Raw genomic sequence first — 230,686 nt, forward strand, 5'->3', positions numbered from 1 at the left:
CGGCCGCGATCAGCTCGCTCCAGATGGCGGGAAGGTCCTCCAGGCGAGCCCCGAACAGGTCGATGCGCTGACCGCCGGTGATCTTGGTGTAGAGACCGTATGTCTTGCCCACCTGGCCCAGCACGATCAGCTTGTCGGGAGTGATCTCGCCCCCGGCAATCCGCGGGACCACGGAGAAGGTGCCGTTCTTCTGCATGTTGGCCATGAAGGTATCATTGGTATCCTGCAGGGGGATGTGCGCTGCGTCGGTAATCGGCTCGTTGAAACAGGAGGCCAGGATCGAGGCTACCGCCGGCTTGCAGATGTCGCACCCCAGACCCGGCGATCCATCCGGGCGCGGCGTACCATGCCGTGACATCAACTCACTGAAGGTCTTGATGCCTTCCACCCGGACGATGTCGAAGAGCTGCTGGCGGGTGTGGGCAAAGTGCTCGCACAGCGAGGTATCGACGTCCATGCCGCGAGCTGACAGCTCATGATCAAAGACGCTTTTCAGCAGGGCAGCGCATCCTCCGCAGCCGGTGCTGGCCTTGGTGGCATCCTTGACCGCTGACAGGTCCTCGCACCCCGCATCCACGGCTGCACTGATCGCCCCCTTGGTGACGTTGTGGCAGGAGCAGATGGTCGCCTCCTGGGGCAATGCATCCGGCCCCAGTGCCGGCGCAGCCTCGTTGGATGGCAGGATAAGTGCGGCCGGGTCCACGGGCAGGTCAAGGCCGTTGGCGTAGTACTGCATCAGGGTGTCATAGGGGCCGTTGTCACCGACCAGCATGGCCCCCAGCAAGCGCTTGCCATCGGCGGACACGACCAGCTTGCGATAGATCTGCTGCAGCTGGTCAAAATAGCGGTACTGCTTGGCGCTGGGGTGACGGTTGCCATGGGCGTCGCCGATGGCGCCCACATCGACGCCCATCAGCTTCAGCTTGGTGCTCATGTCGGCGCCAGTGAAGGTCAGTTCGCCGCCGCTCAAGGTGTCTGCAGCCGCCTTGGCCATCTGATAGCCCGGAGCGACCAGGCCGAAGATGCTGTTGTGGTACAGGGCCACCTCACCCACTGCGAGAATCGCTGCATCGCTGGTGACGCAGTGATCGTCGATGACCACTCCGCCCCGCTCGCCGATCTCCAGTCCACACTCACGGGCCAGTTCATCCCGGGGACGAATGCCGGCGGAGAACACGATCAGGTCGGTCTCCAGCACCTTGTCATCCTGGAACACCATGCGCAGACGGCTGGCCTCGCCAGGCACGATCTCGCGGGTGGCGCGTTCGGTCAGCACCTGAACCCCGAGACCCTCGATCTTTTCTCGCAACAGCTCGCCGCCCTGATCATCGACCTGCATGGGCATCAGGCGGGGGGCGAATTCCACCACTGCCGTATCCAGGTCGAGTCCACGCAGAGCGTTGGCCGCTTCCAGCCCGAGCAAGCCCCCTCCGACCACCACGCCAGTGGTCGCGGTGCTGGCGGCATGGCGTATCGCGTCCAGGTCGTCCAGGGTGCGATAGACCAGACAGCCATCCCGGTCATTGCCCGCAATGGGCGGCACAAAAGGGGTCGAGCCCGTCGCCAGCACGAGCCGGTCATAGGCGTGAGTACCCTGCGGGGTGCGGACCTGCCGAGAGTCGCGATCGATAGCGGTGATGGCTTCGTCGAGACGCAACTCGATGCCATGTTCGTGGTAGTAGTCCGCGGTCGACAAGGCCAGCGAGTCGGCGTCTTGACCGGTGAAGTAGTCGGATAGGTGGACACGGTCATAGGCGAGGTGGCGTTCTTCGCCGAATACCGTGATGCGGTAGTGATGGTGCTGGCCGCGTTCGACCAGCTGTTCGATGAGGTGATGGCCGACCATGCCGTTGCCCACCACGATAAGGGTGGGGCGGGTGTCACGGGTGGCGGAGTCTGAACGTGTGGTCATCAGGCGGCATCCTGGTGGTGTGAAGAGTCGGAGTGAGGCGCTGCGTGGGCGCTGAGCAGAGCGTCGGTGTCGGCCTGGCCGAGCAGCAGGGAATGACGCACGCGGTCCAGACACGTACCTTGTTCGGCCAGTGAAAATAGCCATGGACCCATGCGCGTGTCGCCGTACAGTACGGCGCCCTCGAGCTTTCCATCGCGCAGCAGCAGACGACGATATTCGCCGGTATCGTGATAGCTCAGCACTTCGTGGTCGCTGTCTGGCTCGGTAGGACCGAAGGCATACAGGTCGACGCCCGACACCTTCAGCTTGGTGGCGCAGGGCTTGTCGCTGTAGGCATCTGCAGCCTCGCCGCTGAGACGGGCGGCGAGTATCTCGACCTGGCGCCAGATGGGCTCTACCAGGCCGTAGGTGCTGTCACCGAACTGGCAGCATTCACCCACCGCCGAAATGCGTGGATCGGATGTGGCCAGGCCGTCATCCACATGGATGGCCCGATCGCAGTGAAGGCCCGCCGCTTGGCCGAGGTCGATGTTTGGCGTAATGCCTGCCGCAATCACGACGCAATCGGCCTCCAGTGCCGTTGGCTGTCCGCTGAGGCGCACGCCACTGACCTTGCCCCCGTGATCGCCGATGATGGCGTCGAGACGAGCCCCAGTGTGCAGTGTGATGCCGCGCTGACCGAGTTCGGTGGCCAGCATGCTGGCGGCGACAGCGTCCAGCTGGCGGTTCATGACCCGCGATGAGCGCTGCACAACGCTAACCTGCATGCCTCGCCCGGCAAGCCCTGCCGCTGCCTCAAGGCCAAGCAGACCGCCGCCCACGACCACGGCGGTGCCGCCGGCTTCAGCGATGGCCGCCAGCCGGGCAGCATCGTCCAGGTCACGGAAGCCATGCACGCCTTCAAGGTCGATGCCGGGAATCTCGGGCATGGCACTGCGCGAGCCCGTGGCCAGCACCAGGTGGTCATAGCACAGTACTTCACCATCACCGCACTCGACGCGCTGGCGTCGACGGTCGATGTTTACCACCCGGGTGCCAAGGCGCTGGCCGACGATCGGAAAAGGGTGGTCATCAAGCGACAGGGCCATGCTTTCGCGCTCGATGTCTCCGGCAAGCCAGCTGGACAGCAGTATGCGGTTGTAGGCGGGGTGGGGCTCGGCGCCGATGAGGGTGATATGGCTCGGTGCCCCGGAACGTCCCTTGAGGCGTGATACCAGCCGATGCGCGGCCATGCCGTTGCCGATGATCACGAGGTGACCTGTCGTGGGGCTTGCCTCAGTCGAAGGGGATACGGTGCTAGGATGTGCGGTATCCGCTTGCGTCTCGCTGGACATGGTAAAGGCTCCAAAAACGCCAAAGACGTCTCTCACTCCCCCAGCATTGGGGGGTGAAGAGACGTCTTTGTCTGAGTCGATGCGATCGCCGTTGATCGCGGCCGGCCAGGGCCGGTGTCATGTCAGTGAGTATCCAAGTTTCGTGCCGGGATACGCGGTTCTTCTTTTTTTACAACGTCTTGCTAAAAGATGAGGGTGCGTGGTGCAGCACCACGACGGAGAGTACTACGGGGTGATGGCACTTGGTTGGTGCAACGCCTCGTCGTGATGCACGCTGCTGTAGCAGGTCTCCAGCGTGACGTCGTCCAGCTCCCGCCCTCTGGCCATGAGCAGCGGTTGGAGCCGCTCGGCCATGCCATAAAAGTCGCTGGGGTGAGGGCGCAGGCCTTCACTCAGCAGGGGATAGCCGGGAGCGCAGCCCACGGGCAGTTCGTCGAGATGAGCGACCGCCTCATCCAGGTAGGGGGGCAGTGCCAGCCATTCCAGCGCCTGGCGGCGGGCGCCTGTCGCGCTGTCCAGCCAACTGGCGGCGGCCCGCAGCGCCCGGATGAGGGCGGCCAGCGTGTGGGGGTAGCGACGCGCCCAGGACGCGGTGACGCCGAGCACCTTCTCGGGATGGCCCGGCATCATGTCCGCGCCGCTGGCGATGACCTTGCCGACCTGTCGAAATTCGGCCTGGCTTCCCCAGGGCTCGCCCACGCAGAACCCATCGATTTCGCCCTCGCGCAAGGCGTCCACCATTCGGGGAGGCGGAAGCGCGACCAGCTCCACCTCGCTGTCGCTGTCGATAGCGCCGAGGGATAGCCATTCACGGAGCAACAGGTGCTGGCAGGAGTAGGGGTAGACCATGGCCAGCCGAGGCTTGGCCAGACCCCGGGTCAGGCAGTCGCGCAGGGCCAAGGCGGAGCCTTGCGGGCGGGGCAGGTCGCTGCGCACATCCAGCGCATTGGCCAGCCGCTGGGACAGCACCAGGGTATTGCCCTGGCGGCCCAGTACCATCGCGGCCAGCGTTTCGCAGGGCGCCCGTGACAGACCCAGACTCATGGCCAGGGGCATGGGCGCCAGCATGTGGGCACCATCGAGGAGTCCGGCAGCGACCTTGTCGCGCAGTGTCGACCAGGCGTTCTCTCGTGACAGGCTGACATCGAGGCCCTGCGCGCTGAAAAAGCCGCCTTCCCTGGCGATGATCAGCAGTGCCGCGTCCAGCAGCGGGACGAAGCCAAGGGTCAATCCTGCGAGCTCTGGTGCGCTGGTCGATGCCTGAGTGGCCTTCCCTATGCTCATGATCCCTGCTCCAGTGGTTTGAGAATATCGATGACGTTCTGGGCGACCTGGGCGATGCGCTGGCCGCGGTCCATGGCCAGCTTGCGCAGCATCCGGTAGGCCTGTTCTTCATCGCAGCTCTGGTGCTTCATCAACAGGCCCTTGGCCTGTTCGATGCGCTTGCGGTCGGCCAGCTGATTGCGAGCCTTGTCGAGGTCTCTGCGCATGCCCTGAAAGGCCTCGAAGCGGGCGATGGCAACCTCGATCACGGCCTTGACCCGGTTGGCGGCCAGGCCATCGACGACGTAGGCGCTGACCCCCGCCTTGACCGCTGCCTTGAGGGATTGCGGATCATGCTGATCGGCAAAGAAGACCACCGGCCTGGGATTTTCCCGTTGCAGCAGGGCCATGCTCTCCAGGGTGTCCCGGTCGGGGGATTCCATGTCGATAATGACCACATCGGGCTGATGCTGGCGCACCATGTCATTCAGGCTTGCCGGACTCGATAGCCGGCAGACGACCCGATGGCCATCGTTGGCCAGGGCCTCTTCGACCATGGCCGCGCGCACGATCTCATCGTCGACGAGCAGCACACTCAAGGTGTCAGGTTCAGGCATCGGCATAGAAGGCATGGCTCTTGTCGGGCGCTTGGTAAAGGTAACGGTGTGGTTGGAGGCACTGGGTAGTGGCAACTTGCCTCTGGTGTCAGCTGACAGCTCAGGACGCCGTCTAGGCTTCGCTGGCGGCAATATGTGTTCCACCTGGCTAACTATCTTTTTTAATCAAAGTGATAGCGATGCACGGCTACGGTGCAGCGGGGGGTGAAGGGATGGGCAAGCAGGCAAGGGGCACGAATTGCACCGGATGGGTGCGAAACAACGCTTCGCGGTGAACGTCGTGGTGCATGGCCGCCTCGTTCAGCCGCAGGCAATGCCCTGGCGGGCCCAGAGCGTGAGCCTTCACGCAACAGCCAGGCGGTCGCCCTCGGGCGGAGCGGAAAGCCGGTGTCACCGGGCGCACCTGCCCTGGCTGCCGGCAACCTGGAAGGGGGTTCCTGCCAAGATGGCACGAGGTTTGCTTCTGTAGTGGAAAGCGCAGACATCGGACAGCGACAGGTCTGCGCGCAACGGAAATCCAATGTGGGGTTTCCTCGGCAAAGACGCCCATTCATCTCCTGGCCATGCCAGGCGCTGAGTGGGCGTTTTGCGTGATGGCTCACAGGAGAAGGGGATGACCCAGACAGATCATGACGGCGTGCCAGCCCAGCCAATCCTCGACCATGGCGATGGCAAACAGGCAGGCACGCTGACCACCTGTCCCTACTGCGGTGTTGGCTGCGGTGTCGCGCTGAGTGCAAAGGGGGGGAGCGCCGTGGTCGAAGGCGATACCTCTCACCCCGCCAACTTCGGGCGTCTGTGCGTCAAGGGAACCGCGCTGGCAGAGACATTGGGCCATCACGGCCGCCTGACGATGCCGCGGGTCGATGGTCACGAGACCCGTTGGGAGCAGGCGTTGGATACGCTCGCCGAGCGCCTGCTCAAGATACGCGAAGCCGCGGGGCCGGGTGCCATCGCTGGCTATCTGTCGGGACAGCTGTTGACCGAGGACTACTACGTCGCCAACAAGTTGTTCAAGGGGTTCATCGGTACCCCGCACCTGGATACCAACTCACGTCTGTGCATGGCCTCTGCTGTCGCCTCCTACAAGCGGACCTTTGGTGCCGATGCGGTGCCCTGTAATTACGAGGATCTCGAGGAGGCGGAGCTGGTCGTGCTGGTGGGATCCAACCTGGCCTGGAACCACCCGGTGCTCTACCAGCGGCTGCGGCTGGCCAAGTCGCGTAATCCCCTGTTGAGGGTGGTGGTCATCGACCCACGCGTCACTGACAGCTGCGAGATCGCCGATCTTTACCTGGGACTTCGCCCAGGCTCGGATGCGGCGCTGTTCAACGGGCTGCTTGCGTGGATGGCGCGCCATCAGCGACTGGACAGGGTGTACCTGCAGCGTCATACGGATGGCAGTGACGAGGCGCTGGAAGCGGCATTGGTCGATGCTCCCGATATCGATGCGGTCGCGGCGGCGTGCGACCTGGACCCTGAGCGCCTGGAAACCTTCTACTACTGGTTTGCCACGCAGCTGCATGTGGTGACCCTCTACTCCCAGGGGGTCAACCAGTCGACCAGCGGTACCGACAAGTGCCAGGCCATCCTCAACTGCCACCTGGCCGGCGGCAAGATTGGGCTGCCCGGGGCGGGACCGTTCTCGATCACTGGGCAGCCCAACGCCATGGGTGGGCGTGAGGTCGGTGGCCTGGCCAACCAATTGGCGGCACACATGGATTACCACGCGCCGGGCGCGAGGGAGAGGGTGGCACGCTTCTGGTCGACTCAGACGGTGACCGCCACGCTGCCCGAAGGTCCAGGCTACAAGGCGATCGAGCTGTTCGAGGCGCTGGAGCGGGGAGAGATTCAAGCGCTATGGATTATCGCCACCAATCCTCTGGTCAGCCTTCCCAATAGTGATCGTGTTCGCGCCGCCATCGCCCGCTGTCCGCTGGTGATTGTGTCCGAGTGCATGGAGGATACCGAGCTGGTGGCGCTGGCGGACATCGTTCTTCCGGCCAGCGGCTGGTCGGAGAAGGACGGCACCGTGACCAACTCCGAGCGGCGCATTTCACGCCAGCGTGGTCTTGTTCCGCCGCCCGGAGAGGCGCGCCATGACTGGTGGATCCTGTGTCAGGTGGCCGCCCGCCTGGGTCTGGGGGAGGCCTTCGCCTACACCCATCCGGCCGAGATATTTGACGAACATGCGCGACTGTCAGGTCTCGACAACGACGGTCAGCGCGCTTTCGATATCTCGGGCCTGGCGGGACTTACCCGGCAGCAGTACGACGCCTTGGCACCCATCCAATGGCCGGTCACCCGCTCCGCTCCGCGGGGCACACCGCGGCTGTTCGAGGATGGTCGCTTCTTCACCGAGACCGGCCGAGCGCGGCTCTGGCCGGTCTATGCCAAGGCGCCACAGCAGACCACCAGCCAGCAGTTCCCGCTGCGCTTGAACAGCGGCCGAGTGCGTGATCAGTGGCACACCATGACCCGCACCGCCCGAGCCAGCCGGCTGATGAACCATCGTGCCGAGCCCTTCGTCGAGTTGCATCGTGACGACGCTGCAGCACTGGGCCTGGTCGATCAGGCATTGGCGTCGATCCGTTCACCCACTGGAGAAATGCGGGCTCGTGTGCGGGTCGCCCCTGGCCAACGCCGCGGTGAGGTGTTTGTGCCGATTCACTGGACCCGGCGCTTCAGCCACTCGCCTCAGGCTGGCGCGCTGTTCGGCGGTGTCACCGATCCGCTCTCCGGGCAGCCGGAAACCAAGCATGGTGCGGTGATGGTTTCTCCTCTAGTGCATAGCTGGGAAGCCACTCTGGTGCTCGGTGACGATGCCTTGAGCACTATGAGCGATTCGCCGCGAGACGCGATGGCCAGCCTGGTCAAGGGCACCGAGTACTGGACGCGAGTACCAATGGCGGCTGGCGAGCGCTGGCAGTTGGCGGGGGATCTGCAGAGTGCCAGCCGCGACTGGCTGGCCTGGGCCCGCCAGCACCTTCCCGGTGAGGTGGGCCCGGTGCTGCAGGATCCGTCAGGCTGCCGCTGGCGCCTGGCCGGCTTCGATCAGGGGCGGTTGTGCTGGTGGCTGATGGTGGGACCGATGACCGAGCTGCCCGGGTTGGGCTGGTTGTCGCAGCGCCTGATGGAAGCGGCGAAGGGCGAGGTGATGGCCCAGCAGGATCGTCGCCGCGTGCTGGCGGGTTGCGATGATGGTGCCGCCGATCAGGGACCTATTGTGTGCAGCTGTCACCAGGTGGGCCGCACCCCGATTCAACGCGCGATACGTGCCGGAGACGATTCGGTGGAGGCGCTGGGGGCGAGGTTGGCGTGTGGCACCCAGTGTGGCAGTTGTCTGCCGGAATTGAAGAGCCTTGTAGAAGAGGAGAAGAGCCGTGGCGCCATCAAGCCCCCGCAGCCAGTATCTGCATGCTGAGAACCCGTCCCCTGGGGCATCGAGCGTCAAGGCGTCCGCCGCTGGTACGTGGCGCAACAGCCCTGTCTGGTCGCGATGGATAGGGCTAGCCGTGCCACTGTTGAAACGCCTCGGTGGAAGCCGTCGCAGGCTTCGGCGCAGCGGTCGATCTGCGATGTTCGATACACCGGCACGAGCGCTGTCGCTGCTGTTGGCGCGGCTGGCGACGCTCTGTCAGCGTGGCGCCGATCGCCTCGACAGGTCCGTGCCCATAGCGGCCACTGGCCCACGTCAGGGGCAGGTGTCGCTGGTGGGGGCGGGCAGTGGAGCCGGCGAGTTACTGACGCTGCTGGCGCTGGAGCGACTCAAGCACGCTGATGCCGTCGTCTACGACCGGCTGGTGGGGCCTGGCGTTCTGGCGATGATTCCGGCCGGAGTGGAGCGGCACTATGTCGGCAAGGCCCGCGGGCATCATAGCCTCGACCAGGCCAGCATCGGGCAGATGCTGGTCATGCTCGCGCGCCAGGGCAAGCGTGTAGTGCGATTGAAAGGAGGCGACCCCGGTATCTTCGGGCGTCTGGGAGAGGAGCTGGATGCGCTGGAGGCAGCAGGGGTGCCCTGGGATATTGTCCCTGGCATCTCGGCGGCGGCCAGTGCCGCTGCCGCCATGGGAATTCCCCTGACCGAGCGGGGCCATGCCCAGAGTCTTCGTCTGGTGACCGCCCAGCAGTGTCGAGAGGGCGGCGAGCCGGACTGGAGATCACTGGCGCGCCGGGATGAGACGCTGGTGTTCTACATGGGTCTGAACAAGCTCACTGCGATCTGTCGAGGCCTTATCACAGCAGGCCTCCCACGAGACTGGCCGGTGATGCTGGTGGCCAACGCGAGCCTGCCCGAGATGGCGTCAGTGGTGGGTACGTTGGCGGATATCGACAGCCGTCTGGCGGCCAGCCCGCTGCCGTCTCCGTGTCTGATCATCGTCGGCAGTGTGGTCAGCCGGGCCAAGCTGAAAGAGGCGGTTGTGGCAGAGCCTGCTATCACTGAGTCCGCCATCTCGGATCACCTGTAGCCGCCGCCGGACGCCGTCCTCTTTGCATAATCCTGGGAGATGGCGCTGCCTGCTGTCAGCTGCGTCAGGTCGTTTCTGCGTGAGAGTCCTGCGGGATGAGATGTCGGCATCACTTTGGTGCCAGGACGACCGTGGCGTGACCGTTGGCGGTGCCTGGCTCGACGTCACCGGTTTTTACATAGCGTGCCAGAAAATCGAGCATCAGAACTTCACCGCTGACCGCCTTCAGGTTGGTGTCGATCCAGCGGTAGGCGCTGTAGGCACTACCCTCCGGCGTGATCGGCAGAGGCGCAAGGCTGCCGCTGTGCAGCAGTTGTATACCGACGCCCTTGGCATTCTGTGCACCGCTGTCCAAAGCGAGAATGCCCGCATCTCCGCTCGGATCGTACTCATGAATGTCGCCCAGCACCGCCCATTCGATATCACTGTCAGTGTGGCACCAGGCTGAGACGTGTACTGGTGTGTCAGGCACGTTTTGCGGGGGCTGCCCGAGTTCAGTGAAGCGGTTGGTACCGACCTTGCCGAGCGAGACAGTCACATTGCTGAATCCGTGGCAGGGATTCATGCGCACCTTGAGGGGTTGGGCGAAGGTCAGGCCAGTGAGACTGAACAGGTCAGCATTGTGGGCAGGCGGGGTGCTGAGGTCATTCATCAGGGAAAGCAGACTGTATCCCTCCCAGGCCGCATGGGTGAGGGTGACGCCATTGACGCCAGGGTCGCCCGCCAGCTTGTAGAGGGTGACCTTGACGTAGAACGGCGGCATTTGACGCCAGTTGACCGCAAACTCGGCGTCTGGACACACGCTGGTCATCGGGGGATATCCCGCTGCGAGCCCAGTGCCGGCCTTGGCGTCTGTGCAGGGAATGCCATGCACGGGCTCGTCGAAGGGAAACAGGTTGAAGGCTGGATTGGTGTTGGTCCACTTGAAGGGCAGTGCCTTGCCTTCCACCATCAACTCTGTGGTGTAACCGACGCTGCCGCTTCCGCCCCCGCCGTAGGGATTGCCGGTGCCGCTATCGGTCATGACGTACATGCCTTCATCTGCTGCATCCGAGGTGATGCCAGGAATCGGCCAGTACCCCGTCGTCGCGGAGTAGTGCTGCCACAACAGCCAATACTTCACGGTATCTGGTGCGTACAGACAGCGAGCGACCCAGCCGCCGTTGATGGCATACAGTTGAGACGCGGGCAGTATGCCCACCCCGATGGGGGTGCCAATGGCCGTCGTGCTGTCCACCACGATCTCCGACCCGAAGTCGATCGGCAGGGGCCGGTTGTCCCATGGAGGGATGATTTCGAAGCAGTGCGCGCTTGCCCCGGGTGAAAAGAGGGCGGACGAGAGAGCCAGCAGCAGGCAGAGTCCTGGAAGCCAGCGACGGCAGAAAGGCAGGTAGCGGTGTTGAGGTGCCATCATCTCACGAGTTCCTGAGTCGGGTTGGGTGGGTGGGGCATACACTCCACTTCGACGATAGGGATGTCCGCGCTGCCCTTCGCAGGCATCACCCAGTCGGGCTTGGCCCAGCAGCGCTGGCCCTGGCCAAGCTCGACGGCCAGCACGCTTAGCGGAGCAAGGTCGCGTACCAGCAGCATGCCGCCAGCGCCGACTTGTCCAAGAGCTCGCCCGCCTGCCGTACTGACCTGGGCACCGAGTGGTACGCCACGCCCTTGCTGCTGCAATACCACGACCACCGGCTGCCCGGACTGGGTGGCAAACTCGATAGGCACCATGGCGCCCGCATAGGGGGCAACACGAACGTTGGTACGCTGAAACTCCACCGCGGTAGAAGCACCGCGAGGGTCGAGTTGAACGTCGTTGATGCGATAGGGCGACAGGAACGGCACCAAGGCCTCTCCGTCGCTATCCAGCGTAAGATTGGCGGCGTTGGTCACCCGTGCTCCGGCTCCGCCCTCGGCTCGCACCAGGCCCACGGTGTCGCCGGTGCTTTGGCCAAAGGTGATGCCATGGCGGTGCATCAGTACTGCGCCGTTGGCCCCAAACGACATCTGTTCGTAGTCATCACTGTGGGAGCCCGACAAGGTGTATTGTCCCACCGACGTGTTGGTGGACAGGTTGGCGCCGTAGGAGCGCTGATCGTAGCCGTTCCCCGTGGACTGGCTAGCGTGTATTCCGTAGGCCACGGATCTCTCGGCGCCCAGATTGCCGGATACATTCAGGTGGTGAGTATCGTTGCTTGCCGAGTCATGGCTGGACGACACCGTCATGCGAGGGGCAAAGGCGTTGTTGGATAGCGGCAGAGAAACGGAGACCAGCGCCCTGTTCTCGCTGTCGCGATCGTCGTTTTCGGTGCGCGATAGGCTCAAATTGACGCTTAGCCTGCCAAAGGTGCGTGTCAGGCCGAGTTGATAGGTCGACTCTGATCCGTCTCGATGCCAGTAGTCCGCCACGGACCCCGTAAATGACAGGCGGGAGCGCTCACCCAGTGGCTGGCTGATATTGAACTGCAGTCGGTTTCGCTGGCTGGCGTCGCTGTGGTAAACGCGCTCGTCGTACTGGTCATGTCCGTAGGTGGTCGGGGCGTCTTTCAGATAGGCGGCGTCGCTCAAGGACAGGTAGCCGGAGCTGGAGTAGCGATAGGCAGCCAGGTTGATATCGGTATCGCTGGTGATCAGGTGCCGACTGTAGGAGGCCTGCAGGCTCCAGCCATGGCGATCCTCATCGCGCAGGCGGGCATCCGAGTACTGGGCATCGACCCCCACGGCGCCGAAGCGGGTATTGAAGGCCGCGCCAATCAGCGGCGACCAGTAGTCCTCGCTGGCTTGCAGTCCGGTGTAACCGGTCAGGGCATTGTTCAACCCACGTCGATAGCCAACCTCTGCCAGCAGTGGAGCATCATCGATACCGTCGCTATTGAGCTGCCCTGCGGCCAGATAGAGCCTGGAGTGTCCGGGCCGCAGCAGTCCCGGCAGTGCTGCGTAGGGCACGCTGTAGCGCTCTATGCTGCCGTCTGCCTCGGTCACTTGAACGTCGAGGTCGCCTCCGTACCCGGTCGGGTAGAGGTCGTCGATGACGAAAGGACCAGGGGGAACGCTGGTTTCGAGCAGGCGCTTGCCTTGTTGAGTGATGGTGACCTTGGCCTGAGTGCGCGCTGTTCCTGTGACCACAGGCGCGTAACCGCGCTGGCTATCGGGCAGCATACGGGGCTCACTGGTCAGGGTGACGCCCAGTACCGGGACAGAATCGAATAGCTCGCCCCGGGTGTTGACCTCGCCAAGACGCAGCAGGCGTTGCTGGTCGGCCAGCGGACGCTGCACATAGTGGTGCAGACTGTCCCAGTCGACATGGCCCTGGTCATCCCGGGTGGCATTGAAGTCGCTGCGGTACTGCCATAGCCCTAGATTGGCAGCAATCGAGGCGCCCAGAAAGGTACTGTCGAAGTGCTCCCCATCAATGCTGGATCGATAGCTGTTGAAATGGTAGTTGGTCAACACAGCGGCCTCGCCGACGGCCCAGTGCTCTGCATCTACCTGGCCCCGAGGTCGTTGCTGGATCAAGGCCTGGGGCACGCTGAGTCGAGCGCTGAGGGAGCCGCGATCCAGCGTCAGGGTGATGCCAGACGCGACGGAGGCGGCGTCGATGTAGCAATCATCCAATGGCTTCGATAGGCAGCGCTGCTCGAGGGCTCGGCCAATCTCTCTATTCAGCGGGACTTGTTGCCAGCTCGACAAAGGCAGGCTAAGCGGTTGTTGCCCGTCTTGACTTTCCTCTATGCGCAACAGGTGGCGACCCAGCGATTGCTGGTTAACGCTCAGCTCAACCGAGTAGTCTCCCGGTACCATATAGTTGGCCTGGGAAAAGCGGCTGATGTCCAGGCTGGCATCTTCCAGAAATACCGGGTTGAACTGCACCTGGTCGGCGAAGGCGAGGCAGGGCAAGACCCACAATCCCAGTGCCACGCAGGTAAGAGGTCGTGCCCGCCGTTGCCGGTGAGGACCGCGGCAGTGTGCTGCCTTGATGGGCATCCGCTGAATCAGATGTGACCAAGGCGGCAGGAGTCGTGTTGTCATGGAACACACGCCTGATCAGTGTTATTCGAGCTCCGCCTGACGAATCACCACGGCGCCATAGTCATTGACAGCCTGGTACCACAGCGATGTGTGGTGAGCGTCAGCAGCGGTCATTGGCCAGCTGGCCTGGCTGTGAGGGGCGATCATGTCCAGCGATATATCCGTCGTCGCTGGATCCTGTTGCCAGGATGCCGATAGCAGAGAGACGTGCACGTCGCTGGGATTGGTGCATTCCAGCAAGGTCTGGCCGTCACGTTTCAGGATCCGCCACTGGAGTCCTGCAATCGCTGCTGTCGCACTGACCTCCAGGTCGGCGGGACGATAGAACAGCTTCAGGCGCGTCAGGATGCCGAGCTGCAGCAGATTGCTGGGTTGCTCGGACATTGGCGGAACTTCCTTGATGTTGAGCCAGTAGAGCGATTCCTCCTGGGTCTGGGTCACCGGACGAATGCGCAGAATGCGCAGTGTCTGGCTTTGGCCAGGATCGAGGCGAAAGACGGAGGGGGTGACCAGGAAGGGCGAATCGGCGTCCCTGGCGGGGCGCGACCCAGCCACCTCGTCCGTCCATGCCTGGACCAGTACCGGCACGCTGTCCTTGTTGTCCAGGCGAATGGTCTGCTCGTGCAGGTCTTCGCTGTAGACCACGCGGGTACCGTTGATGGAGACGCTGGCCAGGGCCTGCGTAGCGGTCGACAGTGCCACCAGGCAAAGTACGGCCAGGCAGAGTAGACCGCTTGGTGCAGATCGCCAGGACCTCAACACGCCCATGGCGTTCATTGATAGATGATCTCGATAGCACCAGTGGCCTTCACCGTGCCGGCGGTAACGGCAGCAGCCGTGGATTGGTACCAGGCGGTGAGCGGAATGACTGTCGTGCCTGTGCCTGCGACGATATCGACAGGTGGCGTGCTGTCATTGTTGGCGGCCTTGACCCAGGCATCGTTGGCGTCATAGACGGCAATCCCCACGTTCTTGGCCGTGCTGGTGGCATCCAGCAGGAACAGGCCGGTGGTGGGATCAACCTGGCTGTCATCTCCGGTAAAGCGTACGGAGACTTTTTGTGCGCCGGTCGTTCCTGCCGTGCAGGTCAGCGCCAGTTGAAACGCCTTCTGGCCCGCCCGTGTGCCGGCGGCGCCAAAGGCTCCGGTAGAAATCTTTGGCAGGGTGACCGAGGTATCGGCGGTAGGAATGGTGCAATTGGCAGCGACGATTTCGCCATTGAAGGTAATGGTGCCATCGGCTGCCTGGGCGTTGAGCCCCGTGACCAGCAGGGCGGCCAGGCTGATGGGAGCGACGAGCGACAGGCGGGTAGACATGAGAGATCTCCTGAGAGGGAAGGAGCGCATGATGTACCTCGTTAGAGAGGGATCAGTGCGTTCAGAAGTCGTACATGTCAAAGAATATTAACTACAGGTAAATTAGTGTTGAGCTAAGTCAATTTTTGGTTCTTTCTTTATCTTTGGTTTCTCAAATGTGTGAATTTGTTAAGTTTGTCCTAAGACCTTAAGTAACTTCCAATGATGTAGGTGTGGATTGGAGCTAGAGAGAGGGATATAGAGGCGTTCTTTTAGGACTTTCGCTATTCTGTGCCGATCAACACAGGACACACGGATTCCATCATGCGCGCGTGGCTTCACTCGTTCAGGGCAGGTCTGATCTTGGCTTCGGCTATCACATTGACGGCGTGCAGTGGCCTTCCGTCATTGGAGGGGCGAAGCGAGACACGCTATCTGCCCACTGATGACGCACGACATACGGCACTAGGGGAAATGGTGTCCCCGTATGTTGACACTCATCCCGGCAAGAGTGGCATCCATCCGTTGCGCAATGCCCACGACGCCTTCGCCGCTCGCCTGCTGCTGGCGGAGTCGGCTGAGCGGACGCTGGACGTGCAGTACTACATCTGGCACGACGACATCACCGGCTCCATGCTGTATCAGGCATTGCTGGATGCGGCCAATCGCGGTGTGCGTGTCCGACTGTTGTTGGATGACACCAATACGGCGGGCCTGGACGACAAGCTGGCGGCTCTGGACGCCCACCCCAGCATCGAAGTGCGACTGTTCAATCCCTTTGTGGTGCGCTCGCCACGCCTGGTTGGCTACGTGACCGACTTTTCACGGGCCAACCGCCGCATGCACAACAAGTCGCTGACCGTAGACAACCAGGCCACCATCATCGGTGGGCGCAATATCGGTGACGAGTATTTTGGCGCGGGTGACAACGTGATGTTCGCCGATCTCGATGTGGTCGCGATTGGTCCGGTGGTCGAGCAGGTCTCTGCCGACTTCGATCGCTACTGGGCCAGTCAGTCGTCGTATCCGGCGAGTCGTGTCATCGATTCGGTGGGGCGTGAAGGGCTGGCGCAGCTCGAGCAGTCGCTGGCCGTCACCATGGGCTCAGACGATTCCAGGGAGTACCGGGAGCTTCTGGGTGACAGCCAGTTCATGTCGTCGATTCGGGAGGGCAGCCTTGAGCTTGTGTGGGCCAATGCCTTGATGGTCAGCGACGATCCGGCCAAAGGGCTTGGGCTGGCAGATGACGAGGACCTGCTGACAGGGCGCATTCGCGGGTTGCTCGGGCCACCTCGCGACACCGTACACCTGGTGTCACCTTATTTCGTGCCGGTAGAGAAAGGCACTCAGATGTTCGCCGACCTTGAAGCCCGTGGGGTAGAGGTCACCATCCTGACCAATGCGCTGGAGGCCACTGATGTGGCGGCAGTGCACGCGGGATACGCCAAGCGTCGTCGTGAACTGCTGGAAGCCGGCGTCAGATTGTTTGAGCTGAAGCGTGCTCCCGATGCGCCCGGGCGCAGCGACGCGGCAGGCCCCTTCGGCAGCTCCGGCGCTAGCCTGCACGCCAAGACCTTCGCGGTAGATGGGGATCGTCTGTTCGTCGGCTCGTTCAATTTCGACCCACGTTCTGCGCGGCTCAACACCGAGCTGGGCTTTATCATCGAGAGTCCCGAGCTCGCCCAGGAAATGGAGCGCGTGTTCAACACTGACGTGCTGGACAACGCCTATGAAGTAAAGCTGGACGAGGACGGCAGCATGTACTGGCTCGAGCGCACCCCGGAAGGGGTTGTGCGTTACGAGGGCGAGCCGAATGTCGGGGTGTTGCGGCGTGCGGCAGTGTCGCTGATCTCGATCTTGCCGGTGGAGTGGATGTTGTAACGGTACTGTGGCTGGATAGCGTTTGACCGGCAACAACGGCCAGCACCCTGCTGGCCGTTTGCGTGAAGGGACCCCGCGGTAGGGGCGTCATTCAGCCATCGCCGCCGAAGGCGTCAAATACCTCCTGGCCGGTCATGTCCTGAGTCTGGTTGCCAAAGTGGTACCAGGCTGGCTTCTGGTCGATGAAGATCTGGTGGTCGAAGTGCCAGTCCTGTCCCTGATCGACCAGCCCTGCCGGGATCGCGTAGTGCTGACCGTCTTTCAAACGGTAGAAGAGGTGGGTGCCGCAATGCCGACAGAAGGCGCGCTCGGCCCACTCCGAGGAGGCAAAGACGGTGATGGCGTCTTCTCCCTCCAGCTCGATGGGGCCGGCTGGCTCCACGGCGAACAACGGACCACCGCCCCAGACTCTGCACATCCGGCAGTGGCAGGCGGCCACCTGGTAGGAGGTCAGTGGCACCGTGAGCGTCACGGTACCGCACAGGCAGCTGCCACTGACGCGGTGGGATGGCGTTGATGCGGTATTCATGTCACGTGCTCCTGCAGGCGGGATGCCTCAAGCCTAGCAGAAGCACGTGGTGGGGCACGTCTGGACCGACGTCGGAATGCGGACGCCTACCGGCCATGAGAGCTGGCCTGCAAGCGCCCGTCGCGCTGGTGTCGCGGTGTCCTAGAGTGAGGCCAGCACCGTCTCCGCGCTCGACGCCTCAATCACGCCGCGCTCGGTATCCACGCCCAGATACTGCACCACGCCGTCGTCGACGATCATGGCGTAGCGCAGGCTGCGCACGCCCATTCCGGCGCCGCTGGCGTCCTTGTCCATGCCGATGGCTCGGGTGAAGTCTGCATTGCCGTCGGCAAGCATCGACAGCGCCTGGGCATTTTGATCCTGCTGCCAGGCGCCCATGACGAAGGCGTCGTTCACCGACAGGCAGGCAACGGCGTCCACCTTCTCCAGCAGCTTGTCGGCATTGACCACGAAGCCAGGCATATGGGTGTTGGAGCACCCGGGCGTGAAGGCCCCAGGAACGGCGAACAGAACCACCTTGCGTCCGTCAAACACGTCGCGGGTAGAGATGGCTTCCGGCCCCTTGGCGCCGTTGGTGTAGAGCGTCACATCTGGCAGGCGATCGCCGATGGCAATGGTCATGAAAGTACCTCAGGTCAGGGAAGTAAAAGGGGGATGCAGGGACCGTCAATCAGCGTCCGTGATGTCGTCCTGCAAAGGTGGGGTGGGACGCACGAGAATCTCGTTGACGTCTACGTGGCGCGGCTGGGAGATCGCGTACATCACGGCGTTGGCCACATCGCGGTCTTCCAGCGCGTACTCCGGCGGTTCGTCGAAAAATGGGGTGTCGACCATGCCGGGTTCTATCAGCGTCACGCGTATACCGCTGCCGCGAAGCTCCTCGCGCAGGTTGTAACCGATGCCTGAAACGGCCCACTTGGTCGCCCCGTACATGGAGCCAGGAAGTGTGGTTCTGCCTGCCGCAGAGCCGGTAAGGAGCAGGTGGCCCCGGCTGCGCCGCAGGGCAGGGAGGCAAGACTGTATGGTCAGCCCAAGCCCGTACACGTTGGTCATCAGCATGGCCTTCCACGTTTCCGGGTCTGCCGAGCTGAAGCCGCCAGGTGAGCCACCTCGGCCCGCGTTGGCAAACACCGCATCGATGCGGCCAAAGCGCTCAAGCGCTTCCTCGACCATCATCTTCTGGGCCTCGGGATCGGTCACGTCCATGCCAACGGTCAATACATTTTCGGGGCCCAGCTCCTGAGCAAGGGCCGTCAGGCTTTCCTGGGAGCGGGCTGCAAGGACCAGATGGTAGCCTTCCCTCGATGCCGCTCGTGCGGTGGCAGCGCCGATGCCGCTGGACGCTCCGGTGATCAGCAACACTCCTTCTCGCATCGCATCCTCCTGGTGGCTCGGCTCCAATCGCGTCGGTGCTCGTTTCAGCATGCGTGGCTCCGGCGCATGTTGCAAACCTCTGGGCACAGGGGACGTCTTTCAAGGGCAAGCGCAAGGACCAGGAGACACAGTAAAAGCCCGGCGCAAGGCCGGGCGGTCATGCAGTGACGTTGGCCGCGCCTCCAGGCAGGCGGGCCGGGACGACTCAGCGTAACGACAATGCGCTACCACGCTCGCCCTGGGCAGCGTCCTCGTAGGCTGCCGCTTCCGCGGCCTCCACTTCAGGGCTGAACCTGACCAGCAGGGCGCACAGGGCGGCCAGGATCACTGCGGCGCCCAGGTAAAACAGGCCCTGCTGATAGCTGATCGTCTCGGAGCGAAACAGGAATCCCGCGGCCACGGCGCCCGCATTACCACCGGCACCGACGATCCCCGCCACTGCGCCAAGAGCACGCCGATTGATGAAAGGCACCACGCCGAAGGTGGCACCCTCGGCCATCTGCACGAACAGGCTGAACACCAGCATCATGCCGATGGCCAGTGCCAGCACGTGCATCTGGGAGAAGAACATCAGCGCCACACCCTCGCACAGCAGCGCGATGAAAAGCCAGCGAACGCGGCCCTTGAGGCCAGCGTTACGCGCAAACAGATCCGAGAAGATACCGCCCATGGTACGTGCGAACAGGTTCATCAAGCCGAACAGACCGGCGATCATGCCGGCGGTGGCCAGCGTCAGGTCGAAGTTATCGAAGAAGTAGATGGCGGCGATGTTGTTGATGGTCAGCTCCACGCCGAAGCAGGCCGCGTAGACGACGAACAGTGCCCATACGCGAATGTCTCGAGCGGCGGCGCCGAAGGTGCTGGCCATGCTGCCTTCTCCCGACGCTTCCTCCAGTTCACCGCGGGCACGCAGCTCCTTGAAATTGCCGTCGGGGGCATCCTGGGTAAAGCGGTAGTAGCAGAGTCCAGCGATAAACATCACTACCCCGGGAACGACCATGGCCAATCGCCAGCCCAGGGTCTCGCTGACCCCCAGCATCAACAGCCCAGAGAAGATCAGCGGCATCAGGATCTGGGTGGTGCCGCCCCCCAGGTTGCCCCATCCGGCAGAGGTGGCATTGGCGGTGCCGACCACGTTGGGAGCGAACATCACCGACGTGTGGTACTGGGTGATGACAAAGGAGGCGCCGATGGCGCCAATGGCCAGTCGTGCCAGCAGAAAGGATTCAAAGCTGTCGGCGAAACCAATGCTCATCACTGGCAGGGCGCCAAGGCATAGCAGCCAGGTGTAGGCCAGCCTAGGGCCAATGCGATCACACAGAACGCCAATGGCCAGCCGGACAATGACCGTGATGGCGACCGAGGCAATGATCGTATTGCCTATCTGGGTCTTGGTCAGGCCGAGGTCGTCTCTGACCACCGCCATCAGCGGGGCGATACCAAACCAGCCGAAAAAGCAGAGGTGGAACGCGAACCAGGAAAAGTGGAAGGCTCGCATTTGCGGAGTCGAGAAGGAAAACAGGCGGATCCTGTTGGCCTTGTGGCGCAGATTCATGGAACAGTCCTCCAGGGTGGACGAACACGCGAACTTGTTTGGCCTTCGCCATTGAAGGTCGGGTCCGACGCACTCGTACCCCGAGGGGTCTGGTCCACGTCCGGCACACACTGGTTGATGCGAAGCAAGTGAAATGCCGGTGAAGGATAAGCGCAGCCTAATCAGTCGTTTGTGATTTTTTGCGCTGCTGGCGTGCAGGGGGTGGCGACCCGCGGTGCATCGATGCGGTGCATCATTAGCCGCCATGCATGGTCGGAGTGCGCCTTGCAGGTGCCCCCAGCGGGATGCTGGGCGCCTTGAGACGAGCCTATACCGCACTCGCCATGACGTGGATGTTGCTCGGCGAGATGCCATGGTCGCTGTTGGCTGCAGTGGGGTAGAGGAGGTAGAGCAGGTAGAGCAGGGGAAGAGAAGGAGAAGGAAGAGGAAAAGGAGGCTAGGGAAGGGAGGGCTGAAGAGGCATAGCGCTTCAGATCGAGGTGGGTGTCACGCGGGACAAGTGGGCCTGTGCGCCATCGAGAGCCACGGCACGGAGGCTCCGTGCCGTTGGCATCCAGGGCAGGCGTCATCAGCGCGACAGCGCAGCGACTTGCTGATCTCGACGTGGGCAGCGCAGGTAGGCGGAGCTGTTCAGCCAACGCTGGTCCGGATAGTAGGTGAACAGATACTGGTTGTCGCGAATACTGTTGATCAGCGGCACGGCGACCTCGTTGCGGACTGCCGGGCAGCCGTGGCTGCGACCGATTCGACCGGTTCGCTCAATGAATTCCTGGCTGACGTAGTCGGCACCGTGCATGACGATGGCGCGGTCGTAGGCGTTGTCGTTGACCCCCGGCTCCAGTCCTTCCAGGCGCAGGGAATAGCCATTGCTGCCGACATAGCTGTTCATGGTGCGAAACAGTCCGATGCTCGACTGATAGCTTTCGGGAATGTTCGAGAACATGCTGGCCACGGCGTCGCCAGAGTTCTTGCCGTGGCTCACCCATTCGCGAAAGATCAGGCGGGGCTGCTTCAGGTCGAAGACCCATAGTCGGCGTTCGGTGGACGGCAGCGAGAAATCGATCACGGCCAGGCGCTCTGCGTCAGGATCAGCGCAGTTGATGGCGCGAGCGGCGAGACTTAGAACCCCCGGGTTGGCCTTGGGTGCCAGGCGCGCCAGGGTCTGTTCGAGGGAGTTGTGGTTCCAGTGGTCTTCCCGGGTGGCGTCGCGAATAAAATCCTGAGCGCTGGCAGGAGCCGCAAAAATGGCGCACAGGGTCAATACTAGAGCATGGGTGAGACGTGTCTTCATGCGATGGTAGGGGGCTGAACAATGGGTCGACATGCTCATCAAGGCTCCGAGGACATACAGTGGCGTCGGTGGTGATCGTAGCTCGCTGTTCTGCTGCAGGCGTCGTGACAGGAGCCAAGAGACAAAGGCTGCGGTGGCCGGCCATGGCCTCGGTGCATTGCGCTATCTCAAGGCGACACGCCATCGCTGTCGCAGCGTCGCAAGGTGTCATGACGTAAGGTCGTGTAAGCGGTACGCTTAACTTTATGACGATACGCTGTCGTCGTGACACATGCTGTAAAACAGGTCGGGTCGGTGGAATACCGTACCGACGACTCTATTATGACAATACCGCCCGGGATGGCCAGTATTGACGTCAAGTTGCAGGGAGTTCAGGTCATGTTTAACCCAAATGTGGTACGGCGGCTAATGCCAGGGAAGGGCATTGCCGCAGCACTTTGTTACGCCATGCTGGTGTCTTCGGCGTGGGCGGCAGTAGACGGTGATGATGTCACCGGCGAGACGAGTCCTGCCGCGACGGGACTTTCGTCGGCATCCTCCACGGCGGAAGGGGGAAGCGTCGAGGAAGCGTTGCAAGATGTCGGCGGCGTAGTGCCAGGCCCACTTGCGGGCCGCCTGATCGGCGCATCCGAGATGGCCCAGCGCTTCTATGGACTGCGTGGCCAGCGCGCCGTGTGGACGGATATGGAGCGGGTAGATGCCCTGGTCGCGGCGCTGGAAGACCTGGATGACGACGGCCTGACGCCGCAGGATTATGCGCCGGCGGCATTGTTGAGCCAGGCTCAGTCCAGTGACCTGTCTACACCGGGGGCTTTTGAGGTCAAGGCAACCGAGACGCTGCTGGCAGCCATGGCACACCTGCAGCGAGGCAAGGTCGATCCGCTGAGGATCGATAACGACTGGGAAGTGGACGTCGATCCCCCTGCCTTTGACCTGGTGAGGCTTTCCCGTGAGCTGGACCGTGGCGATGTTGCTGCCGCCCTCGAGATGGCACGCCCTCCGTTCGAGCCCTATCGCCAGCTGCGCTCGGCTCTGGCGCGCTACCGCAACATCGAGCGCTTGGGAGGCTGGCCGCTCTTGCCTGCACGGGAAACGCCGCTGCGTCCGGGAGACCGGGACGCCGATGTGGCGCTGTTGAGGCAGCGCCTGGCCATGATCGGTGAACTGGAAGTGATGGCGGCAGATACTGCCCACTACCCGCAGCTTGATCTGCAAGCGCCCGAGGCGGAAGTCTACGACGAGCCCCTGGCCGCAGCGGTGCGTCGCTTCCAGCGGCGTCATCTGTTGACCGATGACGGGGTGGTCGGACCGAATACCCAGGCCGCGCTCAACATGACCGTGGGCACCCGCATTGACCAGATTCGCGCCAACCTGGAACGGGCACGCTGGCTGCTGCATGGCTTGCCTGAGTCCTTCGTGCTGGTGGATATCGCTGGGTATCGGCTGAGTTACTTTCGTCCCGATGGCAACGTCTGGCGATCTCGCATCGTCGTGGGTCAGCCCTACCGTCGGACGCCGACCCTGCGCTCCGAGATCACTCACCTGACCCTCAATCCGACCTGGACAGTGCCTCCCACCATCTATCGTGAGGATATCCTGCCCAAGGTGCGGCGCGACCCAGGTTATCTGGCGAGCCGGGACATGGTGGCCCTGTCTTCCTCCGGCCAGCGCCTTGATCCCTATTCCGTGAACTGGTCGAGCCCCGGTGGAGTGATGCTGCGCCAGGGAGCTGGACCACGCAATCCGTTGGGTCGGGTGGTGATTCGCTTCCCCAATGACCATCTGGTCTACCTTCACGACACCCCTTCACGGGGGCTGTTCAACCGTACCCAGCGGGCCTTGAGCTCCGGCTGTATTCGGGTGGAAGGGGTGGCTGAGCTCGCCCAGCTGTTGTTTGATGACTCCAATACGTCGGCTAGCGTCAGCCGCCTGATCGGCGATGGCAAGACCCGCAATGTGTCGTTACAGCGACGTATTCCCGTGGTGCTTAATTACTGGACCGTGCAGCCGGAGGCCGATGGCCACCTGGCCTTCAGGCCCGATATCTATAACCGTGATCGTGCAGTGGTCACGGCACTCGATGCTCCGGTGGTGCTGTAGCGGCCCTGCGCACACATCGTCTGTTGCCGGCCCCTTGGGCGTGTTTCCACGTTTCTCGGGGCTCGGCAAAAGGTGTATTGCAGTGACTTGTTAGACGGGTAATGATCTGGGTTCACCCGTCGACGAGTCCTGTTTCATGTCTTTCCCACGTCTGCCCGCCTCCAGCCTGTGGTTGATTGTCAGCGGCTGTGTCTTGCTGATGATGTCCTTTGGGCTGCGCTCGAGTTTTGGACTCTTCGTCTCGCCGATCACCGAGGCCAACGGTTGGGGCCGAGATACCCTGGGGTTGGCCCTGGCGATTCAGAATCTTGCCTGGGGTGTCATCGCGGTGCTGGCCGGCGGGCTGGCCGACCGTTTTGGCAACGTCAAGGTGCTGATCGGCGGCAGCGTGTTGTATGCCGCGGGCATGTGGATGACCGCAGGCGTATCCGAGGTGTGGGCGCTGCACACGGGGACCGGGCTGCTGGTAGGCGCAGGAGTGGCAGGCACTGCCTTCGGTATCGTGCTGCCTGCCTTGGCAAGAGCGGTGGCTCCCCATCAGCGTCAGCTGGTGCTGGGCGTCGGTACCGCAGCAGGGTCCATGGGACAGTTCTTGCTGGTACCGGTGGCCCAGCAGTTGATCGGTGCCTTTGGCTGGGCTGGGGCGCTGCATGTCATGGCGCTGATGGCCCTGGCCATGGCGGTGCTGGCCATGCCTCTGGCCTCGTCCCGGGCCACGTCCGCCGCCGCCCAGGTCAGCCCAGAGCTTGCCGAGCGTGACTTCCGCGCCACCCTGGGGCTGGCGCGGGGCCACCTTTCCTACTGGTTGCTGACCATCGGCTTCTTTGTCTGCGGCTACCATGTTGCCTTTATTACGGTACACATGCCGGCGTTCCTGACCGATGCAGGCTTCGCACCTGAGGTGGCTGCCTGGTCCATTGGCCTGATTGGCCTTTGCAATGTGGTGGGATCGCTGGCCTCGGGCATGTTGTCGGGCAGGTTCACCATGCGCGGCGTGCTGATCGCCATCTACGCAGGTCGAGCGGTGGCAATCACGGCGTTTATGCTGCTGCCGCTCAGCTTGGGGTCGGTGTGGGTGTTCAGCTGCGTCATGGGACTGTTGTGGCTGGCCACGGTGCCTCCCACCACGGGCCTGGTGGCGACCATGTTCGGTACCCGATATATGGCTACCTTGTATGGAGTGGTCTTTCTCGGTCATCAGGTCGGCAGCTTCTCGGGAGTATGGCTGGGCGGGTGGCTGTACGAGACCACCGGAAGCTATGCAGGCTTGTGGTGGAGTGGTGTGGCCATGAGCCTTGTCGCCATGGCGTTGCACTGGCCCATTCGCGAGAGCGCCGCCCAGCCGCGTGCGGCAACCGCCATCTGAGTGTAGCTGCTGAATGTAGCTGCGTAGCAGGGGCCGAATCCGGCCGGGCAAGGAGAGGGAAGGAGAGGCCAGTGCCCGAGTGCCGTTGTCGTTATCAGAGAATTCGTGAAGACTGATATACCGCAGGGGGTCGGCGGTGCAGTATAACGTTGACGATGCAGTGGAGATGAGGCGACGTCCTCGATCTTCGACGCTGCCATCTGCCACACCTTGATCTGTACACCTCACCTTGAATAACAACGAGGCAATATCATGCAGCGATGGATAGCACTGGCGGCCTTGGGCCTGGCAAGTACTGGAGTAATGGCGCAGGACAATGACAAGCTGTACCTTTTCAACTGGACGGAGTACATGGATCCGGCCCTGATCGAGGCCTTTGAGCAGGAGTTCGAGGTCGAGGTCGTGCAGAACTACTTCACCTCCAATGCCGAGATGTTCTCCAAGCTGGCCGCCGGCGGTGACGCCCAGTATGACGTGGTGGTGCCGACCGACTATTACGTGACGCGGCTGATCGATGCGGGACTGGTGCGGGAGTTGGATGACGAGCGCATCCAGGGGCGTGAGCACTTGATGGAGGCCTTCCGCCATCCCTCCTATGACCCCGACGAGCGCTACAGTGTACCCTACCTGTGGGGCGTCACCGGGATCGTCTATGACACTCGGGTGTTCGAGGAGCTGCCGACGTCCTGGAGCGTGCTGTTCGACCCGGCGGTCAACCCGGATCAGCCTTTCGCCCTGCTGGGCGGCGATCCTCAGGTGTCGTTGGGTATGGTCTGTGCCTACCAGGGTGCCGGTTTTGACTGTACCGGCAAGGAGGCCTGGATCGACGCCGCCAAGCTCGCCGGTCAGACCCTTGAGCGTGACAACTTCACGGGCTTTGTCGATAGCACGGCGGCAGTGGAGCAGGTCGCTCGCGGCGTCAGCGCCATTGCGGTGACCTACAGTGGGGATGTGGATTACCGCAAGGCGGACTCCCCCGAGATCTACGGCGACCTGGCCTTCTTCGCACCGGAAGAAGGCGCCCAGCTTGGCGTGGATACCTTCGTGGTACCCGCACGAGCCCCACATCCCGAGCTTGCCGAGGACTTCATCAGCTTTATGATGCGTCCGGAAAACGCCGCCAAGGCAGCCAACTACGCGTACTACAGGACGCCAAATGAAGCCGCGCTGCCGATGGTGGATGAAGCGCTGCGCGAGGTGTCCCAGCTGGATGCGACGGCCAGCGACCACCTCGTGACCACCCCCTTGATCGAGGGCGAGGCACTGACGATGCTGCAACAGCTATGGACCGAAGTGCGCTCGCGCTGAGGTATTTCTGAGGAGTTGCCTGCAAGCGCCTGTGCTCGTCGATTGCTCGGTTCGGACATGGAGGAGGCTAGCGCCCAGGACGTCTGGGGGGCCGCCTCCTGTACAGCCATCTTGCTACTGCCTGGCCTTGATGCCCTCGTGGCAGCCCTGGGACACAGTTCCGGCAAAAGTCGCGAGGGCGACGGCAGCTGCCTCTCCGTTATCTTTCCACCAGAGCCAGCTTGGCACTCAAGGCAACGAAGGTCCCCGCGAACAACCGCCTAAAGGCGGTCATTACTCCAGGACGCTGCTCGACATGGTGTCTGATCCAGGCGGCCCCCAGCCCGTAGGCTGAAAAGACCATAAGAGTCATCAGCATGAAGATGCCTCCGAGGCCGAGCATCTGTTCGAACACCCTCTCTCCAGCGGTGATGAACTGCGGCAGAAAGGCCAGGAAGAAGACCGACAGTTTGGGGTTGAGGACATTGATCACGGCACCGATGATACCGATTCTGACAAGCGATAGCTGGCGCGGGGACTGGCCGGAGAGTTCCAGGGCACCCCCCTGTTTCAACAGGCAAAGGGCCATGTAGAGCAGGTAGATCACGCCGAGGATCTTGAGCACGGAAAAGGCCAGGGCGCTGGTATGCAGGATGGCGGCAACGCCGGTGATAGCAGCAACCAGGGATGGCACAATGCCGAGTGTGCAGCCAAGCGCTGCGGCCAGGCTAGCCATCTCACCCCGCTCGAGACCGGTCGCCAGGGTATAGATGACCCCTGTGCCGGGGACAAGCACTACGACAAGACTGGTAAGCAGGAAGTCGATCGACATCCAGACGCTCCTTCATCCGGTGGGCGTTGACGGCAAGCAGGCGGCCAGGCGACCCTTTCAAGGTAGTCTGGCCGCTCGCTTTTTTCTGGAAGTTTCCGCGCAAGGGGCTCGCTTCAGGTTGCTGTCAGCCCTTCAACTGGTTGCCCACGGGCAGGGTCCTGATGCGCTTGCCGCTGGCGGCGAAGATGGCGTTGGTCAACGCCGGAGCCACCGGTGGGAGGCCTGGCTCGCCCACTCCGCCCATGGGCGCATCGGGGTTGTCCACCAGATGTACTCGAACGTCCCGCGGCGCGTTGGACTGGCGCGGCAGCAGATACTGGTGGAAGTTGTCCTGCTCGATGCGCCCGTCCCTGGCGCTGATCTCGTTGAGCAGGCCAATGCCTATCCCCATGACCACCGAACCCTCCATCTGGGCGCGGATACGCTCCGGGTTGACCCTGGGGCCACAGTCGAAGGCCACGTCGGCCTGATGAATGATGACGCTGCCCTGTTCGCTGACCTCCACCTCCAGCACGATGGCCGTGTAGGAGCAGAAACTGTGGTGCACCGCTAGGCCCTGGCCGCGTCCCTCGGGCAGTGACTTGCCCCAATCGGCTTCCTCTGTCACTCGTTCAATGACCCCACGCAGGCGTCCCACGTCGATGGTGTAGCGTTCCGGGTCCTCTCCATAGTTCCAGCTGGCGCCGACCGACATGGGATCGATCTGGCGTGCCGGGCCCAGCAACTCCAGCAGGTAATCGCGATGGTCACGACCCGCACTGGCGGCCAGTTCAGCGACGAAACTCTGGATGGCGAAGGCGTGGGGCAGGTTGACCACCGAGCGGAACCAGCCGATGCGCTTGTGGGCCGGCGCTTCACCGTTTTCCAGTGACAGGTGGGGGATGTCGAAGGGCAGCGGGGTCAAGCCCATGCCGAGCTCGTAGGTCGCCTTGTACTTGGGGTCTTCCTTGAAGATCGACATGATGGTTGGCGCCAGCGTGCGATGGCGCCAGCCCTGAACCTTGCCGTCGGCGTCCAATCCGGCCTCAAGCCGGTCGATGGACAGGGCGTGGAAGTAGGTATGGTGCAGATCGTCCTCGCGGGTCCACTGTAGCTGCACCGGGCGGCCGTCGAGGGCGCGGCTCAGGTGGGCGGCCTCGACCACGAAGTCTGGCTTTGCCTTGCGTCCAAAACCGCCGCCCAGAAGCGTCTGATGCACGCTGACGTTGGCGCCGTCGATGCCGAGCTGCCTGGCCACTTCGTCCCTGGCGCTCTGGGGATCCTGTACCGGAGCCCAGGTGTCGACCGCTCCATCGACGACCCGGGCGATGGCCACCGGTGGCTCCATGGTGGCGTGGGCCAGGTGTGGCATGAAGTAGGTGGCAGTGTGGCTCGACTCGGCGTCGGTCAGCGCCGTCTCGATATCACCGCTGGCCCTGAGCACCTTGCCGGGGGAGTCGGCTCGTTCCTCGAGCATCTCGCGATAGCGATCGGTATCGTAGCCGGCGTTAGCCTCGACGCCGTCGGTGTCCCACTCGATCTTGAGCGCCTTGCGTCCTTCGATGGCGGCCCAGGTGTTGCTGGCAATGACGCCGACCCCGCCCAGGGGATGGAAGGCCGATGGCTGTGACGTACCGTCGAGGGTGACGGTCTTGATCACACCCGGGATCTCCAGGGTGGCGCTGTCGTCGACGCTGGCGACCCTGGCGCCCAGCACGGCGGGCCGGGCGATCACCGCATAGGCCATGTCGGGCAGCCGGACATCGCCGCCGTAGATGGCCTTGCCGGTCACGATGTCTTCTCCGTCAACAGCGGGGGCGCGCTCGAGCTGGTCAGGGTCGCCATCGTGGCTCGGCCCCATCGACTTGCCTATCCATCGCCACTCGCTGGCAGGCTTGAGGGTGAGGCTATCCCGCGCGGGAATGTCCAGCTCGCGGGCGGCGGCGGCCAGCTCGCCGAAGCCAAGTTCGCGACCGCTGGGCCTGTGGATCACGACATGGACGCCTGCTCGGCACTCGTCCGGGGGAACGTCCCAGCGTGCTGCCGCGGCCTGTTCGAGCATGGTGCGTGCCGCTGCTGCAGCCCGGCGCATGGGGTCGAACCAATGGCGCATGCTCCGCGAGCCGTCGGTGTCCTGGTTGCCAAATCGCTCGGAGTCCCCCGGGGCCTGCAAGGCCTTGACCCGGCGCCAGTCGGCGCCCAGCTCGTCGGCGGCCACCATCACCAGGCTGGTGCGGATGCCCTGTCCCATTTCGGCGCGGTGGTTGGTCACGCTGACACTGCCATCGTCATCGATCTGGATAAACACATTGGGGTTGTCGACCCAGCCGTAGGGCATCGCGGCGGCGCCGTACTGCTGCTCGTCGGCGGACAGGGCAAGGTCCCAGCGAGCCGCCAGTACCAGGGCGGTGCCTGCCGACAGCCCTTGCAGAAAGCGGCGGCGCGAGACGTTGGCCAGTAGCAGGGTCGCGGTGGTCTGGTTCATGCCTGCCCCCTCTCGTTGCGAGACGCCTTGGCTGCTTGTTGAGGGGAGCCGCTGTCGGCGGCCCGGTGAATGGCCGTGCGAATGCGGTTATAGGTACCGCAACGACAGATATTGCCGCCCATGGCGCTGATGATCTCGTCGTCTGAGGGGCTGGCGTTGTCCTTGAGCAGCGCGGTGGCGCTCATGATCTGGCCTGCCTGACAATAGCCGCACTGGGCGACGCCTGCGTCCAGCCATGCCTTCTGTACCTCGCGACCGACCGGATCGGTGGCCATGGCTTCGATGGTGGTGACCTGCTTGTCCACCGCAGCAGACAACGGGGTGACGCAGGAGCGCACCGCCACCCCATCCAGGTGTACGGTGCAGGCGCCGCACAGGCCCATGCCGCAGCCGAACCTGGTGCCGGTCAGTGCGACCACATCGCGCAGCGCCCACAGCAAAGGCATCTGTTCAGGAAGATCCAGCGAGTGTTGCTCGTCATTGATGGTCAGGGTAATCACGGTCTTCTCCTCGGCGTCTTGTTATGGCGTCTTGTAATGGCGCCTCTTTAAGGCGTCACGGAGGGGATCAGACAACGCCTCCAGAGGAACAGGATAGGCAAGATTCCGCTGATGTTTTGTGCCACTTTCGCTCAAAAGAAGGGCGCAATGACCGCCGTGTTCAGGAAAGTTCGACGAGCCTGGGCGCGGAGGGGCCATGAAGATGGCAAGGCGAGCGCGCGACGGGGTCAGAGCAAGGCGGGGAAAAGCATGCGCTCAGCGGCGGACGTAGCGGGACGGGGTGATCGAGCGGGGAAGGTGGCCCGGCACATCACCCTGACACCAGAGTGATGTGCCGTGTCGATCGATTGGCCCCATAGATCGGGGCGGGCAATCAGTTCTGGTCGACGCGGTCCTTGGCGGCGCTGAAGCCCATCAGCGACACGTTCAGATCCTGGCGCTGTCCACGCGGGTTGACGATGCTGACGGTCGCCGAGTTACCGGCCTTGAGCTGGTTAAGCAGCTGCGGCTGGAGAGGAATATCGGCGCGGCAGCCCTGCGGCACGCAGACCTGATACGGCATGCCAACGGGCTGGTTGGAGTCGACCTGGAGCTGCAGACCGGGGGCCAGACGCACGCCCAGGGGCACCAGGAAGGTCATGGCGGAGCTATCCAGCTGCGCAGGGTTACCCACAACAACGCGCAGGACGGGCTCCCCGTCGGCGCCATCGACCAGCTGGGTCATGGAGCAGGCGCCGTCAGCACGGTTGACCGGGCAATTGACTTCCCAGGACTGAAACGTCTCGGTGTTGACGGCGGGTCCGGCGTTACCGGTGCTCTGGGCCGCGGCCAGGGGAGACAGGGCCATCAGGCTGAGGGCACCGGCGGTACGCAGTCCGGACGCGAGGCGATTGAACATAGAAGGCAGGCTCCTTTCCAAATCCATTGGCAAACAAAGGGTCGGGGCATAGTTCAACACGGAATGCCCCCCGTTGGCGACTGCTGCGAGGGGGCAGCGTGATGAAAAACAGGGAGGTGCGCCGAATAAAGGACAATGTGTTGGAAACGACAGCGAGGTTTGGCCGGGTGCCACCGCACCTGCTGGACATGGGCAGCGTCGGTTCAGGGCGGTAACGGTGCCAAGGCCTCGTATTCAGCGTCCAGCTCGATACCAAAGTGTTGGCTCAAGGCGGACAGGTAGTCCTCGCCAGCCGCCACGGTGGATTCGTGAAGGATGCCGTGTCGATGTTCTCGCAGGTTGAAGTTCGACAGGGTGACCAAGCCCTCCTGGGTGACAAGGGACGCCATCCGTGAGGTGGTGAAATGCAGTCCCGGCCAGGTCGAGGTGAAGTGATTAGCGATCTGAATATCGCCGGCGCAGACGGTCGACAGGTCGCTACTGTAGAGGTCCACCCACTGGCCATCGAGCTGTGACTGCAGCATCACTCCAAACTGGGGGTCCTCAAGCAGGCGCAGAGACTGGTCACCGTGCTGTTGGGTCAGGCCAGGCTCCAGGCGGATGGGCGCTCTGGGGGTGTTGGCGCCAAAGCCGGTATCCACCAGCCATTGCTGCTTGCCCAGCGAGACCAGGGCCAACTGGTGGCTGCGCCCTGTCGGAGTCCCTGACAGGTGGACTCGCGCCAGTATCGCTCGGGCGCGGAAACCGCAGGCGTGAAGTGCCATCAGCAGCAGGCCGTTGAGCTCGAAGCAGTAACCTCCCCGTGGCTGATGCACCAGCTTGCGGACGATGGCGTCCGCGCTGACGTCGACGCCACGGCCCAGGCAGATATCGAAGTTTTCAAAGGGCAGGTGGGTCACCTGGGCACGCTGGATGTCGGCCAGGAAGTCTTCCGTGGGGGAAGCGCTGGCTGCCAGTCCCACTCGGTCGAGGTACTGATCCAGTGGAAACTGGCCGGGGTTCATGTGCTATCCGTCATGGTTGAGGGTAGTGCCTCAGCCTAGCGCTCCCCGAGACGCCTTGCTATGTGATGTCTTGTGCTGCTTCGGGCGTTCGCCAGGGGGCGTCTGCTGCGTTGGACGCTATGTACCCTTGGACAAATGTCACCGTGGCCTTCTGCCAACCCTCTTGATGTTATAACATCGCGAAAATTTTTGGCCTGCAAACACGAAGAGGACGCATTCATGCTGCGGAGTTCACGATGGAAGGAGGGGCGAACGCCTGTTCTCAAGATGCTGGCTGGTGCCGGCAAGGCCTCAGGCTTGCTCGCTGCCAGCCTGTCTGCGGCTGCGCTGAGCACGGCTCAAGCGGCCGATGGCCGGGTGGATGTAGTAGCCCCCTGGGAAGTGGGCAGCATCGAGCCGACCCAGTCGGGCCACATCTTTGGCCGCATGGAGGTGGGCGAGACGCTGGTTGATGTTGCCCTTGACGGTGAGTTGATCGCTGGCCTTGCCACCGACTGGCAGGTCGATGACAGCGGCCTCGAGTGGCGCTTCCGTCTGCGCCAGGGGGTGGAGTTTCACGATGGCAGTCCCATGACGCCGGAGACCGTGGCCCAGTCCCTTGAGCGCACTCTCGGTGAGCCGGGGGTGCTGTCTCAGGCGAACATCAGCCAGGTGGCTGTCGACGAAGACGAGCTGGTATTGACGTTGGATGCCCCTTACGGCGCGCTACCTGCCCTGCTGAGTCATTACTCCACCCAGATTCTTGCGCCATCTGCCTATGACCAGGACGGGCGGGTGGTGGCCTACGTGGCCACTGGCCCCTACCAGGTAGCGACCGTCGAGACACCACAGCGCCTGACCACGACTCGCTTCGAGGCGTACTGGGGAGAACCACCGAGTATCGCCGAAGCCAGCTATCTGGCGGCACCACGAGGTGAAACACGCTCGCTGATGGCACAGTCGGGCGACGCGGATATCGTGCTGACCCTGGATGCTGCCAGTCAGGCGAGGCTGAGCCGTGCGCCCAACGTCGAGGTCATGGCGGTGCCGATTCCTCGCACCGTTTTGTTGAAGCTCAACGCTGCGCGTCCTGGCCTGGATTCCCCGCAGGTGCGGCGGGCCGTCAGCATGGCGATCCAGCGTGAGGGCATTGCTCGGGGCATTCTGCGCAGTGACGATGCCATGGCCAATCAGATGATGCCGCCGGGCGTGGCGGGCTGGCATCTGGACGGACTTGCCCCCTTGACGCAGGACCTGGACGAGGCGCGACGGCTGCTGGCGGAGGATGGCTGGACACCAGGTCAGGATGGCGTTCTGACCCGAGACGGCGAGAGGCTGGCGCTGACGCTGACGACCTTCTCCGATCGCCCGGAGCTGCCCTTGATCGCTACGGCGCTGCAGGCTCAGCTCGCAGAGGTGGGGATCGAGGTGACCGTGGATGTCGCCAATTCCAGCGAGATTCCTTCCCGCCACCATGACGGCAGTCTCGACATGGGGCTGATGGCACGCAACTTCGGTCTGGTGCCCGATCCCTTGCCCATCATGCTCCAGGACTACAGTTCAGGCCAAGTCGGCGGAGACTGGGGGGCGATGAATTGGTCCAGTCGTACCCTTGACGAGCTGCTCGGCGAGATGCAGGCGGCCACCGATGGCGCTACCCGGGAAGCGCTTGCCGGTCAGGCGGCTGAGGTACTGCATCGGGAGCTGCCAGTGATTCCGATCGCCTGGTACGTGCAGACCGCCGCCGTCAACGCAGATCTTGAAGGGTTCGAGCTGGATCCGTTTGATCGTAGCTATCGCATCAGCGAGTTGGAGTGGGCGCAGTGATAGTGAGTAAACCGCTTGACCTGCCCGCCGTGTCGCTGGGCCCGGTCTCGATCTTCGCCGAACCAACACGCTTCGCTAACCCAGCACGCTTCGCCGATCCAATACGCTTTGCTGGGCCACTGCGGGGAGGTGCTTGATGGGCAGAGCGATTCTCTCGCTGCTGGGACAGCGACTGGTACAAGCAGGGCTGGTGGCCTGGGTCGTAGGGAGCCTGACGTACCTGTTGACGCGGGCCCTGCCTGGCGACATGAGCTTTCGGATTGCCGCAGGACGCTACGGCTATGAGCAGGTCAACGCCGAGGCCGCGGCGGCCGTTCAGCAGGAGCTGGGCCTTGATCAGTCACCGCTGGCCGCCTATCTCCAGTGGCTCATGGATCTTGCCTCCTTCGATCTTGGCCGCTCTCTGGTCAGCGGTGAAACGGTTGTGCAGGAGCTGTCTCACCAGCTTGGCCACTCCCTGTCGCTAGCCCTGACGGCGGTGGTCATGGCGTTGGTGCTGGGCCTGCCGCTGGGGCTGGCCAGCGGGTTGCGCCCCGGGCGCTGGCTCGATCGAGTCAGCCTGGCGCTGGCGCTTGGCCTGCGCTCGCTACCGCCCTTTGTCGTCGGCATTGCACTGGTGGTGCTGTTCTCGTTGACCTTGCACTGGTTGCCCGCTGCTGGCCACGGCAGCCTTAGCCACCTGTGGCTGCCGTCGTTGGCGCTGGGGCTTGGTCTCGCCGCGGTATCGAGCCGCGTGGCGCGCAACGCGATGGCCGATGTCGCTGGCTCCGACTACTACGCGTTTTCACGACTGAAGGGACTCACCGGGTGGCAGACCCTGCGCCGGCATGGCCTGCGCAACCTGAGTGTCCCTGTGGTGGCGTTTCTCGGCGTGCAACTGGTGTATCTGATCGAAGGCGTGGTGGTGATCGAGTCACTGTTTGCCTGGCCTGGCATCGGTCATGCGCTGGTCCATGCCGTGGTCGCTCGCGATGTGCCGATGATTCAAGGTACCGCTCTGGTGCTGGGCCTGGGCTTTGTGCTGCTCAACACGCTGGTGGATATCGCCACCTTGTTGCTGGACCCGAGGAGGCGGCTGGCATGAAGACATTGACGAGACAAGGTCCCATGACTCCTTTGCTGGCGCTCCGCCGTCGTTTGCCGGCGTCGCGGATGTTGGGGTTGTGCCTGCTGGTCGGGCTGATGCTGTTCGGTTGGGGCGTCCCGCTGCTGGGCGGTGCTGATCCCTATGCTCAGGATTTGATGCACACTCTCGAGGCCCCGGGAGCTCTGCATCCGCTGGGTACGGATCACCTTGGGCGAAGCTTGCTGGCACGCACGGCCGAGGCGGTTCGCCTGTCGCTGGGCCTGGCGTTTCTGAGCGTGGCCAGCGCGGTCACGATTGGGCTGGTGCTTGGCGTGGCCGCCGGCTGGCGCCGGGGCTGGGGCGATCGTCTGCTCGGCGCCCTGGCTGACTGTGTGCTGGCCTTGCCTGGCCTGCTGCTGGTGCTGATGCTGGCGGCCATTGCTCCTGGCAGCTTCTGGACCCTTTACCTGGGGATCTCACTGGTGCTGTGGGTCGAGGTGTTTCGCCTGGTGCGCAGCGTGACCCAGGGCCTGATGGCCTCGCCGCAGGTGCAGGCCTCGCGGCTGCTCGGGTTCGGCCGGGTGTATCTGTTCCGTCGTCACCTGTGGCCTGCACTGCGGCCTCAGGTCATGACGCTGGCTGCCTTTGGTGCTGCCACCGCGATCCTGGCGGTGTCGTCTCTGGGGTTTGTCAGCATCGGGCTGCGGCCACCCACGGCGGAGCTGGGGCTGATGATGACCGAGCTCTTTCCGTACTACCAGGAAGCGCCCTGGGCCCTGGCTCAGCCGGTACTGGCGCTGTTCCTGATGGTGCTGGGATTCATTCTGCTGGCAGGGGAGGAGCCGAAATGAGCACCATGATGACGGTCAAGGAGCTGTGCGTCACCACCGCTGGGGATGCCCCGGAAGTGCTGCTCGAGCCGATCTCGTTTGCGCTGAAGGCCGGCGAGCCATTGACCTTGATCGGCCAGACCGGTTCAGGCAAGAGCCTGCTGGCCCAGGCCTTGATGGGTAACCTGCCGGGCAGTCTCGAGGTGTCGGGAGAGGTGTGGGTGGATCAGCAGGATGTCCTGAGCCTGCCACTGTCCGAGCGGCGTCGCTGGTGGGGGCGTCGGCTGGCCATGCTGCCCCAGGAGCCCTGGAGTGCGCTGGATCCGATCATGGCGATTGGCGAGCAGATCGGTGAAGGCCATCGGCTCGTCGGCGGACTTACGACCGTCGAGGCTGAGCAGGCCACGCGTCGAGATCTTGCCCATCTGGGGCTTGAGGACAGCTACGCGCGGCTGCCGATGCAGATGTCGGGAGGCATGGCCCAGCGTGCCGCCTTCGCTGCGGCGAGAACCGGTAACGCCCCGATCGTGATCGCCGATGAGCCGACCAAGGGCCTGGATCGCGGTCGTCGTGACGAGGTGGTGGCGTTGTTGCGCGAGGCGTTGGGCAGCCATGGCGCGTTGCTGACCATTACCCACGATTTCGAGGTGGCGCGTCAGCTCGGGGGCAAGGTCATGATCCTGCGCAAGGGGCGCTGCCTGGAGCAAGGAGATGCCGATAGCGTGCTGAGCCAACCCACCAGCGGCTATGGCCGCGAGTTGATGGAGGCGCAGCCGGAACGCTGGCCGGAAGCGACAGCCGCGCCAACCGACCCGCAGCGCAAGCAGGTTGCCATCGAGCGCTCAGCTCCAACGCTCTCGTGCACGCCGCCGCCGGGGGCCGTCCTCAGTGCCAGTGCCCTGGGCAAGTCGAGAGGGGGGCGCGTGCTGTTCAAGGACCTGAATCTGGCGTTTCGCCGAGGCGACATCGTCGGAGTGAGCGGCCCCAGCGGCAGCGGCAAGAGCAGCCTGGGGGATGTGCTGCTGGGTTTGGTGGCACCGGATGAGGGCGAGCTTTGGCGTGATCCCTCGGTGCAACCGAGCCGTTTTCTCAAGCTGTACCAGGATCCTCCTGCAGCCTTTGCACCGTACTGGACAATGGGCACGCTGATCGACGACGTGTGCCGACTGCACCGCCTCGACAGCGCTAGAATTGCCCCGATGCTTGAACGACTGGGGCTGGCGCCGGCGTTGCTCGATCGCAGGCCAGGGGAAATGTCGGGAGGAGAGCTCCAGCGTTTTTCCATCCTGCGTGCCCTGTTGCTGGATCCCGTCTTCCTGTTTGCCGACGAGCCGACGTCGCGTCTTGACCCGGTGACCCAGCGCGAGACGGTGGCGCTGTTGGTCGAGCTGGCCAAGGAGCGTGATTGCGCCCTGCTGCTGGTCAGCCACGACGAGGCCCTGGTGACCAAGAGCTGTGACCGTATCGTCAGTCTTTAGCCGACTGTCACGTCCAGGGCGGTCTGACCGTCACACCCGGCCGCACGCCTGAAGGCCTTCCGGATGGAGGCTTTCGGGCAGCCTGGCTCATGCTTGTCCCGCACCTTTTCTCTCGGCCTTCTTGGCTCTCAGACCTCTCGGTCCTCTCGGTGCCTTGATCTCCACACTCCTATCCCCAGCGTGAAAGCGCCACCGTCATCTCGACGGTACGCACAACGTTCATGGGATTGACATCTTTGTCTCGTATATATGAAATTTCATATATGAGGAGGCGCCTCCATGTCATTGTCATCTACGTCAGGTAAGCAGCGTGTGCTGTTTCTTTGCCACCAGAATTCTGCTCGGTCGTTAATGGGTGAGGCGTTGCTGCGGCATCTTGCCGGTGAACATTTCGAGGCGTTCAGCGCCGGAACCGAGCCTGACGAGCCACACCGCAAGGCAATGGAAGCGTTGAGAGAGCAAGGCATTGCGACCGAGGGGTTGGCGAGCCAGTCGCTCAGCAGTTTTGCAGGTCAGCACTTCGATACTGTCATCGTATTGTGCGACAAGGCACAGGAAAGCTGTCGAGACTGGCAGGGCAGCCGGGATGAGCACCTGTATTGGGATATCCGTGATCCCAGGGCTATCGAGCGTGACAATGCCTACGCGCAGGCGCTGCAGGAGATACGAGTGCGCTTGATGCTCTGGCTGCAGCTCAAGGAGCGTGATCGTTCTGGCCAAGCAGCCCCCCGCTGAGGCTAGCAGGAAGCCTTGGAATACGCAGGCGCCGGAAATGACGGACCGCCGCCAGGTCTGTCGAGTCTTCCAAAATCCGCTCTGTAGCAACGTTTAGCAGCGGTACTTTTTACCGCTTCACTAGATAGCGAGTCTCTTATGACTTTACGTATTGGTATCAATGGCTTCGGCCGTATTGGCCGGCTGGTAGTGCGCAGCCTGTGGCCGCGAATTGTCAGCGGCGAGGTGACCCTGGTGAGGGTCAATGACCCGGGTGGGGATGCGGAGACCTTTGCCCATCTACTGGAATTTGACTCGGTACATGGACATTTCTCGCCGGGCACGGGGGTCCTGGGGCAGGAAGACGAATTGCGCCTCGATGGACGGCCGGTGGCCTTCAGCCGCGCGCCGACACCCCAGCAAGCCGACTGGTCCGGTTGCGAGGTGGTGGTGGAGTGCTCGGGCAAACACAAGACGCGGGATACGCTCGACGCCTATCTCGCCCAGGGCGTCGCGCGGGTGGTCGTCAGTGCGCCGGTCAAGGAGCAGGGCGTTCTCAACGTTGTCATGGGCGTCAATGATCACCTGTACCAGGCGGACCGTCATCGCATTGTGACGGCGGCAAGCTGCACCACCAATTGCCTGGCGCCAGTAGTCAAGGTGGTGCTCGAGCGATTTGGCATTCGCCATGGCAGCATGACCACCGTGCATGACATTACCAATACCCAGACGATTCTGGACGCTCCTCATAAGGATCTGCGCCGAGCGCGTGCCTGCGGCATGAGCCTGATCCCCACCACGACGGGCTCGGCCAAGGCCATCACCGCGATCTTTCCCGAGCTGGAAGGAAAGCTCAATGGGCACGCCATTCGCGTGCCGCTGGCCAATGCCTCGCTGACGGACATGGTGTTTGAGCTGGAGCGAGAGGTGACCGTCGAGGAGGTCAACGGCGCACTCAGGGAAGCGGCCGAGGGGCAGCTGAAAGGCATCCTGGGGTATGAAGAGAAGCCTCTGGTGTCCATCGACTATCGCACCGACCCGCGCAGCTCGATCATTGATGCGCTGTCGACCATGGTGGTCAACGGCACCCAGCTGAAGCTCTACGCCTGGTACGACAACGAGTGGGGATACGCCAACCGCACCGCGGAGCTTGCCCTGAAGGTGGGACGTGGCTGATTCGCTGCTGTCTCGGCTGAGAGCGCTGCCGTTCGAGGTTCGCCAGTATCTGCTGATCACCGGCAACTACTGGGCCTTCACCGTGACCGACGGCGCCTTGCGCATGCTGGTGGTGCTGCACTTTCACCAGCTCGGATATTCGCCCCTGGAAGTCGCCCTGCTGTTCTTGTTTTACGAGGCCTTCGGCGTGGTGACCAATCTGGTGGGGGGCTGGCTGGGCGCTCGCCTTGGGCTCAATCGCACCATGAATCTTGGTCTGGGGCTCCAGATCGTGGCGTTGGCCATGTTGATGGTGCCTTCAAGCGCCTTGACCGTTGCCTGGGTGATGGCGGCTCAGGCTCTGTCAGGCATCGCCAAGGACCTCAACAAGATGAGTGCCAAGAGTGCGGTCAAGGTGCTGGTGCCGGCAGGCCAGGGGGGCAGCGACTCCGCCCTGTATCGCTGGGTGGCGCTGCTGACCGGGTCCAAGAACGCGTTGAAGGGGGCAGGCTTCTTCCTGGGTGGAGTGCTGTTGACGCTCATCGGTTTTCGCGGCGCGGTGATCACCATGGCAGTGATGCTGCTTGCCGTGCTGGGGCTGTCGCTGCTCAGGCTAAAGGCCGACCTGGGGCGCTCGACGCGCAAGCCAAAGTTCACCGAGATGTTCTCTGCTTCCCGCGCCATCAACGTGCTGTCGGCGGCGCGTCTCTGTCTGTTTGCCGCTCGTGATGTGTGGTTCGTGGTCGCCTTGCCAGTGTTTTTGTACGATCAGCATGGCTGGAGTCACTGGACCGTAGGGGGCTTGCTGGCCATCTGGGTGATGGGTTATGGCGGGGTGCAGACCCAGGCACCCCGGTTGACGAGGATGGTGGCCCTTGGGCAGCGCTGGACAACGGTGCTGTGGGCCCTGGTGCTGGCAGCTTTGACGGTTGTGCTGGCGCTGCTGCCGCTGGCCCAGGTGGGTTGGCTGGTCGCTGGATTGCTGCTGTTCGGTGTGTTGTTCGCCATCAACTCAAGTTGGCACAGTTATCTCATCGTGCATTACGCCCGGGCCGACGGCGCCTCCTTGGACGTGGGCTTCTACTACATGGCTAACGCCATGGGCCGTCTGTTGGGTACGCTGTTGTCGGGCTGGCTGTACCAGGTGCAGGGGCTTTCGGCCTGCCTGTGGGTAGCGGCGGCACTGGTACTGGCCAGCGCCTTGATGGCCTTGGCGCTGCCTGACAGAGGCAATACGGCAGGCGTGGCCGCGGCATGATCGGGCGTGGTCGGGCGCGCTTCAGGGGCAAAGCGTAGCTCCTGGAGTAAGCGTAGCTCCTGGAGTGAGCGTAGCGCTTGAATCAAGCTGTGCTCTCGGAGCAAGCGTAGCCCCATGGCAGCGATGGGCACGGGACATCGCTGAACGCCATGCACTTATCAGCGACATCAGCGCTGAAAGGAGCGTGTTCTGGACCGCATTAGCCATCAGGAGAAAGGATGACGTCGCTTGATCCCCTTAGCCTCTACAAATGTCTGTCGGAGGAAACCCGTCTGTCGGTGATGTTGCTGCTGCTTGCTGAGGGCGAGCTGTGTGTCTGCGAAATGACCGCGGTCCTTCAGCTCTCCCAGCCCAAGGTGTCCCGGCACCTGGCCGAATTGCGTCGCTGTGGTTTGCTGGCCGATCGTCGCGACGGGCAGTGGGTTTACTATCGGTTGAGCGATGACCTGCCCAAGTGGGCCATGACCTGCCTGAGGGCCGGGTATGAAGGGCGGCAGCCAGCGATGAACGCCCTCGGGGCAAGGCTGGCATCCATGGGAGACAGGCCCCAGCGGCGCGACAGCTGGTGTTGATGGGGGGGGGAGAGGTGATGACGGTGGATGACAGCGGATGTCAATGCAGGATGACGGGGCCATGTGGACGACCGGAGATGCGAGCTAGCCGTCAGGTATGACAGAAAAGACGTCATTGACTGACTCCTTTGTCAGCGTCCGTGCCTACACTGTGTAGTGGACCTGGCATGTTAATTTTCACGCTAATCAATTAACATGCCGCCCACTTACACGATTCAGCGCAAGGACCTTGGATCATGATCATTGTTTCCCTCATCTTCGCCTTGGTGGGGCTATCGCTCCTGGGGGGCGGCGCCTGGCTGATCACCCTGGGCGGAAGCTGGTATTACGCTCTCTCAGGTGCCGTCCTGCTGGCGGTTGGCGTCATGCTGCGTCGCCGTAGAGTACAGGCTCAGCTGTTGTTTGCCGGTCTGCTGGTGGCGACTGCCGTGTGGGCGCTGTGGGAGTCGGGCTATGACTGGTGGCCCCTCGCGACGCGCATGGGCCTGCTGATGCTGCTGGCCATTCCGCTGCTGTGGCCCTCTCGTGCCGGCAAGCGTGTTGGTACGGCGGTGCTGCTGCCGGTATGGGCCATTCTGGGTGTCGGCCTTCTGGGCAGCATCGCGGTGGATGCTCACCGCATCGACGGTCGTCTCAATGAAGACGAGGTCGTGCAGTCTCCTGACCTGGGCGACTCTCCCGAGGCCAGCTGGCATGCCTACGGGCGTAACAATCTTGGTCAGCGTTATTCGCCGCTGAACCAGATCACTCCCGAGAACGTGGGAGATCTGGAGCTGGCCTGGCAATATCAGACGGGAGACCTCAAGGGCCCTGACGATGTTGGAGAGACCACCTACGAAGCCACGCCGCTGAAGATTGGCAATGGCCTTTTCCTGTGCACGCCTCATAACTGGCTGGTAGCACTCGATGCCGATAGCGGTGAGAAGCTGTGGCAGTACGACGCCAAGGTTCCGGCGGAAAGTTCGCGTCAACACCAGACCTGTCGTGGCGTTTCCTATCTGCCGCCAGCCAGCGGAGATGAAGACGCTCTGGATGTGGCGGTGATGGACGCTCCTTCCGAGTCCCTTGAGCCAATTCAGTGCGACGCTCAACTGTTCATGCCGACCTCTGATGCTCGCCTGCTGGCGGTGGATCCGGCGACCGGTGCACTGTGCGAGAACTTCGCCGATAACGGTGAGCTGGACCTGATGCACAATATGCCGTTCAAGCAGTCTGGCTTCTATTACTCCACCTCGCCCCCCGTAGTGGCCAATGGCTTGGTGGTGGTCGCCGGCGCGGTCAACGACAACTATGCGGTTAACTCACCTTCCGGTGTCATCCGTGCCTACGATGCCAGGACCGGTGAACTGCGTTGGAACTGGGATTCCGGTAATCCACAGGAGACCGCGCCGATCGCCGAAGATGAGACCTACGCCACCAGCTCGCCCAACAGCTGGTCGGTGGCCAGTGCCGATGAAGAGCTGGGCCTGATCTACTTCCCCATGGGTAACCGCACGCCCGATCAGCTGGGCCAGTTCCGCAGCGAGGCGGAAGAGACGTACGCCACCTCCGTGGTGGCACTACGTCTCGACAGCGGTGAGGTCGAGTGGGTGCAGCAGTTCGTCCACCACGATCTGTGGGATATGGACACGCCGGCGCAGCCGAGCCTGGTCGATCTGGACACCGACGATGGCATGCAACCGGCCCTGGTGGTACCGACCAAGCAAGGTGATGTGTATGTATTGAACCGTGCTACAGGCGAACCGATCTTCCCGATCACCGAAGAGCCAGCCCCTCAGGGCACCATCGAGGGTGACTTTGCGGCCCCGACCCAGCCCAAGTCGGCGCTCAACTTCCGTCCGCCGACGCTGCGCGAGGCAGACATGTGGGGCGGTACACTGGTCGACCAGATGATCTGTCGCATCCAGTTCCGTTCGCTGCGCTATGAAGGCCAGTACACGCCTCCGTCAGAGCAGGGCACCATCGTGTTCCCCGGTAACTTCGGTGTGTTCAATTGGGGCAGCGTCGCGGTGGATCCGAAGCGTCAGGTCATGTTCGGCATGCCGCTGTATCTCGCCTTCACCAGCACCCTGGTGCCGAAGGAAGGTGCCGACCTTGGCGAGACCAACCAGGGCGAGCAAGGCCTTAATGAAAACGCCGGAGCGGACTACGCGGTAGAAATGAAGCCGTTCCTGTCGCCGCTGGGTGTGCCTTGTCAGCAGCCTCCCTGGGGCTATGTGGCGGGCACCGACCTGCGCACCGGCGAGGTGGCCTGGCAGCACAAGAATGGCACCATCGAGGATATGACCGCGTTGCCGCTGCCCTTCAAGATGGGGGTTCCTGGCATCGGTGGCCCGGTGATCACCGATGGCGGCGTGGCGTTTCTGGCTGCGGCCGTGGACGACTACTTCCGCGCTTACGATCTGACGACGGGAGAGCAGCTGTGGGAGTCGCGTCTGCCGGCCGGTGGCCAGGCCACGCCGATGACCTATCTCAACAGCAAGGGGGAGCAGATGGTCGTGTTGGTCGCAGGTGGCCACGGCTCCATCGGTACTACCATCGGTGACTATGTGATGGCCTACAAGCTGCCCGAGTGAAGAGCGCCTGGGCGAGCGCTGTAGCGCGCTCGCACCGCTCGCAGAGTTGCGATAGCCCCCGTCGGTCTGCCGGCGGGGGCTTTTGCGTAAAGGGCGCCGTGCCGCTCTCTGGTGGGATGTCGAACGAGCGGTTGCTGGGTGCGAGGTGCTTGGTCTAGATGCTAGGTCTGGGTGCCAGGTGTCTGTTGCCAAGTCTAGGTGCGGCAAAATAGCCAATTCCGCCTGGCTGGATTGATTCTCATAATGTGAATCTTTGGACCATCATGGCCCATCGCGAGGCTGTCTTGGCCGGGTCTGCCATCCACTGAGGAATCCCGATGTCTTCCATTGCCCTGTACGTGGCGATCTATCTCGCCGTTCTGCTGTCGATCTACCAGGTGTATTACATCTACTACGAACAGCACTTCGCCGACTTCGAGAAGCGTCCGGGGTTGGATGAAGAGGGGCTGGCGGAGTTATCGGGGCTGGCTCGTCAGGTAAGGGAAGGCGGGGACCGCACAGCATTCGAGGCGGCGGTGCGCTCGCGCCTGGGGGATCGACTCGACCCCCGGGTCGTGCTCGCTGCCTTTGCTCGGGAAGGAGAGCCGGTCAATGCGGCGCAGTTGCTGCGGCGGCGTCGGCAGATTGTGACCAATGGCAGCATCATGGTGCGCCATCTTGCCCGCTGGAAGACAACGCCTCCTGCGCGGGATATTCGCGGGCTGATGATCCTGGTGATTACCGTGCTGTGCCTGTCAGTGCTGGCACTTGGGGGCCTGGCGATCTACACCGTGGGTTACCAGCTGGCATCACCCTCTCTGGCCTGGGCCAACGAGCCGGCGGTGCTGCTGGCGCTGATCGCCGGACTGATCGTCGCGACTCATCTGGTCTACAAGCTCGATGTCTACCTGCACGATCTCTACCAGATCGGTCGCTTGAACTTGCACTTCCAGTAAGCGACATGCGCTGCTGGCCCTCGCGGGCCAGCAGCGCCTGACTCATGGATCAGTCGTCTTCCAGTACCACCAAGCCGTAAGTTCCGAGGGTCGGCAGTCCGCCTGAGCGGTCACGCAGGGACAGGCTGCCATTTTCGGCAACGTCGAAAGCCAGCACCTCTCCGGTATTGCCCACCAGTTGGTAGAGTGAGTCTCCGGCAGGATTCAATGCCATGTCGGAGAAGAACAGGAGCTCGCCATCCTCCTTCTCGGTTCGCCCCAGCGCTTTCTCAGCCCTCTCTCAAAACCTCTCAACAACCTCTCAGTTCTCCTTCAGCTCCAGGTCCGGCACGTCGTGCTTGAACATGCGGGTCAGGTAAAGCAGGTAGGCAAAGCCCACCGCCACCCAGGTCAAGCCCACCTGGAAGGTATGCCCTGAGAGGCTCGACCACAGCCAGATGGTCAACAGGAAGCCGACGCTGGGCATCACGCCGTAACGCAGCAGGTTCTTGGGTTGCAGCAGGTGCTCGTCGACCAGGTAGTGCTTGATCACCGACAGGTTGACGAAGGAGAACGCCACCAGCGCACCGAAGCTGATCATGGTGGCGGCGAGTTCAAGGCTGATGACCAGCGCCATCATCGAGATTCCACCCACGATCAGGGTAGAGCCCAGCGGCGTACCGTAGCGCTGGCTGACCTTGCCAAATACCTTGGGCAGCACCTTGTCTCGTCCCATGGCGAACAGGATGCGCGAGACGCTGGCCTGGGCCGCCATGGCCGAGGCAAAGCAGCCAGCGACATAGGCGGCGGTGAAGAAGGTCACCAGGAAGCTGCCGCCGGCGCGGCGCATCACGTCGACGGCGGCCGAGTCGACACTGCCGAAGCTCTGGTAGTCCGGGAAGACCAGGTGGCCCACATAGGAGGCGAGGATGAACAGGCCGCCACCGATCAGCGTGCACAGCATGATGGCGCGCGGAATATCGCGCTTGGGCTCACGAGTTTCTTCACACAGTGTCGATACCGCATCGAAGCCGAGGAAGGACAGGCACAGGATGGCAGCGCCGCCAATCACGCTGGCCCACTGGAGGCTTTCGCTGTGGAAGGGGGCCAGCAGCGAGGGTGTCTCGCCGCTGCCGATCACCTTCAGCGATATGGCGATGAAGGTCGCCAGAAACACGAACTGGAAGGCGATGATGATCAGGTTCATCTTGGCCACCAGCTTGATGCCGAGGATATTCAGTGCTGTGACGGCCACGATGGCGCCCAGCACCCAGACATGCTGGTCGACCGCCGGGAAGTATTCCTTCATGTAGATGCCGATGACCAGGTAATTGATCATCGGCAGGAAGATGTAGTCGAGCAGCAGTGCCCAGCCGACCATGAAGCCGACGCGTCCGCCGAAGGAGCGGCGCGTGTAGGTATAGGCAGAGCCAGCGGTAGGATAGTGCTCGACCATCTTGCCGTAGCTATAGGCGGTGAAGAACATGGCTGCCAGGGTGACGATATAGGCCATGGGGACATGGCCCGCGGTCATGTCGGTGACCACGCCGTAGGTCGTAAAGACCGTCAGCGGGACCATGTAGGCCAGGCCGAAGAAGACCAGGGCGGGCAGGCCAAGAATGCGCTTGAGTCCACTGTCCTGGCCGTCATGGGCTTCGGGAAGGCTGGAGGAGCGTTGCTGTGTCATAAGCCGGATCCTGTTGTCATTGCTGTTGTGGGGGCTTGGGCTTCTACGTGTGTTGTTGCTTGGGAGTGTGATCGTGACGGTGTCGATGTTCCGGAGTAGTGGCGCAGCAGGCCGAGTCGCCGGTCCTTAACGCACACTCGCAGTGCCATTGGCCTGGGTCATATGGGACCAGAGCAGATTGGACCAGAGCGCATAGAACCAGAACGATAGAGCTCGGCGCGGTTTGGCGCGTAGGTGAGGGCATCCTTGGGTGTTCTGGCGACACCGGTCCGTGTGGAGGCTGGCGTTGTCAGTGGCAACCGACTGACGGTGCATGTCACTGTTTTGTCATCATTCACATAGTATGCAGAATGCTTTGTGAGGCGCCGCCGGAGGCGCGCGAAAGTCGTTAGCGTTGCGCCCCGGCGTACAGGACAGGGTTGAATGTCCTCCGCGTCCTCTTTCCTGAAGGCTTCCTTACGTCTCTGCCTTGGGCTGTCGCGCTATGCGGCATCGAAGCCTTTCAGCACGTTCACCGCGTTGATGCCAATTTCCTCCACGGCATAGCCGCCTTCCATGACGAACAGGGTCGGCAGGCCCAGGCGCTTGATACGCGCGCCAATCTCCAGATAATCCTCGCTCTTCAGGGTAAAGGAGCTGATCGGGTCGTTTTCGAAGGTGTCCACGCCAAGGGCGATGATCAAAAGCTCCGGGGAAAAGTGGCGTACCTTGCCGGTGGCATCCTCCAGCGCCTGCAGCCAGCTGGGGAAGTCGGTGCCGCTAGGCAGCGGGTAATTGACGTTGAAGCCGGTGCCTTCGCCGTGCCCCGTTTCGTTGGCAAAGCCGAGGAAATAGGGGAACTCGTCCATGGGATCCCCATGTAGCGACAGCGTCAGCACGTCGCTGCGCTCATAGAAGATGTCCTGCGTGCCGTTGCCATGGTGAAAGTCGATATCGAGAATGGCCACCCGCTCACATCCGCGATGGCGTGCCTGCTGCGCGGCAACCGCCACGTTATTGATAAAGCAGTAGCCACCGTACTGGTCGCGGGCGGCATGGTGACCGGGAGGACGACACAGCGCGAAGGCTGGCTCGCCGTGGGCAAGCACATGGTCCAGTGCGGTCAGGGCAATGTCCTTGCTCAGCAGTGCCGCGTCGAAGGTCTCTTCGGTCAACGAGGTCTCGCCGGCCAGCGCATAGTAGCCCAGGCGCCCTTCGATATGGCGAGGAATGGGGCCGCCGGGCATTCGCCGAGTGGGCCAGATGTTGGGGATGGCTTCCCCTTCGTAGCCGGCCGCCTGCCAATCGCGCCAGGCGACCTTCAGGAAGTCGATGTATCCCTTGTCATGAATGGCCAGTACCGGCTCGAGCCCATGGCTGTCTGGCGGCCTGATCTCGCCCAGCTGTTCGGCCCTGGCCCGGTCGATGATGTAGTCCACTCGTTCAGGACACTCAAAGGGGGCAACGAGCTGCCCGGCAAACAGCTCCGTCCTGGTACGACGGTGGCGAGTAGCGTCACTGTGGATGATCAGCATGGGGTTCTCCTGTCGGAACTACTCGATCAACGAGGCAAAGGTATCGTTGAGTCGAGCGAGAGCGGGGCTTACCAAGGGGAGATGGCGCTGTCTGGCCAGCAGTGCCTCCTCGGCGGCGTAGGTCAGAGTCATGCCTTTGGCGCCGAGCCAGCGCAGCGGCTCTGGCTCCCAGCGCTTGAGCAGCGAGGTTAATGCGCCGTCACAGACCCAAGGTGCCCTGGTACGTGGCGTATCCAGCTTGAGTATCCGCTCCGCCAGCGAGCGGGCCATCAGGTGGCTGGCGGCCACGCCTTCACCGGCATAGCCCCCCAGGGTGGCGATGCCCTCGCGACGATCCATGATGGCGTGGGGGCGAAAACTGCGCGAGAGGCCGAGGGTTCCCCCCCAGCCGTGGCTGATGGTCACCTCGCCAAGATCAGGAAACAGCGACTGCAGCAGTGCCTTGCGCATGGCAATGTCAGCGCTGCTGATGGCGGTCTGATGGCGTGGCAGTGCCTTGTAGGGATAGTGCCCCCGGGCGCCGAAGATCAGTCGGCCGTCGCGGCTGCGGTGACCGTAGTTGATCAGGCGGCTGGCGTCGGCGAAGGTGGGGCGATCATGCAGTCCGATGGCCTCCCACTGGGGCGCGCTGAGCGGCTCGGTGGCGATCACCAGGCTGGACACCGGCACCAGGTGGGGGCGCAGCTGTGGCAGCGTGTTGTAGCCTTCGGTGGCCACTACCGTCATCGCCGCGGTCACGCTGCCGCGGGATGTGGTCACACGGCCACCGTCAATCTGGTCCACCGGGCTGTGCTCGTGCAGCGTCACGCCCATGTCGGTCAGGCGCTGTGCCAGTCCACGCAGCAGCTTGCCGGGGTGAAGGCTGGCGACCTGGCGGTGAAAGAGGGCGCCAAAGGGCCGCTGGAAGCGCGCCTTGGTCTCAAGTTCCTCCGCCGTCAGCCACTGACAGTCCTCGGCCCGATGGCCGAGTGCCAGCATGTGCTCGCGGTAGTCCCGTTGCAGCGCCTCCTGAGCGGGGTAACGGGCAGCCACATAGAGCGCGCCGCCCTTGTGGAAGTCGGCATCTATCCCTTCCTGGGTGAGGGTCGCGCCGATGGCATCGACATTGTCGGCCAGCAGGTCGCACAGGGCCTGTCTCTGCTCGGTGGAGTGTCCCGTCAGATGGCGTCCCAGTCCGGCCAGGCTGCCGATGGCCCAGCCGCCATTGCGGCCCGAGGCTCCGTGCCCCACATGGCGCGCTTCCAGCACGCGAATATCCATGTCCGGGGACAGCGTCTTGAGGTAGTAGGCCGTCCATAGCCCGCTGAAGCCTCCCCCGATGATCACCACGTCGGCCTTGGCATGGGTCTCGAGCGGTGGGTGATGTGGCGCCCCCTCAAGAGCGCCGGACCAGAAACTGGTGGGAGATGGTGTCGTCACATGAACCCCAGTGCCAGATAGAGAAGGCCGGCCAGCATGCCCGCCAGTGCGGCGTAGGGCAACTGGGTGAAGGCATGCTGGAAGGGCGTGCAGCCACTCGCCTGAGCGGTCAGTACCGTGGCATCCGAGTAGAAGCAGGCGTGGCTGCCGAAGGTACTGGCTGACAGGGTGGCCCCAATCACCAGCGTCATGTCAGCGCCGAGGTTATGCCCGAGCGTCGTGACGATGGGCAGGATGATGACGAACACCCCCCAGTTGGAGCCCGTGGCAAATGACACGAAACCCATCAGCGCAAAGATGACAAAGGGCAGAATCTGGGCGTTGATCAGTGGCTCGATCGTGGTGATGATGTATTCATTCAAGCCAAGCGTGGTGTTGACGTCATTGAACATGAAGGCGGCAACCAGCACCGCCAGGGCATCCAGCATCGACTTGAAGCCCTCCAGGATATTGTCGAAGGTTTCTCCCGGTGACAGCTTCTTGAGGCCGATGAAGGCGACAATCATGCCGGCCAGGGTGACGAAGATGCCCATCAGGAAGTCGAGGTCGAAGTACCAGGTAAAGAACGCCAGGGAAGCCATCGGCAGCAGGAACATCCAGATGCTGCTGCGAGTCTGGTGCTTGGCCTCCAGGTGCCCGATCTCGTCATCGATATGCTCAGCCCCAGGCGGTACGCACAGGCCCTCATTCTGGGCGCGCAGCTCGGCTTTCTTCATCGGGCCAAACAGGGGGATCTTGCCATAGGCGACCAGCGGCACCATGGCCACGGCAATCCACGGATAGAACATGAAGGGAATCGCTTGGATGTACTCCCACACGCCCTGTCCGTCCGGGGCCAGGCCGTTCTTCTCGATCAACGCACCAAAGAACACTGCCCAGGTCGAGATGGGGATCAGCACGCTGACCGGGGCGGCGGTGGAGTCGATGACATAGGCCAGCATTTCGCGAGATGTCTTGAAGCGGTCCGTCACCTGACGCATTGAGGTACCGACGGCCAGGGAGTTGAGGTAGTCGTCAACGAACAGCACGATACCCATGAACCAGCAACCCAGCAGCGCCCTCGGCTTGTTGGTGATGAAACGCAGCAGGCTATGGGCGAAGGAGCGGGAGGCCCCGGACTTCAGCAGCAGCGCGATGATCGACCCCATCAGGCCGCACACCGCGATGACCCAGGCCACGTCCTCGTCGGTAAGTACCGTCAACAGGCTGTCTGCCAGGGTGGATAGTGCACCGGTCGGCTGAATCAGCAGAGCGCCGACGAAGGCGCCTGCCACCAGCGGTTCCAGGGCCCGCCGACTCCATAGCGCGAGCAGCAGAACAACGACGGTGGGCAGCAGGACTAGCCAGCCGTCAGCGGGAAACAGATCTTGCATGGGGAGCCTCCTGGGCATTCATTGTTGTTGGTTCAGGAGCGTGGCGTCATGGCATCGTTGTTATGTGGGGTAGGTCTTTGGTCTTGGGTCTTAGCTCTTAGCGAAGTCTCTCGCGCAGCTGGTAGTACCACATGCCGGCCGCCAGCAGGCCATTGCCGATACGCTCGCTGACCGGAATACGCCAGTGGCGCATATTGGCAAACAGATCGAATTCTTCGAGCTGGCCGCTGACCGCTGCTGCCATGATGTTGCCGACGATGTGCGAGGTGGCGATGCCGTGGCCAGAGTAGCCTTGGGCATAGAACACATTGGGAGACAGTCTTCCCAGCTGGGGAATGCGGTTGATGACGATGCCGGCCTGGCCTTGCCACTGGTAGTCGAGTGCTACCCCGGCGAGCTGCGGGAAGGTGTGTTCGAGGCGCGGCCGTAACTCTGCCCCGATGTCCTGGCTTGCCTTGCCGGAATAGTTGGCACCGCCGCCGAACAGTAGACGGCCGTCGGCGGTCAGGCGGTAATAGTCGAGCACAAAGCGGGTGTCATAGACGGCCAGGTCCTGAGGATTGATGGCCTGGCGCTGTTCGGCGCTAAGCGGCGCCGTTGTGACGATGCCCAGCGACGCGGGAAACAGCTTGCCCTTGAGCGCTTTGCGCTCGAGGCGGTGGTAGGCATTGCCGGCGAGCACCACGCTGGCGGCATGGACACGTCCGCGATCGGTGATCACGCAAGGGGTATCGCCGTGCACAATGTCGGTCACCTGGGAGCCCTCGAACAGCAGCCCACCCAGGGATTCGATGGCCCGCGCCTCGCCCAGGCACAGGTTGAGAGGATGCAGGTGCATGTTGTAGTCGTTGCGCACGGCGCCGTGATAGAGCGTCGTACCAACGAGCTGACGTGTCTGCTGTGCATCCAGCAGCGACAGGTGCTGGGCAATGTCGTGGCCCTGTGAAGCGTCCACGTCACGCTTCAGCTCGTCCAGATGGCTTGGCTGATAGGCCGCATGCAGGTGGCCGAATTTAAGGTCGCAATCAATGCCATAGCGTTCGACGCGTTGGCGCAGGATGCGATGACCGCGCCAGCGTAGATCCCACACGAAGGCTTCGGCCTGCTCACGCCCAAGGGGGCCGCTGAGTTGCTGGAGCATGGCGTCCTGGCCGGAGAGACTGCCGGTGACCTGGCCGCCGTTGCGACCGGTGGCGCCCCAGCCGATCTTGTTGGCTTCGATCACTGCGACCCGGTAGCCGCGCTCCGCCAGTTCCAATGCCGTGTTGATGCCGGTAAAACCGCCGCCGATGATCGCTACATCAACGCTATGCTCCCCCTCCACGACAGGGTAGTGGGTTTCCTGATGGAGGGTTGCCGAGTAGTAGGATGCGCAGCGCGGTTGTGCCATGGGGCCTCCGGGGACGTCACGGTGTCATTGTTAGTGTGATCACATGGTGTGATCACACTAGCAGCAAGCTCCACAGCGCACAAGCAAGAGGCGTGTGCATCACGCCTTCCTTCTCCTCTGTTGCTACTGGCTCATGACGCTTCGCCAGATCTCTGCGCGGCCTACCGTTGGTGGTGGGTCGTCCTCCTGGGCCAGGCGGTGGTAGGCGGGCGGGCTCGGTTAGGCTAGGCTGGACGACGATAGCTGTGCGGCCGCCACTTCGCCGCCATCACGACCGAGGAGCGCCATGAATCAGGCTCGGCCTGCAACACCGACAACGGCAGACATCGTTACCGGGCCCAGCCCTGTAGCCGCGGCGGCGCCTGCGTTTCAGCCGGACACGGCCTCGATGCGCATCCATCAGGATTTGCGTCGTCGACTGTGCGAGGGGGAGTTTGGTCCCGGCGATGTCCTGTCGATACGTGGGGTTGCGGCCTGCTATGACACCAGTGCCATGCCCGCCCGTGAGGCCGTGCGCTGGTTGGTCAGCGAAGGTGCGCTGCAATTCGTCGACAGTCGCAAGATCATCGTTCCCTACCTCAGTCGCGAGCGCTTTGTTGAAGTGCTGTTCGCTCGCCGCAGTCTCGAGAGCGAGCTTGCCCGCCAGGCGTTTCCGTCTATCGAGAGCTGCCACATGGAGGCGCTGGAAGCGCTGGATGACAGCATCAATCGCGCCATTGAGGCGGGTGATCTGCGGCGCTACATGCGGGGTAACCACGCCTTTCACTTCTTGATCTATCGGCTCAGTGGATCTGCGGTACTGCTGCCGTTGGTCGAGCAGCTATGGCAGCAGTACGGACCGAGCATGGGCTTCATCTGTACCCGCTGGGGCGGCTCGGGTATCGCCGATGACCACCATCGCGAGATGACTCAGGCCCTGCGCGAGGGCGATAGCGAGGCATTCTGCCAGGCGCTGACGGCGGATATCGAGCAAGGCATGCAGCTGCTGGATGATGATGCGTTCAGCCAGCCCCCACCGTCCGTGGGCTTGAGCGGATAGAACGACACGGGACGCTGGCGCCAGGCAGGACGCCATGTGCCCGTCCCGCGCCGGCGGCGCGGCAACTCCCAATGACCCGCAGCAGGGGAGCAAGATCATGTTCAGTGATGTTCAGGGGCCCTACGTCAGTGAGCCCCAGATGTTGCCAGGCTTTGGCGAGAAGAGCGGCATTTTCAAGGTATTGGCGGCCAGTCCCCAGTGGCTTGGACGGTCTGGTCTGACAGACGATAGCCAGGCCAACCAGGTGGATCATGGTGGAGAGGATCGCGCGCTTTGCCACTACGCCGCCGATCACCACCAGCACTGGTGCGAGCGATTTCCCGCGGCCCGTGAGATGTTCCGGCCAGGGGTGCTTGGTGAAAACATCTCAAGCCAAGGCGCCGACGAGAGACAGGTCAGAATTGGCGATGTCTATCGCATCGGGGAAGCCCTGGTTCAGGTGTCACAGCCGCGCCAACCATGTGCCAAGGTGGATGCTCGCACCGGTCAGCCTGGCTTGGCACGAGCGTTCATGCGGGATGCCCGTATGGGATGGCTGTATCGAGTGCTGGAAGAAGGCTGGGTGCCGGCCCAGCCACAGATCCATGTGGTCGAGCGGGGACCGCAGGCGTGGACAGTGGCGTCCTGCTGGCGCGTGCTGGAAGACCGTCGAGCGGCGCTGGAGGTGATGGCTGAACTACGTCAGGTAGAGGCGCTGGCACAGCACTGGAAAGATCAGCTGACGCGGCGAATGGATTACTGGCGCGGGCGTGGCTAGGGCCATTGCGGCTAGGGTCATTGCTGTCGTGACGAGCGATGCCTGTTGATGCATGACACGTCGCAAGGCTCGGTATGCGGTGATGTTCGATACACTCCAACGACAAGGCCCTGCCTAGGAGGCAGGGCCTTGTCGTATTCAGAGCATTTCCTTAGCTGTCGTTGTCGCCCAGCTCCTCCGCCAGGGCGACCTCCGAGCCTGGCTTGGCGGTCTCGAGCGCTGCCAGGGTGGGGCCGGTTTCCTGCTGGAAGGCGGCCAGGGCCTGCCCGGACAGGCTCTGGTTCTCCGGCAGCGCCACGCGCATGGCGTCGACCTGGTTGTTGCTGACCATGACTTCATAATGCAGGTGAGGGCCGGTGCTGCGTCCGGTGTTGCCCGACAGCGCAATGCGCTCGCCCATGGTGACGCGCTGGCCGGTGCTGACCAGCGGGCGCGACAGGTGCAGGTAGCGCGTCTTGTAGCCATTGTCGTGACGAATCACGATGTAGCGACCAGCGGCGGGGTGGTTACCGACCTTTTCGACGCGACCATTGGCGGGAGCTTCGACGCTGGTGCCGATCGGCATCGCGAAGTCGGTGCCCTTGTGCGGGCTGATGCGCCCTGTCACCGGATGGTGGCGACGCAGGTTGAAGTTGGAGCTGATGCGATAGCTGCCCGAGAAGGGGTAGCGATTGAAGGCCGGATCGAGGCTCTGGCCCTCAGGCGTATAGAAATTGTTGTCTTCGGGGTTGCGCACCAGGGTCAGATCCATGCGCTCGCCGGAGTAGGAAACCGCCAGGACGCGGGGGTCGAGGCGCTGCCCATCGATGATGTCGGATTCCACCAGCACCCTGAAGCCATCCCCACGACGCGTGTCGCGGCGAAAGTCGAGCTTCTTCTCGAGTACCCGTGCCATTTCGGCGACCTCGGCGCGGCTGAGGCCGGCGGCTTCGGCAGAGCGTGCAAAGCTGCCGCTGACGGTGCCCGCGTAGAGGCGCTGGGAGGACTCGCCCGCGCGCTCGATCGTGGCAACGTCAAACCCTTCAGCCTCGCGCTCAATCAGGTAGCCGTCGCGCACGTTCTTCATGATGCGCAGAGCCTGCAGGCGACCATCTTCATCGAGCTGGTATTCAAAGGTATTGCCAACCCGCCAGCGGGTCAGGACATTCTGGTCGGGCAGGTCTTCCAGCAGCGCCATGACCTCGCTGTAGCCCAGGCCCAGCGTCTTTTCAGCCATTTCTGCAAAGGTATCGCCCTGGCGCACGCGGTAGGTCTGCCAGGTCGGCACGAAGGGTTCGTTGGCCGCGATTTCCTCTTCCAGCACGATCGGGCCTTCATCGAACAGCTCCAGCTCGTCTTCGCTCACGTCTTCGTAAGAGGTGGCGTCGCTGGCGACATCGAGTGACTGCTGTTCCAGCATCCCGCTGGCGACGGTGCCCAGCACCACCGCGATATGCAGTGAGCCTTCGTCGAGCTTGAAGGCCGGTGCCTGCTCGGGGCCTTCCAAAGCAACTGGCGCCGCGGTTGATGAAGCTGCGGCGCCAGAGAGCGAGCGGGTGGACTGTAAGGACAGCGGCGGTAGCCCCGACGATGAACGCATGGCGTTTTCAAACTTGACGTCAGCGTGGGCAGTATCGACGAAGTCGATGTCGACGATTTCTGTCGCCTTGAGCTGTGAAATCGGGATGTGCTGGCTGGTGGCGTCGAGTGCGAGGTCGATGGCTTCGGCGACAGGTGTTCGCTCGAAGTCCAGTGACGGCAGCCCTGGGGTGGCGCTGCTGTCGAGGGGAACCAGGACAGACTCCAGCGACTGGTTGTCGCGCTGGACATCTTCGTAGGTGGTGACGATCTTGTGGGCGCCCAGCACTGTGACCATGGTGGCAACGGGTAAAAGCAGCAGCTTGTGCGTGCGGGGCAGCGAATGAAGGATTCGCATCATGGGTAAAAGGCCATAAAAAAAGTGATGAAGGTAAATATATATAGGCTATCGCACCATACCCCATGGAAGGCGGTATCGCTAGACTGTATGGCCATACAGGAAGGGCGCTTAGGCTGGGACTTACTGTGCCCAGAAGCGCTTATAGGAGGAGAAGCAGCGGCCGCATTTTTCTCGAACGCTGTTTATTAACTGCTGTCTATTGGACCCTTGCTACAGAAACTTTGCAACCCCCCGTAAAGTCGTAGTTCTTTATGCCGTGCCGGGCGTGATGGTCTTCTTCATACCTCAAACCATCAAAACGGTGGAGAAGAGCGCTTGATGGTACCAGCCGTTGCCATACTGGCGGCCAATGTCGGGTGTCCAAAGTTGACTGAGTTGCAGGAGGGTTTCGCTGGCGACCGAGAAAGCGAATGTTGGTGATCCATGTCAAAAAGTCATGGCGGCTGGCATGCTTTGTACCAACGACGAAACATAAGGTGCCAGGATGTCCCGTGTGACGCTTGCTCAATGGCAGATGCTCGCCGCCGTTGTTGACCACGGCGGTTTTGCGCGCGCAGCTGACGCCATTCACAAGAGCCCATCAACGCTGAACCACGCCGTACACAAACTGGAAGAACAGCTCGGTGTGAAGGTGCTCGAACCGGTGGGGAGGCAAGTCAGACTGACCGAGGAGGGCGCGCTGCTGCTACGCCGCGCCCGGCAGCTGCTGGAGGGATCGGATGCCTTGGCCGACATAGCAGCGCGACTGCGGGAGGGACTCGAAGCGGAAGTGGTCCTGAGCATCGATCAGATCTATCCCCCAGAGGCACTGGCGCGCGCCATGGAGGCGTTTTCCGACGCCTTTCCTCAGGTCAGGCTGCAGTTGCATGAGTCGGTGCTCAACGGCGGCGTCGAGATGTTGCAGGATGGACGTGCCGATCTGCTGGTCTCTGGCCTGCCTGCACCCGGCTACCTGGGGGAGCCGCTGGTCAGCGTGCCGTTCATCGCGGTGGCCCACCCCGACCATCCCTTGCATGGGCTGGACAGGTTGCTGGACCTGCGCGATCTGGAACATCACCGTCAGGTGGTCGTGCGGGACTCCTCCCAGCGTGCCGCGCGAGATTCGGGCTGGCTCAAGGCCGAGCAGCGGTGGACCGTGAGTCATATCGCCACGTCTCTGGAGATGCTCGAACACGGCCTGGGCTTCGCCTGGTTGCCCGAGACTCGTATTCGCCGGCAGCTGGATAGCGGCAGGCTAAAGGCCCTGCCGCTGCAGGCGGGGGGCGTGCGAGATGTTCCCATTCAGCTGTTCCATCGAGATGCGGATCGTGCAGGGCCTGCCACCAGAGCCATGGCAGAGCATCTACGGCAGGCGGTTCGCCGCTGTGATGGGACCTCCGATACGCACGGTCATTCGAAAAAATCGGACGATTCGCCGTAAAAGCTGCGCTTGTCGTCGACGCAGTGCGTCGTAAGCTGCTGCCATGTGACACCATATCGAGGAGAGATGGCGATGGGCTTGCTGGTCAATGGCGTGTGGCGGGATCAGTGGTATGACACCGACAGCACCGGGGGCGAGTTTGTGCGTGAGTCGGCCAAGTTGCGGGACTGGGTGACCGCCGATGGTAGCCAGGGTCCACAGGGCGTCCCGGGGGTACCGGCTGAGTCGGATCGATACCACCTGTACGTTTCGCTGGCCTGTCCCTGGGCGCATCGCACCTTGATCATGCGACAACTCAAGGGGTTGAGGTCACTCATTGGTGTGTCGTTCACCAGCCCGCTGATGCTCGAGAATGGCTGGAGCTACAACGAGGCGGAGGGATCCAGCGGTGACTCGGTCAATGGCGTGAGCTTTCACCATCAGCTTTACACCCTGACTGACCCGCACTACACCGGTCGAGTGACCGTGCCCGCACTGTGGGACAAGCAGCAGGGCAGAATCATCAACAATGAGTCGGCAGAGCTGGTGCGAATGTTCAACGGTGCCTTTGATGCGCTGACCGGCAACCGCAACGATCTCTATCCCGAGTTCTTGCGCGACACCATCGACGAGATCAACGCCGACGTCTATGAAAACGTCAACAATGGCGTCTACAAGGCGGGATTTGCCACCGATCAAGCGGTCTACGAACGCCAGGTCTCGGCGCTGTTTGCCTGCCTGGACCAGCTGGAATCACGCTTGGCCAATCATCGCTACCTGGCGGGAGCCTGGTTGACCGAGGCCGATATTCGCCTGTTTACCACCCTGGTTCGGTTTGACGCGGTCTACCATGGCCACTTCAAATGCAATCTCTATCGCATCGAGGACTATCCGAACCTGAGTCACTACCTGCGTGAGCTCTACCAGTGGCCGGGCATCGCCGACACGGTCAACATGGAGCACATTCAGCGCCACTACTATATGAGCCACGTCACCATCAATCCCAATCGCATCGTGCCGAAGGGACCGGCCCTGACGCTGGATCGCCAGCATGACAGGGCACGGCTAAAGGGCGAAGGCATCTACCAGCGCGGATAGTCCTGCTCAAGCGCCGCCTGCTAGGGCCTGGCGTGGCGTGCCAGCCAGCGGTCCAGCGCGTTTGCGAATTCGCGCCGGTCGGTGTCCGAGTAACCTTTGGGGCCTCCGGTGTGCTCGCCACTGGCGCGCAGGGTTTCCATGAAGTCCCGCATCTGGACCCTTGCCTTGATGTTATTGCGATCCAGCGTCTCACCACGGTTGGTCATGACCATGGCGCCCTTGTCGAGCGCCTCCAGGGCCAGGGGAAGATCAGCCGTGATCAACAGATCGCCTGGCGCAATGCGGCTGACAATTTCGTTGTCGGCCGCATCGAAGCCGTGGCTGACCGCCATGGCCTTGACCCACTTGGAGGGCGGTAGCGGGATCTGGTGGTTGGCCACGAACCAGGCCTGGGTAGCCGTGCGTTCGGCCGCGCGCACGATGATGTCGCGAGCGACTCTGGGGCAGGCGTCGGCGTCGACCCATAGGTGGGGCATCGATGTCTCCGAAACGGGAATTAGGTGAATGGCTCACAAAAGATGTGGCAAGAACCATTCGCCGATGGTAGCATGCGCGCTCCTCGCATGTGTTGACCCCACCATCATGACGCAGCGACCTCCGATATCCACGGATATCGCGAGCACACAGATGCTGCAACGCGCCAAGCGCGTTCGAATTGTGAAGATGGAGCACTCGACGTCGATTCCGACGGCCGCGGTGCAAACGGTCGCCACGATGGTTCTTGAACGGACGACGTGTCCGTTGCTTGAGCCGATGCCAGGTGCGACCGGCGTCCCAGACTCCGAATGCTGACAACTGACATGTTGACCTTGCTCTGCGTTGCGTAGAGCGACGTCGTTCTGTTCGCCCCGAAATCGGGCGTGTCAGGGACGCCAACCACGTTTTTTTGCCGGTTACCCCGGCCTACCAAGGTGTGATTCATGACCTCGACGACTGTCGCTTCACCGTCTTTCGGTGATCTGGCCCTGCTGCCTGCCGTTCTCTCCGCCATCGAGACCCTGGGCTACGAGACTCCCTCGCCCATTCAGGCGCAGACCATTCCAGCCCTGCTGGAAGGCCGCGACATGCTGGGCCAGGCCCAGACCGGCACCGGCAAGACCGCTGCCTTCGCTCTTCCCTTGCTCTCGCGCCTCGAGATGGATCGTCGTGAGCCTCAGGTACTGGTACTGGCGCCAACCCGCGAGCTGGCCCAGCAGGTAGCGGTGTCGTTCAGCAAGTACGGCCAGAACCTGAAGGGACTGGAAGTGGCAACGCTGTGTGGCGGTCAGGAATATCGCGAGCAGCTCAGCGCATTGCGCCGTGGTGCTCAGGTCGTCGTCGGCACGCCTGGCCGTGTGATTGACCACCTGGACCGTGGCAGCCTCAAGCTGTCTGGTCTCAGCGCCCTGGTGCTGGACGAAGCCGACGAAATGCTGCGCATGGGCTTCATCGACGACGTCAAGCGTGTCGTTGCCGACACCCCTGAAGATGCCCAGCGCGTGTTCTTCTCGGCGACCCTGCCCAACGAGATCGAGCGCATCGTCAACCGCTACCTGGTGGATCCGGTCAAGGTCACCATCGAAGCGCGTACCACCACCGCGGAAAGCATCGAGCAGCGCCTGGTGCGTGTCGATGGCGGCGCCAAGCTGGAAGCACTGTCGCGTATCCTCGAGGTCGAGCCGGTCGACGCCGCTATTGTGTTTGTGCGTACCCGTGCCGCCTGTACCACTCTGATGGAGCAGCTGTCTGCCCGTGGCGTCAACGTGGCCAGCCTGTCCGGCGACCTCGATCAGAGCCTGCGCGAGCGCACCATCACGCGCCTCAAGCGTGCCAAGGTCGACGTGCTGATCGCCACCGACGTGGCCGCGCGTGGTCTCGACGTGCCGCGTATCACCCACGTCATCAACTACGATCTGCCCCAGGATGCCGAAGCCTACACGCACCGTATCGGTCGTACTGGCCGTGCGGGTCGTGACGGTGTCGCCATCACCTTTGCCGGCTTCCGTGAAGGCCGCAAGGTGGGCTGGCTGGAGCAGGCCACCGGCCAGAAGATGCTGGCCATGGAGCTGCCCGACGAGGCCGCTATCCGCGCCCATCGTGACAACGTCTTCCACCAGCGCGTGATTGCCGCCGTCACCAAGGGTGCCGAAGAGCAGCGTGCGCTGGTCGAGCGTCTGGTCGAGGAAGGCTATGACCCGATCGATCTGGCTTGTGCCTTCTCGGCTCTGGCCCGTGCTGATGAGGCACCGATCGGTCGCCTGCAGGCTCCGCGCAAGGAGCGCAATGATCGCGCCCCACGCGATGGCAAGCCGCCGCGTCGCCGCGAGAGCCGCGGACCCAGCGAAGGCATGACCCGCTACCGCGTGTCCGTCGGTCACAAGGACGGCGTCAAGCCGGGTCAGCTGGTCGGAGCCCTGGCCAACGAAGGCGGTATCGAAGGTGCCCGCATCGGTCGCATCGATATTCGCAACGGCTTCTCCACGGTTGAGCTGCCCAACGGCCTGCCGGCCAGCATCCTGGCCAAGATGGCGCGTGCTCGCGTCGCCGGTCGCCCGCTGGAAATCAGTGAAGATCGCGGTGGTGATCGTGGTGGAGACCGTAATGGAGACCGTACTGGAGAGCGCAGCGGTGACCGCGCCCCGCGTCGTCGTCGCGATGACGATGCGCCGGTACGCCGTCAGTCCCGCGCCTGAGCACCTGCGGCCACCGCCAGGTGGCCGCAGGTAGCGGTCGCAACGTCAGTGCTCGGCTGATGCCGCAGCGACAGCCATCTGACGCGATCTAGACGGAAGTCATGTCGACAACGCAAGAAGGCCGGTGGATATCCACCGGCCTTCTTGCGTTCGCAGACGATGTTGTCGCAGTGCATTCGGCTCGCGACCCTGGCAGGGCCCACGGGGCGACGGCTGGGGGTCACATCGGCGGCTAGTCGCTGATCACCATCTTCAGCGCAAAGGCGTCCAGCAGGCTGCTGGCCTCTGGTGTATCGCGCAGCCCCTGGTGCAAGGCGTCAGGATCTTCCCCCTGGTCGGCGAGCACCTCTCGTTGGTGGGCCAGGTAAGCGGCGGTCACGGCGGGGGTGAACTCCGGGTGAAATTGCACGCTGTACTGGCGCGGACCATGGCGCAGGGCTTGATAGGGGTCGTGGTCGTTGGCGGCCAGTATCATGGACTGCGGCGGCCGCGTCAGGGCGCTCTGAGCATGGGTCAGCTGGGCGTTGAAACGCTCGGGCAGGCTGGCGAACAGCGGATCCTTGCGTCCCTCGTCGGTCAGCGTCAGCAGCCGGGTGCCGCATTCACGACCAGACGGGTGATAGCCGGCCACGCCGCCAAAGGCATCTGCCATCAGCTGATGGCCGTAGCAGACCCCGAACAGCGGCAGGTTCGCCTGCCAAGCACGACGTAGCCAGGGTTTGAGCGCCTCGCTCCAAGGTGCCTGGTCGGAGACCATGGCGTGGGACCCGGTCACGATGACGCCGTCCTGGTCAGAGACCTCCGGCAGCGAGGCGTGGCGCACGTCGATGACCTCGATGATGCCGCCCTGTTGGCGAAAGCCTTGCAGGCGAGCGATGAACAGATCCTCGAAATCACCGTGGTGGTGAACCACGTCACTAAAGCTGTCCCCGGTCTTGAAGATGGCAAGACGAGCCGGCCCTGAGCGCGATGTCTGGCTCATGGCTGGCGCTTCCTCAGGCGTTGGCCAAGAGCGCTCATGAAGTCGCTGCCAGCCTCCAGCTGGGGGCGTTCAATGTACTCGTCCGGCTGATGGGCCTGGCTGATGCTGCCGGGGCCGCAAATGACGGTGGGCAGTCCGGCCAGCTGAAATTGACCGGCCTCGGTGGCGTAGGCCACGGCGGCGCCGTCAGGGCTGTCGCCCAGCAGTTCGCGGCATAGGGTCAGGGCCTCGCGATTGTCGCGGTCGGCCAGGGCAGGCACGGTGGTATTGAGGCGCTCGGTGGTGATGGACGCCTCGGGAGCGCGTGCCTGCATGGCGCTCTCCAGGGTGCGGGCGGTGGCCTCGACACGGGCCAGCAGTTCCTCCGCGTCGTCGGTGGGCAGGTGGCGTATTTCCCACTCGAAGGTGCAGCGGCGGGCCATGATGTTGATGGCGGTACCACCCTCAATCTTGCCGACGTGCAGGCTGGAGTGGATCACGCTGAACGCTTCATCCACACGTCCTTCTTCCTTCAGCTCTGCCATCACGTCTTCGATGCGCGTGACCAGACGAGCGGCCACGTGAATGGCCGAAACGCCTTGATACACCTGGCTGGAGTGAGCCTCGCGTCCGATCACGGTCGTGCGGAAGTTGGTGGCTCCCTTGTGTGCCACCACCGGTGACATCAGCGTCGGCTCACCCACCACGACCGCAGCGGGGCGGGGGTGTTCGGCCATCAGTCTTTCGATCATGCGCGGGGCGCCAACGCAGCCGACTTCTTCGTCGTAGGACAGGGCCAGCCAGATCGGCACCTCAAGTTCGAGCTGGCTCCAGCGCGGTACTTCGGCCAATGCGCAGGCAATGAAGGCCTTCATGTCGCAGGTGCCGCGACCATACAGGCGCTCGCTGTTGGCGCCTTCACCCGCGGTCAGGGTGAAGGGGTCGGTGGACCAGGGCTGGCCGGTGACCGGCACCACGTCGGTATGGCCCGACAGCACGACCCCGCCAGGGACGGCTGGACCGATGCGTGCCAGCAGGTTGGCGCGGGAGCCGTCGTCGCTTGAGACCCGCCAGTGCTCCACCCCGTGCTGGTCGAGCCATTGCTCGACGAAGGTGATCAGTTCGAGGTTGGACTGTCGAGACACGGTGGCAAAGCCGACCAGGGTCCTGAGCAGGTCGTAAGCGGTCATGGGGGCTCCAGGGGCGGGTGTGGTGAAGGCGCCAATGTATCATGGGCGGTGTGCTGGCCCCAGCATGCGGACGCCTTCCTGTCGTGGTGGATGTCTCGGCTCCCGGCAGCATAGGGAGCTAGTCGGTGAGCACAACGCGACTTTCCCCATTGCCGCCAGGCATCACCTGGATCTGCACGGGAATGCGTTCATGCATCTCCTGGACGTGGGAGATGACACCCACTCGACGGCCCTGAGCCTGCAGCCCGTCGAGGGCGTCCATGGCCAGGGCCAGGGACTGCGGGTCGAGGCTGCCGAAGCCTTCATCGATGAACAGTGACTCGATGGCAAGCTCCCCCGAGGCCAGGGAAGCCAGCCCAAGAGCCATGGCCAGCGAGACCAGGAAGGTTTCCCCACCGGACAGCGAGTGCACCGAGCGTCGCTCGTCCGCCACGTCGCGATCGATGACCAGCAGCCCCAGCGGGCTGCCTCCTCGCACCAGTCGGTAGCGACGGCTGAGGCCGGCCAGGTGTGCGTTGGCCTCGTCGATCAGACGCTCCAGGTTCCAGGCCTGGGCGATGCGGCGAAAGGTCTTGCCGTCGGCGGCGCCGATCAGCTCGCTGATCCGGCCCCAGCGGTGGAGTTCGGTGCGGGCGGCCTCGAGCGCTTCCAGTCCATCGCGCTGACGCTGGCGGCGGCGATCATCGTCATGCAGGCGGTGCAGGGCGGCGTCCCGGGTCTGCTGGGCGTTGGCGACTCGCGGCTGGCATTCGTGTTGACGGGACGCCAGATCCTCGCGGCGTTGCGCCAGGCGGTGCTCGGTGTCGGTGTCGAGCAGGGTGTCCGGATCCTGGTCAGGCAGATGACGCTGGCGCCAGCCGCGCCAAGCTCGGCGTCGCTCCTCAAGGCTGGTGCGGGCGGTCTGCAGCGCATCGCGCGCGCTGTCGATCCGGCGGCGCAGCCCTTCGATGTCGGCGTCGCTGCGCTCGAGGAGTTGCGCCAGCCGCTCGTCGTTCAGCTCCGGCTGCTGGCTACGCCAGCTGGCGAGGTGCTGATCCAGTGCCGCCTTGTCATCCTCGAGCTGGCGAAGGGTGTGGCGCTGATGGGTGAGCTGCTGATTGAGGCTGATGACCTTGCGTTGCCGCTCCTCCACCGCCTGGCGAGCCTGCTCGTAGTGTTCGCGGCTTCGCTGGACGTGTGCCTCGAGGCGTTGCTGCCAGGCGTCGACGCTGGTGTCATCGCCCAATAGGGTCGACAGCTCCGCCTGATGGCGCTCAACCGCCTGACTCAGTGTTGGGCGACGTTCATCGAGTCGCTGGATCTCTTCGGCAACGTCGGCCATCCGCGCTGCCACTGTCCTGAGGTCGGTTTCTGTTCTGGCGATGGTCTCCGCCAGGGGGGCCAGCGTGCGCTCGGCCTGTTCAACAGCCGCAAGACGTGTCTTGGCTGCTTGATGACGCTGCTGCTGGCGCTGGGTTTGCTGCGTCAGCCAGTCCTCCACGTCCTTGGCGGAGTGCTGCAGTGCGTGCAGGCTCGCGTCGAACAGCGGGTGGGCCTCAAGCTGGGTCGATGCCTGGTCGCCATGCGGGGCCAGCTCCGCCAGTTGGGTCTCCAGTTGTGACACCCGCTCGTCGAGGGTCCGGTAGCTTCCGAGCAGCGTATCGCGTCGCTGGCGACAGTCGCTCAGCTGCACTTCCGATGCCGCCAGCTGGCGATTCTCCTCGGCGATGGTGGCTTCGAGCTGGGCGCCCTCGGCACTGGCCGGGGGGGAGTCACGCCATGGATGTTGAAGACTGCCACAGACCGGGCAGGGATGATCCGGCGCCAGGGTGGCGCGCAGTGCATCCACTCTGTCGCTGCGTACGGCACGCAGCCTTTCGATGCTGCGGCTGAGCGACTCGTGAGCCTGGGTGGCGGCATCCAGGTCTTGCCGTGCGGCCTTGCCCTCTTCCAGCAATTGGTCGCGCTGTCGTCTGGCCTGCTCATGTTCGGCAGTCACTTGGCGCTGCTGATCATCGAGTTGCTTGGCCCTTTGCCAGCGTTGGCGCAGCTCTCCGAGATCCAGCAGGCGTTGCCCCGCATCCTCAAGGCTCTGCTGGGCCTCGGTTCTGGCGTCGGCCACCCGTTGGTCGGGGCCCAGGTAGTGCGCCAGGGTTTCGGTGGCGCTGTCCCGTTGCTGGCGCTGCTGCTGCAGCGCGCTGTCGGCTGCCTCACGTTGCTGACGAAGCTCGGCGTGCTGTTGACGACGACGCCTCAGCTCCTGCTCGAGGGCCTCATGCTCTCGCTGGTGGCCGTGAAGTTCGCTGGCAATCTGGTGCGCCTGCTGGATGCGAGGACGCGCTGCGTCGCGCTCCCGTTCGGCAGTGGACAGCGAAGTCTGGGCGGCCGTCTGCTGTTGTTCGTGCTGCTGCTGATCGTCGAGGGTGGTCGCCAGGCTGTGCTCGAGCTGTTCGAGGGTGTGGCGGGCATCGGGCAGCTGCCGAGCCAGCTGGTGTTGACGCTGGAACTGGCTGCGCTGCGGGGCCAGACGCTCGAGCCACTCAAGCTCGCGGCGCTGTGCATCCAGCTCAGCCCAGGACTGCTCTGCCTGGTCCAGGGCCTGGCGGGCTTCAGCGTGGCGTTCTCGATACTGGACGTCTTCGGTCAACCAGCTGGCTTCCTGCTCGAGCTGGCGCAGTGCCTGCAGCTGCTCGGCGAGCGCGGCTTCGGCCGAGCTCAACTCGGCCTCCATGGCCTGGCGCTGATCGCTGTCGCTGGGAGTGTCCTCATCCAGCAGCGCTTGCTGCCGCGCCACGGCGTCCCGCGCTTCCTTGGCACGCTGGTAGGCCGCCATCGAGATCAGCGAGTATTCAGCGGTGTCGGTCAGCTTTTCCAGCAGGTCCGAGCGGGCGTTGTCATCGGCCTTGAGGAAGGCCGCAAACTCGCTCTGGGCCAGCAGCACCGCACGAGTGAACTGATCAAAGTTCAGCCCGAGCCGGTCTGGCAGCAACTCTGCAAACTCGCGCTTCTGGGCGGTCAAAAGACGCTCGTCCTCCAGGTCCTGCAGCGACTGCTCGACGGCCTGGAGCTTGCCGGTGGCCTTGTCCCGGGCGCGGCGGACGGCCCAGCGAGCCCGGTAGCGGCGACCGTCGCGGCCAATGAAATCGACTTCGGCGTAGCCGCTGGCGGCACCGCGGCGCAGCAGGCTGCGAGGGTCCGAGGTCAGAATGCGTGAGCCGTCCTGGTCATCCAGGTGGGAGTCTCGGCTCGGCGCACCGCGCAGGCGTGGCGTATTGCCGAACAAGGCCAGGCACAGTGCATCCAGCAGGGTGCTCTTGCCGGAGCCGGTCGGGCCGGTGATGGCGAACAGGCCGGCCTCGGCCAGCGGGGGCTGGCTGAAATCCAGCTCTAGCGGGCCCGGCAGTGAGGCCAGCTGGGCGAGTCGCAGGGCAAGAATCTTCACGTTGATGCTCCTTGGCGGCTGGCGCTTTCGGACGCATCGTCATCCTGAACCTGCTGACATAGTCCGTCGAAGTCCGCCAGGACGTCCTGCTCCGGCTCTTCTCCCCAGGCCTCGCGCCAGGTGCGCGTGAACAGCTCCCGCGGCCCGATGTCCTCCAGTCGCTCGCCGCGTTGGGGGGCTTGCTCGGCGCTGCTGGGCAGCTCGCGCTTGAGACGCAGCAGGCGCACGGCCTTGGTCGCCAGTGCCTGCTCGACGCGCGAGCGTAGCTCCGGCATTGGCGCCTCGAGACGCACATTGATCTCCAGCCAGTCCCAGCGCTCGGTGGGACCGGACCCTTGGCGCTCGGGCAGATCGTCGATGGCCTGCAACAGCTCATCCAGGGACGCCGGTCCAAGGCGTCGCATGGTCACGGCGCGTGGCACGGCCAGGGGCTCGACCTTGGCAAGCGTGCCGTTGTCCAGGCTCAGCAAGAGCACCTGATGGGGGTAGTCGACCTCACTGAAGTCCAGTGGCAGCGGGCTGCCGCTGTAGCGTATGCGCTCCTCGCCCACACGCTGGGCGCGGTGAAGATGGCCCAGGGCAACGTAGTCGATATCATCGGGAAACAGCGATGCAGACAAGGACTCCTCTCCGCCGATCACGATAGGCCTCTCGCTGGCCTCCGAGACGGCGGCGCCGCGCAGGTGGGCGTGACTCATGGCGATCAGCGCCTGACCGTCGGTGCGCTTGTGGCGGGCCGCCTCGATCAGCTCTCGGTGAACCCGCTCGACGCTGCTGACGTAGTCATCGTGGCGATCGCTGTGGTGGTCGCTGGTGCGTCGGCGACCGGTGATTTCCGCCGGCCTGAGGAAGGGCAGGGCGAGGCACCAGGCGCCCACCTCACCACGGGCATCGGTCAACGGCACCAGCAAGCGCTCGCTATCAATGTGGCCGTCGTCGATGAACTCGACCCGTCCCAGCGCGTAGGTCCGCAGGTGGCGCATCAACGGCGCTGGCAGCTCGATACGGCTACCGCTGTCATGATTGCCGGCGATCAGCACCAGGGTGAGCGCTGGGCAACGCTGATGAAGTTCGACGATGAAGTCGTACAGCATCTCCTGGGCACGCAATGAGGGGTTGACGACATCGAAGACATCGCCGGCCACCAGCAGGGCATCGGCAGCGTGATCCTCGGCGACCTGAATCAGCCAGTCGAGGAACGCCTTGTGTTCTTCATGGCGCTCCTGGCCGTGGAAGCTCTGGCCTAGATGCCAGTCCGCAGTGTGGATGATGCGCATCCGTCCTCCCTGATGGATCGTTGGGCCGACCAGTCCCGCGGCTTGTCGTTGCCCGTGGCGGAGGCATAGTCTACCGCGAGCAGATGGCGACATCAGCCACCCATGGTCATCGACAAGGAGGCGCTATGACCAAGCTGCATTGCGCGCCCCGCCCGGCGCTGCACGACTGGGCACTGGCACCGAGGGAAGCCATCGCGCTGCAACGTTCGTTGGCCCAGCGGCTCGAGCGTGAGGACCGGATCGCTGACGTCGAGCATATTGCCGGCGTCGACATTGGCTTCGAGGAGGGGCAAACGACGACCCGCGCCGCGGTGGTCGTGCTGGCCTGGCCATCGCTTGAGGTGGTCGAGCAGGTCGTCGCCAGGGAGCCGACGCGCATGCCTTACATTCCGGGGCTGTTGTCCTTCCGCGAGATTCCGGCAGCGCTGGCGGCCTTCGACAAGGTACAGCATCGTGTCGACCTGGTGATGGTGGATGGACACGGTATCGCCCATCCGAGGCGCTTGGGCGTTGCCGCTCACCTCGGTCTGTGGCTGGACCTGCCGACACTGGGGGTGGCGAAGAAGCGCCTGACAGGACGTCATGGTGATGTGCCCGAGGCTCGAGGTGGGTCCTGTGACCTGCTTGACGGGGACGAGCGCATCGGTGTCGTGCTACGCTCTCGCGCCGGCGTCAAGCCGGTGTTCGTATCCCCTGGGCATCGGCTGACGGTAGATACCGCCGCTGCCTGGGCGGTGGCCTGCCTTGGCCGCTACAAGCTTCCTGAGCCGACCCGGCTAGCCGACAGGCTAGCGTCAAGGCGCTGAACCGGCCTTGCTACTGAACCTGCGAGAACCGCCCATGTCCGACACTGCTCTGTCACCAAGCCTTGCCGCTACCGCGACCTGGGTCGAGGAATTCGTGGTCCGACTGAACGTCTGCCCGTTCGCCGGTCGCGAGCTCGCGCGGGACACCATTCGCTATGTCGAGGTGGACGGGCGCGCCCTCGAGCCGGCGCTGATGGCCCTGATGGACGCCTGCCACCAGCTGGAGGTGGCGCCTGAGGTGGAGACCAGCCTGCTGGTGTTCAGCCACGGGCTTGCCGACTTCGATGACTACCTGGACGCCCTGGCGATGGCCGAGGCGCTGCTGGTCGATCAGGGCTACGAAGGGGTCTTCCAGCTGGCGAGCTTTCACCCGGACTACGTGTTCGACGGGGTCGAGGACGATGACCCGGCCAACTTCACCAATCGCTCGCCGTGGCCGGTGTGGCACCTGCTGCGAGAAGAGGGGCTGGAGCGGGCGCTGGCCCACTATCCCGACCCCGAGGCGATTCCTGAGCGCAATATCGAAAAGCTCAGGGAGATCGGCAGCGCGGCGCTGGCGCGTCAGCTTGAGGAGCTGCGCCAGCGCTTCTGCTGAGCCATATACATTAGGAAAGTGCTGAGTAAATGTAGCGAGCGATGGCAGGTCGGCTACTGCCGGAACGGAGAGACCGGAGTTTACGTGTGGGTAAATGAGGATCTTGAGTACCGCCAGCAAGCCGAAATGTCGAGCGCAGCCATTTATGAAGTGCTTTCCTAGACGATATCCAGGGGTACGCGTGTGCTCGGCGCCGGATACAGCTCGTCCAGGCGCGCAAGCGTCGCCTCATCCAGCGTTACCTCCAGTGCCTTCGCATTGTCATCGACGTGGTCAGGAGTGGCGGCCTTGGGAATGGCGATGACGTCGCGACTGCCGTCGATGGGGCGAATGGCCCAGGCCAGCAGCAACTGAGCGGGACTCAGTTGATGCTCTGCCGCCAGGGCCTGGAGCTCGGGGTCCCGCAGTGGATCTGGCCCGACGCCACCGGCCTGCGCCAGAGGACAGTAGGCCATCAGCGGGATGCGATGCTGTCGCTGCCATGGCCGCAAGGCCACCTCGATGCCGCGGGAAGCCAGGTGGTAGAGCACCTGATTGACCGCGCAATGGCTGCTGCCGGGGACGCTCGACAGCGCCTGCATGTCCTCCACATCAAAGTTCGAGACGCCAAAGTGGCGGATCTTGCCGGCGTTTGTCAGGCGCTCGAAGGCCTCCAGGGTCTCTTCCAGTGGAACGTTGCCGGGCCAGTGCAGCAGGTACAGGTCCAGGTAGTCCGTGTTCAAGCGCTTGAGGCTTGCTTCGCAGGCAGCGATGGCGCCGCTGCTGCTGGCATTCCATGGATACACCTTGGACACCACATAGGCCTGGTCGCGCCGCCCTGCCAGGGCCTCGCCCACGACGCTTTCGGCCTCACCGTCGGCATACATCTCGGCGGTGTCAATCAGTCTCAGACCGCGTTCGAGCCCTCGCTGCAGGGCGGCGATTTCACGTGATCGCGGTGCGCGCCCTTCACCCATGAACCAGGTTCCTTGGCCAATGGCTGGGAGGGTGTCGGGAGTGCTGATGCCGAGGGAAACCGTTGCGAGACTCATGTGAATGCTGACTCCTGATGGTCGGTGTGGAAGCTCAATATGAATATGGTAGCGGGATCTGCAACAGGCAACGCAAGAGGGGGGCACAAGGCTGGACACTGCTTGATGGAAGATGCACTGTGGTGACATCAGTCTTGGTGGCGTGCCACGAAGACTGCCCGCTGACGCCGCCGCTGGTTCACATTGTTGCCAAGGGGTGTTCAGCGTGCGCCAAAGGGAAAGGCGCAGAGGTGATCGTCGAACTCGATCGAAGTCTCAGTCTGTCAATGGAAAGGAGTCGATATGAGCATTACCAATACCGCATCAGCGCAGTGGAAAGGCAATCTCAAGCAAGGCAAGGGCGTAGTATCGACCAACAGCGATGCGCTCAACGACGTGCCTTATGACTTCAAGCAGCGTTTTGAAGGTCAGGCCGGTACCAATCCAGAGGAATTGATCGGTGCCGCCCATGCCAGCTGCTACTCCATGGCCCTGTCGATGATTCTGGAGGGGTCCAGCCTGGAAGCTGACAGCATTGACACCAACGCTGATGTCACCCTGGAAGAAGTGGACGGCGGTTTTGCAGTGACCAAGGTGCATCTGACCGTGCGTGCCAGCATTCCTGGTGCCGAGGAAAGCGTGTTCAATGAGGCCGCCGAGAAAGCCAAGGCGGGCTGCCCGATCTCGAAGCTGCTGAACGCCGAGATCAGCCTCGATGCCAAACTGGTGTGATCGTCAGGGAGCGTCATCGCCTGGGCGATGACGCTCCCTTCCGGCTAGCTGGATAGAGCTTGCCGCATCAGTAAAAGCCTGCCGCTGGCAGGCTTTTTTGTGCACTGGTGTTGCCTCTAGTGTGACGTTCATGACGCAGGCCATGGCCAGACGCCATGAGTGACTACAGCGGATGTTCGGCCGCTGCCGCGCGTTGACCGGCATTCCGACTGGCCTTGGCGGGCGGGCGACGTTCGCAATGAGGCTTGCATGAGGCTTTCACCAAGGCCTTGATCAGCCGCTGCTGGGGGCGGTTGAACACCAGAAACTCTGGGTGCCATTGCACCCCGAGCAGGAAGTCATGGTCCCGCGATTCGATTCCCTGGACCAGGCCATCCCGGTCCCTGGCGACGATGTCGATGCCGCGCCCTGCCTGCTCGACGGCCTGGTGATGAAGGCTGTTGATGCGGCACCAGCTGACCCTCAGCAATTGGTGCAGGCGACTGCCCTCGACGATGTCCACGGTCTTGCGCGGCAGCACGGTGCGACGGCGCTTCAACCCTTCGTGGGTGGTGTAGATATCGCTGTCCAGGGTCCCGCCGAGGTGAACGTTGATCAACTGGGAGCCACGACAGATGCCCAGTACTGGCGTGTTCCGCGGAATTTCCCGGGCCAGCAGTTCCAGTTCGAGCTCGTCTCGCTGGGGATCGACGCGCACGTCGAGCTGCATCTCTCCTCCGTAGAGGTGTGCCTGGATGTCATCACCACCGCCCACGATCAGTCCATCCAGATGCTCTGGCCTGGGCCGTGACGGAGACAGTCGCAGTGGCCGGCCGCCATGCCGCCAGACCGCGAACCAGTCAAACCACCAGGCCAGCAGGCTCTTGTGGTCGGAGGTGGATATGCCGATCAGTGGACGTTCAGCCATCCTTGGCATCTCCTGTCAGCGTGTTCTTTACCTTTTGCCATAACGAGCGGTCGAGGTGACGGGCCCGGTACTCCGCCATACGCTCACTCAAGGTATCTGGTGCGCAGGCGAGACGTTCGACTTCCAGCCATCGATTCCACTCGGTGACGGCTCCCCAGTCTGGCTCGGAGAGTTGTGCGTTGGGCAGGCGGTAGTGAAAGGTCGGGCGCGGCTGGACGAGCTCCTTGCGAAACAGCTCGTGGGGGTGTTCTGGCCGCAGGTGCGCAAACAGCGGCAGCATGTCCAGATCACGATTGCGGGTCGGGTTGTCGGCCAGGTAGTCATCGATCAAGGTGTCGATGTCGGGAGCGTAGTCCGGGTCGAACAGTTTGAGGCAGTAGCGCTTGTGAAAGGGATTGGCGTGGGGCAACACCTCGCGGGTGATGTCGACCCGAATCTGTTCCCTGAGCCAGTTGGCCGAGAGCAGATAGGCACGCAGATAGCGCAGGATATCTGCCGCCTCGAGACTCGGCAGTTCAGGGTTGAGGTGCAGTCCGAAGCCGTAGAGCAAGCTGGCCTCGGTGCCCTTTGCGCCATGTTGACGCAGGGCGTCGAACAGGGCGTCGAGGGTGTCCAGCTCGTCCCATGGCACCGGGGGGCAGACGATTTCCGTCGGCACCACACCGGTCACCATATCGCCCAGCAGCTCCCGCGACCGGCGATCGATATCACGGCGCATGCGCTCCCAGTCATCCTGCTGGGCGGACTCCTGGGCGGCGTCAGGATGCACGTAGTGTGAATCAAGCTCGATCTTGAAGTCGCCCCAGCGGGTGTCGCAGACCTTCATGCGATGTGCACTCTGGACGTCGATGCGTCCTTCGAACAGCGACTGGACCAGCTTTGTCGTGGCCATGGCGTCCAGGCCAGCGAATTCGATTTCGACCCCCACCTTGCGGGTTGCTCCGTCCGAGGTGGTGGGCTCGGGTGGCGCTTGGGCTTTCATGTCGGCATCCTATTGAGGCATCAACGGTGCATTTCTTCGCAGACTACCACAGGCGGTCAAGGTTCATCCGCGAAGGCATCGATTCGTACGTGGCGAGGAGCACGAATGGTTCGGTTCAGGCAAAAGAGGTGGTACGTGTTTCAAGGGGTTAGCTTCCTCGCGCTTCTATTACTCTGTTTTGTGCCTATTCAGGCGTCGGCGCAAGGTGTCGGACTGACGGCCTTGGCCGGCAATAGCGGTAATGGTGGTGCCGCCCAGGAAGCCTCTCCCGAGGAGCTGCAGCGCTCTCTCGATACCTTGATCCAGACGCTGGAGAGCGATCAGAGCCGCCAGCAGCTGGTCGACAGCCTGCGCTCCTTGCGGCAGGCAGGTCAGGCAGAGGTAGAGGCGCAGGGCAACTCGCAGGGGCTGTTGGGAGCGCTGGCCGATACCTTCAATGAGCTGGGGGAAGAGGCCGAAAGCGCCAGGTCGCCCATGGTCCAGTGGCGCGCCAAGTTCTTCGAGGGCTGGCAGGATATCGACGGCCTGGTCAGTGGCACCGAGCACAGTGACCTGGCGCGCTTTGCGGTCGAGTTCAGTGTGTTGATGGCCACCTGGGGGGGCATCGTCATCATCCTGGTGGCGTTGGGTCGGTTGGTCGGTCGTCGTCGCGGGTGGCCCATGGACCTCCCACGAGACCCCAAGGCGTGGCTGCTGGCAGCGCACTTTCTGCGACGCATGTTGCCCTGGGCGCTGGGGTTCCTGTCGATTCTGGGGGTGCTGCAGCTCGTCCCGGAAAGTGCGGCAGCCACGGGCGTATCGGTGGTGGCCTATGCGGCCCTGTGTGGGCGCATTCTATCGGTGGTGGTAGAAATTGTGGTGTCGGTGTTTACCAGCGGCCATCGCTATCCTGCGGTGCGCCTGCTGCAGCAGCACGCGCTGCGTCCGCTGTTTGTGATTGGCGCCCTGATCGCCCTGGGTGATGCCTTCAAGTCTGAACGCCTGGTGGAGTTGCTGGGCTTCGATCTGGCATCGTTGGCCTCGGTGCTGGCCAACATTCTGGCCACCGCATTGACCTTCCGCTTCATCGTGCGTTTCAAGCGCCCGATCAAGCACCTTATTCGCAACCGCAGTTACAGCATTCGCAAGGACTGCAACAGCCACACCGAGGTGACGCGGGTCATCGGTCGACTGTGGCATATCCCGGCCTTGCTGCTTGTCGGCGCGTCGCTGGTAGCGATTTTCGTGACCGTGGGAGACGTGGGAACGGCGCTGGCGCGATCGATCATCAACGCCGCCTTGCTGGTACTGACGCTGGTGGTGACGGCGCTGCTGCGACGGCAGAACGAACGACACGACCACTCCCGCGGACGCCACCGCCACCACAGTGAGTACCGGCGCCGGCTGGAACGTTTTGCCTATACCCTGGGACACGTGTTGGCCTGGCTGGTGTTTGCCGAGCTGTCGCTGCAGGTCTGGGGCGGCTCCCTGGTGGGCATCGGTCGCGAGGGGGTGGCCAGCGTGCGCATCGGTCAGGCCATCCTGGCGATTGCCTTCACCGTATTGCTGGCCTGGCTGGCGTGGATATTCGCCGATACTGCGATTCAGCGGTCGCTGATGTCATCGGCACGGTCGCGAGGACGTCGGGTCAACCAGGCGAGGGCTCAGACCATTACGCCGATGATTCGCAATGTCGTCTTCGCGACGATCGTGGTAATTGCCTCCATCGTTGGACTGGCCAACCTGGGGGTCAACGTCACACCGCTGCTGGCGGGTGCCGGGGTCATCGGCCTGGCGCTGGGTTTTGGTGCCCAGACCCTGGTCCAGGATCTGATTACCGGCATCTTCATTCTGGTGGAGGACTCCCTGGCGGTAGACGACTTTGTTCGCATCAATGGTCATATGGGCACGGTGGAGGGGCTGACCCTGCGCACCGTTCGTCTGCGCGATCTAGACGGTATTGTTCATATCCTCACCTTCTCGAAGATCGAGTCGATCCATAACATGTCACGCCAGTTTGGCGTGGCGTTGATGAAGATCCGCATTCCCTTCGACATGAAGATCGACGATGCCACTACCATGATGCAGGAAACGGCGCGGGACCTGCGTCAGGATCCGATCATGCGTCACCACATCTGGTCACCTCTGGAAATGCAGGGTATCGACCGCTTTGAGGATGGCTGTGCGATCCTGCGGATGCGTTTTCGGACCTCCCCGGAGATGCAGTGGGATGTGGCGCGTGCTTTCAACATGCTGCTGAAGCGTCGCATGGAGCAGGTAGGCATCGAGCTTGGTGCGCCACGCATCAGCGTCAGCATGGAAGGTCGCGGGGGCGGTCGTCTGGATGGTTCTACCCGAGAGGGCGAGGCGGACTATCAAGGCGCTACCTCAGGCACCCAGAGTGATGCCAGCGGTCGACGTCCGGGCCAAGCCGGAGTGGCCGATCCGCAGCATCAGACCAGTGCCACGGGAGCGTCGCCGGACCCCGCGTAAGACCTGGGCTAGACGACAAGGGGGGCGAAGGGCAATAGCCCTCGCCCCTTTTTGGTGTGTTGCACTCGACATGGCTGTGTTCACTTCTTGGGAAGCACTGCATGAATGCCTGCGCCGACGACTCGCTGGGTTTCCCAGTGTGCCGGGGCGTGCATCCCCATCCAGGGGCGTAAAGTGGCTGTCAGGATGCGTCAGTCGGTGACACTAAGGTAACAAGTCGGGCGGCGGCAAGGTCCAGCAACAGGGACGCGGCGTCGCCTGCACCACTTGATACTGATGGCTTCCTGACCGGTTGACGAGACGTCGCCACACGGGGAGGTCGTCCGGTGATAACAGTGTGCCTAGCGCACCACCAGAGGGATAAGACATGACGATTGCCAAGGATCTCGCGCTCTACCACTTTGCCCATTGCCCGTTTTGCGCCTTTGTACGGCGTGAACTCGACAAGCTTGGCGTCCAGGTTGATATCCGAGATGCGGGGGCGGATCCCGCTCATCGCAAGGCGCTGAAGGAAGGCGGCGGCAAGGTTCAGGTGCCGTGCCTGCTGATCACCGGTGATGATGGCAGCGAAACCTGGCTTTACGAGTCCATGGACATCGTGGCGTATCTGAAAAAGCGCTTCGGCAAGGAGAAGGTGGCGTAATTTAGGTGTGGTTTAGGTGTGGTTTAGGTGTGGTGTAGGTGTGGCTCAGGCGTAGCGTGGGTGGCGTGCAGGTCGACCGCCCAGTGCGCCCCTGGAAACTACGATGGTGTTACCGGATTGGGCAGAAAACTGCATTGCAGGAGAGATGAAGCTCAAGACAGGTGAAGTTCAAGAGACGTGAAGTGCAAGAGAGGTGAAGCTACTGCATCAAGCCTGACGTGACTTTCAGCAAGCTAGTGATTGGGGCCACCTGGAGTGGCCCTTTTTTTGGTCTGGATATCCGTTCGAGTGGCTGATGCAGAGCCCAATGGCGGCGGTTGTCAGCTCCCGTAAGCGGAGCCCTTGCCGAGATTTTCCGGGCCGAAGGAGTCGGGCAGCAGCTCATCCATGGTATAGCGCTTGAGCAGCTGACCATCGGCATCCACCACGCGAATGACAGTCTGGGGAGAAGCAAATTCCCGCAGCCGCTGGCGGCAGTCGCCGCAGGGCGTACACAGGTGTGACCCAGGTCCAATGACATAGACCTCTTGCAGCCGGGTTTCGCCTGCGGAAATCATGGCGGCAATAGCGGATGCTTCGGCGCAGAGTCCCTTGTAGTGGGCCACTTCGACGTTGGCGCCGACATAGCGGTTGCCGGCTTGAGTGATCAGCAGGGCACCCACCGGATGGTCGGAATACGGGACGTAGGCGCGTCCCCGCACTTCGATAAGTGCCGCGACAATGTCGGTGGGGACGGCGGCTTCTGGGGCGTGATCCGTCATGAGTGTGTCTCCTGAGGGGCGTGGCGGCGATCGTCCTCGAGCACGGCGTCCAGGGCAATGCGCATCATGTCATCGAAGCTGGTGGCCCGCTCGTCGCTGGACAGGCTGTCACCATTGACGATGTGATCGGAAACGGTGCAGATCGTCATGGCTCGGGCGCCGAATTCGGCGGCGACGCCGTAAAGACCGGCGGCTTCCATCTCGACACCGACGATGCCGAAGTTACGCAGGCAGTCGATCAGCGCCGGATCGGGGTGGTAGAACAGATCCGCTGAAAAGATGTTACCGACCTTCACTGGTACCCCGTGACGTGCGGCCGTGTCGACCGCAGCACGAGTCAGCTCGAAGTCCGCAATGGCGGCAAAGTCCAGCCCGCGAAAGCGCGAGCGGTTGACGCCGGAGTCGGTACTGCCGCCCAGGCCAATGATCAGGTCCCTGACCTTGACGTCATCGCGAACGGCTCCGCAGGAGCCGACCCTGATCAGGCGTTTGGCACCGAACTCGGTGATCAGCTCCTTGGCATAGATCGATACCGACGGGATGCCCATGCCGTGGCCCATGACAGAGATGTCGCGGCCCTGGTAGCGTCCGGTGTAGCCGTACATGTTGCGCACATCGTTGACCAGGCGGATGTCTTCCAGATAGGTCTCGGCGATGTAGCGTGCGCGCAGCGGGTCGCCAGGCATCAATACGGTGTCGGCGAAATCACCGGGTTCGGCCTTGATATGGGGAGTAGCCATCAGGATTCCTTGTACTGTCGAAGCGGCGTCGCCAGCGGGATGACGCCCGCTGGTGCGGAGTCGAGCTGGCGGCGCGGATCAGCTGGACCGCGGCGCTAGCGGTTTGGCAAAAAGCTGTCACCGTCGTCCATGGGAGCCAGACCAAAATGGTCGGCCAGGCTTTGACCAATGTCGGCAAAGCTGTGACGACGACCCAGCGAACCCGACCTCAGGCCCGCGCCGCGGCTCAGCACCGGGATGTACTCGCGAGTGTGATCCGTGCCATGCCAGCTCGGGTCGCAGCCATGGTCGGCAGTGATCACCAGCAGGTCATCCTCCGTCAGTCGGGAGAGCAGCTCCGGCAACTGACGGTCGAAGGCTTCCAGGGCAGCAGCATAGCCGGATACGTCGCGGCGGTGGCCATAGACCATGTCGAAGTCGACGAAGTTGGTCATGATCAGCCGTCGATCGTCGGCGCTGGTGGGCTCATCCATGGCCGCCAGGGTGGCGGCCATCAAGGCGTCATGTCCCGAGGCCTTGACCAGACGGCTGATGCCACAGTGGGCGTAGATGTCGGCGATCTTGCCGATGGCGACGACCTCCCCGCCGCTGTCGTGCAGCTTTGACAACACGGTGGGAGAGGGGGGCTCGACGCTGTAGTCGCGGCGATTGCCGGTGCGCTGGAAACTGGCTGCATCCTGGCCGACGAAAGGCCGCGCGATCACCCGGCCGATGTTGTACGGCTCGAGGAGACGCCTCGCCGTTTCACACAGCTCAAGCAAGCGCTCCAGGCCAAAGTGATGCTCGTGGGCGGCAATCTGAAACACGCTGTCGGCGGAGGTGTAGACGATGGGTTTGCCGCTCTCGCAGTGTTGCTCCCCCAGCCGGGCAATGATCTCGGTGCCTGACGCGTGACAGTTGCCGAGTATACCGGGAAGGCCGGCCTCGCTGATCAAGGCGTCAAGCAAGTCCTCGGGGAAGCTGTTGCTGTGGTCGGGAAAGTAACCCCAGTCGAAGCGCACCGGTACTCCCGCAATTTCCCAGTGGCCGGAGGGAGTGTCCTTGCCGGAGGAGACCTCTGCGGCGTGGGCGTAGGCACCATCGACGTCTCCCAACGTGATCCCCTCGGCAACCTCGCCGGTGGCTTCCTGATGCGCATGGAACAGCCCCAGACGAGCCAGGTGGGGAAGCATGAGCGGGCCAGTGCGCCCCCTGTCGTCGGCCTCGCCTCTGGCGCAAGCCCTGGCGATGTGGCCCAGGGTGTCGGCGCCTGCGTCGCCAAAACGATCGGCGTCGGGCGCCGCACCGATACCGAAGGAATCCATTACCAGCACGATAGCGCGTGTCATCGGATGTCTCCTGCCAGGGAAGGGTCGGGCAAGGTGTCATGGACCAGTGGCAACGCGGGGGCCTGGTCGGCGACGGTGAAGGCGTCACGCAGCTGCGCGGCCACCCGCTGTGCATCATCATCACTGGCGGCGTGGATTCTGGCCACCGGGCGATGATGATCGACGGCCTGGCCGATGCCGGCGATCTGGTCAATACCGACGCGATGGTCGATGGCATCGCCTGCTCGGCGACGGCCACCCCCCAGCGCAACGACGGCCATGCCAATCGCCTTGACGTCCTGGGCGCTGACCACGCCCGGTTGCTGGGCAAAGACGTCACGCACCACGGGGGCACCAACAAGATGCGCTGGCGCCTGCGAGAGCAGGTCTGATGGGCCGCCGAGGCCCGCCACCATGCGCTCGAAGCGCTCAGCCACCTGACCGTTGGCCAGACAGGCATCCAAGCGTGCCGCGGCGGTTTCCCGGTCCTTGGCGATGCCGCCCACCAACAGGGTTTCTACCGCCAGCCTGCGCGTCAGCTGAAGCAGGCGCGAGTCGCGACGTTCGCCACGCAGGATCGCCAGGCATTCGTGCACTTCGATGGCGTTGCCTGCGCTCTCGGCGAGGGTCTGATTCATGTCGGTCAGCAGCGCGGTGGTCGGCGTCCCTGCCTGGCGAGCGACGTCCGCGATGGTACTGGCGAGTTGCCGGGTGTGTGCATCGCTCTCCAGAAAGGCCCCGTTGCCGATCTTGACGTCCATGACCAGGCCGTCAAGGTTCTCGGCGAGCTTCTTGCCGAGGATCGAGGCGACGATCAGCGGCAGCGAAGAGACGGTGGCGGTCACGTCGCGCACGGCATACAGGCGCTTGTCGGCCGGCGCCAGGTCTCCGCTCTGGCCGACGATGACGACCCCAACGTCCTTCAGCAGGCGCTCGAAGGTCGCTCGCTCAGGCGTGACGTTATAGCCGCCAATGGCCTCCAGCTTGTCCAGGGTGCCGCCGGTGTGGCCCAGACCTCGGCCGGAGATCATCGGCACGTGGGCGCCACAGGCGGCCAGCCAGGGCCCGAGAATCAGCGACACGGGATCCCCGACGCCGCCAGTGGAGTGCTTGTCGAGTACCGGGCCCGGAAGGTCCAGGCTGCGGTAATCGAGACGACTCCCCGAGTCACGGGTCGCTTCGGTGAGGGCAACGGTTTCGTCCAGTGACATGCCGTTGAGGTAGGTCGCCATGGCGAAGGCGCCAATCTGCTCGTTGCCGGCGCTGTCGTCAGCGATCGCCATCACGAAGTGCCGGATCGCCTCCCGCGACAGAGTCTGTCCATCTCGCTTGGCCGCGATGATGTCTTGTAGCAGCATCAGTAGCCCCCAGCCTGGCCTCCGTCATCGACGCCAACCCCGGCGGTCATCATCAGGTTGTCGAGCAGGCCTGATGCGCCGAAGCGGAAGGTCTGCGGGGTCGCCCAACCCGGGCCCATGATGTCCGCGGCGAGGTCCAGGTAGACGGCGGCGTCTTCTACGGTGCGTACACCGCCAGCGGCCTTGAAGCCTACCGGGCGGTCGGCGCTACGGATCGCTTCAAGCATGACCTTGGCAGCTTCAGGCGTAGCGTTCACGGTGACCTTGCCCGTCGATGTCTTGAGGAAGTCGGCTCCGCCGGCGATGGCCTGCTCGCTGGCTCGGCGAATCAGGGCCGGGTCCTTCAGTTCACCGGTCTCGAGGATGACCTTGAGGGTGCGGTCACTGGCGGCCGCCTTGCACATTTCCACCAGTTCCTGGCCGATCGCGTCGTCGCCGGCCAACAGCGCGCGGTAGGGAAAGACCACGTCCACTTCGTCAGCGCCTGAGGCGACGGCTTCGCGTGTGGCGCGTGCAGCCGCCATGATGTCGTCACCGCCATGAGGAAAGTTGGTCACGGTAGCAATCTTGACCTGCCCGCTGAGGTTGTGGGCAGTCAGGGCGCGGCGTGCCGGCACCACGAACTGGGGGTAGACGCAGACCGCTGCCACATTGCCCAGTGGCGTCTTGGCACGCTGGCACAGGGCTTCGACGACGGCATCGGTATCGTCATCATTCAGGCTGGTCAGGTCCATCAGGGAAAGGGCTTGACGGGCAACAAGATGGGGATTGAAGGTCGGGGTGGACATGAAAACGTGCTCCTGAAGCCACCAGGACCGCCATCGCGGCGGTCGGGGCATGAATGAAGGGAGAGGATCCGTCAGGCGTCAGGCGCCCAACGTCATGAAGAAGCCGGCGATGCAGGCCGACATCAGGTTGGAGAGGGTGCCGGCGAGGACGGCCTTCAGGCCCAGGCGGGCGATATCGTGCCGCCGACTGGGCGCGATGCTGCCCAGGCCCCCTAGCAGAATGGCGATGGAGGACAGGTTGGCGAAACCGCACAACGCGAAGGACAGTACCGCCGCCGTGTGGGCACTCATGGCCTCGCCGGTGGCAGCGACCATTTGCTCGCCGTCGATGTATGGCGCGAGGTTGATGAAGGCAACGAACTCGTTGACCACCAGCTTCTGGCCGATGAAGGAGCCTGCCAGCGTCGCTTCCTCCCAGGGAATTCCCAGCAGGAAGGCCAGCGGAGAGAACAGCCAGCCAAGGATCATCTCGAGGCTCAGACTGCTCATCCCGAACCAGCCACCGACACCACCCAGGATGCCGTTGAGCAGGGCAATCAAGCCGATGAAGGCCAGCAGCATGGCCCCCACGTTGGCGGCCAGCTGCAAGCCGGACGAGGCACCACCGGCAGCAGCGTCAAGCACGTTGGCGGGCTTGTCGTCTTCTTCGATGACGTCGGACACGCTGTCCGCCTTGTCCGCATTGGGATCTGTCTCGGGCATGATCAGCTTGGCAAACAGCAGGCCGCCTGGGGCGGCCATGAAGGAGGCGGCCACCAGGTATTCCATTGGAATGCCAAGCGCGGCATAGCCGGCGAGCACGGAGCCCGCGACCGAGGCCAGTCCACCGCACATGACGGCAAACAGCTGAGACGTTGTCATGTGGGCAATGAAGGGGCGGACCACCAGCGGCGCTTCCGTCTGGCCGACAAAGATATTGGCGGTAGCGGACAGCGACTCAGTGCGTGAGGTGCCCAAGAGCTTCTGCAGCGCACCGCCCAGTAGCCGGACGACCCACTGCATGATGCCGAGATAGTAGAGAACCGCGGTCAATGACGAGAAGAAGATGATGACCGGCAGCACCTTGACCGCGAACACGAAGCCCACGCTGTCCACGTTGGCGAGCCCGCCGAACAGGAAGGCGATGCCGTCATTGGCGTACAACACCACCTGGCTAACGGCGTCGGATACCGTCTTCAGCACCTTCTGACCCACAGGGACATACAGCACGAAGGCACCGAGGCCTGCCTGGATAAGGAAAGCGCCACCGACGGTTCTCAGCCGGATGGCACGACGGTTGTGGGAGAACGCAATGGCGATGGCAATCAGCGTGACCATGCCGACCAGGCTCATGAGCAATGTCATAGGTGTTTACGCCTTGGAAAATGTGACTTGGACAGCGCGATGGAAAGGAGCGGTCGTTGTCCTAACTCTCGAGCCTTCCATAGAGAGTAGATCATCGCACCGGCCGTCACGGGCGTGGGTTTGCCGCTGAGACAGATGCAGGTCATGAGTACCCTGAAGGGCCCTGGCATGCCATTGCCATGGCGGCGAAGAAATGACCTGGGTCACCGCTTGCCGCACCTGAGTCCAGAAGTTCGCGATGCATGATGATGGATTGGCCAGGCGCCGCTGCAGCGATCTGGCTGTCAATGGGATCATGTTAACATTTAATGTGAGAAAATTAACATTTGTGCAGTGGCGTTTTCTTCAACGCCGATCGCTGGCTGAACCCTGTAGTTCAGTGCATGCTTATTGAAAAACCATAACAGAAGGGCACGATGACGGTCCGCGCGGGGGCAAACGTAATGAATCAACGAAGTGTGCAACGGCAGGAGCGCTTGCTGCAGGCGCTGGCTGGCGGTGGAAGCCTTCGCTTGGCCGATGCGGCCATGCTGTGTGGCGTTTCGGAAATGACGTTGCGTCGAGACGTCTCCTCCAAGGGCAGCCCCTTGATGTTGATGGGCGGGCATCTGGTGCGTCGTGACGATCCGCACTTCTCTCCCGTATACGACCTGGAGACCCAGCGGGATCGCGGTGTCGATATCAAGACCCGGCTGTGCCAGCGTGCCAGCAGCTACGTCCAGGATGGCGATACCCTGTTTATTGACTGTGGCACCACCTTGGTACCTATGGTGGCCGAGCTGGGGCAACGCCGCCATCTGACCGTGGTCACCTATGCCTTGAACGTGGCCAACGCGGTCAGCCACCTCGACAGCGTCAGGCTGATTCTGCTGGGAGGGCTCTATCAGGGCGTCTCGCAATCCTTCGATGGTGAGGATGTGGCCCGCCAGATACGCAGCCTAGGCATCAATCGCGCCTTTCTGTCGGCCGCCGGCGTGCACCTCGAGCGGGGGCTCAGCTGCTTTCACTTTCATGAAATCATTCCCAAGCAGGCGGCCATCGAGACGGCGGCCCAGCGCATTCTAGTGTTCGATGACAGCAAGTGGGGCGTTCTGCGCCCGGCTTTCTTCGGGACGTTGTCCGATGCCGATATCATCGTCACCCACGGGGAAGCTGCTGCCGCAGCGTCGGCATCCCCGGAGATCGCGGCGCGAGTCGACAGCCCGCGCTGATCCTCCATGCTCCACCACGCAGCGTCGACGGCTTTGTCAGCCAACGGCACCCGCTGCCGCCAGTCTTGGGACTGGTAGTTGCCGGCTTAGTGTGCCGCAGGTGGCACTCGGCAAGTACCCAGTACCCAGTACCCAGTACCCAGTACCCAGTACCCAGTACCCAGTACCCAGTACCCAGTACCCAGTACCCAGTACCCAGTACCCAGTACCCAGTACCCAGTACGAGTGCGACTACGAGTGCGAGTGCGAGTGCGAGTGCGAGTGCAAGAGTGAGGGTAAGGGTAGGGGGAAAGGTAGGGTTAAAGGCAGAGGTAAGAGTCAGGGCCAAAGGGCATCGGACAGCGGGTCCCGTCAGATGGCCTCCCTGATGACAGCTGTCCGCCGTGGTGGAACCATTAACGCCTTTCCGCTGTCACTTGCACGGCACCTTGCGGTCACGCGCGTTGGTCTTCGTGGCAGCCTTTCTCTCTCGCCCTCGCTGGCCTTGGCTCTCGGCTTCTCACTCGCCTTCTCTCTCGCCTGCTTGCGCGCGTTTTCCCTCGCCTTCCTACGCGGGCACCTTGAGGCCTGTGACGTGAGGTCGCATCCTCTGTGATCTTCGTCAAAGCTATGGCCCGAAGGCCGTGGCCTCGAGACATGACCCTGAACTGCATCAAGGAAAGGTGCGACACCCTGCGGCAAATCGTCGCTTCTCAAGTCGGGCTCTGCTGTCGACAATACGCACCGGTCGCGTTCCATCTCCTTTTTTGTCCTCGTAACGATCTCGTGTCGTGGTACTCGGATGAGTGGGGAGCGCGAGTTTCTGCGGGTTTCGATTGCGGATCGGCACATTTCATGCAGCTTTTGTGAAAGATGCATGCAATGTCTCTCCTCGTCGGGCCTGCATGTCCTGCGAGCCTGGGCTCGCTACCTATGGTCTTCCGCCGCCCTGACGAGGTTGCTACATGAGAAGAAAGTCGTACCTGCGCGTGCTCGGCCTAGTGCTGTTGCTGGCGCTGCCCCTGCTGTTGGCGGGCTGTGAGTCGGCGCTGCTCGACCCGAAAGGGGAGATCGGCCGTGAACAGCGTACCTTGATCCTCACCGCCTTCGGTCTGATGCAGATCGTGGTGATTCCGGTCATCGTACTCACTCTTTGGTTTGCCTGGCGTTACCGCCGTGGCAACACCGATGCCACCTATTCACCGGACTGGGCTCATTCCACCAAGATTGAGGCCATCGTCTGGTTTATTCCCTGCGTCATCATCGTCTTCCTGGCGCTGCTGACCTGGTACACCTCCCATAGCCTCGACCCGCACAAGACCCTTGAGGCCAAGGAAGGTCAGAATGAACCCATGGAAATCCAGGCAGTATCGCTGGACTGGAAATGGCTGTTCATCTATCCGGAGCAGGGCATTGCCACGGTCAATGAGCTGGCCTTCCCCGAAGATACCCCCGTGCGCTTCCGGGTGACGTCGGGTTCGGTGATGAATGCCTTCTTCATTCCGCGCCTGGGCAGTCAGATCTATGCCATGGCGGGTATGGATAACGATGTCCACCTGATCGCCGAAGAGCAGGGCGTCTACCCCGGCCGCTCCACCAACTACAGTGGTGCAGGTTTCTCCGGGATGACCTTCGATGCCCACGTGGGCTCTGAAGCAGACTTCGAGGAGTGGGTCGAGAAGGTACGTTCATCCTCTCAGACGCTGACCTTCCCAGAGGAATACTACGACCTGGCCACGCCCAGCGAGGACAACGAGGTCGAGTACTTCTCCGAGATCACCCCGGCGCTCTACGAGCGCATCATCAAGAGCTTCCTGGCGGGCGGCAAGCACGCCGAGTTCGTCGAGACCTACGGCGGCGTTGTTCATGGTCATGGCGCAGGTGGTCACGGCGATGAGGACGAGTCCCATGGCGAGTCGCATGGTGAGTCCAGCAGCGCGGAGGCAGCGGAGTAAATCATGTTTGGAAAACTGACGTTAGATTCGATTCCGATCCAGGAACCCATCATCATGGTGGTGGCGATCGGTATTGCTCTGGGCGGCATTGCCGTCGTGGGCGGTCTGACCTACTTCAAGAAGTGGGGCTATCTGTGGCGCGAATGGATCACCTCCGTCGACCACAAGAAACTGGGCATCATGTATTTCCTGGTGGCCCTGGTGATGCTGATTCGCGGCTTCGCCGACGCCATCATGATGCGGACCCAGCTGGCCATGGCATCTGCCGGGGCCGAGGGGTATCTACCGCCTGACCACTATGATCAGATCTTCACCGCGCATGGTGTGATCATGATCTTCTTCGTCGCCATGCCCATGGTCATCGGCCTGATGAACCTGGTGGTGCCGCTGCAGATCGGTGCTCGCGACGTGGCCTTCCCGTTCCTGAACAACCTCAGCTTCTGGCTGTTCGTTGCCGGCGTCATTCTGGTCAACGTATCGCTGGTGGTGGGTGAGTTTGCCGCGACCGGGTGGTTGGCCTACGCGCCATTATCGGGGATAGAGTACAGTCCAAGCGTCGGCGTGGATTACTGGATATGGGCATTGCAGATATCCGGGATCGGCACGACCCTGACGGGCATCAACTTCTTCGTCACCATCCTGAAGATGCGTACCAAGGGCATGACCCTGTTCCGTATGCCCATCTTCACCTGGACGTCGCTGTGCGCCAACGTGCTGATCATCGCGTCTTTCCCGATTCTGACCGCCACCATCGCGATGCTGACGCTGGATCGTTACCTGGGGACGCACTTCTTCACGAACGACTTTGGCGGCAACATGATGATGTACGTCAACCTCATCTGGGCCTGGGGCCATCCTGAGGTGTACATCCTTATCCTGCCGGCCTTCGGTGTGTTCTCCGAGGTGATCGCGACCTTTGCGCGCAAGCGTCTGTTTGGATACGGCACCATGGTGTGGGCAACCATCGCCATCACCTTCCTGTCGTTCATCGTTTGGCTGCACCACTTCTTCACCATGGGAGCAGGGGCCAACGTCAACGCCTTCTTTGGCATCATGACGATGATCATCGCCATCCCCACAGGGGTGAAGGTGTTCAACTGGCTGTTCACCATGTACCGCGGTCGCCTGGAGTTCACCTCCCCGGTGCTGTGGACCATCGGCTTCATCATCACCTTTACCCTGGGTGGCATGACCGGTGTGATGCTGTCGGTGCCTGCGGCCAACTTTGTGCTGCACAACAGCCTTTTCGTTATCGCGCACTTCCACAACGTCATCATCGGTGGCGTGGTGTTCGGTATGCTGGCGGGTCTGACCTACTGGTTCCCGAAGGCCTTCGGCTTCATGCTCGACGAGAAGTGGGGCAAGCGCTCCTTCTGGTTCTGGATTACCGGCTTCTATGTCGCCTTCATGCCGCTGTACGTGCTGAGCTTCTTCGGCGCCGTGCGTCGCATGCAGTCCTATGACAATGGTGCCTGGCAGCCCTGGATGATCATCGCCTGGGTCGGCGCCGTGCTGATCCTGTGTGGCATTGCCTGCACCGTGATCCAGTTCTACGTCAGCATCCGTGATCGCAAGAAGAACCAGGACGTCACCGGGGATCCTTGGGACGCGCGTACCCTGGAGTGGGCAACTTCCTCTCCGGCGCCGTTCTACAACTTCGCGCATCTGCCGGAGATCAAGGACATCGATGACTTCTGGAACCAGAAGCAGGCCAACGGTGGCAAGGCTGGCGTGTCCAAAGGGCCGTACAAGGACATTCACATGCCCAAGTACACCTGGGAAGGTCCGGTGATCGGTCTGATTTCCGCGGTCTTCGGCTTCGCTCTGGTGTGGCATATCTGGTGGCTGGCCATCGTGGCCGCACTGGGCATGTTCGCTACCTTCATCGCGCGTGTCTTCAACACTGACGTCGACTATTACGTGCCCGCTGCGGAAGTCGAGCGTATTGAGCGCGAACACCAGAACCGTGTGGAGATGCAGGCATAACCATGGCTACCGATACACTCAATCAGCAAGGTCATGCCTCCGGGCATGACCATGATCACGACCACGATCATCACGATGCCGCGGGCACCAAGGTCTTCGGTTTCTGGGTCTACCTGATGAGCGACCTGGTGATCTTCGGATCACTGTTCGCCACTTATGCCGTGCTCCTTCGGGGCACGGCGGATGGTCCGACGCCGGGCGAGATCTTCGAACTCCCGTTCATTCTGGTCGAAACCTTCCTGCTGCTGTTCTCGAGCTTCACGTACGGCATGGCCGTACTGGCCATGAACGCCAACCAGACCCAGAAAGTGCTGAAGTGGCTGGGGATCACCTTCCTGCTGGGCGCGGCCTTCGTAGGCATGGAGATCTACGAGTTCGCTCACCTGATCCATATCGGCTACGGTCCTGATCGGTCGGGCTTCCTGTCCGCCTTCTTCACCCTGGTCGGTACCCACGGTCTGCACGTGACCTTTGGTCTGATCTGGATTCTGGTGATGCTGATTCAGGTGAAGCAGCGCGGTCTCGACGATATGGTGCGCCCGCGCATCATGTGCTTGAGCCTGTTCTGGCACTTCCTGGATATCGTCTGGATCTGCGTCTTCTCCTTCGTCTACCTGATGGGAGTCCTGTGATATGAGCGGACACGCCAACGACCATCACAGCCATGGCAGCGTCAAGTCCTATGTGATTGGCCTGATCCTGTCCATCGTGCTGACTATCATCCCCTTCGGGGCGGTGATGACCGGTGCTTTCGACACCGGGGCGACCCTGATCCTGATCGTCGGTACCGCGGTGGCTCAGGTGCTGGTGCAGCTCGTGCTGTTCATGCACATGAACACCAAGGCCGATGAAGGCTGGAACTTCATGTCCTTCGTCTTCACCGTGGCGATCCTGGTTCTGGTCATCGGAGGTTCCCTATGGATCATGTACCACCTGCATCACAACATGATGATCGGCTGACGCCGACACCCATGATGTTCAGGGACACTCTTAAGGACTACCTCACGATCACCAAGCCGGGCATTATCGGCGGCAACGTGATCTCGGTACTGGGCGGCTACTTCCTGGCCGCCCAGGGCCAGTTCGATGTGGTGGTGTTTCTGTCAGCGTTGCTGGGCCTGGCCCTGGTCATTGCCTCGGGCTGTGCCTACAACAACGTTATCGACAAGGACATCGACGCCTTGATGGAGCGCACCCGCACCCGACCCCTGGTTCAGGGGCGGGTGAGCGAGGCGGCCACGCTGCGTTTTGCCACCTTGCTGGGTCTGGCCGGGTTCGGCCTGCTGGCGTTGGGGACCAATGCGCTGACGGTCGGTCTTGCCGCTTTCGGCTTCGTTATCTATGTAGGAGCGTACAGCCTCTACATGAAGCGTAATTCGGAATTCGGCACCCTGGTCGGCAGCCTGTCCGGGGCCGTACCACCGGTCGTGGGCTACTGCGCGGTGACCGGTAGCTTCGATACCGGCGCCCTGACGCTGCTGGTGATCTTCAGCCTGTGGCAGATGCCGCATTCCTATGCGATTGCGATCTTCCGCATGGAAGACTACAAGGCGGCCAATATTCCGGTACTGCCGGTAGTTCGCGGTATCGGCACAGCCAAGCACCACATTCTTGGCTATATCCTGGCGTTCATCGGCGCGGCGCTGTCGTTGAGTCTTGCCGGCTATGCCGGGCCTGGCTACTTCATCGTGGCACTGGTGCTGGGGGTCTATTGGCTGTATATCGCGGCCAAGGGCTACCGCACGGACGACAACGTGCGCTGGGCCAGGCAGGTGTTCGGCATCTCGATCCTGACCATCACGGCGCTGAGTCTGATGATGTCACTGGACGCCACGCTGATGCCCAGCACGCCCATGTGGACCTCGCTGGCTGGCTAGAGCGATCCTCTGAGCCAAGGGCTGACACCGGTCCTTATGTACGTCTCAATGCCCCGCATCACATCAGTGATGCGGGGCATTGTCGTTGATGGAAGAAGAAAAATATTAGCCACAACTTGTACAGTATGTGTACAGGATGTACCGTTGATCGGGTAGCGAACCGAAAATTCGGTTCTATACTGCAAGTTATGGACAACGGAGACCCGTGGATCGAGCACCGATGCCGGGGCTCATTTCAGCGGTAGCAGGGGGGAGTCAGTATGCTGACACATGTCTGGGGATTGATGGCCCATCCGAATCGCGAATGGAGACAGATCAAAGAAGAGAGGGAGACGATAACGCATCTGTATGCGCATCACGTCCTGTTGCTGGCCGCCATACCGGTGATCTGTTCGTACATTGGTACGACGCAGGTGGGTTGGAGTCTTGGAGGTGGGACCACCATCAAGCTCAGTTACCTGGATGCGTTGGGGGCGGGTATCGCGTTCTACATCGTGATACTGGCGGCGGTGTACATCGTCGGCAAGACGATACGCTACTCGGCCAAGCGCTTTCCCAAGACCCCAAGCCAAAGCCAGTGCATCATCTTTGCCGGCTATGTGGCGACACCGATGTTCCTGAGCGGTATCGTCGCGGTCTATCCGATCATCTGGCTGTGTCTGTTGGCCGGGGTGATTGGCCTGTGTTACACCGCCTATCTGCTGTATCTGGGGATTCCCTCCTTTCTCGACATCAGCCGGAAGGAAGGCTTCGTGGTCTCGAGCACCACCCTCGCCGTCGGTGTGCTGGTGCTGGAAGCGCTGCTTGGCATGACAGTACTGCTGTGGGGCTACGGCGAGCGCATCATCCTGTCGTTGATCGGCTGAGAGTCGACCCGTGCAAGACCGCAGTGAGCACAATAGAGAGCAGCATCAAGAGGGCGACGCGGCGGCGTCGCCCTCTTGCGTTGCCCTATTACGTTGCCCTCTTGCGTTGCCCTATTACGTTGCCCTCTTGCGTTGCCCTATTACGTTGCCCTCTTGCGTTGTCCTGTCGGGAAAGCCAAAAGATGAGCGATGGCTGACCCGTGGGCCAAGCCCTATCCCTTGATGCTGTCGAGGGCCTGCCGCAGGCTGGCGATGCTGCGCTCGGGCCGGTGCAGCTTGTCGAGGCCAAACAGGCCGATACGGAAGGTCTGGAAGTCGTCGCCTTCATCGCACATCAGAGGCACGCCAGCCGCTACCTGAAGGCCAGCGCCGGCAAATTTACTGACCAGGGCCGGGTCATCGTGATAGCAGACGACGACGCCGGGAGCCTCGAAGCCGTTGGCAGCAACACTCTTGAAACCATACTCGGCCAGCAGCGCGCGAACGCTCTTGCCCAGGGCCCACTGTTCTTGCTTGACCTTGTCGTAGCCATAGGCGTCGGTCTCGCGCATGATCTCGCGCAGGCCTCGCAGGCTGTCCGTCGGCATGGTGGCGTGGTAGGCATGGCCGCCTTTTTCGTAGGCCTCCATGATGGTCAGCCATTTCTTCAGGTCTGCCGCAAAGCTGGTGCTCTGGGTCTCCTCGATGATTTCCCGCGCCTGGGCAGAGAGCATGACCATGGCGCAGCAGGGGGAGCCACTCCAGCCCTTTTGAGGCGCGCTGATGAGCAGGTCGACCCCGGTGGCTTCCATATCCACCCACACCGTTCCAGAGGCGATGCAGTCCAGCACCATCAGGCCGCCGTAGGCGTGCACCGCGTCGGCGACGCGTCGAATGTAGTCATCCGGCAGGATCATGCCTGATGATGTTTCCACGTGTGGTGCGAAGACGATATCGGGCTGCATCCGCTCGATGGCTTGCTCGACATCTTCGATCGGGGCCGGTGCAAACGGTGAGGTAGGGTCGTTGTCGTCGAGGCGGCGGGCCTTTTGCACGTTGAGCTCTGCCGGGATGTTGCCCATCTCCAGGATCTGATGCCAGCGATAGCTGAACCAGCCATTGCGGAGCACCAGAGCGCTGCGGTTCTGGGCAAACTGGCGTGCCACCGCTTCCATGCCGAAGGTCCCGCTACCGGGCACAATCACGGCGCTATGCGCGTTGTATACCTGTTTCAAGGTGGTCGAGATGTCGCGCATCACGCCTTGAAAACTCTGCGACATATGGTTCAGGGCGCGGTCGGTGTAGACCACGGAAAATTCCAGCAGGCCATCGGGATCGACGTCTGGGAGCAGGCCAGGCATGAGGCACATCCTTTGAGTGGGCGTTGAACAAGCCGGGGCGCAGGGAGCCCGCGGTAGCGGCACCGGTCGACGATGCTCCGGTGCTCATTATTCTTCACAGCATACGGTCAAAGCGGGTCGACGACCAGTGGCCACAGGCACCACAGAGGCCCATGGCGACCGACCGTGCGCAGTGATTCAGGCACGGTTATTCCATCCCGTGCTTTTTATTCTGCCTATCGGTCTAGCAGGGATTTCCGTCCAGTTATCAGCTGCTTCGCCGTTCGGGGCCGGGCACTGGGCAGGGTGCGGCTGGCGACCAAAGCAAACTTTGATCATGCTCAATGAGGCCGTGGAGGGGGATGAGCGGGGTTGAGCGGGAATGAGCGTGAGTCCAGCGGCGGCCCCACAAGCGTCACCCACATTGCGATGGCGATGGCCCGAAGAGCTCGTCCTTTTCGCTTGGTGCGTATTCCTCCTTTGGCCTGCGCAAGACCAGGATCGTCGGCACCGCTGAAAAGCATGACGATGCCGATGAAGTGGACGCATCAGATCGAGGATGTCGATCATGAACGAGACACTGACATGCGCCTGTGACCATGGCGATCCGTCGTGGGAGGCGCTGGAACGACAATGGGTGGAGTGGGGACGGCGAAACCCTGAGCAGGCGACAAGGCTGCTGGCCAAGATGGGCGAGCAGACATCGTCGGGCGAACAGGGCCTGCAGGGAGCAACGCCGCCTGAAGATCTGGCGGCCGCAGGGCTGGGACCTGACGGAGCGCCGCTGGTCGGCGCATCACCCGACGTCATGCCGCTGGCTCGTGTCGAGCTGAGTAACGGCAACACCATCGAGTTTGTCGGGGTGCGCGGTGACAGCAAGGAACCTGAAGTAGGCATGCGCGAGCTGGGACAGCTCGACCGTGCCACCGGCGCGACCTTCGCTGCCGAGAGGGACGTGACGGCCCTGGAACTTTATCTGCGACTTGCCCCCAAGGATGCCCCGGTACCCGACATGCTGCTGGAGCTGAATCCTGCGGTAGAGCGCAAGGCGTTCAAGCATCGCACGGTGGAGAGGGTCGAGGACGCCATCGAGGTGGACCTGGATGAACTGGGGATTGCGCCGGACATCGCCCGGGCCGGCCCCTCCTCGGGGGGCGGCCCCGGGCAGGCCTACTGCGTGCCCGGGGATGGCTATGACCTGTTTCGCAACCACAACTGCGAAACGGTGTCGTTTCCCAGTAATACCTGGTGGTGGTGCGATCCCGCTGCCCATTACTATCACCGGGATCGCTGGACTTCCAATCACAAGCGCCGCAACTCTGTCGGCGTCACCAGCGCATGCCACGGACCGGCAGCCACCCTGCACTATTACAAGAATGCCTTCGGCAACTGGAGGCACTTGCATACCTGGCATCTTGCTTCAGGGTACTGGCAGTGGACCCGTTACGAAGGCTTGTCCAAGCGCGATCGCTGGATTCGCCATCGCTGCGTGACCGGCGGCGGCAGCAGCTTTGTTCGCTGTGTCAGTTTCTTCTTCAACTGACGCCTTAGCCCCACAACGCTGGGCACCATCTAGGGTGTCCAGCGTCTTGCTGGCGGGCTTGTCCAAAGCCGACTTCGCTCACCATCAGGCTATCGGTTGTCGGTGCTCTGTGGTGTCCTCGCCGGTGGCGTCCGACTCCGGCAAGGCGCCCTGATTGATGCGGGCAATGGCGGCGGCGGCGCGCTCCAGGGCGGGAAGGCAGTCCAGAGCACGCTGGCGGTCCATACGCATGACCGGGGCCTGAATGGCCAATCCCACATTGGAGACCCCGGCCGGGTTCGGGGCAAGCACCGCGATGCACAGCAGACCTGGAAGAAACTCCTCATCATCGAAGGCGTAGCCGTCACGCTTGACCTGTTCGATTTCGGCTTCGATGGCATCGATGTCCGTCAGGGTGTTACGGGTGAAGGCCTCCAGGGTGGCATCGGCCAGCAGACGCCGTCGCTGGGATGCGCCCATCTGGGCCAGAAACAGCTTGCCGCTGGCAGAGCAGTGGGCCGGCACTCGTGAACCTGGATGCAGGTAGAAACGCAGCGGTGCAGAGGTCTCGACGCGATCCAGGTAGAGCACCTCGCTGCCGGACAAGGCGGTGATGTTACAGCTTTCTCCCACCTCCCTTACCAGCTCGGCCAGCACCCCGTGGCGAGCCCCCTGGACCGTGTCGTTCAGCAGCAGCGTTTCGGCCAGACGGCGTAGGCGAGAGCCCTTGCTGTAGTGACGGTTGTCTGCCTCCCGCTGCAACATGCCGGAGTTCTCCAGCTGCTGAAGCATGCGATGCAGCGTCGGCTTGGGCAGACCTGTTTCATCTACCAGGCTTTGCAGAGTGAAGTACTGGTCTTTTTCCGCGATGACCTCGAGCAGTGCCAGCAGGCGCTGAGCCGGGGTATCGCCTTCAATGATGCGCGTGTCGACGCCGAGTGTGGTCATGGCTGGCCTCCCTATGCCGTGAAGTTTATCTGTTTCTGAAAAGAACGCAATTCGTACCGTTTTTTGAAATTCGTGTTGACTCCTCACCACTCGGCGGCTACCTTTGCCTCAAGTTCTAGAAAACGGAACTTATCGTATCGAAAAGCTTGATTTGGCTATCCAGAGCCTCGAGCCAAGACACAGGCCGCCAAGGCCGCCAGCACCCATTCTGTTCCCTGGAGGAGCTCCATGAGTCACAACGACAACACCCAAAACCGCCAGGTTGTGAAGGGCAAGCAGAAGATGACGCCCTCGGAAGCCTTCGTCGAAACCCTCGTTGCCAACGACGTGACCGACATGTTCGGCATCATGGGCTCGGCCTTCATGGACGCCATGGATATCTTTGCCCCGGCCGGGATCCGTCTGGTTCCGGTGGTGCACGAGCAGGGTGCCGCCCATATGGCTGACGGCTATGCTCGCGTTTCTGGACGCCACGGCGTGGTCATCGGCCAGAACGGTCCCGGTATTTCCAACTGCGTGACGGGCATCGCGGCGGCTTACTGGGCACATAGCCCGGTGGTCATGATCACCCCGGAAACCGGCACCACCGGTATCGGCCTGGGCGGATTCCAGGAGTGCAACCAGCTGCCGATGTTCCAGGAGTTCACCAAGTACCAGGGCCATGTGACCCATCCTGCGCGCATGGCCGAGTACACCGGTCGCTGCTTCGATCGCGCCATGGCCGAAATTGGCCCGACCCAGCTGAATATTCCGCGGGACTATTTCTATGGCGAGATCGAGGCCGAGATTCCCGAGCCCCGGCGTATCGACCGCGGTCCCGGTGGCGCCCAGTCGCTGGACGAGGCGGCTGCACTGCTGGCCGAGGCCAAGTTCCCGGTAATCGTCTCCGGTGGCGGTGTGGTCATGGCCGACGCGGTGGAACAGTGCAAGGCCCTGGCCGAGCGTCTTGGCGCACCGGTGGTCAACAGCTACCAGCACAACGACTCCTTCCCGGCCAGTCATCCGCAGTGGTGTGGTCCGCTCGGGTATCAGGGCTCCAAGGCAGGCATGAAGCTGATCTCCCAGGCTGACGTGGTGCTGGCCCTCGGCACTCGCCTTGGCCCGTTCGGCACCTTGCCGCAGCATGGCATGGACTACTGGCCCAAGGACGCCAAGATCATTCAGGTCGATGCCGATCACAAGATGCTGGGGCTGGTGAAGAAGATCTCCGTGGGCATTTGCGGCGATGCCAAGGCTGCTGCCATCGAGCTGAGCCAGCGCCTTGAAGGCCGCAACCTGGCCTGCGATGCGTCCAAGGACGAGCGCCTGGCCAAGATCAAGGCCGAGAAGGAAGCCTGGGAGAAAGAGCTCGACGAGTGGACCCACGAGCGTGATCCGTTCAGCCTGGATGCCATCGAAGAAGCCAAGGACGAGAAGCCTTTCTCCGGCGGCGAGTATCTGCATCCGCGTCAGGTCCTGCGTGAGCTGGAAAAGGCCATGCCGGAAGATGTCATGGTTTCCACCGACATCGGCAACATCAACTCGGTGGCCCACAGCTACCTGCGCTTCGAGAAGCCACGCAGCTTCTTTGCCCCCATGAGTTTTGGTAACTGCGGCTATGCGCTGCCCACTATCATCGGAGCCAAGACCGCTGCGCCTCATCGTCCGGCCATTGCCTACGCCGGTGACGGCGCCTGGGGCATGAGTCTGATGGAAACCATGACCGCCGTGCGTCACGGTATTCCGGTGACCGCCGTGGTGTTCCACAACCGCCAGTGGGGTGCCGAGAAGAAGAACCAGGTCGACTTCTATAACCGTCGCTTTGTCGCCGGTGAGCTCGACAACGAGAGCTTTGCCGAGATCGGCCGCGCCATGGGCGCCGAGGGTATCACCGTGGATCGCCTGGAAGATGTAGGCCCGGCCCTGAAGAAAGCGGTCGACATGCAGATGAATGAAGGCAAGACCTGCATCATCGAGATCATGTGTACCCGCGAGCTGGGCGACCCCTTCCGCCGCGACGCCTTGAAGAAGCCGGTCCGTCTGCTCGAGAAGTACCAGGACTACGTCTGATACCGGAGGCGGCGGACCCTGGAGTCTGATCGCCAAGCAAGACTCTCTCGTCCGGTATGACGACATTGCCCTGGCCTGGTGCCAGGGCTTTTTTTCATGTTCGTGATGCGCCACGACCGAGTCTGTCGACCCCTTTACCCCTGGGAGAGCGGTTGCGATGAAAGCGCTGAACCATATTCGTGAGATGGCCCGGCAGGACCCGAAACGCATCGTCTTGTGCGAAGGCGATGACCCCCGAGTGCTGAGGGCCGCCCTGACAGCGAGCGCAGCAGGCTACGCGCGCATTCAGCTGGTGGGCGAGCATAAGGTCATCCAGTCCCGGGCCGAAGCCGAAGGGCTTGAGCTGGATGCGATAGAGCTGATTGACCCCGCGGATTCCGAGCACACCGAGCGCCTGGTGGCGCTACTGCTGGAGCTGCGAGGGGCGAAGGGCATGACCCCTGAGGATGCCGCCACACGGGCGCGGGATCCGTTGATCTTTGCCAACCTGATGGTGCGCGCCGGGCTTGCCGACGGCAGCGTGGCTGGTGCCGTCCACACCACCGCCGATGTGGTTCGCGCCGCGATCCAGTTGATCGGCATGGCCCCTGGCGCCACCCTGGTATCCAGCTTCTTCTTGATGATGCTGTGCAAGGAGTTCCACAGCCTCAAGGGCGGCATGATCTTCTCTGACTGCGGCTTGGTGGTGGACCCGGATGCCGGGGCGCTGTCCGAGATCGCCATGGCGGCTGCCGATAGCGCCGAAGCCCTGCTGGATGAGCCGGCCAGGGTAGCGATGCTGTCCTTTTCTACCAGTGGCAGTGCCCATCATGCGGCGGTGGACAAGGTTGTCGAGGCGGCGCGTCGGGTCAAGCAGGCGCGCCCGAGCCTGGCCATCGATGAAGACGTGCAGCTCGATGCTGCCATCGTGGCGGAGATCGCCGAGCGCAAGTTGCCGGAGTCCAAGGTCAAGGGCAATGCCAATGTGCTGATCTTTCCAGACCTTGAGGCAGGCAACATCGGCTACAAGCTGGCGGAACGCATCGGCGGGGCCGAGGCCATCGGGCCGCTGCTGCAGGGACTGTCGCGGCCTGCCAACGACCTGTCGCGAGGCTGCAGTGAGCAAGATATCGTCAACGTCATTGCGGTGACCACCGTCCAGGCCCAGCGCCTGTCGGTAGCGTAAACGGTATGGGGACGGCCAAGGAGGGTAGATGACACTGGTACCTGAGGGAATGGCGCTGTCCAGTCTTGCGGCGGTGGTATCGATCACCTTGCTGGCCGGCTACCTGCATACCGTGGCTGGCTTTGGTATCGGCATGATCATCATCGGAGTGGCCAGCGGTCTGGAACTTGTCAGCGTTGCCACCCTGGTGGCCGTTGTCAGCCTGATTACCCTGGTCAACAGTGCCGTGGCGCTACCTGGCAAACTGCATCACCTGGATGGGCGCCACGTGCTGGCGCTGGGTCTTGGCATCGTACCGTCCATCGGACTTGGCGTGTGGGCGCTGAACTGGCTGAGCGTCAGCGCTGAAGCTCTACTGATGCTGATGCTGGGGGCACTGGTGTTTTACGGAGGTCTCAGCGTTGGCCTCAGGCCCCGTCCGCGCGCACAGGTCTCGGCTCCTGCCGGCTTCGCGGTCAGCGGTGCGATGACGGGTCTGCTGGGGGGCATGTTCGGCATGCCGGGGCCGCCGGTCATCTACCACTGCTACCGCCAGCCGTTGCCCCGCGAGACGATTCGTCTGCTGTTGATCGCGTGTTTCGCCATGACCTCCGGGGTGCGCACCCTGTATGTCGGTGCCGGCGGCGGGCTCGACGCTCAGGTGTGGCTGCTGGCGCTGTGGACCCTGCCAGCGGCGGCACTGGCCACCTGGGCAGGGCGCCGCTATCCACCACCCTGCAGTGCTGAACTGCTGCGGCGGGTGGCGATGCTGACCTTGATGATCATCGGCACTGGGCTGGTGATCGATGGCGCCATGGCGCTATGGCAGTACTGAATCGATGCCAGAGCTTTGCCCTGAGCCGACGGCATCCATACATCTATCGAATGCATCTGGAGCTGGCCTGTGAGAGCCAATATAGAAGAGGCGCCGCTGGGGGTGCTGTGCCTGGATTCGTCCTTTACCAAGCCCCTGGGACACCTGCGCCACCCCGATAGCTTCCGCCATCCGGTGCGCTACCGCGTGCTCGAGGGCGTTGATATTCCCAGGCTGCTGCACGCGCCCGGTGACGCCTTGCGCGACCTGTTGCTTGAGCAGGCACGCCAGCTGGAAGCGGAGGGGGTATGCGCCATTGCGGGCAGCTGCGGCTTCATGGCGCGGTATCAGGCTCAGGTCGCCGAGGTAGTGTCGGTGCCGGTGGTGCTCTCCAGTCTGACCTTGTTGCCCTGGCTTGCCGTCGTGCACGGGGGCCTTGGGCGGGTGGGGGTGCTGACGGCCGACGCAGGGGCATTGAAGGCGCAACATTTCCTGGGAGCGGGCTGGCAAGGGTCTCTTCCCGCGCTTGAAGGTCTCCAGGACGGGAGCGAGTTTCGGCAGGTGATCCTTGAGGGACAGCGTGATGATCTCGACATGGCGGCGATGGCGGAAGAGGTCGCGACTGCCACGCGACGGCTGATGCGCAAGGTCACGCTGGATGCCATCGTGCTTGAGTGCACGGACCTGAGCGCCTTTGTGGACGTGGTGCGCCGGGAGGCGCGCTGCCCGGTCTACGATATTGTCCCGGCGCTCGATCTGGTCATTCGGGCCTGTGGCGGCAGCAGGTGAATATGCTTAGCCCGGTGTGCACCGTTCCGGCACGCCACGGTGCCCCTGCTCAGGCGTGAAGGGGCGCCAGGGCGCGCTTATGCCAGTGGGCCAGCCCCTTCTCGAGATAGGGCAGGAAGCGCTGGCATTGACGGGAGCTTGGATGAAAGCGCGGGGTGATGATGGCGATCTCCAGGTCGATGGCCGGCTCGAAGGGCACGATGGCCACGTCACAGTCCCGGCGCAGCAGGAAGCCCGCGGCAGAAACCGGGTCCACCAGCGCATGACCGATGCCAGCGCGCACCAGGCTGATGGCAGACGGAAACAGGTGTGTCTCGGCGGCGACATGCCAGCGGGCATCGGCCTGGCGTAGTGCCTGCTTCAGCTTGAGCGTGCTCTGGTGGTGCTCGTCCAGGGTGATCAGCGGCATCCCGTCAAGGTCCTTGGCCCCGACCACGGTGGCGGTGGCCAATGGGCTGTTCGCCGGTACCGCCAGATGCATGCGCAGGGTCAGATGCTTGACCTCCAGGTCACTGAGATCATCCTGACGTTCAATGACGCCCACATCGAATTGGCCTTCGGCCACCCAGTCGCGAATCTTGCCTGAGCTGAAGGTCTGCAGGGACAGCCGCGTATCGGGAAAGTCACTGAGATAGTCCGCCATGATCTGGGGCAAGGCGCTCGGTGAGAGCCCCGGCATGCAGCCGACAATCAGCTTGCCGGCGCGGCCCTGACGCAGACCTTCGGCCAGTTCGTCCAGATGTGACACCGACGCCAGCACCCTGTCGACGCCCTCCATCAGGTAGCGAGCCTCCGGCGTCAGCTCGGTGCCGTAGTTATTGCGACGGAACAGCAGAAAGCCGGCCTCCTGCTCCAGGTTGGCGATGGCGGAGCTCACCGCCGGCTGGCTGAGATCGAGTCGTCGTGCGGCCTTGCTGAGACTGCCGGTGTGCACGACCTCGCGAAATATCTGCAGCTGACGAAGAGGGTAGCGCAGCTTCATTCAGGGACTCCTGGGTAGGGTGGTGGAGGACAGGCTTCGCCGCGATGCGGCATGGGCCGACGTAGCTTCGCTTGTACTGCTGTCTGCGGTGCTGTCTGGGGCGTCGTTCGCGGCGACATGGTTTGGGCTCTTCCGCGGGAGGCGAGGGCCGCTAAAGTGCACGCGATATGGTCTAAGTTTTATCTATAGGTTCATAGGTAGATCAAAGTTGTTTTTATGACAAGGGTCGTCGAAGCTGACACCACCCCCCTACAACCATAACGAGGGTAGTTGCATGAATCCGATCGACCTCTGCGGACTGCTGCTGTACTTCGCGATACTGATCTACATCGGCTATCGCAGTGCCAAGAAAGTCTCTGACAGCGCTGACTTTGCGGTTGCCGGCAACAAGATCATCTGGCCGGTATTGTTCGCCACCTTGGCGGCGTCCTTTCTTGGTGGCGGTGCCTCAATGGGCCGTGCCGGCAAGTCCTTTGATGAAGGCTATGCCTTCATGTTCGCCGCTTCTGCGTTTCCCATTGCCACGGTGCTTGCCGGACTGTTTATCGCGCCCAGGCTCAAGCGCTACGTCAATGCCCATACGGTTGGCGACATCATGGCCCAGCACTTTGGCGCCAGTGCTCGCCTGTTTACCGGGATCTTCTCGCTGGTGTTCTGCGTCGGCATTCTAGGGGCTCAGGCCCTGGCCGTGGGCACCGTGTTCAACGCCATACTCGGCATCGACGTTGCCACTGGTATCTTGATCGGCATGGCCGTGGTGCTGGTGTATTCCACCATCGGTGGAATGTGGGCGGTCATCCAGACCGATGTAGTGCAATTTCTGATGTTGGCGATCTTCCTGCCGGTCACCATGCTGATTGGGCTGCATGACCTGGGGGGACCTCAGGCATTGATCGAGCGCCTGCCGGAGGGCCACTTCAGCCTGATGGGTGACTATTCGCTGGGCATGTTCCTGTCGATCTTCATTGCCTTCCTGCTGGGCGAAACGCTGGTTCCCCCCTACACCCAGCGAGCCCTGTCGGCGCCGGACTCCCGCCATGCACGTATCGGCTATTCGGTGGCCGGTGGCTTCGGTTTCCTGTTTTATCTGGTCAGTGCCACCATCGGGCTGGTGGCGTTGGTGCTCTATCCAACGATCTCACCTGATCAGGCCATGCCGACGCTGATTCGTGATGCCCTGCCGGTGGGCATTACAGGGCTGGTACTGGCATCGCTATTGGCGGTGGTGATGTCGACCGCCGACTCCTACCTGAACTCCGCCGCAGTGATCTTCGTCAGTGATATCTACAAGCCCTTCATCGAGCCCACGGTCAGTGAGCAGAAGCGGCTGTGGATCGAGCGTCTGGTCAACCTGTTGATCGGCCTGGGTGCGGTAGTGTTCGCCCTGTACGCGACCTCGATCATCGATGCGCTGCTGCTCAGCTATGCGCTGTGGGCGCCGACCATTCTGCTGCCGTTCGTGTTCGCCGTGCTGTTCAACTTGCGCTGCACCCGCTCAGCTGTGGCGGCGATGCTAGCGGGCGCGTCGGTCACGATCCTGTGGAAGTGGGGGCCCTTTGACCTGCAGGCGGCTACTGGCTTGACCGCTCTGATCGCCGGTGTCATCGCCAATGTCTCGGTGTTTGTACTGGTCTACCAGCTGTTCCGGTCGGCTCCCGATGCTCCCGTCGTCGCCAAGACTCAATAAAGGAGACTCCCATGACCCTGTACGCTCTTGCCCTGTATGCCGTCAGTGCCGTCAGCATCCTTACCGCGGTAGGGGTGGGGATCGCCTCCTGGCGCTTCTACCGCGATAACTGAATCCCCGCTATCCACGCTACGCGCGTCCGGCCTGAACCACGGGCCGGACGTCAGTGTCCCCAAGGAGACATTGCATGAACACCATCGCCGTTGTGGGGGCAGGCATTGTCGGTCTGGCCGTGACGAGATCGCTCGTTGACGCCGGCTACCAGGTGCAGCTCTTCGATCCGGGAGCACCGGGGGAGGGCACCTCCCTTGGCAATGCAGGACTGATTGCCAACTACGCGACCTCGCCCATGGCCAGTATCGAGACCTTGAAGGCCCTGCCCAGGGAACTGGTCCGGCGTGACGCATCGTTATCGATTGATCCCCGCTATCTGTCGCGGTTGGCCAGTTTTGGGCCGCGTTTTATCCAGGCCGCCACACCCTCCCGCTTTGCCCGCCACAAGGCGGATCTGGTGGCGCTGATACAGGACGCCGTCAAGGCGCAACACCGCTTGCTCGAATCGCTTGACGCACCGGGCCTGTACGCGGATACCGGCTGCCTGCAGCTGGCGTATCGTGGGGATGCGCTGTCTCGGTCGCTCGAGGCCTCAGCTGAGGCCAAGCGGGCCGATGGCGTCGACTGTCGCGCGCTGACGGCCGCTGACGTTCGCGACCTGGAGCCTGAGCTCAGCCCTGAGCGCCTGGAAGGTGCCTTGTTCTTTCCCTCCACACGTCACCTGAAGGACCCCTTGACCGTCAGTCGCACCCTGTGGCGCCGACTGGAGCGCGCCGGTGCGGTATTGCACCGTGCGCGCATCGAGGGACTGGCGCCTTGTGTCGATGGCGGGTGGCGTCTGGTCAGTACGCTGGGGGAGCACCATGCCGATCAGGTGGTCATGTGCGCGGGCATGGCTAACCAGGCGTTGATGAAGTGGCTGGGGATGTCGCTGCCGGTGGTCAGCGAGCGTGGTTACCACGTGCGGCTCGACACGTCGGTCTCGCTGACACGACCTACGGGCTGGCTGGCCCACCATTTTTACGCCACACCGATGGAGGGCGGTGTGCGCCTGGCGGGCACCACCGAGTTTACCGCGCCGGAACGGCGTGCCGACCAGCGCCGCTGGGACCGCCTGAAGGGGTGGGGAGACGCCATGTTCGGTCGCTCTCTGACGCTGAGCGAGCGCTGGATGGGCGTTCGTCATTCCACCCCGGATGGTTTGCCGGTGGTCGGTCCCGTGGCCGGCAGGGAAGGGCTGTATCTGGCCTACGGGCACGCTCACCTGGGGTTGACCCTGTCCGCCCAGACCGGTGAGTTGATCCGCGCCATGATCGATGGCAGCCCGCTGCCTGACTACGCACAACGGCTGTCACCGGCGAGGTTCTAGAGAGGGCGCTCGTTTCCGTGAGCAGTGTCGATGGACACAGAGATTTTTTCTGGGAAATTTCGCGGTAGCCGGGGTTCGATACTCTTGGGCGAAGTTCTGAGGAGGTTAGTGTAGACCGTAGCCTTCGAACGTGATTCGCCTGTTGTTCCGCTGCGCTTCGATTTCAAGGCTAGTCAGGCGTCTGGGCAGGCTTATGGATGAGAATTCACTCCATAAGCTCCTGTGGACAGAGTGCTGCCCGCTTGACGTCCGCATCAGCATGGTTGGTGTAGATCAATCCATGAACCTGATCTCAAGGCTTGTACCGGCTGGATAAAGCGGATCTGCGGGGAGCTACTCGCACGAACATTGCAAAATGTGTCTAGTACGAGGGCTTTGGTGCCGAATGGCGGGGGGAAGAGCCAAGCGGTCATCTCTCGCTATCACCAAGTAAGTTAATCCCGAGACGTCTATGAATGACTCGAGGGTGAAATCGCGAGGAAGATACTAAAGTATTAGGAGATAATTTATATGACGGTTTTACGTGACTGTTGGTAGCAAGGTCGTGAGAGGATCAATTTGTCATGATGAGGCAGGTTACGACGTTGAAACTATGACGCGTGAGACATCGCCTGTATATGGCTGGTGCGTCTTGCATAGACGAAAAGACGTTAAAAGCTGAACTCATGTCGAGTAATGCTAAGCATTTTAATTCTGTGTAGTGGTGAGGAGCCACTAGACGGGTTCACCCCCCCCTCCGCTTACTTGATTTGATTTCTGGGATAGAGGAGGGGTGCGATCTTTTACATGGTGTTAGAAGTGTCGATTTACATTTTAACTTCAGAGGTCGCTTCTCGTGAGGCAGACAGCGTTACATAGGTTGGCGGTGCGTCTAGTAGGTTAATGAGAGTCCCACTATAGTGATTTTCGTACGCGAACAATAGGTAGTTTATCTGCGGTTTTCGGCTTTGAAATAGTGATTTTTACATCTTGTTGTTAAGGCAATGAGCGCAGTGATAGTGTTGCTCGAAGGCCGCGCCGCTCTGATCTCCGCCGCCGTCACCGGAAAAATCGATGGACGTTGCTGGCGAGCCGGTCAGTATGTGTACCACCTCAAGATTGCCATGGCGGCCATAGCGCGAGCCACTGACTGTTAAGACAAGGAGTCGGCTAATGAAGTTTGAAACCTTTCAGGCAGGGCAGTGGCTGCCCCAGTATCAGTACAAAAGCTTCAGCCCGGTGACGGTGAACAGAGAGTGGAGCTGGGAGGCCCCCTAGATCAACACCTTGCTGGAACGCGCTTCCCGCGCTTTGGCGGAGCTGGATGCCTTTACCTTGATCGTTCCGGATGTGGATTTATTCATCCAGATGCACATCACCAAGGAGGCCAACAACTCTTCTCGTATCGAAGGCACGCAAACCGAGATGGATGAGGCGGTACTGGATAGCAGCCAGTTGGCACCCGAAAAGCGCGATGATTGGCACGAAGTACAGAACTACATTCAGGCGATCAACGAAGCGGTCGAGGAGCTGGAGCGTCTTCCGTTATCCAACCGGCTACTCAAGCATACTCACGCCATCCTGATGCAGGGGGTACGTGGTGAGCACAAGTCTCCCGGGGATTTTCGTATCAGTCAGAACTGGATAGGTGGTAGTAGCTTGGTGGATGCAGCCTTTATCCCGCCTCATCCCAGTGAGGTGCCTGAGCTGATGGGGGATCTGGAACTCTTTTGGCACAACGATAGTGTCAACGTGCCGGAGCTGATCCGGATCGCTATAAGTCACTACCAATTTGAGACCGTCCACCCCTTCCTGGATGGGAATGGCCGTATCGGGCGGCTGCTGATCACCCTCTATCTAGTTAGCAAGGGCCTGTTACGCAAGCCCTCGCTGTACCTGTCAGACTTCTTCGAGCGCAACCGAGCCAGCTACTACGATGCGTTGACTCGTGTGCGGATGTCTAATGACATGGTCCATTGGGTCAAGTTCTTCCTATCGGCCATCATCGAGACCGCTGGTAAGGGCAAGGCCACCTTTACCGGGATCCTCGAGCTGCGCCAGGAAATGGATCGCATGGCCTTTGGCTACGGCAAGCGGGCCGAGAATGTACAGACTTTGCTCAGACACCTCTACAGGCGTCCTGCGGTAACGGCAGGACAGGTCAGCGAACTGCTGGAGGTGACGCATCAGACCGCCTCTGCGCTGCTCAACAGGATGGTCGAGGATAAGATGTTGAACGAGATAACTGGCTACCAGCGTAACCGGATATTTGTCTTTGAGCGTTACCTGCGGCTATTCCGGTCATGACTCTTCGAGAAAGTGTTTGTGTAACGCAGCGCCGACAAAACTGATAGACGTGACTCCATGTGTAAAGGTGCCAGCTTTTTCTTTACATATAACTGGCATGTGTAAGGCGAGGTGAAGTTGCTTCGCAGAGGGATGCCTACTCTGGGCATATCAAGGCCGCACACCCTGATAGCGGAGACGGGGTGGCCCGGGGACGTAGCAGTTGGCTCTGCCAGTTGGATGACACGCCCATTAGCCTGATCTTGTCCATCAACAGCGTGCACTTCTTGATTGGCGTTGAGCTATTAAGGACGACGCTTCAGGCTTGAAACTCGGTGACCACTTCACGCTGACCTCATCGCTTAAGACGGACGGGGATGGTTTCGCAAGGCCTTACCTGGCGCTTGTCCCCCAAGACTAATACCGCCGCTTCGACAGCATCAGCTCCACCACGTCATCCAGCAGGGTATTGTCCAGGGTCTGACCGATGTCGATGACTCGGTGTCTCGGATAGTAGGGGCTCAGGTCGAGACCGACGCCGAGGCCAACGATATCGATGGGGCCGGAACGACGACCGTTGCCGCCGCTGTACGTCGCCACCACCGAGCGCAGGTGGTGGTCGAGGTAGTGACGATCGTTGGCCAGGTTGGTGGCGCTATCCGAGGGGCTGCCGTCGGAGATCACGACCAGCAGGCGGCGGTTGACGTCGGCGCTCATCAGCCGCTGACAGGCCCATTGCACGGCTTCGCCGTCGATCCCTTCCTTGTAGATATCGGCCTTGAGCAGGGCCGCCAGTCCCAGCCGGGCGCGGCGCCAGGGCTGGCTGGCGTCCTTGATGATCAGATGGCGTGCCTCGTTGAGGCGTCCCGGGGCCGCGGGTCTGCCTGACCTGAGCCAGTCCCGTTGGGCACGGCCCCCATTCCAGGCGCCGGTGGTGAAGCCCAGCACCTCGCTGCTTACCCCCGCCATGTCCAGCGCCCGGGCCAATAGCTCCACCAGGGTAGCGATGGCTTCACCGTGGACCTTCATGGAACCGGAGCAGTCGATCAGCAGGCTGACTTGAGCATCGCTGACGGGTCGATGGCGTTCGCGGAGAAAGACGCGGCGCTCCTGGGGCGATGTCACGATCTGCGACAGTCGGCGCCCGTCGATCACGCCGCTTTCTTCGCCGTCGTTCCAGCCATCTCTCTCCACCACCGACAGATGACGCCGAAAGGCCCGGGCCAGCCGGCGCACGTTGACCTTCTGGGCGGCGAGCCGCTGATCCAGACGGTCGCGGTACTCCACCAGCAGCGCGTGCCGGACCAGGCTGTCGGCACGCCTTTCGCTGTCATAAGCCGTGGTGAAGGCGCGGTAGCGGTTGGCGTCATCTTCCAGTAGACGGCTTTGCCCGCTGAGCGCGACCGGGATCTCTTCCTCCAGGTCATCTTCACTGTCCAGCAGCAGGGCCAGGGCACGGCGAGGATCCTTGTCCTCCTGCTCGCGATCCTGCTGAGGCTCAAAGCCTTCCAGCTGGGCAGCTATCCAATCGGCGATGGCGTGGGCGTGACGCTGGAAGGCCGCTTGATCGTGACGCTCGCGTCGCAGTCCCGCCAGGGCGTGGCCGAGGGCCGGTACGATATTGGCCCGGGTGGCCTCCAGCATGTCCTCGAACGCTTCCAGCATCGGTGCCGCCATCAGCCGCGAGCGACTGATCTGAATCACGCAGAACAGCAACAGTCCGAGGGCAGTTTCGGTGAATTGCGCGTGATGGTAGTCCAGCGACCACTGTCGGAAGCGCTGTTCGAGGTTGCTCGCCATGCCCGGTGCCCCGGGGCCCAGCAAGGCTTCCACGCGGCACTGCTCCAGCCAGTCGTAGATCAGCCGTGGTTCGGGCTCTGCTGGCCGTAGGTGCTGGTGAAGCGCGTCGTCGCTGAAGCGCTCGCGCAGGGCCAGGGCATCGCTGACCGCGCGATAGCCCGTAATCGACAGGCAGTCATCGGCAAGCTTGAGGTGAGGGGCCCGCAGGGGGACTCGTCGTTGCCCGTGGTAGAGACGACGGCTGGCGTAGAACCAGCGGCTGTCGCCGGTGTGGGCTCGCAGTACCGCCGCCTCGATGTCTTCGAGATATTGCTGGCGCCGTGTTCTGGCCAAGGCGCTGGCGTGGGTCGCATCGCCTGGGGTCGTCATGATGCTTCACTGCCACCGTCGCCGCTGGCGATGGACTCGCTCAGTTCCTCATCGAAGCAGCGTTGGTAGAACTCCGCGACCAGAGCGCGTTCATGCTCGTCGCACTTGTTAAGAAACGACAGACGAAATGCCAGCGCAGGATCGCGGAATATCTCGCAGTTCTCGGCCCAGGTAATCACCGTGCGTGGCGACATCAACGTCGACAGGTCGCCGTTGGCGAAGCCCTTTCGGGTAAGTTCGGCCACCGCCACCATGGCGTCGACATGGCGCCGGCCACGCTCGTTGTCCTTGCTCGGCACCCTGGCGAGCACGATGTTCACTTCTTCGTCCCGCGGCAGATAGTCGAGCTTGGCGACAATGTTCCAGCGATCTACCTGGGCGTGGTTGAGCAGCTGGGTACCTTGATAGAGGCCGTCCTGGTTGCCCAGGCCCACGGTATTGGCGGTGGCGAACAGGCGAAACATCGGGTGTGGACGGATGACCCGGTTCTGATCGACCAGGGTGAACTGGCCATCGCGCTCGAGGATGCGCTGGATGACGAACATGACGTCGGGTCTGCCCGCGTCGTACTCATCGAAGATCAGGGCGACCGGCCGCTGAAGTGACCAGGGCACGATGCCCTCCTGGAATTCTGTGACCTGCACACCGTCTCGGATCACGATGGCGTCCTTGCCCACCAGGTCGAGGCGACTGATGTGACCGTCCAGGTTGACACGTACGCAGGGCCAATTGAGGCGCGCCGCGACCTGCTCGATATGGGTCGACTTGCCGGTGCCATGAAGCCCTTGAACCATCACCCGACGGTTGCGGGTAAAGCCCGCCAGGATCGCCAGGGTGACGTCCGGGTTGAAGCGGTAGGCCTCATCCATGGCGGGCACATGATCGTCTCGCTGCGTGAACACCGGCACCTTGAGGTCCGAATCGATACCGAAGATCTCCCGGGCGCTGTGCCAGTGCTGGGCGGGGAGGCTGTCATCGAGCAGGGAATGGGCATCGGCCATGGTCGTGTGTCCTGGTGCGCTGCTGTGAAAGTGATGACACTATAGACGTGTTTTAAAAAATAACGCAAATTGTATCGAAAAATGAGATTTCAATGGGTTCTGGCCACCCTGGGATGAGTGGGGCGCCGTGAACGAGGGGGAGAAGCATATGCGGGATGTGATCGTGGTGGGTGGAGGCGTCATCGGCATGATGAGTGCCTGGCGTCTGGCACAAGCCGGCCTGACCGTGACGCTGGTAGAGCGGGGTCGTTGCGCCGGAGAGGCTTCCTGGGCCGGTGGTGGCATCGTTTCGCCGCTGTATCCATGGCGCTACAGCGCGCCTGTCTCTGCGCTGTCAGCGTTGTCTGAAGGCGTCTATCCGGCGCTGTGCCGCCAGCTATATGACGAGACCGGGGTCGACCCGCAGTTCACCCGGCATGGCCTGTTGTATCTCGCGGTGGACGATGCCGAGGACGCGCGACAGTGGGCGCAGCGCTTCGGCAAGCCATTGGAGGACATCGACGCCGATGCCATTTGCTGCCTTGAGCCAGGGCTCGCCGAGACCGATTGGCTGCGTCGGCAGCAGGGCGGGTTGTGGATGCCCACACTCGGCAGCTTGCGTAACCCGCGCCTGGGGCGTGCCCTGCGTGCGCGGCTGGAACGGGATCGCCGGGTCGAAGTCCGGGAGGACTGTGAGGTCATTGGATTCAGGCGTCGAGGCGATGACGTGGTCGGGGTAGAGACCGTGCAGGGTCGCATCGATGGGGGGCGCATACTGGTCTGTGGCGGGGCATGGAGCGGCGAACTGCTGCGGCGAGCCGGGGTTGGCCTGGCAGTCAACCCGGTCAAGGGACAGATGATGGTGCTCAAGCCCCCCTATGGTACTCGACCGCTCTCACGGGTGGTGCTGGCGGATGGGCGTTACCTGATCCCGCGTCAGGATGGACGCATTCTGGTGGGGTCCACCCTGGAGCACCAAGACTTCGACAAGACCACCACCAGCGCGGCACGGGTGTCGCTGTATCGCAGTGCGGTGCGGCTGTTGCCAGCGCTTTCCAGGGCCAGTATCGAGCATCACTGGGCCGGCCTGCGACCTGGCTCTCCTGGCGGCATTCCTTTTATCGGGGAGGTGCCTGGCTGGGCTGGACTCCACGTCAATGCCGGCCATTTCCGCAATGGTCTGGTGCTGGCGCCCGCGGCGGCTCGACTCGGCGTGGAGTTGCTGTTGGGTGAGCGACCCTGCGTGGACCCGGCACCCTATCGGCTTGGGCACGACGCACACCATGTGCAGGATTCGGCGTCACCCGCAGGGCTGGCCCAATCGACAGCGAGCAACTGGTGCTAAGGGACGAGCGCTCGGGGCCTTTAGGCTCGGGGGTAGACGAGGCCAAGAGGGCCTCGCCAACACAATAACGATACTGCTCTAGGCGCTCAGTCGCGCTGTGAACAACAAGGAGAACCTCCATGAGCCAACCCGACGCCCAGTTTCTCGCCGATTTCGCCGATGCGCTCAACCGTCACGATATCGACGCGGTGATGTCGATGATGACCGACGATTGCGAATTCCATTCCGTGGCTGGCCCAGAACTGCTGGGCAAGACCTTTCATGGTCAGGAGCAGGTTCGCGCTGGACTCAGGGCGGCCTGGGAAAATGCCCCGGATGCCCAGTGGCTTGACGGGGTGCATCAGGTGATTGGAGATCGCGGCTACAGCGAGAGCACCTACTGTGGGACCACGGCCGATGGTATGCGCTCCGAGGCTCGCATGATCGATGCCTTTACCTTCCGCGACGGCAAGATTGCGGTGAAGAATGCCTTCCGCAAGCAGCGGCCGGCCACGCCGACTCGTCAGGGCTGAGGGTACCCCATTCGCGATCCGGGAGGAGCGACATGCTGGAGCTAAAGACCGCGGAGCAGCGAGCGTTGGAGGCCACCGGCCAGGGGCCGCTGCAAGGCAAAGGTGCGGCGACGTCTGCGCGCGCCCCTTATGATCCTGCCTATGACCCGCTGACGGCGAAGCAGGTGGGTACCGGCTGTGACTATGCGCCCACTTACTGGGTCGCCACCGCCGGCGAGCCACCTGCCGACGACGGCCCCATTGAGTGCGATACCGATGCCGACGTGGTCATCGTTGGCTCGGGTTTCACCGGGCTGACCGCGGCGATCTTCCTGGCGGAGCGCTATGGCATCAAGGCCACGGTACTGGAAGCCAATCGGGTGAGCTGGGGCTGCAGCACGCGCAACGGTGGCCAGGCTCAGTGCGCCTCAGGGCGCCTCAAGCGCTCCCAGTGGATTGCACGTTACGGTCTCGATACGGCGCTCAAGCTGCATCGGGAATGCGTCGAGGGCATGCAGACGTTCAAGTCCCTGATCGCCGACATTGACTGCGATCCACAGCCCGGCGGGCATCTGTATATCGCCCACAAGGATCGGATGATGCCGGGCCTGGAGAAAGAGGCGCGACTGCTGCGAGACACCTTCGACTACGATGCGCGGATCATCGATGGCGACACCGTCAAGCGTGAGTGGGTGGGGGACAGTGAGGCGGCAGGCGCCATGCATGAGCCTGAGGGCATCGGTATTCATGCGGCAAAGCTGGCCTTTGGTTACCACCGCAAGGCACGTGCTCTGGGCGTCAAGGTACACCCGGCAAGTCCGGTTCTGGGCTGGGAGACCCGCGGCGACACGCACTACCTGCGCACACCGGGCGGTCTGGTCAAGGCGCGGGCGGTCGGGATTGCCACCGGGGGCTATATCACCGGTCAGCTCCACCGTTCGCTGCATAATCGGCTGCTGCCGATCCTGTCGAATTCCATGGTCACTCGCCCATTGACGTCCGACGAGATCGAGGCGACCGGGTTTCGCACGCGCCAGGTGCTCACCGACACGCGCATCCTGCGCCATTACTACCGACTGTTGCCCGACAATAGGGTGCAGATTGGCAGTCGCAGTGCGATTTCAGGTCGTGATGCGCCGAAAGAACGCTACGCCGCCATGCTCAAGGCCGATCTTGAGCGCAAGTTTCCGGCGCTGGCCGGTATCGAGATCGACTACTCCTGGTGGGGCTGGGTCGATGTCAGCCACGACATGATGCCGCGGATTCACCAGCCTGATCCCCGGGAAAGCGTGTACTACGCTCTCGGTTACGGTGGAAATGGGGTGATGTACTCGGCCCAGGCCGGCAAGCGGCTGGCACAGTGGATCGCAGGTGAGGGCGCTACCCTGGAGTTGCCGATCTTTACGTCCAAGCTTCCGTTTCCCAATCTGAGAGAGCGCATCGAGTCGCAGGCGTTTGCCCCTTTCCGCCGCGCTGGCCAGCGTTTTCTCTACCGCTACTACTACGTCAAGGATGAATTGCTATGACGACATTCGGCGACGCCGGTACCACGCTCTTGTAACGTGCGCTGTTGCCTCGCTGGGTCAAGGGAGCCAGGCCGTGCCCATCGGGACGGCCTGGACGTCGTTGTGATGTGGGGCGGCGGACTCGCCATCCCGTTCGCTCTAGAGTGGTCGGACGCGTAAGGCGTCGAACCCTCAATGCTCTGGCGGCAGCTGCTTGTCGAGCCGCTGCAGAAAGGCCGTTTGTACCGGCGTCAGCTCCCCTTCGCGCCAGGCCACTTCCGTGACCAGGCTGTGTTGCACGCCTTCCAGGGGCACCATGGTTACCCCCTTGCGCAGGTAGTTGCTGGCGCACTCCAGATGCACGGTGACGCCAAAGTCGCAGGCCACAAAGGCGAAGATCGTCTCACTGTTGAAGGTTTCCTGCGCCACCTTGGGCTCAAATCCCGCCTCGCGGCAGATCAACTCGAGCTTTTGACGGAAGTGGTGCCACATGCTGTGTGCGCCGAGAATGAACGGCTCGTGGGCGAGCTCCTCCAGGCGGATACTCCGGCGCTGTGCCAGGGGATGATGCTCGCTGACCGCAGCAATGAAACGGTCGCGCTGGATAGGACGTGAGCACAGGCCTGGGGTCAGCACAGGCCCGGTGACGAAGCCGAAATCCAGATGGCAATCCGTCAGATCCTGTAGCTGTGATGCCGTTGAACCGAAGTGCAGGTCAAAGTGGATATCCGGGTGCAGCCGGCGAAAGTCATCCAGCAATGCCGGCAGTTCCCCGGTGATGGCAAAGTCGGTGTAGCCAATGGCAAGGCGTCCCAGCTCCCCCCGTCCCGCTCGCTGTGTCTTGAGCACCGCCTCGTCCAGATGGCGCAGGATCTGGCGACTCTCCTCCAGCATGACGCGTCCGGGCTCGGTCAACCTGACCTGGCGGTTGTTGCGTAGCAGCAGGGTCTCGCCGATGGCCTCTTCCAGCTGAGCAATGGTGCGGCTGAGAGCAGGCTGTGCAACGTTGAGCCGCTCAGCGGCATGACGAAAGTGCAGGCAGTCAGCCACGGCGACAAAAGCGGAGAGATGGCGAAGTTCTATGCGCATTGATGCCTCATCGGTATCGCATGAAACCTAATTGATATTATACGAGCAACGACGGTGGTCCTAGGCTGAGAACATCCGCTTCACTTCCAATAACAACCGTCGGGTGACTCCATCATGCAAGATTCCTTTCACGGGGTAATTGCCTTTGCGCTGCTGGCCTTGATGCTATGGCTTGGCAGTCAGCTGCGCAGCCGCCTTGGCTGGCTGCGAGCCTCGCTGGTTCCCGCCAGCATTGTCGGTGGTCTGCTGGGTTTCTTGGCGCTGTCGCTGGGCCTGCTGCCTGGCTATGAGCCAGGCGATTTCACCGCGCTGACCTTTCACTTTTTTACCCTGAGCTTCATGTCCTTGTGCCTGACCGGAAGCGGGCGCCAGAGCGAGGCCGGCGGTGGCAGCATCTTTCGCGGCGGCATGTGGATGACCCTTGCCTGGAGCATCAGCCTGGGCCTTCAGGGCGTGATCGGTTTCCTCGTGGTCAGCGGCTACGACGCGGTGACCGGCAGTGAGATCAGCGCCTTTCTCGGTGCCATCGTCACCCATGGCTTCACTCAGGGGCCCGGACAGGCGCTGACCTACGGCACTATCTGGGAGAGCGAGTACGGCATCGCCAATGCCGCCCAAGTGGGACTTATCTATGCCTCGCTTGGATTCCTGATGGCCTTCGCACTGGGCGTGCCGTTGGCGCGACGCTATCTGTCCAAGGGACTGAACGCCAACCGCGCCTCACGCCTGGACGACAACTTCCGTCGCGGCTTCTTCACCCGTGCCGGCGAGGCGGCCGACGCGACCTCCTTGCCATCGATGGGGCGCATGATCTCCCACCCTGGCAATCTGGACTCCCTGGCCTATCACCTTGGTCTGCTGGCGATTGCCTATGTCGTCACGCACCTCTGGCTGACCTTTATCCAGGGGGTGATCGGTGACGCCACACCCTTCGGCATCAACGTGGGGGTGCTGTTCAGTCACAACCTGTTCTTCCTGCACGGCCTGGGCGTCTGCGTGCTGATGCGTATGCTCATTGACCGTCTTGGCCTCGCTCATCGGGTCGATGATGAGACGCTTAAAAGAATTACTGGCAGCTCGGTGGATTTCATGGTCGTGGGCACCCTGATGAGCATCCAGTTTGCGGTGCTTTACGCGCTGCTGGTGCCCATCCTGCTGGTCACGGTGGCCGTCACCTTGTCGACGCTGCTGGGGTGTCTGGTCATGGGGCGGCTGAGCGGCGAGCTAGGGCCGGAGCGAACCGTGACGTCCTTTGGCTGCTGCTGCGGTTCCACCGGTACCGGCCTGCTTCTGCTGCGAATGATGGACGCCGACTTTTCCACCTCCGTGCCCAAGGAGCTGGCCTTCTTCAACCTGGCCATCGTGCTGGCGACGCTGCACCTGCTGATGATCTTCGCGCCGATCGCGCCGTCTCTGGGGGCAGGCACTTATCTGCTGGCCTTTGGTGGCACGGCGCTGGCCCTGGTCGCCTGTATCCCGCTGATGCTGATGTGGGGCCGCCACGGGCGAGATAGTTCGCCATCGTCAGGTTGGGCCGCCAGCGTCGACCAACCTTCATACACCAGCTCACCCGCCAGCCTTTCATCGACCGTGACCAAGGGAGCGTCTCGCTCATGAGTATCGTTGTCTATCCTGCTCGCCGCGTGCTGACCATGAATCCATCCCAGCCTCGGGCCACCCACGTCGCCGTGCACGATGACCGAATCCTGGCGGTGGGCGGCGCCGAGGATATGCCGAGCCATGCCCGCACCGATGATCAGTTTGCCGACAAGGTGATCCTGCCGGGCTTCGTGGAAGGCCACAGCCATGCCCTGGAAGGCGCGATGTGGGACTACCTGTATCTTGGATTCTTCCCGCGCCAGGATCATCTTGGGCAGCTATGGAGCGGCCTTGAGACCATCGCCCAGGTGCAGCAGCGCCTGCGCCAGCATGCGGCCACGTTGGACGAGGGGGAGCCGCTGATCGCATGGGGGTTCGATCCGGTCTACTTTCCAGGGCAGCGTCTGAGTCGTCGAGAGCTGGATGAGGCCGTCGCAGACCGGCCGCTGGTGATCCTCCACGCCAGCTTTCACAGCATGACGGTCAATAGTGTGATGCTGGAGCTGAGCGGGATCGAGCAAGGCCCGAGGGTGGAAGGGGTACGACTGGATGACCAGGGACGGCCAAACGGTGAGCTGCAGGAAATGGCGGCCATGTTCGTGGTGTTCGATGCCATCGGCAATAACCTGTTCAATGCGGTGGCCTCGCCCCAGGCGCTCAAGCGATACGGGACGATCGCCAGTGCCTGTGGCGTGACCACCATCACCGATCTTTACAACCCGATGACCGACGAGGCCATCGAGGCCATGCGGGAGGCGACCCAGGCCGCCGATTTTCCGGTGCGGCTGGTGCCTGCCATGGGGGTATTGGGTTGGTCGGCGGAGGAGGGGATCGCGCGTCTACAGCGTGCCAAGACCTACAGTCATGACCGACTGGTGTTCGGCCCGGCCAAGCTGATGACAGACGGCTCGATTCAGGGCTACACCGCCCGCCTGAAATGGCCCCACTACCATGACGGCCACGCCAATGGCATGTGGAATGCCGACCCCGCCGCCTTGACGGAGCTGGTACAGGCGTACCATCAGGCGGGATTGCAGCTGCATATCCATACCAATGGAGATGAGGCCGTCGAACTGATGCTGGAGGCTTTGACCCAGGCGTTGACGTTGTGGCCGCGCCCCGATCATCGCCATACCCTGCAGCACTGCCAGGTCATCGACCATGCTCAGCTGCGACGTGCTGCCCGGCTTGAGCTGTGTCTCAACATGTTTGCCAACCACATTTACTACTGGGGCGACATCCATCTGCAGCGCACCCTGGGTCCGTCTCGCTGCCAGCGACTGGAGCCACTGGCGTCTGCGCGACGCCTGGGCATCATGACCGCGATCCATAGCGATGCGCCGGTGACCCCTTTGGGGCCACTGTTTACTGCCTGGTGCGCGGTGAACCGCACCACCGCCAGCGGCCGTCAGCTTGGTGAGCAGGAGGCCGTCAGCGTTGAGGCCGCCCTTGAGATGATCACCCTGGGTGCCGCCTTCACCCTGGGGATGGATGATCGCGTGGGCAGCCTGGAAGTGGGCAAGTTTGCCGACATGGCCGTGCTGGATCAGGATCCGCTTGAACAACCGGCCGAAGCCCTGCGAGACATCAGGGTACATGCCACCTTGCTGGGCGGGCGTATCCACCAACGCAAGGCAAGCCACACAGGATGAAGGTTGCTGACTCCGTCGCTGGCGACAGGGTGCCCGGCAAGGGCAATAGAGCGCAATGGATACGGCCGCCTGCAATGGGCATCAACAAAGGTAGATGAGATGGTCCATGACGATCTGGCAAGTGGTCCCATGGGGGCTGAGAGGATAGAACGGACTGAGGGAATAGTGCGGGCTGAGAGGACAGAGGAGACCGAGAGGACAGAGGGAGGCGAAAGGATGGCGGGGACTGAGGCAATGGACGTTGCCAGGGACAGTCTTGAGCCCGCAAGCATCCGTCCGCAGGGCTCAGCGCAGCGCAGTGCGCTCGAGGCGGTGCCGGTCACGGTCATCGCCGGTTTCCTGGGGGCAGGCAAGACCACCTACATCAATCGACGTCTGGCGGCGGGGGACGTGGTGGATGCGCTGATCCTGGTCAACGACGTCGGCAAGGTCAATGTGGATGTGGCATCGATCGACTACCGGGACGATCGCGTGCTGTCGCTGGCCAATGGCTGCGTCTGCTGCACCCTGGGCGGGACCCTGGCAGAGCAGCTGTCCCAGGCGCTGCGGCTGAAGGCCAGGCCCAGTGAGATACTGATCGAGGCCAGCGGGGTCGCCAACCCCTGGCGCATCGGCGACATCGCTCGACTGGCGCCGGGCTTGAGCCTTTCCGATACCGTGGTGCTGGTCGATGCCAGCCAGGCCCGGCGCCTGGCTCAAGACGTTCAGGTCAGCGATCTCTGGCACGCTCAGTTGTCGTCGGCGCGGCGCTTGTTGGTGAATCGTCTACCTCGGGACGAAGAGGATAGAGAACGCCTGCTGGCCTGGTTGGGAAAGCTGGCGCCAGGAGCCACCCTGGTATCGGAAACCGGGGCCTGGGACGATGGTGATGTCGCCGCTCAGTCATGTGGCGGCGCTGACAGCCAGCTTGACCGCACGGTGGCGGGGTCTTCTGAGCATCCGGCGGGCGCCGACGCGTCAGGGGGCCAGACAGATCACTCCGGGCTGAGGCAGCGTACCCTGCACTTTACCGGAGCGGTGGCGGCCGATCGCCTGGTGACGGTGCTGGAGCGCTACCGCGACTGCCTGTATCGGGCCAAGGGCTTTCTCAGGCAGGCCGGGGACGAAGGGGGCTGGTACAGCCTCCAATACAGCGGATCGCGAGGTCGTTGGCGCCCCCATGGCCGTCCGGTGACTGGAGCGGTGTTGGTCTGTATCGGTCGCCAGAGCGAGCCATTTGACGGTCTGATCAAGGAGATTGAACAGCTCGAAGAGCCGCTTGAACATCTGTTCGACCATCCATAGATCGCCCCGCGGCCAGCTCGCCAGGGGACACCTGAATCAATGGCTGCGCCGCCGATTCGCTGCGTTGCGGGCGCCTAGCGCCTCATACTGCTCGGCTGGTGTAATCAGCGCTGCCCTAAGGGGCGATGGCGTGGGGCCGACGCTGAAGCGGATGTGCGTTCAGCCGCGATGCACCGGTGTGCTTGCCTATTGCCGCAGTGAGGGCAGCAGTGAGGCCAGACGCTCGATGCCGGCTTCGATGCGCGACTCGTCGATGGCAGAAAACCCCAGGCGCAGCGTGGGACGCGTCGGCTGGGTAAGGAAATGCACGTCTCCCGCTTCAAACAGCACGCCTTGCTCCTGGGCCAGACGCTTGAGCAGCCCGACGTCGGTGTTCTCGGGCGCTTCCAGCCAGAAACACGAGCCGCCAAAGGTGGAGCGGATCTGGAACTGAGGAAGGTGCGCTTCCAGGGCATCCCGCATCAAGTGCCAGCGACGTTGATAGGTCTGGCGTATCTGGCGCAGCAGAGCGTCGTGATAGCCCCGGTCGAGAAACAGCGCCACACTGCGCTGATTGTTGGTCGCTGGATGGCGAAGCATGAGGCGACGCAGGGCGCGCGCTTCAGCGATGAAGGCAGGGGGCGCCACCATGTAGCCAAGCCTCAAGCCTGGCGCCAGCGTCTTGGACAGACTCCCCACATAGATGACCCGACCGCTGGTATCCAGACTCTTGAGGGCGGGGGTCGGGTTGTCGATGAAATTGGTCTCGCTCTCGTAGTCGTCTTCTATCACCAGGAAATTGTCGCGGTCGGCGCGTTCCAACAGCTGTCGGCGACGCTCCAGCGGCAGGGTGACGCCGGTAGGGGATTGGTGGCTAGGCGTCACATAGGCCAGATGGCAGCCGGCAAGTCGGTCATCGATCACCAGCCCCTGGTCGTCCACGTCCACCGCCAGAATATCGTCGGTAAAGGTGCGCGCAATGTTGACCATGTCGACGTAACCGGGGTTTTCCATGGCAAAGCGTCGCTGAGGCCCCAGGGTCAGCATCGCGCTGATCCACAGCGCCTGCTGCGCGCCCACCGTCACCAGGATTTCCTCGGGTCGTGCCCAGACGCCGCGGCGTGGCAGCAGGCGTTGATGAATCTGTTCGACCAGCAAGGGGTCGTCTTCACTCAGGTGGTCGGCAGACCAGCGGCGAATCGCCGGCACGCTCACCGAGTCACGACTGCACTCGCGCCAATGCTGGGTAGGGAAGAGGTTGGGATCGATCTGACCGTAGAGGAATGGGTAGTCGTAGTCGAGCCAGTCGGTCGGCTTGGTGATGCAGGGCTGCTGGGCGAGCCGGCGCGTCAGCAGTGATTCCCAGGGCAGCTCGGGTGCGGCCGCAGTGCGTGCGGCAGCGTGATTGTCGGCCCCGGTGGCGGCAACGCGCCCGGCCAGAATGTCAGGATTGACGAAGTAGCCGCTGCGTTCTCGGGCCACCAGATAGCCATCATCCAGCAGCTGGTCATAGGCCAGCATGACAGTATTGCGCGCGACGCCCAGCTCCTTGGCCAGGCGCCGGCTAGAGGGAAGCGCTTCTCCAGTAGGCAGATGGCCTTCGATGATCGCGCGGGCGATCTGCTCGCGCAGCTGGCACTGCAGGCTTTCCTTACGGTCGGCGTTGAGTCGAAACAGGGGGGCGCTCATTCCGCTGGTGCATTCCTGATAGTCATTATTGGCATTGTGGGGCGACGAAGAGATTCGCTACCGCTGCTTACGATCCTACAGACAACGCACGCTGTCGAGAGGAGCCGGGGGGCTGGCCCAAACGATGGCGGCGCGTTGGTCCTATGGGGTGCGCGTTTGTCGATAGAGAGTAAGCATCATGGTGAGGCGGCGAAGCCAACATGCCGCCGACCGCCCCTGAAATGAAACACCCGACACAATATTCCGCTCGATGCGGTACAACAATGATGGGAGTTCCTCATGCATAACCAGGCACCCTATACGCACCCCAAGTCCTCACGCGTTCTGCCGCGCGGGCTGGTTACCGGCTTGTCACTGGCGCTGCTGAGCGCTGGGACCACTGTCCATGCGGCGACCTGGAAGATGGCGCTGGGTGATGCCGCCGGTGGCACCCAATATGAGCTTGGATCGACCTTTGCCACCCTGATCGAGGAAAAGTCAGGGGGTGAGATCAACGTCGACCTGTTCCCCAACGGTCAGCTTGGCAGCGAGCAAGATACGGTCAACAACGCCAGCATGGGGCTGCTCGACCTGTCGGTGCTGGCGATCAACAATATCACCCCCTTTTCGCCAACGGTGGGGGTAATGACACTCCCCTATGTCATTCAGAGCCCCGAAGATGCCCGCACCCTGACCCAAGGCGCGATCGGCCAGGAAATGGTGGAGAACACCATTCGCGATGCTGGCGTGCGCATCCTCGGTTGGGCCTATTCGGGATGCCGACGGCTGACCAATTCGTCCCATCCGGTAGCAACCCCGGACGATCTGGATGGGCTGGTCATTCGCGTGCCCAAGAACGAGATCATGATCGCGGCCTATCAGGCCTGGGGCATCAACCCCAATCCTCTGGCCTGGTCGGAGACCTTCACGGCGCTGCAGCAGGGCGTGGTCGACGGTCAGGACAATCCCTACATCACCATTGATGCGATGAAGTTCTACGAGGTCCAGGATCATGTGACCGACAGCTGCTATGTGTTCTCCATGGAGCCGCTGATCATCAGCGAAGGCAAGTTCCAGAGCCTGTCCGAGGAACAGCAGCAGTGGGTGTTGGCAGCGGCTCAGGAGGCCACCGACCACAGCTATGACTACCTGCTTGCCCAGGAAGACGCCATCAAGACGCGCCTGGTAGAAGAGCACGGCATGGAAATCACCGAGCCTGCCGATGGCGAACAGGCCTGGATCGAACAGGCCACTGCCATCTGGCCCGACTTCTACGACAGCATTGGCGGCAAGCAAAAACTGGATGCCGCCCTGGCCGCTCTAGGACGTGAACCCGCTCCCTGAATAGCGTCCCTCGCCTGAATGTCCTTGAACCCTCCTGGTGCCCGGTGTCGGGCACCATGGCCGCCGACTCCACTGGCAGGGTCGGCGGCGACTGCTCGGAGGTCGTCGTGATGAAATGTGTCTGGAAGGTGGTGGACAATCTCGAGAACTGGCTGTGTCAGTTGCTGCTGGTGACCTTTGTTGTTCTCCTTTTCGCGCAGATTCTGCTGCGCAATCTGTTCAGCTACTCGCTGCCCTGGGCCGATGAGCTGGCGACCTACGCCTTTGTCTGGTTTGCCTATCTGGGCGCGGTGTACGCCGCCAAGAAGTCTGCCCATAACCGGGTGACGTTTCAGTTTCGCTTCCTGCCCAGGTGGGTGGGGCTTGCCTGTGGTGTGCTGACCGATCTGATCTGGGTCGGCTTCAATCTGGTGTTCATCTGGCTGAGTTACGACTTCGTGTTCCATCGGATGAACGACTTCTGGAAATCCCAGACCCTTGGGGTGCCGATGAAGGTGTTCTACCTGATCCTGCCGCTGGCATTCGTGCTCATGACGCTACGTATCGTGCAGAACAACTATGTGCGCTTTGTTCAGCATCGGGAGCCGGAAGACCCGGAGGCCGAAGCCATCGAGGAAGCACGAATGGCCGCACTGTCACCCTCGGCCGAGGAGAAGTAGCGATGGAAACCAGCCTGATCTACGTGCTGTTTGGCGTATTCTTTCTGCTGCTTCTGCTGGGGGCTCCGATTACGGTGTCGCTGGGCGTCGCCGCCCTGGCGACGTACCTGTGGCTGGGGGAAAACCCCATGGCCTTCGTCCAGATCGCCTTTACCTCGGTAGGCTCATTTCCGTTGATGGCATTGCCAGCCTTCATACTGGCGGGGGCATTGATGGAGGCCGCCGGCATATCCCGACGCCTGGTCGATATCGCGGAAGCCTTCGCGGGTCCGGTGACGGGGGGGCTTGCCGCCGCCACGGTATTTGCCTGCATGTTTTTCGGTGCCATCTCCGGATCGGGGCCTGCCACCACCGCTGCGGTGGGCATGCTGATGATCCCTGCCATGGCCAATCGTGGCTACGACCGCGGCTATGGTTCCGCCATCACCGCCTCGTCCGGTGGCTTGGGAGTGGTCATTCCGCCGTCGATTCCGATGGTGATCTTCGGGATTTCGGGCATGGGGCTGCAGCCCCCCGCCGAGGCCGTGGCGCAGCATGGCGCCTTCCAGAGTCTGTCGATTCCGAAGCTGTTCATCGCCGGTATCGTGCCCGGCATGGTCATTGCCGGTTGCCTGTTGACCATCAACTATGTGATCTCAAGACGCCGTGGCTATTCGGGGCTCAGTGATACCTGGTCCTGGGAGACCATTGGCCGCAGTCTGAAGCGCGGTGTGTGGTCGATTCTGGCACCGCTGATCATTCTGGGAGGTATCTACAGTGGACTCTTTACCCCCACGGAATCCGCCGTGGTGGCCATTGCCTACACCCTGATCGTCGGCATCTTCCTGCACCGCGAGCTGAAATGGAAACCCACGCTGAAGACCCTGGAGACGACTACCTGGATCACTGGCCGGGTGCTGCTGATCCTGTTCACCGCGACCGTCTTTGGACGACTGCTGGTCGAGCAGCGGGTTCCTGCCGTCATTGCCGAGGGCATGCTGGGATTGACCGACAATCTGTATCTCATCTGGGCCATGGTGATCGCCTTCCTGCTGTTTGTCGGCATGTTCATGGAAACCCTGGCGGCCATCATGATCCTGACGCCCGTTCTGCTGCCCATCATGTACATGCTGGGCATGGATCCGGTGCATGTGGGCATCGTAGTGGTGTGCGCACTGGCCATCGGCTTCCAGACGCCGCCTCTGGGGGAGAACCTGTTCGTAGCGTCAGGTATCGGAGGATCGTCGATCGAGGAAATTTCGCTGAAGGCGCTGCCATTTGCCGCCGCATCGGTATTCGCGCTGTTCCTGATTGCCTACTTCCCGGCACTGTCGCTGTGGCTACCCGGGCTTCTTGGCTATTGACGTCGTGCAGGTGCCGCCGGGTCATGGCGGCGTCGCGGGCGCCAGTGTGAGTGTCGCCCTCTGAACTAGCCCTCTGAACTAGCCCTCTGAACTCGCCCTCTGAACTCGCCCTCTGAACCTCGCCGGGAACCGCCACGCCAGCGTCCCGGCCTGACACCCCATAGAGAGGTTGCCATGCCTACCACCATCTCACGTGTGCTGTGTTGCCTTGGGCTCAAGGATGACTGCCGTCAGGTTCTGGCCCATAGCCTCAGCCTCGCCAGCACCTGCCAGGCAGAGGTTCACGTGTTGCACGCCGTCAAGTCACTCTCTGACGATGTGATGCAGACCCTCAAGGCCAACATTCGCGAGCGACGCACTCTGGATGCGTTGATGGAACAGCGACGCGCCCAGGCGGCACAGCGACTCGATGAGTTTATCGAGGCGCTGCAGCAGGATTGGCTGGGGAGTCACCCAGCAGACAGCGAACAAAGCGGCCGACAGCGCGGTGACAAGGTATCCGCCGACGCGCCGAGCCAGATGAGCCTGATCACCGCTCGTGCCGTGGTGGAGGGATATCCGGCGTCGGAAATCATCCGTTATGCCACCCGACATGATTGCGACATGATCGTCATGGCCACCAATAAACGGGGGTTCAGCGCGTCCTACGCCGGCAAGGTCACCAAGGGCGTGATCAAGCGTGCCAGCGTTCCAGTGGTGGTGGTGCCACCGGTGTGATCCTGTGGAAACAACCTGTTTAAAGAGCTCGTTAAAAAAGCCCTTTAAAAGAGCCCGGTGCAGCGTCACGTCACGTCGAGCAGCGTCGGGCTCTTCATGTCGTCGAGCCCAGGGCGTCTCAAGATGAGACGCTTGATGGGGCGCTGCTGGACCGCTTCTCAGCGCTGAAACGTTTCTTGCAGCTGGCCGGCGATACGGCGCATCAGCGGGGCCCACTCCATCAGCGAATCAATGGTATGGCGCAGTCGCGGGGCGTGGATGGCGAGCGTCGCCTGGATACGGCCCGCTGTGTCGTAGATGGGCACCGCGATAGCCACCATGCCCTGAATGAACTCTTCGTTGTCGGTGCTCAGCTCGTTGGCGGCGATATTCTCAAGGCGGCGTTCGAGTTCGTCGGCGTCGGTGGCGGTGTAGGGCGTGTAGGCCTCCAGCGGCAAGTGCTTGAGCAGCTGGCGGCGTTGGTTGGCGCCCATCAGGGCAAGAAACAGCTTGCCGCTGGCGGTGCAATGCAGCGGGATGCGAGAGCCAGGGGGCAGCTGGATGCGTACCGGCCAGTTGGTCTCCACCCGTTCGTAGTAGAGCACCTCGTGACCCTCCAGCAGGGTCAGGTTGCAGGTCTCGTTGACGTCTTCGGCGAGACGCTTGAGCAGCATCCGGCGCGGAGCCTTCAGGCTCTCGTTGGCGAGGACCCCCATGGCCATCTGATGCAGGCGATCTCCCGGCAGCAAGTGACGGCCCTCTGGGTCCCGCACGATCAGATCCTGTTCCTCGAGCTGCTTGAGCAGTCGGTGGAGCGTCGGCTTGGGGATGTCCAGCTGGCGTTCCAGGTCGGCGGCACTGACGCCATGCACGGCGGTGGCGATGCTCTCGAGCAGCATCAGACCGCGTTGCAGCGTGGAATTGGTCGTGTTGCGGGAGCTGTCGTTGGTCGGCATAGGCGATCCTTGGCGACGTCGAAATGAAAAACCTGACGTTCATGATAACGCGGCAAGCCCGGAGAGGCTTGCCGCGTCAGCGTGCACCGGTTCAAGCGATGTCATCCCACCAGCATCAGCGACAGGGCAGGCCATAGCGAGATAGCAATCCAGCAGCTGATCAACGCGATAAAGTAGGGAATAACGAACTTCACCAGTCTGAGGTAGGGAATGCCGGTGATACTGCTGGCGACGTACAGGTTGAGACCGAAGGGCGGCGTGACGAAACCGATGGCGGCACCGACCAGGAAGATCACCGCGAAGTGTATCGGATCGACCCCCGCATTCTGGGCGATTGGCGCAAGAATCGGGGCCAGGATGATGGTCACCGGCAGACTCTCGAGAATCATGCCCGCCAACAGGATCATCAGCATGCATGCGCCGAGGATGACGTAGTAGTTGCCCAGCCCGCTGAGCAGGGTCTCCAGCGCCTGCCCCGCACCCAACACCGACAGAAGCTGCTGCATGACCACCGAAATAGCGATCAGCGGTGCCAGCATGCCGGCGATCTGGCCGGAGCGCAGCATGATCGACGGCAGTGCCGTAAAGCGGATCTCGCGGGTGATCAGCAGCCCGGCAATCAAGGTGAAACCGACCGTGATCGCTGCCGCCTCGGTGGGCGAGAACTTGCCCGAATAGATGCCGTACAGCACCACCCCGATAGTCGCGAAGCCCAGGTAGGCGCGGCGTGCGAAGCGAGCGCTTTCTCCGCCCTTGAAGGGAATCAGCGTGCCCCAGCCGTGGCGCCGTGCGACCAGGTGGCAGGCCACCATCATGCCCAGCACCATCATCGCTCCGGGAATCATCCCGGCGATGAACAGATCGCTGATCGACAGGTTCATCATGAAGCCGTAGACGATAAAGATGATCGAGGGGGGGATGATGATACCTACGGTGCCGCCAGAGGCCGCGGTGGCCGCCGAAAAGCGCTCGTCATAGCCGTTCTTGACCATCTCAGGCTGCATGATGGAGCCAATCGTGGCCGTTGTACCGGCGTTGGATCCCGAGATCGCCGCAAACAGGCCGCAGGCGCCCAGGGTCGCCATGCCCATGCCGCCGCGCAGCCAACCCAGTACCGAGTAGGCAAAGTCGGACAGCCGCTTGGCAATGCCCGCGGCATTGATCAGGTCGCCGGTAAGGATAAACAAGGGAAGCGCCAACAGCCCGAAGAAGCTGAGCCCCTGGAACAGGGTGACGCCGATGTTGGCGAGGGTGAAGTCGATGATCAGGCTGGTGCCGACCACCCACAGTCCGATCACCAGGAAGATCGGGACCCCCAGCAGAAAGATCGTGGTACAGCCCGCCGTGACCAGGCCAATAAGCATGCCGTCAGTCATCACGCTTCTCCTAGTCCATGATGGACGGTTGCAGGTTGAAAGGTTCGCCTCGGCGGAAACGTGCGACGTCGGTCGCCAGATTCTGGAGGACGCGGTAGATGATCAGCACCCAGGCCAGCGGCGTGGCCAGGTAGAACCACCACTGCATGACATTGTCGGTGCCGGGCACGATGGCGAAGTTCATGTGCGCCAATTGCACCTGGATGACGGTGAAATGGATGACCAGGGCGCCGAAGGCGATCCACAGCACCGCATCGAGGACCTGACAGGCGAACTGGCCTGAGTAGGGCAGGCGCATGCGAATCTCGTTGAGCGAGAGGTGGGTACGCTGCTTGACGTTGAGCGACGCGCCGAACCAGGTCAGCCACAGGAACAGCAGCACCGGAATACTGGTACTCCAGGGGGCTTGCAGGCTGAAGAAGAAGCGGCGGATGACCTCGACGAAGATGATGCCTGCCATTCCGCTGTAGGACACCAGAATGATGACCTTCTCCAGGTTGGCATCGATCCACTTCAGAGGCAGCAGCCAGGCGGGAGTCGAGCTGTTGGCGACGTCAGACGACGTCGCCTCAGCCGCGGTGGCCTTGTGATCGGTCATTACGCCCTCCACCAGCGCTTCGGCGCTACATTGACAGCCGCCATATCGCGGGGGATTTCGCGAGCAATGGTGTGAATCTCCTGGTAGATATCGATGTCGCCCGCCCAGCCATTCAAGCGCTCACGCCATTGCTCCCAGGGGCCCGGGTTGAACTCCGGCGCACATAGCTGCTCGGCCTGGGCGCGAATCTCATCGGATAGCGGCGCGACTCTCACATTGTTTTCTGCAAAGACGGTGCCCGCGGCAGGGTGTTCACTGGCGCCGACAATCTGGTAGCGACCGGCCTCGTTCATGCCCTGGGTAAAGATCTGCGCGGTATAGGCAGATTCCATCACTTGCTGCTGAAGTTCTGCGCCGAGGCTTTCGAACTTGGACAGATTCATGGCGGTATGCTCGGTGCCCGCAAAGAAGCGCAGGTCGACCGCTTGGGAGACCACTGGCGCCATGCCCGCGTAGGCCACCGCACTCATCCAGGTTTCCGCCCCATCCAGCAGTCCCTGCCGCAGTCCGTCCAGGGTCTCTTCCCAGGCCACTGGAACCGGATTGAGACCAAGCTGTTCCATGGCGATACGCCCGAGCTGAGTGCCTGTCACCCGGTTCTTGGTGCCTTGCAGCACTTCCAGGCTGTCGACCAGCGGACGGTCCGCCCAGCTCTGGCCCATCATCAGTCCGCGCAGGTCGCAGTGTGTGAACAGGAACTGCAGGTTGTGGCGCTGGCGCATCGGTTCGCGCAGCAGGGCCTCGCTGCGGTGGTCGTAGAAGAAATGGAACATCGAGGCGACGCTCGGGAACATGTAGGCGAAGTCCAGCACGTTCAGGTAGGGCGCGCCGCCGGCGGAATTCTGGGTCGATGCCGAGAAGATGTCGACGATGCCCTGCTGTGCCTTGCTGACACAGTCGAGCTGGTTGCAGACCTCGTTGGACCCCATGAATTCGACGCGAATAGCGCCGTCGGTACGCTCCTCGAGGTCCCGGGCAAAGAACAGCTGACCGGATTTCTGAATATCCAGGTTGCGCTCATTGAAGCCGGAGGCGCCGAAGCGTAGCTGGAACTTTGGCTCGCTGGCGTAGCGGCGCTGCTGCTCGGACTCCGCGGCGCGGGCAAGACTCGATGCGGTCAGGCCCGCGCCGAGGCCGCTGGCGGCCAATAGGGTAGACGTCATGCCGAAGCGACCGGAGATGTTGAGGAAGTCACGGCGAGACAGACGTGAGGGGAGAAGGCGTGAACTCATGTGTTGCTCCCAATGTTGTGGTTGGTGTCGGGATGCAGAAGGAGGCAGGCCATGGCGGGGCAATGCCTCCGGGCCGTTTTTCGGCCTTGACCACACCATAGATCGCCTTTTGGGTGTTGGCAATAAAATTGATTCTATTTGTCTCGATGTTGATATTTTTAGAAATGGGTCTACGATGTTTTGAGACAAAACGTCTCGTTTGAGTGAGAGCCATGACAACGACAACACCATCGTCAGACGTCTTCGACTACATCGTCGTGGGAGCTGGTTCCGCCGGCTGCGTACTGGCGAACCGTCTCAGCGAAGACCCGGAGGTTTCCGTACTGCTGCTGGAGGCAGGGGGATCGGACTGGAACCCTTGGATTCACGTGCCGGTAGGCTACTTCAAGACCATGCACAACCCGGCGACCGACTGGTGCTACCTGACGGACCCGGATGACGGCATCGATGGTCGGCGGCTGCAGTGGCCCAGGGGCAAGGTCCTGGGGGGATCGAGCTCGTTGAACGGTCTTCTCTATATAAGAGGGCAGCGTCAGGACTATGACGACTGGGCGGCCATGGGCAACCAGGGGTGGGATTACGCCTCGGTGCTGCCCTATTTCAAGAAGTCCGAGTGCCAGGAGCGCGGGGCCAATGCCTTTCATGGCACCGATGGGCCGCTCAAGGTGTCAGACCTGCGACTGCGTCGCGAGATCGCCGAGCGCTTTATCGAGGCCGCCAAGGCGGCGGGTATCCCCGAGAATCAAGACGTCAATGGCGAGACCCAGGAAGGAGTCGGCTACTTCCAGCAGACATCGTACAAGGGCTTTCGCTGCTCCACGGCCAAGGCATTCCTGCGCCCCGCGTTGAAGCGCCCCAACCTGACCCTGGTCAAACGGGCCCATTGCCAGCGCCTGCTGCTGGAAGGAAAGCGGGTGGTCGGCGTCGAGTACCGCCAGGGTAATGTGCTTCGTCGGGCCAGCGCCACTCTTGAGGTGCTGCTGTCGTCGGGTGCCATAGGCTCGCCGCAGATCCTGCAGTGCTCGGGTATCGGTGACCCACAGCACTTGGCCGATGTCGGCGTCGACTGCCTTCACCAGTTGCCTGGTGTGGGGGAGAATCTGCAGGACCATCTGCAGATTCGCCTGGTGTTCAAGACGCGTTGCCGAACCCTCAATGATGAGGTGCGCCATCCACTCAAGAAGCTGGCGGTGGGCACCCAGTATGCGCTGACCCGCACCGGGCCGCTGACCCTGGCCGCCAGTCAGGTGTGCATTTTCACCCAGTCGCGGGAAGGGCTGGACCGCCCTGACATCCAGTTTCATATGCAGCCGCTGTCCGCCGACAAGCCGGCGGAAGGGGTGCATCCGTTCTCGGCCTTCACCTCATCGGTGTGTCAGCTCAGGCCGACGAGTCGCGGACGCATCCGTATCACCAGTCCGGACCCGGCGGTCTATCCCTCCATTCAGCCCAACTACCTCAGCACCGATGAGGACTGCCGAGTGGCAGTAGACGCCATCAAGGTCGCCCGGCGTATCGCCGAGCAGGCTCCCCTCGCCGATGTGATTACTGACGAGTACGTGCCCGGACGTGCCTATCAAAGCGATGAGCAGTTGCTGGACGCCGCTCGCCGCTATAGCCAGACCATCTACCACCCGGCGGGCACCTGCAAGATGGGCAACGACCCACTGGCGGTGGTGGATGATCGCTTGAAGGTGCATGGGCTCCAGGGGATCAGGGTCGTCGACGCTTCGATCATGCCCATCATCGTGTCGGGGAACACCAATGCACCGACCATCATGATCGCCGAACGCGCGGCGGACATGATCAAGGCCGACCGCCAGGCAAGGACGCAGGTCGCCTGAGTACGGCGCGCCGCCAGGGCGCCTAGCTGGACTCATGCAAGGCCCGGCGCTGGTCCTAACTCCACCGCAGCGCCTGGGACAGCATGTGCTGCATGCAGTGCCGGCCGCAGCGGTCCCCGTATTGCTCACACCATGAAGACGCTGCCACGACGTGGCGATATCAACGACAACAGAGGACACGTCATGTCCCAGCCAACGACCCACGCCCCGAGCGACGCCCCAGACAGTGGGTGGAGGCGGCATCTGGAGCCCGCCAGGGCGCGTATGCCCGGCGTACTGATCTGTATCACCATCGCCCTCGCGACGACCTTCATCGCTGATCACTATGGTGGTCCAACCCTGCTGTACGCGCTGCTGTTCGGCATGACGCTGCACTTTCTCAGCGAGCAGGGCCCCTGTCTGCTGGGCGTCGAGTTCGCGGCTCGCACCATCCTGCGCCTGGGCGTGGCCTTGCTGGGCGTGCGGATCACGCTGGAACAGGTGGCCGAGCTTGGCATCGGTCCGGTGGTAACGGTAGTGGCCGGGGTCATCCTGACCATCGTCGCGGGTGGGGTGCTGGCGCGGCTGCTTGGCCTGCGCAATGACCTGGGCCTGCTGACCGGGGGATCGGTCGCCATCTGCGGTGCATCGGCAGCGCTGGCGCTGTCGGCGGCGATGCCTCGTAACGAGGTGGCCGAGCGCAATACCATCCTGACGGTGGTTGGCGTGACCACGCTATCCACGGCGGCCATGGTGCTGTATCCGCTGCTGGTGGGAGCGCTGGAGCTGAGCGACACCCAGGCGGGTATTTTTCTGGGCGGCACGATACATGATGTGGCCCAGGTCGTCGGTGCCGGCTATATGATCTCGGACGAAACGGGCGATATCTCGACCTTCGTCAAGCTGCTGCGGGTCGCCATGCTGGTGCCGGCGGTGATGGTCTTCATGCTGCTGTTTCGGCGAGCCAGGATGGCGGAAGGCGGTGCGGATGGCGCCAAGGTCCCCATGTTCCCCAGCTTTCTGATTGCGTTTGTGGTGCTGGTACTGATCAATAGTCTCGGCGTGATACCCCCGGTGATGGTGGAGGGTATGACGGACCTGTCGCGCTGGTGCCTGGTGACGGCGATTGCCGCGCTGGGGATCAAGACGTCGTTTCAGAAGCTGGCCGTGGTGGGGTGGAAACCGGTCATTCTGATGATTGCCGAGACGCTGTTCCTGCTTGGCCTGGTGCTGGTGTGCCTGTATACCGGTATCGCCGAGTGGTGACCGTGGAGGCAGGCGTGGCAGACCACCTAGCCCCGGCAACTCCGGGGCTAGGTGGTATCAGCGCCGAGATGCGGCGATCAGGACGCCAGTGGCGGCATTGACGTGACGGGAAACGTCGGCGGGCCGCTATTGCCCAGCCTGTATCGCCGTCAGCGCAATCGTGTAGACGATGTCTTCGACCAGGGCGCCCCGTGACAGATCGTTTACCGGCTTGTTGAGGCCCTGCAGCATGGGGCCGATGCTGACCACCCGGGCACTGCGCTGGACCGCCTTGTAGGTGGTGTTGCCGGTATTGAGGTCAGGGAAGACAAACACCGTAGCGCGCCCTGCCACCGGCGAGTCCGGTGCCTTTTGCCGGGCCACGCTGGCGATCGCCGCAGCGTCATATTGCAGAGGACCATCGATGGGCAGGTGTGGGGCTTTCTGGCGGGCGATGCGGGTGGCTTCTCGGACTTTGTCAACGTCAGCACCGGTGCCTGACTCGCCGGTGGAATAGCTGATCATGGCGACCCTGGGCTCGATGCCGAAGGCCTCGGCGCTGGCCGCACTCTGCAAGGCAATCTCGGCCAGCGCGTCGGCGTCCGGGTCAGGATTGACCGCGCAGTCGCCGTAGACCACCACCTGATCGGGCAGCAGCATAAAGAAAACCGACGACACTTGAGCATATCCGGGGGCGGTCTTGATCAGCTGAAAGGCCGGTCGAACGGTGTTGGCGGTGGTGTGTATCGCCCCTGATACCAACCCATCGACCTCGCCTTCCGCCAACATCATGGTGCCCAGAACCACACTATCGTGAAGCTGGGCCTCGGCGGTCAAGGGGGTCAGCTTGCCCTTGCGCCGTTCCACCATGGGGGCGATGAAGCGGCAACGTTCGCTGTCGGGGTCGAGAATCTGCAGATCATCGGGCAATTCCAGGCCGCGGGCCTTGGCCACTTCCACAATGGCCTGGCGCTTACCCAGCAAGACGCAGTTGGCGATGCCGCGGCGTTGGCACAGGATGGCTGCTTCCAGGGTGCGTGGCTCATCCCCTTCGGGCAGCACGATGCGCTGGCGCTTTTGCTGGGCCATGCTGACCAATTGATGGCGAAAGGCCGCTGGAGACAGTCGGCGCTGGGTCTCGTCGTCCATCAATGCCAGCAGCCATTCTCGATCGAGGTGATCCGCCACAAAGGCGCTGATGGCCTCCGCCCGTTCCTGGTCATCCACCGGAATCCCACCGGGGATGTCGGTCAGTTTGGCTACCGTGGTGAAGCTGTCGGTATCGACGGACAGGACAGGCAGGCCGGAGGATAGTGCTGGCTGGCAGACGTCGATCAGCTGCTTGCTGGGGGTTTCGCCGTGGGTTAGCAGGAGGCCCGCCAGGGGCACCCCGTTCATGGTGGCGAGGGCAGCAGCCAGCAGGGTGTCGTCGCGATCACCAGGGGACACGATGAGCTCGCCCGGGCGCAATGCATACAGCAGATGCTCGGCGCTGCGGGCACCCAGGGTGGTATGGGCGACGCGACGTCTATCAGCATCACCGTGATGCAGGATCCTGGCGCCGAGGGCGCGGGCCACATCCAGGGTCCGCGGCGCGGTCAGCGCGGCGCGATAGGGTACCGCGGCCACTACCGGCAGGCTCTGCTCGGATGCCGTGGCCAGTTGGTCCTGCCAGTGCTGGCGGTGGGCGCTGGCTTCACGATCACTGACGGAGGCCAGGGTCTGATCGCTGGCCGAGTCATCGCCGTCACTGGGCAGGCGCATCAGAATGGTGCCGAGGGTACGCCTGGAACCCACCGCGTCGATGCTCTGGCGATGGAAGGCCAGGCTCTTGGCCAGCTCCTTCAGGTCGCTCGTCTGGCCATCGGCGACCAGAATCACCTGGGCGTCCAGGGCGCTGGCAAGACGTACATTGAGATCCAGGGCGTAGGCGTTCTTGCGCAGGGGGCGAATGCCTTCCACGACGATGAAGGCCGGCCGCTTGCCGGTCGCCGGTTTGGCGACCCGTGAATGGCGTTCGACGGCAAGCTCAAGCAGACCGTCGCTGTCATTTCTGCCCAGGTAGTGCTCCACGTCTTCCCGGGGCACTGGACGAGGCGAGCCGATGCCCAGGGTGCTGGCGACCAGCGAGCGAGCCCTTTCGGCGCTGTTGCTATCGTCATCGATGCCCTCTGCCTGGCTGAATGGCTGCAGGAAGCCTGCCTCCAGGCCCAGGGTATCCAGTGCGCGCAGCATTCCCAGCGCCGCAGAGGTCAGGGCGACCCCCTCATCCACCGGGATCAACAGCAGGGTACGGGGTTGCAGGCTCATACGGCTTCCTCGGACCTGTCGGCCAGTGCCAGACGGGTGATCAGTGCTCGGGTCTGGCTGGCGATATAGCCTTCTTCATCGGTGGGAATGACGCGGATTTCCGGCGAACCGGACTCGCTGGCGTCATGGATGGCACCTTCGCTGCCGCGCGCAAGAGCGCTGTTGGCAGCGCTATCGAGATGCACGCCCAGCGCCTTGAGGTGGCCCAGCGTGCGGGCCCGAATCAGCGACGAGTTTTCTCCTATGCCGCCAGTGAAGGCGATGCCATCGACCCGAGGAAGCGCGCAGGCGAGACCGGCCAGGGTCTTGGCCAGGCGATAGCAGAACACCTCGATGGCCAGGGTCGCGCCGGGGTGTCCTGCGCCTGCGGCCTGCTCCAGCTCGCGCATGTCATTGGTCAGGCCAGATACGCCGAGAAGGCCGCTCTTCTGGTTGAGCAGCAGGTCAATCGATTCCAGCGACATCCCTAGCTGGCGGGCCAGATGGAGGTGCAGGCCCGGGTCGACGTCGCCACTGCGTGTGCCCATCACCAGCCCCTCCAGGGGCGTCATGCCCATGCTGGTATCCTGGCTTTCGCCTTCCCAGACTGCGGTTGCGGAGCAGCCATTGCCGAGATGGGCGATCAGCCAACCTCCGTGTCCCCGCTCGCTGACCTCGGCCAGGCGCTCGCTGACGTAGGCGTGACTGGAGCCGTGGAAGCCGTAGCGCCGGATGCCGTGGCGCTGATACAGGTCTTCGGGAATCGCATAGCGGTAGGCGTGGGCCGGCAGGGTCTGGTGGAAGGCGGTATCGAATACCGCCACCTGGGGCAGGTGCTCGAACAGACGTCGGGTGGCGGTGATGCCATCCAGGTTGGCCGGGTTATGCAAGGGTGCCAGGCTGACGGTCTGGCGAATGGTGCGGACTACCGTGTCGTCCAGCAGCGTGGCGCAGGTGAAGCGCTCGCCGCCGTGGACCACCCGGTGCCCGATGCCGACGGGACGTTGATCACCCAGGTGGTCGAGGATGGTCTTGAGCGCCAGGGCGTGGGTGGCTCGAGGTAGCGAAATGTCACGCCGGTTGCCGTGCTCTTCTTCCAGCTTCAGGCAGGCATCGTGGCTGCCCAGGCGCTCAGCAATGCCTGATATCCGAGGTGCGCCAGGGGTCTGATCGACTAGCGCAAACTTGATCGAGGAGGAGCCGCAGTTGATCACCAGTATCGGGGCTTTCATGCCATCTCCAGAGAAAGACGCCTTGTTAAGGCGTGTAAACGGGGGGGGATGGCGGCGAATCTAGCACCGCGGCCGGTGCCTCATAATTGTCCTGGGGAGGTAGGGAGGGCCAGTTGCTGGTGGAACAGCACAGCTTGTGACGACCATCAAGTGACAGGGCAAAGAGGTTAGACTTTGGTAGCAATTTGTGCGGTGCAGCGTGAAGGCTGCCGGCGGCCCTGAATCTCCGCCGCAGCATTCGCTTTGCGGCAGCCACCTCCCCGCCCCCGGGGCCGCGGGCGGGAAGGAGGCCGTGATCGGCTTGCGTCAGACTTCCTTGTACAGGGCACCGCCTTGCTGGCGGAAGGCTTGTGCCTGCGCCTCCATGCCCGCCATGACCGCCTCGCTGTCGCCGTCCAGGCCGTTGTCGCGGGCATAGTCTCGGACTTCCTGGCTAATCTTCATGGAGCAGAACTTGGGTCCGCACATGGAGCAGAAGTGGGCCACCTTGGCCGCGTCCTTGGGCAGCGTCTCGTCGTGGTAGGCGCGGGCCGTGTCCGGGTCCAGGCCCAGGTTGAACTGGTCCTCCCAGCGGAACTCGAAGCGTGCCTTGGACAGCGCATTGTCCCGGCGCTGAGCGCCGGGGTGCCCCTTGGCCAGATCCGCCGCATGGGCGGCGATCTTGTACGTGATGATCCCGGTCTTGACGTCGTCCTTGTCGGGCAGGCCCAGGTGCTCCTTGGGGGTGACGTAGCAGAGCATGGCGCAGCCGTACCAGCCGATCATCGCCGCGCCGATGCCTGAGGTGATGTGGTCATAGCCGGGAGCGATGTCGGTGACCAGCGGGCCCAGGGTGTAGAAGGGCGCCTCGTCGCAGTACTCGAGCTGCTTGTCCATGTTCTCCTTGATCAGGTGCATGGGCACGTGGCCGGGCCCTTCTATCATCACCTGCACGTCGTGCTTCCAGGCAATGTGGGTCAGCTCGCCCAGGGTCTTGAGTTCGGCCATCTGAGCTTCGTCATTGGCATCTGCCACGGATCCCGGGCGCAGCCCATCGCCCAGCGAGAAGGCCACGTCATACTGCTTGCAGATCTCGCAGATCTCCTCGAAGTGGGTGTAGAGGAAGCTTTCCTGGTGGTGATAGAGGCACCACTTGGCCATGATCGAGCCCCCCCGCGAGACGATGCCGGTGACTCGGCCTGCGGTCAGCGGCACATAGCGAAGAAGCACACCGGCGTGGATGGTGAAATAGTCCACCCCCTGTTCCGCCTGCTCGATCAAGGTGTCGCGAAAGACCTCCCAGGTCAGGTCCTCGGCCACGCCCTTGACCTTTTCCAGCGCCTGATAGAGTGGCACGGTACCGATCGGCACCGGTGAGTTGCGGATGATCCACTCACGGGTTTCATGGATGTTCTGTCCAGTGGACAGGTCCATGATCGTATCCGCCCCCCAGCGAATCCCCCAGGTCATCTTGTCCACTTCCTCTTCGATGGAGGACGTCACCGCAGAGTTGCCTAGATTGCCGTTGATCTTCACCAGAAAGTTACGCCCGATGATCATCGGCTCGGCTTCGGGATGATTGATGTTGGCCGGGATGATGGCGCGTCCGGCGGCCACTTCCTGGCGCACGAACTCGGGGGTGATCTCATCCGGCAAACGGGCTCCGAACGACTGACCGGGGTGCTGGTGGCCAAGTATCGCTTCGACCTCGTCACTGCCACGATAAGGGTCCTGAAGGGCCTGTCGACGTTGATTCTCGCGAAGTGCAATGAACTCCATTTCCGGTGTGATGATGCCGCGCCGCGCGTAATGCAGTTGGGTGACGTTGCCCGGGCGGCCATCGGCGGTCCTGGTGGCGCGGCGTGGTGTGCGCGTCAGCTCGAAGCGCAGCGGTGCCAGCAGTGGGTCATTGGCACGCCGGCGGCCGTACTCGGAGGTGGGACCGTCGAGCCATTCGGTGTCGTTGCGCTCCTCAATCCAGGGCCTGCGCAACTCGGCCAGTCCCTTGCGCAGATCGACCTGTACCGCCGGGTCGGTATAGGGGCCTGAGGTGTCGTACACCAGTAGCGGTGGATTGGCTTCGTCGGCGCCTGAAGTGCGCGTCGGCGACAGGGTGATTTCGCGAAATGGCACCCGCAGGTCGGGGCGGGAGCCCTCTACATAGACCTTGCGAGAGCCTGGCAGGGGAGTGACGGCGGCCTGGTCGACCCTGGCCGTCTCGGCCAGGAAGTGGGCGTCATGGCGGGATGTTGGATGAGACGAGGGATGGTCGAGTGACATAGGTGGTTTCCTCTCACGGCGGTGCAGGGCAAGTGGCGTCGCCCTGATGGTGGTAATGGCACGTCGCGAGGGAGAAGGGGGCGTCGAGGCCGTGGCCGTGAGCGCTTGATCCCTACGCTGGTCCTCGCCTCGATGCCGTAACATCGGGGGTATCCCCAGATCAGGTTCAACGGGTCTCATGCGCTGCATGATCTCAGCCGCTGGCTGCGGCACCCCGTCAAGCGTTGCTGTTGTCAGCTTGTCTGTGTTGTCGAGCGCGATCACCCAGGTCGATCGCCCAGTTCGATCGCCTAAAGGCGTCGTCAAGGTCAGTCGCTCAGGTCCAGTCCCATCTGCCAGAAGTCGGTCTCGAGACGGGTCGCGTCGCTAAAGATGCGCGCCAGCCGGTCGAAACGAGCGCTCGATACCTGGCTGAGCTGGTCGTCGAGCCAGTGCCTTTCGCGCACGGCCGAGGCCTGAAAGTCAGGGCTTGAGTACATGGTGATCCAGGCATCGTAGGGATTGTCGCCACCACGCAGCGTCTCGGGATGATCCGCCAGCCAGCGGCCGATGTCGGCGTAGCCGACCATGCAGGGCGCCAGGGCAACGTGCAGGTCCAGCAGATCACCACGACTGCCGGTGTCGAGGACGTAGCGGGTATAGGCCAGGGTGGCACGTGCCTCCGGTAGACGGCTGAGCTCGCTGTCGTCAATGCCCCATTCTCGGCAGTAGGCAAGATGCAGGCCCAGTTCGACCTCGAGGATCGTCTGCATCCCCTTGAAGGCCCCCTGCAAGCTCTCCAGGTCCTGGCTCTTGTAGGCAGCAAGGGCGTAGGCGCGTGAAAACTGCAGGAGAAACAGGTAGTCCTGCTTCAGATAGTGGCGAAAGCTGGCGTCATTCAGGTCGCCGCGCCCAAGTGCACGAACGAAGTCGTGCTCGGTATAGCGCCGCCAGTCGTCGCGGCAGGCAGCGATCAGATCGTTGAAGCAATAGCCCATGATAGCTCCGGCATGGTGGATCCGGTGGGCGGGGCAGAGAAGGACGGAGGGTAGGAAGGGCAGGCCCCCACAGGGAAGGCGTGCCACCGCCTGATTCCCTACGCCGGTTCAAGGTGTGAGTCCACACCGCACCCGGATCAGGTTCCACGGGATCGGTGCTGTCGGGCCGCTTCACCACGCTGGCCCTGCACCATCTCAGCCGGATTGACCGGCACCCCGTCAAGCGAGTCGACCGCAGTCTAGCACGCCCCTGCGGCTTTGCCAGACACCACTTTCGGATAGCATCGGAAGGGGGCGTCAAGGGAGGTTGTCGAGAGAGACTACCTAATGATGACGCCGCGGCCATGAGGGTCACGGCCGCGGCGTCCTGCACCGACGCTGATGATGGCTTATGATGGATCAGCGACGATCTGGCGTGGGGGTGTCGATCGGGTGGCCAGGGTCGCTGTGCACCTCAGCCGATTGATGGGGGCGTCGGAAGGACTGCACAGGCATGTCTCGGGGACGCTCGCTGGGGGGAGCGGCCGGCGCGCCCGATGAGGGTAGCTGACTCTCGATGTGTAGATCGGCGACGACCCTGGGGGGGCGTGTCTCACTGGGTACCAGCAGAAGCCCGGCGCGGGCCAGGCGGCGGCCGATGGTCAGGCTGGAGCTCCAGCGCACCAGCGGAGCCGCCAGCACCAGGCCGAGCCAGACGGGCGTCAGCCAGAGAAAGAAGCTCGGAGTGTAGGCCCAGGTGACAAGAGCCCACACCGCACCAATCAGCGACCACAGCCAGGTATGGCGGAAGGCTTCCCGCCAGGGCAGTGCCCGCCCCTCTCGGGATTGCGGGTCCCAGGCAACGGTACGACCGGTCAGCACCTGGATCACGAAACGGCTGTGGAAGACCATCATCAGCGGTGCGATCAGCATGGCGAACAGGGTCTCCACCAGCATGCTCAAGACCAGTTTTGGGCGTCCCCCGTAGCCCTCTGGATCCCGCATGAGACCAAGTATCAGTCCCAGCACCTTGGGCATCAGCAGCATGCCCAAGGTGCCGATCAACAAGGGAATGATCAGGTTGGGCGGAGCGATGGGCCAGTCAGGGAACAACTGCGAGCTGGCGGTGAAGAAGTTGGTGGGAACGAGCGCCCTGATCAGCGCATCGATGGTACTGATGACCAGGATCGCCAGCCACACCAGCGACGAAAGGTAGGCCAGCGCGCCGAAGAAGAAGTGCAGACGGCTCAGCACATGCAGGCCATGGCCATTCAGCAGGCGCAGATGCTGCAGGTTGCCCTGTACCCAGCGGCGATCGCGCTTGGCATAGTCGAGAATGTGGCTGGGCATTTCCTCATAGCTGCCGCCCAGGTCGGTGCGCATACGCACCTGCCAGCCGGCCCGGCGCAACAGCGCTGCCTCGACAAAGTCATGACTGAGGATATCGCCACCCAGAGGCGGCTTGCCGGGGAGCTCGGGAAGGCCGCAGGCGTCGGTGAACGCCTCCACCCGAATGATGGCATTGTGGCCAAAATAGTTGGCTGCGGTGGCGTGCCAGAAGCTCAGCCCTGCCGCCAGCATGGGCGAGTAGAGCGCGGCAGCGAATTGATTGCAGCGCCCGAACAGACTTTGCTGGCGCACGGGAATGGGCACCGTCTGAAGGAGCCCCAGTCGAGGATTGGCCATCATCTCGTCGATGAGCTCGACCACCGTGGTACCGCTCATCAGACTGTCGGCGTCGACCACCAGCATATAGTCGTAGTGGCTGCCCCAGCGGGTGCAGAAGTCGCCCAAGTTGCCTGCCTTGCGTCCTGCGTTGCTGTCCCGGTGGCGATAGTGCAGCCGGCAGTGGCCCTCGAGTCGCTGCTGCAGCGCTGCCATGGCGGCCTTTTCTTCCGCCACGACGGCGTCGTCGGTGCTATCGCTGAGCACGAAGGCCTCGACGTCGATGCCCTCCGGCAGCTCGCCAAGGTCCATGCAGGTCGTCTCGAGCCCAGCCGCGACCCGGGCCACGTCCTCGTTGTGGATCGGCATGACCAGGGCGGTGCGAGAGCGAGAGCCGGCGGGCCTCATCGGTCCGGGGCCACGCCGCTTGAGGCTCAAGGGGTCACGCCCAGTGAGGTGAAGCACAAACCCGATTACGGCGCTCCAGAAGGCCATGGTGATCCAACCGAAGGTAATCGCAAACAGCCCCAGGATGGCCATTTCCAGGGGAGTGATGCCCTCGACGTACAGGATCTTGAACATGGTCCAGACACCCAGCGCGGTGGTGGCGGCAATGGCCATGCCTACCAGCGTTCTGCGCCACCGGGGCCAGGGGACTTCCGGGGTATGCTCGTTCATCGGGGACTCCAGATGCTGTTCCAGGTTTCGCTCAGGCGCTGGTCGCGCAGCATCAAGGTCAGGCGCAGGTCTGCCGGCGTTTCGCCGTCAGGCAGCAGCTTGAAGCTGGCCCGCCAGGTGTCTCCATCGGGCAGCGCTGTCACCTTGGTTTCCGTCGTCTCGCCACTGGACGTGGTCAGGTGCACGCTGACCGGCTGGCTCGCATCGAGACCCTCGAGCTCGCCGCCGCGGAAGTCGATGATGAACTGCCTGAGCTGTTCGTCGGGGGGATTGCTCTGACCGGGAATGCCACCCCAGCCCTGGCGTGACCTGACGACCCGCGCCAGGGGTTCCTCCATGGGGGTGTCAGCGAAGGTCCAGGTCTGATACCGATAGGTGCGTGACTCTCCCGCCTTGAGGGGCGAGGAGGGGACCCAGTAGGCCGTGATATTGTCGTGGGCCTCGCTGTCGGTCGGAATTTCGATCAATTCCACGTGGCCTTCTCCCCAGTCGCCAGCGGGCTGTACCCACTGACTTGGGCGGCGCTCGTAGCGGGCTTCCATGTCCAGATAGGCATCGAAGTGGCGCGGACGCTGGACCAGGCCGAAGCCCCTGGGAGAGGTATCCTGCAAGCCAGAGATCTGCAGGTCTGCGGGATTATCGAGCACGCGCCAGGTCCACTCGCCAGAACTGGTGGCCATCAGTAGCCCGCTGGAGTCATGCACGCGGATGCGATAGTCATCTTCTTCCTGCCGATCCATTTCGCCATGCAGGAACATGCTGGTCAGCGGCGCGACTCCGAGCTTTTCGACATCGCTGCGGGCGAACAGTCGCGCTTCGGTGTCGACGACAGTGTTCTTGCCAGGCGCAATCTCGAAGCGGTAGGCCCCGGCCAGCGACGGGCTGTCCAGCAGCGCCAGAACCGTCATACGGTTGGCGTCAGCCTCAGGCTGGACCAGCCAGAACTCGCGGAAGGAGGGGAACTCTTCGCCCTGGGGCATGGCCGTATCGATCGCCAAGCCTCTTGCGGAGAGCCCGTAGCCCTGGTTTCTGCCCACCAGGCGGAAGTAGGAAGCGCCGAGGAAGACGGCAAACTCGTCGTCGACATTCGCTCGGTTGAGGGGGTAATGCAGACGGAATCCGGCATAGCCCTGGTCGCTGAGATCCAGTTCGGCCAGCTCAGCGGCATCGTCGTCGTAGCGAAAGCGCTGCTGCTCGAAGGGCAGGGTGCGCACCTCACCATCTTCGAGGAGATGGATATCGACCGGCTGGTCGTAGAGAAAGCCGGGATGGAACAGCTCCACCTGAAAGTTGCCGTGATCGCGCCAAAGCGCCTGTTCATCGCGGTAGCGAATCTGCCGGTAGCGGTCGTAGCCCATCTCGGCCACGGCGTCAGGCAGTGTACTCTCTGGCGCTTCGTAGGGCGCTTCGGCCAGGGTTCTCGCCTGATCGGTCACCTGTTCGAAAAGGCTGTCGGCATCCACCGCCAGCGCGGGTGCGCTGACCAACATGCCGGCCAGTGCCCATGATGCAGCGGCCTTCCAGTGGGGGCGGCCGCGTCCACTGACGCGGGCTGACTCGGCTGGGTAGGCAGTGGGCGGTGTCGACCGTCCGCAGATGACTCGGGTGTTCACGTTCGCTCTCCTTGCGGCCTGATGGCACCGAACTGCCAGTGCTCTGTCAGGCGGAACCAGTGGGACGTTGGGCAGTGGGCGTCGGGACCTGTCACGGCTATCGCGGAGCCATCACGGTCTGCCGCGGATCGCCGTGATACGTGACCATCGCCGCGACTGCCGTTGCGGCGATGGTCGAGAGGCGGTCAGCCAGCAGGTCGCGTGTCTCACTTTGCCCATATTTGTGCTGAAACGGCTATCCATGCTCTTCACACTCTAGCCTATTGTCTGATGGTAAAGATGCAATAGATGGGTTCTACCTGCCTTTGAGAGGAGGTGAAAAGTGAGGTTCCGTGTCGTCTTCTGGCGACAAAATTGCGAAGAAATGTATCCCTGCGGATACATGTCGCAGGGGCAAGGGCAGGAGAGAAGGGGAAGGGGAAGAGACAGGGACAAGAGAATAGGCAGGAGAAGGGGCTGATCTGGCGGGTAAGGCGCGAGGCAGCAGGGGCGCCCGCGTTGGCGGGTGTCGGCTCGGCTGCGTCAGATGGCTACCACAGCCAGCTGTCCACCCGAGGCGGCGGCAGCCGCCGGTGTAGCGCGCGCCAGCCGATGATGCAGCGAATCACGAACCAGGCACTGACCAGCAGTGGTGGCAAGGCCAGGCCGATGACCAGAACCGTCAGCACCGCCGCGGCGGCCCCATACACTAGGCCGATCCAGAAGGTTCGAATCAGGTAGTGATAGTGGGCCCGAAGCCACGGCGGGGCATCCTTGCGATACACGTAGGCCACGATCAGCGCGATCAGCAGGGTTAGTAACCCGGTGACCAGGCCCGCCAGGTACATCACGTACAAGGCGTGCCCTACATGGGTGTCGCGGGAGATCGAGTCCTGAGGACGGGTCACTTCATATTCCTCGAACTGTACAGCCGGTGGCGGCGGAAGTCGGGATCGCCGCGCTGCTCTTCCAGGGTCTTGGTGAAGCGCTTGTACTCCCATTGGTACTGGGCGGGTTCGAGCGCGATGACCTCTTCGATGCTGGCATTGACACCGGTACAGGAGGTTGTCTCGTCGGCATCGTAAACTCGCTCGTCGGCGGCCAGGAAGTGCAGGGCAAATCCTCGCCCGGGTAGGCGCAGGGCGACGCCTGTCACCACCCGTGCTTCGGTGCGTCCCACCAGCTTGGGCAGCAGGGTGGCGGTATAGGCCGGGCGTCCGAAGAAGGGAGCAAAGACACCGCTGCCCCAGCTGGGCTCCTGGTCCGGCAGGATACCGACGGCCTCGCAGCGCTTCAGCGCCTTGAGCAGGGCGGCGACCCCTCTTGGATTGGTCGGCACAAGGCTGGCGCCGCAGCGCTCACGTCCCGCACGGATGATGGGATCCAAGGGTGCCAGCTTGGGCGGCTCGTACATGGCAGTGAAGGGAAAGTGGCTGGACAGCCAGAAGTTGAGCACTTCCCAGTTGCCAAAGTGAGGCGCCAGGATGATGACCCCCTTGCCTTCGGCGCGGGCGTCATCCAGCAAGGCCCGGCCATGCACCTCGACGATGCTGTCAGCCACGCGCTGCGGGTCGCCTTGCCAGGAGAAACCGAGCTCGAGCATGGTGGCGGTCGAGTGCGTGAGGCTGTCGCGAGCCAGCGATTCCCGCTGCTGCGGGCTGGCGTCGGGGTAGACGACCTCCAGATTCAGCCGAGTGACCGCGCGTTCGCGCTTGAGCAAGGGGTACGCCAGGCTGACGAGAACGCGGCTCAGCCGCCACAGTGAGGCGGGCGAGCAGTGCGACAGGAGGGTCCACAGGCGAGCGACGGCAAAGGCCTGCAGACGTTGTTGCCAGGGGAGTTGCATGATCAGATCAGCCAGCTTTCCAGGTTGTCCGGGGCACGCTTTTCCTGCAGGGCCTTGAAACCCTTCACACAGCGGACGATCAACCATACGGCCAGCGCCAGCAGCAGCGGTAGCCCGATCAGGACGAAGGTCAGCAGGGAGGCGACGACCGCATAGACCAGTCCGATCCAGAAGGTGCGGATCTGGTAGCGATAATGCTGGTCCAGCCAGGCGGGACCCTTGCCCTTGTAGACATAGGCGATGACCACGCCGATCACGGCGGTAAAGCCGGTGACCAGATTGGCCAGCAGCAAGGCGTAGCCGACCATGGCGATGGTGGTGTCGGCTCCGGAGCCCTCCGGCTCGGGGGGCGTGACGTGGGGAGGCTGGGGCTCGAGGTCGCGCTGGCTCATCCGTGTTCCTTTCTGTGCATGTAAAACGGCTTCGCTATGATACCCAGCCTGTGCCGCAATGCCATGATGAACGGGGGAGATTCGTCGCTGGATCTCACTCGTTCCTCGGCCTCATCCCGCTCTAGACCTCACCTTGCTCCTGGGGTTCTCGCAGTGGGCGGCAGATCTCCAGCAGGTTGCCGTCGGGGTCTCTCAGGTAGAGCGACTCGATCTTGCCGGTGGCGCCCTGACGAGTCACCGGACCGAGCTCGATGTCGACCGACAGTGCCTCCAGGTGTTGCTGGACGTCAGCAAGGGGTAGCTGGCTCTTGAAACAGATATCGAGGCTGCCGGGCGTCGGTGTGGCGGCGCGCGGATGGACGTCGGTCGCGGTCCAGTGCAGACGCAAGGCCAGCTCGCCCAGCATCAGGTCGACACGTTCACGGTCTCGGTAGCGGACATCGAGTCCAAGCACGCGCGTGTAGAAGTCAACGGCGCGGGAAATATCGGTCACGGTGATGACCAGGTGATCAAGACCTGACAGCATGCCTTTCTCCACAAGTGAATCAAGCCTCAGAGAATACGACGATGCCGAGCTGTCCGCTATGCACAAACCCGACGACCCAGCATTTTCATTGGGACGGACAGCGCGACTACTTCCGCTGTCCGCGCTGTGACCTGATTGCCGTGCCGCCGGCTCAGCGTCTGGCGCCAGCCGCGGAGAAAGCGATCTACGACCAGCACGACAACCGCCCCGACGATCCCGGCTATCGGCGTTTCCTGGGACGGCTGTTCGAGCCCTTGAACGAACGATTGCCTGACGGGGCAAGTGGGCTGGATTTTGGCGCTGGCCCTGGCCCCACGCTGTCACTAATGTTCGAAGAGGCCGGCTTTTCGATGCGGATTCACGATCCCTACTACCACCCCTTCCCGCAGTGGGCAGAGGCGGAGTACGACTTCATCACGGCCACCGAGGTGGCTGAACATCTGTACGCCCCCGGTGAGGTACTGGCCAGTCTGGTGCAACGCCTGCGTCCCGGTGGCTGGCTGGGGTTGATGACCAAGCGCACACCGGATGACTTTGCCGGCTGGCACTATATCCGCGACCCTACCCATGTGGTGTTCTTCAGTGACGCGAGCTTTCACTGGTTGGCCAAGCGACTGGGCGTCACGCTGGAACTGGTTGGCTCGGATGTCGCGTTGCTGCAGCGGCCAGCGCGCTGACATGGCTGTAATTTGTGCTTTGTCAACAAGGCGTTGCAGGAGCTCTGCAAAAGCGGCTCGAAAGCCGTTGACAGACGGACAAACGGGGGTATATTCGCCGCCCAAGAGTCGTCAATAACGCACCGCGACGGACGGACTCGATATGCCAACACTCACCCGCCGTCGTCGTCCGCGTCGTCCGCATCGCTGGAGCCCAGACCTGTCATGTCTCCTCAGCTTCTGGCCATGGCTCTGCCCCCTGTTCTGGGGCTGTTCATCCTTGGTATCGGCAATGGTTTTCTGTCGTCGCTGATTACCCTGCGGCTCGATGCTGCCGGGGAATCCCCGGTCGTGGTCGGCTGGGTGTCTGCCGCCTATTACATTGGCCTTGGGCTGGGGGCGCTGTTCAACGATCGCCTGCTGCTGGCCATTGGCCATATCCGCGCCTACGGCAGCTTTGCCTCGTTGGTCGCCGTGACCGTGCTGCTGCAAGGCTTGATGCTGGACCCGGTGGCCTGGTTCGGCTTACGTCTGATCGGTGGCTGGGCCACGGTGGGTGTCTTCCTGGTCATTGAAAGCTGGCTGCTGGCGTCCGGTGACTCCCAGGTTCGCGGTCGCCTGCTGGCGCTCTACATGATCGCGCTTTACGGCTCTGGCGTGCTCGGGCAGCTATTGCTTGGCGTGACCCAGAACCTGGGGGACACCGCACCGTTCATGGTGGTGGGGGCGCTGGCCTCGCTGTCGGTGCTGCCGATGGCGATGATTCCCCGCGTGACCCCGCTTTTGGACAAGATCGAACCCCTATCGCCGTTCCGGCTGATGGTGTTGACGCCGACAGGGGTCGTGGGGGCGTTTGGCTCTGGCATGCTGGCCGCTGCCGTCTATTCGCTGCTGCCGCTATACCTTCAGCGCAACGGTTTTGGCGTGGCGGATGTTGGCCAGCTGATGGCGGCCACGGTGCTGGGCGCCATGTTGCTGCAGTACCCGGTCGGACGCTGGTCTGATCGTCATGACCGGCAGACTGTGCTGATTCTTATCGGGATCTTCTGTCTGGCGATCTCGCTGACGGTGCTGTTGGTGCCGTTGCCTTCCTGGGGGCTCGCGGCGCTGCTGTTCCTGCTCGGGGGTGGGGTATTCTCGCTGTATCCGGTGTCCGTTGGTCACTCCGCTGACCGCGCCCCGGCCGGTGCTCTGGTGCCGATGAGCCAGGGACTGCTGCTGATCAGCGCGCTGGGCTCGTCGGTGAGTCCGCCTCTGATCAGTCCGGTCATGGCTGCGCTTGGCGACACGGCGCTGTTCATGTCCTTTGGTGCCTTGGGAGCTGCCCTGGTGCTGTTCTTCGCCTGGCGTCGTCTGGTGCGTCCTGCTCCGGTGCCTGTGGTGCCGTTCTCTGCGGCCACCCCGCTGTCCTCGGTGGGCGCGGAGCTGGTGGTCACCGACGAGTGGGTGCAAGGCGCCAAGGAGCACGAGCACATGGAAGACTTGTCAGACGTGGTGCCTGACGTGGATGTGGCCGAGCCTATCGTCGGGCCCCCGGTCGAAGAGGGACAGTACGTGGCCTACTTTGACGACGCCGGCTTCCACGACGGGGTGCTGCATCATCACGAGGCCACCGAGGCTGTCGATGAGCACGAGTCCGAAGCAGTCAAGGACACGGCGGGGCCGGAAGCAACGTCCAGCGATCCGTCCACCGGCCATCCAACGGCGTCAGGTTCTGCCTGCGGCAAGGCCAGCGGCACCTGACGCTCGGCGCTTGCGCTTGCTTTGGTGTCATCCGCCCCCTTCGTTTCCCACTCAGCTATGTGAAAGACCGCGGGGGTGAAAGACCGCGGGGGTGAAACGCGCCGGGGGGAGAGACGGCGCGGGGGTGGTCATTGTTCGAACAGCAGCTTGAACAGGGCGCGCCGCACTGCCGGCGTGGCCTGCTGGCGCGCATAGGCGAGCAGCAGGTCGTGGTGGTTGGGGTGGCGGGCGTTGCGGACCAGAATCTTGCGAGCTTGCTGAACAGGGGTGGTAGTCATGGGCGTTCCTCCGGGGACAAGGCCCACTGTGGGCCCTGGCATGGGAGGTAGTCGTCGCGAGGGACCTATCCTTGACGTTGCGCCCTGTGCCGCAACGCTAACAAGGCGGACAGGGCCCGCCACAGCGCCCCTGCGGCGGGTGAAGGGTGATCAGTCGCTGTTCCCGTCGGCTGTCCTGTCCAGCTGTGCACGCCAATCCATGATGCGCTTGAAGCGCTCTTCCTGGCCGTAGTCAGACGGCTGATAGAACGCCTGAACGGGTAGCTCCTCCGGCCAGCAGTCGTGCTGGCTACCCGCTGGGTATCCGTTGGGTTCATTGTGGGCATAGCGGTAGCCGTCGCCATGACCGAGGGATGCCATCAGTTTGGTCGGTGCGTTACGCAGGTAGGTGGGCACCTCCAGGCGTGGTTGTGACGCAACGAATGCCTGCGCCTTTTTCCAGGCCTGGTCGATGGCATTGCTCTTGGGCGCCACCGCCAGGTGGATCGCGGCATGGGCGATAGCGCGCTGTCCCTCGTAGTCCCCCAGGCGCAGATAGGCGTCCCACGCCGACATCACCAGGGGCAGGCAGCGCGGATCTGCATTGCCGACGTCCTCCGAGGCAATCGCGGCCAGTCTGCGCACCACATCAAGAGGGTCACCACCGCCCTGAATGAACCTCGCCATGTACAGCAGGGCAGCATCTGGACGGGAAGATCGCACGGACTTGTGGATGGCCGACAACAGGTCATAGTAGGCATCTCCCTGCTTGTCGAAGGCGCTCGCCGTGTGGCCGATAACGTCGTCGAGCACCCCGGCCTCAAGCCGTTCTCCCTGGCCCTGGGGCGCGCTGAAGGGAACGGTGAAATCGCAGGCGGTCTCGAGCAGGCCCAGGGCGCGGCGTGCGTCGCCCGCGGCGGCCCTGGCCAGGGTGGCCAGTACCTCATCGTCGACCTGGATGTTGCGCTGGCCAAGGCCTCGCTGTGTATCGCTCAGCGCTCGGCGCATCACCTGGATCAGGGCGTCGTCATCCAGGGCCTTGAGCACATGGACTCGCGCTCTGGACAGCAGCGCCGAATTGACCTCGAAGGACGGATTCTCCGTGGTGGCGCCAATCAGCGTCAGCAGGCCTGACTCCACGTGGGGCAGCAAGGCATCCTGCTGGCTCTTGTTGAGGCGGTGAATCTCATCCAGAAACAGCACCGTGGTCTGGCCTTGTCCCTGGGCCGCCCGGGCCCGCTCGACGACCTCGCGAATGTCCTTGACCCCAGCCATCACCGCAGACAGGTGTTCCAGGCGTGACTGGGATGCGTGGGCCAGGATGTCTGCCAGGGTGGTCTTGCCGACCCCCGGGGGGCCCCACAGGATCATCGAGCGAATTTGTCCGGCTTCCACCATGCGTCGCAGAGGCTTGCCCGGGCCCACCAGCGATGGCTGTCCCAGGTAGTCGTCGAGGGTTCTCGGGCGCATGCGCCAGGCCAGCGGCGCTGCGTCTTCCTGGTGGGCCTGTTGAAACATGTCCATCGCCGACTCCTGCTCAAATGGAAAAATGCGCCAGAGGTTAATGCTTAGGCGGATTGTAAGAAATCGTTCATTACTTATGTGGTGGAATTCGTCGGGCAGAAACGTGATTATGCGTCTAGGGTGATACATTCCGGTGTGTGATCGATCCGGAACCTGATCCGAGAAGGCCAGTCTAAGCTAGGGTGCCTTCAGCTCACGCTGACCACAGGAGGTTTCCGTCATGCCCATGCTAAAGCAACTGCGACGGGATCACGCCAACATGGCGCGCATACTGCACGTCCTGCAACTCAAGCAAAAGACCCTCGCTCAGGGAGAGCGGCCCAATTTCCAGCTTGTCAGGGAGGTGGTCGATTACATTCTCGACTACATGGCAGGCTTCACGCTGCCGCTGGAACAGATCTGTACCGATCGCCTCAGGGAGGTGGCGCCAGCCAGCGAAGACATCGCCGAGCGCCTCTCCGGAGACTACCGCAAGCTCAAGGCAAGGCTCTCCCGCCTGTCTCGCGACATCGACATGATTCTGATGGACGTCGCTGTTCCCATGGACCAGTTCTCCAGCGACCTGCGCGACTACCTCGACAGCCACCGGACCTACCTGCGCCAGGAACGGGAAGAGCTGTTTCCGCTGATCAGCGAGCACTTCTCTGACGAGGACCTCGAACGGCTGGCGCATGCCTTGCCGGAACACGCCACCTCTGAGCTCGAGAGGCTGCAGGGGGCCTACCCGGAACTCTACGCAGAGCTCAGGGAAGAACCCATGCCGGCCTGACAGTCGGTGCGCCCGCAACCTTCCATCTGACACGTCACTCCAGGGTAAATGGCGGTAACGGCGGTGGCGCTTGACTCGCGCTGCTGCTGACTCCGCTGCATCCTCTCGGGTAGAATGGCGCCATGATGATCATGGCGCCATATCCTGTGTCTGCTCCCGTTCAATATCTTCTTCGTCGCCGTACCAAGGGCCCATCGTCGCCGAGGATGGGCCTTCGTGTGATCGTTGATGGCGTGGGGGACTGATGGCGGGTCCTGTACTGGTTTTCGACTCAGGGGTTGGCGGGCTGTCGGTGGTTCGGTCGCTGCGCCAGCACCTGCCCGAGACAGCAATGGCGTATTGCTGTGACAACGCCATGATGCCCTATGGCATCCGCCCTGATGACTGGCTGGTCCAGCGTATCGTTGCGGTGTGTGCTGCCGCCGTCGACGCGACCTCTGCAGATACCCTGGTGGTGGCCTGCAATACCGCCAGCACGCTGGCGCTCAACGAGCTTCGTGAACGTCTTGCGCTGCCCGTGGTGGGTACCGTACCCGCCATCAAGCCTGCTGCGTTGGCATCACGCAGCGGCTGTCTGGCGTTGTTGGCCACCAGTGCGACGGTATCAAGGCCGTACACGCAGCGACTGATCGATAGCTACGCCCCTCATTGTCGGGTAAAGAAGGTCGCCGCAGATGCGCTGGTGACCCAGGCTGAGCACCAGCTGGCAGGGCGAGCGGTGGATCTTGAGGTGGTGCGTCACGCCCTGGCGCCGCTGATCGACGATCCGCTGGTGGATACGGTCGTGCTCGGCTGTACCCATTTTCCCCTGCTGTTGCCTTGGCTGGACGAGGTCATGCCGCGAGCCATCACCTGGATCGACTCGGGGGACGCCATTGCCCGGCGCACGGTTCAAGTGATGCAGCAACCCGATGCGCGCCAGGGAGCGCAGTGCGCCTGGCTGACGGCATCGTCGCCGGCGCTGGAGCCTGGGCTGTCGCGCTTTGGTTTCGACGCGGTTCGCCAGCTGCCGAAGGTGTAAAGCGTCTGCCTGACGTGGAGCCTGTGCGTGCCAGCCTTGAGGCTGTCCGGCGGGGTCGGGCAGCGCTGGGCCGGGTTGCGCTGGGCCGGGTTGCGCTGGGCCGGGTTGCGCTGGGTCGGATAAAGCAGAGCCGGACATCCAATGTCGTCTTGATGTCGCCCTGATGCCGTCTTGATGTCGCCTTGGTCGCTGCTCGTTCTGGCAGTTCTTGATGAGAGCGCTTTATGACAGCGCTTTATGACAGCTCGTTATGACGGTTCTTGCTGACAGCGCTTGCTGCCGACGCTGTCTGTCTACCCTGTTTTTCTCTGGTTTCTCTACTATCCAATGTTTGTTGCGGAGTCATTGTGGCCATACCTGTTGTTGACCCTGAACGCTATACCGAACAGCTAGACGCCAAGCGCGAGCGCCTGGAAGCTCAGTTTGCCCGCTTCTCGCCGCCGGCCCTCGAGGTCTATCCGTCACCGCCGAGCCACTATCGCCAACGCTGCGAGTTCAGGGTGTGGCACGAAGGGGATGATCTCTACTATGTGATGTTCGAGGTCAATCCCGACGATCCTTCTGACAAGGCGCTGGTGCGTATGGATCAGTTCGCCGTGGCCAGCGAGCGGATCAACGCCCTGATGCCAGCCCTGCTGGATGCCATACGCGACAACCCGGTGATGCGGCGCAAGCTGTTTCAGGTTGAGTTTCTCTCGACGCTGGCGGGGGAAACCTTGGTCAGCCTGATCTACCACCGCCCGCTGGAGGACGACTGGGAGGCGGATGCGCGCGCGCTGGAGCAGGCGCTTGGAGTGATGATCATCGGCCGATCGCGCAAGCAGCGTATTGTGCTGACGCGCGATCACGTGTGGGAGCGTCTGGAGGTGGATGGCCGTACCCTGCACTACCAGCAGGTCGAAAACAGCTTCACCCAGCCCAATGCACAGATCTGCTCCGCCATGCTGAGCTGGGCCCGCGATGTCACCGCCGGGAGCCAGCACAGTGACCTGGTAGAGCTCTATTGCGGCAATGGCAACTTCACCATCGCGCTGGCCGAGAACTTCCGTCGGGTCCTCGCCACCGAGATTTCGCGCACATCAGTGGCCAGTGCCAAGGTCAATCTGGAGGCCAACCAGGTGACCAACGCCGTCGTCGCCCGGATGTCCGCCGAGGATTTCTCGGCTGCGCTGAAAGGGGACAAGGGCGGACGACGTGTCGACGAAATGGCCCTGGACGGCTATGACTTCTCGACAGTGCTGGTCGATCCCCCGCGGGCCGGCCTGGACGCCGACAGCTGCGCACAGCTGAGCGAGTATCAGCGTATCGTCTATATTTCCTGCAACCCTGACACCCTGGCCGACAATCTTGAACAGCTGACCCAGACCCATGATGTGGTGAGGTTTGCTCTGTTTGACCAGTTTCCTTTCACCCATCATTGTGAATGTGGCGTACTGCTGGAGCGCCGCTAGCACCAAGGCGCAAGCTGAGGCCGCTGTCAAGACCGATGCGCAACCGTCATGCTCCATGAGAAGGCGGGCATCTGGATGGGGGAGAGGAAGGGATTGCCGTAAGCTTGGCGACCATGCACTACGCTCGTCATAACCATTCAACTGGCCACAGTGAAGTGGCCGCCGCCAACCGAGGTGAGGATGTTACACGTCGCACAGGATGACAGTCGCGAAGATCTGCTGAAGCAGCTCGAGGAAAGGCTCGAGGGGCGACTCGATCAGGACAAGGCCGGCCAGGTGAGTAACTTCGCTCGTCACTTCTACTCCACGATTCCGCTGGAAGATCTGACCGAGCGTCGCCTGGACGATCTCTACGGCGCCACTCTCTCGGTATGGCACTTCCTGCAGCAGTTTGATCCTGCCTCGCCCAAGGTCAAGGTGATGAACCCTGACTTCGAGGAGCACGGCTGGCAATCGACCCACACCTTCGTGGCCGTGTTGCATAAGGACATGCCGTTTCTGGTGGATTCCGTGCGTATCGAGCTGAATCGCCGTGGCATGACGGTGCATGCGATCCACAACTCGGTGCTGTCGGTGGCCCGGGACGAGCAGCACCGGGTGGTGCGCCTGGCGTCTCCGCGTGACAAGGACGCACCGGAGCAGCGCGAGTCGCTGATCGCCATCGAGGTCGACCGCCACTCCGATCCCGCCGAGCTGGCCGCCATCGAGCAGAGCCTGCAGGAAGTCTTGCAGGAAGTCCGCACTGCCGTGGCGGATTTCGAGCCGATGCGTGCGCGCATCCGCGAAGCCATCGATGAGCTGAACACCTGCTGCCCCGGACCGGTGAACAAGGACGACCACGCCGAGGCGGTGGCCTTCCTGGAGTGGATGCTGGAAGACAACTTTACCTTCCTGGGCTATGACGAATTCAGCGTCGATGGGTCCAATGGGGGGCAGAGTCTCAATCAAGTGGACGGCAGCGAACTAGGACTGTTCCGCCTGTCCGAGGCGCAGTATCGCCAGCGTATCCGCACCGACCAGGGGGTCGAGGGGGATCGTTACGTCCTGGTTCCGCAGCTGCTGTCCTTTGCCAAGAGCGCATTTCATGCGCGGGTGCACCGTCCGACCTACCCGGACTACGTCACCATCGATCGCTACGACGACCAGGGTAACGTGATCGGCGAGCGCCGCTTCCTTGGCCTGTTCACGTCCGGGGTGTACAACGACTCTCCGCGCCACATTCCGATCCTTCGGCGTAAGCTCAAGGCGGTCATGGACATTGCCGGCTTCAACCCCAAGGGCCATAACGGCAAGCAGCTGACGCAGATTCTGGAGGTCTATCCGCGCGATGACCTATTCCAGATCGACACCGACGAGCTGGCGCAGACGGCACTGGGCATTCTCGACATCCGCGAGCGTCGCCGCGTGCGTCTGTTCATTCGCGAGGATCGCTTCGGCCAGTTCTACTCCTGCCTGGTGTTTGTGCCTCGTGATGTGTTCTCCACCGAGCTGCGACTGCGGCTGCAGCGGGTGCTGTGCGAAGAACTCGACGCTACCTTCGGTGACTTCAATACGTACCTGTCCGAGTCGGTGCTGGCACGTATCCAGTTCATCCTGCGTTTTAACGGAGAGGCGCCAAGCGACTACGACATCAAGGCGCTCGAAGAGAAGCTGGCTCGACTGGCTCGCAACTGGCGTGATGATCTGCTCAATGCGGCCATCGATGGATACGGCGAGGAACAGGCCAATCATCTGCTGGCCCGCTTCCGTGACGCTTTCCAGGCGGGTTACCAGGACGATTTCAGCGCCCGCACCGCGGTCTATGACCTGCAGCACATCGGCGAGCTCGACAACGGCAAGCCGCTGGCACTGTCGCTGTATCGGCTGATCGAAGAAGAGGGCAGCGGCGTCAATCTCAAGCTGTTCCACAAGGGCAGCCAGATTCCGCTGTCTGACGTTCTGCCGATGATGGAAAACCTTGGCCTGCGAGTGATCGGTGAGCGACCCTACGAGGTCGAAGCCGTGGATGCGAGCTACTGGATCCATGACTTCGATCTGGAGCATCACACGGCCACCGAGGTCAATCTGCAGGAGATGCGCAAGCCGTTTGTCGAGGCTTTCCAGCGTATCTGGGCCGGTGAGGCGGACAATGATCGCTTCAACCGCTTGATCATTGGTGCCAATCTGGATTGGCGTGAGGTCGCGATGCTGCGCTCCTATGCGCGCTACCTCAAGCAGATTCGCTTCGGCATCTCTCAGAATTTCATCGCCAATACGCTGGTCGCGCATCCGCACATCACCCGCGAGCTGGTGACCCTGTTCGAACTGCGCTTTGACCCAGAGGATCGTCCTGACGAAGGCGAGGTCGAGGCATGCGTCGAGCGCATCAACACCCTGCTCGACGATGTGGCCAGCCTCAACGACGATCGTCTGCTGCGCCGCTATGTAGAGCTGATCATGGCGACGCTACGGACCAACTATTACCAGAAGACCGACGAGGGCGGCTTCAAGGATTACCTGGCCTTCAAGCTGGAGCCGTCCAAGGTGACGGGCATGCCCAAGCCGCGCCCGATGTTCGAGATCTTCGTGTGTTCTCCCAGGGTCGAAGGGGTCCACCTGCGCGGTGGCAAGGTGGCCCGCGGCGGCCTGCGCTGGTCCGATCGCCACGAGGACTTCCGCACCGAAGTGCTGGGGCTGGTCAAGGCGCAGCAGGTCAAGAACTCGGTGATCGTGCCGGTCGGTGCCAAGGGCGGCTTTGTCTGCAAGCGCATGCCCGAGGGGGCCGATCGTGAAACGGTGCAGAAGGAAGGCATTGCCTGCTATCAGACCTTCATTCGCGCCTTGCTGGACGTGACCGACAATCTGGTCGGCGGCGAGGTAGTTCCGCCCCAGAACGTGGTGCGCCATGATGACGCCGACCCCTACCTGGTCGTGGCGGCGGACAAGGGCACGGCAACCTTCTCTGATATCGCCAACGAGATTTCCCTGGAGTACGGCCACTGGCTGGGCGATGCCTTCGCCTCCGGCGGTGCCAACGGCTATGACCACAAGAAGATGGGGATCACCGCCAAGGGGGCCTGGGAGTCGGTCAAGCGTCACTTCCGCGGTCTTGGGATCGACACCCAGTCCGACGAATTCAGTGTCGTCGGTATCGGCGACATGGCGGGCGACGTGTTCGGCAATGGCATGCTGTTGTCCGAGACCATTCGCCTGGTCGGGGCCTTCAACCACCTGCATATCTTCGTCGATCCGACGCCGGACGCCGCGTCCAGCTTCAAGGAGCGCAAGCGTCTGTTCGAGCTGCCTCGCTCCAGCTGGCAGGACTACGACGAGAGCCTGATCTCCGAGGGCGGTGGCATCTTCTCCCGTGCGGCCAAGTCCATCAGCATCACGCCGCAGATGAAAGACGCCTTCGGTATTACCGAGGACAAGCTGGCACCCAATGACTTGATTCAGGCCATGCTGCGCTCCCGCGTCGACCTGATCTGGAACGGCGGCATTGGTACCTACGTCAAGGCCAGTACCGAAACCGATGCCGAGGTCGGTGACAAGGCCAACGACGTGCTGCGCATCAATGGCAATGAGCTCAACTGCAAGGTAGTGGGCGAGGGCGGTAACCTTGGCCTGACCCAGCGTGGGCGCATGGAAGCTGCCACTCGGGGTGTGCGGGTCAACACCGACTTCATCGACAACGCGGGCGGGGTCAACTGTTCCGATCACGAGGTCAACATCAAGATCCTGATCGATGAAGTGGTGGCCAACGGCGACATGACCGAGAAGCAGCGTAATCAGCTGCTGGCGGACATGACCGAGGAAGTCAGTGAGCTGGTGCTGACCGACAACTATCGTCAGACCCAGGCGCTGGATCTCTCCGAGCGTTTGTCGCTGCAGGGCATCGGTCCCTATCGTCGCTTCATCAGCGAGCTCGAAGCCGCAGGTCAGATCGACCGTGAGCTGGAGTTCCTGCCGTCCGACGAAGAACTTCAGGAGCGGGCCGCCAACGATCAAGGCATGGTGTTGCCGGAGCTGTCGGTGCTGATCTCTTACGCCAAGAGCACCCTCAAGGGCGATTTGATCGCCTCGGACGTGCCTGACGACGAAGTGATTGCGCAGCATGCCGCGCGGGCCTTCCCCCAGAGTCTGGTGGAGCGCTACCGTGACCAGGTGTTCAGCCACCGCCTCAAGCGTGAAATTGTCGCGACCCAGCTGGCCAACGATCTGGTCGACCATATGGGCATCGTGTTCACGCGCCGGTTGATCGACTCCACCGGGATGGGACGTGCCGATATTGCCCGTGCCTACGTGATTGCCCGAGACAGCTTCCAGTTGCCGAAGCTGTGGGAACAGATCGAGGCGCTGGACAACAAGGTGTCCACGGACATCCAGTACAGCATGATGCTGGACCTGATGCGGATGATCCGCCGGGCGTCACGCTGGTTCCTGCGTAACCGTTCTGGCCAGTCTGCCGCGGATTGCATCGAGTACTTTGCACCGCGCATCGCTCAGCTGCAGGAGAATATCGGCAAGCGCCTGCGCGGTGAAGACCTTGAGGCCTGGCAGGCCCGCCGTGATGAACTGGTCGCAGCAGGAGTGCCTGAGGCCCTGGCATCGACCGTCGCCGCCACCGATAGCCTGTACACGGCGCTGGGTATTATCCAGACCGCGCGCCAGGTCAACGAGAAGCCGCAGAAAGTGGCCGAGGTCTGCTACGAGATCGGGGCTCGCCTGGAACTTCCCTGGATGATCCAGCAGGTGACCGCTCTGCCGGTGAAGGATGGCTGGCAGTCCAAGGCCCGCGAGACCTTCCGCGACGATATCGAGCGTCAGCAGATGGCCTTGACCGCCAGCGTGTTGACCATGGAAAGCGGTGCGCGTGATACCGCCGGGCGTGTCGAGCAGTGGCTCAAGCATCATGAGTCGATGCACAAGCGCTGGTGTCGTCTGATCAACGAGGTCGAGAGTGGCGCCCAGGGTGGCTTCCCGCTGTTCGCCGTGGCTGTGCGCGAACTGGTCGACCTGGCAGAGAGCAACAGCGAGGTGTAACCGCCATCACCCGTGCGCCGTCGAGGGCATCACACTGATGCCCTCACTGCTGCTGCCTGTTGGCAGTCGTTATGGTAGACAGCTGATGGTAGACAACAAGAAGGGCGCCCCTCGGGGCGCCCTTCTTTAGTCATGGCCGTTGCTGGAATGCTGATATCAGCGGCAGCTGATGCTCCAGATCGCCTTGAACTCGGCACTGTCGTCGTTCAGCGCGGCCAGGTTGGTGTCCTCGCTGACGGTGCCGCCTTCGACCATGGCCTCAGCGCGTTCACGCTTCTCGGCGCTGGTGTTGGGACCCAGCACTTGCTGCTCTTCAATGATGAACTCATCACGATCCTGGGCCTCGCACTGCTCCAGTGCGCGTTCCTTGGCCTCTTCCAGCGCCTCCTGACGATCGTCGCCGAGTCCGGTGACGATGTAGTCGGTGCTCTGTTTTTCCATTGACGCGCTATCGCTGGCACAGCCAGCCAGGCCTACCAGAGAAGCGGCGCCCAGCACGAGCATCATGGAGCGGGTCTTGGTCATCATGCGGTCTCTCCTTTTTCCGTTCGGGACAGTGCAGACCGGCGCAATATCCGTGCGCCTTGGTGACCATGCTAACGAATACAGCAATCAGCACAAGAGTAGAGAGATTGCGACGCCATATGTCGCTTAAAGGAGACAGATGCCTGCCGCGGGTAACGAGGCGGTGCCAGGCATGAATTCGCGGTGGGCGATACAGAGCTGAGGCCATCACCGGCCATCACCGGCAGAGAGGGGGCCGCGTGCCCCACCAAGCCAGCCATGGCTTGGTGGGGCGATGGGGGTTAGAGCAGGAAGATGGTCGCCAGGCCCAGGAATGACATGAAGCCGATGACATCCGTGACCGTGGTCAGGATGACCGAGCCCGACAGGGCCGGGTCGATGTTCATGCGCTTGAGAATCAGCGGAATCACGATGCCGCAGACGCCGGCAGCCAGCATGTTGATCACCAGGGCGGCGGCGATGATGGCGCCAATGGCCATGCTCTTGAACCAGAGGACCGCCAGTACGGCGACCACCAGCGCCCACACCACGCCGTTGAGCAAGGCGATGCCGACTTCCTTTCTGAGCAGCCAGTTGCTGTTGGTCTTGCTGATCTGTCCCAGAGCCAGACCACGGATGGCCAGTGTCAGAGTCTGACTGCCGGCGATACCGCCCATGCTGGCGACGATGGGCATCAGCACCGCCAGCGCCACCACCTTCTCCAGCGCATCTTCGAACTGCCCGATGACCCACGCCGCCAGGAAAGCCGTCAGCAGGTTGATGCCCAGCCACACGGCACGGCGTTTGGCGCTGGGCAACACCGGGGCGAAGAGGTCTTCCTCTTCATCCAGGCCGGCCATGTTCATCAGCGCCTGTTCGGAGTTTTCCTGGATGACGTCGACGATGTCGTCGATGACGATACGGCCGAGCAACATCCCATCGTTGTCCACCACGGGTGCCGACGTCAGGTCGTGGGTCTGGAACAGGGTGGCGACGTCGCGGGCTTTCATATCCCCCTGGATGACGTCGACGTCGGCGTCCATCAGCTCGACCACCGACGTTTCCTGGTCGTGGGAGACCAGTCGGGCCAATGGCAAGACCCCAACGAAGTGGCCGATCCTATCCACCACCATCAGGTTGTCGGTGTTGTCCGGAATCGACTCCTTCCAGCGCAGGAAGCGCTGTACGGTTTCCAGCGTCACGTCCGAGCGTACCCCAATGGCGTCGGTGCGCATCAGGCGACCGGCGCTGTCTTCCTCGAACGACAGCGTCTCCTGCAGGCGTGTGCGCTGCATTTCGTCCATGGTACGCAGCATGTCCTCGGCCACCTGCTTGGGCAGGTCCTCGAACAGCTCGGCCAGGTCAGCGGTGTCCAGTGAGGCGGTGGCCGCCACGATTTCCTCTGGATCCATGTCCTCGATGAGGGTGCTGCGGACCTCATCGTGAACGTGCAGCAGTACTTCGCCATCGTCCTCTGATGGCACCTGTTCCCACAGCTTTATGCGCTCGCTCAGCGGCAGCGACTCAAGCAGCAGAGCTACCTCGGCAGGTTCGAGATCCTCGAGGACATCGGAGACTTCCTGCGAGTTTTCATCTTCCAGGGCCAGGTGGATGCGCGACAGCTGGCTTTCAAAGGTCTCGGTCACTTCTGTCATGGTCCCTCCCGGCATATGTTGCTGACTGACAAGGCAACGTTCGTGTCCTACGTTGATTGGGCAGAAGTCCTTTGCCACCAACGTGTGAATCAGGACACCAGTAGACCACAACTGTTTGCAAAGAAAAGGAGTTGCACATGGCCGGATCGAGCGAGGGCTATCATGAGCCGGTGGAAGAGCTGACGGCTCAGACCCGTGATTACCATCGCGCCATCGTGTCGCTGATGGAGGAACTGGAGGCGGTAGACTGGTACAACCAGCGTGTAGATGCCTGCAAGGACGACGATCTACGCAAGATCCTCGAACATAACCGCGATGAGGAGAAGGAACACGCTGCCATGACCCTGGAGTGGCTGCGTCGCAAGGATCCCGTCATGGACAAGTATCTGCGCGAGTTTCTGTTTACTGACGGCGATATCGGCCATTGAACGAGCGTTGATTGCCCCGGGGAGGAAAGCTCGCTGGGGCAAAATTCATGACCCTTGATGCAGGGCGTCGTCGTGAAGGCGTGGCTGCGCTATACTCGCGCCCGGCCGCACGCCCTCGTCTTTTTCTCGTTCCGGAGATGTCATGTACGATCTCGCCCGCTCTCTGCTGTTTCGCCTCGACCCTGAACGGGCTCATGACCTCTCGCTTACGTCACTGGACTGGGCGGCGCGGGTCAAGGCCACGCGATGGATGGCGGGAGCGCCGGTAGATGACCCGACCACCGTGATGGGGCTGACCTTTCCCAACCGTATTGGTCTGGCGGCCGGGTTGGACAAGAATGCTGACCACCTCGATGCGCTTGGGGCGCTGGGCTTTGGTTTCGTGGAAGTAGGCACCGTGACGCCGCGAGCGCAGTCCGGTAACCCCAAACCGAGGCTGTTCCGGCTGCCGGAGCGCGGCGCGATCATCAATCGCATGGGCTTCAATAACCACGGTGTCGACCATCTGGTGGAGCGGGTCAAGGCCAGCCGCTATCGCGGCGTCATCGGCATCAATATCGGCAAGAACCTGACCACGGCGGTGGAAGACGCTGAGGCCGACTATCTTTACTGCCTCGAGCGAGTCCACGATCACGCCGACTATGTGGCAGTGAACATTTCGTCCCCGAATACGCCGGGATTGCGCAACCTGCAGTTCGGTGACCACCTGGACCGCCTGCTGGCCAGTCTGCGAGAAGCGGGAACACGCCTGGACGAGCGTAGCGGGCGCCGGGTGCCGCTGGCCGTCAAGATTGCGCCGGACATGGATGAGGATGAGGTGCGTCTGGTGGCTGGCGCGCTGGCCAGCAACGGTATCGATGCGGTCATTGCGACCAACACCACGGTATCGCGTGAGGCGGTGGCGGGGCTTGAACATGCCGACGAGCAAGGTGGCCTGTCAGGATGTCCGGTGCTGGATGCGTCCAACCGCGTCATCGCTCAGCTACGCGAGGCGTTGCCGCAGCTGCCCATCATCGGTGTCGGTGGTGTGGACAGCGGCCAGGCGGCGGTGTCCAAGCGGCAGGCTGGCGCGGATCTGGTGCAGCTCTATTCCGGCTTTATCTATCGTGGCCCGGCGCTGGTCCGTGAAACGGCGAGGGCGTTGGCGTCCAGCCGCTAGCGGAGCATCGCCAGGCAGGTTGTCTGGCGGGGCCGCGGGCAAGAGCGTGGCGATGTTGCTGAAACAAGTGCTGCAGAATGTGGCAGCAAAAAGCCCATGGCACTGACGGCCATGGGCTTACGGGGTCTTTCCCTTACCTCAACAGTACAGCGTTATCAGAGCACCATGGGGTTCTTGTGAATGCCGGACACTCCTGTCATGCCCGACCACTGGTCCCCACGACCTTCACGCCAACCGCTCATCCAGTACTCCCGTAGATTGATGTCCTGGCTGGGGCAATCGTCTCGGGATCTACCCGAGAGGCCTGCCTTATAGCCGTGTACATAGGCGCGCTGGAAGCGATCACGTTTCTGTCGTTTCATGGGTCTACCTCGTGACAAAGGTACCAATCCGACCCGCTCCCGCCGTACATTGGGGAAGAGCGTGGAACGGGCCCGTGATGCCCAAGCCTTGCGATGTGCGTTCTAGCGTGAGAAGCACGAAATGAAGGCTTGTTGACAGGATCACATGTGTCGTATCTCGTAGCTACCATTTCATTGATAGCGTAAGCCACGAGCCGTTGTCGACGTTTGTTTTGTAACAACCTGTTCATCCAGCGGTCATCGAACGATTAGCCAAAAAATGACTCGCAGGATCATCATCACAGTAGGAGAAGCAAGTGCCTGAGAAGTTAGACCTTCTGGCGACCTGTCCACGCGGCATCGAGCAGTTGCTGGCCACTGAGCTTGCGACATTCGGTCTCGCCCCTGGTAAGTCCACCGTGGCGGGAGTCAACGCCGAGGGTGACCTCGAGGGTGCCTATCGAGCGTGTCTGTGGTCGCGTCTGGCCAATCGGGTCATCCTCTGCGTGGCTCGCGTCGAGGGGGTGGAAACTCCCGATTCCCTGCGCGACGCGGCAGCGGCCATTGACTGGCAGCGCCATGTCCGTCCCGGGGCGACCATCGCGGTGGACTTCCACGGTCGCAGCGAGGAGATCCGCCATACCCGTTTCGGTGCGCAGACGGTCAAGGATGGGGTGGTGGATCGCTTGACCGCCTCGGGCCAGGCGCGCCCCGATGTGGATACTCGCCAACCCGACGTGCGTCTATACGCGCACCTTCACCGGGGGCGCCTGGTGCTGGGGATCGACCTGTCCGGCGATAGTCTGCATCGTCGCGGCTATCGTCGTGACACGGGCCATGCTCCGCTCAAGGAGAACCTGGCGGCGGCCCTGCTGGTACGTGCCGGCTGGCCTGAGTTGGCCAAGCAGGGCGCGCCCCTGATCGACCCCATGTGCGGTTCGGGGACGCTGCTGATCGAAGCGGCGCTGATGGCGGCGGACATGGCTCCCAACCTGTCTCGTGAGCGTTTCGGTTTCCATCGCTGGGCCGGGCACGACCGAGCTCTGTGGCAGGAGGTGCTGCGAGAGGCCCAGGCGAGAGCAAGCTTTGGGCGCAAGCGCGCGCAGTCGTCGATCTTCGGCTTTGACCAGAGCCCGCCCGCTCTGACGGCCGCCAAGACCAACGCCATGCGAGCCGGCATTCCGGCACTGATTCACCTGGATGGTGCCAGCGTGCAGCGCCTGTCACGTCCACGGGTACTCGACCCTGAGCTGCCTGGACTGGTGATCAGCAACCCCCCTTATGGTGAGCGAATCGGCGAGCTGCCGGAGCTGGTCAGGCTGTACTCGGATCTTGGTGTGCGCCTCAAGGCGGACTTTTCCGGCTGGCGGCTGGCGCTGTTCACCGGCAACCCTGATCTGGGACACCGCTTGGGAATGCGTGCCCACAAGCAGTATGCGCTGCGCAATGGGCCGTTGGACGCCAAGCTGCTGCTGATCGACATTGGCCAGCGTCGTGAGGGCGATGTATCTGCATCAGCGGAAGGGCTGACAGACAAGGCGACGGAGGCGAGGCCTGCGTCATCCTTCGACGATGCTGCGCACAACCCCCAGGGCAGTGCCAGCGCCGAGCCTAAAGGCTCGCAGCCGCAGCCAGGGCAGGGGTCAGAACACCCCAGTGCAGAGCGTGACTCCCGTCGAGAGACAGGCGAGGCCGACAGCCCGACACAGCCGGCTCGTAGTTCAGGCGCGCAGATGTTCGCCAACCGTCTGGAGAAGAACCAGAAGAAACTGCGCAAGTGGCTCAAGCGAAGCGGTGAGCGTTGCTATCGCTTGTACGATGCCGACATGCCCGAGTACGCCCTGGCCATCGATGTCTACGGTGACCATGTGCATGTACAGGAGTATGCGCCGCCCAAGTCGATCGATGCCTCCCAGGCTCAGCGTCGGCTCTATGATGCCCTTGGCGTGATACCCGATGTGCTTGGCGTGGAGCCCGGCAAGGTCGTGGTCAAGCAGCGCCAGCGCCAGCAGGGCAAGTCACAGTACGAGAAGCAAGGTCGCAGCGGGCAGCGTTTTCAGGTGAGCGAGGGGCAGGCGAGTTTCTGGGTCAACCTGCGTGACTACCTGGATACCGGTCTGTTCCTGGATCATCGTCCGGTACGTCGGATGCTCGGGGAAATGGCCGCGGGCAAGCGCTTCCTCAACCTGTTTTGCTATACCGCGACGGCGACGGTGCAGGCGGCACTCGGCAGTGGCAAGGAGGGTCAAGCCGGTGCCAGCGACAGTGTCAGTGTCGACATGTCCAACACCTACCTGGAGTGGGCCCGGGACAACTTCGCGCTCAACCGTCTCGACCCGTCACGCCACCGGGTCGTGCGTGACGACTGCCTGCGCTGGCTGGAGACGGCCAAGGGCGAATTTGATCTGATCTTCATGGATCCGCCGACCTTCTCGAACTCCAAGAAGATGGACGACACGCTGGATATCCAGCGTGACCATCCCCGCTTGGTCGAGCTGGCGATGGCGCGACTGGCCCCAGAGGGCACTCTGGTGTTCTCCAACAACCAGCGCCGGTTCAAGATGGATGAGGCGTTGGAGCAGCATTTCGAGATCAAGGACATCTCACGCCAGACGTTTGATCCGGACTTCAGCCGGCGCCCCGACCTTCACCACTGCTTCTTGATTCGCCATCGGGCATCGTGATGGGGCGCTGGGTGATGATCACCACGCTGGGTTGCCACCTGTGCGAGCAGATGGCGGCGCTGGTCAAGACGCTGTCGGTGGAGGACATTGCCATCGACAGCGTCGAGATCAGCGACGATGAGGCGCTGCTGGAGCGCTTTGCCGAGCGCATCCCTGTATTGATCGACGAGACGCGCCCCGATGATGTGCTGGAGGGGCGTGTCGACGCCGACAGCGTGGCTCGTTGGCTGGATGCTCGCGGTCTGCTTGATCACAGCGCGTGGCGGGCGCTGGTCCAGCAGACTGAAGCGGGTGAGGCAGACCATGTCGTCGGCGCAAGGCTGGTACGGGGTAGGCGGGTATTCGGCGGTCGCTGACCAAGGTCAGCGCCGACTGGCCAGGACGGCGGCTAGCTCCTGGCGGTAGGCCTGCGGGTGATCGTCCTGATGCTCGGGAAAGCGCCCCAGGGCAACGGCCAGGCTGAAGAAGCCGGGTCCAGGCAGGTGAGGGGGCTGGCGGCTGACCACCAGAGTGGCCAGCAAGGGGCGGCCCGCTGCCACGTCTTCGTGGATGGTGACTTCCAGCGCCTCGGCAACCCGGCGAATGGTCCGTGGTGGCATCAGCCCCAGTGCCTCGGCAGCCTGCTGGTAGGTCAGCGGTAGCTGGTGGGTCTCAGTGGCCTCCAGCAGGGCTCGCAAACGTGCTGCCAGTGCGTTGCTGGTGGTGGAGGCGTCAGCTGGCGGCATGTCAGTTGGCGTCCAGCAGCGACAGTTGACCGACGGCCTCACGCCCTTCAGGGCTGTGGTCATCGGCTTCCAGGACCTTGCTGAAACCGCGCGAGGTCAGGATGGTCTTTTCGTCTTCCAGCCACATCATGGCCTGGGCATAGTCATCGGCCAACTGATGCTTGAGCCCGCCGAACTGGGTGCCGATCTGCCCCCAGGCACGGCTGAAGATCCAGTCGCCGAACATGTCCTGATGCACATGCACAAGGACATAGTCATGGTCGGTTTCCCAGCGGACGATCACGGCGACTCCCGTCTATCAGCAGTGGTCGGCACCTGAGGGCCTCAAGCACCGTCTTTTTTCGGTTAAGATGGCCATTGTAAGCCCTTGAGGCTCATCCACAAATAGCCCGATCTTGGGTCGGGCTGTCGATTGCCCTGCCGCCAGGAACCGTTCATGAAGATTGTCGTCGACGCCAACGTGCCCGCTGCCGATGCTTGTTTTGGCCTGCTGGGAGAGGTGGTGCGCGTACCGGGACGCGAGATCAATGCCCATCACCTGGCTGATGCCAGCGCGCTGGTGATTCGTTCCATTACCCAAGTGGATGAGGCGCTGATCAACCAGGCGCGGTCGCTGGGATCGCCCTTGTCCTTCGTTGGCAGCTGCACCATCGGCACCGATCACGTCAGTCTCGAGGCGCTGGCGTCGAGTGGAATAGCCTTTGCCAGCGCGCCTGGCTGCAATGCCGAGCCAGTGGTGGATTATGTGCTGTCCGCTCTGGCCCTGGCCTGCGAGCGGCGGGGCGAGTCGCTGCTCGATAAACGGGTGGGCATCCTGGGTGTCGGTAATGTGGGGGGGCGTCTGGCGGCGCGTCTGGCCGCCATGGGAGTGGCCCACGAGCTGTGCGATCCTCCCCGGGCAGACCGAGAAGGTCAGCAAGGGTTTGTCGACCTGGATACGCTGATCGAGCGCTGTGATGTGCTTTGCCTGCATACCCCGCTGGTCAAGGAGGGGCCCCACGCCACCCGACACCTGCTGGACGCAGGGCGCATCGAGGCCTTGAAACCAGGCAGCCTGCTGCTCAACGCCGGGCGCGGTGACTGCGTCGATGGGCAGGCGCTGAGCGCGAGGCTCGAGCGCGACAACGATATGACGGCCCTGCTGGATGTATGGGAGCGGGAGCCGGCCATCGATCTGACGCTGGCCCGCCAGGTAATGCTGGGCACTCCTCATATTGCAGGGCACAGCCTGGAGGGCAAGCTGCGTGGCACTCACCAGATCTATCAGGCCTTGGTCAAACACCTTGGTGTGGATGAGGCCGTCACGCTCCAGGAGCTGTTGCCTCCTCCCGCGTTGGCGCGCATGAGCTGGCAGCGAGCGCTGCCGGTCGAGGAGGTGCTGCGCGCCTGCATGCGCGCGGTATATGAGCCCAGACGCGATCATGACCGGCTGGCCCAGGCCCTCGCCACCAGCTCGCCGGCTCAGGGGTTCGACCAGTGCCGCGCCAGCTATCCGCTGCGCCGCGAGTTCTCGACCCTGAGCGTCGAGTTGACGGGCGAAGCACAGAGATTGGCCAAGGTGCTGGCAGGCGCGGGCTTTCGCATAGTGTGAGGCTGAGGCTGAGGCTGAGGAGGCAAGGCAAGCCGGGAGGCCATGGCCTTTGAGCACCCGTGGCCGGGAGCCTTGGGCACGCCTTTTTGGGCACGTCCCGCCTTGAAGGGCGGCGGGACGCATCCGGTGCGTGGTGGAAGTGTCATCGGGGGCTGTCTTGGCATGTTTCGGCCTGTCTTCGTCCTTTATAGCCCCATGGCAGAGGAGGTGGAGCGTCGTGGGTCGGCGCCGCCGTAGAAGGTGCCGTCCTCGATCATGATGGACTGAGCGGCGCCCATGGCTTCCTGCAGGCTGACGCTGTGGCCCATGTTCTCGAGCAGCCGGATGGTGTCCGGGCTGATTCCCTGCTCGATGCGGATCTCGTCAGGCAGCCACTGATGGTGGATGCGCGGCATGCTCACCGCAGCCTGGATGTTCATGCCATGATCGATGACATTCATCAGCACCTGCAGCGTGGTGGTGATGATCCGCGATCCGCCTGGACTGCCGGTGATCAGGAAGTTCTCGCCATCCTTCTTGACGATGGTGGGCGTCATCGATGACAGCATGCGCTTTTCAGGCTCGATCTTGTTCGCTTCGCCGCCGATCAACCCGTAGGCATTGGGTACCCCCGGTTTGGCGGAGAAATCGTCCATCTCGTTGTTGAGCAGGAAGCCTGCGCCATCCACCACGATACCCGAGCCATAGCTGAAGTTGATGGTGTAGGTATTGGAGACCGCGAGGCCGTTGCCGTCGGCGATCGAGAAGTGAGTGGTCTCGTTGGACTCGTAGGGCAGCGGGTTGCCGGGGGCGATATCGGCACTCGGCGTAGCCTGGTCGTCGGCGATCTCGCTGCGCAGTTCAGCGGCATAGTCTTCTGACGTCAGGCCGGCCAGGGGGACGTCGACGAAGTCGGTATCTCCCAGGTACTGCGAGCGATCGGCATAGGCGCGCTTCATGGCTTCGGACATCAGGTGGATGGTGCTCGCGGAGTTGAAACCCAGCGCTCCGATGTCGTCGCCCTCGAGCATGTTGAGTATCTGCACGATATGGGCGCCGCCGGAGGAGGGTGGGCTCATGGCGTAGACATCATAGCCCCGGTAATTGCCGTGCACCGGCTCTCGCACCGTGGCCTGGTAACCGGCCAGGTCTTCCAGGGTCATCATGCCATCGTGGCGTTCCATTTCGGCCGCAATCAACTGGGCGGTCTCGCCCTCGTAGAATTCCCTGGGTCCCTGTTCGGCAATTCGCTTCAGGGTGGCTGCCAGGTCTGGCTGGCGGTAGATGTCGCCTACCTCGTAACGGGAACCATCTTCCTTGAAGAACTTGGCGCGACTGGCTTCCCAGGGCTCGAAACGTTCACTGGCGCTCTCGATGCCATCGACGAACCGTTGTGGCACAGCGAAACCGTCCTCGGCGAGCTTGATGGCGGGCGCCAGCGTCTCGGCCAGCGTCATGGTGCCGTATTGCTCCAGCGCCAGGGCGAGTCCGGCAACCGTTCCGGGCACGCCGGCGGCGTTGTGGGTATAGCGGGACAGCTCGGCTACGGCGTCGCCGCTGTCATCCTGAAACATCGTCTCGTAGGCCGCCTTGGGGGCCTTCTCGCGATAGTCGATGGCAATCACATCGCCGCTTGTCTCATCGGAGATCAGCATGAAGCCGCCGCCGCCGATATTGCCTGAACGTGGCTGGGTGACAGCCAGGGCAAAGCCTGCCGTGACGGCGGCATCCACCGCGTTGCCACCGTTGGCCAGCACGTCGCGGGCCACCTCCGAAGCCAGGAAATGGCTGGTCGCAACCATTCCCCTGGTGCTCACTTCCGGATGGAACCGTTCGCCTTCGAGAATGGCCTGGCTGTCACTGAGCGCTGGGCTCGCGCTCAGGCTCAGTGATAGGCCGATGGCTGAACCAGTGATGGTGGTGCGTAAACGGCGGGAGATCGACATGGCGTACCCCTCAGGTTGTCGGATCGTTGTGTGATGGAATGGTGGCACTGTCGAATAGTGCTGCGGCCATCAGGCATGACACGCAGTTTTACTATTGACGCCCATGGACCACAGCGCAAATAGGGTTGGGCGCCAACAAGAGAGGTGTGCGGGTGTCGAAGGGAGCTGAGGGCGACCGGTACAAGCGCAGTGGCGAGGAGCCGGGGCGTGGCAAGCACGACAAGAGGCGCGGTAGACCACAGCAAAAAATGATGCTGAAAAAGAAACACCCCCGCCGGCGGGACCGGCGGGGGTGTTGGCAGGACGGCGCTTTCGTCACTGACGGTAAGCGGCTTCCTTGAGGGCGCGAATACGATCGTCCAGCGGCGGGTGGCTGGCGAACAGTTTCTCCATCAGCTTGCGAGTCTGGCCGGTGGTAATGGCGAAGGCGGTCAGGGTATCCGGCATCTGATCGGGCATCTGGGTCTCGGCCTTGAGGCGTGCCAGGGCATTGATCATGGCGCCGGAGCCCGCGAGCTTGGCTCCTGCAGCGTCGGCACGGTACTCACGGAAGCGGGAGAACCAGGCGGCAATCATCGAGGCGAGAATGCCGAACACGATCTCGGCGACCATGACCACGGCGAAGTAGCCGAAGAAGCCGAGGCCTTCGTTGTCATCGCGGCGCAGGAAGCTGTCGACCAGCTGTGCCACCACCCGAGCGAAGAACATCACGAAGGTGTTCAGCACGCCCTGAATCAGCGCCAGGGTGACCATGTCACCGTTGGCCACGTGACCGATCTCGTGGGCCAGCACGGCCTTCACTTCTTCCGGCTGCATGCGGTTCAGAAGTCCCGCAGACACGGCGACCAGAGCGTCGTTCTTGTTCCAGCCGGTGGCAAAGGCGTTGGACTGCTGGGCCGGGAAGATACCGACCTCAGGCGTCTTGATGTTGGCCTCGCGGGCGAGTTCGGCCACGGTGTCGAGCAGCCACTTTTCGGTGGCGTTGGACGGGTTCTCGATGATCACGGTGCCGGTGGAACGCTTGGCCATCCACTTGGAGATGAACAGCGATACCATGGACCCTGCCATGCCGAACACAAAGCAGAAGATGAGCAGGCTGTTGAAATTGATGCCCTGGGCGTTGAGGTACGGCTCCACGCCCAGCAATCGCAGGGTGATACTGGCGACCAGGATGACCGCCAGGTTGGTGCCCAGAAAGAGCAGGATTCTCATCATTGCCGACATTCTCCGTAAGGAAGGAAACCTGAAGAGCCCAGTGGCTCGACGGGGGAATCAGATGCTTAGATAAGCCCTGGGGCGCCAAGTTTCAAGCGCCCGGGCGTTGATCGCTCCATCGCTTGTCGAGCGAAGCGCAAGTGCCTGTCGGTTTGCGCCTGCCGGTGCGTGCCTGTGTCTGCCGATTTACTGGCGATAGCGCGACAGAAAACGGGCAAAGCGATCCAGCGCATCACCCAACTGGTCCGCCCAGGGCAGGGTAACGATGCGGACATGGTCCGGATCCGGCCAATTGAAGGCGGTGCCCTGTACCAGCAGGATCTTTTCCTGCAGCAGCAGGTCGAGTACCAGCTGCTGGTCATCCTGAATGTTGTAGACCTTGGGGTCCAGGCGCGGGAAGGCATACAAGGCGCCCTTCGGCGTGGTGCAGCTGACCCCCGGGATGGCATTCAGCTTTTCTACGGTAATGTCCCGCTGTGCCAGCAGTCGCCCACCGGGCAGGACCAGATCATTGATCGACTGATAGCCGCCAAGTGCTGTCTGAATGGCATGTTGCGCAGGCACATTCGCGCACAGGCGCATCGATGCCAGCATGGTCAGCCCCTGAATGAAGTCATTGGCTCGCTGCCGGGCGAGCGTGCCGGATAGCGTCATCCAGCCGCTGCGAAAGCCGGCGCAGCGATAGCTCTTGGACAGTCCATTCATGGTCACGACCAGCTGATCTTCACTGGCCAGCGCCCCGGTGGCCACGTGCACGGTGTCATCGTAGAGAATCTTGTCGTAGATCTCGTCGGAGAACACCACCAGGTTGTGTTCGCGGGCGATGTCGAGCAGCTCGCGCAGTACCTCGGGGGGATAGACGGCGCCGGTCGGGTTGTTGGGATTGATGATGACAATGGCACGGGTGTGGCTGGTGACCTTGGCCCGGATATCATCCATGGCGGGCGCCCAGTCCGCCTGCTCGTCACACAGGTAGTGGACGCCACGGCCACCGGACAGATTGACGGCGGCGGTCCACAAGGGGTAATCCGGCGCCGGAATCAGCACTTCGTCACCGTCGTTCAGCAAGGCCTGCATGGCCATGACGATCAGCTCTGACACGCCGTTGCCGATGTAGATATCCTCGATGCCAACGCCGGGGATCTCCTTGCGCTGGCATTCCTGCATGATGGCCTTGCGTGCCGAGTACAGTCCCTTGGAGTCGCAATAGCCCTGGGCCGTGGGCAGGTTGCGCATCACGTCCTGAAGAATCTCTTCCGGCGCTTCAAAGCCGAACGGGGCTGGATTGCCGATATTCAGCTTCAGAATGCGCTGGCCTTCGTCCTCGAGGCGCCTGGCGTGCTCCAGCACCGGGCCGCGAATGTCGTAGCAGACGTTATCCAGCTTGTGTGACTTTGAAAGGGTAGGCGTGTCCATGGCGCGGGTCTCGCAGAATCCGTTGTAACGTGCCCGCTGAGGGCGGGCCGGTCGTGTAGCCGTGTGTGGCAGGTCGTGATGGTTGTCTGCCGGGTAGTCAGTCTTCCGAGGTCGCACCACCCGATGCCGAGCTGTCGTCTGCTGCAGCCGGGGAGGCCTCGGCGCTGATGTCGTCGTCGGCAGGGGCATCCACCGGGATGTCATCCGGGGTTTCCAGCGTCAGTCGGCCGAGCTTGCCATCACGCAGCTCATGCAGCAGCACTTCGGCGCCACGATGCAGGTCAATTTCCCCGCCGGCACGCAGCCCCCCACGCTTGGCGGCGATATCCGCCAGGATGGCGTGGCCGTCGAAGCCAGCCTGGGCCATGAGGTCAGGACGCTCGTCACCATCTGCGTCGACCTTGTCCGCGTCAGGATGCGCGTCGTAGGCAGGCAGTGACGTCAATTTATAGCGTGACCTGAGGGCTTCTGGATAGCGCTTCGCCAGTTCGGCAGCGGTAATCAAGGCCACATCGACATAGTCGATAGCGGTGTCTCGGATGGCGCCGCTGGCGGCCAGGCGGTAGGCACTGGCCTGGTCCTCGATCTTGGGCCACAGCACGCCGGGAGTGTCGGTCAGGGCAACGCGACCCTGAATGCGCACCTTTTGCTGACGCTTGGTGACGGCGGGCTCGTTACCGGTCTTGGCAATGGTGCGGCCAGCCAGTCCGTTGATCAGCGTCGACTTGCCGACGTTGGGGATGCCCATGACCATGACCCGCACATCCCGGTCTGCGCGAACCTGACCGGCCAGTTCGTGACATAGCTTGGGGATGCGCTTCAGCTCGCGGGTGTTGGTCGTGGTCACCGCCAGCGCGCGGGTGTCTGGCTGTGCGTCGAAGAAGGCGGTCCAGGCGCGGGTGCCCTCCGGGTCAGCGAGATCGGCGCGAGACAGAATCTTCAGCACCGGCTTGTGGCGGGTCAGACTGGCCAGCATCGGGTTCGCGCTGGAGTAGGGCAGGCGGGCGTCGAGCACCTCGATCACCACGTCGATTTCCGGCAGCGCCTCCAGTATCTGACGGCGCGCCTTGTTCATGTGTCCCGGAAACCAGCCCAGCATCTCTTTCTCCTGCCTACTCTATAAGCGCAAATGACGCTCCATCTTAGGGAAACCCGAGTCAAATGTCGTCAGCAGAGATGCGGGCAGGCTGCTGAAGCGCGAGTCGATGCAGTGAGTGGGCGACCACGAGCCGCCGGGGTGGCCGTGGTCGCCAAGGGGCGTAAAGGGCGTGCTAGGTGCGCCAGGCGCTATTCACCTTCGTGAAAGCTCAGTGCCAGTGAGTTGATGCAGTAGCGCTGGCCGGTGTGTGTAGGGCCGTCGGCAAAGACGTGGCCGAGGTGGGCGTCGCAGCGCTGGCAGCTGACTTCGGTACGGTGCATGCCGTGTCGATGGTCGTCATCGAGCTGGATGCAGCTCTCGGACAGCGGCCGGTCGAAGCTTGGCCAGCCACAGCCGGCATCAAACTTGTGCTCATTCTCGAACAGGGGCGCGTTGCAGCAGGCGCAGTGATAGATGCCGTGGGTATCGGTGACGTGGTAGTCGCCGCTGAAGGGGCGCTCCGTGCCTTTTTCGCGAGTGACGTGATATTGCTCCGGGGAAAGCTGTGTCCGCCATTCGGCATCGGTTTTCTCGATCTTCTTGCGCATGGATGTTCTCCCGTGAGGTTCGACGCAGGCGCTCACTTCAAGCTAAGACGTTTATGGCCGTTTGACCAACCCGACGGTTTCACGCTGACCGTTCCATGGTGTACGTGGGGCTTACCTGTGAATACTGCGCTGGGTGTCGGCCTCATACGAGGCCCGTGTGTCTATGTACGTGTGCCTGTGTATGGGGCAAGCAGGACGGGTAATAGGGTGGATATATAGAGAAGGGCGTTGAATCGAACAGGAAAATCGTGACTCGGGGTTGACACTTTTCAGGGTGCTCAGTAACATACGCGCCACCTCGAGAGAGACGAGGCCGATGCGTCCCATTCGTCTAGTGGTCCAGGACACCGCCCTTTCACGGCGGGAACAGGGGTTCGAACCCCCTATGGGACGCCACTTCGACTCTTGAAAGGCCGGAATGCGGGAATAGCTCAGTGGTAGAGCACAACCTTGCCAAGGTTGGGGTCGCGAGTTCGAATCTCGTTTCCCGCTCCATGCGTCCCATTCGTCTAGTGGTCTAGGACACCGCCCTTTCACGGCGGGAACAGGGGTTCGAACCCCCTATGGGACGCCACTTTCCGGTACAATTTGCGATGCGTTTGCGGGAATAGCTCAGTGGTAGAGCACAACCTTGCCAAGGTTGGGGTCGCGAGTTCGAATCTCGTTTCCCGCTCCATGCGTCCCATTCGTCTAGTGGTCTAGGACACCGCCCTTTCACGGCGGGAACAGGGGTTCGAACCCCCTATGGGACGCCACTTTCCGGTACAATTTGCGATGCGTTTGCGGGAATAGCTCAGTGGTAGAGCACAACCTTGCCAAGGTTGGGGTCGCGAGTTCGAATCTCGTTTCCCGCTCCATGCGTCCCATTCGTCTAGTGGTCTAGGACACCGCCCTTTCACGGCGGGAACAGGGGTTCGAACCCCCTATGGGACGCCACTTCGCAACGCAGCAGAGGGACGTCGACAGCTGTCGCGGTCTCTGCATCGATAGAGCGGGAATAGCTCAGTGGTAGAGCACAACCTTGCCAAGGTTGGGGTCGCGAGTTCGAATCTCGTTTCCCGCTCCAAAAATTATTGGCCTGTTGCTTCGGCGGCAGTGCCTGACGCAAAAGGGGCCCCCGGGCCCTTTTTTTGTGCTTTCTGGATGGTCTGACTCGCTGTGCGTATCTCTTGTCGTGGGCCGTCAGCCGCTAGCGGGCCGACGCTTGTCTGATGGTGCGCGCCAGCCCCCTTTGACCTCACGTCACCTATGTCACGACAGTGATGGGGCCATGATCGTCACAGTGATCCCCATGAGGGTGGTGCAGGTGGCCATCGACGAGGTAGTCGATATGATCCCCATGAGGCACCGGTTCATGACCGCATCCGGGGCCATGCACATGATCTGCGGCATGGCCTGAACACTGGTGGTGCGGCGTGCAGTCTGCCGGGTTTTGATCAGTTACCTCGATAGTGTGCTCATCCACGTGGTCGCCGTGCATGTGGTGCAGGTGCCCGTCGTGCAGGTAGTCGATGTGCCCGTTATGTTCTATCGCCGTGTGACCACACCCAGGCCCGTGCTGATGCTCATGATGTGGGTGCTTGTTGCAGGTCGTCATGGCGTTGTCCTCGTAGTGGTTGAGACTGTTTAGCTTAGGCTGCGTTCAAGGGGGCGGCCACTGACCTCCGTCATGCTTTGATGGACGTCGGCTCTCGCCTTTCGTCCCTCGTCTCTCACCAAAGAGGCGTCAGTGGTAGGTTGGGCGGCGTTCGACACGTATGTCCAGGCGCTCTCGGGGCATCGTGTCGCCCTCTAGGTGACACGCTGCTGGCAGCGGCAAGGCGGGTGGCTCGGTTGAAGATGTGGCTGAGTGACCCCATATGGTGAGCCTTCTATCTATTTCCCCTGACACCCACACCAAGGATCCCTCATGGCCGAACCGGCTCTGTCCATTCGAGGCCTGACCAAGGTCTACGGCAATGGTTTCAAGGCTCTCAAGGGCATCGACCTCGATGTTCAGGAGGGCGATTTCTACGCGCTGCTGGGACCCAACGGCGCCGGCAAGTCCACCACACTGGGCGTGGTCTGTTCGCTGGTGCAAAAGACCGCGGGCCAGGTATCGATCTTCGGCATCGATATCGACAAGGACTTTGCCCGTGCCAAGTACCACCTCGGGGTGGTGCCCCAGGAATTCAACTTCAACCAGTTTGAGCGAGTCATCGATATCGTGCTGGCGCAGGCGGGCTACTACGGGATGTCCCGGCGCGAAGCGCTGCCGCGGGCAGAGAGCCTGCTCAAGGACTTGAGCCTGTGGGACAAGCGCAACGGTAGTGCGCGCATGCTGTCTGGCGGGATGAAGCGGCGGCTGATGATTGCGCGGGCGCTGATGCATCGACCCAAGCTGTTGATTCTCGATGAGCCGACCGCCGGCGTGGATATCGAGCTGCGCCGCAGCATGTGGGAGTACATGCGTCGCATCAACCGGGAGGAGGGCACCACCATCATCCTCACCACCCACTACCTGGAAGAGGCCGAGAGCCTCTGTCGCAACGTGGGCATCATCAACCACGGGGAAATCGTGCGTAACACCAGCGTGAGAGAGCTGCTGGCGGAGCTGGACACCGAAACCTTCCTGCTCGACCTGGCAGAGCCGGTGTCCGAGGCACCGGCCATCGAGGGCTTCGAGGTGGGCAAGGTCGACGATGCCCAGCTGTCGGTCGTGGTCCATCGTGGGCAGTGCCTCAATGACGTGTTCGACGCGCTGAAACGGGATGGCATCAAGGTGCTGTCGATGCGCAATCGTGCCAACCGGCTGGAGGAGATGTTCGTCTCCATGGTGGAAAGCGGCAATGCAGACAAGGAGATGCGTGGATGAATCCGAGCCAGATAGCGATCGCCCTATGGACCCTGGTGATCAAGGAAATTCGTCGCTTTACCCGCATTTGGCCTCAGACGCTGTTGCCGCCGTCGATCACGATGACGATGTACTTCATCATCTTCGGCAACCTGATTGGCTCGCGTATTGGCGAGATGGACGGCTACAGCTACATGGACTTCATCGTGCCAGGGCTGATCATGATGTCCGTGATCACCAACAGCTATTCTAACGTGGCGTCGTCGTTTTTCTCCAACAAGTTTCAGCGTAGTGTCGAGGAAATGATGGTGTCGCCGATGCCCAACTGGGTGATGCTGGCGGGCTTCATTCTGGGCGGCATGGCTCGTGGGCTCGGGGTTGGCATCATCGTCACCGGGGTGTCGCTGTTCTTTACCCGGATCGAGGTCGCGCATCCTCTATTGACCATCGGCGTGGTCATTCTGACCGCGGCACTGTTCGCCACGGGCGGTTTTATCAATGCGCTGCTGGGCAAGAAGTTCGATGACATCTCCATCGTGCCGACCTTTGTGCTGACGCCGCTGACCTACCTCGGCGGGGTGTTCTACTCGATTTCCCTGCTGCCGGACTTTTGGCAGGGGGCGTCGATGCTCAACCCGATCCTGTATATGGTCAACGTCTTCCGCTACGGCTTTCTTGGGGTGTCGGATATCCCGGTGGGCTGGGCCCTGACCGCGATCTTTGGCTTTATCATTGGTCTATTCGCCATTGCCTTGTGGATGCTGGAAAATGGCAAGGGCATTCGTAGCTAGCGCCGCGTCATCGCGGCGTTTGCCGTGATCCTTTTCTTGGTTCTTTTGTGTTCAGGTAGCGTGCATGAGTCACTCGTCCGATCATCCTCACCATCGCCCCGCGACCTTGGCCGACGCCCCGCTGGGACGAGAGTCGGCCTACCCCGACCAGTACGATCCGGGGCTTCTCTTCCCCATCGAGCGGGCGGCCAACCGTGCGCCCCTGGGCATCGCGGAGGATGCACTGCCATTCGTGGGAGAAGACGAATGGCACGCCTTCGAGTTGTCCTGGCTGACGCCCAAGGGCAAGCCATGCGTTGCCGTGGCGCGCTTTCGACTGCCAGCGAGCTCACCACGTCTGATCGAGTCCAAGTCGTGGAAGCTGTACCTCAACAGCCTGAACCAGACGCGCTTGAGTTCGCGCAGTGAACTCATCGCGACCCTGGAGCGGGACCTTGGCGAGGCGGCAGGAGCGGCGGTGAGCGTTGAGATTCTCGACGTCGAGGATGAGCAGCTGTCACCGCGCCGCCTGCCGGGTGAGTGTATCGACGACCGGGATATCGAAATTGCTCGTTATACCCCCAGCCCCGATCACCTGACGGTGAGCGATGAGATTGTCGAGGAGACGCTGACCTCGCACCTGCTCAAGTCCAACTGCCCGGTCACCGGACAGCCCGATTGGGGCAGCGTCATGATTCGCTACCGTGGGCCCAGGCTCGATAGAGATGGTCTGCTGCGCTACATCGTCGGTTACCGCCAGCATCAGGACTTTCACGAACACTGTGTCGAGCACATGTTCGTGGACCTGATGGAGAGGGCCCGCCCAGAACGCCTGCTGGTGTTGGCGCGCTACGTGCGACGCGGTGGTCTGGATATCAGCCCCTGGCGCGGCACCCCCGGCGAGACGCCTCCCACGCCGCTGCGCCTGGCGCGGCAGTGACCGGCCGCACGCAGTGGATGCGGCGCCCTAGATCGCGGGGATAGATCGCGGCGATAGATGGTGCCGCAGGGACAATACCTGAGTGGTCTGGTAGGGTAATGCGAAAGCGTCTCAACCATTGAATTGTGACAGGGCATTCGCCCTCTGGAGTGACACGATGGATGCCATGACCTTGCTGCATGAACGCAGCTCCATGGGCAAGCTGGCGGGGCCTGCTCCGTCCCGTGAGCAGCTCGATGCCATGTACCGAGCCGCGCTGCGCGCGCCGGATCACAAGGAACTCAGGCCTTGGCGCTTTATCGAGTTCTCCGGTGAAGGCCTCGACCGACTAGGCGAGCTGTTCGCCGAGGCCGAGTTTCGCGAAGACCCCAAGGCGACCGACGAGTGCCTCAACAGCGCACGGATGAAACCCAAGCGCGCACCGATGATCATCGGCGTCGTCGCCAAGGTGGACCCGGACGTGCCCAAGGTACCGAAGATCGAGCAGGTGATTTCCGCAGGGTGCGCCGCCCACGGTATCTTGCTGGCCGCTCATGCCCAGGGGCTTGGCGCCATGTGGCGCAGTGGCAAGTACGCCTTCGACGACACTGTGCGCAAGGGGCTCAGGCTGGGAGAGCACGATGAGCTGGTCGCCTTCATCTACCTGGGCCAGCTGGGTGGTCGTCACAAGCCCATTGCCGAGCACCGGGTAGAGGATTACGTCGAGGTATGGGACTAAGCGCCGTTGCGCTTGGGTCAGCTGACACGGGACGCACGTTCATGGATGACATGACAAGACAGGTTGGCCACGCGCATCCCCGTCCAGCGCTGCCGCCGACAGGTGTGCCGGAAGACCTGAACGGTTTTCTTGACTGGCTGGGGGAGGCCATCCCCCTGATGGGATCGCTTGGCATCCAGCGCATGCGGAAAGAGGGTAACGCTCTCGTGTGGGAGCTGGATCTGCGTCCCAACCTCAATGACAAGGGCACCGGTTTTGGCGGTTCGTTGACCGCTCAGACCACCCTGCTGGGCTGGTGCTGGACGACGCTGTGGCTTAGGCGTCGCGGGATCAACCAGGATGTGGTGGTAGCGCAGGCTAGCCAGCGCTTTGTGGCGCCGGTGACCGGGGACTATCACTTGATCTGCCGGCCGGAAGAGCCGGGCGACGACCGAGCAATGCTCGACAGTGCTATCGCCGGGGAGACATCGCCCGAAGATGCGCTGGAGCGTCGCCTGGCCGAGCGAGGGAAGGGGCGAATCGCCCTGGTCCAGGAGCTGTGGTGTGGTGAAACGCTGTGCCTTGAGGCGCGTGGTGACTACGCGGTGCTGCCCAGCGAGCCGCCAATCGCCGTCTAGGCACCGAACCGATCTCCCATACGGGCAAAGTAGCAAAAAACGGCTTGCAATCGAGAACTTAAGGCGATAAAGTATGCGCCGTCTTGAGGGATAAGCACCGCGCAACGCGGGCAACGTGTTCTTCAAGATGACAATGCGGAGGGGTGTCCGAGTGGTCGAAGGAGCACGCCTGGAAAGTGTGTAAGTCGAAAGGCTTCGAGGGTTCGAATCCCTCCCCCTCCGCCACGAATTGATGAAAAGCCCGCTGAGAGATCAGCGGGCTTTTTCTATATGGGTGGTGTTTACCCTGATCTTGTTTACCTGCTCTTGGAAACTGTCATCTGTTGACCTGGCACGCGAGGTGGACCCGGGGACTTGAGCCAAGGGCTAAGCCTGCATCGTCCCGCCCCAGAGATCCTGAACACGAGCAGTGAACGGCGGCTATTTAGCTGATGCTGCCTGGAGCGTATCGTCAGCGCCCCACGAGAGCGAAGGGATTCCCCGTTTCGCACCAAGCACCAAGCACCAAGCTCTGATCAGATCGAACATGTGTTCCTGTTCGACCGCGCGTTAGGAATTTTTCTCAAGCATGGCTCCTGCAGCGCTATAGTGTTTGGTGTGAAACCTGCTCATCAGTGCCGGGATAGAGACATGCATGTCAAAAGGCTTGGGCGACTGAGATGCGTTCTAATGGGCGGCCTGTGGCTCGTGATGGGGCTGCTGGCGAGGGGAGCGGAGGCAGGCTGCCCACAAGGGCAGGAAGCCTTCACCTCCTGCCAGATGGAAGGCCTCGGTACCGAAGTCTTCGTGTGTTTTGATAACCAGACTGCCACCTACAGCTACGGCCCGATTGGCGGGCCAGCGGATCTCACTCTGTCAGAATCCATTGAACGCGTTGATTTTGAGCCATGGTCGGGGCTTGGCAAGGCGATCAGCGAGTCAGTCACCTTCTTCAATCAAGATTACGGTTACAACGTTGTGGGCGGCTTTGACCGTCCGTTTTCTGAGGAGGAGATGCAGCGTCCGATAAGGCGCTTTGGGTGGGTTGAAGTGACCGAGGGGGGCGAGCGGATCGCCCGCCTTGAGTGCATCCCTGAGACAGTAAGCTATGGCTTTGGCGGCGGGCTCCATGATGTCAAAGTGGCCGCCGGCCAGACGTGGGATTGGGACTCCCAGACCTGGATATCGGATGCTGTTTCATCGGCCTCCATACCGCTTCTGCTAAAAAACCATCAATATAGCGACGAATTTGATTGCCTTCCCCCATCGGAGCTTCGCCTCAATGGGATAAAGATGGGCGCGCCAGTGGGCGCACTCAGCAAGTTCGGAACACCGAAAGCCACCGACGCAACCTCGTTCAGTGATGAGCCAATTGACCGGATAGCCCTGATTGGCGCGAATATCGATTTTTTCCAAGATGTCGTTGTCAATATGTCCACCATCTCGCCGAATTGGCAGACGCCCTCAGGGATCAGGGTTGGTCTGACCCGTGGGGAAGTGATCCGCATTCTTGGACGCGTGCCCTCAGGATATACCGCCAGATCGCAAAATTTCGTTATCCCGGCCTGCCCCGACATTCCCGATACCCATTCTGAGGATGCTTACCGGGAATGGTTTGCTCTGATCGAATTCGGACAGGACAAGCGCGTGAACCGAGTCGTCTTATTGACGTCAACAGAATAGATGACCGCGCAGCGTCAGATACGCGCTTCGGCGGTCTCAATGACACAGTGCGGCACGTGACCCATCAAGGTCTACGATGCCGGCCTACCGGCCTCGTCGGACGCGACATTGGCCTCGCCAGCGTCCCTAGCTGCCCCCGGACGGGGCTCTTCGAGGTGTTGATCTACTTACTGCGCAGGTACTGGTCTCCGCGACGGATAGCCAGCACACATGAAGCGTACGTCTCTAGCGACTCACGCCGGCAGATTTCACATGAGGCCATCTACACCGCGCTGAAGTGCCCCCCCTCCCAAGCTGCACAGGCAATAGCGCAGCTATCGGGAGGGTGAAATCAGCAACGAACCTCCCGTCGACCCCTGAACTGTGAACGACGAACAGGGATACTCAAAAAGCTGTGGTTACTGACATCTTGAAAGGCAAGGTCACTGTCGCTAAATGGCGCGCCAATACGATTTTACCGCCTCCTAGCTCTGAGATGGATCGATAAGCTCTAGTGCAGTGTGAAGACCGGGTGAGAAGTCGTTGAAGGATGTCCGCAAGCAGCACGACGCTGCACCGCGGTAGACCAACGCCGAGCAGGCCTGAGGCCATCGGCGCCCGGCCGGCCGAAGGGTTGGATGCTTCCAGGTGATAGACGGGCGGGAGCCGACATCAACGATCAGGCGGGAAGAATATAAGCGCCCTGTGCGATGGCGCAGGGCTCGCTTTCGCTGTCATCCATCCACACTGATACGCTGCCGATCATGGTTCTGCCTCCGCTCTTGTTGAGGTCGGCCCGGGCGATGATCCGCTGGCCGACAGCCGGCGACAGATAGCGAATCGCCAGGTCAGAGGTCAACGCCATGGCCTGTGGCGTTTCACGGCCAGCAGAAGCCAGAAACCACAGTGCCGCGTCTGCAGCGGCAAACAGGGCTGGGCCACACACATAGCCACCGGGCCGCAGGTCCTCTTCTCGCACCTCGACCGTGGCAATCGCGTGGCGCTCGGCAAGCTCGAGACAGGTAAACGGACAGCTTGGCCAGTGTGTTGCCAGCATGCGGTTGATATCGTCAGCGGTGGTCATGGCGATGGTCTCGTTGTGAAGATGATCCTGAACAGCGCCTACGATACACACTGGCCAAGGGCTGTCACTATGGCGTCGCTAAACACCTGCAGCGATGAGCCACGTCGGGTCGAGTTCAAGTGCGCACATCGGAGGAAAAGCGTGCCGCATTTTCTTTGAGAAACTCGCTTTCGTCGGCGTCACCCCAGAAGGCGGGCTGTGCCTTCGGGATGGTCAAGGCCTTCTGAATCTTGGGGCGCGCATCGAGCCGCTCGAACCAGGCCTTCAGGTGGTCGAGACCCTCGACCGACACCTTGGCCCAGACGTAGGCGCGTGCCCAGGGATAGGTCGCCATGTCGGCGATGGTGTATTGATCCCCCGCCAGCCACTCTCGGCCTTCCAGGCGGGTGTTCAGGACCTCCAGCAGGCGACGGGACTCATCCACGTAACGCTTGATGGAGAAGGGTTCCTGCTGGCCGTTGGGGGCGGCGATGCGCTGGAAGTACATGGCCTGGCCCATCATCGGACCGATGCCCCCCATCTGGAACATCAGCCACTGCAGCGTTTCGCTGCGGGCCTTGGCCTCTCTGGGCAGGAACTGGTCGTACTTCTCGGCCAGGTACCACAGGATGGCGCCACTCTCGAACACGGCGAAGTCGTCATTGCCTCGGTCGACAATGGTGGGAATGCGCCCGTTGGGGTTGAGCTTGAGATAGTCGGGCGCCTTTTGCTCCTTCTTGCCGAAGTCGATGAAGGTCAATTCGTAGGGCACCTCCGCCTCTTCGAGAAAGATGACCGGCTTGTAACCGTTCATGGTGGCGGCGGTGTACAGGTGAATATCCGGCTGTGACATAGGGAACGTCCTCATGGGGTAACGCGATGTAGGGCGTTGCTCGCCGGGCCCGCTACCCTCGTGCATCGGGCCCGACGCGCATTTCCTGTTGCCTGTGGACGGTCACATCTGACGGTCCCAAAGGCTCTCCTGGTAGCGCTTTACGTCTTCCTCGAATCGTGCGGGATGCACATTACGGAAGGCATGCTCGTCCAGCGGGATGAGGCGCACCATCTCATCGATCATGGATGAGGGGTCAAGCTGAAGGTCGTCCCCGGCGAACAGTTGCTGGGTCTCTCGGATCGGCGCCTCAGGGGTGAAGTTTGTCTCTGGGTCGTACCACTGGTCGAGGGTGTCGTACATGCGGTCGTTGAAACCGGTGCGGAAGGGGCCCGGGTTGATGGTGGCGACCTTCACGCCCAGCGGTGCCAGTTCTTCGTGGAGCAGCTGGGAAATACCTTCCAGGGCATGCTTGGACGCGACATAGGGCGCGAGGTACGGGAAGGTAGTGAAGCCGGCAATGGAAGATACCAGCACGATCTTGCCCTGGCCGCGGCTGGCAAAGGTCTTGGCGTAAGGCTGGACGAACTCGAGGGTCGAGAAGACGTTCGTTTCGAAGACCTTGCGCACGCGCGACACGGGGATTTCGGCGATGGGGCCGGTCTCGCCGATTGCCGCATTAGCCACCACAACATCCACCGCGGCGCCGTAGCGCGCAAAGATGCTGTCGCGATCCTGAGCATCGGTGATGTCGAGCTTTTCGACCTCCAGGCGAACCCCCAACTGCTGCGCCCTCTCTTTCAGGGCCGATACCTGTGGCCAGATCTCCACCGTGGCAATGACCCGGTGTCCTTGCTGCGCCAGTCCCAGTGCGGCACCTTCCGCCAGACCGCTGCCGGCCCCTGTCATCAGAATGGTTTTCATCGTCTCTCTCCTCGAGATAAGTGGGGTTACGCCAGGTCGTCGCGATCCAGGCGTTCGAAAATGATGGCCTCGACGGAAGTCGCGCCAACGTTGGTCACCTGGTGGGCCCAGGCCTCGTTATGCATGACGTCCCCTGCTACCACGTCACGCTCTACGACATCGCCGCTTTCCAGCGCGATGCGCAGGCGGCCGGCAGAAAGGAAGTAGACGATCTCTTCGGGATGGCGGTGAGGCGCATCGGCGGCGCCGGGGGCCATGGTCATGTGTACCAGGCGTGTCTCACCGGTGTTGATGAGCTCGCGGTAGAACTCCGGAGAGGCCTGGTCGGCCAGCGGAACCGGGTGCCCAGCGTCAGGCCATTGAGGTGTTGTCATGGGGGAGTCTCCTGAAGGTGACGGAGGCATCAGCCGAAGACGCGCTCGAGGTGAGCATCGAAGCGCGCGAGGTCGCTGTCGATGTCGGGGTTCTTCATCACGTCGAAGGCGCCGAAGGTCGGCAGTGGGCTCATGTCGAAGAAGCGTGCGTTCAGATGCACGGGGGCGACCAGGTCATCCAGCGACTTGCCGGCGAAGAAGGGTTCCTCGGGGTCATCAAAGGCTTCGGATGGCGCATTGAGGGTGACGCTGAGCATGTAGTCGGTGTCGGTCAGGGTACCGCCCAGCCCATAGTTCTCCTTCGGCTTCTCGGCGGTGCGGCCGTCGCCGTTGCACAAGCGGCCATCCATGCCGGCGGTGTAGACCTCATCCATGTATTTCTTGAAGGACCAGGGCACCATCATCCAGTTGATCGGGAACTGCATGATCACCACGTCGGCCCACTGGTGGTCGGCAATGGCCTCCTCGACGTCATACCCTTCGGCGATGCGACTGACGCGGACCTCGTGGCCCTTGCTGGAAAGCCAATGACGAGCGCGCTCAGCCAGGCTGTCGTTGAGTGTGCCCTTGGCAAATGGATAGGGCTGGTGACCGTTTATGATCAGTACGTTACGCATAAAAATCTCCGTCTTGAGTGGCAATGAGTCATGGATCTGCAGGCTCTTCAGGAGTTAAGATGAAGCGGGCGGTATATAAAAACAACTAGTATACTTTTGGTAACCTGGTAGCTGGACAGCAGCGTGACATCCCGGCGGACGTGTTGACGCCTTGTAAGAGACGTCTTGGAGGCGACGCGCTGGTGGAAGGCGCCCTGGTAGAGGAGAGCGGCCAAGGCGCCGTCAACGCCACGATTCGAGCGGGGGCTGGGTAGGTACACAGGAGATAGGAAAGTGGAAGCGTCTGTGACGGAAGATTCGAAAGGCCGGCGTCGTGTCGCGGCGCCCTGTCTGGAGCCGTGTGCCATCGAGAAGGGCATGCGTGTGCTTGGCGGCAAGTGGACAGGATCCTTGCTGTGGCACATCAACGAAGGGCCGGTGAGGTTCAATGACCTTGCTCGCATGGTGGGGGGCGCCAGCAAGAAGATGATCACCGAGCGCCTGCGTTTTCTCGAGACAAAGGGACTGATCTCCCGGCACGTGCGCGAGACGTCGCCGGTCGTGGTCGAATACGCGATCACGCCACTTGGCGAGACGGCCATCAAGGTGCTCGATGAACTGCGTGAATGGAGCGAGTCATTGCCGGAAGGGGTCGTGGACCAATGATGAGGGTGTCTCCGGGCCGCTCTCGCGGGGTGTCGGGCGTTCCCACCGCACGCTCCGGGACCCAAGGCGGGACACGTCAGTGACCAGAATGATCCAGTCAGTGTCGCGCAGCTTTCTGCTGCTCGAGGCGTTGCGACGCGCCGACAAGCCGCAGACATTGGCCCATCTCAGCGCTGAGGTGGGCTTGGGCAAGACCACCGTTCACGGGTTGCTGAATACCCTGGTGGCATTGGGCTACGTCCGGCGCCTGGCCGAGGGCTACTGGCTTGGGTTGCGTCTTGACGAGCTGGCTGAGCCATTGGCACAGGAGCGTGAGCAACTGCGTCATCATTACCGCGGACTACTGGAAGAAGCCGCGGCGCTGAGTGATGAGACGGTCTATCTGGCCGCGCCCTGCGGCAGCCAGCAGTACCTGTATCTCGAGGCCGTGGAGGGACGGCAGCCGCGGCGTGTCCAGAGTCCGCGAGGACGCCGGGAGTCGCTGCGGCATTCGGCGATCGGCCATGTCTTCCTGGCCAACGATGACGACCTGCTGCGCCAGGTCAGGCGCGATGGCCCCCTGACCGATGCGCAGGAGGCCCGGCTTCGGGAGGTCAGCCTCCAGGGCTTTGCACTGGACCTTGAAGCCGTGGAGGCAGGTCTTTGTTGCCTGGCGATTCCGCTGCGCCAGCGCGGAGAGTGCGTGGCCGCTTTGGGCATGGCGGGTCCCTCATCGCGCTGGACGCAGGCGCAGCTGAGCCGGTTGGCGAAGCAACTTCTAGCGCGCTGACCCTCCTGTACTCCTCGCCGTTCGACATTGTCGAATCTTGATCGGCATCCGCCGCTCTCCCCTGTGCCTGCCTGCGCGGCATCGGCATGCTCCTCATCGCGTCGACGACGACGCTGCTCTTGTCTGTATTCATGAGGAGAATGACATGCAACTTGACGATGCCCAACACGTGATTGCAGGGATTCGCGAGGCTGCTGCCGCTGAAGGGTTTGCCGTCTCGCTGGCCATCGTGGACGCCAGCGGGCTCCAGGTCGCCTTCGAACGCATGGATGGCGCGGTTCCCGGCAGTATCGATGTCGCGATCAAGAAGGCGCGCACGGCCTCGCTGTTTCAAACCGACAGTGCACAACTCGGTCAGATCGCCGCTCCCGGCGAGGCCGTCTATACCCTGGAAAACACCAACGGTGGCCTGATCAGCTTTGGCGGCGGCGTGGTACTGCGCGATGCACAACAGCGCGTGGTCGGGGCCGTCGGTGTAGCCGGCGCAACCGTCGAACTGGACGAGACCCTTGCCCAGCTGGGGCCGCGCCTGATGGCACGGGAGGCGGCATGATGCGCGGCCAGCATCCTGCCGTGCTGGCACTGGCGGTGGCTGCCTTTGCCATCGGCATGGCGGAGTTCATCGTGGTCGGGGTGCTGCCCACCATCGCCAGTGATCTGGGCGTCACCCAGGATCGCGCCGGTGCTCTGGTGAGTGGCTATGCGCTGGCCTTGGCGGTCGGTACGCCGATGCTCATGCTGACCTTGTCCCGCTTCCCGCCGCGTCGGGTGCTGACGGGGCTGATGGCGCTCTTCCTGGTCGGCAATCTGTTGGCGGTCATCGCCCAGGACTTTACCAGCCTGATGTTCGGCCGAGTGATCACGGCCGTGGCGCATGGTGCCCTGTTTGCGCTAGGGGCGACGGTGGCCAGTCGGCTGGCGCCACAAGGGCAGGCAGGTAGTGCCATTGCGCTGATGTTCTCGGGGCTGACGCTGGCCATGGTGATTGGTGTACCTGTCGGAAGCCTGCTGGGTAACGGCGTGGGGTGGCGGGTTCCCTTTGTGGTGATTGTGGTACTGGCGAGCATGGCGCTAGTCGCGCTGTGGCGTTGGGTGCCGGCGCATCTTGACGCTCAGCCGACAGGCAGTTGGCGAGAGCAGCTGTCAGCGCTCGGCCATCCGGTCATCGTGGTGACCATGGCGCTGACGGCGGTGGGCTTCGGGGCGACCTTTCCGCTGTTCACCTACATCAGTCTCTGGCTGACCGAGCAGTCGGGTTTCTCCACGCATATCGCCAGTGGACTGCTGATCGTCTTCGGTGGCGCGACCCTGGTTGGCAACCTGATGGGCGGTCGAATGGTCGGCGCCATGGGATGGCGGCGCACCGCCGCCTGGCTATTGCTGGGGCTGGCGGCGATCCTGGCAACCATCCATGCCTGGGGACAGATAAGCGCGTTGATGCCGATATGGCTGGCGGTGTGGGGTGCCTTGGCTTTTGGTCTGTCGCCCGCGTTTCAGTCAGGCATGCTGGCGTCTGCCGAACAGCATCGGCCGCGGGCGGTGGCGTTTGCCTCGGCGCTCAATATCTCGTCGTTCAATATCGGTATCTCGGCCGGTTCCGCCGCGGGCAGTGCGCTGGTCGCAAGGGAGGCGCTGGCACTCACGCCATTGGCCGGAAGCGGTCTGGCGGTGCTGGCGCTGGGCATCCTGTGGCTTCAGGGCAAGGTGAACCGCTCTCGTGTTGTCGAGGCGGCGGCGTGATGGAGTCGCCATTTCACCCGCCCCCGCCCCCTTGGTGAAGGGGCGGGGGCGGGTATGCTCTTGCTCGTTGCGCCTCTATCAGGCGTCGACTGGGTCGATCAAGCGAATGTCGGCATGGGTGACCCAGTCTACCGTGGCGTCGCGAAAGCGTGCCATGTGTGGAGTCTCCATGTGGGCTTCCAGTGCCGCACGGGAGGACCAGGTTTCGATGACGGTGACCGTATCGCTGCGCGCGGTGTCGTCATGGGTCAGGCCTCTTGGGGCGTCGATGGCCGGCTGATAGCGCAGGCAGCCCTCTTCCTGTTGAACCGTTGGGGCTACCTCAAGCAATGCATCCAGCACGTTCTGGGCGTTGCCCGGGGTTGTGGTGATCGTCGCAATGACCCACAGCATGGTGACACTCCTCTGGTCTTGATCTGGTGGACGGGCCCCGGCCGGATTGTCGGGGCCGTAAAGCGCTCAAGGAAATACGGCATCAATGCCTGCACGGATGAGTCGCTGCGTCGCCCACTGCGCGAAGGCTCTACCTGACAGCATCGAGGCCTTGGATGCTGGGCTTCGGGCGCTGACGCGTCGTTCCGCACGGCTAATGACGGCAGCGTTTGCTCAGGCCTCGGTGGTCGAGAACAGCGCGAGCAAATGTTCGCGATATTCGGCGACATGGGTATCGATCGCGGGCGCCTTGATCACGTCGTTGGCGAGGTAGGTGGGCAAGCCTTGCATGCCGAGGAACTCCATCGCCTTGTGGACCGGGAAGTAGACGCCGTCGACGCCCTTGCCCTCGAAGAAGTTGCCTTCCTCATCGAAGGCTTCTCTGGGCGCATTCCAGGTCAATGACAGCATATAGCGGCGCCCCTGCAGCAGACCGCCACTGCCGTACTGGAGAGACGGATCCTTGCGCGAGCGGCCATCGCTGGCGTAGAGGCTGCCATGGCCTTCGGTTAGTACTTCGTCCAGGTAGCGTTTCACGATCCACGGCGGCCCCATCCACCAACCAGGCATCTGCACGATGATGGTGTCTGCCCACAGCCACTTGTCGATTTCGGCCTGAAGGTCGTAACCCTCGTCGATGCGGGTCTCCTGAATCTGGTGACCCAGCTCAGCGAGGACGCCTCGGCCCGCGTCATGCAGAGTGTCGTTGTAGCGGCCGCCGGAGTGAGCGAACGCCTTGCCGCCGTTAAGCATCAGAATGTTCATGGACTGTCCGATTCGTCTAAAAATGGTCACGCGGTACAGTGGGGGCTCGTGCACGCTCGGACAATCGGTATGAGTGCAAAACACTTTCTCGCTAATGATGTTGCACGTTGGCGCCAAGGAGCAGCCAAGAACTGACGGCAGGAGACCCGTGAGCGCTGCGACATGATCGGCTGACCGTAAAGCGAAAGGAGGAAGCCGATAAAAAGAGACAGCAGATCAGCAGGATCGGGGAGAGAGTGGAGAGCGAGATAGTGCGAGAGAGAGGGGGGAGCGAGATAGTGCGAGAAAGGGAGAGCGAGATAGTGCGAGAGAGGGAGAGCGAGATAGTGCGAGAGAGAGGGAGAGCGAGACAGTGCGAGAGAGAGGGAGAAAGAAAGAGGGAAGAAGGGCGAGATGACTGGGGAGAGCCGCTAAGCGAGCGAGGCCACCGAGCAGCCACGGGCAGCTAGCGCTGCCCGTGGATATGCCGTGCGCTATCAGCCGAGGATACCTTGGCTGCGCAGATAGTCGTCGTAGCTACCGCTGAAGTCGACGATGCCATCGTCCTTCATTTCGATGACGCGAGTGGCCAGCGAGCCGACGAATTCTCTGTCATGGCTGACAAAGATCAGGGTGCCAGCGTAGTGCTCCAGGGCCAGGTTCAAGGCCTCAATGGACTCCATGTCCAGGTGGTTGGTGGGCTCGTCCATGACCAGCACGTTGGGATTTTGCAGTGACAGCTTGCCGAACAGCATGCGGCCCTGTTCTCCACCGGAGATCACCTTGACCGACTTGCCGATATCGTCGTTGGAGAACAGCATTCTGCCCAGCGCCCCTCGTACGATCTGCTCGCCAGACGTGGTCCATTGTTGCATCCACTCAAACAGCGTCTCGCCACCCTCGAAGTCGGCTGCGTGGTCCTGGGCGAAGTAGCCCACCTCGGCAGCGTCGGTCCATTTGACCTCGCCCGCATCGGGCTCCATCGAGCCGACCAGGCAGTTCAGCAGCGTGGTCTTGCCGATCCCGTTGGGGCCGATGATGGCAACGCGTTCACCGGCTTCGATGCGCAGACCAAAGCGCTCGAACAGCACGTTGTCATCCCAAGCCTTGGTCAGCTCCTCGACCGCCAGGGCATGGCGATGGATCTTCTTGTTCTGCTCGAAGCGAATGAACGGGCTCACCCGAGATGAGGGCTTGATCTCATCCAGCTTGATCTTGTCGATCTTGCGCTGGCGTGAGGTGGCCTGCTTGGCCTTGGAGGCATTGGCCGAGAAGCGGCTGACAAACTGCTTGAGCTCGGCGATCTCCGCCTTCTTCTTGGCATTCTCTGCCTGCAGACGCTCTCGGGCCTGGGTGGCGGCCGTCATGTACTCGTCATAATTGCCGGGAAACAGCTGCAGTTCGCCGTAGTCCAGATCCGCCATATGGGTGCAGACGCTGTTCAGGAAATGGCGGTCGTGGGAAATGATGATCATCGTCGAGGAGCGCGCCCTGAGCACATCTTCCAGCCAGCGAATTGTATTGATGTCCAGGTGGTTGGTCGGCTCATCCAACAGCAGCACGTCGGGGTCGCTGAACAGCGCCTGAGCCAGCAGCACGCGAAGCTTCCAGCCTGGTGCTACCACGCTCATCGGTTGATCATGCTGTTCGAGCGGAATGCCAAGGCCCAGCAGCAGCTCACCGGCACGCGCCTCGGCGGTGTAGCCATCAAGCTCGGCATAGCGGACCTCCAGGTCGGCCACCGCCATGCCATCTTCTTCGCTCATCTCCGCCTGGGCATAGATGCGCTCGCGCTCCGCGGCCACCTTCCACAGCTCTTCATTGCCCATGATCACGGTATCGATGACGCGTTCGTCCTCGAAGGCAAACTGATCCTGGCGCAGCTTGCCCAGCCGGGTGGTGTCGTCCTTCATGACCTGACCGCTGGTCGGCTCCAGGTCACCGCCAAGGATCTTCATCAGGGTGGACTTGCCACAGCCATTGGCCCCGATCAGGCCGTAGCGGTGCCCCTGTCCAAACTTGACAGAGACGTTTTCAAACAGCGGCTTGGGGCCAAACTGCATGGTGATGTTGGCGGTAGAGAGCACGGCAGGGAATCTCGCGGAAGCAGCATGAATGTGAGACTTGGGCCGGCACGACAGGAGGCTTCGACCAAAGTGGATCGCGCATTGTACGCGTCCGACCCGGGGGGTATCCACTCGGTGAGCGCCCAGCGCTGCCTGTCCGCAGCGTCAGGGCTTGCATAGCCGTATGTCAGGCAGCCAGAACTGAAAAGCCCGAATCCGCAGGGATTCGGGCTTGTCGCATCAGCGACGGGGCAGACGAGAACGTGGTCGATAGGGATCGCCCGGCTCGCGGAACAGCGATAGCAGCACCGCAAGGGTCATCACCAGAATGACGACGCTGACCGGCAGCGCCGCTGCGATCAGTGCTGTCTGCAGCGCAGAGAGCCCGCCGACAACCAGCAGCACCGCCGCCACCAGGCCGATGATGACGCCCCAGAAGACGCGGAACAGCTTGGGCGGATCGTCATCGCCCAGGGACAGAATGGTGGTCAGCACCAGGGTGCCCGAGTCTGATGAGGTGATGAACCAGCTCATCAGCAGGAACACCATCATCGCCGACAGCACCCAGCCGAATACGCCGGAGCCGACGATACCGTCTGCGGTGGCAAACAGCGCCGAAGGCAGGTCCCAGGCACGCACCATGTCCATGATGCCGGCGGAGCCGGCGCCACCGGCCGCGTTCAACTCCTGATGGATCGCATTGCCGCCGAAGATGACCAGCCAGATAAACGCCAGCAGGGTCGGCACCAGCAGCACACCGAGCACGAACTCCCGCAGGGTGCGGCCTTTCGAGATGCGGGCAATGAACAGACCGACAAACGGAGCCCAGGCGAGCCACCAGCCCCAGTAGAAAATGGTCCAGGCCTGTTGCCATTCGCTGGTGCCTGCCTTGTCGGCATACCAGAGCCCCATCGGAATTACTTCGGTGGCGTAGTCGGCCAGCGTTTCACCGAAGGTCTTGAACAGCCATAGGGTGGGCCCGCCGAACAGGAAGATGCCGATCACCACCGCCGACACCCAGATGTTGAGCACCGAAATGATACGGATACCGCGCTGGACACCGCTGACGACCGAGATGATCGACAGGGTCGAGATGACCGCAATCAGGGCCAGCTGAGTGGGCAGGCCATCACTGATGCCAAACAGCTTTTCCAGTCCGACGCCCATCTGGCTGACCCCGAGCCCGAGGGACGTGGCGACGCCAAACACGCAGCCCAGTACCCCGAAGATGTCGAACAAATGGCCAAGGGGACCAAAGATGCGATCGCCGATGAACGGATAGAGGGCAGACCGCAGCGCCAGGGGCAGTCCCTTGCGGTAGGCAAAGTAGGCCAGCGACATGCCGACGATGACGTAGATGGCCCAGCCGTGCAGGCCCCAGTGAAAGACGGTGACCCGTAGCGCATCGATGGCGCGCTCGTGGCCGATCTCGGTGGCCCCGGCCATGTCGGCATGGGGGTTGTTGGGATAGCCGAAGGCACCGGAGTTGTCGAGATAGAAGATCGGTTCGGCAACGCCAAAAAACAGAATGCCGATGCCGATACCCGCCGAGAACAGCATCGAGAACCAGGCAAAGTTGCTGAATTCCGGGCGGCTGTCATCGGTACCCAGGCGGATATTGCCGTAGCGACTGCAGACAATAAAGGCACAGACGACGAGCAGCGCGACCACGGAAATCAGGTAATAGCCGCTGAAGGTGCTTTCGATCCAGGTGCGGGCGGTGCCGAACACCACGCTTGCCGTGTCCGAACTAAGGCCGGTGAACAGCACAAAGAGCAGAATCAGCGCACCAGAGGTGATGGTCATGCCGCGGTGCATGCCCTGGAAAGGACCGCCCTGGTCGAGCTCTGTGACCATGTAGTCGGTGCCCATCACCGCATGGGGATTGTCGTCGGGGGGAGAGTCGGAAGACGCCGTGCTGGCGGCTGCGGTGGAGGGTGAATCTGAAGTAGCGATAGTCTCGTATCCTCTTGAGTCGGGCCACGGGCCGGCGATCCCGCTGTCACTCCAGCTACGAGCGACCTCGTGGCGCGAAGACTGAGAGCAAGTCATCGTGCCTGGACGTTGGCGAATGGGACGCACCAAACCTGCTCTCGCCTGCATGGGAAGCGAGGGCCGGTGCGCTGTCGCAAACGCCAGCAATGCTGGAAAGAAGGTGGCGTCGGGCCACCAATGCGTTGCATATCATACACTTTTTAGTGGCGGCCGTGGCGCAGGACATAGCTTGACGAGACGTCTCTGGGTGCGTCGACGCTACGTTTAGCCTCAAGCGCTCCACCATCGCTGCGCGTCATGGGGCCCGGGAGAACTGCCCCGGCGCTTCGGGTGCGGGCGCAGTTCATCCCTCTAGGAGTGGGTTGACAGTTACATTGCCCCCTACGAGTAGGCTATCGCTGGCTGAGTAGCTTCAAGTTATTGCGAAGCTCCTGTGGCACATCTTCGATCAATACGAGAGTGACCTCTTGCTCCCCACCTTGTGTACTCGTGAGACTGTCGCCCAGATAAGTGTTTATCTCATCCGGGGTCAACGAGTACATGGCCCCTGTTAATGGGTCGACGATTAACCAGCCAATCAATCCCCCAAAAATTAAGTTGCCTCCTACATACCAGCCGTTGGCATGGCTGGTAATCTCTATAGAGCGACTCTGAAAACCATCTTTACTGATGGTGACGACATAATCCTTTCCGCCAAAGTAGGAGCCGTCAGCCTTTTTGAGCGTTACACTGGTTGGCGTGCTTCCCTCGAAGACTTGCTGCCCCTTTTCGTCGACGATTGTAATGTCTGCATGGGTTGGAGCACTGTTGATGGTGATTGCCTGATCGCGATCACCAACGATACTGGCACAACCACTGAGCATCATGGCACTTGCTACAGCAACAGATAGTAGGGTACTCGTTCGTTTCACTTGGCGTTACTCCCGTGCGTAAATATTCATATCATTCAACAGAACGTTTTTATTTATTATTGAAGTCTGATGGTATGAAGCCCAACTGATGCCATCAAGCGGTCACTGTAATCTTGCTGTTCATTAGCGCGCGGGAAATAGAAAACCTTGCTGTATATCAGAGGTTGAGAAGGAACTTCTTAGTCAGAGGAGAGGAGTCGCTCACCGCAGGCGCAGGGCTCTCGACTCATCGGTGCGCCGCTTGACCCGGCCCGGAAGGTCATTTACGTTGCTAGTACCAACTAAACTACCAAAGACCCAATGTCTCTCCATAGCGATAGCACCCAAAAAAGCGACAGCGACAACTCCCGAGACCTCCCTAGCGGCGAGAACCTCGACCGGGATGCCCGAGCGCTCTATGACGCGCTCAATCAGTTGATTCGGGTCCACCAGTTTCGAGATCGAGATCGCATTTGCGGCTATGACCTTTCTGTGGCCCAGTGTTATGCCCTGGAGACTCTGGTCCATCAAGGGCCATTGCGCCTGCAGGGGTTGGCTAGCGAAATGTACCTGGACAAGAGCACGGCGAGTCGCGTGGTGGACGCCCTGGTCCGCAAGGGACATGTCGACCGGATCGCCGATCCGGCGGATCGACGTGCCGCGCTGATCCGGCCTACAGTGCAGGGAGAAGCGTTGTACCAGACGATTCGCGCCGACCTGATCGCCGAAGAGCGGGCAATGCTCGAAGGGCTCACTCCGGATATGCGTCGGGCGGCGCTGACCCTGATACGGCAGTTGACCCAGGCAGCGCATCGGCGCTGTGGTCCAGGGCCTCGGCCCTGAGTTGTAATGAGGACGAGACCTGAGTTTTTTTGTACGCATTGTTGGTACTGACAACTAATGTCGGATGTGAGGGCGCGTCCGCCAAGGTACCACTCTCTCAAGGAGCGATAGATGAATCAGACAAGTGGCAGGATCGCGATCATCGGAGGCGGTCCTGTAGGGCTTGCCGCCTGCGCCCACGCGCTAGCGCATGGACTCGATCCGCTGGTTATCGAAGCGGGCAAGGGCGTCGGTGAGCATCTGCGGCAGTGGGGGCATGTGCGAATGTTCACGCCCTGGGAATGCAACCTTGATGATCACGCTACCTCACTATTGAAGGCCAATGGATGGCTGCCGCCGGATGGCAATGCTTGCCCGACCGGGCAGGAGCTTGTGGATCACTATCTGGAACCTCTGGCGAATCTGCCCGAGTTCCGAGACCGCGTGTACCTGCAAAACCGCGTGCTGGGAGTGAGTCGGTCCGGTATCGATGTGCTGAAAGACAAGGGGCGCTTCGAGGCGCCGTTCGTGCTGAGGATCGAAGACCCCGATGGCGAGCGGGACCTGTTCGCCGATGCGGTCATCGATGCCTCAGGTACCTTTGGCCAGCCCAATTGGATGGGAGCGCACGGTATGCCAGCGCTGGGGGAGGCGCGACTGGCACAGAGGGTGACCTACGGACTGCCATCGGTGCTGAAGGAGGGGCGTGATCGCTACGCCAACCGGCGTGTACTGGTCGTCGGAGCCGGGCATTCGGCCTTCAATCTGCTACGTGATCTGGCTGAGCTCGCCAAGGCGGCTCCGGACACCAGGGTGCTGTGGGCAATTCGTGGAGATTCACCGGCCAGAATGTTCTGCGGTTGCGCCGACGATCCTCTCGAGGAACGCGGTCGGCTGGGGCTTGAGGTCCAGCGTCTGGTGAGCGATGGCAGGATCGAGGTCTATCCCGGGGTCAGGATCGAGCGACTTGAGGAACGGGCCGATGGTCTGGTCATCCAGGGGCAAGGGCATGGCTTGCCGCCGGTGGACGAGGTAGTCGTCGCTACCGGCTTCCGGCCAGATCTGTCGCTGTTGTCTGAGCTTCGCCTCGAGCTGGATCCCGCCACCCAGAGCCCGGTTCGTCTGGCGCCATTGATCGACCCCAACGTACATAGCTGTGGCTCGGTGCCCTCCCACGGCGCCGAGGAACTCCGTCATCCGGAGCAGGGGCTGTTTATCCTGGGCATCAAGAGCTACGGCCGTGCTCCCACCTTTCTGTTGAGGACCGGTTACGAACAGGTGCGCTCGGTGGTCGCAATGCTGGCGGAAGGAGCGGCACGAGGTAGCTTCGGCCATCGATAGAGCGACGATGCTTGCGAGGATAGCGAGGCTAGGGTACGTGCCCGACCGCATCGATCTGCCTGACACAGCCAGCCCCCGGTAGTTGAAGAATTACTTACCAGGGGCTGGTAGGTCCGGCGACGGTGTTTCAGGCGGTGGTCACTGGCGCCGAGCGTTGCAGCGTCAGCAAGGTGTCCTCGTCGCGCAGCCGGTACAGGGTGTAGCAGGCCGCCAGCATCGGCAGGGCGGCGAAGAACAGCATATGGCCAAAGGGATCTGTCACCATGGCGGGAATCGTCACCAGCGTCGAGATGCCGTGAATGGCGAGCACGCCTGCGTACGTCATGCGCTTGTAAAGGCCCGCCACGAACGCCAGGATCAGGGCTAACTCCAATGCGCCGAGCACCATCACCACGGCGGTGTCCACGCCCGCGACGCCGAAGTACTTATCGATAATGCCGCTGCCCTGGGCGGGGTTGATGAATTTGCTTAGCGTCCACACCAGTAACACCAGGAAGATGCCGACACGCATCGCCAGCAGCCCGCCTTTTAGTCCTGACATATCTGTTTCCTCTCCTTTCCTGAGATCATTCCGCACGGCGGCGGTCACGAGATGGTGGTCTTGGCAGCCCGTTGGCAACCTGTCGCGAATGCGCAGCTGCACTGTCGAGGCCGCGCCGGTTTGCGTCGGCCGGTGTCGCAGATCCTTACAGACCTTGTCGGCGAGCATGATGCTGGGTCGGATAAGAGGCGGGGGAAACGCTGTGATCAGGGCTATATGCATGTCTGTAAGTAGGGCAGGGCTGAAGCTGGGGAGTATCGACGGGGGCTGCGCGATAGGCCGGGGAAGCCTGGCGATGGCCTTTTCTGCTCACCGCTTCTGCTTCCCCGGTCGTGCTGCGTCAGTCCAGACAGGCGATGGCGCCGCTGACCAACGCTTCGATACCGGTACGCAGGGTCACGGGGTTGCCCGGGAAATAGTGGGGAGAATGCGGCATCTCCAGGTGCCGCATCTTTTCTGCCACCGTGCGGCCCGGTGTCGCTGCCCAGCGCTCTGCCGGGGTGGCGCCGAAGAACCAGTAGGCGCAAGGGATATCGTCGCCGCCGAAGTCGCCTGCCTTGGCATCACCGAAAAGCGGAAAGTCCTCGCTGCCGTTGAGTCGGTGCATGTCGTAGAGCGCGTCCTGGCCGAAATGCTCGCCATGGGCGCGGCGAAGGCGTTCGACCAGGTCCGTGTCGTTGTATAGCGCGATGGTGTCATTGATCACGCGAATATCCGGCGGGCGTGGACAGCGCCCAGCGTCGCATTCCGCGCGCACGATGCGCTCGATCGCTTCGATCAGCTGGCGGTGCAGGCTGTTGTCGAAGCTGCGGATATTGATGTCCAGCTCGGCATGGTGAGGAATGATATTGGCCTGGGTGCCGGCGTGCAGCCGGCCCACCGTGACCACGGCGGTCTCTTCCGGCGGGACTTCTCGCGACACGATGGTCTGCAGCCGGGTTACCACATGGGCGGCAATGACGACCGGGTCGATGGTGTGAGCTGGCATCGAGCCATGGCCGCCAGCGCCATGAATAGTGATCGCCAGATTCGAGGCGGCCGCCATGGCACGTCCGGCAATGTGCCCGACGTTGCCGGCCAGTGCTGGCATATTGTGCTGGCCGAGAACGATATCCGGGCGCGCGAAGCGGCGATAAAGCCCATCCTCCAGCATCGCCTTGGCCCCACCGAAGATTTCCTCGGCGGGCTGGCAGATCAGCATCAGGGTCCCTTGCCACTGGTCGCGCATGGCGGCCATCACCGTGGCGGCGCCGACGATGCAACTGCTGTGCAGGTCATGTCCGCAGGCGTGCATCAGCGGCACGCTGCCGCCGTCAGTGTCGGCGGTATCCGTGCTGGCAAACTCGACACCGGTGTCTTCCTTGATCGGCAGTGCGTCCATGTCCCCGCGCAGCATCACGGTGGGGCCTTCCCCGTTGCGTATCAGGGCGACGACGCCCGTGCCGCCGACGCCACGGGTGACCTCCATGCCTGGGGTGTCCCGCGCTACTGCCTCCAGGGCGTCGGCCAGATGAGCGCTGGTCTGATGTTCCTGAAAAGGCAGCTCCGGGTGCTGATGCAGCTGACGGTAGAGCGAGCCGATAGTCTCAAGCGTCTGCTCTGCGTGGGCGCGGATAGCCTGACTGAGGTCAGCGCTGATGTGAGTGGTCATGGGTACGTCTCCTTGTGTGTGTCACATCAGTTGGCGAGGGATGTGGTGTCGGCGGCCGGCTGGATGAAGCGCTGACAGGCGGTGACTACCAGCACGTTGAGCAGCATGGCCCACAGGCCGGAATGCCAGCCCAGTGGCGAGGACCACACGAACTCCATCAACAGGTAGGCAACGCTTCCCGCCATGGCGCCTGCCAGGACGCTCAGGCGTCGTAGTGTCGGCAGGAAGACCGCGCCCATGACCATGGGCAGCAGCTGGACGATCAGCCCATAGGCGACAAGCAGCATCATGACCAGTGATGACGGGTTGGCCAGCGCACAGGCGTAGGCGACCAGGGACAGCCCCACCACACTCCAGCGGGTGGCGCTGACCACGGTCTTTTCACTGGCGCCGCGCATGACCGTCGGGCCCAGCACGTCTCTGACCAGTACGATGCCCGCGGTGTGGGCCAGGTTGGCCCCGGTAGACATGGCGGCGGCCAGGGCGCCAGACAGCATCACACCGATGACCCAGGGCGAGTAGTCGGCCACGTCAAGCACGAGCTTCAGCAGCACCGTATCCGGGCGCGCCAGCGGTTCCTCGGCAAACACGATAATGCCCGCAAAGCCGATGAATAGCAGAGGTACCAGTAAGTAGGCGTAGAGAGGATAGAAGACGCTGACCTTGCGTAACGTGCGACCGCTGTCAGCGGAATAGAACTTCATGAACAGATGCGGCCACATGGCGCCGCCAAAGGCACTGACGAGGATCGCGGTGCTGAAGTAGCCCCAGCCCATGTTGGTGGCGCCGGGCAGGGTCAGGTATTCGGGAGCGCTCTCCTGGATCTGGCTGAACATCTCGCCGACCCCGCCATAGAGGCGCTCGGAGAGGCTGATACCCAGGTACCAGGCAATCACGATCATCATGATGCCCTGCAGCAGGTTGGTCCAACCGATGCCCTTGAGGCCGCTGGTGAAGACGTAGGCAGCGACCACGATAAAGGCGAGCAGCGCACCAAGCCACAGCGGCACCAGGCCATCGGTGGCGGCCTGGAACAGCATGCCAGCCCCGGCGATCTGGATGGTGAGGTAGGGCACCATGGCGGCGACGCCGATGATGCCGGCGATCATGCCGAGAGGTTTGCTGCGGTAGTGATGGGCGATCATGTCGCCCTGGGTCAGGTAGCCCCGCTCTCGTCCCAGTTTGGCGACCCTTGGGCCAAGCACCCAGATCGAGATCGGCACCAGCGCCAGATAGGCCAGGATATAGAGGGCTGGTGCGCCCCTCTCATACGCCCAGCCGGGGGTGCCAAGAAAGGCGAACGCCGAGAAGATCTCGGCGCCAAGGATAAAGAACAGAATGATCACCCCGACGTGGCGACCACCGGCCACGTAGCCTTCGAGGCTGGAGCTGTGCTGACCGCGGGCGCGGATGCCCACCCACAGCACTACGCCCAGGTAGGCGAGGGTAATACCGACGACGATGAAGGCATCATTCATGGCGATCCCCTCCGTGTCGCACCACAAAGGCGATCCACATGCCGGCGAACAGAATCAGCATCCACAGGATGTACCAGAAGAACAGGAACGGCAGGCCCAGTACCATCGGTTCAATGCGGTTGGCGATCAGCGCGCCGGGCCAGATCATGGCGAGCGAACATACGGCGAAGTGCAGCCCGGTCAACAGGTGAAAGGTCTTGGTCATGGAAGGTTCCTTGGCCTTGGGGGACGCTGGGAGGTTGTTGCGGACGAGCGTTTCCCGGTGCCGCCGGCGGGCGGTTATTGAAATTGTGCCTTTACTATGGGATAGCTCTTTCGATACCAAAAATATGGCTTTTTGATAGCAGCGATATCGATATGGCATGGGAACGGGGTGATTGCCGTCGCCGTCGTCAGCGCCGTCTAACGTCGAGGGAGGCATTCACGTCATGGAGTTCCGACAGCTGAGCTATTTCGTGGCGGTGGTGGAGGCCGGGACCATCACCGAGGCCAGCCGCCGGGTACATGTGGCGCAACCGGCGCTGACTCGCCAGATTCGTTTACTCGAGGAAGATCTGGGCACCCGCCTGCTGGACCGTCACGCCAGGGGCGTCCGCCTGACCATGGCGGGGCGTGCGTTGTATGAGGAAGCCTTGCTGTTGCTGGATCAGCGTTCGCAGATCAAGGCCCGTCTCACGGCCCTGGGCAGCGGTCGCACGGGAACATTGCGCCTGGGCATCACGGTGGCCCACCTATGGGTGCCCGAAGTGGCGCGGATGATGGGGCAGTATCGGGCGCAGTATCCGGGCGTGGCCTTTGAGGTCTTTCCCTTGCTCTCTGGCCCGCAGCTAGAACGGTTGTGCGAAGGCACGCTGGACGCTGGCGTGGTGTATCTGGATGGGCCGGACTATCCCGGGCTCGACACCTTGCCGCTGAAACACGACAGCCTGGTGCTGGCGCTGCCGGAGACCTCTCCGTGGGCCAAGTGCCCGCCCCAGTGTCTGGCGGACCTGCAGGAAGAGGACTTTGTGTGGGGCTTTCGCAGCGCGTCGCCGATGTACTACGACCGCATGCTGTCGCACTTCAAGCGCCTGGGCTTTGCGCCACGAGTCGTCCAGTACGGCGCCGACAACATCACCATTCTCAGCATGGTGGCGGCAGGTCTGGGCTTTGCCATCGTCACCTCAGCGAGTCGGCATCACCCCTTGCCCGGCGTGCGCTTTGTCAGGTTGCCCGAGCTCGATCGCTGCGATATGCCGCTGTGGCTGGCATGGCGCCATGGTAATGACTCACCGACCCTGTGCAACTTGATTCAGCAGGTACAAGCCGAGCTATCGTCCGGGGCCTGATGGTTCACGTCCCTGTTCTGGCGCCCTGGTTCTGGCGCCAGAGCGGTGGGGGGCTGTCCGAACAGTTGCCGAGTCAAGGCACGAGCAGGCCTGCGGTATGTCTACTGGGGGTGGCGCAATGCCTCGACCAGCAAGGAAAACGCGGGGGATGCCTGGCGACGGTTGGGATAGTACAGATGAAAGCCAGGGAAGGGAGGACTCCAGTCATCCAGCACCTGAATCAGGCGTCCATCGTCAATGGCACCCACCACCATGTCTTCGGGCAGAAAGGCGAGGCCGAGTCCAGCGAGTGCGGCTGACAGCACCTGTTGACTGTTGTTGACGACAAGCTGCCCGTGAGTCTGGACATTGAGTGCGATACCGTCTTTTTCGAACTCCCAGGCGTAAAGCCCTCCTGACGTCGGCATGCGGATACTGATGCAGTTGTGTTGGGTGAGCTCGTGGGGTGTCAGCGGGACTGGGTAGCGCTGAAAGTAGCTCGGTGCCGCCACCGCCAACATGCGCATGTCTGGCCCGATGCGGGTAGCGATCATGTCCTTGGCAACGCGCTCGCCGAGACGGACACCCGCGTCCAGCCGCTCGGAGACAATGTCGGTCAGACCGTTGTCGATGCGCAGCTCTACCTGGATATCGGGATATTGCGTCAGCAGTGGGGATAGCTTGGGCATCAGTATGCTGTCCGCGGCGTGGCTGCTGGTGGAGATGCGAAGCGTGCCTGCGGGCTTGTCGCGCAGCTCGCTCAAGGCCTCAAGGCCGTGGTGAATGTCCTCGAAGCAAGGCGCTATCGTGCGTAACAGTCGATCTCCCGCTTCGGTAGGGGAGACGTTGCGTGTCGTACGTGTCAGCAGACGGATTCCCAGCCTCGCCTCCAGCCCGCGAATGGTATGACTAAGCGCTGACTGGGATACGCCGAGTTCTGCTGCCGCCCGCGTGAAGCTGCCTTTTTCTGCCACCCGAAGGAAGGCATGTAGGTCGTTGAAGTTCTCGCGGGGCATTGATGAGCCTCTTTCATGGGTTCATGCGGTGTATGGCATCTAATCATATCTGTGGCCATTGTCTAACGTGGAGTCGGGTGGGGAGTCATTGCTTCCCTTTGGACCATTCTGTCGTTTTGACAAGGAGAAACACATGTTTGCGACCGTCATGCATGGACCCGGTGATGTCCGCTACGAAAAAGTCGCGGACCCCAGTATCGTTCAGCCTACCGACGCCATTGTCGAGCTTGCTGCCAGCTGTATCTGTGGCTCGGACCTGTGGCCGTATCGTGGGCTACAGCCCCAGGATGGCCCTGCAAACATGGGACATGAGTACTGCGGCGTGGTGGTTGAGGTGGGCTCCGAGGTGCGCAACATCAAGCCCGGACAGTTTGTCGTCGGCAGCTTTTGTCTGTCTGACAATAGCTGTCCGCACTGTCAGTTCGGGTTCCAGTCGTCCTGTGCCCAGGTTGAGTTCATGACCGGCGCCCAGGCCCCCTATGCCCGCGTGCCGCTGGCCGACGGCACCTTGGTAGCAACGCGTGAGGTTCCTGACGCATCGATGGTGCCGCACCTGCTGGCGGTGTCCGACGTGCTGGGCACCGGCTGGTATGCCGCCGATGCTGCCCAGGTACGTGAGGGCAGCACGGTGGTGGTGGTGGGCGACGGGGCGGTCGGGCTGATGGGCGTTATGGCCGCCTCCCAGATGGGGGCAGAGCGCATCATCGCCATGAGCCGCCATGCCAGCCGTCAGCAGTTGGCGCGTGATTTCGGGGCCACCGATATCGTTGCCGAGCGTGGCGACGAGGGCATCGAGCGAGTCATGGAACTGACCCGTGGCATCGGTGCCGAGTCAGTGCTGGAGTGCGTTGGGATGGAGCAATCGATGCGACAGGCGCTTGGCATCTGTCGCCCTGGCGGCACCATCGGCTATGTCGGGGTGCCCCATGGCGTGACCTTTGATGGCCAGCAATTGTTTTTCGGCCAGAAGCGCATGCTCGGCGGGCCCGCACCGGTGCGACGGTTCCTGCCGGACCTGATGGAGCGTGTGCTGGCGGGCAGCATCGCGCCAGGCAAGGTATTCGATCAGACGCTCCCCATCGAGCAGGTGGCACAGGGCTACAAGGCCATGGACGAACGAAGTGCGATCAAGACCCTGCTGACCATGTCCTGATTCGAACTTATCCAGCTAGGCTCAACCTCAATGGCGCCGCCTCATATAGGTGTGAGGCGGCTTCTTGTTGACTGCATGTTACGCCGTCACTGATCCAGCCCCTTCTCCGCCAGAAAGTCTGATACCTGGTCGGCAATGTCGATGCTGTTGAGATCGGAGAAGGGGAAGTGCGTGTTGCCCAGGATGCCAATCTCCGGGAGATGCACCAGGGTCACGTCACCACCGTGCCGGTTGACGCTGTCTCGCCAGTCTTTCGCCATATCCAGGCGCACTCTCCAGGCGTCCTGGGTGGGGATGTCGCTAGGGGCTGTCGGAATGTTGTCGCCGTAGAAGATAATGATCGGGATGCGGGTCAGCCGCTCGAACTTCTCCAGCGGCACTGCCACACCCTCTAAGGTATCGAAACTACTGACTTTGGGGGCAGGCAATTCACCCTCGGGAAAGACAAAACCGCTGCCCGGCTCGAAAGCGACGATGGCCTTGATGGCGTCGTTGGACATGGCTGTCTGCCACCCGAGTCCACCACTGTGGGAGTGGGTGAAGAGAATGCCGGGGCCGATCTCCTCAAACAACGCCGAGACAGCATCGGACATCACTTCCACGTCAAAGGGGCCGGTATCCGGCGTCATCGAGCGAAAGTACTGATCCAGGGTGTCTGGGGCCTGATCGAACTGCACACCCTCGAAGTAGTCAGGCCATACCCCCAGGCGGAACTGCCCGAACCAGAACTGCTCATCGGCGATAGGTTCGATGGTCTTGCCCTGCATGCTGCGTCCGGCGTTGCCCCGACGAGGCTGGTCGATCAGATAGACCGGAAAGCCACGACGCAAGAACAGGCTGCGAAAACCCTCGCGGCCATCCGCTGTGGTTTCCCATGTCTTCGAGAACTGCCCGAACCCATGCCACATGACGATGGGGAGTGGGCGAGGATTCTCTGGTATCTGATAGGACGCATACAGATGATCGCCGCGGAAGGTCTGTCCCGCTGGCTCGGTGGGGCGCCTGGGATCGAAGCTACCGGGTTCCTGATGAATCCTGCCGCCGACGCTGAAGCTGCCTTGCTGCTGAATGACCAGTGGGGCGGGAGGCTCGGCGGCGTGGCTAGCTGCCGGCAAGGCCAGTGCGGCGGTGAGGGCCAGGGCAGTGGCGCCTGCCACTAGCGTGGCCGTAGAGGTCTGCAATAGCGAGGTCATGGTGAAACTCCCCGATTGTCATGATGCCCCAGGGTGGCGTTGCCGTCTGACCGGGACAGGGGCTGAATGGTGGCGTTCAGGTCCGAGCGCAGTGGCGTTGGTCGCTGGGTTTCGGTGAGGGCAGTACGATCAGTAGCGTGGCCACGGCTAGAGCAATCGCCAGCAAGCCAGCACTGCCCAGCAGCGCGCTGACGAGCTGATGGGCCAGCAGTTCCCGGCCTTGCAAAGGGGAGTCACCCGCGACGGAGTAGACCACCACCAGCACGCTCAGTCCGAGCGCACCGCCCAGTTGGTGAGCCACATTGACCATGCCGGAAGCCGCACCGGCGTCACGTTCTTCCACACCAGCGACGCCGGCCACGGTCAGCGGGCCAAGAGCAAGCCCGTTACCAACGCCGATCAGCACCATGGGCAGCGCAACATCCACAGCGTAGCGTGACTCTGGCGTCAGCAGGCCGAGCCAGGCCATTCCCGCCAGCGTGCTGACGAGGGCCAGGGCCAGCAGCCGTGCATGGCCGAGGCGATGTGTCAGTCGTGTCACCAGTAGTGATGCCAGAAAAATCGGCAGGGTTACCGGCAGAAAGGCCAGGCCAGCCTCGAGGGGAGTGAACCCCATCACGTCCTGCAGAAACTGGGTGATGTAGAAGAAGAAGCTCAGCATGGCGCCAATGAACAGAAGGCGAGCGAGGTAAGCGCCGACGCGTTGGCGACTGGCAAAGAGGCGAAGCGGGAGAATGGGCTGTCTTACCCTGCTCTCATTAAAGACGAAACCGCTCAGCAGCAACCCGGCGGTTGTCAGGCTTGCCAGGGTCGGACCATCGCTCCACCCCTGCTGCGCCGAGCGAACGATGGCAAATACCAGCGCCGTCATACCTAGAGTAGAGAGCATGGCGCCGAGAGTATCGAAGGTACCGCCGCGTTTCGGCGTTTCCTCCAGCACCTGATGGGCTGCCCAGACCAAGGCTACGCCAATGGGTATATTGATGAAGAAGCCCACTCGCCACGAGAGCTCCCCAGCAAAGACGCCGCCCAGCACCAAGCCCAGGCTTGAGCCGACCCCTGCTGCCGAGGCGTAGTAGGCCAAGGCTCGGTGGCGTTGACTGCCCTCACGGAAGTGAGTGGACAGCAGGGCCAAGGTGGAGGGCGCCAGAATGGCCGCACCACTACCCTGAATGGCCCGACCCACCAGCATCCACGTTGGCGACTGGGCTAAGCCAATGGCCAGTGAAGACAGGGTGAAGAGCCCCAGGCCTGCCACCAGCATGCGCCTGCGTCCGAGCAGGTCGCCGGCACGAGCGCCCAACAGCAGTAGCCCGCCAAAGCTCAGAGTATAGGCGGTCTGGACCCAGGCCAGGCCACTTACAGAGAAGCCGAGGTCCTGTTTGATCTCGGGCAGCCCGGTAATGACGATGGAGATGTCGAGCACAATCATCAGATAGCTGGTCAGCACGATGGCGAGCACTGAGACCTGGTGTCGGGTGAAGGTGTTGGCGTCAAGGCGAGTCATGACGTGCTCCATGGCATAGGAGGACAAGCCGGTCTCGAGATCATTGCTGAGGCCAGGCATGGAAAGCGGGAGTGATCGCTAGTCTAGAGGCTCAGCCACCGTTCGATTAGCACGGGCAAACGGCATAAACTGATGTAAAAAATTCATGAATTGAGGGTGAGCGAGTATGAGGTGACAAGGAAAGAGACAGGGGGAGGCGGGAGGGAAAGCGAGGGTAAAGCGAGAGGAAAGCGACAGCGAGCGCTGGGAAGCCACAAAAGGGAAAACAGGACGGGTATGCGATGCTCATTCAAATGATTTTGTTTCTCATTCTTGACTTTGTATGACCTAATCCCGAGAATTTGGTTGCTCTGCGAACCATCACAATAACCAGACTCCATAACGATTTCTCGGGATGTATCACATGAACACTTTGCTCTATCGTTTCGTGGGCCGGGCGGGGGCCTGTCCGCGTGCGCTGACGGCCGTCTGTTGCCTGGCTCCGGTGTTGTCGTTTCCGGCACTGGCACAGGAAGCCGACAGCGATGCCAAGGATGAGGTCTATCGGCTGGCGCCCATCATCGTCAATGCCAAGGCGGTGGCTGACGATGATGCCAACGCCATTGTTGCCCAGGAGCTCTGGGTCGGTGGCAAGGTTGCCACCAGTATTCTGGATACTCCCGCATCGGTCTCGGTGATCACCCAGAAAGAGATCGAGCAGCGTAATGCCAGTACCACCGAAGAGGTGCTGCAGTACACGCCTGGCGTCATCACCGATTACTTTGGCACCGATGATCGCAACGACTACTTCCAGATTCGCGGCTTCCAGGCCACCACGTATCGGGATGGCATGACGCTTGGGTCGATGCGTGGTGTCAGAGAAGAGCCGTTCGCCTACGAGCGTATCGAGGTGCTGCGGGGGGCCAACTCCACGCTGTTCGGGCCGGCCGACCCTGGTGGATCGGTCAACTTTGTCACCAAGCGCCCGCGCTTCGAGCGTTTTGGCGAGGCCTACGCAAGCTACGGCTCCTTCGACCACCTGGAAACGGGCGTCGATTTCGGTGATGTGCTGGATGACAGTGGCACCCTGGCGTATCGGATCACTGGCAAGGTGCAGGACAGCGATCGCGAATACGACCACTCCCGCGACGACAACGAGTTTGTCATGGCAGGGCTGGCCTGGGAGCCCACCGACTTCACCACCGCCAGCCTGATCATCGATCACCTGGATCGCGATGACACACCCAATAGCGGCGGTTATCCACTCGACCGTGACTACTCGCGGGATGAGTTTTTCGGTGAGCCGGACTTCAATTACCACGATGTAGAACGTACCAGCGCGACCGGCCAGTTTACCCACGATTTCGACAATGGCCTGGTACTGCGGGGCAACCTGCGCTATAGCGATCTGTCCGATGACTTCGGCTACATCTACCTGACCGATTCCGCAGCTCGCACGGGCTCCATTGTGGACCGCGACTACTTTGGCACCGATACCGATGCCCACGAAGTGATCGGTAACCTGATGGTGCAGTACGACGCCAGATTCGATGGTTTCGACAGCAGTACACTGGTAGGCACCGAGTACCGAGACGCCTCAACCGACGATAGCTCCATCTATGGTGATGCGCAGCCGATCGACCTGTCCAACCCGACCTTCAGCGGCGGGCCATCCAGCCTCAATGTGTATAGCACCAATGACCAGGACTATGAGACCCGCTCGGTCTTCCTGCAGCAGAACCTGTCCTTCGACGATCGCTTCATCGTCACCGCAGGGGTACGCAATGACGATATGGACCTGTCGAGCAAGGGGGTGTCCTGGGGCGCCGCCTTCGACGACAGTGATGATTTCTCGGAGACGTCCTTCCGTGGCGCCTTGACCTATATCATCAATGAAGAGCTGTCTTCCTATGTCAGCTACGTCGAGTCGGTGGCACCGCCTTCCATCGGTGTGACGCCCGAGCGTGGCGAGCAGTATGAAGTGGGGCTGAAGTACGCTCCGATCGGTACCAACGCCCTGTTCTCGGCATCGGTGTATGACCTTAACCAGGACGACATCACCATCGCAGTGGTCCAGGATAGTGGGATCATCGAGCGTGAAACCATCGGGGAGTCGCGGGTAAGGGGACTGGAGCTTGAGGCCAAGGTAGAGCTTTCCGACAACCTCAGCGTGATCGGCGGCTACTCTTACATGGACTCTGAAGTGGAGCGTGGCACGCTGCGCGACGGCAGCTCCATCGAGGGCAACGAACTCACCACCACGCCGGAGCATATGGCGTCACTATGGACGCACTACACGCTGCCTGACCTGAACATGAGCGTAGGGCTTGGGGCGCGCTATACCGGTGAGTACTACTTTGATACCGCCAACACCATCAAGAGCGAGTCGGCGACCATCTTCGATGCATCGTACAGCTACCAGTTCGTGCAGAACACTGACCTCTCTCTGCATGTCAGCAACCTGTTCGACGAGAAGCACGTAGTAGGTTCCGGGACGGCGGATTACTACAACCCAGGACGCGAGGTGACCGCCAAGCTCAGCTATCGCTGGTAAAGGCTTATTTCGACGTTGTCATGTGATATGCCGTACTCGTGCAAAAGGGGCGCCGTCTAACGACGCCCCTTTTTGATGATGTATGATGGGACAGCGCGCCACGAGACGTTGGAATCAGCGGGGTAGTAAAGAGATAGAGGATGGTGCCAGAAGATGATGCTTGCCAATTGCCGTAACGGTCAGTGATGGGATGTTGTGATAGTGTCTCAATAGCTGCTATGAACGATTTTCTTCATCACGTTCTTGTGACGAACCTCATGCGTAGCCGTGGTGAGTGGAAAAGCCCTCCCTCGCCGTCAATGTCCTGGGCTGTTCGACAATGTTCCGCGACTGTGCCGTTGTTGGTAAGCCATGTTCTTGAATCTTTGCCGACGGCGCCGTACCAAAAAAAGTGTATGACATGATGTTGCTATGATGCTCTAGCCTTCCTCTGCAATGTGAATGCAGTTCCCATTTAGAGGAAGAGCGATGCCACTTTTTTCCGTTTCCAAGTTGAATGTTGAAGATGCAAAGGCACTGACCGTCACGGCATACGAACTCGCGCTATATTCTAATTCGGCTGATGATGACGCTGGCTTCTCGGCGGTTGATGTGCTTGAAACCATTAACCATGTGTCAGGGCCGGCACTGGAAAGCGAGCATAAAATACCATCCGGATGGCGTGAAGTGTCCGCTGCTGAGCTAGGGCTTGATGCTTCCATTGTTGATAAAGACGGTTACATCACACTGAGCAGTCCTTTGCTGGGAGGTGTCTCGGGGGGACCGCAGCTGAAAGTCCTCGCTGAACATGACTCTCTAGGTAACATCAGCCGTGTCTGTGTCTCCTATGCCGGCACCAACAATCCGGTCGATATTGTCGACTATTTTTACTTGAATGAGGGCAATCAGATTGCCGACACCATGGAACCTGTGTTGGCAAGTGTGGCCAGTTACATGAATGCACATGGCTTGAGTGGAGACGATGCCATCATTACCGGCTACAGCCTGGGCGGAGCCCTGACCAATATTCAAGCGCGCTTCTCTGGCCAGTTGGCAGATGGCTTCTTTGCAGAGAGCAATTACATGGGCTATGCATCGCCTTTCATTTTTGAGGCTGATAATGTCCTGAATGTCGGGTTTGAAAATGACGCCGTGTATCGCTATGTGGGGGATCACGAGGCCCTGGAGACGGCCATCGGCAATCTTGAAGGCGCCTTGGAGAACAATGATGGCAACTACTCAAGCTCCGTAGACAACCTCGTTATATTTGATGACGTTTATGCCAGTCTGACACTTTCCCTATCAAATCACTCCGTGCTAAATCCCTTTGCGTGGAGTGCCCATCTTAGTGGAAGGACTGCCGATCTGGTTTCGCGAATCGTATCGTCGTCGTTCTACGAGTGGATGAGTCAGGATAGTGTGGTCGTGGTTGCCGCGCTGGGTGAAGATGCCAGAGGCATCTATTGGGTGGGCGACATCTGGTCGCCGACGTCTGACCACTATGGTGATCCCGCCTTTATCGTGGGGAGCCACTTTGCTGACCTGCTGGCTGGCAGCGCTGCCAACGATTATATCGATGGCCTGGCTGGGGACGACCGGATACGCGCCTCCAGCGGATACAACCGGGTAGAAGGGGGAAGCGGTGACGACGCTCTGATTCTCGAAGGACGGGGTAGTGATTACGACGTTTTCAAGCTAGATGACGGTAAGGTGGCGGCATTGGGTAACGGGGGGCTGACCATCGCCCAAGGTATCGAGACGATCGAGTTCACCCGCGGTGGTGGCTGGTTCCACTCTGGTCCAGGGGTCAACTATCTCGTGCAGGACTCCCACCTTGAAGACGCATACAAGTTTTCCTGGTTTGACCGCGATATTGCCTACAGCAAGGCCACGCTGGGTGATGCTGGGGATAACGTGATCAAAGGAAAGGTCGTTTTTGCTGGCGCCGGCAACGATCACCTGAGCGGAACTTCGGGTCAGGACGTCCTGGTCGGCGAGGAAGGTCGCGACTGGCTCAATGGCGGTGGCGGCAGTGACCTGCTTTACGGCGGGGAAGGCAATGACGTGATTGTGCTGTCGGCCGGAAACGATCGTGCCAATGGTGGGACTGGGCAGGACCTCTTCGTGGTGAAGGACGGTGCTGCCATGCACGCGGTGATCGAAGACTTTGCGCTGGAAGGGGAGCAGAAGGATATTCTCGATCTGCGTGATGTGTTGTCGGACGATGCTGCCTTCGAGCGTTCACTGGTTCAGGTTGGCGATGACAGTGTCGTGCACTTTGCGGGGGGCACGGTCAGGCTGGAAGGCGTCGATGCAGCGTCGCTGATGCATGGCGCGGTGTTGACGGGGCAAGTCGACTTACCTGACGCGCTCTCCGTCGTCTGATAGGACGCCTGCGACCGCTCGGATCCGCCGAGCGGTCGTCAGGATGGAGGCGACGCCAATGGCGATGGCTATGCCTAAGCGCAAGCCAAGCGGCCTAGCTATCCACGCCCGCCTGGTGATCTTCGTTCACCATCTCGCTTGCGACCTGTCGCAACACTTCCTGATAGTTCTCAACGCCCTGGGCCCCGGTGACCAGGTAGCGGCGGTTGAACACCATGGCAGGTACCCCGCTGATGCCCTGTTGTTGCCAGAAGGCCTGGCGCTGGCGTACCGATTCACCGCGCTCGCCCGACTCGAGTATTGCCACGACCTCATCGCGGTCATGGCCAAGATCCGCCGCCACATCGGCCAGCACGTCGATCTGGTGAAGGTCGCGGCGCTCGCTGAAGAAGGCGCTGAACAGGGCCTGCTTCATGCGGTGGCCTTCGTCTGGCGAACGCTGCTCCGCCCAGTCGATCAACTGGTGGGCGCGGAAGGTGTTCACCATGCGCATGTCATCGGTGTAGTGGAAGGCAAAGCCGAGCTCGGCGCCCATCTGGGTGAGCCGTTCCCGAGCCGCTCGTGAGTCCTCTTCGCTGGTGCCGTACTTGGCGGCGATATGCTCGCGCAGGTTTTCACCTTCCTCGCCCATCTGCGGATTGAGCTCGAAGGGGTGCCAATGGACGTCGATATTGATGCCGGTCTGACGCGACGCTTCGGCGAGCTGACGATAGCCGATGACGCACCAGGGGCAAACCACGTCGGAGACGATGTCGACGGTAATCGTGGCGTCGGTAGTGTGGTCGCCGCGACGGCTGTCGGGGTGAGCAGTCATATCAGTCTGTGCTCCTGAAAGGATCGAGTACGGCGTTGGTCGTTAGCAGAGCAATTACCTTACACCCCGCAGGTCCTTGAGGACCACCACACGCAGGCGGCCGTAGTGTCACTTTCCGGGCGGCTGGCCTGCCTGATGCCCGATAGATGAGATGCCCCCTCAATGTGAAGCCCGACAGAGGAAATTCCTGATAGGTCGGGTTCGCCGGGAGGCGATAGCCGATAGCGGACGAGGCCTATCGGCCAGCAGTCCAACCCACGCAGTAAGTCACTTGTGCCTATTGTCACGCACAAGAAAGGTCAGCAAGTACGGCGCGCCCAGTACGCCGGTGACAATGCCCACGGGGTAGCGCGCTGGGAGCAGGTGTTGGCCGATAAAGTCGGCCGCCAGTACCAGCAGCGCGCCGACCAGCATGGCCGGCAGCAATACTGAGCCCTGGTGCTGGATAAGGCGAGCAGCGATGGGACCGCTGAGAAAAGCGACGAAGGCAATCGGTCCCGTCACCGCGGTGGCAAAGGCGACCAGGCCGACAGCCGCCACCACGACGACCAGGCGCAGCAGCGATAGGCGAATACCGAGGCCGCGCGCCACATCATCTCCCATGCGCATGACCTCAAGATGGCGCGCCAGACACAGCAGGGGAATGCCAAGTAGCGCCAGTGCCAGCAATAGCGGAAGGCCTTGGGCCAAATGCACGCTGTTGAGGCTACCTGCCATCCAGCGCAGCGCTTCCTGCAGTGACCAGGCCGGTGCTTGGGTGAGCAGATAGGCGATAGCACTCTGCAGCATCGCGGAAAGGCCGATACCCACCAGAATCAGGCGAGTGTCGGCGATCCCCTTGCGCCAGGACAGCAGGTAGATACACAGCGCCACACCGAGCCCGCCGATGATGGCCATGAGCGATACCAGTGCCCCGCTGAGGGACAGCCCGATGATCGCGAACACCGCACAGGCACTGGCGCCGGTACTGATGCCGATCACGTCCGGGCTGGCCAGGGGGTTGCGCAGCATGGTCTGAAAGGCCGCACCACCTAGCCCAAAGCAGGCACCGGACAGCACGGCGACCAGGGCTCGTGGCGCACGCAGTTCCCATAGAGTGAAAGAGGCGCCAGCGATGTGCTCTCCAGAGAAAACCGCCAGGATGGTGGCGGGCGACAGATAGGACTGCCCGAGCATCAGGGTGATGGCGACGCCTGACATCACCGCGGTCACCAGGGCGACGATAATGCGCGACCGCCGTCGGTCTGCAGGGGCGCTGGATAGCGATGCGGTTGTCACAGTGACCTCAGCTGATGGCGACGAACGATCGCAATGAAGACAGGGCCGCCCACCAGGGCGGTGACGATGCCCACGTCGAGTTCCGCCGGGCTGACCAGCACACGGCCTAAAGTATCGGCCAGGGTTACCAGCAAGGCGCCGCCAAGGGCCGAGAGCGGAAGCAGCCTACGGTAGTCGCTACCCGTCATCATGCGCAGGGCGTGTGGCACCACCAGTCCGACGAAGCCGATGGGCCCGCAGGCGGCCGTGGTGGCTCCGCACAGCAGGATGGCGCCCGATGCCGCGAGCCAGCGCGCCTGGGCAACCCGTTCACCCAATCCTGTGGCGGTATCATCGCCCAGGGCCATCAGGTTGAGTCGGCGCGCCGAGCTGAGCGTCAGGATCATGCCAAGCACCATCAACGGCAGCACCGGCAGGATGCGATCGAGGGTGGCACCGCCAACGCCGCCGATCAGCCACGAGTGCAGCAGTCCGGCGATATCTGAGCGGGGCAGGATGATGGCCGAAGTGAGCGATGCCAGGGCGGCGGACATGACGGCGCCACTCAAGGCCAATCTCAGCGGCGTGGGGCCGCCGCGGCTGAGGCTGGCAATCAGGTAGACGACCAGTGCGCTGATAGCGGCACCGAGAACGGCGACCCACAGATACTCGGCAACATGCTGCATGGCAAACCAGGCAATGCCGATGACCACCGCCAGCGAGGCGCCGGCGTTGACCCCGAGAAGGCCTGGATCCGCCAACGGGTTGCGGGTCAGGCCCTGCATGCCGGCTCCGGCCACCGCCAGTGACGCACCTGCCAGGATGGCCAGTAGCGTGCGTGGCAGGCGACTGGCCACGGCGGCTTCTGCCATGGAGTCGACGCTACCGTCGGTCAGGCCCAGCAGGGTGGCCCAGCCGGTGTCCCGGGTGCCAATGCCGATGGATAACAAGGCCGCCGCCACGAGGGCGGCGGCGAGCCACCAGGTCAATGCACCTGGTGGCGTCAAGCGCTGGAGGCTCATGCCAGAACGCTCACTCCTGTTCACGTTTCAAGGCGGCCTGGGACAGCTGGTCGACGTAGGTGTCGAGCACCCAGGGTATGGACAGCGGGGTAGGGTTGGCGGCAGTGCCTTGCGGATCGTTGCCCAGCAGCACCAGCGCATCCTGCTCGACCGCTGGCAGCCGCGAGGTCAGCATGTGTTGGTTGAGCCTGTCCACCAGTGGCTGACCGCCATAGGTGACGATGATATCCACGTCGGCAATGTCATCGATACGCTCTGCGCTGATGGAGCCGCCGAAGCGACCGTCTACCGAACTGTCCGTGACAAACTGAGGTGATGTCAGGCCGAGCTCGTGAAAGAAGCGAACCCGCGCGTCGTTGTCGTTGTAGAAGTTGATCTGGCTCAGGTCGGTGGGTTTGATGTGGCTAATCAACATCGCGCTTTTGCCCTTCAGCTCCGGGTGTGACGCGATCTGTTCATTGACCTGGGCCTCCAGGCGCTCGATCAGCGCCTCGCCTTCCTCCGCCATTCCCATGCCGGCACTGTTGAGGCGGATCATGTCACGCCAGCCCGATGACCAGGGCGCCTCGGGATAGGCGACCACCGGGGCGATCTTGCTGAGGGTGTCATAGTCGGCCTGACTCATTCCCGAGTAGGCCGCGAGGATGACGTCAGGACGGCTCGCCGCCACCGCCTCGAAGTCGATCCCATCGCCTTCGTCGTACAGCGTGTAGGGGCCTGCATTCAACTCGTCCAGGCGCTCTTCCACCCATGGCTGGATGCCATCGCCGTCGTCGTCGCCGAAGGACATGGCAGCAAAGCCCACCGGCACGATGCCGAGTGCCAGAGGCACTTCGTGGTTGGCCCAGGAGACCGTGGCGATCCGTTCGGGCTGTTCCTCGATCACGGTGACACCGAGTGCGTGCTCGATTTCGATCGGGTAGTCGTCGGCGAGCACCGGCGGGGCGATGGCCATCAGCAGGCCAAGGGACAAAGGCGCGTGTCGCATGAACATCTCATCTTCCTTGTGGCGGTAGTCGCCGGCGAGCATGCGCCAGCGTGACAATCGGGAAACGTGGGACGGGCGCCGGAGGAGGCGCCCGTCGTCGACCCTGATATGACTTAGAAGTCGTAGTTCAGGCTCAGCAGTGCGCTGCGGGGTTGGCCATAGATACCCTGGCTGTAGAAGCCCAATTGAGAATAATACTCTTCATCAAACAGGTTGGTCACATTGAGCTGCGCGCTCAGATTCTCGTTGATGCGATAGCGCGCCATGGCATCGGCAACGAAGACATCGCCCTGGCCAATCTTTCTGGTTCCCAGCGGAGTATCGTTGTCGCGATAGGTATCGCCCTGCCAGCGGGCGCCGCCGCCTACGGTCAGGTCCGACCAGCGTCCCGGCAGTTGCCAGCTGGCAAAGACCTTGGCCTGCTGGCGCGCATAGCTGGTATTGAGCTGATTGCCGTCGGCATCCTCGGCATCCACCAAGGCATAGCTGGCGGAAAGGTTGACGCCTGCGGCAACTTCACCGGCAATTTCCACCTCGAAGCCTTCGACCTCAGCACCATCGGTGGTGGTATAGGCCTGATCGGTGGTGCCAGCGACAAAGACGCCGGGGAGTTCCACGGCCAGGTTGTCCTGCTGGCTCTGGAAGACAGCGAAGGACAGGTCGGCGCGGTCGTCGAACAGCTCCGCCTTCAGCCCCAGCTCGTAGTTGATGCCCTCCAAGGGATCCAGCAGCGCGCCGCTGGGGGAGCGCTCGCTCTGGGTGTTGAAGATCTCGGTGTAGCTGGCGTAAGCGCTGAGATCATCGGTGATATCAACGATCAGACCCGCATAGGGAGTGAGCTCGTTGTCATACTCGTACTCTCGTTCGCCGCGATAGTCCTGATCGATCTTCCAGTCGGTCATGCGCGCGCCGACGATAAAGTGCACCGGGTCCGCCAGCGAGAAGCGAGATACCGCGTAGTAGCCGGTCTGCTCGGTCACCGTATCATCGGTCAGTCCCCACTCACCCCAGGCGGGCTCGGCCAGCGCCGGGTCGTTGCGGTCGCTGAAGCTGCCCAGTGCCGGCACATCACCGGCCGGGCCGCGGCTGCGAATTTCGTAGTCTTCGTTGAGGTCCATGTAGCCGAAGCCCAGCTGGTGCTCGCGACCGAACAGTTCGAACGGGCCTTCCGCGCTGAGGTGCAGGTTCTTCTGGGTACGGTCTCCGCGATAGTCGAGCAGGTAGGACTCAGTGGCGTAGGAGGGCGTGTAGTAAAGCACGCCGGTCTCGCGGTCCGGGTAGCCGCCACGGTAGTTATAGGTAAGGCCGTAGTTGGCGTCGCCGTAACTGTAGGCGGCGCGGGCCTTCCAGCCGCTGTCGAAGTGGTGGGTCAGGTCGACGAAACCACGCGTGTTCTCGGTAAAGAAATTGGCCCACTCGGTGTTGTTGGCGGTAGAGCGGTCGTAGTCGGTGCGTCCGCCATCCAGGTAGTACTGAGGCACACCGATGTAGGCGCCATCCTGATCATAGTGCTGATACTCGACCCCGAGGGTGAGTTCTGTGCGGTCGGTCAGCTCAGCGGTAAGAACGCCATAGAGGGTCTCCCGGTCGTGCTCGACATCATCCATGAAACTGTCGGAGCGGTCCTTGGCGGCGACAAAGCGCACGCCGACTCGGCCTTCACTGTCCAGAGGCGTGCTGACGTCGACCACGCCACGGCCACGGTCCCAGCGACCCACCGCCGCACTGACGCTGCCGGCGGCCTCATCCAGCGGCTTCTTGCGCACGAAATTGACCGTGGCAGAGGGATCGCCGACCCCGGTCATCAGTCCGGTGGCGCCGCGTACGACTTCCACTCGGTCGTAGATGGCGGCATCCCACTCGGCATCGCCGAAGGGCCAGAACGGACTGGTGTTGCTCTGAAGTCCATCGAACTGGAAGTTGCGGATGGAGTAGCCGCGGGATTGGAAGTTGGTGCGTGTGCCATCCAGGCGAATGGCCGATACCCCCGGGAGCCGTTCGACCGCTTCGGTGGTGCTGGTGATCGCCTCGTCATCCATCTGTTGGCGAGTCAGAAAGCTCATTGACTGGGGCGTTTGACGAGGCGTCAGCGTCAGGCCGCTGGCACTGGCGCTGGATTCGACCCGGTAGGTGTCGCTCAGCTCGGTAGTGGGGCGCAGGTCCTCTCCCACCACGGTGATACTGCTTAGCTGCTCGGTGTCTTGAGCGAACGTCGCACTGGAGATCGGCAGCAGGGTGCCAGCGGTAAGGCCGATAGCCACCGTCAGAGGGTGCAGGCGAGGGCGTGAGAGGTGAAGGGCCGCGTTGGAGCGAGCGTGGTGTGCCACTGTGTCAGTTCCCTGGAATTTATTTATGAATGCGAATTATTACTGTTTTTGTTTTTGCGCGTTTATGCACAACGCCACGCTTGCTATGCGGCGTGCCATAAATGAGCGTCGCCGGGGAACGTTTCCTGGAAATCGAGAATGGGGGGAGCCGACGAACGGGGAGAAGCAGGGGATCGTCGGATATCAGGCCTTTATCGTGTAGGGCCCCTAGGTCAGGGCTGAATCTATCCGTTGAAGGAAATGATGGGCCCAGTGTTTACCGCGCAGACGTCGATGCACCTTGGGGGAGGTGAGACGTTGGAGCCGGTCGCCGTGCGGGGACATCGTCGCGCGGAGATGGAAGGGCGACTTCCTTTGCTCGCGTGAGCGGTAGCAGGGTGGTGCGTGAGCGGTAGCAGGGTGGTGCGTGAGAGTCAGCCAGCGGGGATAGGGTGCGGCTCGGACGGGGTAAGGCTTGCACAAGGTGAAGCTTTGATAGTGTGACGACAGGTGACGCTCCTGCCGATGTGTCGGCACCTTTATAGAAAGATAACTTTGCTCCATGTTAGGCAGGTTGGACATTTCAGTTCTGGCTCAGTAAGGTATGGGTCTTGCGTCGCAAGGAGATCCGCCTTTTTCGCCGGAAAAGCGCGCCAAATGGATTTTCTGTCGCCGTACTAAGTATAAAATGTTGCTGGTGTCATCGTAGGTCCCACTAGCGATTTATGATGAGAAAAGTGTAAAACTCGACAAATTTCAGGTTGGGTTTTCGCGCTATTTATTGACGAAACCTGCCATTGAAAGGTTCGTGTCGTTTCCTTGTCGATATAGAGGATGAAGATGTCGCCTCATTACTCCGACCAGGGTCGTTGCATGCCCCGTCGACCTCCTCCCTCCTGCCTGTAGGGAGTGGCGCCTGCGTGCTGACCTGAGCACGTGACTCAGTGATGATGGCTGTGCAACTGCCCTTGGGATCAGGTTTCCGGCAGCTGGCGACGGATGACGCCCTTATTGCATCGCCTAACTAAGCCGGCCTTGATGTCGTTGCGAGCTTGATGTCGTCCTGAGTGAGTCCGCGGCCAAGTCGCTCTGAGCTCGCCATGGTGCGAGTCAGGCAGTCGGCATGTTTCCAGGCGGAAACGACCTTCCCCTCCCTGCCCCTATGTTGCCCAACGCTATGCTATGCGCCGTCGCACGGTGCTGCGGTGTTGTGGGCCACTTTTCCGTTCGCTGTTTGACGTCGCAGCCCTTGCTTCGCGGGTGCTGGCTAGCATGCCATGCATCTGGCGCTCGCTGGTGGAGACTGCGCGCCTCCCATAGCGGAACTCGACGGCATGCCACGGAAAACGCTGCGTAAATGTTTCGATCGCGGTCGTTTATGCGGTGTTTCCCTGACGCGACACAAATCGGCATGCCTGTGTTCAACTCACAATAGGATTGCCCTTGAACAGTTCTTCGCTTTACCAATTCTCGACCTGGACCGTCATCCTGTTGATGGTCGCTTTTTATGGCGGTACCTACCTGCTGACCCTCGGCATCCGCAAGAAGAAAGAAGACGCCGACGCCTTCATGGTCTCGAACCACCGGGTCGGTTTCGGCATCGGTGCCGCCAGCATGACGGCCACCTGGATCTGGGCCGCCTCCTTCTACGCCGCTGCCACCTCCGGTTATACCTATGGTGTGTCCGGCCCGATTCACTACGGGCTGTGGGGCGCGCTGATGATCCTGTTCATCTATCCCTTCGGCCGCCGCTTCCGCAAGCTTGCCCCCAACGCCCACACCCTGGGCGAGCTGATTCATGCGCGCCACGGCTCCTCCAGCCAGCTGATCCTGGCGCTATCGAATCTGCTCGGCAGCATCATCAGCCTGATGGTCAACTTCACTGCCGCCGGCGCGCTGGTGTCGGTGCTCTCGCCGCTATCGTTCCAGGCCGGCGTGATCATCGCTGGCGTTGGCGTGTTGCTGTACACGCTGTGGTCGGGCTTTCGCGCCTCGGTGCTGACGGACTTTGCTCAACTGGTCGCGCTGATGGCGATCGCCGTGGTGATCATTCCGGCGGTGTTCTTTTCCATGGGTGGGCCGACCGAGCTGGTGGCCGGTCTCGATAACCTGACGCCTGAGCAGGCCGATTTCTTCTCGATGGACGCTATTCTCAACCAGGGCGCGCCCTTCTTCGTGGCGGTATTGGCCTATGCCATCGGTAATCAGACCATTTCCCAGCGCCTGTTCGCGGTGAACGAAGATCACATCAAGCCGACCTTCCTCACCGCTACCGTGGGGTATGGCGCCATCGTTATCGGCCTTGGCATGATCGGCCTGATGGCGCTGACGCTGGGGGTCGAGCCCCTCAACGGAGACATGAACAACCTGATCCCGCAGATGGTATCTAGCTACCTGCCGCCGGTGTTCATCGCGGCCTTCTTCATCCTGGTGATCGGCTCATTGTCCTCGACCGCCGATTCCGACCTGTCGGCCCTGTCTGCGATCATGATGGCCGACGTCTACGGCAAGAACATTGCCCGTGGCAAGGCCGACCCCCGCCGCATGCTGCTGGTGGGCCGCCTCACGATGATCGTGGCCACCATGATCGGCATCGTCTTCGCGAGCTTCTCGCTGGACATTCTGGTGATGCTGGTATTCGTCGGCGCGCTATGGGGCGCCATCGTCTTCCCGGTCATTGCCAGCTGCTTCTGGAGCCGGGTCACCAACGCTGCCTTCACCACCTCGGTGCTGGTGGCCATGGTGGCCTTCTGTGCGGCGCGCTTCGAATGGCTGCCGATGACCGGTATCACCGGGCTTGGGTTCGAGCTGCTGGCCAGCATCGGCGGCGGCATCATCATCGCGCTGATGGTGTTCGGCTTCCTGGGTCGTGTGGCCGGCGCGCTGGCTGGACTTGCGGCCTTCGTTGCCATGCTGGTATTCGCTACCGGCTTCCTGCGCGAGTACACCGTTCTGCTGGCGTCATTGACGGCCTATGGCACCAGCACGCTGGTCTGTGTGGCGATGAGTCTCGCCAGTCGTGAACGCTTTGACTTCGACTGTATTGCAGAGCGTGTCGGCAACTATGACGCCGCCGATGCCGCGCCGGTAGCCGACGAGCACCCGCGCAAGCCCGCCCCGGCAGGACTTGCGACCCAGCGCTGAACCCTTGTTTGACGGGCGCCGCAGGCTGGTGGCGCCCACCAATGGAGATTCCCCATGACCCTGCTCTTTGGCCTTTACGTATTGATCTGGCCTGCCCTCACCCTAGGCGTGCTTCTGCTGATCTGCCGCGCCGTTGCCCGCGACCGTCGTGAGGCGAAAAAGGACCACCGCACCCTGGTGTGAGACGCGACGCGCACTGACCTGTTGCGTTACCTGACCTCGATGCGAGGGACAGGCCACAACGCGAGAAGCCGCCCCTCGGGGCGGCTTCTTTCATTATGGCTGGCCTTATGGGGCTGTCCTTATGGCTGGCGGTAGGGCGGGGAGGTCCCTTCAGCGCCGCGCCATGCCAGATCAGATCAGACAAAGGACTCAGTCTTCCTCTGTCTCGTCTGCTTCTTCTGTCTCGGCATCGCCGACCCAGACTTTGAGGATGGCGTAAGGCGCCTTGCCCTCATCGTCCCCACCGGTGAACGGCGGTGCCTTGTGCAGCTGATTCACCGCGACATAGAGCCAGCCATCGTCAGCAAGACGCACACTGTCAGGCCAGTCCAGGCGTTCGTCGCGCACGAGTGGCTCCAGGCGTCCATCCATGGTCAGGATGTCAACGCCATTCTCGTTGAGGTTGGTGAAGAAGTGGCGCCCATCCTCGACGGTGTCGGCGCCGTCAGATACCGGCTTGTCACCGACCCGGGTGATGGCATTTGCCAGGTCGTCACGCTCCGCGTCCTCGACCAGCAGGTCCGTAGGCATGGCGTACCAGCTTTGACCATTCATGGCGCCGTAGAACAGCGTTTCACCGTTAGCTGACAGGGTGATGGGGTTGACTCCGACGCTGGCCGGTTCGCCGCCAAACTGGATGTCTTCGCCGTTGATGGTGAGCGTCGCGGACGCCTCAGCCTGCAGCGAGGGATGATCATCAAAGCGGTGAGCCTCGCCGCTCTCCAGGTCGAGGGTGATGATGCCCGGCGTGGCGATATCTGCCAGGTAGGCAACACCGCGTTCGCGGTCCACTTCCAGATCCTGGACAAAGCTGCCCTCAGGGGCGATGTCCTGGGGCAAGGTAATCTTGTCGATCAACTCGCCGGAGGCAATATCAAACCCCCAAAGTCGCGTCTTGCCCAGGTGGTTGCCCATATCCGTGATCCACAGGCCCCCTTGGCCATCCAGGGCAATGCCCAGCGGTGAATCGATGGTGTCGTCGGTGTAGTCACCACCATGGGTCTGCACCTGTGGCGATGGCCAGGCCCGGTAGCTGTGGGGACCGGTGATCTCGATCAACTGGACGTCGTGATCGCCGTCCATAGGATGGACGGTGGAGAAGATGCGACCTTCTGCAGTAACGGTGACGTTGCCTGGGCGCAATGGAAGTTCGGCAACGCTTCTGATCTCGCCGCGATACAGAGGCTCTGCGGCAGCCTGATAGTGACCCTGGAGGGGGGCATGGGCGACCGCGGTGACGGGCAGGGTGGCGGCCATCAATGCGGACAGCAGCAGTGAACGGGGAAGCTCGCGCTGGGCACGGCGACGGGCGGTGGACATGGGGCGACCTCGTAATAGCGATAACTTGAGCGACTGCTCAATGCCCAACCCTAGCATGTTTTGTGCTCACCCCAAGACGTCGCCGGGGGAAAACTGGATAATGCGCCCCAAAGGCGTTGTCGGGAGCGAGTGTCCGACGACCCAAATCCATTACTCCGGTGCTGACTCCATGGAAATCAAGGTCAATTTTCTCGACAACCTGAGGCTCGAGGCCAAGTTCGACGACTTCACCGTCGTCACCGACCAGCCGATTCGCTACAAGGGTGACGGCTCGGCGCCGAGTCCCTTTGACTACTTTCTGGCGTCGTCTGCTCTGTGCGCCGCCTATTTCGTCAAGGTGTACTGCGTCGCGCGGGATATTCCCACCGAGAATATTCGCCTCTCGCAGAACAACATCGTTGACCCGGAAAATCGCTACAACCAGATCTTCAAGATCCAGGTCGAGCTGCCGGAAGATCTGTCTGACAAGGACCGCCAGGGCATCCTGCGCTCCATCGAACGCTGTACCGTCAAGAAGGTGGTGCAGACCGGTCCCGAGTTCCAGATCGAGACGGTGGAGAACCTCGACGAAGACGCCCAGGCGCTGCTGATGGCGGAGCCGCCGGAGGGAGAGCGTACCTGGATCGAGGGCAAGGACCTCCCTCTGGAGCAGACCATTGCCAACATGACCGGCATGCTGGCGGAGCTCGGCATGAAGGTCGAGATCGCCTCCTGGCGCAATATCGTGCCCCACGTCTGGTCGCTGCATATCCGCGACGCTGCATCCCCCATGTGCTTCACCAACGGCAAGGGCGCGACCAAGGAAAGCGCGCTGTGCTCGGCGCTGGGTGAGTTCATCGAGCGCTTGAGCTGCAACTTCTTCTACAACGACCAGTTCTTCGGTGAAGAGATCGCCTCGAGCGAATTCGTTCACTATCCCTGCGAAAAGTGGTTTCAGCCAGGGCCCAACGACGAGCTGCCCAAGGGCATTCTCGACGACTACTGCCTGGAGATCTTCGATCCGGACGGTGAGCTTCAGGGCTCGCACCTGATCGATACCAACTCGGGCAAGGTCGAGCGCGGTATCGTTTCGCTACCGTTCGTGCGTCAGTCCGATGGCGAGGTGGTCTACTTTCCGTCGAACCTGATCGAGAACCTGTATCTGTCCAACGGCATGAGCGCCGGCAACACCCTGGCCGAAGCCCAGGTACAGTGCCTGTCGGAGATCTTCGAGCGGGCGGTGAAACGACAGATTCTGGAGCAGGAGCTGGCGCTGCCAGACGTGCCCGACGAGGTGCTGGCCAAGTACCCGGATATCGTTGAAGGCGTCAAGGCGCTGGAGGATCAGGGCTTTCCGGTGTTGGTGAAGGATGCCTCGCTTGGCGGGCAGTTTCCGGTAGCCTGTGTGACCTTGATGAACCCCAAGACGGGCGGCGTGTTCGCCTCCTTTGGCGCTCATCCGAGCTTCCAGGTCGCCGTGGAGCGCAGTCTGACCGAGCTGATGCAGGGTCGCAGTTTTGAAGGCCTGAATGACTTCATGCCACCGACCTTCAACTCCCTTGCCGTGACCGAGCCGAACAACTTCGTCGAGCATTTCATCGACTCCTCGGGCCTGGTGTCCTGGCGCTTCTTCAGTGCCAGGGCGGATGTCGAGTTTGTCGAGTGGGACTTCTCCGGCAGCAATGACGAAGAAGCGGCGACCCTGTTCGGCATTCTCGAGGAGCTTGGCAAGGAAGCCTACATGATGGTCCACGAGGATCTCGGGGCGCCGGTCTGTCGCATCCTGGTGCCAGGCTATTCCGAGGTCTACCCCGTCGAGGATCTGGTCTGGGACAACACCAACGTGGCGCTTGAGTACCGCGAGGACATCCTCAACTTGCACCGGCTCGACGAAGAGCAGCTCAGTGATCTGCTCGAACGTCTCGACGAGAGCCAGCTCGATGAGCACATGGATATCATCACCCTGATCGGCATTGAGTTTGACGAGAATACCGTGTGGGGCCAGCTCACCATTCTCGAGCTCAAGCTGATGCTGAATCTGGCGCTGGGCCAGCATGAAGAGGCCCTGGATCGGGTCGAGATGTTCCTGCAGTACAACGATAACACCGTCGAGCGTGGCCTGTTCTACCAGGCGGTGCGGGCGGTGTTGGAGATCGAGCTCGATGAGGAGCTTGAGCGCGATGACTTCCTCTACAACCTACGCCGCATGTTCGGTGAGGACACCATGGACACGGTGGTGCGGGCCGTTGACGGTGAGCTGCGCTTCCCGGGGCTTACGCCCACCAGTATCCAGCTGGAGGGCCTGGAGAAGCATCAGCGTCTGATCGAGAGCTACAAGAAGCTGCACGCGCGCAGGGCTAGGCTGGCGGCTGAAGGCTGACTCGGCGGCGACTGCGAGTTCAATGAGGCCAGATGACCAAAGCCCCTCTGCCGTTAAGCTGCAGAGGGGCTTTTTTACGTCAGCGGCGCACATCGAACTCTGAGGCCGTACCTATGCCGTACCTACGAGCAACGTCGTGGCCATCAGGCGGGCTGTCGCGTTGCCGCGATGGTCACGTCGCGGATGTTGATATGCTGAGGCAGCTGATACATGTAGAGCGCGGCTGCGGCGATATCATCGGCATGCAGTACGCCTCCCATAGAGGCTTTCCACTGTTGGTAGCCTTCTATGATGTCGGGGTCTGTGGTGTGTCCCAGTAACTCCGTATCGACCGCGCCTGGATGAATGGCCATGACGCGGACGCCACTGTCGGCCACTTCTTCACGCAGGTTTTCGCTGATGGCACTCGCCGCGAACTTGCTGCCAACGTAAGCCGCGTGGTTGGGGAAGCTCTTCTTGCCGGCGATGGAACTGATATTGAGAATGGTGCCCGCACCGCGTTCACACATGGCGGCCAGCACGGCTTGGGTTCCATGCAACAGGCCCAGCACGTTGACGTCGAGCATTCGCTTCCACTCTGCTGCATCCTGAGTCGCGAGCTGGCCCAGCAACATGACCCCCGCGTTGTTGACCAACAGGTCCGTGGGCCCGAATGTCTTCTCGGCCTCGCCAATGGCGTTGGCCAGGGCGGATGGGTCGGTCACATCGACCTGTCGGCACAGGCTGTCGGGAAGGTTCATCGCTTGCATGGGTTCGAGTCGGCGCGCCAGCAACAGCAAGGGGTGTCCGGCGCTGGAGAAATGGCGGGCGATTGCGGCACCGATGCCAGAAGAGGCTCCGGTAATGACAACGAGGGGCTTGGTCATGGTGTCACCTTTGCGTGTGAAAAGCCGTGCGAGACGGCCTTTGTGAATCGACAGGGGCGCATTCTGGGGCTTGCCGCTATGATGAAAAATCCATCTATTGCAAAATGACTGTTCACATTTTATGAACGATATCCCTTGGCGCTGGACGCGTGCCTTTCTGCTGGTCGCTGAGCACGGCAGTTTTACCGCGGCAGCCCATGCTTCTGGCCAGTCCAAGGCGAACCTCAGCCAGCAGATCACCGAGCTGGAACGCGCGCTCAAGGTGCAGTTGCTTCACCGCACCACGCGCCGCTTGAGCCTCACCAGCGTGGGGGAGGGGTACTTCGAGCGCGCGACTCTGGCGTTTCAGCAGCTCGATGCGGCCACCGAGTGGGCCATGCAGTCGACGCGAGAACTCAAGGGCGTGATTCGAATGAACGCGGTGGGTGGTCTGGTAGGCGAAGAACTCATTGCACCGCTGGTGTTTCGGTTCCAGCAGGCGAATCCCTGGGTCGAGGTGGAGTTGGACTTCTCCAGCCTGCGGGTAGACCTGCTGACGAGCCGCTACGATCTGGTGATGCGCATGGGTGAGCTGGAAGACTCCACGCTGGTGGCCAGGCGGCTGCACCAGGTCACCACGCGCTATGTGGCAAGTCCGGAGTTGCTTGAGCAACACGCACCTGTGCGCAGGCCCGAAGATTTGCAGGGGCTGCCGTTGATCTACGGGAGCGTTGATCACTGGTTATTGAAGCGGGGGGATCAGCAGCGGGTAGTGCAGGCCCGCGGAGGCTTCAAGATCGTCAGTGGCCATGCGATGCGTCAAGCCGCGTTGTCTGGCCTTGGTGTCACCCGCTTGGTCGATGTCTACGTCGAGGCGGACATCGCCCGGGGTGACCTAGTCGAGGTGTTACCTGATTGGTCTGATACGACTCCCTTGTCGCTGGTCTGCCCGCCCCATCGCTATCAGCTTGAGCGAGTGCGCGCGCTGATGAGCTGGTTGATCCAGGAGTTTCCTGACGTGTACACCCGGGCCCTGCGCGAGGGGCTAGCGGCAAAGCGCGTGCGTTAGGAGGCTGCATTGCGGGCGCCGTGTGGGCGACCCGCCTGGATCCACCTTGTAGGGCTGTCGTTACCGCCCCATCCATCCTCCATCGACCGTCATGACGGTGCCGTGCATATAGTCCGAGGCGCGGGAGGCGAGAAATACGACAGGTCCCTTGAAGTCATCGGGACTGCCCCAGCGTCCAGCGGGGATTCGTGCCAGGATGTCGCGGGATCTGTCGGAATCTTCCCGCAGTGCCTGGGTGTTGTCGGTGGCGATATACCCTGGCGCGATGGCATTGACGTTCACGCCATGGGCCGCCCATTCATTGGCGAAGGCCTTGGTCAGCTGGGCAATGCCGCCCTTGCTGGCGGCGTATCCCGGTACCGTGATGCCGCCCTGAAACGACAGCAGTGAAGCAGTGAAGATGATCTTGCCGCTGCCCCTGTCGACCATGTGTCGACCGATCTCCCGGGTCAACACGAAAGGTGCACTTAGATTGATGTCGATCACCCGGTCCCACAGCGCGTCCGAGTGGTCATGGGCTGGCGCGCGCTCGATGGTGCCGGCGTTGTTGATCAGGATATCGATACGTCGCTCACCAAGTCCCTCCACCAGCGTCATCAGCGCCTTGCGGTCAGACAGGTCGCAGGCGATACCCTCGAATCGTCGTCCCAGCTTGCGCACTTGTTCACCCAATTCGTCACCATCGCTGGCCATGCTGGCGCTGACGCCGATGATATCGGCACCGGCTTCAGCCAAGGCCAGCGCCATGGCCGCGCCGATGCCTCTGCGAGCCCCTGTTACCAGCGCCGTCTGTCCAGACAGGGAAAAGTGGCTAAGCATTGTCATCCTGTGTCTCCTTGAGCCTTGTGCTTCCGTTGGTGGTGACGAGCAGCTTCTCATCTCGACATGGTGAGGTGCCATCTGCGATCCATCCGCAGGGGGGGAGCAGACGTCGTGTCGACTCTGTGGTCTGGGTTAATACAAATATTGTCTTGTTATACCTATGTCTAATCGCCAGGATGGCGTCGCTAGTTGATGTGCTGATGCTTCATAAAAAATGTTTTATTTCAAGGTATTAGTGATTGATGCTGAAAGCGGTGTAACGTGCTTCTTGGCTCTGAAGAGGTGTGGGGATAGATAAGTTGTAAAAAGTTGTTTGAAAAGCGGCAGGGCGATTTCTATAGTGACCACGTCACTTACCGGCCCGGTGGGCCCAGAACAGGCGAAGCCCATGAGCATCATCAACGATTACCCCCACCCCGAGTTGTCCAGCCTGACCCGTGAGCGCCTGATGCGCGCGTCGACGGCATCGCTGCACACCTTGCTGCACAAGCGTGGCCTGAAAAATACCTACATCCAGAACGTCGGACGCATGAACACTGCCCAGGTCAAGATGGTGGGGCAGGCGTACACACTGCGCTATATCCCGGCCCGGGAAGATCTCGACACGGTCGCTGCGTTTCGTGATCCAGAGCATCCCCAGCGCCTGGCCGTCGAGACAGTGCCACCGGGGCGTGTTCTGGTGTCCGACTGCCGTCAGGATGCCAGCGCCGCCAGTGCCGGGAGCATCCTGCTGACCCGGTTGCAGGTGCGCGAGTGCGCGGGCTTTGTGTCCGACGCGGGAGTGCGTGACTCGGAGTACGCCGAGACCATGTCGATGCCGGTGTTCTGTACCAAGCCCAGTGCCCCGACCAACCTGACCAAGCACCATGCCGTGGACATCCAGCAGCCCATCGGCTGTGGCGGCGTCCCGGTCTACCCGGGCGATGTCCTGGTGGGTGATGGTGACGGCGTCATGGTCATTCCGCTGGAGCTGGCTGATGAAGTTGCAGAAGAGGCGGCCGGTATGGAGGCCTTCGAGGCCTACGTGCTGGAGAAAGTCAGCGCTGGGGCCAAGGTCATCGGCCTTTACCCGCCCAACGAGCAGGCCCAGGAGGAGTATCAGGCCTACCTGCGTCAGCAGCAGTCGCGTTGAGGTTGCAGCACTGATGCAGCCGCGCTGACGCCTCACTGCAACACGATGACTGGTCACTTCCAGTGGCCACTCATTCGACTATCACAATCAATAATGAAAGGAGCCGCCATGACTGCTCACACCTTGCTCTCGACTCGCCAGTGGTCACGCCTTGCTTCCGTCACGACCGGGGGTACCCTGGCAAGTGTTCTCCTGGCTGCCGCAGTCGCCGTGCCTGTGGCCCAGGCCGACTTCCCCCAGCGCGACGTGCGAATGATCGTGCCGTGGCCGGCGGGAGGTGGTGCCGATGCTATCTCGCGCAAGATCAGTAATCTGGCCGAGCAGGCGCTGCCGACCTCTGTCTACGTCGAGAATATCGGTGGTGCTGTCACCGCGACCGGCCTGATGCAGCTGGCCAAGGCGCGTCCTGATGGCCACACCATCGGAGTGCTGACCTACGATAGCGTGGTGACCTTGCCGCGGGGCAATATGGTCCCGGGCTACTCGCTGGATAAGCTTGAACCCTTCGCCCGTGTGACCCAGGAGGCCGATGCCATCGTGGTGTCGAAGCAGTCTGGTTACGGCTCCTACGAAGAGCTGATCGAGGCGGCCCGAGCAAACCCCGGTACTGTGCGCATTGGTGTAGCGCCGGAAGGATCTGGTCCTTACCTGGCGGTGCGCCGACTGGAGGCCGCGACCGGGGTGAGCTTCAACGTGATCTCCTATCCGGGATCCTCCACTGCGGAGGCCGAAGCCCTGTTGTCCGGAGAAATCGACGGAGCGATTTCTAGCCTGGGAGACTTCTCCGGCATCCTGTCCTCCGGCGATGCGCTGGGTGTGGTCGAACTGTCCGGTTCACAGAATCCTGCGTACCCGGAGGTCCCGCCGATCTCCGAGTTTGGCATCGAGCTTGAGACCGGCAGTTTCATTGTCCTGGCGGCCCCCGCGAATACACCCGAGGACGTGATCGACACGCTGGAGTCCGCCTATCAGGACGCCTACGAAAGTGATGAGTTCCAGCAGTGGGTCACCAGCATTGGAGTGACGCCAGGGTGGCTGGGCAGCGAGGAGGTCGACGACTGGATCGCCAGCTACCAGCAGAGAACCTTTGCCGCGATGGATGAGCTGAACCTGTAAGCCTGACGCGAAGGTCGCCAGCATCTGGGGATCTTCGCCGATCGCCACCCACGGAAACGGATTAGAGGACCTTGGGAAGCGCTGAATACATCAGCCGAGCGCAATGAGAGGCTAGGCGCCCGCAGCGCAGCACCCGGAGCCTATGCGGTATAGGTGAGGAGTCGAGCAGCGCGCAACGCAGCGACTCGTCCGCGCAGGCATGTATGCAGTGTTTCCCTTACGTCGCTGTCCGTTTCCGTTCCTACCCAATGATCATTGTGTGGTCGGCTCCTGGTTGCGGGGGCCGAGAGAGGTTCCCTATGTCCCGATTTTCTGTCCCCACGATGGCGCGTGCACTGGGCACCGGCGCCGCCTGCTTTCATGGTGTCCTGGCGCTGATGTCGCTCGGTTACCTCATCGTCACCTTGACCATGGGGCCACCGCTGCAGAATGGCAAGCTGACGCCGTCCTTCTTTCCTTTACTGATAGGTGCGCTTGCGAGCGTGCTGTGCCTGTTGCAATGGCGTTCTGCGGTTCACGAGAACCTTGCAGCGACAGCCTCGGACGCACCGCAAGCGACGGTGCAAGCGCGGGCACATCGCTTTTCGCCTGAGCTTCTGTTGATGCTCGCAACGCTGGTGTATGTCCTGGCCTTTCAGGGGATTGGCTACCTGCTGTCTACCCTGATCTACGTGCTGACGGTGATGATGCTGTTCTCTGGCGTCGATAGGTGGCTGTCAAAGGTAGCGATCGCCATGGCCATCACTGGGGTGGGCTACCTGTTGTTCCAGCAGATTTTCAATGTACGTCTACCGGCGCTATGGGGGTGAGCCATGGATTTTCTGACACAAGTGGTAGCGAGCTTTGCTCTGCTGCTCAACCCCACCGTGCTGTTCTACGTGGTGGCCGGCTTTCTGATCGGCACGGTGTTTTCGGCCATTCCAGGACTCACCGCCACCCTGGCGTTGGCGCTGCTGCTGCCGCTGACCTATAGCCTTGACGTGACCACCGCGCTGATGGCCTGTGCCAGCATTTACATGGCCGGCATGTGCGGCGGCAGTATCACCGCCACTACCATCAACATTCCCGGTGCTCCCTCGTCGATGATGACCGCCCTGGAAGGCTATCCCATGCAGCAGCGGGGCGAAGGGCCTCTGGCGCTGGGGCATGCCTCCTTCGCCTCGATGATCGGGGGCGTCTTCGGAGCGGTACTGCTGGTGCTGCTGGCGCCCTTGATCGCTGACCTGTCGCTGCTGGTGCAGACCACTGGCAAGTGCGCGCTGATCCTGTTTGCGCTGATCGTGATTGTCATTGCCCAGCGGGGCAACGTCCGCCGTGCCGGCATTGCCGCGTGCCTCGGGTTGATGTTGGCGACGGTGGGGCTCGATGCCATGGTGCCGGTGGCCAGGTTCAGCTTTGGTAGCGGCGACCTGGCGGCAGGTATCGATCTGATGCCCGTCATTATCGGCACCTTTGCGATCAGTGAGCTACTGACCCAGTTGGCCGAGAACGACAAGGCCTTGAGTATTCGTGAGAAGTTGAAGGGGGTGGCAAAGATTCGCCGTCGCGACTTCATCCCTTCGCGCTCGGCGATTCGTCGTATCGGCGCCGCCTGCTACCTGAAATCCTCGACCATCGGCTACCTGGTCGGCACCCTGCCCGGGGCAGGTGGCTCCATGGGGGGCTTTCTGGCCTACGTGGAAGCCGTACGCACCTCAAAAGAGCCTGACACTTTCGGCAAGGGCAATCCTCAGGGAATTGCCGCAGCGGAAAGCGCCAACAATGCGGTGTGTGGCGGTGCCCTGGTGCCGATGCTGACCTTCGGTATACCGGGTGATCCGATTACCGCGATCGTGCTTGGCGTGCTAGTGATCAACGGCATCCAGCCCGGACCCCAGTTGATGGAGTCCCAGGCCGGGTTAATCGCCCCGATGCTGGCGGCCCTGATCTTCAGCGCCTTGATCCTGATCCCGTTGACGATGTATCTGCTGGGTCCGTACTTCATCCGTATTGTGCGCATTCGCCGCGACGTGCTGTTCGGCTCGATCGCCATGCTGGCGGTGGTGGGCAGCTATGTGGCCACTTACTCCACCTTCCAGATGATGATGACCCTGATCATGGGGGTGCTGGCCTTCTATCTGCGCAAGCACGGCTACCCGGTGGTAACCCTGCTGCTGGGTTTCATTCTCGGCCCAGGCCTGGAAGAGTACCTGCGGCGTGCGCTGACGTTGTCCAATGGCGACCTGACGGTGTTTGTGACCCAGCCTGATAGCCTGTTCTTCCTGGTGCTGACCGGCGTCTTTGTCTACTTCCTGGCAATCCGCAAGCCAGTACAGCTCAAACGTCGCGAAAGCACCGGCTGAGGGCGGCGATACCTGGCATACCTTCGCGCCTGATCCTGTCACGTCGACGGGGTCAGGCGTTTTGTTGCACGACCCCGAAGGCACGGCCGTGGCTGAATCAACTCGCCTTTGAGGGGAGCGAGAAGGGGCCATGGGCCGCCAGGAACCGATGACCGCTATCAACAAGAAGGCCCTCGCCGGTGGCGAGGGCCTTCTTGTCTTCGTTGTGGCGGTCTTCTCTTGGGTTCCGCGATCCTGGCAAGCGTGGCGGTTAGGCCTGTCTTTCGAAAGGCCTAGCCCTGGCGCTTGCCGTTGACCTGGCGTGGCAGGCCCAGCGGGTTGTCGGCCTTGAGACTGTCCGGCGCCAGCGCCTCGGGCAGCGCCTGATAGCACACCGGGCGCAAGAAACGCTGGATAGCGGCACTGCCCACCGATGTGGTGCGCGTGTCGGAGGTCGCGGGCCAGGGGCCGCCATGGACCATGGTGTGACACACCTCGACGCCGGTGGGCCAGCCGTTGAACAGGATGCGGCCAGCGCGGCGTTCGAGCAGTGGCAGTAACCGCTCGGCTAGCGCATGGTCGGCCTGGTCCAGGTGGACCGTGGCGGTTAGCTGGCCCTCCAGGGCGCTCAGCACCTGTGTCATCTGTTCTACCGACGCACATTCGACGATCAATGCGCAGGCGCCGAACACCTCGTCGTGCAGGGCGTCATTGCCGATGAACGCGCTGGCGCTGGTGCGGAAAAGGTGCGGCTGACAGGGGCAGGCGAGGTGCCCGGTATCCTTGCCCTTGGCGACCAGGGCAACGTCCGGCTGATCGGCAAGTTGGGCTACGCCCTGCTGGTAGGCGGCGTGAATGCCAGGAGTCAGCATCAACTGGGGGCCCGCCTCTCTGACCGCCTTGCCGGCCTGGTCGACAAAGCGTTCCAGGGCATGGCCGCACAGTGCCAGGATCAGGCCCGGGTTGGTGCAGAACTGCCCGGCTCCCATGGTCAGAGAAGCGACGAAGGCCTCACCCAGATCCTCAGCTGCCGTTTCCAGCTGGTGTGGCAACAGCAAAACAGGGTTGATGCTGCTCATCTCGGCGTAAACCGGGATCGGCTGCGGGCGCGCCTGGGCGGTGCGAAGCAGCGCAGTACCCCCAGTGCGTGAGCCGGTGAAGCCAACCGCCTGGATGCGTGGGTCCCGCACCAAGCCCTGACCGAGTTCGCGGCCGCTGCCGTAAAGCAGCGAGAAGACTCCCTCGGGCATGTGGCACTCCCGCGCGGCTTGCTGAACGGCACGTCCGACCAGCTCCGAGGTGCCAGGATGAGCGGAGTGAGCCTTGACGATCACTGGACAGCCCGCTGCGAGGGCAGAAGCGGTGTCGCCTCCTGCCACTGAGAATGCCAGCGGGAAGTTACTGGCGCCAAATACCGCCACGGGACCCACTGGCACCTGCTGCTGAGC

The 230,686-nt window shown here is 62.2% G+C and carries 186 protein-coding genes, 9 tRNA genes and 2 riboswitches (2 of these 197 cut by a window edge); of the genes, 97 read left to right on the plus strand and 98 right to left on the minus strand.

The window, feature by feature from the left end; genetic code table 11:
* The 4 genes from nirB to KUV86_RS04110 all read right to left on the minus strand — a co-directional run.
* Positions 1-1,912 carry the 5' portion of a nitrite reductase large subunit NirB gene (gene nirB / locus KUV86_RS04095; RefSeq protein ID WP_206942968.1) on the minus strand. The gene continues 629 nt to the left of window position 1, outside the view, so only the first 1,912 of its 2,541 coding nucleotides appear in the window; the start codon lies at positions 1,910-1,912; its stop codon lies beyond the left edge, outside the window.
* A complete protein-coding gene (locus KUV86_RS04100; RefSeq protein WP_222483693.1) occupies positions 1,912-3,246 on the minus strand; it encodes an NAD(P)/FAD-dependent oxidoreductase in 1,335 nt (444 codons plus the stop codon). Before KUV86_RS04100 ends, nirB begins: the two co-directional genes overlap by 1 nt.
* A 225-nt stretch (positions 3,247-3,471) precedes the next feature.
* Positions 3,472-4,530, minus strand: coding sequence for a CmpA/NrtA family ABC transporter substrate-binding protein (locus tag KUV86_RS04105; RefSeq protein WP_222483694.1), 1,059 nt, complete (start codon positions 4,528-4,530; stop codon positions 3,472-3,474).
* Positions 4,527-5,141 (minus strand): ANTAR domain-containing response regulator, encoded by a 615-nt coding sequence (locus KUV86_RS04110; RefSeq protein WP_224851810.1) that lies wholly within the window; start codon positions 5,139-5,141, stop codon positions 4,527-4,529. The genes KUV86_RS04105 and KUV86_RS04110 overlap by 4 nt, the downstream gene beginning before the upstream one ends.
* Before the next feature lie 598 nt (positions 5,142-5,739).
* Between KUV86_RS04110 and KUV86_RS04115 the strand changes: the two genes are divergently transcribed.
* Complete coding sequence (locus tag KUV86_RS04115) at positions 5,740-8,550, plus strand: nitrate reductase (RefSeq protein WP_222483696.1); 2,811 nt, start codon at positions 5,740-5,742, stop codon at positions 8,548-8,550.
* Positions 8,551-8,704: 154 nt separating this feature from the next.
* The gene (cobA, locus tag KUV86_RS04120; RefSeq protein WP_222483698.1) at positions 8,705-9,598 is read left to right on the plus strand and encodes a uroporphyrinogen-III C-methyltransferase; all 894 of its coding nucleotides are present in this window, start codon (positions 8,705-8,707) and stop codon (positions 9,596-9,598) included.
* Positions 9,599-9,707: 109 nt separating this feature from the next.
* Here the strand turns inward: cobA and KUV86_RS04125 are convergent, their stop codons facing one another.
* The 4 genes from KUV86_RS04125 to KUV86_RS04140 are packed head-to-tail and all read right to left on the minus strand — an operon-like array spanning position 9,708 to position 14,940.
* A complete protein-coding gene (locus tag KUV86_RS04125) occupies positions 9,708-11,012 on the minus strand; it encodes a fimbrial protein (protein ID WP_206942958.1) in 1,305 nt (434 codons plus the stop codon).
* Complete coding sequence (locus KUV86_RS04130) at positions 11,009-13,624, minus strand: fimbria/pilus outer membrane usher protein (RefSeq protein WP_222483701.1); 2,616 nt, start codon at positions 13,622-13,624, stop codon at positions 11,009-11,011. The genes KUV86_RS04125 and KUV86_RS04130 overlap by 4 nt, the downstream gene beginning before the upstream one ends.
* 21 nt (positions 13,625-13,645) lie before the next feature.
* Positions 13,646-14,401: a molecular chaperone gene (locus KUV86_RS04135; protein ID WP_206942946.1), complete on the minus strand. Its 756-nt coding sequence runs from the start codon at positions 14,399-14,401 to the stop codon at positions 13,646-13,648.
* Positions 14,398-14,940 (minus strand): fimbrial protein, encoded by a 543-nt coding sequence (locus KUV86_RS04140; RefSeq protein WP_206942944.1) that lies wholly within the window; start codon positions 14,938-14,940, stop codon positions 14,398-14,400. The genes KUV86_RS04135 and KUV86_RS04140 overlap by 4 nt, the downstream gene beginning before the upstream one ends.
* 453 nt (positions 14,941-15,393) lie before the next feature.
* Here KUV86_RS04140 and KUV86_RS04145 point away from each other — a divergent pair, with 453 nt between their 5' ends.
* On the plus strand, positions 15,394-16,800 hold the full coding sequence (locus KUV86_RS04145) for a phospholipase D family protein (RefSeq protein WP_261397531.1): 1,407 nt from the start codon (positions 15,394-15,396) through the stop codon (positions 16,798-16,800).
* A gap of 91 nt (positions 16,801-16,891) precedes the next feature.
* On the opposite strand, the gene KUV86_RS04150 is transcribed toward KUV86_RS04145, so the two are convergent.
* From KUV86_RS04150 to KUV86_RS04170, 5 genes are all read right to left on the minus strand, one after another.
* Positions 16,892-17,329 carry a GFA family protein gene (locus tag KUV86_RS04150; RefSeq protein ID WP_222483705.1) on the minus strand — a complete coding sequence of 146 codons (438 nt, stop codon included), beginning with the start codon at positions 17,327-17,329 and terminating at the stop codon, positions 16,892-16,894.
* Positions 17,330-17,470: 141 nt separating this feature from the next.
* Positions 17,471-17,950 (minus strand): peroxiredoxin, encoded by a 480-nt coding sequence (locus tag KUV86_RS04155; protein WP_222483706.1) that lies wholly within the window; start codon positions 17,948-17,950, stop codon positions 17,471-17,473.
* A 45-nt stretch (positions 17,951-17,995) separates the two neighbouring features.
* Positions 17,996-18,703, minus strand: coding sequence for an SDR family oxidoreductase (locus tag KUV86_RS04160; protein ID WP_206942935.1), 708 nt, complete (start codon positions 18,701-18,703; stop codon positions 17,996-17,998).
* A 205-nt stretch (positions 18,704-18,908) separates the two neighbouring features.
* Positions 18,909-20,258, minus strand: coding sequence for an MFS transporter (locus KUV86_RS04165; RefSeq protein WP_222161943.1), 1,350 nt, complete (start codon positions 20,256-20,258; stop codon positions 18,909-18,911).
* Between the two features lie 568 nt (positions 20,259-20,826).
* The gene (locus KUV86_RS04170) at positions 20,827-21,582 is read right to left on the minus strand and encodes a murein L,D-transpeptidase catalytic domain family protein (protein WP_409995816.1); all 756 of its coding nucleotides are present in this window, start codon (positions 21,580-21,582) and stop codon (positions 20,827-20,829) included.
* 345 nt (positions 21,583-21,927) lie between these two features.
* Here KUV86_RS04170 and KUV86_RS04175 point away from each other — a divergent pair, with 345 nt between their 5' ends.
* The 3 genes from KUV86_RS04175 to KUV86_RS04185 all read left to right on the plus strand — a co-directional run bounded on the left by KUV86_RS04175 (position 21,928) and on the right by KUV86_RS04185 (position 26,323).
* The gene (locus tag KUV86_RS04175) at positions 21,928-23,649 is read left to right on the plus strand and encodes a murein L,D-transpeptidase (protein ID WP_261397532.1); all 1,722 of its coding nucleotides are present in this window, start codon (positions 21,928-21,930) and stop codon (positions 23,647-23,649) included.
* A gap of 136 nt (positions 23,650-23,785) precedes the next feature.
* The gene (locus KUV86_RS04180) at positions 23,786-25,015 is read left to right on the plus strand and encodes an MFS transporter (protein WP_206942931.1); all 1,230 of its coding nucleotides are present in this window, start codon (positions 23,786-23,788) and stop codon (positions 25,013-25,015) included.
* Positions 25,016-25,267: 252 nt separating this feature from the next.
* Entirely contained in the window at positions 25,268-26,323 is a 1,056-nt protein-coding gene (locus KUV86_RS04185) for a spermidine/putrescine ABC transporter substrate-binding protein (RefSeq protein WP_206942929.1), read from the plus strand.
* Positions 26,324-26,522: 199 nt separating this feature from the next.
* Here KUV86_RS04185 and KUV86_RS04190 read toward each other — a convergent pair whose 3' ends face one another.
* The 5 genes from KUV86_RS04190 to KUV86_RS04210 all read right to left on the minus strand — a co-directional run bounded on the left by KUV86_RS04190 (position 26,523) and on the right by KUV86_RS04210 (position 32,000).
* Positions 26,523-27,134 carry a LysE family translocator gene (locus KUV86_RS04190; RefSeq protein ID WP_222483707.1) on the minus strand — a complete coding sequence of 204 codons (612 nt, stop codon included), beginning with the start codon at positions 27,132-27,134 and terminating at the stop codon, positions 26,523-26,525.
* Between the two features lie 124 nt (positions 27,135-27,258).
* Entirely contained in the window at positions 27,259-29,598 is a 2,340-nt protein-coding gene (locus tag KUV86_RS04195) for a xanthine dehydrogenase family protein molybdopterin-binding subunit (RefSeq protein ID WP_222483710.1), read from the minus strand.
* Positions 29,595-30,098, minus strand: coding sequence for a (2Fe-2S)-binding protein (locus KUV86_RS04200; RefSeq protein WP_206942923.1), 504 nt, complete (start codon positions 30,096-30,098; stop codon positions 29,595-29,597). Before KUV86_RS04200 ends, KUV86_RS04195 begins: the two co-directional genes overlap by 4 nt.
* A 373-nt stretch (positions 30,099-30,471) precedes the next feature.
* Positions 30,472-30,996, minus strand: a complete 525-nt coding sequence (locus KUV86_RS04205) for an invasion associated locus B family protein (RefSeq protein WP_206942921.1) — start codon at positions 30,994-30,996, stop codon at positions 30,472-30,474.
* Positions 30,997-31,199: 203 nt separating this feature from the next.
* Complete coding sequence (locus tag KUV86_RS04210) at positions 31,200-32,000, minus strand: arylamine N-acetyltransferase family protein (RefSeq protein WP_222483718.1); 801 nt, start codon at positions 31,998-32,000, stop codon at positions 31,200-31,202.
* Between the two features lie 219 nt (positions 32,001-32,219).
* Here KUV86_RS04210 and KUV86_RS04215 point away from each other — a divergent pair, with 219 nt between their 5' ends.
* The 10 genes from KUV86_RS04215 to KUV86_RS04260 all read left to right on the plus strand — a co-directional run bounded on the left by KUV86_RS04215 (position 32,220) and on the right by KUV86_RS04260 (position 44,390).
* Positions 32,220-33,806, plus strand: coding sequence for an ABC transporter substrate-binding protein (locus KUV86_RS04215; protein WP_222483720.1), 1,587 nt, complete (start codon positions 32,220-32,222; stop codon positions 33,804-33,806).
* A gap of 136 nt (positions 33,807-33,942) precedes the next feature.
* On the plus strand, positions 33,943-34,890 hold the full coding sequence (locus tag KUV86_RS04220; protein WP_206942917.1) for an ABC transporter permease: 948 nt from the start codon (positions 33,943-33,945) through the stop codon (positions 34,888-34,890).
* Positions 34,887-35,723: an ABC transporter permease gene (locus tag KUV86_RS04225; protein WP_224908205.1), complete on the plus strand. Its 837-nt coding sequence runs from the start codon at positions 34,887-34,889 to the stop codon at positions 35,721-35,723. The genes KUV86_RS04220 and KUV86_RS04225 overlap by 4 nt, the downstream gene beginning before the upstream one ends.
* Positions 35,720-37,180 (plus strand): ABC transporter ATP-binding protein, encoded by a 1,461-nt coding sequence (locus tag KUV86_RS04230; protein WP_222483722.1) that lies wholly within the window; start codon positions 35,720-35,722, stop codon positions 37,178-37,180. The genes KUV86_RS04225 and KUV86_RS04230 overlap by 4 nt, the downstream gene beginning before the upstream one ends.
* A gap of 279 nt (positions 37,181-37,459) precedes the next feature.
* Entirely contained in the window at positions 37,460-37,915 is a 456-nt protein-coding gene (locus KUV86_RS04235; protein WP_222483725.1) for an arsenate reductase ArsC, read from the plus strand.
* A 138-nt stretch (positions 37,916-38,053) separates the two neighbouring features.
* Complete coding sequence (locus KUV86_RS04240) at positions 38,054-39,070, plus strand: ArsJ-associated glyceraldehyde-3-phosphate dehydrogenase (RefSeq protein ID WP_222483730.1); 1,017 nt, start codon at positions 38,054-38,056, stop codon at positions 39,068-39,070.
* Positions 39,063-40,307, plus strand: coding sequence for an organoarsenical effux MFS transporter ArsJ (gene arsJ, locus KUV86_RS04245; protein WP_222483732.1), 1,245 nt, complete (start codon positions 39,063-39,065; stop codon positions 40,305-40,307). The genes KUV86_RS04240 and arsJ overlap by 8 nt, the downstream gene beginning before the upstream one ends.
* Before the next feature lie 218 nt (positions 40,308-40,525).
* Positions 40,526-40,879, plus strand: a complete 354-nt coding sequence (locus tag KUV86_RS04250; RefSeq protein ID WP_222483736.1) for a metalloregulator ArsR/SmtB family transcription factor — start codon at positions 40,526-40,528, stop codon at positions 40,877-40,879.
* A 236-nt stretch (positions 40,880-41,115) separates the two neighbouring features.
* Positions 41,116-43,455, plus strand: a complete 2,340-nt coding sequence (locus KUV86_RS04255; RefSeq protein ID WP_222483738.1) for a glucose/quinate/shikimate family membrane-bound PQQ-dependent dehydrogenase — start codon at positions 41,116-41,118, stop codon at positions 43,453-43,455.
* Between the two features lie 317 nt (positions 43,456-43,772).
* A complete protein-coding gene (locus KUV86_RS04260; RefSeq protein ID WP_206942902.1) occupies positions 43,773-44,390 on the plus strand; it encodes a hypothetical protein in 618 nt (205 codons plus the stop codon).
* A gap of 49 nt (positions 44,391-44,439) precedes the next feature.
* Here KUV86_RS04260 and KUV86_RS04265 read toward each other — a convergent pair whose 3' ends face one another.
* The 6 genes from KUV86_RS04265 to KUV86_RS04290 form a co-directional block, all read right to left on the minus strand.
* On the minus strand, positions 44,440-44,604 hold the full coding sequence (locus KUV86_RS04265) for a hypothetical protein (protein WP_206942901.1): 165 nt from the start codon (positions 44,602-44,604) through the stop codon (positions 44,440-44,442).
* An 87-nt stretch (positions 44,605-44,691) separates the two neighbouring features.
* A complete protein-coding gene (locus tag KUV86_RS04270) occupies positions 44,692-46,056 on the minus strand; it encodes an APC family permease (protein WP_206942899.1) in 1,365 nt (454 codons plus the stop codon).
* Between the two features lie 482 nt (positions 46,057-46,538).
* Positions 46,539-47,570, minus strand: a complete 1,032-nt coding sequence (locus KUV86_RS04275) for a histone deacetylase family protein (RefSeq protein ID WP_222483739.1) — start codon at positions 47,568-47,570, stop codon at positions 46,539-46,541.
* An 18-nt stretch (positions 47,571-47,588) separates the two neighbouring features.
* On the minus strand, positions 47,589-48,989 hold the full coding sequence (locus tag KUV86_RS04280) for an NAD(P)/FAD-dependent oxidoreductase (RefSeq protein ID WP_222483740.1): 1,401 nt from the start codon (positions 48,987-48,989) through the stop codon (positions 47,589-47,591).
* Positions 48,986-50,362 carry a Na+/H+ antiporter NhaC family protein gene (locus tag KUV86_RS04285; RefSeq protein ID WP_222483741.1) on the minus strand — a complete coding sequence of 459 codons (1,377 nt, stop codon included), beginning with the start codon at positions 50,360-50,362 and terminating at the stop codon, positions 48,986-48,988. The genes KUV86_RS04280 and KUV86_RS04285 overlap by 4 nt, the downstream gene beginning before the upstream one ends.
* Positions 50,363-50,459: 97 nt before the next feature.
* Entirely contained in the window at positions 50,460-51,752 is a 1,293-nt protein-coding gene (locus tag KUV86_RS04290; protein WP_222483742.1) for an NAD(P)/FAD-dependent oxidoreductase, read from the minus strand.
* Between the two features lie 286 nt (positions 51,753-52,038).
* Here KUV86_RS04290 and KUV86_RS04295 point away from each other — a divergent pair, with 286 nt between their 5' ends.
* A complete protein-coding gene (locus tag KUV86_RS04295) occupies positions 52,039-52,791 on the plus strand; it encodes a GntR family transcriptional regulator (RefSeq protein WP_222161960.1) in 753 nt (250 codons plus the stop codon).
* A 97-nt stretch (positions 52,792-52,888) separates the two neighbouring features.
* The gene (locus tag KUV86_RS04300; protein ID WP_206942888.1) at positions 52,889-53,548 is read left to right on the plus strand and encodes an MOSC domain-containing protein; all 660 of its coding nucleotides are present in this window, start codon (positions 52,889-52,891) and stop codon (positions 53,546-53,548) included.
* Positions 53,549-53,699: 151 nt separating this feature from the next.
* On the opposite strand, the gene KUV86_RS04305 is transcribed toward KUV86_RS04300, so the two are convergent.
* Positions 53,700-55,466 (minus strand): peptidoglycan DD-metalloendopeptidase family protein, encoded by a 1,767-nt coding sequence (locus KUV86_RS04305; protein ID WP_222483744.1) that lies wholly within the window; start codon positions 55,464-55,466, stop codon positions 53,700-53,702.
* 484 nt (positions 55,467-55,950) lie between these two features.
* Here KUV86_RS04305 and KUV86_RS04310 point away from each other — a divergent pair, with 484 nt between their 5' ends.
* Together KUV86_RS04310 and KUV86_RS04315 are read left to right on the plus strand one after the other, a co-directional pair.
* Positions 55,951-56,886 (plus strand): LysR family transcriptional regulator, encoded by a 936-nt coding sequence (locus KUV86_RS04310; RefSeq protein ID WP_222483746.1) that lies wholly within the window; start codon positions 55,951-55,953, stop codon positions 56,884-56,886.
* A gap of 72 nt (positions 56,887-56,958) precedes the next feature.
* The gene (locus KUV86_RS04315; protein WP_222483895.1) at positions 56,959-57,963 is read left to right on the plus strand and encodes a glutathione S-transferase family protein; all 1,005 of its coding nucleotides are present in this window, start codon (positions 56,959-56,961) and stop codon (positions 57,961-57,963) included.
* Between the two features lie 20 nt (positions 57,964-57,983).
* Here KUV86_RS04315 and KUV86_RS04320 read toward each other — a convergent pair whose 3' ends face one another.
* On the minus strand, positions 57,984-58,439 hold the full coding sequence (locus KUV86_RS04320) for a YaiI/YqxD family protein (RefSeq protein ID WP_206942882.1): 456 nt from the start codon (positions 58,437-58,439) through the stop codon (positions 57,984-57,986).
* A gap of 444 nt (positions 58,440-58,883) precedes the next feature.
* Here KUV86_RS04320 and KUV86_RS04325 point away from each other — a divergent pair, with 444 nt between their 5' ends.
* Positions 58,884-60,635, plus strand: a complete 1,752-nt coding sequence (locus KUV86_RS04325) for a DEAD/DEAH box helicase (protein WP_206942880.1) — start codon at positions 58,884-58,886, stop codon at positions 60,633-60,635.
* 232 nt (positions 60,636-60,867) lie between these two features.
* Here KUV86_RS04325 and KUV86_RS04330 read toward each other — a convergent pair whose 3' ends face one another.
* From KUV86_RS04330 to KUV86_RS04345, 4 genes are all read right to left on the minus strand, one after another.
* Positions 60,868-61,617, minus strand: a complete 750-nt coding sequence (locus KUV86_RS04330) for a glutamine amidotransferase (RefSeq protein WP_222483747.1) — start codon at positions 61,615-61,617, stop codon at positions 60,868-60,870.
* Positions 61,614-62,786 (minus strand): acetylornithine deacetylase, encoded by a 1,173-nt coding sequence (gene argE, locus KUV86_RS04335; RefSeq protein WP_222483748.1) that lies wholly within the window; start codon positions 62,784-62,786, stop codon positions 61,614-61,616. The genes KUV86_RS04330 and argE overlap by 4 nt, the downstream gene beginning before the upstream one ends.
* Before the next feature lie 118 nt (positions 62,787-62,904).
* Positions 62,905-66,207, minus strand: coding sequence for an AAA family ATPase (locus tag KUV86_RS04340; RefSeq protein ID WP_222483749.1), 3,303 nt, complete (start codon positions 66,205-66,207; stop codon positions 62,905-62,907).
* Positions 66,204-67,484 (minus strand): exonuclease SbcCD subunit D C-terminal domain-containing protein, encoded by a 1,281-nt coding sequence (locus KUV86_RS04345; protein WP_222483750.1) that lies wholly within the window; start codon positions 67,482-67,484, stop codon positions 66,204-66,206. The genes KUV86_RS04340 and KUV86_RS04345 overlap by 4 nt, the downstream gene beginning before the upstream one ends.
* Positions 67,485-67,609: 125 nt before the next feature.
* Here KUV86_RS04345 and nfi point away from each other — a divergent pair, with 125 nt between their 5' ends.
* Complete coding sequence (gene nfi / locus KUV86_RS04350) at positions 67,610-68,290, plus strand: deoxyribonuclease V (protein ID WP_206942869.1); 681 nt, start codon at positions 67,610-67,612, stop codon at positions 68,288-68,290.
* Between the two features lie 34 nt (positions 68,291-68,324).
* Positions 68,325-68,885 (plus strand): DUF1415 domain-containing protein, encoded by a 561-nt coding sequence (locus KUV86_RS04355; RefSeq protein WP_222161971.1) that lies wholly within the window; start codon positions 68,325-68,327, stop codon positions 68,883-68,885.
* A gap of 158 nt (positions 68,886-69,043) precedes the next feature.
* On the opposite strand, the gene KUV86_RS04360 is transcribed toward KUV86_RS04355, so the two are convergent.
* Positions 69,044-69,916: an aldo/keto reductase gene (locus KUV86_RS04360; RefSeq protein ID WP_222483751.1), complete on the minus strand. Its 873-nt coding sequence runs from the start codon at positions 69,914-69,916 to the stop codon at positions 69,044-69,046.
* A gap of 282 nt (positions 69,917-70,198) precedes the next feature.
* Between KUV86_RS04360 and KUV86_RS04365 the strand changes: the two genes are divergently transcribed.
* Positions 70,199-70,627: an OsmC family protein gene (locus KUV86_RS04365; protein WP_222161973.1), complete on the plus strand. Its 429-nt coding sequence runs from the start codon at positions 70,199-70,201 to the stop codon at positions 70,625-70,627.
* 163 nt (positions 70,628-70,790) lie between these two features.
* Here KUV86_RS04365 and KUV86_RS04370 read toward each other — a convergent pair whose 3' ends face one another.
* Together KUV86_RS04370 and KUV86_RS04375 are read right to left on the minus strand one after the other, a co-directional pair.
* Positions 70,791-71,534, minus strand: a complete 744-nt coding sequence (locus KUV86_RS04370) for a gamma-glutamyl-gamma-aminobutyrate hydrolase family protein (protein WP_206942862.1) — start codon at positions 71,532-71,534, stop codon at positions 70,791-70,793.
* Positions 71,527-72,516, minus strand: coding sequence for an amidoligase family protein (locus KUV86_RS04375; RefSeq protein ID WP_206942860.1), 990 nt, complete (start codon positions 72,514-72,516; stop codon positions 71,527-71,529). Before KUV86_RS04375 ends, KUV86_RS04370 begins: the two co-directional genes overlap by 8 nt.
* Before the next feature lie 105 nt (positions 72,517-72,621).
* Between KUV86_RS04375 and KUV86_RS04380 the strand changes: the two genes are divergently transcribed.
* A complete protein-coding gene (locus tag KUV86_RS04380) occupies positions 72,622-74,988 on the plus strand; it encodes a mechanosensitive ion channel family protein (RefSeq protein ID WP_206942858.1) in 2,367 nt (788 codons plus the stop codon).
* Positions 74,989-75,355: 367 nt separating this feature from the next.
* Positions 75,356-75,631 (plus strand): glutaredoxin family protein, encoded by a 276-nt coding sequence (locus tag KUV86_RS04385; RefSeq protein WP_222161975.1) that lies wholly within the window; start codon positions 75,356-75,358, stop codon positions 75,629-75,631.
* A 320-nt stretch (positions 75,632-75,951) separates the two neighbouring features.
* On the opposite strand, the gene cdd is transcribed toward KUV86_RS04385, so the two are convergent.
* From cdd to KUV86_RS04415, 6 genes are all read right to left on the minus strand, one after another.
* Positions 75,952-76,392 (minus strand): cytidine deaminase, encoded by a 441-nt coding sequence (cdd, locus tag KUV86_RS04390; RefSeq protein ID WP_222483753.1) that lies wholly within the window; start codon positions 76,390-76,392, stop codon positions 75,952-75,954.
* Positions 76,389-77,132 (minus strand): purine-nucleoside phosphorylase, encoded by a 744-nt coding sequence (deoD, locus tag KUV86_RS04395; protein WP_206942852.1) that lies wholly within the window; start codon positions 77,130-77,132, stop codon positions 76,389-76,391. Before deoD ends, cdd begins: the two co-directional genes overlap by 4 nt.
* A 95-nt stretch (positions 77,133-77,227) precedes the next feature.
* Positions 77,228-78,460: a phosphopentomutase gene (locus KUV86_RS04400; protein WP_222483754.1), complete on the minus strand. Its 1,233-nt coding sequence runs from the start codon at positions 78,458-78,460 to the stop codon at positions 77,228-77,230.
* Entirely contained in the window at positions 78,457-79,797 is a 1,341-nt protein-coding gene (deoA, locus tag KUV86_RS04405) for a thymidine phosphorylase (protein WP_222483755.1), read from the minus strand. The genes KUV86_RS04400 and deoA overlap by 4 nt, the downstream gene beginning before the upstream one ends.
* Positions 79,797-80,585 carry a deoxyribose-phosphate aldolase gene (gene deoC / locus KUV86_RS04410; RefSeq protein WP_206942846.1) on the minus strand — a complete coding sequence of 263 codons (789 nt, stop codon included), beginning with the start codon at positions 80,583-80,585 and terminating at the stop codon, positions 79,797-79,799. Before deoC ends, deoA begins: the two co-directional genes overlap by 1 nt.
* 78 nt (positions 80,586-80,663) lie before the next feature.
* Positions 80,664-81,929 (minus strand): NupC/NupG family nucleoside CNT transporter, encoded by a 1,266-nt coding sequence (locus KUV86_RS04415; protein ID WP_206942844.1) that lies wholly within the window; start codon positions 81,927-81,929, stop codon positions 80,664-80,666.
* 443 nt (positions 81,930-82,372) lie between these two features.
* Between KUV86_RS04415 and KUV86_RS04420 the strand changes: the two genes are divergently transcribed.
* The 7 genes from KUV86_RS04420 to KUV86_RS04450 all read left to right on the plus strand — a co-directional run bounded on the left by KUV86_RS04420 (position 82,373) and on the right by KUV86_RS04450 (position 89,803).
* Complete coding sequence (locus tag KUV86_RS04420; RefSeq protein ID WP_206942842.1) at positions 82,373-83,140, plus strand: DeoR/GlpR family DNA-binding transcription regulator; 768 nt, start codon at positions 82,373-82,375, stop codon at positions 83,138-83,140.
* Positions 83,141-84,084: 944 nt separating this feature from the next.
* Positions 84,085-85,074, plus strand: a complete 990-nt coding sequence (gene cyoA, locus KUV86_RS04425) for a ubiquinol oxidase subunit II (protein ID WP_206942840.1) — start codon at positions 84,085-84,087, stop codon at positions 85,072-85,074.
* A gap of 3 nt (positions 85,075-85,077) precedes the next feature.
* On the plus strand, positions 85,078-87,060 hold the full coding sequence (gene cyoB / locus KUV86_RS04430; protein ID WP_206942838.1) for a cytochrome o ubiquinol oxidase subunit I: 1,983 nt from the start codon (positions 85,078-85,080) through the stop codon (positions 87,058-87,060).
* A 2-nt stretch (positions 87,061-87,062) separates the two neighbouring features.
* Positions 87,063-87,692, plus strand: coding sequence for a cytochrome o ubiquinol oxidase subunit III (gene cyoC / locus KUV86_RS04435; protein ID WP_206942836.1), 630 nt, complete (start codon positions 87,063-87,065; stop codon positions 87,690-87,692).
* 1 nt (position 87,693) lies between these two features.
* A complete protein-coding gene (gene cyoD, locus KUV86_RS04440) occupies positions 87,694-88,020 on the plus strand; it encodes a cytochrome o ubiquinol oxidase subunit IV (protein ID WP_206942834.1) in 327 nt (108 codons plus the stop codon).
* Complete coding sequence (gene cyoE, locus KUV86_RS04445) at positions 87,978-88,937, plus strand: heme o synthase (protein ID WP_206942833.1); 960 nt, start codon at positions 87,978-87,980, stop codon at positions 88,935-88,937. The genes cyoD and cyoE overlap by 43 nt, the downstream gene beginning before the upstream one ends.
* 260 nt (positions 88,938-89,197) lie before the next feature.
* Positions 89,198-89,803: a Yip1 family protein gene (locus tag KUV86_RS04450; protein ID WP_206942832.1), complete on the plus strand. Its 606-nt coding sequence runs from the start codon at positions 89,198-89,200 to the stop codon at positions 89,801-89,803.
* A 212-nt stretch (positions 89,804-90,015) separates the two neighbouring features.
* Here the strand turns inward: KUV86_RS04450 and KUV86_RS04455 are convergent, their stop codons facing one another.
* Positions 90,016-91,143: an aminotransferase class V-fold PLP-dependent enzyme gene (locus tag KUV86_RS04455; protein WP_206942829.1), complete on the minus strand. Its 1,128-nt coding sequence runs from the start codon at positions 91,141-91,143 to the stop codon at positions 90,016-90,018.
* A 547-nt stretch (positions 91,144-91,690) separates the two neighbouring features.
* On the opposite strand from KUV86_RS04455, the gene KUV86_RS04460 reads away from it, so the two are divergent.
* Positions 91,691-92,665 (plus strand): hypothetical protein, encoded by a 975-nt coding sequence (locus KUV86_RS04460; protein WP_206942828.1) that lies wholly within the window; start codon positions 91,691-91,693, stop codon positions 92,663-92,665.
* Between the two features lie 84 nt (positions 92,666-92,749).
* On the opposite strand, the gene KUV86_RS04465 is transcribed toward KUV86_RS04460, so the two are convergent.
* Positions 92,750-93,592 carry an IclR family transcriptional regulator gene (locus tag KUV86_RS04465; RefSeq protein ID WP_206942826.1) on the minus strand — a complete coding sequence of 281 codons (843 nt, stop codon included), beginning with the start codon at positions 93,590-93,592 and terminating at the stop codon, positions 92,750-92,752.
* Positions 93,593-93,820: 228 nt separating this feature from the next.
* On the opposite strand from KUV86_RS04465, the gene xsc reads away from it, so the two are divergent.
* From xsc to KUV86_RS04485, 4 genes are all read left to right on the plus strand, one after another.
* Entirely contained in the window at positions 93,821-95,641 is a 1,821-nt protein-coding gene (gene xsc / locus KUV86_RS04470) for a sulfoacetaldehyde acetyltransferase (RefSeq protein ID WP_242520864.1), read from the plus strand.
* A gap of 157 nt (positions 95,642-95,798) precedes the next feature.
* Positions 95,799-96,806, plus strand: coding sequence for a phosphate acetyltransferase (gene pta, locus KUV86_RS04475; protein ID WP_206942823.1), 1,008 nt, complete (start codon positions 95,799-95,801; stop codon positions 96,804-96,806).
* A gap of 28 nt (positions 96,807-96,834) precedes the next feature.
* A complete protein-coding gene (locus KUV86_RS04480) occupies positions 96,835-97,620 on the plus strand; it encodes a TSUP family transporter (RefSeq protein WP_206942821.1) in 786 nt (261 codons plus the stop codon).
* A gap of 69 nt (positions 97,621-97,689) precedes the next feature.
* Positions 97,690-98,388: an aspartate/glutamate racemase family protein gene (locus KUV86_RS04485; protein ID WP_222483762.1), complete on the plus strand. Its 699-nt coding sequence runs from the start codon at positions 97,690-97,692 to the stop codon at positions 98,386-98,388.
* A gap of 49 nt (positions 98,389-98,437) precedes the next feature.
* Here the strand turns inward: KUV86_RS04485 and KUV86_RS04490 are convergent, their stop codons facing one another.
* Entirely contained in the window at positions 98,438-99,370 is a 933-nt protein-coding gene (locus tag KUV86_RS04490; protein ID WP_206942817.1) for a LysR family transcriptional regulator, read from the minus strand.
* 274 nt (positions 99,371-99,644) lie between these two features.
* On the opposite strand from KUV86_RS04490, the gene KUV86_RS04495 reads away from it, so the two are divergent.
* The 3 genes from KUV86_RS04495 to KUV86_RS04505 all read left to right on the plus strand — a co-directional run bounded on the left by KUV86_RS04495 (position 99,645) and on the right by KUV86_RS04505 (position 104,766).
* On the plus strand, positions 99,645-101,057 hold the full coding sequence (locus tag KUV86_RS04495; RefSeq protein WP_206942815.1) for a sodium:solute symporter: 1,413 nt from the start codon (positions 99,645-99,647) through the stop codon (positions 101,055-101,057).
* Between the two features lie 187 nt (positions 101,058-101,244).
* Positions 101,245-102,480 (plus strand): NAD(P)/FAD-dependent oxidoreductase, encoded by a 1,236-nt coding sequence (locus KUV86_RS04500; protein WP_206942813.1) that lies wholly within the window; start codon positions 101,245-101,247, stop codon positions 102,478-102,480.
* A gap of 1,266 nt (positions 102,481-103,746) precedes the next feature.
* A complete protein-coding gene (locus tag KUV86_RS04505) occupies positions 103,747-104,766 on the plus strand; it encodes a Fic family protein (RefSeq protein WP_206942811.1) in 1,020 nt (339 codons plus the stop codon).
* 396 nt (positions 104,767-105,162) lie between these two features.
* Here the strand turns inward: KUV86_RS04505 and KUV86_RS04510 are convergent, their stop codons facing one another.
* A complete protein-coding gene (locus KUV86_RS04510) occupies positions 105,163-106,914 on the minus strand; it encodes a cobaltochelatase CobT-related protein (RefSeq protein WP_206942810.1) in 1,752 nt (583 codons plus the stop codon).
* Positions 106,911-107,915 (minus strand): AAA family ATPase, encoded by a 1,005-nt coding sequence (locus tag KUV86_RS04515; RefSeq protein WP_206942807.1) that lies wholly within the window; start codon positions 107,913-107,915, stop codon positions 106,911-106,913. The genes KUV86_RS04510 and KUV86_RS04515 overlap by 4 nt, the downstream gene beginning before the upstream one ends.
* Positions 107,916-108,063: 148 nt before the next feature.
* Between KUV86_RS04515 and thiO the strand changes: the two genes are divergently transcribed.
* The 3 genes from thiO (at position 108,064) to KUV86_RS04530 (ending at position 111,256) form a co-directional block, all read left to right on the plus strand.
* Positions 108,064-109,239, plus strand: coding sequence for a glycine oxidase ThiO (gene thiO / locus KUV86_RS04520; RefSeq protein ID WP_206942805.1), 1,176 nt, complete (start codon positions 108,064-108,066; stop codon positions 109,237-109,239).
* Between the two features lie 119 nt (positions 109,240-109,358).
* On the plus strand, positions 109,359-109,751 hold the full coding sequence (locus KUV86_RS04525; RefSeq protein WP_206942803.1) for a nuclear transport factor 2 family protein: 393 nt from the start codon (positions 109,359-109,361) through the stop codon (positions 109,749-109,751).
* Between the two features lie 32 nt (positions 109,752-109,783).
* Positions 109,784-111,256 carry an NAD(P)/FAD-dependent oxidoreductase gene (locus KUV86_RS04530; RefSeq protein WP_206942801.1) on the plus strand — a complete coding sequence of 491 codons (1,473 nt, stop codon included), beginning with the start codon at positions 109,784-109,786 and terminating at the stop codon, positions 111,254-111,256.
* A gap of 171 nt (positions 111,257-111,427) precedes the next feature.
* Here the strand turns inward: KUV86_RS04530 and KUV86_RS04535 are convergent, their stop codons facing one another.
* Positions 111,428-112,324 carry a LysR family transcriptional regulator gene (locus KUV86_RS04535; protein WP_206942799.1) on the minus strand — a complete coding sequence of 299 codons (897 nt, stop codon included), beginning with the start codon at positions 112,322-112,324 and terminating at the stop codon, positions 111,428-111,430.
* Positions 112,325-112,438: 114 nt separating this feature from the next.
* Between KUV86_RS04535 and KUV86_RS04540 the strand changes: the two genes are divergently transcribed.
* The 3 genes from KUV86_RS04540 to KUV86_RS04550 all read left to right on the plus strand — a co-directional run bounded on the left by KUV86_RS04540 (position 112,439) and on the right by KUV86_RS04550 (position 116,859).
* Positions 112,439-113,941, plus strand: a complete 1,503-nt coding sequence (locus KUV86_RS04540) for a sodium/glutamate symporter (RefSeq protein WP_206942797.1) — start codon at positions 112,439-112,441, stop codon at positions 113,939-113,941.
* Positions 113,938-115,575 (plus strand): amidohydrolase, encoded by a 1,638-nt coding sequence (locus KUV86_RS04545; RefSeq protein ID WP_206942795.1) that lies wholly within the window; start codon positions 113,938-113,940, stop codon positions 115,573-115,575. The genes KUV86_RS04540 and KUV86_RS04545 overlap by 4 nt, the downstream gene beginning before the upstream one ends.
* Before the next feature lie 216 nt (positions 115,576-115,791).
* The gene (locus KUV86_RS04550; protein ID WP_206942792.1) at positions 115,792-116,859 is read left to right on the plus strand and encodes a CobW family GTP-binding protein; all 1,068 of its coding nucleotides are present in this window, start codon (positions 115,792-115,794) and stop codon (positions 116,857-116,859) included.
* Between the two features lie 186 nt (positions 116,860-117,045).
* Here the strand turns inward: KUV86_RS04550 and KUV86_RS04555 are convergent, their stop codons facing one another.
* Entirely contained in the window at positions 117,046-118,527 is a 1,482-nt protein-coding gene (locus tag KUV86_RS04555; RefSeq protein ID WP_206942790.1) for a PLP-dependent aminotransferase family protein, read from the minus strand.
* 279 nt (positions 118,528-118,806) lie between these two features.
* Between KUV86_RS04555 and KUV86_RS04560 the strand changes: the two genes are divergently transcribed.
* The 4 genes from KUV86_RS04560 (at position 118,807) to KUV86_RS04575 (ending at position 122,569) form a co-directional block, all read left to right on the plus strand.
* On the plus strand, positions 118,807-119,850 hold the full coding sequence (locus KUV86_RS04560; protein WP_206942788.1) for a TRAP transporter substrate-binding protein: 1,044 nt from the start codon (positions 118,807-118,809) through the stop codon (positions 119,848-119,850).
* A 110-nt stretch (positions 119,851-119,960) separates the two neighbouring features.
* Positions 119,961-120,509, plus strand: a complete 549-nt coding sequence (locus KUV86_RS04565) for a TRAP transporter small permease (protein ID WP_206943175.1) — start codon at positions 119,961-119,963, stop codon at positions 120,507-120,509.
* Between the two features lie 2 nt (positions 120,510-120,511).
* Positions 120,512-121,852 (plus strand): TRAP transporter large permease, encoded by a 1,341-nt coding sequence (locus KUV86_RS04570; RefSeq protein ID WP_206942786.1) that lies wholly within the window; start codon positions 120,512-120,514, stop codon positions 121,850-121,852.
* Between the two features lie 174 nt (positions 121,853-122,026).
* Positions 122,027-122,569, plus strand: coding sequence for a universal stress protein (locus tag KUV86_RS04575; RefSeq protein ID WP_206942784.1), 543 nt, complete (start codon positions 122,027-122,029; stop codon positions 122,567-122,569).
* Positions 122,570-122,727: 158 nt separating this feature from the next.
* On the opposite strand, the gene KUV86_RS04580 is transcribed toward KUV86_RS04575, so the two are convergent.
* The 4 genes from KUV86_RS04580 to KUV86_RS04595 all read right to left on the minus strand — a co-directional run bounded on the left by KUV86_RS04580 (position 122,728) and on the right by KUV86_RS04595 (position 126,710).
* Entirely contained in the window at positions 122,728-123,504 is a 777-nt protein-coding gene (locus tag KUV86_RS04580) for an IclR family transcriptional regulator (protein WP_206942781.1), read from the minus strand.
* 101 nt (positions 123,505-123,605) lie between these two features.
* On the minus strand, positions 123,606-124,880 hold the full coding sequence (locus KUV86_RS04585; protein ID WP_206942779.1) for a TRAP transporter large permease: 1,275 nt from the start codon (positions 124,878-124,880) through the stop codon (positions 123,606-123,608).
* A gap of 10 nt (positions 124,881-124,890) precedes the next feature.
* Positions 124,891-125,478 (minus strand): TRAP transporter small permease, encoded by a 588-nt coding sequence (locus tag KUV86_RS04590; RefSeq protein ID WP_206942777.1) that lies wholly within the window; start codon positions 125,476-125,478, stop codon positions 124,891-124,893.
* A complete protein-coding gene (locus KUV86_RS04595; protein ID WP_206942775.1) occupies positions 125,478-126,710 on the minus strand; it encodes a TRAP transporter substrate-binding protein in 1,233 nt (410 codons plus the stop codon). Before KUV86_RS04595 ends, KUV86_RS04590 begins: the two co-directional genes overlap by 1 nt.
* A 212-nt stretch (positions 126,711-126,922) precedes the next feature.
* Between KUV86_RS04595 and KUV86_RS04600 the strand changes: the two genes are divergently transcribed.
* Both KUV86_RS04600 and KUV86_RS04605 read left to right on the plus strand, forming a co-directional pair.
* On the plus strand, positions 126,923-128,554 hold the full coding sequence (locus tag KUV86_RS04600; protein WP_206942773.1) for a GMC family oxidoreductase: 1,632 nt from the start codon (positions 126,923-126,925) through the stop codon (positions 128,552-128,554).
* 183 nt (positions 128,555-128,737) lie between these two features.
* On the plus strand, positions 128,738-129,799 hold the full coding sequence (locus KUV86_RS04605; RefSeq protein WP_242520863.1) for a YeiH family protein: 1,062 nt from the start codon (positions 128,738-128,740) through the stop codon (positions 129,797-129,799).
* Between the two features lie 126 nt (positions 129,800-129,925).
* Here the strand turns inward: KUV86_RS04605 and pta (KUV86_RS04610) are convergent, their stop codons facing one another.
* The 10 genes from pta (KUV86_RS04610) to KUV86_RS04655 form a co-directional block, all read right to left on the minus strand.
* Positions 129,926-132,088 (minus strand): phosphate acetyltransferase, encoded by a 2,163-nt coding sequence (gene pta / locus KUV86_RS04610; protein ID WP_222483765.1) that lies wholly within the window; start codon positions 132,086-132,088, stop codon positions 129,926-129,928.
* Positions 132,085-133,299, minus strand: coding sequence for an acetate/propionate family kinase (locus tag KUV86_RS04615; RefSeq protein WP_222483767.1), 1,215 nt, complete (start codon positions 133,297-133,299; stop codon positions 132,085-132,087). Before KUV86_RS04615 ends, pta (KUV86_RS04610) begins: the two co-directional genes overlap by 4 nt.
* Positions 133,300-133,605: 306 nt before the next feature.
* Positions 133,606-135,558, minus strand: a complete 1,953-nt coding sequence (gene thiC, locus KUV86_RS04620; RefSeq protein WP_261397533.1) for a phosphomethylpyrimidine synthase ThiC — start codon at positions 135,556-135,558, stop codon at positions 133,606-133,608.
* A gap of 92 nt (positions 135,559-135,650) precedes the next feature.
* Positions 135,651-135,785, minus strand: a riboswitch (TPP riboswitch).
* Positions 135,786-135,866: 81 nt separating this feature from the next.
* On the minus strand, positions 135,867-136,535 hold the full coding sequence (tenA, locus tag KUV86_RS04625; protein ID WP_222483769.1) for a thiaminase II: 669 nt from the start codon (positions 136,533-136,535) through the stop codon (positions 135,867-135,869).
* A gap of 77 nt (positions 136,536-136,612) precedes the next feature.
* A riboswitch (TPP riboswitch) is annotated at positions 136,613-136,764 on the minus strand.
* 170 nt (positions 136,765-136,934) lie between these two features.
* Positions 136,935-138,857 carry a glucans biosynthesis glucosyltransferase MdoH gene (gene mdoH / locus KUV86_RS04630; protein ID WP_222483771.1) on the minus strand — a complete coding sequence of 641 codons (1,923 nt, stop codon included), beginning with the start codon at positions 138,855-138,857 and terminating at the stop codon, positions 136,935-136,937.
* Entirely contained in the window at positions 138,854-140,470 is a 1,617-nt protein-coding gene (locus KUV86_RS04635; RefSeq protein WP_315900958.1) for a glucan biosynthesis protein, read from the minus strand. Before KUV86_RS04635 ends, mdoH begins: the two co-directional genes overlap by 4 nt.
* Positions 140,471-141,000: 530 nt before the next feature.
* Positions 141,001-141,357: a hypothetical protein gene (locus KUV86_RS04640; RefSeq protein WP_315900959.1), complete on the minus strand. Its 357-nt coding sequence runs from the start codon at positions 141,355-141,357 to the stop codon at positions 141,001-141,003.
* Positions 141,354-142,295 (minus strand): lysophospholipid acyltransferase family protein, encoded by a 942-nt coding sequence (locus tag KUV86_RS04645; protein WP_206942763.1) that lies wholly within the window; start codon positions 142,293-142,295, stop codon positions 141,354-141,356. Before KUV86_RS04645 ends, KUV86_RS04640 begins: the two co-directional genes overlap by 4 nt.
* A 2-nt stretch (positions 142,296-142,297) precedes the next feature.
* A complete protein-coding gene (locus tag KUV86_RS04650) occupies positions 142,298-142,687 on the minus strand; it encodes a DUF4870 family protein (protein ID WP_222162004.1) in 390 nt (129 codons plus the stop codon).
* Positions 142,688-142,808: 121 nt separating this feature from the next.
* The gene (locus KUV86_RS04655) at positions 142,809-143,213 is read right to left on the minus strand and encodes a VOC family protein (protein WP_222483774.1); all 405 of its coding nucleotides are present in this window, start codon (positions 143,211-143,213) and stop codon (positions 142,809-142,811) included.
* A 41-nt stretch (positions 143,214-143,254) separates the two neighbouring features.
* On the opposite strand from KUV86_RS04655, the gene KUV86_RS04660 reads away from it, so the two are divergent.
* Complete coding sequence (locus KUV86_RS04660) at positions 143,255-143,890, plus strand: class I SAM-dependent methyltransferase (RefSeq protein ID WP_222483775.1); 636 nt, start codon at positions 143,255-143,257, stop codon at positions 143,888-143,890.
* Between the two features lie 204 nt (positions 143,891-144,094).
* Positions 144,095-145,612, plus strand: coding sequence for an MFS transporter (locus tag KUV86_RS04665; protein ID WP_222483777.1), 1,518 nt, complete (start codon positions 144,095-144,097; stop codon positions 145,610-145,612).
* A gap of 128 nt (positions 145,613-145,740) precedes the next feature.
* On the opposite strand, the gene KUV86_RS04670 is transcribed toward KUV86_RS04665, so the two are convergent.
* The gene (locus KUV86_RS04670; RefSeq protein WP_206942753.1) at positions 145,741-145,890 is read right to left on the minus strand and encodes a hypothetical protein; all 150 of its coding nucleotides are present in this window, start codon (positions 145,888-145,890) and stop codon (positions 145,741-145,743) included.
* 150 nt (positions 145,891-146,040) lie between these two features.
* The gene (locus KUV86_RS04675) at positions 146,041-147,393 is read right to left on the minus strand and encodes a replication-associated recombination protein A (RefSeq protein WP_222237392.1); all 1,353 of its coding nucleotides are present in this window, start codon (positions 147,391-147,393) and stop codon (positions 146,041-146,043) included.
* A 226-nt stretch (positions 147,394-147,619) separates the two neighbouring features.
* Here KUV86_RS04675 and KUV86_RS04680 point away from each other — a divergent pair, with 226 nt between their 5' ends.
* The 4 genes from KUV86_RS04680 to KUV86_RS04695 all read left to right on the plus strand — a co-directional run bounded on the left by KUV86_RS04680 (position 147,620) and on the right by KUV86_RS04695 (position 155,656).
* Positions 147,620-148,162 carry a hemerythrin domain-containing protein gene (locus KUV86_RS04680; protein ID WP_206943167.1) on the plus strand — a complete coding sequence of 181 codons (543 nt, stop codon included), beginning with the start codon at positions 147,620-147,622 and terminating at the stop codon, positions 148,160-148,162.
* 244 nt (positions 148,163-148,406) lie between these two features.
* Positions 148,407-149,183, plus strand: coding sequence for a glutamate racemase (murI, locus tag KUV86_RS04685; RefSeq protein WP_222483779.1), 777 nt, complete (start codon positions 148,407-148,409; stop codon positions 149,181-149,183).
* Positions 149,184-149,530: 347 nt separating this feature from the next.
* Positions 149,531-150,634: a tRNA (uridine(54)-C5)-methyltransferase TrmA gene (gene trmA, locus KUV86_RS04690; protein ID WP_206942748.1), complete on the plus strand. Its 1,104-nt coding sequence runs from the start codon at positions 149,531-149,533 to the stop codon at positions 150,632-150,634.
* 180 nt (positions 150,635-150,814) lie between these two features.
* On the plus strand, positions 150,815-155,656 hold the full coding sequence (locus KUV86_RS04695; protein WP_222483781.1) for an NAD-glutamate dehydrogenase: 4,842 nt from the start codon (positions 150,815-150,817) through the stop codon (positions 155,654-155,656).
* 156 nt (positions 155,657-155,812) lie between these two features.
* Here the strand turns inward: KUV86_RS04695 and KUV86_RS04700 are convergent, their stop codons facing one another.
* Positions 155,813-156,184, minus strand: a complete 372-nt coding sequence (locus tag KUV86_RS04700; protein ID WP_206942744.1) for a hypothetical protein — start codon at positions 156,182-156,184, stop codon at positions 155,813-155,815.
* A 278-nt stretch (positions 156,185-156,462) separates the two neighbouring features.
* A complete protein-coding gene (gene mgtE / locus KUV86_RS04705; protein WP_206942742.1) occupies positions 156,463-157,815 on the minus strand; it encodes a magnesium transporter in 1,353 nt (450 codons plus the stop codon).
* A 137-nt stretch (positions 157,816-157,952) separates the two neighbouring features.
* On the opposite strand from mgtE, the gene KUV86_RS04710 reads away from it, so the two are divergent.
* Both KUV86_RS04710 and KUV86_RS04715 read left to right on the plus strand, forming a co-directional pair.
* On the plus strand, positions 157,953-158,243 hold the full coding sequence (locus tag KUV86_RS04710; RefSeq protein ID WP_206942740.1) for an encapsulin-associated ferritin-like protein: 291 nt from the start codon (positions 157,953-157,955) through the stop codon (positions 158,241-158,243).
* 142 nt (positions 158,244-158,385) lie between these two features.
* Complete coding sequence (locus tag KUV86_RS04715) at positions 158,386-159,402, plus strand: quinone-dependent dihydroorotate dehydrogenase (protein WP_206942738.1); 1,017 nt, start codon at positions 158,386-158,388, stop codon at positions 159,400-159,402.
* 155 nt (positions 159,403-159,557) lie between these two features.
* On the opposite strand, the gene rmf is transcribed toward KUV86_RS04715, so the two are convergent.
* On the minus strand, positions 159,558-159,764 hold the full coding sequence (gene rmf / locus KUV86_RS04720; protein WP_045994893.1) for a ribosome modulation factor: 207 nt from the start codon (positions 159,762-159,764) through the stop codon (positions 159,558-159,560).
* A 296-nt stretch (positions 159,765-160,060) separates the two neighbouring features.
* Between rmf and rlmKL the strand changes: the two genes are divergently transcribed.
* The gene (gene rlmKL, locus KUV86_RS04725; protein WP_222483784.1) at positions 160,061-162,427 is read left to right on the plus strand and encodes a bifunctional 23S rRNA (guanine(2069)-N(7))-methyltransferase RlmK/23S rRNA (guanine(2445)-N(2))-methyltransferase RlmL; all 2,367 of its coding nucleotides are present in this window, start codon (positions 160,061-160,063) and stop codon (positions 162,425-162,427) included.
* A gap of 14 nt (positions 162,428-162,441) precedes the next feature.
* Entirely contained in the window at positions 162,442-162,783 is a 342-nt protein-coding gene (locus KUV86_RS04730; protein ID WP_206942734.1) for a glutaredoxin family protein, read from the plus strand.
* Between the two features lie 6 nt (positions 162,784-162,789).
* On the opposite strand, the gene KUV86_RS04735 is transcribed toward KUV86_RS04730, so the two are convergent.
* Positions 162,790-163,152 carry a hypothetical protein gene (locus KUV86_RS04735; RefSeq protein ID WP_222483785.1) on the minus strand — a complete coding sequence of 121 codons (363 nt, stop codon included), beginning with the start codon at positions 163,150-163,152 and terminating at the stop codon, positions 162,790-162,792.
* Between the two features lies 1 nt (position 163,153).
* The gene (locus tag KUV86_RS04740) at positions 163,154-163,435 is read right to left on the minus strand and encodes a hypothetical protein (RefSeq protein ID WP_206942730.1); all 282 of its coding nucleotides are present in this window, start codon (positions 163,433-163,435) and stop codon (positions 163,154-163,156) included.
* A gap of 153 nt (positions 163,436-163,588) precedes the next feature.
* Here KUV86_RS04740 and pdxB point away from each other — a divergent pair, with 153 nt between their 5' ends.
* Positions 163,589-164,743: a 4-phosphoerythronate dehydrogenase PdxB gene (gene pdxB / locus KUV86_RS04745; RefSeq protein WP_222483786.1), complete on the plus strand. Its 1,155-nt coding sequence runs from the start codon at positions 163,589-163,591 to the stop codon at positions 164,741-164,743.
* A 185-nt stretch (positions 164,744-164,928) separates the two neighbouring features.
* On the opposite strand, the gene ggt is transcribed toward pdxB, so the two are convergent.
* From ggt to msrB, 5 genes are all read right to left on the minus strand, one after another.
* Entirely contained in the window at positions 164,929-166,668 is a 1,740-nt protein-coding gene (gene ggt / locus KUV86_RS04750; protein ID WP_222483788.1) for a gamma-glutamyltransferase, read from the minus strand.
* Between the two features lie 315 nt (positions 166,669-166,983).
* Complete coding sequence (htpX, locus tag KUV86_RS04755; protein ID WP_206942725.1) at positions 166,984-167,883, minus strand: protease HtpX; 900 nt, start codon at positions 167,881-167,883, stop codon at positions 166,984-166,986.
* 186 nt (positions 167,884-168,069) lie between these two features.
* Positions 168,070-169,299, minus strand: coding sequence for a pyridoxal phosphate-dependent aminotransferase (locus tag KUV86_RS04760; RefSeq protein ID WP_206942724.1), 1,230 nt, complete (start codon positions 169,297-169,299; stop codon positions 168,070-168,072).
* Positions 169,300-169,396: 97 nt separating this feature from the next.
* Positions 169,397-170,398 (minus strand): ribosome biogenesis GTPase YlqF, encoded by a 1,002-nt coding sequence (gene ylqF / locus KUV86_RS04765; protein ID WP_222483790.1) that lies wholly within the window; start codon positions 170,396-170,398, stop codon positions 169,397-169,399.
* Between the two features lie 188 nt (positions 170,399-170,586).
* Positions 170,587-170,985, minus strand: a complete 399-nt coding sequence (gene msrB / locus KUV86_RS04770) for a peptide-methionine (R)-S-oxide reductase MsrB (RefSeq protein WP_222483791.1) — start codon at positions 170,983-170,985, stop codon at positions 170,587-170,589.
* A 320-nt stretch (positions 170,986-171,305) separates the two neighbouring features.
* Here msrB and KUV86_RS04775 point away from each other — a divergent pair.
* The 15 genes from KUV86_RS04775 (at position 171,306) to KUV86_RS04845 (ending at position 178,525) form a co-directional block, all read left to right on the plus strand.
* Positions 171,306-171,381: transfer RNA gene (locus KUV86_RS04775), tRNA-Glu, on the plus strand.
* A gap of 24 nt (positions 171,382-171,405) precedes the next feature.
* A tRNA-Gly gene (locus tag KUV86_RS04780) sits at positions 171,406-171,480 on the plus strand.
* 3 nt (positions 171,481-171,483) lie between these two features.
* Positions 171,484-171,559, plus strand: a tRNA-Glu gene (locus KUV86_RS04785).
* Positions 171,560-171,586: 27 nt separating this feature from the next.
* Positions 171,587-171,661: transfer RNA gene (locus KUV86_RS04790), tRNA-Gly, on the plus strand.
* 3 nt (positions 171,662-171,664) lie between these two features.
* A tRNA-Glu gene (locus KUV86_RS04795) sits at positions 171,665-171,740 on the plus strand.
* Between the two features lie 27 nt (positions 171,741-171,767).
* Positions 171,768-171,842: transfer RNA gene (locus tag KUV86_RS04800), tRNA-Gly, on the plus strand.
* Between the two features lie 3 nt (positions 171,843-171,845).
* Positions 171,846-171,921: transfer RNA gene (locus tag KUV86_RS04805), tRNA-Glu, on the plus strand.
* A gap of 55 nt (positions 171,922-171,976) precedes the next feature.
* A tRNA-Gly gene (locus tag KUV86_RS04810) sits at positions 171,977-172,051 on the plus strand.
* Positions 172,052-172,894: 843 nt separating this feature from the next.
* The gene (locus KUV86_RS04815; RefSeq protein ID WP_206942721.1) at positions 172,895-173,839 is read left to right on the plus strand and encodes an ABC transporter ATP-binding protein; all 945 of its coding nucleotides are present in this window, start codon (positions 172,895-172,897) and stop codon (positions 173,837-173,839) included.
* Complete coding sequence (locus tag KUV86_RS04820; RefSeq protein WP_206942720.1) at positions 173,836-174,609, plus strand: ABC transporter permease; 774 nt, start codon at positions 173,836-173,838, stop codon at positions 174,607-174,609. Before KUV86_RS04815 ends, KUV86_RS04820 begins: the two co-directional genes overlap by 4 nt.
* A 64-nt stretch (positions 174,610-174,673) precedes the next feature.
* Positions 174,674-175,528, plus strand: a complete 855-nt coding sequence (gene queF, locus KUV86_RS04825) for an NADPH-dependent 7-cyano-7-deazaguanine reductase QueF (RefSeq protein ID WP_222483792.1) — start codon at positions 174,674-174,676, stop codon at positions 175,526-175,528.
* Between the two features lie 157 nt (positions 175,529-175,685).
* Positions 175,686-176,246 (plus strand): nitroreductase family protein, encoded by a 561-nt coding sequence (locus KUV86_RS04830; RefSeq protein WP_222162019.1) that lies wholly within the window; start codon positions 175,686-175,688, stop codon positions 176,244-176,246.
* Positions 176,247-176,287: 41 nt separating this feature from the next.
* Entirely contained in the window at positions 176,288-176,863 is a 576-nt protein-coding gene (locus tag KUV86_RS04835; protein ID WP_409995502.1) for a YiiD C-terminal domain-containing protein, read from the plus strand.
* A gap of 137 nt (positions 176,864-177,000) precedes the next feature.
* A tRNA-Ser gene (locus KUV86_RS04840) sits at positions 177,001-177,088 on the plus strand.
* Between the two features lie 444 nt (positions 177,089-177,532).
* A complete protein-coding gene (locus tag KUV86_RS04845; RefSeq protein WP_222483793.1) occupies positions 177,533-178,525 on the plus strand; it encodes a hypothetical protein in 993 nt (330 codons plus the stop codon).
* Between the two features lie 658 nt (positions 178,526-179,183).
* Here KUV86_RS04845 and KUV86_RS04850 read toward each other — a convergent pair.
* From KUV86_RS04850 to KUV86_RS04870, 5 genes are all read right to left on the minus strand, one after another.
* Positions 179,184-179,588 carry a PaaI family thioesterase gene (locus KUV86_RS04850; protein WP_206942712.1) on the minus strand — a complete coding sequence of 135 codons (405 nt, stop codon included), beginning with the start codon at positions 179,586-179,588 and terminating at the stop codon, positions 179,184-179,186.
* Between the two features lie 115 nt (positions 179,589-179,703).
* Positions 179,704-180,420, minus strand: coding sequence for a glutathione S-transferase family protein (locus tag KUV86_RS04855; RefSeq protein ID WP_222483794.1), 717 nt, complete (start codon positions 180,418-180,420; stop codon positions 179,704-179,706).
* 102 nt (positions 180,421-180,522) lie between these two features.
* Positions 180,523-181,323 carry an SDR family oxidoreductase gene (locus KUV86_RS04860; RefSeq protein ID WP_222483796.1) on the minus strand — a complete coding sequence of 267 codons (801 nt, stop codon included), beginning with the start codon at positions 181,321-181,323 and terminating at the stop codon, positions 180,523-180,525.
* A gap of 26 nt (positions 181,324-181,349) precedes the next feature.
* On the minus strand, positions 181,350-181,697 hold the full coding sequence (locus KUV86_RS04865; RefSeq protein ID WP_172977712.1) for a cupin domain-containing protein: 348 nt from the start codon (positions 181,695-181,697) through the stop codon (positions 181,350-181,352).
* Positions 181,698-181,726: 29 nt separating this feature from the next.
* Positions 181,727-182,314, minus strand: a complete 588-nt coding sequence (locus tag KUV86_RS04870) for an NAD(P)H-dependent oxidoreductase (protein ID WP_222483799.1) — start codon at positions 182,312-182,314, stop codon at positions 181,727-181,729.
* 273 nt (positions 182,315-182,587) lie between these two features.
* On the opposite strand from KUV86_RS04870, the gene KUV86_RS04875 reads away from it, so the two are divergent.
* The 4 genes from KUV86_RS04875 to KUV86_RS04890 all read left to right on the plus strand — a co-directional run bounded on the left by KUV86_RS04875 (position 182,588) and on the right by KUV86_RS04890 (position 185,468).
* Positions 182,588-182,959 (plus strand): winged helix-turn-helix transcriptional regulator, encoded by a 372-nt coding sequence (locus tag KUV86_RS04875; protein ID WP_222483801.1) that lies wholly within the window; start codon positions 182,588-182,590, stop codon positions 182,957-182,959.
* 88 nt (positions 182,960-183,047) lie between these two features.
* Positions 183,048-183,728, plus strand: coding sequence for an IclR family transcriptional regulator (locus KUV86_RS04880; RefSeq protein ID WP_224851834.1), 681 nt, complete (start codon positions 183,048-183,050; stop codon positions 183,726-183,728).
* A 145-nt stretch (positions 183,729-183,873) separates the two neighbouring features.
* The gene (locus KUV86_RS04885; protein WP_222483802.1) at positions 183,874-184,281 is read left to right on the plus strand and encodes a GlcG/HbpS family heme-binding protein; all 408 of its coding nucleotides are present in this window, start codon (positions 183,874-183,876) and stop codon (positions 184,279-184,281) included.
* Positions 184,278-185,468 carry an MFS transporter gene (locus KUV86_RS04890; RefSeq protein WP_222162036.1) on the plus strand — a complete coding sequence of 397 codons (1,191 nt, stop codon included), beginning with the start codon at positions 184,278-184,280 and terminating at the stop codon, positions 185,466-185,468. Before KUV86_RS04885 ends, KUV86_RS04890 begins: the two co-directional genes overlap by 4 nt.
* 78 nt (positions 185,469-185,546) lie before the next feature.
* On the opposite strand, the gene KUV86_RS04895 is transcribed toward KUV86_RS04890, so the two are convergent.
* The 5 genes from KUV86_RS04895 to KUV86_RS04915 all read right to left on the minus strand — a co-directional run bounded on the left by KUV86_RS04895 (position 185,547) and on the right by KUV86_RS04915 (position 191,616).
* Positions 185,547-185,861, minus strand: a complete 315-nt coding sequence (locus KUV86_RS04895) for a putative quinol monooxygenase (RefSeq protein ID WP_222483803.1) — start codon at positions 185,859-185,861, stop codon at positions 185,547-185,549.
* A gap of 213 nt (positions 185,862-186,074) precedes the next feature.
* The gene (locus tag KUV86_RS04900) at positions 186,075-186,665 is read right to left on the minus strand and encodes an NAD(P)H-dependent oxidoreductase (protein ID WP_222162038.1); all 591 of its coding nucleotides are present in this window, start codon (positions 186,663-186,665) and stop codon (positions 186,075-186,077) included.
* Positions 186,666-187,141: 476 nt separating this feature from the next.
* Positions 187,142-188,731, minus strand: a complete 1,590-nt coding sequence (locus KUV86_RS04905; protein ID WP_222483804.1) for an ABC-F family ATPase — start codon at positions 188,729-188,731, stop codon at positions 187,142-187,144.
* Positions 188,732-188,950: 219 nt separating this feature from the next.
* Positions 188,951-190,762, minus strand: a complete 1,812-nt coding sequence (locus tag KUV86_RS04910) for a BCCT family transporter (protein ID WP_261397534.1) — start codon at positions 190,760-190,762, stop codon at positions 188,951-188,953.
* A gap of 335 nt (positions 190,763-191,097) precedes the next feature.
* Complete coding sequence (locus KUV86_RS04915; protein ID WP_224851778.1) at positions 191,098-191,616, minus strand: hypothetical protein; 519 nt, start codon at positions 191,614-191,616, stop codon at positions 191,098-191,100.
* Positions 191,617-191,916: 300 nt separating this feature from the next.
* Between KUV86_RS04915 and KUV86_RS04920 the strand changes: the two genes are divergently transcribed.
* Entirely contained in the window at positions 191,917-192,438 is a 522-nt protein-coding gene (locus KUV86_RS04920) for a MarR family winged helix-turn-helix transcriptional regulator (RefSeq protein ID WP_206942693.1), read from the plus strand.
* A gap of 111 nt (positions 192,439-192,549) precedes the next feature.
* Complete coding sequence (locus tag KUV86_RS04925) at positions 192,550-193,758, plus strand: NAD(P)-binding domain-containing protein (protein ID WP_222483805.1); 1,209 nt, start codon at positions 192,550-192,552, stop codon at positions 193,756-193,758.
* 127 nt (positions 193,759-193,885) lie between these two features.
* Here the strand turns inward: KUV86_RS04925 and KUV86_RS04930 are convergent, their stop codons facing one another.
* The 4 genes from KUV86_RS04930 to KUV86_RS04945 form a co-directional block, all read right to left on the minus strand.
* Positions 193,886-194,467, minus strand: a complete 582-nt coding sequence (locus tag KUV86_RS04930) for a hypothetical protein (protein ID WP_224908288.1) — start codon at positions 194,465-194,467, stop codon at positions 193,886-193,888.
* A 172-nt stretch (positions 194,468-194,639) separates the two neighbouring features.
* Complete coding sequence (locus KUV86_RS04935; protein ID WP_206942689.1) at positions 194,640-195,950, minus strand: amidohydrolase; 1,311 nt, start codon at positions 195,948-195,950, stop codon at positions 194,640-194,642.
* A 26-nt stretch (positions 195,951-195,976) separates the two neighbouring features.
* Entirely contained in the window at positions 195,977-197,428 is a 1,452-nt protein-coding gene (locus KUV86_RS04940; RefSeq protein ID WP_222483811.1) for a sodium:solute symporter, read from the minus strand.
* Positions 197,421-197,633, minus strand: a complete 213-nt coding sequence (locus KUV86_RS04945; protein ID WP_206942685.1) for a DUF3311 domain-containing protein — start codon at positions 197,631-197,633, stop codon at positions 197,421-197,423. The genes KUV86_RS04940 and KUV86_RS04945 overlap by 8 nt, the downstream gene beginning before the upstream one ends.
* A gap of 223 nt (positions 197,634-197,856) precedes the next feature.
* Between KUV86_RS04945 and KUV86_RS04950 the strand changes: the two genes are divergently transcribed.
* A complete protein-coding gene (locus KUV86_RS04950) occupies positions 197,857-198,756 on the plus strand; it encodes a LysR family transcriptional regulator (RefSeq protein ID WP_222483813.1) in 900 nt (299 codons plus the stop codon).
* Positions 198,757-198,857: 101 nt separating this feature from the next.
* Here the strand turns inward: KUV86_RS04950 and KUV86_RS04955 are convergent, their stop codons facing one another.
* A complete protein-coding gene (locus KUV86_RS04955; protein ID WP_222162044.1) occupies positions 198,858-199,751 on the minus strand; it encodes a LysR family transcriptional regulator in 894 nt (297 codons plus the stop codon).
* Between the two features lie 133 nt (positions 199,752-199,884).
* Between KUV86_RS04955 and KUV86_RS04960 the strand changes: the two genes are divergently transcribed.
* Entirely contained in the window at positions 199,885-200,904 is a 1,020-nt protein-coding gene (locus KUV86_RS04960) for a zinc-dependent alcohol dehydrogenase family protein (protein ID WP_222483815.1), read from the plus strand.
* Between the two features lie 86 nt (positions 200,905-200,990).
* Here KUV86_RS04960 and KUV86_RS04965 read toward each other — a convergent pair whose 3' ends face one another.
* Together KUV86_RS04965 and KUV86_RS04970 are read right to left on the minus strand one after the other, a co-directional pair.
* On the minus strand, positions 200,991-202,097 hold the full coding sequence (locus tag KUV86_RS04965; protein WP_222483817.1) for an alpha/beta hydrolase: 1,107 nt from the start codon (positions 202,095-202,097) through the stop codon (positions 200,991-200,993).
* Positions 202,098-202,173: 76 nt separating this feature from the next.
* Positions 202,174-203,604 (minus strand): MFS transporter, encoded by a 1,431-nt coding sequence (locus KUV86_RS04970; protein WP_222483819.1) that lies wholly within the window; start codon positions 203,602-203,604, stop codon positions 202,174-202,176.
* A gap of 403 nt (positions 203,605-204,007) precedes the next feature.
* On the opposite strand from KUV86_RS04970, the gene KUV86_RS04975 reads away from it, so the two are divergent.
* The gene (locus tag KUV86_RS04975) at positions 204,008-206,137 is read left to right on the plus strand and encodes a TonB-dependent siderophore receptor (protein ID WP_222483821.1); all 2,130 of its coding nucleotides are present in this window, start codon (positions 204,008-204,010) and stop codon (positions 206,135-206,137) included.
* A gap of 468 nt (positions 206,138-206,605) precedes the next feature.
* A complete protein-coding gene (locus tag KUV86_RS04980; RefSeq protein WP_222483822.1) occupies positions 206,606-208,501 on the plus strand; it encodes a calcium-binding protein in 1,896 nt (631 codons plus the stop codon).
* Between the two features lie 94 nt (positions 208,502-208,595).
* Here the strand turns inward: KUV86_RS04980 and KUV86_RS04985 are convergent, their stop codons facing one another.
* The 5 genes from KUV86_RS04985 to KUV86_RS05005 form a co-directional block, all read right to left on the minus strand.
* A complete protein-coding gene (locus KUV86_RS04985) occupies positions 208,596-209,315 on the minus strand; it encodes a DsbA family protein (protein ID WP_222483824.1) in 720 nt (239 codons plus the stop codon).
* 267 nt (positions 209,316-209,582) lie between these two features.
* Complete coding sequence (locus KUV86_RS04990) at positions 209,583-210,593, minus strand: FecCD family ABC transporter permease (protein WP_315900960.1); 1,011 nt, start codon at positions 210,591-210,593, stop codon at positions 209,583-209,585.
* Complete coding sequence (locus KUV86_RS04995; protein ID WP_222483825.1) at positions 210,590-211,594, minus strand: FecCD family ABC transporter permease; 1,005 nt, start codon at positions 211,592-211,594, stop codon at positions 210,590-210,592. Before KUV86_RS04995 ends, KUV86_RS04990 begins: the two co-directional genes overlap by 4 nt.
* A 10-nt stretch (positions 211,595-211,604) precedes the next feature.
* Positions 211,605-212,588 (minus strand): ABC transporter substrate-binding protein, encoded by a 984-nt coding sequence (locus tag KUV86_RS05000; protein WP_261397535.1) that lies wholly within the window; start codon positions 212,586-212,588, stop codon positions 211,605-211,607.
* 107 nt (positions 212,589-212,695) lie between these two features.
* A complete protein-coding gene (locus tag KUV86_RS05005; RefSeq protein ID WP_222483826.1) occupies positions 212,696-214,909 on the minus strand; it encodes a TonB-dependent siderophore receptor in 2,214 nt (737 codons plus the stop codon).
* A 1,422-nt stretch (positions 214,910-216,331) separates the two neighbouring features.
* Here KUV86_RS05005 and KUV86_RS05010 point away from each other — a divergent pair.
* The gene (locus tag KUV86_RS05010) at positions 216,332-218,032 is read left to right on the plus strand and encodes a sodium:solute symporter family protein (RefSeq protein WP_224908296.1); all 1,701 of its coding nucleotides are present in this window, start codon (positions 216,332-216,334) and stop codon (positions 218,030-218,032) included.
* Between the two features lie 54 nt (positions 218,033-218,086).
* Entirely contained in the window at positions 218,087-218,215 is a 129-nt protein-coding gene (locus KUV86_RS05015) for a putative transporter small subunit (RefSeq protein WP_222162054.1), read from the plus strand.
* 189 nt (positions 218,216-218,404) lie between these two features.
* Here KUV86_RS05015 and KUV86_RS05020 read toward each other — a convergent pair whose 3' ends face one another.
* A complete protein-coding gene (locus tag KUV86_RS05020) occupies positions 218,405-219,574 on the minus strand; it encodes an L-dopachrome tautomerase-related protein (protein ID WP_206942669.1) in 1,170 nt (389 codons plus the stop codon).
* 169 nt (positions 219,575-219,743) lie between these two features.
* Here KUV86_RS05020 and KUV86_RS05025 point away from each other — a divergent pair, with 169 nt between their 5' ends.
* Positions 219,744-221,933, plus strand: coding sequence for an OsmC domain/YcaO domain-containing protein (locus KUV86_RS05025; protein WP_222483827.1), 2,190 nt, complete (start codon positions 219,744-219,746; stop codon positions 221,931-221,933).
* A 143-nt stretch (positions 221,934-222,076) separates the two neighbouring features.
* On the opposite strand, the gene KUV86_RS05030 is transcribed toward KUV86_RS05025, so the two are convergent.
* Positions 222,077-222,799, minus strand: a complete 723-nt coding sequence (locus KUV86_RS05030) for an SDR family oxidoreductase (protein ID WP_222483829.1) — start codon at positions 222,797-222,799, stop codon at positions 222,077-222,079.
* Between the two features lie 121 nt (positions 222,800-222,920).
* On the opposite strand from KUV86_RS05030, the gene KUV86_RS05035 reads away from it, so the two are divergent.
* Entirely contained in the window at positions 222,921-223,847 is a 927-nt protein-coding gene (locus KUV86_RS05035; RefSeq protein ID WP_222483831.1) for a LysR family transcriptional regulator, read from the plus strand.
* A gap of 60 nt (positions 223,848-223,907) precedes the next feature.
* Here the strand turns inward: KUV86_RS05035 and KUV86_RS05040 are convergent, their stop codons facing one another.
* Positions 223,908-224,672, minus strand: coding sequence for an SDR family NAD(P)-dependent oxidoreductase (locus KUV86_RS05040; protein WP_315900961.1), 765 nt, complete (start codon positions 224,670-224,672; stop codon positions 223,908-223,910).
* 385 nt (positions 224,673-225,057) lie between these two features.
* Between KUV86_RS05040 and KUV86_RS05045 the strand changes: the two genes are divergently transcribed.
* The 4 genes from KUV86_RS05045 (at position 225,058) to KUV86_RS05060 (ending at position 229,259) form a co-directional block, all read left to right on the plus strand.
* Entirely contained in the window at positions 225,058-225,801 is a 744-nt protein-coding gene (locus tag KUV86_RS05045; RefSeq protein WP_206942665.1) for a ribonuclease activity regulator RraA, read from the plus strand.
* 108 nt (positions 225,802-225,909) lie between these two features.
* Positions 225,910-226,917 carry a Bug family tripartite tricarboxylate transporter substrate binding protein gene (locus KUV86_RS05050; protein WP_222162066.1) on the plus strand — a complete coding sequence of 336 codons (1,008 nt, stop codon included), beginning with the start codon at positions 225,910-225,912 and terminating at the stop codon, positions 226,915-226,917.
* A gap of 299 nt (positions 226,918-227,216) precedes the next feature.
* A complete protein-coding gene (locus KUV86_RS05055) occupies positions 227,217-227,726 on the plus strand; it encodes a tripartite tricarboxylate transporter TctB family protein (RefSeq protein WP_222483834.1) in 510 nt (169 codons plus the stop codon).
* A gap of 3 nt (positions 227,727-227,729) precedes the next feature.
* Complete coding sequence (locus KUV86_RS05060) at positions 227,730-229,259, plus strand: tripartite tricarboxylate transporter permease (protein ID WP_206942661.1); 1,530 nt, start codon at positions 227,730-227,732, stop codon at positions 229,257-229,259.
* Between the two features lie 272 nt (positions 229,260-229,531).
* Here KUV86_RS05060 and KUV86_RS05065 read toward each other — a convergent pair whose 3' ends face one another.
* On the minus strand, positions 229,532-230,686 hold the 3' portion of the coding sequence (locus KUV86_RS05065; protein WP_222483836.1) for an aldehyde dehydrogenase (NADP(+)). Its footprint extends 432 nt past the window's final position; only the last 1,155 of its 1,587 coding nucleotides appear in the window; its start codon lies beyond the right edge, outside the window; its stop codon occupies positions 229,532-229,534.

This window comes from Halomonas sp. DP8Y7-3 (genome assembly GCF_019801675.1).
Lineage (GTDB): Bacteria > Pseudomonadota > Gammaproteobacteria > Pseudomonadales > Halomonadaceae > Halomonas > Halomonas litopenaei_A.

Bases quoted from the DNA above. Each gene is read 5' to 3' on its own strand.
- KUV86_RS04100 (WP_222483693.1), bottom strand. From the start codon at position 3,246: ATGTCCAGCGAGACGCAAGCGGATACCGCACATCCTAGCACCGTATCC.
- KUV86_RS04105 (WP_222483694.1), bottom strand. From the start codon at position 4,530: ATGAGCATAGGGAAGGCCACTCAGGCATCGACCAGCGCACCAGAGCTC.
- KUV86_RS04110 (WP_224851810.1), bottom strand. From the start codon at position 5,141: ATGCCTTCTATGCCGATGCCTGAACCTGACACCTTGAGTGTGCTGCTC.
- KUV86_RS04115 (WP_222483696.1), top strand. From the start codon at position 5,740: ATGACCCAGACAGATCATGACGGCGTGCCAGCCCAGCCAATCCTCGAC.
- cobA (WP_222483698.1), top strand. From the start codon at position 8,705: ATGTTCGATACACCGGCACGAGCGCTGTCGCTGCTGTTGGCGCGGCTG.
- KUV86_RS04125 (WP_206942958.1), bottom strand. From the start codon at position 11,012: ATGATGGCACCTCAACACCGCTACCTGCCTTTCTGCCGTCGCTGGCTT.
- KUV86_RS04130 (WP_222483701.1), bottom strand. From the start codon at position 13,624: ATGACAACACGACTCCTGCCGCCTTGGTCACATCTGATTCAGCGGATG.
- KUV86_RS04135 (WP_206942946.1), bottom strand. From the start codon at position 14,401: ATGAACGCCATGGGCGTGTTGAGGTCCTGGCGATCTGCACCAAGCGGT.
- KUV86_RS04140 (WP_206942944.1), bottom strand. From the start codon at position 14,940: ATGTCTACCCGCCTGTCGCTCGTCGCTCCCATCAGCCTGGCCGCCCTG.
- KUV86_RS04145 (WP_261397531.1), top strand. From the start codon at position 15,394: ATGGTGTCCCCGTATGTTGACACTCATCCCGGCAAGAGTGGCATCCAT.
- KUV86_RS04150 (WP_222483705.1), bottom strand. From the start codon at position 17,329: ATGAATACCGCATCAACGCCATCCCACCGCGTCAGTGGCAGCTGCCTG.
- KUV86_RS04155 (WP_222483706.1), bottom strand. From the start codon at position 17,950: ATGACCATTGCCATCGGCGATCGCCTGCCAGATGTGACGCTCTACACC.
- KUV86_RS04160 (WP_206942935.1), bottom strand. From the start codon at position 18,703: ATGCGAGAAGGAGTGTTGCTGATCACCGGAGCGTCCAGCGGCATCGGC.
- KUV86_RS04165 (WP_222161943.1), bottom strand. From the start codon at position 20,258: ATGAATCTGCGCCACAAGGCCAACAGGATCCGCCTGTTTTCCTTCTCG.
- KUV86_RS04170 (WP_409995816.1), bottom strand. From the start codon at position 21,582: ATGTCGACCCATTGTTCAGCCCCCTACCATCGCATGAAGACACGTCTC.
- KUV86_RS04175 (WP_261397532.1), top strand. From the start codon at position 21,928: ATGTTTAACCCAAATGTGGTACGGCGGCTAATGCCAGGGAAGGGCATT.
- KUV86_RS04180 (WP_206942931.1), top strand. From the start codon at position 23,786: ATGTCTTTCCCACGTCTGCCCGCCTCCAGCCTGTGGTTGATTGTCAGC.
- KUV86_RS04185 (WP_206942929.1), top strand. From the start codon at position 25,268: ATGCAGCGATGGATAGCACTGGCGGCCTTGGGCCTGGCAAGTACTGGA.
- KUV86_RS04190 (WP_222483707.1), bottom strand. From the start codon at position 27,134: ATGTCGATCGACTTCCTGCTTACCAGTCTTGTCGTAGTGCTTGTCCCC.
- KUV86_RS04195 (WP_222483710.1), bottom strand. From the start codon at position 29,598: ATGAACCAGACCACCGCGACCCTGCTACTGGCCAACGTCTCGCGCCGC.
- KUV86_RS04205 (WP_206942921.1), bottom strand. From the start codon at position 30,996: ATGTTCAATCGCCTCGCGTCCGGACTGCGTACCGCCGGTGCCCTCAGC.
- KUV86_RS04210 (WP_222483718.1), bottom strand. From the start codon at position 32,000: ATGAACCCCGGCCAGTTTCCACTGGATCAGTACCTCGACCGAGTGGGA.
- KUV86_RS04215 (WP_222483720.1), top strand. From the start codon at position 32,220: ATGCTGCGGAGTTCACGATGGAAGGAGGGGCGAACGCCTGTTCTCAAG.
- KUV86_RS04220 (WP_206942917.1), top strand. From the start codon at position 33,943: ATGGGCAGAGCGATTCTCTCGCTGCTGGGACAGCGACTGGTACAAGCA.
- KUV86_RS04225 (WP_224908205.1), top strand. From the start codon at position 34,887: ATGAAGACATTGACGAGACAAGGTCCCATGACTCCTTTGCTGGCGCTC.
- KUV86_RS04230 (WP_222483722.1), top strand. From the start codon at position 35,720: ATGAGCACCATGATGACGGTCAAGGAGCTGTGCGTCACCACCGCTGGG.
- KUV86_RS04235 (WP_222483725.1), top strand. From the start codon at position 37,460: ATGTCATTGTCATCTACGTCAGGTAAGCAGCGTGTGCTGTTTCTTTGC.
- KUV86_RS04240 (WP_222483730.1), top strand. From the start codon at position 38,054: ATGACTTTACGTATTGGTATCAATGGCTTCGGCCGTATTGGCCGGCTG.
- KUV86_RS04250 (WP_222483736.1), top strand. From the start codon at position 40,526: ATGACGTCGCTTGATCCCCTTAGCCTCTACAAATGTCTGTCGGAGGAA.
- KUV86_RS04255 (WP_222483738.1), top strand. From the start codon at position 41,116: ATGATCATTGTTTCCCTCATCTTCGCCTTGGTGGGGCTATCGCTCCTG.
- KUV86_RS04260 (WP_206942902.1), top strand. From the start codon at position 43,773: ATGTCTTCCATTGCCCTGTACGTGGCGATCTATCTCGCCGTTCTGCTG.
- KUV86_RS04265 (WP_206942901.1), bottom strand. From the start codon at position 44,604: ATGGCATTGAATCCTGCCGGAGACTCACTCTACCAACTGGTGGGCAAT.
- KUV86_RS04270 (WP_206942899.1), bottom strand. From the start codon at position 46,056: ATGACACAGCAACGCTCCTCCAGCCTTCCCGAAGCCCATGACGGCCAG.
- KUV86_RS04275 (WP_222483739.1), bottom strand. From the start codon at position 47,570: ATGCTGATCATCCACAGTGACGCTACTCGCCACCGTCGTACCAGGACG.
- KUV86_RS04285 (WP_222483741.1), bottom strand. From the start codon at position 50,362: ATGCAAGATCTGTTTCCCGCTGACGGCTGGCTAGTCCTGCTGCCCACC.
- KUV86_RS04290 (WP_222483742.1), bottom strand. From the start codon at position 51,752: ATGGCACAACCGCGCTGCGCATCCTACTACTCGGCAACCCTCCATCAG.
- KUV86_RS04295 (WP_222161960.1), top strand. From the start codon at position 52,039: ATGAATCAGGCTCGGCCTGCAACACCGACAACGGCAGACATCGTTACC.
- KUV86_RS04300 (WP_206942888.1), top strand. From the start codon at position 52,889: ATGTTCAGTGATGTTCAGGGGCCCTACGTCAGTGAGCCCCAGATGTTG.
- KUV86_RS04305 (WP_222483744.1), bottom strand. From the start codon at position 55,466: ATGATGCGAATCCTTCATTCGCTGCCCCGCACGCACAAGCTGCTGCTT.
- KUV86_RS04310 (WP_222483746.1), top strand. From the start codon at position 55,951: ATGTCCCGTGTGACGCTTGCTCAATGGCAGATGCTCGCCGCCGTTGTT.
- KUV86_RS04315 (WP_222483895.1), top strand. From the start codon at position 56,959: ATGGGCTTGCTGGTCAATGGCGTGTGGCGGGATCAGTGGTATGACACC.
- KUV86_RS04320 (WP_206942882.1), bottom strand. From the start codon at position 58,439: ATGCCCCACCTATGGGTCGACGCCGACGCCTGCCCCAGAGTCGCTCGC.
- KUV86_RS04325 (WP_206942880.1), top strand. From the start codon at position 58,884: ATGACCTCGACGACTGTCGCTTCACCGTCTTTCGGTGATCTGGCCCTG.
- KUV86_RS04330 (WP_222483747.1), bottom strand. From the start codon at position 61,617: ATGAGCCAGACATCGCGCTCAGGGCCGGCTCGTCTTGCCATCTTCAAG.
- argE (WP_222483748.1), bottom strand. From the start codon at position 62,786: ATGACCGCTTACGACCTGCTCAGGACCCTGGTCGGCTTTGCCACCGTG.
- KUV86_RS04345 (WP_222483750.1), bottom strand. From the start codon at position 67,484: ATGCGCATCATCCACACTGCGGACTGGCATCTAGGCCAGAGCTTCCAC.
- nfi (WP_206942869.1), top strand. From the start codon at position 67,610: ATGACCAAGCTGCATTGCGCGCCCCGCCCGGCGCTGCACGACTGGGCA.
- KUV86_RS04355 (WP_222161971.1), top strand. From the start codon at position 68,325: ATGTCCGACACTGCTCTGTCACCAAGCCTTGCCGCTACCGCGACCTGG.
- KUV86_RS04360 (WP_222483751.1), bottom strand. From the start codon at position 69,916: ATGAGTCTCGCAACGGTTTCCCTCGGCATCAGCACTCCCGACACCCTC.
- KUV86_RS04365 (WP_222161973.1), top strand. From the start codon at position 70,199: ATGAGCATTACCAATACCGCATCAGCGCAGTGGAAAGGCAATCTCAAG.
- KUV86_RS04370 (WP_206942862.1), bottom strand. From the start codon at position 71,534: ATGGCTGAACGTCCACTGATCGGCATATCCACCTCCGACCACAAGAGC.
- KUV86_RS04375 (WP_206942860.1), bottom strand. From the start codon at position 72,516: ATGAAAGCCCAAGCGCCACCCGAGCCCACCACCTCGGACGGAGCAACC.
- KUV86_RS04380 (WP_206942858.1), top strand. From the start codon at position 72,622: ATGGTTCGGTTCAGGCAAAAGAGGTGGTACGTGTTTCAAGGGGTTAGC.
- KUV86_RS04385 (WP_222161975.1), top strand. From the start codon at position 75,356: ATGACGATTGCCAAGGATCTCGCGCTCTACCACTTTGCCCATTGCCCG.
- cdd (WP_222483753.1), bottom strand. From the start codon at position 76,392: ATGACGGATCACGCCCCAGAAGCCGCCGTCCCCACCGACATTGTCGCG.
- deoD (WP_206942852.1), bottom strand. From the start codon at position 77,132: ATGGCTACTCCCCATATCAAGGCCGAACCCGGTGATTTCGCCGACACC.
- KUV86_RS04400 (WP_222483754.1), bottom strand. From the start codon at position 78,460: ATGACACGCGCTATCGTGCTGGTAATGGATTCCTTCGGTATCGGTGCG.
- deoA (WP_222483755.1), bottom strand. From the start codon at position 79,797: ATGCTGCTACAAGACATCATCGCGGCCAAGCGAGATGGACAGACTCTG.
- deoC (WP_206942846.1), bottom strand. From the start codon at position 80,585: ATGTCCACCCCGACCTTCAATCCCCATCTTGTTGCCCGTCAAGCCCTT.
- KUV86_RS04415 (WP_206942844.1), bottom strand. From the start codon at position 81,929: ATGACATTGCTCATGAGCCTGGTCGGCATGGTCACGCTGATTGCCATC.
- KUV86_RS04420 (WP_206942842.1), top strand. From the start codon at position 82,373: ATGAATCAACGAAGTGTGCAACGGCAGGAGCGCTTGCTGCAGGCGCTG.
- cyoA (WP_206942840.1), top strand. From the start codon at position 84,085: ATGAGAAGAAAGTCGTACCTGCGCGTGCTCGGCCTAGTGCTGTTGCTG.
- cyoB (WP_206942838.1), top strand. From the start codon at position 85,078: ATGTTTGGAAAACTGACGTTAGATTCGATTCCGATCCAGGAACCCATC.
- cyoC (WP_206942836.1), top strand. From the start codon at position 87,063: ATGGCTACCGATACACTCAATCAGCAAGGTCATGCCTCCGGGCATGAC.
- cyoD (WP_206942834.1), top strand. From the start codon at position 87,694: ATGAGCGGACACGCCAACGACCATCACAGCCATGGCAGCGTCAAGTCC.
- cyoE (WP_206942833.1), top strand. From the start codon at position 87,978: ATGGATCATGTACCACCTGCATCACAACATGATGATCGGCTGACGCCG.
- KUV86_RS04450 (WP_206942832.1), top strand. From the start codon at position 89,198: ATGCTGACACATGTCTGGGGATTGATGGCCCATCCGAATCGCGAATGG.
- KUV86_RS04455 (WP_206942829.1), bottom strand. From the start codon at position 91,143: ATGCCTGGCCTGCTCCCAGACGTCGATCCCGATGGCCTGCTGGAATTT.
- KUV86_RS04460 (WP_206942828.1), top strand. From the start codon at position 91,691: ATGAACGAGACACTGACATGCGCCTGTGACCATGGCGATCCGTCGTGG.
- KUV86_RS04465 (WP_206942826.1), bottom strand. From the start codon at position 93,592: ATGACCACACTCGGCGTCGACACGCGCATCATTGAAGGCGATACCCCG.
- xsc (WP_242520864.1), top strand. From the start codon at position 93,821: ATGAGTCACAACGACAACACCCAAAACCGCCAGGTTGTGAAGGGCAAG.
- pta (WP_206942823.1), top strand. From the start codon at position 95,799: ATGAAAGCGCTGAACCATATTCGTGAGATGGCCCGGCAGGACCCGAAA.
- KUV86_RS04480 (WP_206942821.1), top strand. From the start codon at position 96,835: ATGACACTGGTACCTGAGGGAATGGCGCTGTCCAGTCTTGCGGCGGTG.
- KUV86_RS04490 (WP_206942817.1), bottom strand. From the start codon at position 99,370: ATGAAGCTGCGCTACCCTCTTCGTCAGCTGCAGATATTTCGCGAGGTC.
- KUV86_RS04495 (WP_206942815.1), top strand. From the start codon at position 99,645: ATGAATCCGATCGACCTCTGCGGACTGCTGCTGTACTTCGCGATACTG.
- KUV86_RS04500 (WP_206942813.1), top strand. From the start codon at position 101,245: ATGAACACCATCGCCGTTGTGGGGGCAGGCATTGTCGGTCTGGCCGTG.
- KUV86_RS04510 (WP_206942810.1), bottom strand. From the start codon at position 106,914: ATGACGACCCCAGGCGATGCGACCCACGCCAGCGCCTTGGCCAGAACA.
- KUV86_RS04515 (WP_206942807.1), bottom strand. From the start codon at position 107,915: ATGGCCGATGCCCATTCCCTGCTCGATGACAGCCTCCCCGCCCAGCAC.
- thiO (WP_206942805.1), top strand. From the start codon at position 108,064: ATGCGGGATGTGATCGTGGTGGGTGGAGGCGTCATCGGCATGATGAGT.
- KUV86_RS04525 (WP_206942803.1), top strand. From the start codon at position 109,359: ATGAGCCAACCCGACGCCCAGTTTCTCGCCGATTTCGCCGATGCGCTC.
- KUV86_RS04530 (WP_206942801.1), top strand. From the start codon at position 109,784: ATGCTGGAGCTAAAGACCGCGGAGCAGCGAGCGTTGGAGGCCACCGGC.
- KUV86_RS04535 (WP_206942799.1), bottom strand. From the start codon at position 112,324: ATGCGCATAGAACTTCGCCATCTCTCCGCTTTTGTCGCCGTGGCTGAC.
- KUV86_RS04540 (WP_206942797.1), top strand. From the start codon at position 112,439: ATGCAAGATTCCTTTCACGGGGTAATTGCCTTTGCGCTGCTGGCCTTG.
- KUV86_RS04545 (WP_206942795.1), top strand. From the start codon at position 113,938: ATGAGTATCGTTGTCTATCCTGCTCGCCGCGTGCTGACCATGAATCCA.
- KUV86_RS04550 (WP_206942792.1), top strand. From the start codon at position 115,792: ATGGCGGGGACTGAGGCAATGGACGTTGCCAGGGACAGTCTTGAGCCC.
- KUV86_RS04555 (WP_206942790.1), bottom strand. From the start codon at position 118,527: ATGAGCGCCCCCCTGTTTCGACTCAACGCCGACCGTAAGGAAAGCCTG.
- KUV86_RS04560 (WP_206942788.1), top strand. From the start codon at position 118,807: ATGCATAACCAGGCACCCTATACGCACCCCAAGTCCTCACGCGTTCTG.
- KUV86_RS04565 (WP_206943175.1), top strand. From the start codon at position 119,961: ATGAAATGTGTCTGGAAGGTGGTGGACAATCTCGAGAACTGGCTGTGT.
- KUV86_RS04570 (WP_206942786.1), top strand. From the start codon at position 120,512: ATGGAAACCAGCCTGATCTACGTGCTGTTTGGCGTATTCTTTCTGCTG.
- KUV86_RS04575 (WP_206942784.1), top strand. From the start codon at position 122,027: ATGCCTACCACCATCTCACGTGTGCTGTGTTGCCTTGGGCTCAAGGAT.
- KUV86_RS04580 (WP_206942781.1), bottom strand. From the start codon at position 123,504: ATGCCGACCAACGACAGCTCCCGCAACACGACCAATTCCACGCTGCAA.
- KUV86_RS04585 (WP_206942779.1), bottom strand. From the start codon at position 124,880: ATGACTGACGGCATGCTTATTGGCCTGGTCACGGCGGGCTGTACCACG.
- KUV86_RS04590 (WP_206942777.1), bottom strand. From the start codon at position 125,478: ATGACCGATCACAAGGCCACCGCGGCTGAGGCGACGTCGTCTGACGTC.
- KUV86_RS04595 (WP_206942775.1), bottom strand. From the start codon at position 126,710: ATGAGTTCACGCCTTCTCCCCTCACGTCTGTCTCGCCGTGACTTCCTC.
- KUV86_RS04600 (WP_206942773.1), top strand. From the start codon at position 126,923: ATGACAACGACAACACCATCGTCAGACGTCTTCGACTACATCGTCGTG.
- KUV86_RS04605 (WP_242520863.1), top strand. From the start codon at position 128,738: ATGTCCCAGCCAACGACCCACGCCCCGAGCGACGCCCCAGACAGTGGG.
- pta (WP_222483765.1), bottom strand. From the start codon at position 132,088: ATGAGCCTGCAACCCCGTACCCTGCTGTTGATCCCGGTGGATGAGGGG.
- KUV86_RS04615 (WP_222483767.1), bottom strand. From the start codon at position 133,299: ATGAAAGCCCCGATACTGGTGATCAACTGCGGCTCCTCCTCGATCAAG.
- thiC (WP_261397533.1), bottom strand. From the start codon at position 135,558: ATGTCACTCGACCATCCCTCGTCTCATCCAACATCCCGCCATGACGCC.
- tenA (WP_222483769.1), bottom strand. From the start codon at position 136,535: ATGGGCTATTGCTTCAACGATCTGATCGCTGCCTGCCGCGACGACTGG.
- mdoH (WP_222483771.1), bottom strand. From the start codon at position 138,857: ATGAACGAGCATACCCCGGAAGTCCCCTGGCCCCGGTGGCGCAGAACG.
- KUV86_RS04645 (WP_206942763.1), bottom strand. From the start codon at position 142,295: ATGCAACTCCCCTGGCAACAACGTCTGCAGGCCTTTGCCGTCGCTCGC.
- KUV86_RS04650 (WP_222162004.1), bottom strand. From the start codon at position 142,687: ATGAGCCAGCGCGACCTCGAGCCCCAGCCTCCCCACGTCACGCCCCCC.
- KUV86_RS04655 (WP_222483774.1), bottom strand. From the start codon at position 143,213: ATGCTGTCAGGTCTTGATCACCTGGTCATCACCGTGACCGATATTTCC.
- KUV86_RS04660 (WP_222483775.1), top strand. From the start codon at position 143,255: ATGCCGAGCTGTCCGCTATGCACAAACCCGACGACCCAGCATTTTCAT.
- KUV86_RS04665 (WP_222483777.1), top strand. From the start codon at position 144,095: ATGTCTCCTCAGCTTCTGGCCATGGCTCTGCCCCCTGTTCTGGGGCTG.
- KUV86_RS04670 (WP_206942753.1), bottom strand. From the start codon at position 145,890: ATGACTACCACCCCTGTTCAGCAAGCTCGCAAGATTCTGGTCCGCAAC.
- KUV86_RS04675 (WP_222237392.1), bottom strand. From the start codon at position 147,393: ATGGACATGTTTCAACAGGCCCACCAGGAAGACGCAGCGCCGCTGGCC.
- KUV86_RS04680 (WP_206943167.1), top strand. From the start codon at position 147,620: ATGCTAAAGCAACTGCGACGGGATCACGCCAACATGGCGCGCATACTG.
- murI (WP_222483779.1), top strand. From the start codon at position 148,407: ATGGCGGGTCCTGTACTGGTTTTCGACTCAGGGGTTGGCGGGCTGTCG.
- KUV86_RS04695 (WP_222483781.1), top strand. From the start codon at position 150,815: ATGTTACACGTCGCACAGGATGACAGTCGCGAAGATCTGCTGAAGCAG.
- KUV86_RS04700 (WP_206942744.1), bottom strand. From the start codon at position 156,184: ATGATGACCAAGACCCGCTCCATGATGCTCGTGCTGGGCGCCGCTTCT.
- mgtE (WP_206942742.1), bottom strand. From the start codon at position 157,815: ATGACAGAAGTGACCGAGACCTTTGAAAGCCAGCTGTCGCGCATCCAC.
- KUV86_RS04710 (WP_206942740.1), top strand. From the start codon at position 157,953: ATGGCCGGATCGAGCGAGGGCTATCATGAGCCGGTGGAAGAGCTGACG.
- KUV86_RS04715 (WP_206942738.1), top strand. From the start codon at position 158,386: ATGTACGATCTCGCCCGCTCTCTGCTGTTTCGCCTCGACCCTGAACGG.
- rmf (WP_045994893.1), bottom strand. From the start codon at position 159,764: ATGAAACGACAGAAACGTGATCGCTTCCAGCGCGCCTATGTACACGGC.
- KUV86_RS04730 (WP_206942734.1), top strand. From the start codon at position 162,442: ATGATCACCACGCTGGGTTGCCACCTGTGCGAGCAGATGGCGGCGCTG.
- KUV86_RS04735 (WP_222483785.1), bottom strand. From the start codon at position 163,152: ATGCCGCCAGCTGACGCCTCCACCACCAGCAACGCACTGGCAGCACGT.
- pdxB (WP_222483786.1), top strand. From the start codon at position 163,589: ATGAAGATTGTCGTCGACGCCAACGTGCCCGCTGCCGATGCTTGTTTT.
- ggt (WP_222483788.1), bottom strand. From the start codon at position 166,668: ATGTCGATCTCCCGCCGTTTACGCACCACCATCACTGGTTCAGCCATC.
- htpX (WP_206942725.1), bottom strand. From the start codon at position 167,883: ATGATGAGAATCCTGCTCTTTCTGGGCACCAACCTGGCGGTCATCCTG.
- KUV86_RS04760 (WP_206942724.1), bottom strand. From the start codon at position 169,299: ATGGACACGCCTACCCTTTCAAAGTCACACAAGCTGGATAACGTCTGC.
- ylqF (WP_222483790.1), bottom strand. From the start codon at position 170,398: ATGCTGGGCTGGTTTCCGGGACACATGAACAAGGCGCGCCGTCAGATA.
- msrB (WP_222483791.1), bottom strand. From the start codon at position 170,985: ATGCGCAAGAAGATCGAGAAAACCGATGCCGAATGGCGGACACAGCTT.
- KUV86_RS04815 (WP_206942721.1), top strand. From the start codon at position 172,895: ATGGCCGAACCGGCTCTGTCCATTCGAGGCCTGACCAAGGTCTACGGC.
- KUV86_RS04820 (WP_206942720.1), top strand. From the start codon at position 173,836: ATGAATCCGAGCCAGATAGCGATCGCCCTATGGACCCTGGTGATCAAG.
- queF (WP_222483792.1), top strand. From the start codon at position 174,674: ATGAGTCACTCGTCCGATCATCCTCACCATCGCCCCGCGACCTTGGCC.
- KUV86_RS04830 (WP_222162019.1), top strand. From the start codon at position 175,686: ATGGATGCCATGACCTTGCTGCATGAACGCAGCTCCATGGGCAAGCTG.
- KUV86_RS04835 (WP_409995502.1), top strand. From the start codon at position 176,288: ATGGATGACATGACAAGACAGGTTGGCCACGCGCATCCCCGTCCAGCG.
- KUV86_RS04845 (WP_222483793.1), top strand. From the start codon at position 177,533: ATGGGCGGCCTGTGGCTCGTGATGGGGCTGCTGGCGAGGGGAGCGGAG.
- KUV86_RS04850 (WP_206942712.1), bottom strand. From the start codon at position 179,588: ATGACCACCGCTGACGATATCAACCGCATGCTGGCAACACACTGGCCA.
- KUV86_RS04855 (WP_222483794.1), bottom strand. From the start codon at position 180,420: ATGTCACAGCCGGATATTCACCTGTACACCGCCGCCACCATGAACGGT.
- KUV86_RS04860 (WP_222483796.1), bottom strand. From the start codon at position 181,323: ATGAAAACCATTCTGATGACAGGGGCCGGCAGCGGTCTGGCGGAAGGT.
- KUV86_RS04865 (WP_172977712.1), bottom strand. From the start codon at position 181,697: ATGACAACACCTCAATGGCCTGACGCTGGGCACCCGGTTCCGCTGGCC.
- KUV86_RS04870 (WP_222483799.1), bottom strand. From the start codon at position 182,314: ATGCGTAACGTACTGATCATAAACGGTCACCAGCCCTATCCATTTGCC.
- KUV86_RS04880 (WP_224851834.1), top strand. From the start codon at position 183,048: ATGATCCAGTCAGTGTCGCGCAGCTTTCTGCTGCTCGAGGCGTTGCGA.
- KUV86_RS04885 (WP_222483802.1), top strand. From the start codon at position 183,874: ATGCAACTTGACGATGCCCAACACGTGATTGCAGGGATTCGCGAGGCT.
- KUV86_RS04890 (WP_222162036.1), top strand. From the start codon at position 184,278: ATGATGCGCGGCCAGCATCCTGCCGTGCTGGCACTGGCGGTGGCTGCC.
- KUV86_RS04895 (WP_222483803.1), bottom strand. From the start codon at position 185,861: ATGCTGTGGGTCATTGCGACGATCACCACAACCCCGGGCAACGCCCAG.
- KUV86_RS04900 (WP_222162038.1), bottom strand. From the start codon at position 186,665: ATGAACATTCTGATGCTTAACGGCGGCAAGGCGTTCGCTCACTCCGGC.
- KUV86_RS04910 (WP_261397534.1), bottom strand. From the start codon at position 190,762: ATGACTTGCTCTCAGTCTTCGCGCCACGAGGTCGCTCGTAGCTGGAGT.
- KUV86_RS04920 (WP_206942693.1), top strand. From the start codon at position 191,917: ATGTCTCTCCATAGCGATAGCACCCAAAAAAGCGACAGCGACAACTCC.
- KUV86_RS04925 (WP_222483805.1), top strand. From the start codon at position 192,550: ATGAATCAGACAAGTGGCAGGATCGCGATCATCGGAGGCGGTCCTGTA.
- KUV86_RS04930 (WP_224908288.1), bottom strand. From the start codon at position 194,467: ATGCTCGCCGACAAGGTCTGTAAGGATCTGCGACACCGGCCGACGCAA.
- KUV86_RS04935 (WP_206942689.1), bottom strand. From the start codon at position 195,950: ATGACCACTCACATCAGCGCTGACCTCAGTCAGGCTATCCGCGCCCAC.
- KUV86_RS04940 (WP_222483811.1), bottom strand. From the start codon at position 197,428: ATGAATGATGCCTTCATCGTCGTCGGTATTACCCTCGCCTACCTGGGC.
- KUV86_RS04945 (WP_206942685.1), bottom strand. From the start codon at position 197,633: ATGACCAAGACCTTTCACCTGTTGACCGGGCTGCACTTCGCCGTATGT.
- KUV86_RS04950 (WP_222483813.1), top strand. From the start codon at position 197,857: ATGGAGTTCCGACAGCTGAGCTATTTCGTGGCGGTGGTGGAGGCCGGG.
- KUV86_RS04955 (WP_222162044.1), bottom strand. From the start codon at position 199,751: ATGCCCCGCGAGAACTTCAACGACCTACATGCCTTCCTTCGGGTGGCA.
- KUV86_RS04960 (WP_222483815.1), top strand. From the start codon at position 199,885: ATGTTTGCGACCGTCATGCATGGACCCGGTGATGTCCGCTACGAAAAA.
- KUV86_RS04965 (WP_222483817.1), bottom strand. From the start codon at position 202,097: ATGACCTCGCTATTGCAGACCTCTACGGCCACGCTAGTGGCAGGCGCC.
- KUV86_RS04970 (WP_222483819.1), bottom strand. From the start codon at position 203,604: ATGACTCGCCTTGACGCCAACACCTTCACCCGACACCAGGTCTCAGTG.
- KUV86_RS04975 (WP_222483821.1), top strand. From the start codon at position 204,008: ATGAACACTTTGCTCTATCGTTTCGTGGGCCGGGCGGGGGCCTGTCCG.
- KUV86_RS04980 (WP_222483822.1), top strand. From the start codon at position 206,606: ATGCCACTTTTTTCCGTTTCCAAGTTGAATGTTGAAGATGCAAAGGCA.
- KUV86_RS04985 (WP_222483824.1), bottom strand. From the start codon at position 209,315: ATGACTGCTCACCCCGACAGCCGTCGCGGCGACCACACTACCGACGCC.
- KUV86_RS04995 (WP_222483825.1), bottom strand. From the start codon at position 211,594: ATGAGCCTCCAGCGCTTGACGCCACCAGGTGCATTGACCTGGTGGCTC.
- KUV86_RS05000 (WP_261397535.1), bottom strand. From the start codon at position 212,588: ATGTTCATGCGACACGCGCCTTTGTCCCTTGGCCTGCTGATGGCCATC.
- KUV86_RS05015 (WP_222162054.1), top strand. From the start codon at position 218,087: ATGACCCTGCTCTTTGGCCTTTACGTATTGATCTGGCCTGCCCTCACC.
- KUV86_RS05020 (WP_206942669.1), bottom strand. From the start codon at position 219,574: ATGTCCACCGCCCGTCGCCGTGCCCAGCGCGAGCTTCCCCGTTCACTG.
- KUV86_RS05025 (WP_222483827.1), top strand. From the start codon at position 219,744: ATGGAAATCAAGGTCAATTTTCTCGACAACCTGAGGCTCGAGGCCAAG.
- KUV86_RS05030 (WP_222483829.1), bottom strand. From the start codon at position 222,799: ATGACCAAGCCCCTCGTTGTCATTACCGGAGCCTCTTCTGGCATCGGT.
- KUV86_RS05035 (WP_222483831.1), top strand. From the start codon at position 222,921: ATGAACGATATCCCTTGGCGCTGGACGCGTGCCTTTCTGCTGGTCGCT.
- KUV86_RS05040 (WP_315900961.1), bottom strand. From the start codon at position 224,672: ATGACAATGCTTAGCCACTTTTCCCTGTCTGGACAGACGGCGCTGGTA.
- KUV86_RS05045 (WP_206942665.1), top strand. From the start codon at position 225,058: ATGAGCATCATCAACGATTACCCCCACCCCGAGTTGTCCAGCCTGACC.
- KUV86_RS05050 (WP_222162066.1), top strand. From the start codon at position 225,910: ATGACTGCTCACACCTTGCTCTCGACTCGCCAGTGGTCACGCCTTGCT.
- KUV86_RS05055 (WP_222483834.1), top strand. From the start codon at position 227,217: ATGTCCCGATTTTCTGTCCCCACGATGGCGCGTGCACTGGGCACCGGC.
- KUV86_RS05060 (WP_206942661.1), top strand. From the start codon at position 227,730: ATGGATTTTCTGACACAAGTGGTAGCGAGCTTTGCTCTGCTGCTCAAC.